General features: G+C 32.4%; 205 protein-coding genes and 6 tRNA genes (2 of these 211 only partly in view). 94 read left to right on the top strand and 117 right to left on the bottom strand.

Going from position 1 to position 230,686, the window contains the following annotated elements; genetic code table 11:
* The 3 genes from nusB to H7355_RS08350 form a co-directional block, all read right to left on the bottom strand.
* On the bottom strand, positions 1 to 9 hold the beginning of the coding sequence (gene nusB / locus H7355_RS08360) for a transcription antitermination factor NusB (protein ID WP_186646496.1). The gene continues 435 nt to the left of window position 1, outside the view; only the first 9 of its 444 coding nucleotides appear in the window; its start codon is at positions 7 to 9; its stop codon lies off the left edge, out of view.
* Positions 6 to 467 carry a 6,7-dimethyl-8-ribityllumazine synthase gene (gene ribH / locus H7355_RS08355; protein WP_186646495.1) on the bottom strand — a complete coding sequence of 154 codons (462 nt, stop codon included), beginning with the start codon at positions 465 to 467 and terminating at the stop codon, positions 6 to 8. The genes nusB and ribH overlap by 4 nt, the downstream gene beginning before the upstream one ends.
* Positions 468 to 558: 91 nt before the next feature.
* A complete protein-coding gene (locus H7355_RS08350; RefSeq protein WP_186646493.1) occupies positions 559 to 1,701 on the bottom strand; it encodes an acyl-CoA dehydrogenase family protein in 1,143 nt (380 codons plus the stop codon).
* Between the two features lie 217 nt (positions 1,702 to 1,918).
* Here H7355_RS08350 and H7355_RS08345 point away from each other — a divergent pair, with 217 nt between their 5' ends.
* Positions 1,919 to 3,682, top strand: a complete 1,764-nt coding sequence (locus tag H7355_RS08345) for an acyl-CoA dehydrogenase family protein (protein WP_186646491.1) — start codon at positions 1,919 to 1,921, stop codon at positions 3,680 to 3,682.
* Positions 3,683 to 3,760: 78 nt separating this feature from the next.
* Here the strand turns inward: H7355_RS08345 and H7355_RS08340 are convergent, their stop codons facing one another.
* The 7 genes from H7355_RS08340 to H7355_RS08310 form a co-directional block, all read right to left on the bottom strand.
* Positions 3,761 to 4,981, bottom strand: a complete 1,221-nt coding sequence (locus tag H7355_RS08340) for an MFS transporter (protein WP_186646489.1) — start codon at positions 4,979 to 4,981, stop codon at positions 3,761 to 3,763.
* Between the two features lie 12 nt (positions 4,982 to 4,993).
* A complete protein-coding gene (locus H7355_RS08335) occupies positions 4,994 to 5,812 on the bottom strand; it encodes a cupin-like domain-containing protein (protein WP_186646487.1) in 819 nt (272 codons plus the stop codon).
* 15 nt (positions 5,813 to 5,827) lie between these two features.
* Entirely contained in the window at positions 5,828 to 6,232 is a 405-nt protein-coding gene (locus H7355_RS08330; RefSeq protein ID WP_186646485.1) for a hypothetical protein, read from the bottom strand.
* On the bottom strand, positions 6,222 to 7,190 hold the full coding sequence (locus H7355_RS08325; RefSeq protein ID WP_186646483.1) for a ThiF family adenylyltransferase: 969 nt from the start codon (positions 7,188 to 7,190) through the stop codon (positions 6,222 to 6,224). Before H7355_RS08325 ends, H7355_RS08330 begins: the two co-directional genes overlap by 11 nt.
* Before the next feature lie 3 nt (positions 7,191 to 7,193).
* The gene (locus tag H7355_RS08320; protein ID WP_186646481.1) at positions 7,194 to 8,576 is read right to left on the bottom strand and encodes an ABC transporter substrate-binding protein; all 1,383 of its coding nucleotides are present in this window, start codon (positions 8,574 to 8,576) and stop codon (positions 7,194 to 7,196) included.
* A gap of 11 nt (positions 8,577 to 8,587) precedes the next feature.
* Entirely contained in the window at positions 8,588 to 9,520 is a 933-nt protein-coding gene (locus H7355_RS08315) for a cupin-like domain-containing protein (protein WP_186646479.1), read from the bottom strand.
* Between the two features lie 65 nt (positions 9,521 to 9,585).
* Entirely contained in the window at positions 9,586 to 9,735 is a 150-nt protein-coding gene (locus tag H7355_RS08310) for a hypothetical protein (protein WP_186646477.1), read from the bottom strand.
* A gap of 334 nt (positions 9,736 to 10,069) precedes the next feature.
* Here H7355_RS08310 and H7355_RS08305 point away from each other — a divergent pair, with 334 nt between their 5' ends.
* Both H7355_RS08305 and H7355_RS08300 read left to right on the top strand, forming a co-directional pair.
* Positions 10,070 to 11,335: an ATP-grasp domain-containing protein gene (locus H7355_RS08305; RefSeq protein ID WP_186646475.1), complete on the top strand. Its 1,266-nt coding sequence runs from the start codon at positions 10,070 to 10,072 to the stop codon at positions 11,333 to 11,335.
* 58 nt (positions 11,336 to 11,393) lie between these two features.
* A complete protein-coding gene (locus H7355_RS08300) occupies positions 11,394 to 12,596 on the top strand; it encodes a hypothetical protein (protein WP_186646473.1) in 1,203 nt (400 codons plus the stop codon).
* A gap of 5 nt (positions 12,597 to 12,601) precedes the next feature.
* Here H7355_RS08300 and H7355_RS08295 read toward each other — a convergent pair whose 3' ends face one another.
* The 13 genes from H7355_RS08295 to H7355_RS08235 all read right to left on the bottom strand — a co-directional run bounded on the left by H7355_RS08295 (position 12,602) and on the right by H7355_RS08235 (position 24,291).
* Positions 12,602 to 12,916 carry a DMT family transporter gene (locus tag H7355_RS08295; RefSeq protein WP_186646472.1) on the bottom strand — a complete coding sequence of 105 codons (315 nt, stop codon included), beginning with the start codon at positions 12,914 to 12,916 and terminating at the stop codon, positions 12,602 to 12,604.
* 41 nt (positions 12,917 to 12,957) lie between these two features.
* The gene (locus H7355_RS08290) at positions 12,958 to 13,284 is read right to left on the bottom strand and encodes a DMT family transporter (protein ID WP_186646471.1); all 327 of its coding nucleotides are present in this window, start codon (positions 13,282 to 13,284) and stop codon (positions 12,958 to 12,960) included.
* Positions 13,285 to 13,288: 4 nt separating this feature from the next.
* Complete coding sequence (locus H7355_RS08285; RefSeq protein WP_186646470.1) at positions 13,289 to 15,082, bottom strand: hypothetical protein; 1,794 nt, start codon at positions 15,080 to 15,082, stop codon at positions 13,289 to 13,291.
* Positions 15,083 to 15,087: 5 nt separating this feature from the next.
* Positions 15,088 to 15,390, bottom strand: a complete 303-nt coding sequence (locus H7355_RS08280; protein ID WP_186646469.1) for a hypothetical protein — start codon at positions 15,388 to 15,390, stop codon at positions 15,088 to 15,090.
* Between the two features lie 95 nt (positions 15,391 to 15,485).
* Positions 15,486 to 16,412, bottom strand: coding sequence for a DnaJ C-terminal domain-containing protein (locus H7355_RS08275; protein ID WP_186646468.1), 927 nt, complete (start codon positions 16,410 to 16,412; stop codon positions 15,486 to 15,488).
* Positions 16,413 to 16,499: 87 nt separating this feature from the next.
* On the bottom strand, positions 16,500 to 16,826 hold the full coding sequence (locus H7355_RS08270) for a hypothetical protein (RefSeq protein ID WP_130605491.1): 327 nt from the start codon (positions 16,824 to 16,826) through the stop codon (positions 16,500 to 16,502).
* 21 nt (positions 16,827 to 16,847) lie between these two features.
* The gene (locus H7355_RS08265; RefSeq protein WP_186646467.1) at positions 16,848 to 17,108 is read right to left on the bottom strand and encodes a hypothetical protein; all 261 of its coding nucleotides are present in this window, start codon (positions 17,106 to 17,108) and stop codon (positions 16,848 to 16,850) included.
* A 317-nt stretch (positions 17,109 to 17,425) separates the two neighbouring features.
* Entirely contained in the window at positions 17,426 to 17,884 is a 459-nt protein-coding gene (locus H7355_RS08260) for a Sec-independent protein translocase subunit TatA/TatB (protein ID WP_186646465.1), read from the bottom strand.
* A gap of 81 nt (positions 17,885 to 17,965) precedes the next feature.
* Complete coding sequence (locus H7355_RS08255; protein WP_186646463.1) at positions 17,966 to 18,394, bottom strand: hypothetical protein; 429 nt, start codon at positions 18,392 to 18,394, stop codon at positions 17,966 to 17,968.
* A 557-nt stretch (positions 18,395 to 18,951) separates the two neighbouring features.
* Positions 18,952 to 19,383: a hypothetical protein gene (locus tag H7355_RS08250; RefSeq protein WP_186646461.1), complete on the bottom strand. Its 432-nt coding sequence runs from the start codon at positions 19,381 to 19,383 to the stop codon at positions 18,952 to 18,954.
* A 227-nt stretch (positions 19,384 to 19,610) separates the two neighbouring features.
* Positions 19,611 to 20,729: a lysylphosphatidylglycerol synthase domain-containing protein gene (locus H7355_RS08245; RefSeq protein WP_186646459.1), complete on the bottom strand. Its 1,119-nt coding sequence runs from the start codon at positions 20,727 to 20,729 to the stop codon at positions 19,611 to 19,613.
* Positions 20,726 to 22,132 carry a sigma-54-dependent transcriptional regulator gene (locus H7355_RS08240; protein WP_186646457.1) on the bottom strand — a complete coding sequence of 469 codons (1,407 nt, stop codon included), beginning with the start codon at positions 22,130 to 22,132 and terminating at the stop codon, positions 20,726 to 20,728. The genes H7355_RS08245 and H7355_RS08240 overlap by 4 nt, the downstream gene beginning before the upstream one ends.
* Entirely contained in the window at positions 22,129 to 24,291 is a 2,163-nt protein-coding gene (locus tag H7355_RS08235) for an ATP-binding protein (RefSeq protein WP_186646455.1), read from the bottom strand. Before H7355_RS08235 ends, H7355_RS08240 begins: the two co-directional genes overlap by 4 nt.
* 152 nt (positions 24,292 to 24,443) lie before the next feature.
* Here H7355_RS08235 and H7355_RS08230 point away from each other — a divergent pair, with 152 nt between their 5' ends.
* Entirely contained in the window at positions 24,444 to 25,244 is an 801-nt protein-coding gene (locus tag H7355_RS08230; RefSeq protein WP_186646454.1) for a hypothetical protein, read from the top strand.
* Here the strand turns inward: H7355_RS08230 and H7355_RS08225 are convergent.
* The 3 genes from H7355_RS08225 to H7355_RS08215 all read right to left on the bottom strand — a co-directional run bounded on the left by H7355_RS08225 (position 25,214) and on the right by H7355_RS08215 (position 28,655).
* The gene (locus H7355_RS08225; protein WP_186646453.1) at positions 25,214 to 26,296 is read right to left on the bottom strand and encodes a hypothetical protein; all 1,083 of its coding nucleotides are present in this window, start codon (positions 26,294 to 26,296) and stop codon (positions 25,214 to 25,216) included. The two genes, H7355_RS08230 and H7355_RS08225, sit on opposite strands and share 31 nt — an antisense overlap.
* A gap of 4 nt (positions 26,297 to 26,300) precedes the next feature.
* Positions 26,301 to 27,533, bottom strand: coding sequence for an isocitrate dehydrogenase (NADP(+)) (gene icd / locus H7355_RS08220; RefSeq protein WP_186646452.1), 1,233 nt, complete (start codon positions 27,531 to 27,533; stop codon positions 26,301 to 26,303).
* A 138-nt stretch (positions 27,534 to 27,671) separates the two neighbouring features.
* Positions 27,672 to 28,655 carry an RluA family pseudouridine synthase gene (locus H7355_RS08215; protein ID WP_186646451.1) on the bottom strand — a complete coding sequence of 328 codons (984 nt, stop codon included), beginning with the start codon at positions 28,653 to 28,655 and terminating at the stop codon, positions 27,672 to 27,674.
* 148 nt (positions 28,656 to 28,803) lie between these two features.
* Between H7355_RS08215 and H7355_RS08210 the strand changes: the two genes are divergently transcribed.
* The gene (locus H7355_RS08210) at positions 28,804 to 30,399 is read left to right on the top strand and encodes an APC family permease (protein WP_186646450.1); all 1,596 of its coding nucleotides are present in this window, start codon (positions 28,804 to 28,806) and stop codon (positions 30,397 to 30,399) included.
* Position 30,400: 1 nt separating this feature from the next.
* Here the strand turns inward: H7355_RS08210 and H7355_RS08205 are convergent, their stop codons facing one another.
* Positions 30,401 to 30,616 carry a hypothetical protein gene (locus tag H7355_RS08205; protein ID WP_186646449.1) on the bottom strand — a complete coding sequence of 72 codons (216 nt, stop codon included), beginning with the start codon at positions 30,614 to 30,616 and terminating at the stop codon, positions 30,401 to 30,403.
* 126 nt (positions 30,617 to 30,742) lie between these two features.
* Between H7355_RS08205 and H7355_RS08200 the strand changes: the two genes are divergently transcribed.
* The gene (locus H7355_RS08200) at positions 30,743 to 31,609 is read left to right on the top strand and encodes a hypothetical protein (RefSeq protein ID WP_186646447.1); all 867 of its coding nucleotides are present in this window, start codon (positions 30,743 to 30,745) and stop codon (positions 31,607 to 31,609) included.
* Between the two features lie 4 nt (positions 31,610 to 31,613).
* Here the strand turns inward: H7355_RS08200 and H7355_RS08195 are convergent, their stop codons facing one another.
* The 9 genes from H7355_RS08195 to H7355_RS08155 all read right to left on the bottom strand — a co-directional run bounded on the left by H7355_RS08195 (position 31,614) and on the right by H7355_RS08155 (position 40,430).
* Positions 31,614 to 32,096 (bottom strand): hypothetical protein, encoded by a 483-nt coding sequence (locus tag H7355_RS08195; RefSeq protein ID WP_186646446.1) that lies wholly within the window; start codon positions 32,094 to 32,096, stop codon positions 31,614 to 31,616.
* 117 nt (positions 32,097 to 32,213) lie between these two features.
* Positions 32,214 to 33,305: a hypothetical protein gene (locus tag H7355_RS08190; protein WP_186646445.1), complete on the bottom strand. Its 1,092-nt coding sequence runs from the start codon at positions 33,303 to 33,305 to the stop codon at positions 32,214 to 32,216.
* A gap of 87 nt (positions 33,306 to 33,392) precedes the next feature.
* Positions 33,393 to 33,998, bottom strand: coding sequence for a dephospho-CoA kinase (coaE, locus tag H7355_RS08185; protein ID WP_186646444.1), 606 nt, complete (start codon positions 33,996 to 33,998; stop codon positions 33,393 to 33,395).
* Between the two features lie 9 nt (positions 33,999 to 34,007).
* The gene (locus tag H7355_RS08180; RefSeq protein ID WP_186646443.1) at positions 34,008 to 34,979 is read right to left on the bottom strand and encodes a hypothetical protein; all 972 of its coding nucleotides are present in this window, start codon (positions 34,977 to 34,979) and stop codon (positions 34,008 to 34,010) included.
* A gap of 239 nt (positions 34,980 to 35,218) precedes the next feature.
* Positions 35,219 to 36,181, bottom strand: coding sequence for a GTPase Era (gene era / locus H7355_RS08175; RefSeq protein WP_186646442.1), 963 nt, complete (start codon positions 36,179 to 36,181; stop codon positions 35,219 to 35,221).
* Positions 36,178 to 37,005: a ribonuclease III family protein gene (locus H7355_RS08170; RefSeq protein ID WP_186646441.1), complete on the bottom strand. Its 828-nt coding sequence runs from the start codon at positions 37,003 to 37,005 to the stop codon at positions 36,178 to 36,180. Before H7355_RS08170 ends, era begins: the two co-directional genes overlap by 4 nt.
* Positions 37,005 to 38,099 (bottom strand): tRNA 2-thiouridine(34) synthase MnmA, encoded by a 1,095-nt coding sequence (mnmA, locus tag H7355_RS08165; protein ID WP_186646440.1) that lies wholly within the window; start codon positions 38,097 to 38,099, stop codon positions 37,005 to 37,007. Before mnmA ends, H7355_RS08170 begins: the two co-directional genes overlap by 1 nt.
* A gap of 4 nt (positions 38,100 to 38,103) precedes the next feature.
* The gene (locus tag H7355_RS08160) at positions 38,104 to 38,586 is read right to left on the bottom strand and encodes a hypothetical protein (protein ID WP_186646439.1); all 483 of its coding nucleotides are present in this window, start codon (positions 38,584 to 38,586) and stop codon (positions 38,104 to 38,106) included.
* Between the two features lie 5 nt (positions 38,587 to 38,591).
* A complete protein-coding gene (locus tag H7355_RS08155) occupies positions 38,592 to 40,430 on the bottom strand; it encodes a DUF6178 family protein (RefSeq protein ID WP_186646437.1) in 1,839 nt (612 codons plus the stop codon).
* A 166-nt stretch (positions 40,431 to 40,596) separates the two neighbouring features.
* Between H7355_RS08155 and H7355_RS08150 the strand changes: the two genes are divergently transcribed.
* Complete coding sequence (locus H7355_RS08150; RefSeq protein ID WP_186646435.1) at positions 40,597 to 41,538, top strand: MBL fold metallo-hydrolase; 942 nt, start codon at positions 40,597 to 40,599, stop codon at positions 41,536 to 41,538.
* Between the two features lie 84 nt (positions 41,539 to 41,622).
* Entirely contained in the window at positions 41,623 to 43,551 is a 1,929-nt protein-coding gene (locus tag H7355_RS08145) for an exonuclease domain-containing protein (RefSeq protein WP_186646433.1), read from the top strand.
* A 274-nt stretch (positions 43,552 to 43,825) separates the two neighbouring features.
* On the opposite strand, the gene H7355_RS08140 is transcribed toward H7355_RS08145, so the two are convergent.
* Entirely contained in the window at positions 43,826 to 44,956 is a 1,131-nt protein-coding gene (locus H7355_RS08140) for an NUDIX hydrolase (protein WP_186646431.1), read from the bottom strand.
* A gap of 188 nt (positions 44,957 to 45,144) precedes the next feature.
* Positions 45,145 to 45,453 (bottom strand): hypothetical protein, encoded by a 309-nt coding sequence (locus H7355_RS08135; RefSeq protein WP_186646429.1) that lies wholly within the window; start codon positions 45,451 to 45,453, stop codon positions 45,145 to 45,147.
* Between the two features lie 438 nt (positions 45,454 to 45,891).
* Here H7355_RS08135 and H7355_RS08130 point away from each other — a divergent pair, with 438 nt between their 5' ends.
* From H7355_RS08130 to H7355_RS08105, 6 genes are all read left to right on the top strand, one after another.
* Positions 45,892 to 46,563: an aldo/keto reductase gene (locus H7355_RS08130; protein ID WP_186646427.1), complete on the top strand. Its 672-nt coding sequence runs from the start codon at positions 45,892 to 45,894 to the stop codon at positions 46,561 to 46,563.
* Positions 46,548 to 46,913: an aldo/keto reductase gene (locus H7355_RS08125; protein ID WP_286190695.1), complete on the top strand. Its 366-nt coding sequence runs from the start codon at positions 46,548 to 46,550 to the stop codon at positions 46,911 to 46,913. The genes H7355_RS08130 and H7355_RS08125 overlap by 16 nt, the downstream gene beginning before the upstream one ends.
* A 199-nt stretch (positions 46,914 to 47,112) precedes the next feature.
* On the top strand, positions 47,113 to 47,604 hold the full coding sequence (locus H7355_RS08120) for a hypothetical protein (RefSeq protein WP_186646425.1): 492 nt from the start codon (positions 47,113 to 47,115) through the stop codon (positions 47,602 to 47,604).
* Positions 47,601 to 49,274 carry an ATP-binding response regulator gene (locus H7355_RS08115; protein WP_186646423.1) on the top strand — a complete coding sequence of 558 codons (1,674 nt, stop codon included), beginning with the start codon at positions 47,601 to 47,603 and terminating at the stop codon, positions 49,272 to 49,274. The genes H7355_RS08120 and H7355_RS08115 overlap by 4 nt, the downstream gene beginning before the upstream one ends.
* Positions 49,255 to 49,863 carry a hypothetical protein gene (locus H7355_RS08110; RefSeq protein ID WP_186646421.1) on the top strand — a complete coding sequence of 203 codons (609 nt, stop codon included), beginning with the start codon at positions 49,255 to 49,257 and terminating at the stop codon, positions 49,861 to 49,863. The genes H7355_RS08115 and H7355_RS08110 overlap by 20 nt, the downstream gene beginning before the upstream one ends.
* Before the next feature lie 186 nt (positions 49,864 to 50,049).
* On the top strand, positions 50,050 to 51,723 hold the full coding sequence (locus tag H7355_RS08105) for an LVIVD repeat-containing protein (protein ID WP_186646419.1): 1,674 nt from the start codon (positions 50,050 to 50,052) through the stop codon (positions 51,721 to 51,723).
* Between the two features lie 44 nt (positions 51,724 to 51,767).
* Here the strand turns inward: H7355_RS08105 and H7355_RS08100 are convergent, their stop codons facing one another.
* Entirely contained in the window at positions 51,768 to 52,184 is a 417-nt protein-coding gene (locus tag H7355_RS08100) for a hypothetical protein (protein WP_186646417.1), read from the bottom strand.
* A gap of 268 nt (positions 52,185 to 52,452) precedes the next feature.
* Between H7355_RS08100 and H7355_RS08095 the strand changes: the two genes are divergently transcribed.
* From H7355_RS08095 to H7355_RS08085, 3 genes are all read left to right on the top strand, one after another.
* On the top strand, positions 52,453 to 53,508 hold the full coding sequence (locus H7355_RS08095; protein ID WP_186646415.1) for a SurA N-terminal domain-containing protein: 1,056 nt from the start codon (positions 52,453 to 52,455) through the stop codon (positions 53,506 to 53,508).
* Positions 53,509 to 53,574: 66 nt separating this feature from the next.
* The gene (locus tag H7355_RS08090; protein ID WP_186646413.1) at positions 53,575 to 55,140 is read left to right on the top strand and encodes an NAD(P)-binding protein; all 1,566 of its coding nucleotides are present in this window, start codon (positions 53,575 to 53,577) and stop codon (positions 55,138 to 55,140) included.
* Positions 55,141 to 55,490: 350 nt separating this feature from the next.
* Positions 55,491 to 56,486, top strand: coding sequence for a C1 family peptidase (locus H7355_RS08085; protein ID WP_186646411.1), 996 nt, complete (start codon positions 55,491 to 55,493; stop codon positions 56,484 to 56,486).
* Between the two features lie 24 nt (positions 56,487 to 56,510).
* Here the strand turns inward: H7355_RS08085 and H7355_RS08080 are convergent, their stop codons facing one another.
* Positions 56,511 to 57,635: a tetratricopeptide repeat protein gene (locus H7355_RS08080; protein ID WP_186646410.1), complete on the bottom strand. Its 1,125-nt coding sequence runs from the start codon at positions 57,633 to 57,635 to the stop codon at positions 56,511 to 56,513.
* Positions 57,636 to 57,766: 131 nt separating this feature from the next.
* Positions 57,767 to 60,253, bottom strand: coding sequence for a hypothetical protein (locus tag H7355_RS08075; protein ID WP_186646409.1), 2,487 nt, complete (start codon positions 60,251 to 60,253; stop codon positions 57,767 to 57,769).
* A 125-nt stretch (positions 60,254 to 60,378) separates the two neighbouring features.
* Between H7355_RS08075 and H7355_RS08070 the strand changes: the two genes are divergently transcribed.
* Together H7355_RS08070 and H7355_RS08065 are read left to right on the top strand one after the other, a co-directional pair.
* Positions 60,379 to 61,533, top strand: coding sequence for an aminoglycoside phosphotransferase family protein (locus H7355_RS08070; protein WP_186646408.1), 1,155 nt, complete (start codon positions 60,379 to 60,381; stop codon positions 61,531 to 61,533).
* 1 nt (position 61,534) lies between these two features.
* Positions 61,535 to 62,557 carry a nucleotidyltransferase family protein gene (locus H7355_RS08065; protein ID WP_186646407.1) on the top strand — a complete coding sequence of 341 codons (1,023 nt, stop codon included), beginning with the start codon at positions 61,535 to 61,537 and terminating at the stop codon, positions 62,555 to 62,557.
* Positions 62,558 to 62,572: 15 nt separating this feature from the next.
* Here H7355_RS08065 and H7355_RS08060 read toward each other — a convergent pair whose 3' ends face one another.
* Positions 62,573 to 63,298, bottom strand: coding sequence for a LysM peptidoglycan-binding domain-containing protein (locus H7355_RS08060; protein ID WP_186646406.1), 726 nt, complete (start codon positions 63,296 to 63,298; stop codon positions 62,573 to 62,575).
* Between the two features lie 166 nt (positions 63,299 to 63,464).
* Between H7355_RS08060 and rsmH the strand changes: the two genes are divergently transcribed.
* From rsmH to ftsZ, 11 genes are all read left to right on the top strand, one after another.
* The gene (rsmH, locus tag H7355_RS08055) at positions 63,465 to 64,538 is read left to right on the top strand and encodes a 16S rRNA (cytosine(1402)-N(4))-methyltransferase RsmH (RefSeq protein ID WP_186646405.1); all 1,074 of its coding nucleotides are present in this window, start codon (positions 63,465 to 63,467) and stop codon (positions 64,536 to 64,538) included.
* 3 nt (positions 64,539 to 64,541) lie between these two features.
* On the top strand, positions 64,542 to 64,841 hold the full coding sequence (locus H7355_RS08050) for a hypothetical protein (RefSeq protein ID WP_186646403.1): 300 nt from the start codon (positions 64,542 to 64,544) through the stop codon (positions 64,839 to 64,841).
* Between the two features lie 17 nt (positions 64,842 to 64,858).
* Positions 64,859 to 66,745, top strand: a complete 1,887-nt coding sequence (locus H7355_RS08045) for a peptidoglycan D,D-transpeptidase FtsI family protein (protein WP_186646401.1) — start codon at positions 64,859 to 64,861, stop codon at positions 66,743 to 66,745.
* Between the two features lie 4 nt (positions 66,746 to 66,749).
* Positions 66,750 to 68,444 carry a UDP-N-acetylmuramoyl-L-alanyl-D-glutamate--2,6-diaminopimelate ligase gene (locus tag H7355_RS08040; RefSeq protein ID WP_186646399.1) on the top strand — a complete coding sequence of 565 codons (1,695 nt, stop codon included), beginning with the start codon at positions 66,750 to 66,752 and terminating at the stop codon, positions 68,442 to 68,444.
* Between the two features lie 11 nt (positions 68,445 to 68,455).
* On the top strand, positions 68,456 to 69,562 hold the full coding sequence (gene mraY / locus H7355_RS08035) for a phospho-N-acetylmuramoyl-pentapeptide-transferase (RefSeq protein WP_449267310.1): 1,107 nt from the start codon (positions 68,456 to 68,458) through the stop codon (positions 69,560 to 69,562).
* 15 nt (positions 69,563 to 69,577) lie between these two features.
* Positions 69,578 to 71,176 carry a UDP-N-acetylmuramoyl-L-alanine--D-glutamate ligase gene (gene murD / locus H7355_RS08030; protein WP_186646396.1) on the top strand — a complete coding sequence of 533 codons (1,599 nt, stop codon included), beginning with the start codon at positions 69,578 to 69,580 and terminating at the stop codon, positions 71,174 to 71,176.
* Positions 71,173 to 72,396, top strand: a complete 1,224-nt coding sequence (gene ftsW, locus H7355_RS08025; RefSeq protein ID WP_186646395.1) for a putative lipid II flippase FtsW — start codon at positions 71,173 to 71,175, stop codon at positions 72,394 to 72,396. Before murD ends, ftsW begins: the two co-directional genes overlap by 4 nt.
* Positions 72,397 to 72,399: 3 nt before the next feature.
* On the top strand, positions 72,400 to 73,809 hold the full coding sequence (gene murC / locus H7355_RS08020) for a UDP-N-acetylmuramate--L-alanine ligase (protein ID WP_186646394.1): 1,410 nt from the start codon (positions 72,400 to 72,402) through the stop codon (positions 73,807 to 73,809).
* Positions 73,796 to 74,911 carry a hypothetical protein gene (locus H7355_RS08015; protein WP_186646393.1) on the top strand — a complete coding sequence of 372 codons (1,116 nt, stop codon included), beginning with the start codon at positions 73,796 to 73,798 and terminating at the stop codon, positions 74,909 to 74,911. Before murC ends, H7355_RS08015 begins: the two co-directional genes overlap by 14 nt.
* A gap of 107 nt (positions 74,912 to 75,018) precedes the next feature.
* Entirely contained in the window at positions 75,019 to 76,323 is a 1,305-nt protein-coding gene (gene ftsA, locus H7355_RS08010) for a cell division protein FtsA (RefSeq protein WP_186646392.1), read from the top strand.
* Positions 76,324 to 76,366: 43 nt separating this feature from the next.
* Positions 76,367 to 78,160: a cell division protein FtsZ gene (gene ftsZ / locus H7355_RS08005; protein ID WP_186646391.1), complete on the top strand. Its 1,794-nt coding sequence runs from the start codon at positions 76,367 to 76,369 to the stop codon at positions 78,158 to 78,160.
* Here the strand turns inward: ftsZ and H7355_RS08000 are convergent.
* The 13 genes from H7355_RS08000 to H7355_RS07940 all read right to left on the bottom strand — a co-directional run bounded on the left by H7355_RS08000 (position 78,143) and on the right by H7355_RS07940 (position 93,237).
* The gene (locus tag H7355_RS08000) at positions 78,143 to 79,084 is read right to left on the bottom strand and encodes a hypothetical protein (RefSeq protein WP_186646390.1); all 942 of its coding nucleotides are present in this window, start codon (positions 79,082 to 79,084) and stop codon (positions 78,143 to 78,145) included. The two genes, ftsZ and H7355_RS08000, sit on opposite strands and share 18 nt — an antisense overlap.
* A 21-nt stretch (positions 79,085 to 79,105) precedes the next feature.
* Positions 79,106 to 80,545 carry a glycosyltransferase gene (locus tag H7355_RS07995; protein WP_186646387.1) on the bottom strand — a complete coding sequence of 480 codons (1,440 nt, stop codon included), beginning with the start codon at positions 80,543 to 80,545 and terminating at the stop codon, positions 79,106 to 79,108.
* 191 nt (positions 80,546 to 80,736) lie between these two features.
* Positions 80,737 to 81,189, bottom strand: a complete 453-nt coding sequence (gene atpC, locus H7355_RS07990; RefSeq protein WP_186646385.1) for an ATP synthase F1 subunit epsilon — start codon at positions 81,187 to 81,189, stop codon at positions 80,737 to 80,739.
* 19 nt (positions 81,190 to 81,208) lie between these two features.
* The gene (gene atpD, locus H7355_RS07985) at positions 81,209 to 82,624 is read right to left on the bottom strand and encodes a F0F1 ATP synthase subunit beta (RefSeq protein WP_186646383.1); all 1,416 of its coding nucleotides are present in this window, start codon (positions 82,622 to 82,624) and stop codon (positions 81,209 to 81,211) included.
* A gap of 22 nt (positions 82,625 to 82,646) precedes the next feature.
* Positions 82,647 to 83,585, bottom strand: a complete 939-nt coding sequence (gene atpG / locus H7355_RS07980) for an ATP synthase F1 subunit gamma (protein ID WP_186646381.1) — start codon at positions 83,583 to 83,585, stop codon at positions 82,647 to 82,649.
* On the bottom strand, positions 83,569 to 85,095 hold the full coding sequence (atpA, locus tag H7355_RS07975) for a F0F1 ATP synthase subunit alpha (protein WP_186646379.1): 1,527 nt from the start codon (positions 85,093 to 85,095) through the stop codon (positions 83,569 to 83,571). The genes atpG and atpA overlap by 17 nt, the downstream gene beginning before the upstream one ends.
* A gap of 11 nt (positions 85,096 to 85,106) precedes the next feature.
* Positions 85,107 to 85,676 carry an ATP synthase F1 subunit delta gene (atpH, locus tag H7355_RS07970; protein WP_186646377.1) on the bottom strand — a complete coding sequence of 190 codons (570 nt, stop codon included), beginning with the start codon at positions 85,674 to 85,676 and terminating at the stop codon, positions 85,107 to 85,109.
* 44 nt (positions 85,677 to 85,720) lie between these two features.
* Positions 85,721 to 86,728: an ATP synthase F0 subunit B gene (locus H7355_RS07965; protein ID WP_186646375.1), complete on the bottom strand. Its 1,008-nt coding sequence runs from the start codon at positions 86,726 to 86,728 to the stop codon at positions 85,721 to 85,723.
* Between the two features lie 198 nt (positions 86,729 to 86,926).
* On the bottom strand, positions 86,927 to 87,754 hold the full coding sequence (locus tag H7355_RS07960; protein WP_186646374.1) for a hypothetical protein: 828 nt from the start codon (positions 87,752 to 87,754) through the stop codon (positions 86,927 to 86,929).
* Between the two features lie 379 nt (positions 87,755 to 88,133).
* Positions 88,134 to 88,841: a glycosyltransferase gene (locus H7355_RS07955; protein WP_186646373.1), complete on the bottom strand. Its 708-nt coding sequence runs from the start codon at positions 88,839 to 88,841 to the stop codon at positions 88,134 to 88,136.
* A 62-nt stretch (positions 88,842 to 88,903) separates the two neighbouring features.
* Positions 88,904 to 90,256: a glycogen/starch synthase gene (locus H7355_RS07950; RefSeq protein ID WP_186646372.1), complete on the bottom strand. Its 1,353-nt coding sequence runs from the start codon at positions 90,254 to 90,256 to the stop codon at positions 88,904 to 88,906.
* 44 nt (positions 90,257 to 90,300) lie between these two features.
* Positions 90,301 to 92,577 carry a glycosyltransferase gene (locus tag H7355_RS07945; RefSeq protein WP_186646371.1) on the bottom strand — a complete coding sequence of 759 codons (2,277 nt, stop codon included), beginning with the start codon at positions 92,575 to 92,577 and terminating at the stop codon, positions 90,301 to 90,303.
* Between the two features lie 93 nt (positions 92,578 to 92,670).
* Positions 92,671 to 93,237 (bottom strand): hypothetical protein, encoded by a 567-nt coding sequence (locus tag H7355_RS07940; RefSeq protein WP_186646370.1) that lies wholly within the window; start codon positions 93,235 to 93,237, stop codon positions 92,671 to 92,673.
* 1,263 nt (positions 93,238 to 94,500) lie between these two features.
* Between H7355_RS07940 and H7355_RS07935 the strand changes: the two genes are divergently transcribed.
* On the top strand, positions 94,501 to 95,403 hold the full coding sequence (locus H7355_RS07935; protein ID WP_186646368.1) for a ParB/RepB/Spo0J family partition protein: 903 nt from the start codon (positions 94,501 to 94,503) through the stop codon (positions 95,401 to 95,403).
* Between the two features lie 110 nt (positions 95,404 to 95,513).
* On the opposite strand, the gene H7355_RS07930 is transcribed toward H7355_RS07935, so the two are convergent.
* A complete protein-coding gene (locus H7355_RS07930) occupies positions 95,514 to 96,845 on the bottom strand; it encodes a PhoH family protein (RefSeq protein WP_186646366.1) in 1,332 nt (443 codons plus the stop codon).
* 146 nt (positions 96,846 to 96,991) lie between these two features.
* On the opposite strand from H7355_RS07930, the gene H7355_RS07925 reads away from it, so the two are divergent.
* The 4 genes from H7355_RS07925 to H7355_RS07910 all read left to right on the top strand — a co-directional run bounded on the left by H7355_RS07925 (position 96,992) and on the right by H7355_RS07910 (position 101,552).
* The gene (locus tag H7355_RS07925) at positions 96,992 to 99,244 is read left to right on the top strand and encodes a hypothetical protein (RefSeq protein WP_186646365.1); all 2,253 of its coding nucleotides are present in this window, start codon (positions 96,992 to 96,994) and stop codon (positions 99,242 to 99,244) included.
* Between the two features lie 79 nt (positions 99,245 to 99,323).
* Positions 99,324 to 99,980: an HAD family hydrolase gene (locus tag H7355_RS07920; protein WP_186646364.1), complete on the top strand. Its 657-nt coding sequence runs from the start codon at positions 99,324 to 99,326 to the stop codon at positions 99,978 to 99,980.
* Between the two features lie 346 nt (positions 99,981 to 100,326).
* Positions 100,327 to 100,809 (top strand): type VI secretion system baseplate subunit TssF, encoded by a 483-nt coding sequence (locus tag H7355_RS07915; protein WP_186646363.1) that lies wholly within the window; start codon positions 100,327 to 100,329, stop codon positions 100,807 to 100,809.
* A 209-nt stretch (positions 100,810 to 101,018) separates the two neighbouring features.
* On the top strand, positions 101,019 to 101,552 hold the full coding sequence (locus tag H7355_RS07910) for a hypothetical protein (protein WP_186646358.1): 534 nt from the start codon (positions 101,019 to 101,021) through the stop codon (positions 101,550 to 101,552).
* A 562-nt stretch (positions 101,553 to 102,114) separates the two neighbouring features.
* On the opposite strand, the gene H7355_RS07905 is transcribed toward H7355_RS07910, so the two are convergent.
* Positions 102,115 to 102,936 (bottom strand): substrate-binding periplasmic protein, encoded by an 822-nt coding sequence (locus H7355_RS07905; protein ID WP_186646357.1) that lies wholly within the window; start codon positions 102,934 to 102,936, stop codon positions 102,115 to 102,117.
* A 511-nt stretch (positions 102,937 to 103,447) separates the two neighbouring features.
* Here H7355_RS07905 and H7355_RS07900 point away from each other — a divergent pair.
* Positions 103,448 to 103,759 (top strand): NGG1p interacting factor NIF3, encoded by a 312-nt coding sequence (locus H7355_RS07900; RefSeq protein ID WP_186646356.1) that lies wholly within the window; start codon positions 103,448 to 103,450, stop codon positions 103,757 to 103,759.
* Between the two features lie 30 nt (positions 103,760 to 103,789).
* On the opposite strand, the gene H7355_RS07895 is transcribed toward H7355_RS07900, so the two are convergent.
* The gene (locus H7355_RS07895; protein ID WP_186646355.1) at positions 103,790 to 106,042 is read right to left on the bottom strand and encodes a sensor histidine kinase; all 2,253 of its coding nucleotides are present in this window, start codon (positions 106,040 to 106,042) and stop codon (positions 103,790 to 103,792) included.
* Between the two features lie 577 nt (positions 106,043 to 106,619).
* Between H7355_RS07895 and H7355_RS07890 the strand changes: the two genes are divergently transcribed.
* The gene (locus H7355_RS07890) at positions 106,620 to 106,940 is read left to right on the top strand and encodes a GNAT family N-acetyltransferase (protein ID WP_186646354.1); all 321 of its coding nucleotides are present in this window, start codon (positions 106,620 to 106,622) and stop codon (positions 106,938 to 106,940) included.
* Between the two features lie 7 nt (positions 106,941 to 106,947).
* Here the strand turns inward: H7355_RS07890 and H7355_RS07885 are convergent, their stop codons facing one another.
* The 6 genes from H7355_RS07885 to H7355_RS07860 form a co-directional block, all read right to left on the bottom strand.
* Positions 106,948 to 107,415 carry a methylglyoxal synthase gene (locus tag H7355_RS07885; RefSeq protein WP_186646353.1) on the bottom strand — a complete coding sequence of 156 codons (468 nt, stop codon included), beginning with the start codon at positions 107,413 to 107,415 and terminating at the stop codon, positions 106,948 to 106,950.
* A gap of 25 nt (positions 107,416 to 107,440) precedes the next feature.
* Positions 107,441 to 109,291 (bottom strand): glutamine--fructose-6-phosphate transaminase (isomerizing), encoded by a 1,851-nt coding sequence (glmS, locus tag H7355_RS07880; RefSeq protein WP_186646352.1) that lies wholly within the window; start codon positions 109,289 to 109,291, stop codon positions 107,441 to 107,443.
* 19 nt (positions 109,292 to 109,310) lie between these two features.
* Positions 109,311 to 110,126 carry a sugar phosphate nucleotidyltransferase gene (locus H7355_RS07875; protein WP_186646350.1) on the bottom strand — a complete coding sequence of 272 codons (816 nt, stop codon included), beginning with the start codon at positions 110,124 to 110,126 and terminating at the stop codon, positions 109,311 to 109,313.
* 120 nt (positions 110,127 to 110,246) lie between these two features.
* Positions 110,247 to 110,732, bottom strand: coding sequence for a tRNA adenosine(34) deaminase TadA (tadA, locus tag H7355_RS07870; protein WP_222435690.1), 486 nt, complete (start codon positions 110,730 to 110,732; stop codon positions 110,247 to 110,249).
* A gap of 22 nt (positions 110,733 to 110,754) precedes the next feature.
* A tRNA-Ser gene (locus tag H7355_RS07865) sits at positions 110,755 to 110,844 on the bottom strand.
* A gap of 22 nt (positions 110,845 to 110,866) precedes the next feature.
* Positions 110,867 to 110,943: transfer RNA gene (locus H7355_RS07860), tRNA-Arg, on the bottom strand.
* A 260-nt stretch (positions 110,944 to 111,203) separates the two neighbouring features.
* Here H7355_RS07860 and H7355_RS07855 point away from each other — a divergent pair.
* From H7355_RS07855 to H7355_RS07825, 7 genes are read left to right on the top strand one after another with little or no spacing between them, the layout of a single operon-like run.
* Complete coding sequence (locus tag H7355_RS07855; protein ID WP_186646348.1) at positions 111,204 to 112,298, top strand: BMP family lipoprotein; 1,095 nt, start codon at positions 111,204 to 111,206, stop codon at positions 112,296 to 112,298.
* A 28-nt stretch (positions 112,299 to 112,326) separates the two neighbouring features.
* Positions 112,327 to 113,343, top strand: coding sequence for a BMP family lipoprotein (locus H7355_RS07850; protein ID WP_186646346.1), 1,017 nt, complete (start codon positions 112,327 to 112,329; stop codon positions 113,341 to 113,343).
* Position 113,344: 1 nt separating this feature from the next.
* Entirely contained in the window at positions 113,345 to 114,385 is a 1,041-nt protein-coding gene (locus H7355_RS07845; protein WP_222435689.1) for a BMP family lipoprotein, read from the top strand.
* Positions 114,386 to 114,441: 56 nt separating this feature from the next.
* Positions 114,442 to 116,061, top strand: a complete 1,620-nt coding sequence (locus H7355_RS07840; RefSeq protein WP_186646344.1) for an ABC transporter ATP-binding protein — start codon at positions 114,442 to 114,444, stop codon at positions 116,059 to 116,061.
* A complete protein-coding gene (locus H7355_RS07835; protein ID WP_222435688.1) occupies positions 116,058 to 117,086 on the top strand; it encodes an ABC transporter permease in 1,029 nt (342 codons plus the stop codon). Before H7355_RS07840 ends, H7355_RS07835 begins: the two co-directional genes overlap by 4 nt.
* The gene (locus H7355_RS07830) at positions 117,086 to 118,012 is read left to right on the top strand and encodes an ABC transporter permease (RefSeq protein WP_186646342.1); all 927 of its coding nucleotides are present in this window, start codon (positions 117,086 to 117,088) and stop codon (positions 118,010 to 118,012) included. The genes H7355_RS07835 and H7355_RS07830 overlap by 1 nt, the downstream gene beginning before the upstream one ends.
* 20 nt (positions 118,013 to 118,032) lie before the next feature.
* The gene (locus tag H7355_RS07825; protein WP_186646340.1) at positions 118,033 to 118,629 is read left to right on the top strand and encodes a cob(I)yrinic acid a,c-diamide adenosyltransferase; all 597 of its coding nucleotides are present in this window, start codon (positions 118,033 to 118,035) and stop codon (positions 118,627 to 118,629) included.
* Here H7355_RS07825 and H7355_RS07820 read toward each other — a convergent pair.
* The gene (locus H7355_RS07820; RefSeq protein WP_186646339.1) at positions 118,626 to 119,249 is read right to left on the bottom strand and encodes a fumarylacetoacetate hydrolase family protein; all 624 of its coding nucleotides are present in this window, start codon (positions 119,247 to 119,249) and stop codon (positions 118,626 to 118,628) included. The genes H7355_RS07825 and H7355_RS07820 overlap by 4 nt on opposite strands.
* 206 nt (positions 119,250 to 119,455) lie before the next feature.
* Between H7355_RS07820 and H7355_RS07815 the strand changes: the two genes are divergently transcribed.
* Positions 119,456 to 121,636 (top strand): DEAD/DEAH box helicase, encoded by a 2,181-nt coding sequence (locus H7355_RS07815; protein WP_186646338.1) that lies wholly within the window; start codon positions 119,456 to 119,458, stop codon positions 121,634 to 121,636.
* Here H7355_RS07815 and H7355_RS07810 read toward each other — a convergent pair.
* Both H7355_RS07810 and H7355_RS07805 read right to left on the bottom strand, forming a co-directional pair.
* A complete protein-coding gene (locus tag H7355_RS07810; protein ID WP_186646337.1) occupies positions 121,623 to 122,387 on the bottom strand; it encodes a TerC family protein in 765 nt (254 codons plus the stop codon). The two genes, H7355_RS07815 and H7355_RS07810, sit on opposite strands and share 14 nt — an antisense overlap.
* Positions 122,388 to 122,518: 131 nt before the next feature.
* The gene (locus H7355_RS07805; protein WP_186646336.1) at positions 122,519 to 123,100 is read right to left on the bottom strand and encodes a hypothetical protein; all 582 of its coding nucleotides are present in this window, start codon (positions 123,098 to 123,100) and stop codon (positions 122,519 to 122,521) included.
* 89 nt (positions 123,101 to 123,189) lie between these two features.
* Here H7355_RS07805 and H7355_RS07800 point away from each other — a divergent pair, with 89 nt between their 5' ends.
* The 5 genes from H7355_RS07800 (at position 123,190) to H7355_RS07780 (ending at position 126,390) form a co-directional block, all read left to right on the top strand.
* Entirely contained in the window at positions 123,190 to 124,395 is a 1,206-nt protein-coding gene (locus H7355_RS07800) for a hypothetical protein (RefSeq protein WP_186646335.1), read from the top strand.
* Between the two features lie 37 nt (positions 124,396 to 124,432).
* A complete protein-coding gene (locus H7355_RS07795; RefSeq protein ID WP_186646334.1) occupies positions 124,433 to 124,888 on the top strand; it encodes a hypothetical protein in 456 nt (151 codons plus the stop codon).
* Between the two features lie 11 nt (positions 124,889 to 124,899).
* Positions 124,900 to 125,874: a hypothetical protein gene (locus H7355_RS07790; protein WP_186646332.1), complete on the top strand. Its 975-nt coding sequence runs from the start codon at positions 124,900 to 124,902 to the stop codon at positions 125,872 to 125,874.
* 72 nt (positions 125,875 to 125,946) lie between these two features.
* Positions 125,947 to 126,030 (top strand) — tRNA-Leu (locus H7355_RS07785).
* A 45-nt stretch (positions 126,031 to 126,075) separates the two neighbouring features.
* Positions 126,076 to 126,390, top strand: a complete 315-nt coding sequence (locus H7355_RS07780; protein WP_186646330.1) for a BolA family protein — start codon at positions 126,076 to 126,078, stop codon at positions 126,388 to 126,390.
* Between the two features lie 3 nt (positions 126,391 to 126,393).
* Here H7355_RS07780 and H7355_RS07775 read toward each other — a convergent pair whose 3' ends face one another.
* From H7355_RS07775 to H7355_RS07765, 3 genes are all read right to left on the bottom strand, one after another.
* Positions 126,394 to 127,947, bottom strand: coding sequence for an Rne/Rng family ribonuclease (locus H7355_RS07775; protein WP_186646328.1), 1,554 nt, complete (start codon positions 127,945 to 127,947; stop codon positions 126,394 to 126,396).
* Between the two features lie 67 nt (positions 127,948 to 128,014).
* Complete coding sequence (locus tag H7355_RS07770) at positions 128,015 to 129,496, bottom strand: 3-deoxy-D-manno-octulosonic acid transferase (protein ID WP_186646327.1); 1,482 nt, start codon at positions 129,494 to 129,496, stop codon at positions 128,015 to 128,017.
* Positions 129,497 to 129,516: 20 nt separating this feature from the next.
* A complete protein-coding gene (locus tag H7355_RS07765) occupies positions 129,517 to 130,686 on the bottom strand; it encodes a citrate/2-methylcitrate synthase (protein WP_186646325.1) in 1,170 nt (389 codons plus the stop codon).
* Between the two features lie 125 nt (positions 130,687 to 130,811).
* On the opposite strand from H7355_RS07765, the gene H7355_RS07760 reads away from it, so the two are divergent.
* The 8 genes from H7355_RS07760 (at position 130,812) to H7355_RS07725 (ending at position 138,166) form a co-directional block, all read left to right on the top strand.
* Positions 130,812 to 131,882, top strand: a complete 1,071-nt coding sequence (locus H7355_RS07760) for an acetyl-CoA carboxylase carboxyltransferase subunit alpha (RefSeq protein WP_186646323.1) — start codon at positions 130,812 to 130,814, stop codon at positions 131,880 to 131,882.
* 10 nt (positions 131,883 to 131,892) lie between these two features.
* Positions 131,893 to 132,612 (top strand): (d)CMP kinase, encoded by a 720-nt coding sequence (gene cmk, locus H7355_RS07755; protein ID WP_186646321.1) that lies wholly within the window; start codon positions 131,893 to 131,895, stop codon positions 132,610 to 132,612.
* Between the two features lie 19 nt (positions 132,613 to 132,631).
* Positions 132,632 to 133,345, top strand: a complete 714-nt coding sequence (locus H7355_RS07750) for a MotA/TolQ/ExbB proton channel family protein (RefSeq protein WP_186646319.1) — start codon at positions 132,632 to 132,634, stop codon at positions 133,343 to 133,345.
* An 11-nt stretch (positions 133,346 to 133,356) separates the two neighbouring features.
* Positions 133,357 to 133,800, top strand: a complete 444-nt coding sequence (locus tag H7355_RS07745; protein ID WP_186646317.1) for an ExbD/TolR family protein — start codon at positions 133,357 to 133,359, stop codon at positions 133,798 to 133,800.
* Positions 133,797 to 135,014 carry a TonB C-terminal domain-containing protein gene (locus tag H7355_RS07740; RefSeq protein WP_186646315.1) on the top strand — a complete coding sequence of 406 codons (1,218 nt, stop codon included), beginning with the start codon at positions 133,797 to 133,799 and terminating at the stop codon, positions 135,012 to 135,014. The genes H7355_RS07745 and H7355_RS07740 overlap by 4 nt, the downstream gene beginning before the upstream one ends.
* Positions 135,015 to 135,028: 14 nt before the next feature.
* Complete coding sequence (locus tag H7355_RS07735; protein ID WP_186646313.1) at positions 135,029 to 136,516, top strand: PD40 domain-containing protein; 1,488 nt, start codon at positions 135,029 to 135,031, stop codon at positions 136,514 to 136,516.
* A gap of 135 nt (positions 136,517 to 136,651) precedes the next feature.
* On the top strand, positions 136,652 to 137,791 hold the full coding sequence (locus H7355_RS07730) for a PP2C family protein-serine/threonine phosphatase (protein WP_186646311.1): 1,140 nt from the start codon (positions 136,652 to 136,654) through the stop codon (positions 137,789 to 137,791).
* Positions 137,792 to 137,806: 15 nt separating this feature from the next.
* Positions 137,807 to 138,166, top strand: coding sequence for a group I truncated hemoglobin (locus tag H7355_RS07725; protein ID WP_186646309.1), 360 nt, complete (start codon positions 137,807 to 137,809; stop codon positions 138,164 to 138,166).
* Positions 138,167 to 138,173: 7 nt separating this feature from the next.
* Here H7355_RS07725 and H7355_RS07720 read toward each other — a convergent pair whose 3' ends face one another.
* Genes H7355_RS07720 through H7355_RS07695 form a run of 6 tightly spaced genes read right to left on the bottom strand, consistent with a single transcriptional unit; the run spans position 138,174 to position 147,783 of the window.
* The gene (locus tag H7355_RS07720; RefSeq protein WP_186646307.1) at positions 138,174 to 139,010 is read right to left on the bottom strand and encodes a non-canonical purine NTP pyrophosphatase; all 837 of its coding nucleotides are present in this window, start codon (positions 139,008 to 139,010) and stop codon (positions 138,174 to 138,176) included.
* Between the two features lie 19 nt (positions 139,011 to 139,029).
* Positions 139,030 to 139,698 (bottom strand): fructose-6-phosphate aldolase, encoded by a 669-nt coding sequence (fsa, locus tag H7355_RS07715; RefSeq protein WP_186646305.1) that lies wholly within the window; start codon positions 139,696 to 139,698, stop codon positions 139,030 to 139,032.
* 24 nt (positions 139,699 to 139,722) lie between these two features.
* Positions 139,723 to 141,591 carry a hypothetical protein gene (locus H7355_RS07710; protein ID WP_186646303.1) on the bottom strand — a complete coding sequence of 623 codons (1,869 nt, stop codon included), beginning with the start codon at positions 141,589 to 141,591 and terminating at the stop codon, positions 139,723 to 139,725.
* 4 nt (positions 141,592 to 141,595) lie between these two features.
* A complete protein-coding gene (gene gyrA, locus H7355_RS07705) occupies positions 141,596 to 144,070 on the bottom strand; it encodes a DNA gyrase subunit A (RefSeq protein WP_222435687.1) in 2,475 nt (824 codons plus the stop codon).
* Between the two features lie 28 nt (positions 144,071 to 144,098).
* Positions 144,099 to 146,549 carry a DNA topoisomerase (ATP-hydrolyzing) subunit B gene (gyrB, locus tag H7355_RS07700; RefSeq protein ID WP_222435686.1) on the bottom strand — a complete coding sequence of 817 codons (2,451 nt, stop codon included), beginning with the start codon at positions 146,547 to 146,549 and terminating at the stop codon, positions 144,099 to 144,101.
* A gap of 49 nt (positions 146,550 to 146,598) precedes the next feature.
* Complete coding sequence (locus H7355_RS07695) at positions 146,599 to 147,783, bottom strand: DNA polymerase III subunit beta (protein ID WP_186646301.1); 1,185 nt, start codon at positions 147,781 to 147,783, stop codon at positions 146,599 to 146,601.
* A gap of 597 nt (positions 147,784 to 148,380) precedes the next feature.
* On the opposite strand from H7355_RS07695, the gene H7355_RS07690 reads away from it, so the two are divergent.
* Positions 148,381 to 149,469 (top strand): L-threonylcarbamoyladenylate synthase, encoded by a 1,089-nt coding sequence (locus tag H7355_RS07690; RefSeq protein ID WP_186646299.1) that lies wholly within the window; start codon positions 148,381 to 148,383, stop codon positions 149,467 to 149,469.
* Here H7355_RS07690 and dnaA read toward each other — a convergent pair.
* A complete protein-coding gene (dnaA, locus tag H7355_RS07685) occupies positions 149,461 to 150,978 on the bottom strand; it encodes a chromosomal replication initiator protein DnaA (protein WP_186646297.1) in 1,518 nt (505 codons plus the stop codon). The genes H7355_RS07690 and dnaA overlap by 9 nt on opposite strands.
* A 117-nt stretch (positions 150,979 to 151,095) precedes the next feature.
* Between dnaA and H7355_RS07680 the strand changes: the two genes are divergently transcribed.
* From H7355_RS07680 to H7355_RS07650, 7 genes are all read left to right on the top strand, one after another.
* Complete coding sequence (locus H7355_RS07680) at positions 151,096 to 151,350, top strand: hypothetical protein (protein WP_186646295.1); 255 nt, start codon at positions 151,096 to 151,098, stop codon at positions 151,348 to 151,350.
* Positions 151,343 to 151,624: a hypothetical protein gene (locus tag H7355_RS07675; RefSeq protein WP_186646293.1), complete on the top strand. Its 282-nt coding sequence runs from the start codon at positions 151,343 to 151,345 to the stop codon at positions 151,622 to 151,624. The genes H7355_RS07680 and H7355_RS07675 overlap by 8 nt, the downstream gene beginning before the upstream one ends.
* A 50-nt stretch (positions 151,625 to 151,674) precedes the next feature.
* Entirely contained in the window at positions 151,675 to 152,532 is an 858-nt protein-coding gene (atpB, locus tag H7355_RS07670; protein WP_186646291.1) for a F0F1 ATP synthase subunit A, read from the top strand.
* Positions 152,533 to 152,743: 211 nt separating this feature from the next.
* Positions 152,744 to 153,067, top strand: coding sequence for an ATP synthase F0 subunit C (locus H7355_RS07665; RefSeq protein ID WP_130612659.1), 324 nt, complete (start codon positions 152,744 to 152,746; stop codon positions 153,065 to 153,067).
* A 116-nt stretch (positions 153,068 to 153,183) separates the two neighbouring features.
* Positions 153,184 to 153,259: transfer RNA gene (locus tag H7355_RS07660), tRNA-Lys, on the top strand.
* Positions 153,260 to 153,280: 21 nt separating this feature from the next.
* Positions 153,281 to 154,180 carry a tRNA glutamyl-Q(34) synthetase GluQRS gene (gene gluQRS, locus H7355_RS07655; protein ID WP_186646289.1) on the top strand — a complete coding sequence of 300 codons (900 nt, stop codon included), beginning with the start codon at positions 153,281 to 153,283 and terminating at the stop codon, positions 154,178 to 154,180.
* Positions 154,181 to 154,288: 108 nt separating this feature from the next.
* On the top strand, positions 154,289 to 154,804 hold the full coding sequence (locus H7355_RS07650; RefSeq protein ID WP_186646288.1) for a hypothetical protein: 516 nt from the start codon (positions 154,289 to 154,291) through the stop codon (positions 154,802 to 154,804).
* Between the two features lie 538 nt (positions 154,805 to 155,342).
* On the opposite strand, the gene H7355_RS07645 is transcribed toward H7355_RS07650, so the two are convergent.
* The 18 genes from H7355_RS07645 to H7355_RS07565 form a co-directional block, all read right to left on the bottom strand.
* Positions 155,343 to 155,780 carry a hypothetical protein gene (locus H7355_RS07645; protein WP_186646287.1) on the bottom strand — a complete coding sequence of 146 codons (438 nt, stop codon included), beginning with the start codon at positions 155,778 to 155,780 and terminating at the stop codon, positions 155,343 to 155,345.
* A gap of 337 nt (positions 155,781 to 156,117) precedes the next feature.
* Complete coding sequence (locus tag H7355_RS07640) at positions 156,118 to 156,594, bottom strand: recombinase family protein (protein WP_186646286.1); 477 nt, start codon at positions 156,592 to 156,594, stop codon at positions 156,118 to 156,120.
* 214 nt (positions 156,595 to 156,808) lie between these two features.
* A complete protein-coding gene (locus tag H7355_RS07635) occupies positions 156,809 to 158,770 on the bottom strand; it encodes a TcdA/TcdB catalytic glycosyltransferase domain-containing protein (RefSeq protein WP_186646285.1) in 1,962 nt (653 codons plus the stop codon).
* Between the two features lie 49 nt (positions 158,771 to 158,819).
* Complete coding sequence (locus H7355_RS07630; protein WP_186646284.1) at positions 158,820 to 162,056, bottom strand: TcdA/TcdB pore-forming domain-containing protein; 3,237 nt, start codon at positions 162,054 to 162,056, stop codon at positions 158,820 to 158,822.
* A 534-nt stretch (positions 162,057 to 162,590) separates the two neighbouring features.
* Positions 162,591 to 163,166: a winged helix-turn-helix domain-containing protein gene (locus H7355_RS07625; protein WP_186646283.1), complete on the bottom strand. Its 576-nt coding sequence runs from the start codon at positions 163,164 to 163,166 to the stop codon at positions 162,591 to 162,593.
* A 70-nt stretch (positions 163,167 to 163,236) separates the two neighbouring features.
* Positions 163,237 to 163,326: transfer RNA gene (locus H7355_RS07620), tRNA-Ser, on the bottom strand.
* Between the two features lie 17 nt (positions 163,327 to 163,343).
* Positions 163,344 to 163,475 (bottom strand): hypothetical protein, encoded by a 132-nt coding sequence (locus H7355_RS16035; RefSeq protein WP_286190691.1) that lies wholly within the window; start codon positions 163,473 to 163,475, stop codon positions 163,344 to 163,346.
* 122 nt (positions 163,476 to 163,597) lie between these two features.
* Entirely contained in the window at positions 163,598 to 164,791 is a 1,194-nt protein-coding gene (locus H7355_RS07615; RefSeq protein WP_186646281.1) for a 4-hydroxyphenylpyruvate dioxygenase family protein, read from the bottom strand.
* 110 nt (positions 164,792 to 164,901) lie between these two features.
* Positions 164,902 to 165,897, bottom strand: a complete 996-nt coding sequence (locus H7355_RS07610; protein WP_390808236.1) for an ABC transporter ATP-binding protein — start codon at positions 165,895 to 165,897, stop codon at positions 164,902 to 164,904.
* 9 nt (positions 165,898 to 165,906) lie between these two features.
* A complete protein-coding gene (locus H7355_RS07605; RefSeq protein ID WP_186646277.1) occupies positions 165,907 to 166,677 on the bottom strand; it encodes a nitroreductase family protein in 771 nt (256 codons plus the stop codon).
* Positions 166,678 to 166,695: 18 nt separating this feature from the next.
* The gene (locus tag H7355_RS07600) at positions 166,696 to 167,664 is read right to left on the bottom strand and encodes an ABC transporter ATP-binding protein (protein WP_186646275.1); all 969 of its coding nucleotides are present in this window, start codon (positions 167,662 to 167,664) and stop codon (positions 166,696 to 166,698) included.
* A 25-nt stretch (positions 167,665 to 167,689) separates the two neighbouring features.
* Entirely contained in the window at positions 167,690 to 168,646 is a 957-nt protein-coding gene (locus H7355_RS07595; RefSeq protein WP_186646274.1) for an isopenicillin N synthase family dioxygenase, read from the bottom strand.
* Entirely contained in the window at positions 168,624 to 169,979 is a 1,356-nt protein-coding gene (locus H7355_RS07590) for a M16 family metallopeptidase (protein WP_186646273.1), read from the bottom strand. Before H7355_RS07590 ends, H7355_RS07595 begins: the two co-directional genes overlap by 23 nt.
* 6 nt (positions 169,980 to 169,985) lie before the next feature.
* Positions 169,986 to 170,990, bottom strand: coding sequence for a polyprenyl synthetase family protein (locus H7355_RS07585; protein ID WP_186646272.1), 1,005 nt, complete (start codon positions 170,988 to 170,990; stop codon positions 169,986 to 169,988).
* 63 nt (positions 170,991 to 171,053) lie between these two features.
* On the bottom strand, positions 171,054 to 171,722 hold the full coding sequence (gene rpe / locus H7355_RS07580) for a ribulose-phosphate 3-epimerase (protein WP_186646271.1): 669 nt from the start codon (positions 171,720 to 171,722) through the stop codon (positions 171,054 to 171,056).
* Positions 171,723 to 171,741: 19 nt separating this feature from the next.
* Entirely contained in the window at positions 171,742 to 174,093 is a 2,352-nt protein-coding gene (locus H7355_RS07575) for an ATP-dependent helicase (RefSeq protein ID WP_186646270.1), read from the bottom strand.
* Positions 174,094 to 174,133: 40 nt separating this feature from the next.
* On the bottom strand, positions 174,134 to 174,901 hold the full coding sequence (locus H7355_RS07570) for a GNAT family N-acetyltransferase (RefSeq protein WP_186646269.1): 768 nt from the start codon (positions 174,899 to 174,901) through the stop codon (positions 174,134 to 174,136).
* Positions 174,902 to 174,929: 28 nt separating this feature from the next.
* Positions 174,930 to 175,913: a diacylglycerol/lipid kinase family protein gene (locus tag H7355_RS07565; protein ID WP_186646268.1), complete on the bottom strand. Its 984-nt coding sequence runs from the start codon at positions 175,911 to 175,913 to the stop codon at positions 174,930 to 174,932.
* A 29-nt stretch (positions 175,914 to 175,942) separates the two neighbouring features.
* Between H7355_RS07565 and H7355_RS07560 the strand changes: the two genes are divergently transcribed.
* Genes H7355_RS07560 through H7355_RS07535 form a run of 6 tightly spaced genes read left to right on the top strand, consistent with a single transcriptional unit; the run spans position 175,943 to position 181,775 of the window.
* Positions 175,943 to 177,157 carry an RNA polymerase factor sigma-32 gene (locus H7355_RS07560; RefSeq protein WP_186646266.1) on the top strand — a complete coding sequence of 405 codons (1,215 nt, stop codon included), beginning with the start codon at positions 175,943 to 175,945 and terminating at the stop codon, positions 177,155 to 177,157.
* Positions 177,154 to 177,969, top strand: a complete 816-nt coding sequence (locus H7355_RS07555) for an ABC transporter substrate-binding protein (RefSeq protein WP_186646264.1) — start codon at positions 177,154 to 177,156, stop codon at positions 177,967 to 177,969. The genes H7355_RS07560 and H7355_RS07555 overlap by 4 nt, the downstream gene beginning before the upstream one ends.
* Positions 177,970 to 177,994: 25 nt before the next feature.
* Complete coding sequence (locus H7355_RS07550; RefSeq protein WP_315861828.1) at positions 177,995 to 178,984, top strand: FecCD family ABC transporter permease; 990 nt, start codon at positions 177,995 to 177,997, stop codon at positions 178,982 to 178,984.
* A complete protein-coding gene (locus H7355_RS07545; protein WP_186646260.1) occupies positions 178,984 to 179,760 on the top strand; it encodes an ATP-binding cassette domain-containing protein in 777 nt (258 codons plus the stop codon). Before H7355_RS07550 ends, H7355_RS07545 begins: the two co-directional genes overlap by 1 nt.
* A gap of 37 nt (positions 179,761 to 179,797) precedes the next feature.
* Complete coding sequence (locus tag H7355_RS07540; protein ID WP_186646258.1) at positions 179,798 to 180,229, top strand: hypothetical protein; 432 nt, start codon at positions 179,798 to 179,800, stop codon at positions 180,227 to 180,229.
* Positions 180,230 to 180,269: 40 nt separating this feature from the next.
* On the top strand, positions 180,270 to 181,775 hold the full coding sequence (locus H7355_RS07535) for a thioredoxin-like domain-containing protein (protein WP_186646256.1): 1,506 nt from the start codon (positions 180,270 to 180,272) through the stop codon (positions 181,773 to 181,775).
* A 91-nt stretch (positions 181,776 to 181,866) separates the two neighbouring features.
* Here H7355_RS07535 and H7355_RS07530 read toward each other — a convergent pair whose 3' ends face one another.
* On the bottom strand, positions 181,867 to 182,094 hold the full coding sequence (locus tag H7355_RS07530) for a hypothetical protein (RefSeq protein WP_186646254.1): 228 nt from the start codon (positions 182,092 to 182,094) through the stop codon (positions 181,867 to 181,869).
* Between the two features lie 298 nt (positions 182,095 to 182,392).
* Here H7355_RS07530 and H7355_RS07525 point away from each other — a divergent pair, with 298 nt between their 5' ends.
* Both H7355_RS07525 and H7355_RS07520 read left to right on the top strand, forming a co-directional pair.
* Positions 182,393 to 182,815: a universal stress protein gene (locus H7355_RS07525; protein ID WP_186646252.1), complete on the top strand. Its 423-nt coding sequence runs from the start codon at positions 182,393 to 182,395 to the stop codon at positions 182,813 to 182,815.
* A gap of 29 nt (positions 182,816 to 182,844) precedes the next feature.
* Entirely contained in the window at positions 182,845 to 183,273 is a 429-nt protein-coding gene (locus tag H7355_RS07520; RefSeq protein WP_186646250.1) for a universal stress protein, read from the top strand.
* A 2-nt stretch (positions 183,274 to 183,275) separates the two neighbouring features.
* Here H7355_RS07520 and H7355_RS07515 read toward each other — a convergent pair whose 3' ends face one another.
* Entirely contained in the window at positions 183,276 to 183,842 is a 567-nt protein-coding gene (locus H7355_RS07515; RefSeq protein ID WP_186646249.1) for a GNAT family N-acetyltransferase, read from the bottom strand.
* A gap of 103 nt (positions 183,843 to 183,945) precedes the next feature.
* Positions 183,946 to 184,021 (bottom strand) — tRNA-His (locus H7355_RS07510).
* Between the two features lie 135 nt (positions 184,022 to 184,156).
* Here H7355_RS07510 and H7355_RS07505 point away from each other — a divergent pair.
* Entirely contained in the window at positions 184,157 to 185,209 is a 1,053-nt protein-coding gene (locus H7355_RS07505) for a class I SAM-dependent methyltransferase (protein ID WP_186646247.1), read from the top strand.
* A complete protein-coding gene (locus tag H7355_RS07500) occupies positions 185,196 to 186,413 on the top strand; it encodes a glycosyltransferase (protein WP_186646245.1) in 1,218 nt (405 codons plus the stop codon). Before H7355_RS07505 ends, H7355_RS07500 begins: the two co-directional genes overlap by 14 nt.
* Positions 186,414 to 186,536: 123 nt before the next feature.
* Here H7355_RS07500 and H7355_RS07495 read toward each other — a convergent pair whose 3' ends face one another.
* From H7355_RS07495 to H7355_RS07470, 6 genes are all read right to left on the bottom strand, one after another.
* A complete protein-coding gene (locus H7355_RS07495) occupies positions 186,537 to 188,567 on the bottom strand; it encodes an alkyl/aryl-sulfatase (RefSeq protein ID WP_186646243.1) in 2,031 nt (676 codons plus the stop codon).
* 76 nt (positions 188,568 to 188,643) lie between these two features.
* Positions 188,644 to 189,690 (bottom strand): ABC transporter ATP-binding protein, encoded by a 1,047-nt coding sequence (locus H7355_RS07490; RefSeq protein ID WP_186646241.1) that lies wholly within the window; start codon positions 189,688 to 189,690, stop codon positions 188,644 to 188,646.
* Positions 189,691 to 189,704: 14 nt separating this feature from the next.
* Positions 189,705 to 190,550, bottom strand: a complete 846-nt coding sequence (ugpE, locus tag H7355_RS07485) for a sn-glycerol-3-phosphate ABC transporter permease UgpE (RefSeq protein ID WP_186646239.1) — start codon at positions 190,548 to 190,550, stop codon at positions 189,705 to 189,707.
* Positions 190,551 to 191,432, bottom strand: coding sequence for a sn-glycerol-3-phosphate ABC transporter permease UgpA (ugpA, locus tag H7355_RS07480; protein WP_186646237.1), 882 nt, complete (start codon positions 191,430 to 191,432; stop codon positions 190,551 to 190,553).
* A 3-nt stretch (positions 191,433 to 191,435) separates the two neighbouring features.
* Positions 191,436 to 192,728, bottom strand: a complete 1,293-nt coding sequence (ugpB, locus tag H7355_RS07475) for a sn-glycerol-3-phosphate ABC transporter substrate-binding protein UgpB (RefSeq protein WP_186646235.1) — start codon at positions 192,726 to 192,728, stop codon at positions 191,436 to 191,438.
* Between the two features lies 1 nt (position 192,729).
* Positions 192,730 to 193,458: a glycerophosphoryl diester phosphodiesterase gene (locus H7355_RS07470; RefSeq protein ID WP_186646233.1), complete on the bottom strand. Its 729-nt coding sequence runs from the start codon at positions 193,456 to 193,458 to the stop codon at positions 192,730 to 192,732.
* A 176-nt stretch (positions 193,459 to 193,634) separates the two neighbouring features.
* Here H7355_RS07470 and H7355_RS07465 point away from each other — a divergent pair, with 176 nt between their 5' ends.
* Positions 193,635 to 194,645: a histone deacetylase family protein gene (locus H7355_RS07465; protein ID WP_186646231.1), complete on the top strand. Its 1,011-nt coding sequence runs from the start codon at positions 193,635 to 193,637 to the stop codon at positions 194,643 to 194,645.
* A 638-nt stretch (positions 194,646 to 195,283) separates the two neighbouring features.
* Positions 195,284 to 196,825 carry a sulfatase-like hydrolase/transferase gene (locus H7355_RS07460; RefSeq protein WP_186646228.1) on the top strand — a complete coding sequence of 514 codons (1,542 nt, stop codon included), beginning with the start codon at positions 195,284 to 195,286 and terminating at the stop codon, positions 196,823 to 196,825.
* A gap of 19 nt (positions 196,826 to 196,844) precedes the next feature.
* Here H7355_RS07460 and H7355_RS07455 read toward each other — a convergent pair whose 3' ends face one another.
* Complete coding sequence (locus H7355_RS07455; protein WP_222435684.1) at positions 196,845 to 197,963, bottom strand: tetrahydrodipicolinate N-succinyltransferase N-terminal domain-containing protein; 1,119 nt, start codon at positions 197,961 to 197,963, stop codon at positions 196,845 to 196,847.
* 482 nt (positions 197,964 to 198,445) lie between these two features.
* Between H7355_RS07455 and H7355_RS07450 the strand changes: the two genes are divergently transcribed.
* The gene (locus H7355_RS07450; protein WP_186646226.1) at positions 198,446 to 199,153 is read left to right on the top strand and encodes a YceI family protein; all 708 of its coding nucleotides are present in this window, start codon (positions 198,446 to 198,448) and stop codon (positions 199,151 to 199,153) included.
* Positions 199,154 to 199,185: 32 nt separating this feature from the next.
* On the opposite strand, the gene H7355_RS07445 is transcribed toward H7355_RS07450, so the two are convergent.
* Positions 199,186 to 199,674 carry a single-stranded DNA-binding protein gene (locus H7355_RS07445; protein ID WP_186646224.1) on the bottom strand — a complete coding sequence of 163 codons (489 nt, stop codon included), beginning with the start codon at positions 199,672 to 199,674 and terminating at the stop codon, positions 199,186 to 199,188.
* Between the two features lie 404 nt (positions 199,675 to 200,078).
* Here H7355_RS07445 and lpxC point away from each other — a divergent pair, with 404 nt between their 5' ends.
* From lpxC to H7355_RS07415, 6 genes are all read left to right on the top strand, one after another.
* Positions 200,079 to 201,044, top strand: a complete 966-nt coding sequence (gene lpxC / locus H7355_RS07440; protein WP_186646222.1) for a UDP-3-O-acyl-N-acetylglucosamine deacetylase — start codon at positions 200,079 to 200,081, stop codon at positions 201,042 to 201,044.
* Between the two features lie 201 nt (positions 201,045 to 201,245).
* The gene (dnaJ, locus tag H7355_RS07435; RefSeq protein ID WP_186646220.1) at positions 201,246 to 202,373 is read left to right on the top strand and encodes a molecular chaperone DnaJ; all 1,128 of its coding nucleotides are present in this window, start codon (positions 201,246 to 201,248) and stop codon (positions 202,371 to 202,373) included.
* Positions 202,374 to 202,382: 9 nt separating this feature from the next.
* Positions 202,383 to 203,861, top strand: a complete 1,479-nt coding sequence (cysS, locus tag H7355_RS07430; protein WP_186646218.1) for a cysteine--tRNA ligase — start codon at positions 202,383 to 202,385, stop codon at positions 203,859 to 203,861.
* Between the two features lie 146 nt (positions 203,862 to 204,007).
* Entirely contained in the window at positions 204,008 to 204,781 is a 774-nt protein-coding gene (locus H7355_RS07425; RefSeq protein WP_186646216.1) for a sterol desaturase family protein, read from the top strand.
* 265 nt (positions 204,782 to 205,046) lie between these two features.
* Complete coding sequence (locus H7355_RS07420) at positions 205,047 to 206,216, top strand: mechanosensitive ion channel family protein (RefSeq protein WP_186646214.1); 1,170 nt, start codon at positions 205,047 to 205,049, stop codon at positions 206,214 to 206,216.
* Between the two features lie 145 nt (positions 206,217 to 206,361).
* The gene (locus H7355_RS07415) at positions 206,362 to 207,153 is read left to right on the top strand and encodes an FkbM family methyltransferase (protein WP_186646212.1); all 792 of its coding nucleotides are present in this window, start codon (positions 206,362 to 206,364) and stop codon (positions 207,151 to 207,153) included.
* A 4-nt stretch (positions 207,154 to 207,157) separates the two neighbouring features.
* Here H7355_RS07415 and H7355_RS07410 read toward each other — a convergent pair whose 3' ends face one another.
* The 5 genes from H7355_RS07410 to H7355_RS07390 are packed head-to-tail and all read right to left on the bottom strand — an operon-like array spanning position 207,158 to position 212,693.
* On the bottom strand, positions 207,158 to 208,363 hold the full coding sequence (locus H7355_RS07410) for an MFS transporter (RefSeq protein ID WP_186646210.1): 1,206 nt from the start codon (positions 208,361 to 208,363) through the stop codon (positions 207,158 to 207,160).
* Positions 208,360 to 209,295, bottom strand: coding sequence for a DMT family transporter (locus tag H7355_RS07405; RefSeq protein WP_186646209.1), 936 nt, complete (start codon positions 209,293 to 209,295; stop codon positions 208,360 to 208,362). The genes H7355_RS07410 and H7355_RS07405 overlap by 4 nt, the downstream gene beginning before the upstream one ends.
* A 19-nt stretch (positions 209,296 to 209,314) precedes the next feature.
* Positions 209,315 to 210,241 carry an agmatinase family protein gene (locus tag H7355_RS07400; RefSeq protein WP_186646208.1) on the bottom strand — a complete coding sequence of 309 codons (927 nt, stop codon included), beginning with the start codon at positions 210,239 to 210,241 and terminating at the stop codon, positions 209,315 to 209,317.
* Entirely contained in the window at positions 210,238 to 211,503 is a 1,266-nt protein-coding gene (locus H7355_RS07395) for an ATP-grasp domain-containing protein (protein WP_186646207.1), read from the bottom strand. Before H7355_RS07395 ends, H7355_RS07400 begins: the two co-directional genes overlap by 4 nt.
* 53 nt (positions 211,504 to 211,556) lie before the next feature.
* On the bottom strand, positions 211,557 to 212,693 hold the full coding sequence (locus H7355_RS07390; RefSeq protein ID WP_186646206.1) for a radical SAM/SPASM domain-containing protein: 1,137 nt from the start codon (positions 212,691 to 212,693) through the stop codon (positions 211,557 to 211,559).
* 386 nt (positions 212,694 to 213,079) lie between these two features.
* On the opposite strand from H7355_RS07390, the gene H7355_RS07385 reads away from it, so the two are divergent.
* Both H7355_RS07385 and H7355_RS07380 read left to right on the top strand, forming a co-directional pair.
* Positions 213,080 to 214,303, top strand: coding sequence for an MFS transporter (locus H7355_RS07385; protein WP_186646205.1), 1,224 nt, complete (start codon positions 213,080 to 213,082; stop codon positions 214,301 to 214,303).
* 36 nt (positions 214,304 to 214,339) lie between these two features.
* On the top strand, positions 214,340 to 214,681 hold the full coding sequence (locus H7355_RS07380; RefSeq protein ID WP_186646203.1) for a tRNA-binding protein: 342 nt from the start codon (positions 214,340 to 214,342) through the stop codon (positions 214,679 to 214,681).
* 232 nt (positions 214,682 to 214,913) lie between these two features.
* Here H7355_RS07380 and H7355_RS07375 read toward each other — a convergent pair whose 3' ends face one another.
* From H7355_RS07375 to H7355_RS07360, 4 genes are all read right to left on the bottom strand, one after another.
* The gene (locus H7355_RS07375; RefSeq protein ID WP_186646201.1) at positions 214,914 to 215,471 is read right to left on the bottom strand and encodes a hypothetical protein; all 558 of its coding nucleotides are present in this window, start codon (positions 215,469 to 215,471) and stop codon (positions 214,914 to 214,916) included.
* A 713-nt stretch (positions 215,472 to 216,184) separates the two neighbouring features.
* Positions 216,185 to 217,030 (bottom strand): pyruvate, water dikinase regulatory protein, encoded by an 846-nt coding sequence (locus tag H7355_RS07370; protein ID WP_186646199.1) that lies wholly within the window; start codon positions 217,028 to 217,030, stop codon positions 216,185 to 216,187.
* A gap of 13 nt (positions 217,031 to 217,043) precedes the next feature.
* Positions 217,044 to 219,191, bottom strand: a complete 2,148-nt coding sequence (locus tag H7355_RS07365) for a thioredoxin domain-containing protein (RefSeq protein ID WP_186646196.1) — start codon at positions 219,189 to 219,191, stop codon at positions 217,044 to 217,046.
* Positions 219,192 to 219,212: 21 nt separating this feature from the next.
* A complete protein-coding gene (locus tag H7355_RS07360; RefSeq protein ID WP_186646194.1) occupies positions 219,213 to 220,820 on the bottom strand; it encodes an HD domain-containing protein in 1,608 nt (535 codons plus the stop codon).
* 564 nt (positions 220,821 to 221,384) lie between these two features.
* Between H7355_RS07360 and H7355_RS07355 the strand changes: the two genes are divergently transcribed.
* Positions 221,385 to 221,888 carry a CarD family transcriptional regulator gene (locus H7355_RS07355; protein ID WP_130612494.1) on the top strand — a complete coding sequence of 168 codons (504 nt, stop codon included), beginning with the start codon at positions 221,385 to 221,387 and terminating at the stop codon, positions 221,886 to 221,888.
* A 65-nt stretch (positions 221,889 to 221,953) separates the two neighbouring features.
* Here H7355_RS07355 and tgt read toward each other — a convergent pair whose 3' ends face one another.
* Positions 221,954 to 223,063 carry a tRNA guanosine(34) transglycosylase Tgt gene (tgt, locus tag H7355_RS07350; protein ID WP_186646193.1) on the bottom strand — a complete coding sequence of 370 codons (1,110 nt, stop codon included), beginning with the start codon at positions 223,061 to 223,063 and terminating at the stop codon, positions 221,954 to 221,956.
* Between the two features lie 128 nt (positions 223,064 to 223,191).
* The gene (locus tag H7355_RS07345) at positions 223,192 to 224,316 is read right to left on the bottom strand and encodes a M14 family zinc carboxypeptidase (protein ID WP_186646191.1); all 1,125 of its coding nucleotides are present in this window, start codon (positions 224,314 to 224,316) and stop codon (positions 223,192 to 223,194) included.
* Between the two features lie 214 nt (positions 224,317 to 224,530).
* Between H7355_RS07345 and H7355_RS07340 the strand changes: the two genes are divergently transcribed.
* The 6 genes from H7355_RS07340 to H7355_RS07315 all read left to right on the top strand — a co-directional run.
* Positions 224,531 to 224,767 carry a NifU family protein gene (locus tag H7355_RS07340; protein WP_130612485.1) on the top strand — a complete coding sequence of 79 codons (237 nt, stop codon included), beginning with the start codon at positions 224,531 to 224,533 and terminating at the stop codon, positions 224,765 to 224,767.
* 16 nt (positions 224,768 to 224,783) lie between these two features.
* On the top strand, positions 224,784 to 226,328 hold the full coding sequence (locus tag H7355_RS07335; RefSeq protein ID WP_186646190.1) for a hypothetical protein: 1,545 nt from the start codon (positions 224,784 to 224,786) through the stop codon (positions 226,326 to 226,328).
* Positions 226,329 to 226,458: 130 nt separating this feature from the next.
* Entirely contained in the window at positions 226,459 to 226,890 is a 432-nt protein-coding gene (ndk, locus tag H7355_RS07330) for a nucleoside-diphosphate kinase (protein WP_186646795.1), read from the top strand.
* Between the two features lie 144 nt (positions 226,891 to 227,034).
* Entirely contained in the window at positions 227,035 to 229,470 is a 2,436-nt protein-coding gene (locus H7355_RS07325; RefSeq protein ID WP_186646188.1) for a Tex family protein, read from the top strand.
* Between the two features lie 2 nt (positions 229,471 to 229,472).
* The gene (gene gloB / locus H7355_RS07320; protein ID WP_186646186.1) at positions 229,473 to 230,264 is read left to right on the top strand and encodes a hydroxyacylglutathione hydrolase; all 792 of its coding nucleotides are present in this window, start codon (positions 229,473 to 229,475) and stop codon (positions 230,262 to 230,264) included.
* A gap of 57 nt (positions 230,265 to 230,321) precedes the next feature.
* Positions 230,322 to 230,686, top strand: the 5' portion of a protein-coding gene (locus tag H7355_RS07315) for a cupin domain-containing protein (RefSeq protein WP_186646184.1). The gene runs 46 nt beyond the window's last position; only the first 365 of its 411 coding nucleotides appear in the window; the start codon lies at positions 230,322 to 230,324; its stop codon lies beyond the right edge, outside the window.

The raw sequence follows: 230,686 nt of genomic DNA, 5'->3' as shown, positions 1-230,686 counted from the left end.
TTCTATCATAATGATAAATTTCCTAATAATGAGGATCTGAGCAAGATCATTTCTAATAACGAATCAGCAACATCACTGCCTTTGTTGCCAAGTTTTCCACCCGCCCTATCGATTGCCTGTTCCATTGTATCGCACGTAAGTATGCCAAAACAAACTGGAACTGAGCGAGAAAGTTGAACATTCATCAAACCAGAAGATGTGGATGAACAAACATAATCATAATGATCTGTTGATCCACGAATCACGGCTCCAAGAGCAACAACTCCGTGTACTTTTTTATTATCTATTAAAAGTTGAGCTGCAAATGGCGTTTCAAATGCCCCTGGTACCTCAATTTCAATAATATTTTCAGGTTTTACGCCACGCCGAATGAGAATATTTTTTGCACCTGAAGCAAGTCGAGACGTTATAACCTCATTAAATCTTGCAACAACAATGCCAATTTTTGCTTCTGAAGCCTTTATCATCTCTGACACCAAATCTTTCTAAAAATTCACAAAAAGAAGACACCATTCCGCAGTTTGCTTAACACAGCATTTCATTTATTTAAAGAATTCTTTAGATGTCTAGCAGCATTCTTCCAACAATCATTCTTTGAATTTGGGATGTTCCTTCATATATTTGAAATATTTTTGCATCCCGCATAAGCATTTCAACAGGATATTCTCTATTATATCCATACCCACCAAATATCTGAACCGCATTTGTGGTAATTCTCATACAGGCATCAGCTGCAAACATCTTAGCTATCGAAGCATAATATGTATTTTTTCTCCCTGCATCCACCTCATCCGCAGCTTTCCATACGAGTAAACGCGAAGCTTCAATATCCCGCGCCATTTCTGCAATCATAAAGCTAACACCTTGATTTTCAGATATAGTTTTACCAAATGCCTGTCTTTGTTTTGCATAATCAATTGCACACATCATAGCCCGCTGGCTTAAGCCTAAAGCTTCTGCAGCAACGGCAGGGCGTGTCCTATCAAAAGCCCCCATGGCGAGTTTAAACCCGTCACCTTCTTTACCAAGTAAATATTTAGCAGGCACCTCAACGTTATCAAAGGTCACGCCCCGTGTGTCGCTGCAGCGTTGACCCATATTATCTTCTTTTCTACCAATCGTAATGCCAGGTGTTTTTGCTGAAACAATAAAACCTGACATTCCTTTGTGCCCCTTAGAGGAGTCAGTTTTAGCAAGCACAAAAAACCACGATGCATAGTTTGCATTTGTGATCCACATTTTTGATCCATTGATAATATATTTATCGCCCGATTTTTTTGCTGTCGTCTTAATTCCTGCAACATCACTTCCTGCACCTGGCTCCGTTACGCAGTAGGAAGCCATTTGGCATTCTTCAACCATAGGTGCCAAAAAATCTTTCCATGCATGCTTATTTTCAGAAAGAATAACAGGAACTGCGGCCAAATCATTCGCCAAAGCCGCTGTACAGAAACCAGCACACCCCATGGCCAAAGCTTCCGAAATTAAACAATGATCAAATGTGCCCAAACCAAGCCCACCGACTTCTTCAGGCACAAATGCATTTAACATTCCAAGTTCATGTGTCTTCTTTAATAAATCCATTGGGAATTTTGCTGTTTCGTCCAATTCACGCGCTTTAGGCCATACTTCTTTATTCGAAAAATCTTTCGCCATTTCAAACAATTGCCTTTGGGTTTCATTAAGTTCAAACATAGCCATAATTTTTTTCTCCTAAAAATAAATAAAAATAAAATTCTCTATACTTCAAAATATGTTTAAATTTTAAAACTAGCAATGGTTGCAATACACTATAAGTGACATTGACAGTAAATACAGTTTGCATTTCAAACAGTTTGCTCTCTTCATTCAATTCAGCTAATTTACTATTGTAAAGTTATCTTATCCAGATTGAAAATAGTAAAAACGAGGAGGTTTTATGTCTGGTAATACGAAATTTAGTTTCATGAAAAGCATATTTAATGGGCATATATCAGAAAAATCTCTGCATCATTATCCCTTTTTTAATACCAATAGAGAAAATGATTATACTTTGATGGCCAATTCTATTAATGATTGGATGAAACAAAATGTTGATAGTTTAAAATTCGACCAAGAAAAAAAATTACCAAAAGAAATTATTCAAGGAATGAAAGAAATGGGTCTCTTTGGACTTATTATCCCTGAAGCTTTTGGTGGAAGCGAATTTACCCAAACATTTTATACTAGAACGCTTGAACTTTTAAATAAACACGACGCATCTGTTACCTTAACCGCGGGTGCACACAGCTCGATTGGTTTAAAAGGACTTTATTTATATGGCAATGAGAAACAAAAGGCAAAATATATGCCTAAGCTTGCAACAGGAGAAATGATCGCTTCCTTTGCTTTAACAGAACCAACTGCAGGAAGCGATGCCGCAGGAATTAAAACCAGAGCAGTTAAACAAGGCGACCATTATATAATTAATGGCTCAAAATTATGGATAACAAATGGTGGTTTCGCAGATTTTTTCACCGTATTTGCAAAGGAAGAAATAAATGGCGAAGATAAAATCACCGCATTTATCGTAACAAGAGACATGGGCGGAGTCACCCATGGATCAGAAGAACTTAAACTTGGTATTAAAGCATCATCCACTGTTGAAGTCTTTTTTAAAGATGTAAAAGTTCCTGCAGAAAATATCTTAGGAAAATCGGGCGACGGTTTTAAAATTGCTATGGGAATTTTAAACCAAGGTCGCATGGGCTTAGCGGGCGGTGCTTTGGGCGCTATGAAATCCGCAATGGACGAGTGCATAACTTACACAAAAAATAGAAAAGCATTTGGCCACAGTATTTCTGACTTTGGCCTTATCCAAAGCATGTTAAGCGAAATGGCAATGCATATATATACTTCTGAATCTGCAACTTATTTCGCAACCAATTTAGTCGATTCCGGCGATACGGATTACAGCATCGAGGCTGCAATTTGTAAAGTATTTGTCACAGAAGCAAGTTGGGCAACAATCAACACTGCCATGCAAATTCACGGTGGCAATGGTTATATGGTTGAATATGGCATTGAAAGAAAACTCAGAGATGGACGTATTGGACTTATATTTGAAGGAACAAACGAAATATTAAGACTCTTTATTGCAATGACAGGATTGAAAGAGCCTGCTTCTCAATACCAACGCCTTGGCAAAGAACTACAGTCATTACAAAATATCAAAAGTGTTGACTTCTTGAACAGCGCCATAGGAAAAATAGGCTTTTTATCTGAATTTGCCTTCAGTGAAGTTAAAAAGAGTGTGCTAACAGAAAAGCTAGAAGGTTTTCATCCAGCCCTCGAAAAAGAATGCGAAAGACTCTCAACAGCGACACATGCGCTGACAACTTCTGCTTCTAAACTCATTCGCACTTACGGACACAAACTGGTTGATGAGCAATTGCAATTGTCACGCCTCGCAGATATCGCAATCGACACATATGTAATTTCTTCCGTTTTATCGAGAATAAATTCCGTCTTAGAAAAGCATGGTGGCCCAGAGAAAAATGAAGCTGAACTCACCATGGCAAAATTAATTATTCGAAACGCAAAAGCGCGGATCAATCAAAATATTTACAATTTAAAAGCAAATCATGATGATAAAATAAAAATCATCGCTAAGAAATTGCTTGAAACTGAAAAATATCCTTTTGCAATTGATAATTTTAAATAGTGTTTTAAAATTATTTCAGAAACCCTTATACATTTATTTTATTTTTAAGCTTTAACAAAATATCCAACCCTTTTAACACTATTTTAACTCGCAATTTTTTATTTTAAAAACAAAAATAAACGCACAAGCAGCAATGATACTTTCTACAAGATAAAAATTTTGGACACTAATGAGGTTTCCTTTATAATTTACTAAAACATAAAGAAGCAAAACTCCAATACCTGATAAACTATAGAAAGTCGCTTGCAATCGACCTTGAAAGTCAGGACTTGTTAAGAGTTGTGCTTGACTAATAACAACAGCCCAACTAGAAAGTCCAACCCCTATGCCAAAATAAACAATATAGCTTATAAGAATATTATCATTAATTGAGAATATATATAAGGTGATTGAAAGTAATATTGTAAGAAACATGAGGGTATATTTAGCACTTATTTTTTTGCATAAAATAGGAGAAAAGAATCCTCCAACAAAAATACCTAACGAAATTAAAGCTTCTAGGCGGGCGAATAGGACGGTATCACCTTTAAGAACTACTTGTGTAAAGGGGACAAGCAAAATGGGGATTGTCATGATCAGGACCATAATAATCATTTGTGTAAGATAGACACCTATAAGGGAAGGATTCCTTGCAATATATTTTAAAGAATCAATATAGTCATTTAAGAATGTTTGTTTTTTTGTTTGGAATTTATTAAAATTATTTATAGGATTATATTTCATTAAGTAATTAAACAAACCTGAAATAATAAAAAAAGCCCCACCAAGAGCAAGAGTACCAATAGTGTTTAAGTAATAAATAAGGACACCGCTTACTCCCATCCCAATAATTGTGCCAAACTCGTAAAGCATATCTACAGTTGCATTCGCTTCAACGAGTTTATTTTCTGGTACAATTTCTTTTACGAATGGGATTGCCGCTGGCATGTAAAAGGAAATAAAAAAGCCAAGCACAGATGCAAGGTAATAAATGTTTGGTTCTAAACCATTCAACATAAAAAATGCGAATACAAATACAGCGATTCCTCTTACTACATTAGATAAAATTAATAAATATTTTTTATTGTACCTATCAGCACAAACACCAAAAAAAGGACCAAAGATAATACTTGGCATCCAAATATAAAACATGAGAAGAGCCAAGCTGCCGATAGAATTATTTTTCTGATAAGCGTACCAAGACATTGTTATATATATTAATCCATTGCCAAATGTAGCGAGAATTCCACTGAGTGCAAACAAAAGGTAGGGCTGAGATTTAAAGAGTTTTACCCTAATTTTAACTTCATTTATAAACACTTCATGTTCCTTTTATTCAATAATTCTTTTAAATCCATTGCAAACCCAATTAATATTTTTGCCAAATAAAGACATTTGTTTTGCGCCGTTTTGAACACGTTGGATAAAATTAGGCATCATAATAATCAATTCATCTAGAAAATTTTTCATATTTGCATTATTCACAGTACTATGAATAAACGTGACAGAATTTTTCAAAGTTTTTGCTTGGTGCCACCACTGAGTAGGGAAATAAAGAAAATCACCTTTTTTAAGGATTACTTTATAATATGTTATAGATAATGAATGCAGTTCTTCTTCAGCGTAATATTTACCTTCTTCAAGTTTAAAAGATGGCTCAACTAATACAAACTCCTTTTCTCCTTCTAATTGACCGACTATTCCATTAACACGAAACATATCTTGGTGAATATTTGTTTTTGTGTCTTTACTCGACATCAGCAACCAAGGTGAAATAACAAGTTTACAGACAAGTGAATTTCGGAAAAATATGTCTTCCATCTTCTCTGGTAATGTATATTGGTCGTGAAGTTCAGGATACTTATAAAATGGCTGCCAAGACCAATTGCCTATAGTTGAAATACCTAATGCAATTCTATTTATATATTCTTTTATATTTATAGTCTCATTTATAATTCCATTGATGTTTGTTTCAACGTTAATTCGATCATGCCCATATGTGTTTGCAATATATTCAAACATATTGTTGTGATAGAGCTTCCAATTTTTGCAGTAATTTCTAATGACAATACATGAATTTTGCAATTCTTCAGTGGAAAAGCATTTTATGTCATCAATTTTGGAATCGTATTCAATTAAATTATTTTTCATAAGTTTTACCATTATTTAATTTATGACTAAATTCTTCTTTGAAATTTTACTCCTATTGAAAATAATTTTTCCTAAAAAAAACGAATCAATATAAAAAAATGTCGAGTGAAAACAGCCAATTGTGGAATGTTGCAATTTTTTAAAAGAGCCTTTCGTATAGTTATTAGAATGAACCGTGGGAACTAAAAACTGAAGCAGAAATAAATCAATATGTAAAGCTTCATGTACTATATTTGTAATATACTTAACTTCACCCCATTCTTTTTTTTGTTTGACAACTACTTTTCCTAAAAACTTTAAGCAAATTTTAGCAGTTAAATTAGGATATTTAGCATGTATAAGTTGGCGAATATAATTATTTATTAATAAAAATCTGCTTAGATAGAATTGTATTATAATTTTATTTTTTTCAATTTTCATAATCATTCTCTTCAACTATTTCGAGTGAAAAATGATTCATTATTAATTTCTTGTTTGGAAATAACATTTTTTTTTCATCATAGAATAAATTAAATATCTCGTTACTCAAAATAGATGTTAATAAAGAATTTGTGGAGGGAATTGAACCTCTAATTGGGGTAGCATTTATAATACTTACAGAATTAAGATATGAAAGATAATTTTTCATTGCACCTTTACTTTTTAAAAGTGGTCCAACTTTTATAGTATCATAACCAGCAGCTCCAAATATAATAGGAATATTTTTTTCTAATGCATATTCTGTCGAATAAATTGCTGACTTAATTGGTGGGCTATCTATCGCTGATACTATAAGATCACTTGTGGAGAGATTATCAATGAGTATTTGTGTAGAATTTATAAATAAATTTAAACACATAATTTTAGCAGATGGATTTCTTTTTAATAAATTATCTTTTAGGGCCTGGGCTTTATTCTTTCCAATATCTTCTGGGACAAATGGAAATTGCCTATTTAGATTACTCGCCTCAACTGTATCGTAATCTACGAAAGTAAAGTTTGAAAATCCCATTACAAGTAAATTTAAAGCGATATTCGCCCCTACTCCGCCACAACCAAAAATTGTAATGTTAATATTATGATTAAAATCAATATCTGTTTGTTTGCCTGATAAGTGGTGACAAAGGAAATCATATGATCTTTCCAGTGGGGTATTTAGATATGCTAATTTGTATGGAATAATAAGTGACATTTCAAACATTTTTTTTACTATGTTCCCTACTATGCTGCAATTTACATAGACATCTATTTTATCCGCATTTAATCCTTCTTTTATTTGTTCCAAAAAATGTTTAATTTCTGAAAAATTAACTCTCGCTTTAATAGACAAAGACTTATGTCCATATACTATAATATTTTCACTCAAGTAAATAATTGTGCCATTCAATCGGTAATACATAAATTATACGCTTTCAATATTATTCAAATAATGAATAAAAGTTCCCTGATCAAATAGTGAACTATTTACAATATATGGTCTTATAAAATAGCCAGAAGGCATAGATAATAATGGAATATACACAGCATTTCTTATCAATATTTGATCTAGCTTTTTATAAAATATTACGTTCTCCTCTTCCTTATTATTTTGTAGTATATAAGAATAATACTTTCTGGCTTCTTCAAATTCCTGATCTGTTATAAAGCCGCGGCTCAAATCTGATTTATAAAATAATAAAGGAGTAGAACGCATTGACCAACGAATTTCAAAACGCAAATGGGTGCAAGAGTCCCATTTGCCATACTCATCCACTTCTGGTAACAAGTTAATGTTATATGCTTTAAGTTGATTCGCAATAAGTTTTACTATTTCTTTATTGGGATAAAAATCTTCATAAGCGATTGTCAAATTAAAAGGTTCGCACAAAGGTTCTATCTTTTTAATTATTTTTTCTTTATAACTATAATCATATAAATCGAGGTAAGAAAATGATTCTTTAAGTATGCCATCAAACCTATCACTGAGTTCTTTCCTATTTATTGCGTTAATAATAATATATTTTACTGCTTCTGGTATTTCTTTGAATTTTTTCCAAGGAGACAGTAGCATTATTAATTTTGAAGATATTTCTTTAAAATTAATCGAATTTCTTGCTAATTTATAATAATTATAGTCTAAACATGTGTCACAACTAACATCAATATTACCGCACTGAAAATTATCAGCAAACTTATCTTCTTTTATTTTTATAAATTCTATTTCATTAAAGGAATTTGCAACTTCGTCTAATGAGTAATGCTTATTCTTCTTTAACAAAAACTTATTCTCTTCTAAAGAGCTCAAAAAATAAGGCCCTGCAGACAAGTGAGAATTAGAGATGTGTAATGGCGATGTAGAGATTAAAGATAAATTATTTCGCATATATACATTAGGATATTTCAGATTAATGCACAAAGTATATTTATCAGGGCAGTGAATTCCAATATCATTTGAAATGTATATTGAATATTCTTTAAAATTTTCCACATCTGAAAAAAGAGTCCGAAAGCGATTTCCTTTATCCCTACAAAGAAATTTTATTGAACGGGCAAAATCCTCTGCAAATACCTGTTCCCCATTCTGCCAATATAAATTATCCTTGATTTCTATTTCGATATTTTTATAATTATTGCTTAATAAATAACTTTTTGCTGCTAAATTATAAATGCTTCTATTTTGCTCTTTAAAAAGGGTGAGTGCTTGTTTTTTATATATTTGCTCTCCACTGTAGTCGCAAATTTGATGTATACTTTCCTTGTATGGAAAAGCATCTACAGCAATTTTCAAGCAATTTATATTCTTCACTATATAAACCTCTAATTTTTATTTAATAGACTCTTATATAATTTCATTTTATCTTGAATAATTTCTATCCGCCTTTCTGTTCTCAATATATCTTCTTTAATATATTGAATTGATTCCTTGGGTAATTTTTCAATATTCATAAACTCATTTTTTATATAAGAGAGGTAATGCTCTTCGCTATCATTAATATCTTTTGAAATAGTTTCTTGGTAAGAAGGGTAAAATTGGAAGACATGGCTTTTTGCTGTAAAAGCCCCTGTTACCATAATGGTGTCATTGTCATTTCTAATCTGGTGCACCCATCCGCCAGGTAAATACATTATAGTGCCTGGTATTAATTTAAATTCGATAATTTCAACACCCTGATTTTTTATCTTCCTGATATTCTCCTCATCGAAAAGTGATGTACCCATTTTTACTAAATGCCTATGAACTGGAGAAAATGTTCTTAAAGTTTTCTGCCCATGGATCATTATTATCCATGCACTTGCTGCAAAAGAATCTATATGCAAATCACTCTCAATTGATTCTTTGCCAAAAAAAATCCAACTACGTCTATAGTTAAGATGTCTTGGCAAACCATGGATAAAATCATCTGGATGTAACTCTGGCAAAGTAAAATCATTGTCGAGAGTGGGGCATTCTCTTTGGTAGCTCCAACCCACCATATAGGGGCAATCTTTATCTTCTTTAAGCTGTGTAATATAATTCCGAATAGACATTTTTCTTGAAATGGCAGCAGGATTTTTTAAGTCATCACCTACAGGGATTAGAAAATGACCCATATTCTCTTTGAAAAAATTAAATGTCCATTTTCTATAAGCAGGCATTTCCATATTTAAACCATTTAATAGCAGGGGAAGATGTTCATCAAAGAAAATATTTTCAAACTCTTTTTTTGAGATCTGATTAATATTAAAATATTCACCGTTATTTATAGTCATATTTTTATTCTTTTTTTATTATTTTAGCCTCCCTAGCACTTGCGTATAGCTAGGGAGTTTTTAATTTAAGAACGATGAACTGCGAGTAACAAGTCGTCAGAAACTTCGATTTCTGCTAATTGGATATCACTGAATTCAATTGTTGTATCAAAATCAGAATTGATTGCATTTTTATTAATGTACGCTTGGCATTCTTTGCTTTCAAAATCTTTCATTGAAACTCCTAAAAAAAACTTAATGGGTTATAAAAAACTACCGGTAGTAAATATATTATTAATTAAATTCTTAATTTTGTCAAATTTTTTTTTAAAATTATATTTAAACATAAATTAATACCATAACCACATAATCGCAAACTTCAATAAAGAATTACAATACCCTTTTAATTTAAAAAAAATACACTTCTAATTTATCCAATACATTTTTTGATTCTTACTTTCAACAAATCACTATAAACTTGAATTATTTCCTTTTTTAATATAGATAATTTTTATGAATTAATTATACGTAGTTTTTTTTAAAGACCTACTCCGCATATAGGAAAAAATTATGAATTCAGATCAAGAAAAAATGCAAGTTCTGCTGGTAGAATCTACTTATTTCCCTCAAATGATTGCAAAAACTCTGCCACAAATTCTAGAAAGCATTCCATCGAATTTTGCCGTAACACTCTTTACCAGTCAAGAATGTTATGAATTTATTCCACTTAGTTTAAAATTAAAACTTAAAAAAATCCATAAATTTGAAAACTTCTATTCGAACCCACTTGTCGAATTCAAGACAAATATTTTCTTAAAAGAAAATCCATCGGCCTATGTCATTGCATTGAGAGAATTTGATCTCTTGCGCGTCTCTCGCAGTTGCTTAAATAATAATAACAAAAGTTTTAATTATCCAAGCATATTTAATTATCGCGATAAAATTCACATGAAACAGAAGCTCAAAGACAAGGAAATTCCAGTAGCAAAATATCGACCCGTGCAAAGTGCCACTTGTCTTTTACAAGCAAGCTATGAGTTAGGCTTTCCATTCATAGTAAAACCCAGATGCAAAGCAGCAGGCATAGGTTTTAAAGTTCTCAATTGTGAAAATGATATCGTAAATTATCTTGACTCACTTAAAAATGATCTCGATTGGGATGAAGATCTCAACCTTATAGCTGAAGAATATATTGGCACAGAAATGTTTCATGTCGACGGTTTTGTTAAGGATGGCAAGATCATTTTCTCCCTTGCGAGCCGCTATCTAGGTCACAAACCCCATCTTGCATGGGATCCTAAGACAGCGACGAATATTTTATCTGGCAGTATATGCGTTAAAAGGAATACAGATGAATATATAGCTCTTATGGAAATCACCCAAAAATCATTGCACGCATTGGGGAATAGTCAGCATTGTTTTGCCTTCCATGCCGAAATTTGGAAGAGAAATAATAACTATCTCATAAACGAAATCGCTTGTCGCATAGGCGGCGGGCAAGTGATGATTATGTTTACAGAGACTCTCACATATTCTCCAGAAAAATTCTTAATTGCAGAAATACTGCAAATAAAAAATCCACCTTTGTTACCTAATATCGATGAAAATGAAATCACATTGATAGCACGATTATTACCTAAAAAGGGTCTCATCGCTTCAAGTCAATTAAACTTACCACCAAACTGTCAAATTCAATTGCAAGTTCCTGAAGGTGAAAAGTTAAACCATCCGCAAAAATGGTACGACGCATTTGCTTATCTTACTATTAAATCTCATTCCGAAGAAGCTGCAAAAGATTGTTATTGGGAGATCTATAATATCATTTATCATAAGTAAGCATAGTCCAATATAATTTGTAGACTTATTTTAATTCATAAGCAACAGAGTAAAGTTAATGATAAATATGCAAAGCTTAATTTCATTCTCCAGTTTAAGAACTGTGAGCCTGATTGGTGATTATGCAAAGGGCTTTTATTTACCCCTGTTTATTTTTAGTATATCTAATGGGAATTTAGCTTTAGCAGGCCTTGCTTATATGTTTGACTTTTTGCCAAGACTTTTGCTCATCCCTTTTTTTGGCAATCTTGCAGATTCAAAAAATTGTCTGTGGATTATAAGATCACTTGAATCATCAAGAATTTTATTATTGTTTGTATGGTATATTTTTTACAGTTATCCTTATATTTGGCTTGTTTCACCGATTATAACTGTCTGCTCTGGCATTCTCATGGTCTTTTATGAAACTACCGCAAGTCGTATTTTAAATAACAACCAAATGATAAACTTCCAAACGAAATCGCAGTTATTTGAACCTGCTGCTCGTCTTTTAGGGCCTATGCTTATAGGAGCTTCTCTTGCAATTCTAGACAACAAAAACTCAATTTTCATAATTATTTTTATTTATATAGTAACATTTATTATAAATATTAAAACAATAAGAATTAGGAACTTAGAAGCAGATTTGAAAAGATTATCTAATAAATTAATAGATTTAACTGGCTTTAAATTTCATTTCACAAATAAATATTTTTTATTGATCACTTTAGCAGGAATTCTCTTAAATTTATTTTTTGGAGTTTTCCAAACCCTGCTCATTCCAATTATGAGAAGTCATTATCAAACAAGTGAATCTCTCTCAACATTGCCAAATGTTCTAGGAGGTATTATTTCCCTTTTACTTGCTTTCTGTATTCTTAAAATTATGCAGAATAAAAATAAAATTTTCTTTGCTTATATGGGAGCAATCAGTCTTTTTCTGAGTGCAATTCTTATAGCATCTGATTTAGGGATAATATTTTTTTCGTTTGCTTTTGGTTTGCTAATAACAGGCAGTTCTTTATTTGGAATATTTTTTCGAATCGAAAGAGTGAGACTTATTCCTGCTGAAAAACTTGGAAATATTTTAGGAGCAAACACATCTATTCTCCTTATCTCAGCTCCACTTGCAGGGGGTGTCGTCTATTTATTAGAGAAATATTTTTCATCGCTTGCCATGCTCATTATTTTAAGTTTTTTTTGTTCTATAATTATTATATTAATATTATTTGTTTATCAAAAAAGAATTTATGAAAAAGCTAAAGATTATTATTTAAAATAGCTGAATTAGCTAAAAACCTTAAGACCAAATATTCCAAGTAATACTAACATTAAACAAAATATTCTTTTGAAATTTAGAGTTTCGGAATAGAAAATAATCCCATAAATAGCAACCCCAACAGCTCCAATTCCAGTCCAAATTGCATAAGCAGTTCCCATTGGAAGTTCTTTTAAAGCTAATCCGAGAAAGCCAAAACTGATTATCATTCCAATAATTGTCAGCAGTAAAGCTTTAATGTTACTAAAACCAGAAACATTTTTTAAAGCTACAGCCCAAACCACTTCAAATAAACCTGCAATTATTAAGTATACCCAAGCCATATTTTTATCCTCTCATTATAAATTTTTAAAAATTGCCTGAACTAATTTTTTTGAGGAGTAAAAATTTTGAGCCCCAATATTCCCAATACCAAAATAATTATACTCAATACTCTTAATAAATTTGCAGATTCCCCTATAAAAACAACCCCATAAATAGCAACCCCAAGAGCGCCTATACCTGTCCATATTGCATATGCTGTGCCCATTGGTATTTTTTTTAATGCTAATGAAAGAAAACTAAAACTTATAATCATCCCAATTAAAGTAATTAATAGCGGCTTAAGTGTAGATATTCCATCTACTTCTTTTAAATTTATTGCCCATACCACTTCAAAAATTCCAGCAAGCACTAAATATGCCCAAGCCATAAAATTACCTTTCAAATGCAAAAAACAAATTCATAAGAGATTCACTTATGGAATTTTTTTTGAAATATATCCATTTAATATTATAATAATTTTTTACAGTTTCTTTAATAAATTCTTTAGCTTTTTCATCTGGTATAGTTTCCATAAAAACAGCATCATCATTTATTTTAGCTCTATATTTTATCCACTCATTGGTTAATTCTTCACCTACATGATAACCCGATAAAGAAGTTACTATACCATTTCTATAATTAGCAAGATTTGCTTTTAGCGAACAAGTTTTTCTTAAAATAGAATCTTTGCTTTCCGTATTTTGGTTATAAAAAACTTCTTGTCTTAGTACTGCATACACCAAATCGGGATCAATAGGACATTGTTTAATAGCAAAAGTGACTTCTTCTTTATACAATCTTGGATAAAATAGAAAATATAAAAAATTATTATTATCAGAAAAAGGATCCAGTGTGTCTTTTATCTGTGAAACAAACATAATTGATTGTACATTCTGACCAGTAACATATAAAAGCCATGCTATATTATTACCAATAATGTCAGGCTTTTCATGTTTTGGCCAATTTTTAAATTCGTTCAGCCAATTTTTAGTTAGCCAATTGATTTCATCTTTTAAGAGTAAAGTTTCAATATTTTCGTTTTTTACAATATAGTCCTGATACTCATCAAGTCGCAATATATTTTTATCAATCTTTATTTTTGAAGCCAGTATAATTGCAGATTTTAAAGTTTTTATTATGCTATTATTAGAAATAATAGTAGGATAAGTCACCCATTTTTCCATTTCTTTTTCCCACGAGTCTGGGAAAGGAGAAAGTTCATTTGTTGAAGAACGCCCTGAAGGATTTTTTATCATTTGCCCTGATAAAGCATCGTATAAACTCAAAGGATTTTCTATTCCTGATTTTACAAAATACTTTCTCGCATCCTCATTTTTCTTCTCTGCACTATATGCGCGCCCAATCCAGTAATAATAAATTGCTCTCTCTTGAGGATTTGCAGACTTTTCCGCTAAACTCATAAATATTGTTTTAGATTTTGTAAATTCACCATTTACAAATGAATAAAGTGCATTGATTTCTTCTTTATCTTTGTTTGAATATTCATCTGGTTTCTCTAAGTGTAATTCACTTCCTGAACTACTATCATTTTTGATTAAGTTTTTTATATAACTATTATAAGCAGCAGTATGTTGATCCAAGTAAATTGACCCTGAAATCCATTCAGGCTTTTGTTTATTAACAAATGCAAAGAAATCATCTGATAAAATCTCTTCTTTATATCCTTCAGGTGTAAACAAAGAAGCATCATCACGCGCCAATGATTTCCAGCCAAAACTATCACAAAGAATTTCGCATTGATTATTTTGGAAAGAAAAAAAATCTATATCATTTATTATATTTTTATTCGTTACTTTTTCATTTAGTAGAAGAACTGAAGATATAGAATAAGCTTTGAATGCAAATTTATATATAGAATTTGATAAACCTTTAGTATATAATAAATCTTTTGAAATGCGATTTGCATACTCGAATTTATTTTCTTTTATTTCTTCAAAAGCTGAAAGCACTTGATATGTTGAGGTTGCTATATCAAGATCTTCTTGACTCATTTTGTTCTTAAATAATTCTTCAAGATTCATTTTGAAATCTTGTTTTTGTTTTTGAGTCAATTTATCTGAGTCTAAAAATGTTGTTGAGCATGAAATACTCAACACAGCAAATAATAAAATTAAAGCGTGCTTAGTTAATTTTTCTGTAGTTTGAGAAACATGAATGTAACTCAAATTTTTTATGCCCTCTTAGCTCCTAGCTTATTGACTAAAATATCATCAACCATTTTTTCTACTTCTGCAGTAAATGGTTTATGCATCATAGCTATATTGCGTTTTACTTCATTTATTCTTACTTCGTTACCGATCTCTTTGAACGCTATATTTATTTTACTGGAGCCCATCTTTTTAATTTCAATAATAAGATCGTTATTATCCCACGAGGTATGAACATAATCTTTCTTTATTTCTCTTGCAAGAATATCGATAAGCTCATTTTTGACAGCCGCTATCCCTTTATTTATAACGTAATTGATTCCCATATATTTTCCTTTTTATGTTTTTCAAAATAAATCACAATTGGTTTTAAATTTTACAAAAACCAATCTTACCTACAATATACATTTTCTCACTACACCTAATAACCATTCTTTTGAAGTTGCTCAAGAATTTCTTTTAAATCTTGATTTATTTCACTTTCACTCGGGACTTTGACGCTTAAAATAGCATAAAGATCTGCATTTTCACTGGTATTCATAATAGGAAAGCCAAGCCCTTTTAAACGTACTTTTATACCACTTTGCATTCCTGCACGGATTTTTACATTTTTAATACCTTGAGGAGTTTTTACTTCTATCTGCCCACCAAGACACAGTGTGCTGAAAGGAACACTTACAGACACTTCAATGTCATTATCTACTCTAACAAAATCGGGATGAGGCATTACTTTTACTTTTAAATAGAGATCGCCTCTATGCCCATCAGGAGCTGTTTGACCGTGACTGCGAATTCGTAATTTTTTGCCTGAATCAATCCCAGCAGGTATCTTAATTCTAGAATCAATTCTTTCCCCATTGCTTAAAGTAAAACTCACATGACGTTCTGAACCATTATAAGCATCCATGAAACCTATTTCGAGATCATGTTCTAGATCATATTTTGAATAATCCTCAGGTTCAGCGCGCATACCCCCACGCCTTCCACTTCGAGCATTCTGAGTTCGATTACCAAACCCTCCGAAGCGCCCTCCTCCCATTCCACCAAAACCAGAAAAACCCATATCCTTAAAAATACTTTCAAAATCCATATTTTTGAAAATATCTTCTTGAAAGCCAGAACTTTGCTGTTGAGAAAAGCGTGTGTCACCCAACATGTCGTATTGACGTTTTTTTTCAGGGTCGGATAAAACAGCATAAGCTTCAGACATTTCTTTAAATTTTTCTTCCGAAGCTTTGTTTCCTGGATTTCTATCTGGGTGATATTGCATTGCTAATTTCCGATACGCTTTTTTGATTTCATCAGAACTAGCAGATTTATTGAGTCCAAGAATTTCGTAGTATTTCATTTCTCTCTCCAAATTACCAACGTCAACACTCACTCGTGCCTCGGTTTGGAGAAATTTAATGCTCAATTGATCGATGGCAAGGGAGGATCAAGATTTTTTAATAAGTTGTTCGATATAAATAAATTCATGCTCAGGAACTTCTTCAAGAAGCTCTTCATCTTCAAAGCCAAAAAACTCAAACCAATTAATCCCAACGAGTTCAGGGGTCGGAGTTACTTTTTCTTCCCCATCATCTGTTTCATAGTATTCAAAAGCTTTTTGGACAAAACCATCACCCAGCATTTCAAAATAATGGTATCCATCACCATTGACATATTGACCATCTCGAGAGTCACCACTCCAATACTCTCTACAATACCAAATTTCACTAGATTTTCTTTTGGTGCGCTTGAATAAGTTCTCTATATTTTCCATAATTAGATAACATCCTTTGGTTTATGAAAGCTCATTTTGTAAATTTTCACATGATGAACCTTTTCTAGGAAGCGACTTTAACAACTTTTCAACATGAATCAATCTTTCCACTCTAGGCTTTAATCTATTTTCCAACATTGGAAATAAAAATGTATGAAAAAAATTCTGCTGTCGAATTAATTGCTCCCCTATTTTTCTAATATCCAAAAGGAGAGGAAGCAGAGCTTTTGCTTGCTCATGGGAATTCTCTCCATTTTTTAAAGCTTCTAAAATATCGAGCAAAATTCTCTCCGATAAGTTTTCAAAGTTTTTAACCCGCTGAACTCTTTTATTAAACACCACGAATCTGAGTTTCTTATTTTTCTTATGGAAGCTTTTTCTAAATGATTTTATAAAATAAAAAATAATAAAGACAGTCATTATTAAAAATAATATTAATATAAAATCAAATATATCAAACTTCATGGAACAAAATATAACCCCCTCTATTTCTGCAGTTCTGCTTAAAGTATCGCCATAATAAATAGAGGATTAATAATGATAACATGAGTCATTTATGTGACTGCTTAAGTAGCCAAATATTATTTAAAACGTATTAATTATATTCTCGGACCCACAAAATGATTCGACTTTAAATACTCCTGCGCGGATGTAGGTTGCAAAGTAACGGTATTTTCTTTAATAATATCAGTATTTTGTTCGTTTAGATTTTCATTACATAGCTGATCGGAATTGTGAAAATCATCTATTTCATCTTGAGGAACGATCTCATCTTTTGGATGCTCATAATGAGGGATATCAGCTATATTCATGTTATAATCAAATTCAACTGGCTTTGTAAGCTCTAAGAGCTCCTGTTTTTCCAAATCCAAATTGATACTTCTTTGGACATCGGTTTTAACCTCATGCCAAGACTGCTGCACATCACTCGCAACTTTTTTTGCTTGGTTAAGACCCTTAAGCAGTTTTTTCATATTTTCTGGTAACTTGTCATTCCCAAAGAGTATGAGTGCAATAAATGCTATAAGAAGGATTTCACCGCCACTGAATCCAAACACTTTTAACTACCTCTAAGCAATCAGCTTAATCAATGATAATAAACTCTATTCAGATAGCAAGCATAGTTATTGAAAGCAAGTTTATTTATTGGAGAGATCCCAACCTGCAATTTTCTTTTCAAGCAAAAATTCATTCTTGTGATAATTTTTATCATATATACTATTTGTCGAATTTGCTTGTGATTTTCTAGATGGTTTGACATGAACAAAGATGGTTTCTTCCTCCCAATTATCAGCTCTCCAAATTTTAATTTGGCTTTCCCCCAAAGATACCCCACACAATAAAAGATGATTATAGATGTCATCTTTTTTAATATAAACAATATTTGTCCGTTTTGATTCAATTTTTATTATATTTCGAATGGATAGCTTTTTACATTTGGAAATACTAATTTCAACAAAATTCAAATTTTTAGCATGAGAAGTATATGGGATAAATAACATTAATATAAGAAGCTTAGCTTTTAATCTTAACCCAATATTGACAAGTTTGTTTATTTTTTTCAGCATAGAAACGACTTTCGTTATAAGTAATTAACAATATATTTTCATTTAACAAATTTGCATATCTTACAAATTTATCCACTTTAAAACTACGTATTTTAAAAAAAATAAAAAAATTATTTGAGAAATTTTTATAAATAAAATCGCCAAAATAACATTTGTCATGATTAGAAAGATTCAAAAAGAGATAATACTTCTGATTTTGGATAAGATCTTCTTGATTGGACTTAACTTGAAACTGGTCAATATATACATAAAGTTCATTTTTATCCCAAAACATACCTTGAATAATATATTTATTTTTAAATGTTAGACTGGAATTATTTAAACTTTTATATTCAAATTGAGACAAATTGTTAACATTTTGCTTTTTAATACTAATAATTAACTTATAAACAGCAAAAATAGATACAAATATTATTATTATTGCAAATAAAATAGAAATTAATTTCTTCATAGAATTCCTTTAAAAAACACCCACACGTTTTTTAATATAGGAAATAAAAATTAATTTCTTAATAAAAAAAAAACTGCTCAATTTTTTTATAATTGATCAGTTTTTACTAGTTTTGTAATTTAGTCTTCTTTAAATATGTTCTACTTGGTAATGGAATCCTCTTTGTATTCCCTTTTGTGCCAAATTCTGCATTAAATGGATAACTCACACTCTTTTTAGTCGCAGTTTCTGCTCTGACAGGTATAAATGTATCTGTCTTAGGAGGAGCAAATCGATTCACACCAGATAAAGGAATAGACGGTCTTTTACGTGTTTCAACTTGCAAAGGAATTATTTGTTCAATCAATACTCTACCTCGTTCAAAAGAGGACTCAACTTTTTCTTTAAGAATAGCCTTTTTCTCAAAGGAATCTTCATTCGAATAGAGGTGACATAATTCAGTATGGTATTGAACCCATTCATACACCTGTCTTAGAATCTTAATATTTTCAAGACCTAAGCTCGAAATATAATTATTATCTAATATTTTCGGTTGCATATGCCACCTCCTTTCTTTTCTACATAAAAAACCTTAAAATAAAGATTTTTTTATTGATTACATAAACTTACATATACTCTAATGGGTTCTAAATTGTAAGCATTTTAAAATATGCTAAATTATTAAGGCCTTACATAGCGCAACGAAGTTCATAAGGAAAGTATATCACATTTTTATAATAAGTGTGTCTGATTATTATTATAAAGCACACTTTTTCTTTTAAATTTTTAAGAAACCGCTGTTTCCTTTTTTCTAGCATCTAAAATCGCACGTATTTGCCCTGCACTCAATCGAGCGAAGAGAAGACCAATCCCTGTTATAGCCAAAAGGTTGACACTCGTTTGCAAAAGTTGCGCAGAACTCGCCGCTTGGGGAGATATGCCAAAAATAGAAAATAGGAGAACAGCTATCAATTGCATGCCGCCCACGCCTCCAAAACCCATAGGTATTAATGAAGCTATTGATAATATTGAAACAGTTGCAAATATTGCATGTATTGGAATGGGATTTGAAATGGCTATGCTCGAAAAATAGGTACCAAAGACAGCCATAATTAAGCAAAGTATGCTATAAACTATGGGGCCCCAAAAAGAGCGAATGGATCGAATCCCCAAAGAAATTACATCTAAAAGAGAATTTATCTCGCCAAAAATTTTTTTAAATAATAAATGAATCTTTCCACTTTTAAAGGTTGTCAAAAAAAGTCTCTCTACTCTTTCCACAAACCTACGAAAATAAATCGATTTTGCTAAAAAAGGAACAACGATAATTATGAGCATTAATATAAAAGAAAGAAAAAAAAGAATTAATAAATTTTTTGAATAAAGAGTATCATTTAAATGAATTGTTTGAATATAAATAATAAAAGTTGTTATACTTCCAAAAAATAACATAACAAAAAATCCAATAAGTCTATCAAATAATGCTGCGGCTGCAAGTTTTGATTTAGCAGCAAGTTCCGCAAGATTTGAATTTTTAATTTGAGTCATATTTGAATAATTATCAGATTTTTGATAATGAGCACCTAGCATAAGGCTGATACGAATGACTTCAATAATCGCTAATGATCCTGGCATCCAAAGCCCAATCCCATTGCTCACAAAAGTTGCCGCAGTTACATTTTGCAAATTTGTTTTGATACTAAATATCTTTAATAAGCTATGATAGCGAAAGGTCATAAATAGACAGTTTAATATTTGTAGAAGTGAAATTAAAAATAAATATTTTTTATTATTTTCTACTGCATATGCGAGAGATTTTACATCCAAAATATTTTTTGTATGCATAAAATATATAAATGAAATCGATATAATCAATAATAACAATAATTTAGCAATAGATTTCATTCTAATTTATCCTCTTCTGATAATTTTTCAATTTCATTTATCAATCCTAACTGCTTCATTTTTCTATACAAATGACTTCGCTCCATTCCCATAGACTCTGCTGTTTTTGACACATTTCCATCATAAGACTCAAGCTTTTTTTGAATAAAAATCTTTTCAAACTTTGCTCTAGCCTCTCGAAAATCGTTAGATGAAAAAATATGGAATTCATCTTCAAGCTTTTCTGATCGAGCAGAGTGGATAGGATATGGCAAATGATTGGGTTCTATAATATCTTCTTTGACCATAATTGACAGTCTTTCCATAATATTTTTCAGCTCACGCACATTACCAGGCCAAGGATAAGCTTTTAGAATTTGAATAGCTTGTGGTGAAAGAACTTTATTTTTAATACTATTTTCAACAGAATATAAAGATAAATAGTGAGAAGATATAAGCTCAATATCCTCTTTACGATTTCTTAAGGGGGGCAAATGGATCGGAATGACATTTATTCTATAAAATAAATCTTCTCTAAAATTCCCTTTTTTAATTTCTTCTTCTAGATTTTTATTTGTTGCAGCTATAATTCTCGTGTCAACAGAAATTGTTTCATCAGATCCAAGTCTCTCGATATTATGTTCTTGCAACGCTCTCAGCAATTTACTTTGCGTTTTTAAACTCATATCGCCAATTTCGTCTAGAAAAAGAGTGCCATTATGAGCCAACTCAAATTTTCCGCGCTTAATCCCTGTTGCTCCTGTAAAAGCACCTTTTTCATGGCCAAATAATTCACTTTCAATTAAATCTTCAGGAATTGCTGCACAATTTATGGCAATAAAAGGTTTATTTCTTCGATTTGATTTTTCATGAATCAATCTTGATACATTTTCTTTACCAGTGCCATTTTCGCCCGTTATGAGTATCGTTGTGTTTTTTTTGGCTACCATATCGATAGCTGAAATAATATGCTGCAATGATTCTGAATTACCTAACAATGTATATTTTTTATCAACTCGATTTTTTAAATTTTGATTTTCAAATTGTAAACTTTTAATTCTTAATATGTTTTGTACACTCAATAAAACTTTGTCAAGACTGAGAGGTTTTTCTATAAAATCCATCGCCCCTAAACGTGTGCATTTAACAGCTGTTTCGATATTCGCATGTCCACTCATCATAATGATTGAAAGATCAGGATTTGCAATTTTTAAACGCTCTAGAACTTCTGTCCCTTCTATATCAGGCAGCCATACATCTAAAAAACAAACGTCTGGTAGTTCTTTTTTAGCAATTTTCAAGCCTGATTCAGCATTATTTGCAGTTAACACTTTATAGCCTTCATCACATAAAATCCCAGATAATGTAGAACAGATATCTTTCTCATCATCAATTACTAATATTTTTCCGAAATAATCGCTCATATTTCCTCTTTAATAAAATTATTTCCTATTGGAATATCTACTGTAAAAATTGTTCCATTAGGTTGATTTTCTTCAACTGAAATATGTCCAAAATGCTCATCAACTATTTGCTTAACGATCGCAAGTCCGAGGCCCATACCTGTTTTTTTAGTACTAAAATAGGGCTCAAAAATTCTGGATTTAACATCGTGTGAAAGTCCAGAGCCAGAATCTTTTACCATTATTCTTAATTTATTATCATCTTTTTTTTCATAAATTGAAATTATAACTGGCGTAAGTTTTTCAGAGGATGCTGTTACAGCATTCGCTATTAAATTAACAAATAAACGAGTTATTTGATTTCTATCAAAATTGCAAAGAATTTCAGGTAAACATTCTATCTTATCCTCATTTTCATAACGATACATTTTATCATTTATAAAAACTTCAAAAATCAAAGATATATTTTCAGTGTTTCCAACAAAACCACGCATTGCAATATAAATTGCTTCTACTATATTCCCTTCAATTAACATTGAATGAGGCATTCTTGCATATTTTATAAATTCATCTACCAATATTTTTATACTTTCTGTACTTTGTAATATAACTTTTATCGATTCTTTAAATGTTTCTCTATCATTCCCAATAAAATTATTTGTATACTTTTTTTCAAGCCTTTGTGCTCCTAATTTTATCGGAGTTAAAGGATTCTTAATTTCATGGGCGATACGACTTGCGACATCTTTCCAAGCAGCTAATCGCTGTGCCTTTGCAAAATCAGAAATATCATTTATAAATATAATTTTTCCTACTTTTCCTCTAGGTGAACAGATCAAACTAACAGATATCTGCAACTGATATTCTTTATCAAAAAGAAAACCACTCCATTCCATTTCCACTCTTTTTAAGAGCGCATTTGATACGTCAGATAGTGACTTTAAAATAATTTGCTGAAAATCTTTTTCGGCAAAAACTTTTGAAATATGATTTCCTATGACCTCTTTTTCTTTGATATTAAATAGATTTTCAGCTCTTTGATTCCAAGTCTCCACATATAGATTCGCGCTTAAAACTATTACTGCAGCATTCACATTTTTTAGCAATACTTCGTTATATTCAGACTTTATTGACAGTTCTTCTGCTTTCCGCTTTAACTCATCTGAAAATTGATCAACTCTTTCTTTTTCTTGCCTTAAATCACTCACCATCGATCGAAAACTGAGAGCGAGCTTACCCATTTCATCATCCGATACAATATCATCTATTTTTACAGAATAATTTCCATGAGAAACACTTTCAGTCGCATTTGCAAGAACTTGCAGAGGCACAGTAATTTCTCTAGCTATAGTAAATCCAAGCCATGTTGCAGAAAATATTATAAGAAGTGTGATTACACCAAGCATTATATAATAAGAAAGTCTAATAACCTTTGCTGAACTTACAGATTCTGGATATTCATTCTTTAACAGTAACCATTGTGGATGAAGCATTTTTGGCGATATTATCCCATAAATATAACTAGAATTCTCTGCTATTAAAATCATTCGTTCTGTACCAAATTCAAACCATGATGATTTCAGATGGTAAACTGATTTGTTTTTTTCAAGACTTTTTTTTATATCGGTTTCAATAGATTGAACCTTTTTTGAAAGATGTATTATTTTTTTACTCTTTTTATCTTTCACAAAATCAAAAACTTGCATATTATCTTTATTTGGTGATTGTGAATTAATTAAAGAATAAATCTGTGCTTGATAAGCAGCCTCACTATTTAATGTTTCTTCTGTGGTTTCAACAAAATTTTCTGGTAACCATTTTTCAAAATTTGTATTGACAAATTTAGTAGACATGTAAAGCAGTACTACTGTAGGTAATAACGAGAAAAATAAAAATGCAGTGACAAGCTTTGTATTTAATTTACTGCCAAAAACGCCACGAGAATTATCAACAATTAGTTTTACACCACTCCTAAAAGTTAAAAACACAAAGAGAAGCAAAAGAAGGACATTTAAAATCACTGCGGAGAAAAATAGATAAACTGAGCTTCCAAAAAATTTGTTGCTAAATAGAACACTCTCATTCATTATACTATTTTCTAACGCACTTCCTGATACAGCAATTACGATTGAAAAAATAATCCAAAGGATTAATTTATACATGCGTGAATGAATATTCATGGGCAATTTTTATCTCCTAAGTATTCACAAACCATCTCAGTATAAATTTACTTTCACTTATTATAGAATCAAACTATAAATATAACTTGGAAAACCTGCGGAACCAAGGTATTAACTTTTTTTTGTTTTTCACCTTGATAAGAGAGTTTGCAATGGATTATAAGACAGCAATCACAGAGTTAATACCCTATATTGATGATACATATAATGAATATGAAGTCTCCACTAAAAACTCATTGAAACAATTTTTAATTGATTTTCCAAAAGAAAAAATAACCTGCCAAAAAGGCTGTGGAGCTTGCTGTCACTTCCCCATCATACCTGCAACCGCAGGAGAAGCATTTGTTTTACTCAATAAATTGCTTGCATCTGGATATAATCTTAATATTCTTGCAGAAATGCTATTTAAATACAAAGATCAATATTTTGCATTTACAAAAAAAAATGGGAAAATACCTATAATTGATGCAGATCAAAAAGAGTTTTTAAAGGAAAAACTTCCTTGCCCATTTCTTATAAAAAAAGATGATTCAATACACTCTGGATCCTGTGGAATTTTTGACTTTCGCCCACTTATTTGTGACTTTTACAATAGTATTGATTCTCCAAAACTTTGTGAATTGAAAAGTGAGCACAGAAGTGTTGATAGCATTGCTCATAATGGCTCATTCGCTCAAGATAAAATTCGTCAATACGAACGAACACTATTTGGTAGAAGCACGATAGGGCATCTGCCATTGTTACTTGCAGCACTGTGTACGCAGGAAGGTTTAGGAGCATTTTTATTAGAGAAAAAACTCTCTGAAAATGATCTTAAGGAAGAATATGCACAAGAATTAAATGATTTTTCGCTCTATTACGAATTATTAAAAAGTATTGACTATACATTAACGGAAAAAGATTTTTTAGCGATTGAAGAGGCTCAATCAGATTTAATGGAAAGGCTGTCTTGACCAATATAAATTCCGTTTTTTAAATATACTTTTACTCTTATTTCTTTAGCGTTTTTAATATTTGGAAAGAATCTTTTGCATGAATAAGTATTATATTTATCTTTATTATTAAGTCCCTTAACTTCTGGAAGTGAGATTTGATCAATAATTTGATTATCTACATACCAATCATGTAAAATTTCATAAGAAACTCCGACTGGTGCAATGATTGGAGTTATAAAGCAAAGTTTAGAATTTGAGTTCATTTTTTCTAGAAAATATTTCTTTTCAATTTTACTTGCATCAATAGGAATATAATCAATTGATTTTGGTTTTTCAAATGAAAAACTTGCATCTTCTATCCAAATAGAAAGAAGTGGAAACTTATATTCATTAGGCAAAAAACCATGCATAAAAAAAATAATAACCATAGTAAAAGAATAAATAAAATGTGATAATTTAAAATTATATTGTGAAAATATTCCCTTCCACGGAAAGGTTATCAATATTCCGAAAATGAGGAGTAGATTATAAAAAATATCTAAATTTTTGGGAAATAAAACAACAAAAGAAAATGAAAATGCTAAATAAAAAGCTAAAAATTTAAGTAAAATACGAAAAAAAGAATAACGGAATAATTTGGTCCAAAAAGGATCCCACAGAGTGAGCAAAGAAAACACAAGTAAAACTGTAAGCCAAAGCCAATTTTTTTTAAAATACACAAAAGGCAAACAGAACATAAATATATATTGAACAAAATATTGAGTAGCCGTTGAGCCAAAAAACTCAAAAAGATCTTTTCTTTTATGAAGACTTCTTTGAATTTTTTTTAAATCATTTATATTTTCTAATGAACTATTTTTTATAAAACTATACCAAGTTGACATTGAAATAATAAAAAACAAAAATAGAAGAGTAAAAACTGACAGGCGAATTGATTTGGAATAATCTCGAGTTAATAAAAAACTCGAAATTATTCCCCAAATTAAACTCAACCAAGGTAAAAGCGAAGAGTATTTACCATAAAAAGCTTTAACTTGAATTAAGAATTTTGCATTATTCTTATATTCCATTTACTTATAAGTTCGAAATGATTGCTTTGGCAAATTCGGAACATTTAACTTCTTTTGCCCCTTCCAATTGGCGTGCAAAATCATAAGTAACAACTTTTTGCGCCAGAGTTTTTTCAAATGCTTTTTCAATCATCTGCACAACTTCAGTCCAGCCAAGATATTCAAACATCATGTTTCCACTCAAAATTACTGATCCTGGATTGACTTTGTCTTGACCTGCATACTTTGGTGCTGTTCCATGCGTTGCTTCAAACAATGCATATCCATCACCAATATTTGCGCCAGGAGCAATTCCAAGACCACCCACTTGTGCAGCTAATGCATCAGAAAGATAATCACCATTTAAATTTGTACACGCTAGGACTTCATATTCGTCTGGACGTAACAATGCTTGTTGAAACATATTGTCTGCAATAGCATCTTTGACAATTATTTTTCCTGCAGGAGCTTTTCCACCACATTCTTCCCATGTGACACATTGATCACGGAATTCAGTTTTAGCAACTTCATAGCCCCAATCACGGAAAGCGCCTTCAGTAAACTTCATAATATTACCCTTATGCACTAAAGTAACGCTTTTGCATTTATTTTTAATTGCATAATTTATTGCTGCTCGTACGAGTCTTTTTGATCCAAATTCACTGATAGGTTTGATTCCCAGGCCAGAGTCTTCACGAACTTTCTTGCCAAGAGTATTTACAAGAAAGTCACGTAACTTTTTCTGATCATCACTTCCTGCTTTAAATTCAATACCAGCATAAATATCTTCAGTATTTTCACGGAAAATACACATATTTACTTTTTGTGGCTCACGCACAGGCGATGGTACGTTGGTGTACCAACGTACAGGACGCACGCATTGATATAAATCAAGAATCTGTCTCAAGGCCACATTTAAACTTCTAATACCTCCTCCAACAGGGGTAGTGAGAGGACCTTTAATGGCGACTCTATATTCTTTTATTGCGTCAATTGTTTCATCTGGAAGCCAATTTCCATTACCATTAAACGATTTTTCTCCTGCAGGAACTTCCATCCAATGAATTTTTTTCTTACCACCATAAGCTTTTAAAACCGCAGCATCAAAAACGAGTTGAGAAGCTTTCCAGATATCAGGACCTGTACCATCTCCTTCAATATAAGGAATAACAGGATTATCTGGAACTTGTAATTTGCCAGTTGAATCCACTTTAATTGCTGCACCACCTTGTGGAACCGTAATCAATTTATAAGCCATGTTGAATATCCTCCTCGTTTTTTCCAATTCTAGGTTTAACTACTTGTACTTTCGAAAACAAAGAAACAAGTCTTATTTCTGATAAAACTATCTAATCATATTTTCAAGTTGCGGCGAAATATTTACTACATATAAAAATTATTGTATGCCTTCAACAATTTTTATTATACGTCGAAAGTCTTCTGGAATTGTAGCATTAAACTCAAATTTTTCTCCATCCAAGGTAAATTTGAGATGACTTGCATGCAACATATGACGCAGTGCAACTTGTAAATAGCGATGTCCATGAATATTCTGTGAGTATGTTTTATCTCCTAAAAGCGGACAGCCTATAGCAGAAAGATGCACGCGAATTTGATGAGTTCTACCAGTTTTGGGTTTACATTGAATTAAAGAAACTTCATTTTTACCAAATACTTTTTCGACATTATAAAATGTTTCAGCCTGTTTGATATCTTTAATTTTTGAATTAGGGTTCGTTACGGCAAAGTAACAATTTTTTCTTGAGCTATCCTTTGCAATTGGAAAATTAATATTCCCTTCCATTTTTTTTGGAGTAAAAAAAACAAGCGCATCATACGTTTTTTCAATATTTTTTTCTTTGAAAAGATCTTCAAATTTCTTTTGTACATCTTTGTTTTTAGCAATTATCATTAAGCCTGATGTGTCTTTATCTAATCTATGAACAAGGAACATATTTTCAATTTTATATTTTTTCGCATCAAAAGCATTAAGTGCATAAAAAATCGTATCCTTACTTGATGATAACGTAGATTGTGAAGCAATACCAGCGGGTTTATCAATAACAAGGAAATTTTCATTCTCAAATATAATTGTTTTTTTCGAGATCGAGGTACCGAGCGTATTTTTTATTGAATATTCTTTATCCGTAGCGTTTTCCTGTTTCTTTTGTACTTCTTCCCAAAATATCTCAATTTTATCACCTAATTTTAATTGTGTCTTTGCAATGGATATTCTTTTTTTATTTATATAAGCGCCACCGGCATCAATTATGGACTTAATTTTTTTTCGACTTAATTCTTGAAACAAAGCAGCAGCAGCAATGTCAAATCTTTCTCCAACATATAAATCAGTTATTTTTGCACTCTTCGACTTTAACATTTAAAATACCTTTGCTTACAATGGTTTCAAAAAAAAACAATTTACTGGATGACAGGCCAATCGTTTTATAGCATAGGATAGCAGCACATGTTCTAGTCAACAGACATGGCTGAACCGTGATAAAACTATTCAACAGGTAAGAGATAATATGCAACTTAAAAGAAATATATCAAAAACCAGTCTTCTTTTTTTATCGATTGGTTCAATCGTTGGCTCTGGATGGCTGTTTGGCTCATTTTATACCGCACAGCTGGCTGGTCCGGCTGCTATCGTCGCTTGGATGTTAGGAGGTTTATTTGTTGCTATAATTGCTCTTACTTTTGCTGAGCTTTCCACGATGTTGCCTCTCAGTGGAGGCTCAATTGCTTATTCACTTATGAGTCATGGAAAAATGGCTGGTGCCATATTTGGTTGGATAACTTGGCTTTGGACAATGGTTGTTGTACCTATCGAAGTTCAAGCTGTAATGCAATATGCTTCTAATTATATTCCAAACGTCACTGAGCGCGTAAACAATGCAGATGTTTTGACTGCAAGAGGTCTATTGGTAGCTACAGTTCTTATGGCAATTTTATCGATAATAAATGTTATCGGTGTAAAATTTATGGCAGAAACCAATAAAATGGTTGTCATTTGGAAATTAATTATTCCAATTGCAGTTGCATATCTTTTGTTAACAACAGAAATTCACCCAGAAAACTTAAGTTCGCACGGTTTTGCTCCATTTGGCTTTAATGGAATATTATCTGGAATTGCTATTGGTGGTGTGAGCTTTTCTTTTTTTGGTTTTCAAACAGCGATCTTTATGGCTGGCGAGGCAAAAAACCCACAAAAATCTATTCCTTTTGCTCTTTTTGGTTCTCTTTTTGCTTGTATGATTTTATATTCAGTTCTTCAGCTTGGTTTCATTCTATCTTTAAATCCCAGTTCCTTAGTAAACGGTTGGAGCCAAATAAGTTTTACAGGTGATGCTGGCCCATTTGCTGGTATATTTATTGGCTTAGGCCTCGCATATATGGTCAAAATTCTTTATTTTGACGCTATTTTATCGCCCTTAGGAACAGCTGTTGGCTTTGTTGCTTCTTCTTCCAGAATTCTTTATTCAATGAGTTTACAAAATGATGCTCCAAAAATCTTAGCAAAAGTAAATCGTTTTTCCATCCCATGGATTGCTATTTTAGCAAATTTTATCATTGGTATGCTTTTCTTTCTTCCGTTTTCGGGTTGGCAATCCATGGTCGCATTTTTATCTGCAGCTATCGTAGTATCACTCGCTTGTGGTCCGATCTGTCTCCCTATTTTTAGAAAAAAATTCCCAAATATTCCTCGTCCATTTAAGCTACCGTTTGCAAAAACAATATCATTCATCGCTTTTTATATCTGCAATTTATTATTGCAATGGAGTGGATGGAATACGGTCTGGAAACTTCAATGCGCTGTTGGAATAGGAATCTTTATCGTAATTGGTTCCCACTATTTTGCAAAGGACTCTGCTGAGGAAAAACTGCATATAAAATCTTTTTCATGGATAATTCTTTATCTAATTTTATCAACAATAACTTCTTATCTAGGAACTTTTGGTGGCGGCATTGCTTTAATAAGTATGCAATTAGATTTTATTGTAATTCTTATTACTAGCGCAATTATTTTTTATGTAGCCCAAAAATCAGCAATATCCGACGAAGAATCAAATGATTTATTTGAAAAGTTAATTTCCGAGCACTTAAAAAAGAAGAATCTTTAATTTATCGGTCCTCAAATGAGGATTGAAATAATTCGATAAATTCTTTCTGCTCCTTTGTATAATTATTTTTCTTAATACTACTTTTTTCGTCATCATAACCAAACTGATTTTGAAGGTTCTTAAATTTTCCACTCTCATTTCCAAAGAAAAATGTAAAAACAATAAGCCAAAAGACACCTGCGAGAATAAAAATAGTTATTGATTTTTTGACATCCATATCTACACCTTAATTGATTTCAACTATAATCCTTGATTTAATAAGGTATCAATATGATTTTAACAGATTAATTACTGTGCATATTTTACTCATGTAAATATTGGCACACCATTGGTAAAATATTATATGAAAAAAATGATTTTCATACTTTATCTCATTATTAGTTTCTCTGCTGATGCTAGAACTTTAAAAGAAATTATAAACTCTGGTGTTATTCAAGTCGCAGTCTTAAATCCTGAAAAGGATGAGTTTGATAGCACAAAAAGTTTAGAAAAAAACAAACTGCTCAATCAATTTTTTGAAAATTATACCTTGAAAAAGTTCAACAAAAAAATTACCATTCAATTTACCTATGTTAATAAATTCTCAGAATTTTGGTCTAATCAAAATGGTAAAATCATAAAAGAGAAGGATTATACTCCTCAGTTATTTAAAAAAGTTGACGCTTATTTTGAATTTATGAGTATGAGCGACTGGAGAACAAATAAAGCTCAAGCAATTCCTATGTTTAAATCAAATCTTTCATTGATTTGTAATTTTGAACAAAAAAATTCAGATTTACATAATATAGAACAAGTTATGGAAGTCATGCTTGATAAATCTGTTAACTTTGTAGCGATAAAAAATACCAAACTAGACAATTCATTGGAACGCCTAAAAATACCTAAAAATAGAATTCTATATGTCAATTCACGCTTTGGGCTAGTAAAAGGTATGCTGCAAAATAGCAAAAGAGAATGTACGCTTGCAGAAACGATGCTCGTTCTAAATATGTTTACTAAAGGTAAAGTTTATTTTGTCGGTAATGTCACACCATACCGCAATCGAGTTTTAGCTTGGTGGGTAGAAAAAAATAATGCTGAACTAAATAATTTTATTAAGGAATCCATTCCTTCCCTAAAAAAATCAGAAGAATGGAATAAGATGTTCAGAGATCTGTTTGGGGTCAACTACAATTTATATAATTTCATTGTGAATAGTTATATTGAATAATTCATTATTTCGGTAGTAAGAATCCCACAGTGAATTTAATCGTCCCCCAAACACCATGATTCGTAGCATAGAGATCTATGCCTCCACCGAGATCAAGACCTTTTGGACCTTCAATGAAACGATAAGACCAGCCACCTTCCCCACCTAAAGCAATAAAGGATGTGTTGTAATTCAAATAATTTGCATGACCAAAAACAACTTTAGGGCCAATATACCAACCAGACATATTAGAAGCTTTTTCCCAATATAATGCTCTGGGAGCTATTAAAAAACCCCCAAGAAATCCACCAACTTCGAGTCCTATCGACCAATTCTTGTGTGGTAAGATTCCTATTTGATCATAACTTAAATGAGCAAAGCCATATGTTAAACTCCCCCCCCCTAATGACAAACCTATGCGGTGCTCATTCGCGAGTGCATAATGCGCATTAAGAGCTAACATTAATAATAAAAAATTTTTACAAACTATATTAAAAATATATTGCATAGAAACTCCAACTAGTTATGTAATTGTATTCTTTTATTTTTTAGCCAAGAGTACAAAATGGCTCATAAAGAACTTATCAAATATATACTTTCTATATAAAATAAACACAGATATTTTTTAGCGGAGTGGCTCTAAATTTTCTTTACCTTTTACAAGTTCTTGATCTATTTTATCCCTATTTATTATTTTCCAAGCCGATAATACTACAACTAATATAAACATGATAAATAAAATATAAAAAATCGGGTGTAAGAAAACCGATAAAGTTAAACTTACAAAGGCAAGTGTCCCGCAGACAAGCATATTCGTCATGACTTTATCAGAAGAATTAAGTGGCAATTCAGCATCTAAAACTGCTTTTGTGTAACCCTGTACTAACAATCTTCGTTCCCGAGCAGTTGTAAAATATTTAAAGACACTTTTCGGTGTGAACGAATAGCGAATAATCCAAAATGGTATATGCACTATATGTAATCCTATCACTTCAATTTCTGTTCGATGCTCATACAAAGTACCAATTTTTGTCTTTGCAACTCTTCGATGATATTCATTTATTTGATCTTTTGCCCGAGTCACTGCAGACAGTTCTTTTGTCTGTATTCCCATGATAGCAATTTCATTGGCAAGCTCATATTTAAAAGGCTGTTTTGAATCATATAACGATTGCATTCCTTCATCGGGTGCACCTAATGACTCATCGAGTGGGAAACCATCCCAATCCACCATCAATTTCTCTTTGGGATTGTGTAGCCTTTCCATCCCCCAATGCTCTTTAGGCGACTTTCTTGCCAATATGCACCAACGATACCTCCTACTAAAACGCCCTTCTTCTTTCATAAATCCTGATGCCATATCTCTTGTTTGACCGGAATAACGGGTTTGTTTTGCACTGTGTCCACTCCAAAAAGTATGAGCCTCAGCAGAAATCACCCAAAAAGGTAACATGACACCATAAGATCCTAATATTGAAAATTCTGCTTTTACTCTTTCAGGCCGGTGGTATCTCTTAGATATCCATTCATTAAATATATCTTCTATGTTACTTTTCTGAATATTTGAAGAAACTATGTAGTGATCCCCAATTAAATCTTTAGCACCTTCTTCTGCATCGATTACGAAACCAGACGAACAAAATGGACATAAATGTATGTAATCTTCAGGATTGAACTCGAAGGATGACTGACAAGAAGCACAAGACACTTCAAACATCTTGCATTTTCTCCAATTTAATAAGAAATAATTTAAGATAGTTCTATTTTATAAGGATTTTTGAAATAAGAAATGTCAAAAGTTCAATTAAGAAAATTTTTCACGCAAGAATAATAGTAAATTATCAATTGATTTTTCAAGTTCAGATTCATCCTTTGAATTATCAATAACGAAATCTGCATATTTAATTTTTTGCTCGTCAGACATCTGAGTTTGCATTATTTTACGGGCATCTGATTCTGATAGTTTTCTATTTAATTTCAGACGTTTTAATTTTACATTTTCTTTTGCTATAACAACTACACAAGCATCGAAATTCTCTTTTCTACCAAGTTCTAAAATCAAAGAAGCTTCATAAAACGCCCATGCTGATGGAGCGTTCTCTTTTAATGCTGATAATTTTGCTTTCAATAACTCAGCAATTGCTGGATGCAAAATACCTTCTAAAGATTTTTTTAATTTTGGGGAAGAAAAAATTTGCTTACGAACAAGCTCTCGATCTAAAATTCCATTTCCAATGAATACAGAATCACCAAAAATCGTTTTTATGCGTGCTTGAACTTGTGGAAAAAATAAAACTTCTCGAGAAAATAAATCTGCATCCCAAACACAATATCCTCTCAGCGCAAGTTTTTTTGCCAGAGTTGATTTACCAGATCCTATCCCACCTGTAATAGCAATCAATTTGTGCATGTGCGAGGCTTAGCGTTTATTATGATCGCGCTGAGGTCTATTATAGCTGTTACCTTGTTGAGTATTAGACGAGGACTCATCATAAAATCTTTGAGAATTATGATTGTTATTTGGTCTCGCATTAAATCTTTGTTGGGTATTGTTATTATACTGGTTTCTAAAACCATTTTGCCCGTTTTGTTGCTGGCGATTGTTATTATTTTGCTGATAATTTCTATTGTTATTTTGATTGCGATTTTGTTGATGCTGCATATTTCTCTGTTGGAAATTAAAACGATTTCGATTTTGCAGATTATTATTCGCTTGTTGCCTATTATTATTCATAGCATGATGGCTTAAATGTGGTTGCGGAGCAACTTGATTCCCATCTGAATGAACATATCCAGTTCTTGTCATAAGATGACTTGGAGCAGGGCGATTTTGATCTTCAAACACTCGCTTTGCCACACCTTCTGCAACAAGTTCGACCAATAAATCCTCAACAGCAATACCTTCCATTTTAGACATTTGCCGCAACTGATTCATGAGTGACCATGAGAAGTTTAAGGAAACATGGTTTTGTGTAAAATCTCTAGTTTCAGATAATTGTTGCGCATCTTCATCTGTAAATTCATCTTCAAATTGCTGTTCTATATTTTCTTCAAAAATCTGCATTTCATCTTCATTTTCAAAGGAATTCATCTGCTCTAAATCCCACTGATTGGCAGAATCATCATCATTAGTTACAACATCTTGAATTGTGCTTAAAGAAACATTATTTTCTGGATCATCAATTTGATTTTCTTGAATTTCTAATTTCTTTTGGGTTGAAGTAGACATTGCATCCTCTTTAATTGATTTTTTCTCAACTAGATCAGAGGTAACAGCCTTCAACTTAGGCGGACGACCTCTTCCACGTTTAGCGGGAACAGAAACAGATTCATTAGATGATTCTTCAAACAGTGATAAATTAATTTTTGAACGGGAGTGAAAATAAATCACGTGCAAGCTCCAATAAAGAGATAACAACAATAATGAACAATATTTAAAAATTTAATAAGTTCAGGTTTAAACTCAATGAAAAATTCCTACGCTGTTAGAAGGAAACTTGATATTTTAGAAGGAGAGATTTATCTCGCTTCTTAAAGACTCTCATAAATAAAATTAGAGTTCAAGTTGCAAAAAACATTACATTAGGAAATTATTGCCCTAGTCAAATTTTGAATAATTTTGCAAGGGAACTACTTCACATCATCTGGTTCTTGCAAATTTGCAAATTCCAATAACATATTTGAATCTTCGGTCCATCCTGGTTTTACTTTAACAAATAATTCCAAAAAAACCTTTCTTTCAAGATGACGTTCAAGCGAAATTCTCGCATCGGTTCCAAGACTTTTAATACGTGAACCATTTTTACCAATGACAATACCTTTGTGCGAGTCCCTATCAACAACTATTGTTGCTGAGATATCTGTAACATTTTTTTTATGCTCAAATAGCTCAATAATGACAGCAATCTTATAAGGAAGCTCTTGTCCTAATTGGCGGAAAATTTGCTCTCTAATAATCTCAGCACATACAAATTTCTGGGGGCGATCCGTTAGATCATCTTCTGCATACAACCATTCAGCTTGTGGCAATTGATCCAAGATAAAATGTCTCAATTGAGCAACTTCTTCAGGTCTTTTAGAAGAAATAGCTTGAGGGGTTTCCCCAATAAATTGACACTTAATTTCACTCAGAGCAGATATTTTCTCGGATAACGCTCGAAATCCTTCTGCAATGTTGATCATTCCTTGTTCTACTTCTTCCATTTTAACCTTATCTGTCTTAGTTGCAAGAAGCAGAGCCTTTTTATTGTATTTTTTTAATATACCTTCGATCCAATTTGCGTCTTCTTCTGTCCATCCTTGAGTTACATCAATTAAGTAACAGACAAAATCAGCGTCTGCGAGAACGCTCCAAGCAACTTTATTCATAACTTGGTTCATTTTTGGCAAGCCCTGAGCTTTATGAATTCCAGGAGTATCTAACAGAAGGGCTTGACTGTCACCTTCTGTATAAACACCAAGAATTTTATTTCTTGTTGTTTGAGGCTTATTGCTCACAACCGCAAGTTTTGCGCCTAGAAACGCATTTAAAAAGGTACTTTTACCAGCGTTCGGGCGACCTAAAAGAGCTATATATCCACATTTTTTATTCATTTTTCTTTTCCAAAAAAACTTACAATCATTTCTTTCGTCAATTCACCACTCTCAATTTTCTCAATGATTTTATCAGCAACTTTTTTACTTGCTTCTCGTTTACTTGCTGCAGAAGCTCGTCCTATTTCAGTTTCACCAATAAAAGCTGCCACAATAAAAAAAGTTTCCTGTGGCGTTCCTTCGGTTCCTATCGCTTTGTATACAGGAGGAACTCCAATGATTCCTTGCGTCCATTGTTGAAGTTTACTTTTTGCATCAAATTTCAATAAGGTATCTTTTCCTGCTAGGAGATCTTCAGAAAATATTTTTAAAAGCCAAGCCCGTGCCTTTTCTTCACCTGCATCTAATAACAAAGCAGCTGTTACGGCTTCAAAGGCATCTGCGAGGACATTGTCACGTCGCTGGGGATTAGAATTCATTTCAGCCTTGCCAACGAGTAAACACTCACCAATTCCAAGATCACGGCTTTTTAATGCAAGATTTTCTGTACCGACGAGTGCAGCTCTAAGACGAGATAAGTCGCCCTCTTGAAGAGATCTGTGTTCAATCATTGCTTCTGAAGCAACAAAAAAACTTAAAAAAGCATCACCTAAAAACTCAAGCCTTTCGTTTGAAAAAATTCCAGACTTGTCTGTAGGCCAATAGACCAGAGATGAGCGATGCACAAGAGAAATTGCAGCCAATTTTTTATCTTGATAGCGATGCCCTTGAATTTCTCCAAGCTTATCAATATTCGCTTCAATCTGTGGGAAGACTCGACTTAATTTAGTGAAATTAAGCTCTTTAAAGTGCGTCCTAAGTAAGGTAAGACGTTTTTCAAGCATTAGACAAAGACCTTATCAATAAAACCACCACCAACAACTTCATCACCCAAATATAAAACTGCAATTTGCCCCGGAGTGACTGATTTTTGTTGAGTTACAAATTTTAATGTAACAGTTTCACCATTTTTTTCTAAGATTGCAGCGCATGGTTGTGAACGGTAACGAATCTTAACTTCAAAATCAATAGATTTTCCAAAATTACGAATCATATGGAATTTTTTAAAAGAAAATCCAGATCGATAAAGATATTTGTCTTCACCAGCAAAAACGGTTCCTGTCTCGGAATCAATACGTGTCACATACAATGGGTATTCAGATGAGATTTTTAAGCCCTTCCTTTGACCTACTGTAAATTGATGAATACCATCATGCTTACCTAATAAACGTCCATCTTCATGACGGATTTCACCCTTGATAAGATCTTCTTCAGAAGTTCTTTCTGCAATAAATTTAGCATAATCATTATTAGGAATAAAGCAGATTTCCATGCTTTCTTTTTTGGCTGCATTAACAAGACCATATTTTTCAGCAATCATTCTGACTTCGGTCTTAGTTAAATTACCAACAGGGAAAAGCACTTTAGACAATCTATCTTGGGTCATCGAATATAAAAAGTAACTTTGATCTTTTTTAGAATCTAACCCTTTGATTAATTTGTATTGTCCATATACTTCATCATATTGTATTTGTGCGTAATGACCTGTGGCAACATAATCACAGCCAAGTCTTTGCGCTCTATCTAATAAATGATCAAATTTTAAAAAAGTATTACATGCCACACAAGGATTTGGTGTGCGCCCTTTTAAATACTCATCCGTAAAATAGTCGACGACATTTTCTTTAAAATCGTCTTGATAATCAAAAACATAAAAAGGGATTCCCAATTTATGTGCAACCATACGTGCATCAGCAACATCATCTAGACTACAGCATGTATCGAATTTACTATTTGGATCACAGCTGTTTTCATTTTGTGAATAGTCCCACAATTGCATGGTCACACCAATAACATCATATCCTTGTTCAACTAAGATAGCAGCTGCGACTGAACTATCAACGCCGCCCGACATTGCAATTAAAACTCTTTTTTTCATACTCTTAAGTCTCAGAAGAAATGGATTTAATTTCGTAATCGCCATAGCCATGCTGTGCTAAAAAGCTTTCTGCTTGTTCTTCAAGATTTATATTGCGAATAAATCCTCTTAAATAAAAAGTAATTCCTTCGAATTCATGTTTGCTCCAGTCAAGTGGAACAAAAATATCGCGGTCTTCAATAAAATAATCCGTCCAATAGAGATCTAGATAATCGATCATATTTATAACAATTTCATTATAATTTACTTTATCATCTAACTCTCTAACATAAACACATTCAATTGGATACAAAATACTATTGTCATGCTTCCTTAAGGAAACTTTTAATTGTATTTGCTCTTTAGAGACTCCTGCTTCAATTTCAAATTCTTCATTTTCTAAATATGCAGCATGCTTTTTATTTAAAAGTTTTTTAATATTTAAATATTCTTCTTCTGACCAAATTCTTTCTATTTTATTATGAGGTAAAAATGCTAGTTTTTTCAAATTTTTTACTCCCTAGCTAAATTTCTAGTAAGATTTTTAAGAAATAGTTTCACCTTTTCTAGATCATCTAGAGTTTCAAAAGGTTTCACTGTTCGGGTAAATTTAAATGTATCATTCTGCTTATCTATAGAAAGAATGTTCGGATACATTGGAACCCTATTCAAGAGAGACTCAATAATAAAAAAGATTTCAGGTGATAAATAACTTTCGACAGAACTTAACCACACACTCACATCAGAATATCTCTGATTTTCAACGAGTTTAGCAAGAGACACTTCAATAAATGAAGCATCACTTAAAGTGATTCGACGAATTGTCTTTAGATGATTTCTACCCATAGGGTCATTTACGTCAAAATCACTAAGAGATTGAGCTGTTTCTTTAGCAATATTAAGTAACAGATTCCATCCCACTTGAAATAGAAATTCTGGACCAACAAGAGTAAGGCATTCTACACCTTTTTCTAATTCAGTTTTTTCTTCCTGTAATTTAATATTATAATCAATTGGACTGAGTAAACAAGCTTCTAAACCTATATTCAGCAAACCTTTTACAATACCTAATGAACGGCTTAATGAGTCATTACTAATAGACTGCATTACTCCAGAAAGTAAAATATTTGAAATATGTGCAACTCTTTCTTTTAAAAGAGAACCTTTCATTGGGTCATTATTTGTTATTTCAGCAAAAACCTTCTCAATTGATAAGTTCATTTTATTGACTGAGCGGGAGTAAACAAATTCGGATCTCACTAACAATTTTTGGCATTTTTCAATGATTTTTTCTGTAGATTCATTGATAAAATCTCTGTCTTCATAAAAATACTCTGGGGAAATATTTTCTGATCCTGTAAGCTGCTTTAGAGTTCCTTCCCCTAAAGCAAGCTGCATGTAGCGCACACCTTCTTCACAATCAAGCTTTGACAAGAATTCAACAATATTATCAACAGCTTCCGGATCGATAGAACTTTCTGTAATTAATGAAGCAACAGAATTTTTTTGTTTATTAAATGCTTCAATTCTTTTTTCTTCAAGCTTCTGAGCGTCTAAAATAATTTGTTTCAAAGCTTTTTGGCTCTTCGGCGCAAGAATTTTCAATGCTTGCTCTTGTGCCACAAAACCTTGATCGGCAAGACGAGCATTTTTCCAGCGCAAACCATCTTCAAGAGATTCTTGTCGCACAAGCATTGCTGCATGCGCAAAAACAGAACCTGCAAGACGCACGTTATTCTTGTACAGTGCATCTACAAATGGTTTAATTTGTTCAAAAGTTTCTGGGTTCTCGTCGCGCAAGCGTAAGAAGAATTTCTTATCTTCTGTAAGCCACCAGTTTTCACGCATTTCCTCAGTGACTTGTGTAACTCCCTCAGGGATTATTTCAAATATTTTTGAGAAAATAAGAACAATGATTTCTTCTTCAAGCTCAAGCAAACGTTCTACCGCAAATTCAGGACTGATTTGTAACCACAATCTCAACCATGACATAAATTTATCGTAAGAGATGTCTTCGGTTTGCAAAGCTGAAGATTTTTCCCAAAGATCGTAATCTAATACTTTTTGTAACTGAGCACCACGAATCCACTCAATTACCTCAATTGAATCGCCCATACCATGTGACATAATACTGCGATAAAGCAGGTGAGCAGGAGCAACTTGGGTCAAAAATGGCAGCATGGGCTGTGCTGTTAACCAATCTATATTCAATAAAGCAGGCGCCAGTGGATTTTCTGCATCAGGTTTCCATGGAACGGCATGCAAAGCTTCGCTTGCAGAGCTCAACGTGCGGTAAGCACTTGCATCATAACTTTCTTGAGATAAATATTTTGGCGTACGTAGCATGAACATTTTTTTCCAACTCCTTGACCAAATCACCTTGAAACAGGCAGTCTTATAAAAAGAGTATTTATATATAAAGCGGATAACACATTTGTACAGAGGGACGAAAAACAGAGGTATCAACTTCAAACAGTTTGGCCGTAGCATGTAATAATGGTTTGCGGAAGGAGAATCTGTGGCTCATCGCTCTTTTAAGAGCAAATATCCAAAAAAAACAGTATTATCCACAAATAAAACCTTCACGGGTACAGAGCAATTTGTTACGTTTTGGGGCGTGCGCGGAACCATTCCAACACCAGAACAAAACAGACTAAAATACGGTGGCAACACTCCATGTATTGAAATACTTAACATTTCAACACAAAAACACAATTCTTTAATTTTTGATGCGGGCACCGGCATAATAAAGTGCTGTGAAAACGCACTGTTACGAGGAGATAGAGTTTTTCACCTATTTTTTTCCCATATGCATTACGACCATATCATAGGTTTAACAAAATTCCTCCCCTTTTTTAGGAAGGATTGTAAAATTCACATTTACGGCCAAGCTAAGTTCTCAAAAACACTGAAAGAAATTATTCAACATTTTTTTATTGCCCCCTTTTTTCCTGTTGAATTTTATCAGCTCCCCGCCCTCAATAATATCTATTTTCACGAATTAAATGGTCTAAATCAGATTGAAATTGACGGAATTCATGTAGATATTCAAGCACTCAATCACCCACAGGAAGCTCTCGCATTTAGAGTTTGGAGTTTGGATAAAAAAACCAGCGTGGTTTATGCAACAGACCATGAACATGGCTCTAATTTAGATATCGAACTTGAAAAATTTATTAAAGAAACAGATATATTTATTTATGACTCCACATTCTCAGAGAGTAATTATAAAAATCATATTGGTTGGGGGCATTCCACTGCAAAAGAAGGTGCCACTTTGGCGAAAAATGCAAATGTAAAAAATTATATAATATTCCATCACGATCCCTCAAGTACAGATACATTTCTCGAAGAAAAAATATTATTTGAAGCGAAAAAAATTTTTGAACAAAGCTATCTTGCAACTGAATATCAAAGCATAAACGTCAGCGAGCTACATACGTTATTGACGACAAAGTAATATTATGGGAGACAAGAAGCGTGGATGACGGCAGACTCTACAATCCGTTAACCCCTTTCTTTACTTCGCCTGGAATGATATCAAATGACGTTTCAAAATAAGCACAACCGCTCATTTAAGCCTGGATTTAAAACCCTGCGAAAAGAGCAAACTCTTCCCACAGAAATCATTGCGAACCCAAACCGTCCGCAATGGATAAGCCGTTTGCCAGCGCAAATTGATATTGTTTTTTTCGATCTTGAAACTACGGGTGGGAATCCACAAAATAGTTCTATTATTGAAATTGGTGCGATAAAATACAAACATGGCAAAGAAGTTGGGCGTTTTGAAACATTAGTCAATCCCAAAAGAAATATTCCAAGCATTGTGCAAAAAATAACTCATATTAATAATGAAATGATCAAAGGCGCACCAACTTTAGAAGAAATTTTTGATGACTTTATAAATTTCGTTGGAGATTCTGTCATAGTTGCACATGGAGCTCAAGGCGATATTGCTTATTTAGTTCATCATATGAGAGAATTAAAAAATTTAGAATTTAAAAATTATTATTTCTGCACACATCTCATCGTTTCAAATATTTTGCCAGAAATACCTTCAAAAACCTTATCAGGGGTTGCTGAATATTTTGAAATACCTGTACTAGATGCCCACAAAGCACTCGATGATGCAGAAATGACCGCTTCGGTTTTTTGGAAGCTTCTTGAAGTTTGCGAAAGAAATGGCTTTAAAACTTGTGAAGACCTTTTTAAAATACAAGCAGACGCAGAAACTGTCCGTAAACTTGGTCCGGGAATAAATCCTTCAATTGTGGACAATATTCCAACAACTCCTGGAATACTTTATATATTAAATTCTCATCATGAAATTTCATATATCACTGCAAGTGTTAATTTAAGAAAATCCTTACAACAATTAACTGAAATAAGTTTAGACAAAGAGATGAATCGTATTGTTGTTGACGCCTCTGGATTTAAATTTGAACGCACAAATAATTTATTAGAATCTCTCATTAAAGAAAAACGTGAATTAAAGCGTCTTTCGCTTTCAATCGATCCACGCAAAAGTCAAAGCAGAAGCGAAAATTTCTTACAAATTTTTATTCCTGAAGATATGCTTGAATATGCACGCGATTATCCTCATAAAGTGCCTTTCATTATACCCCAGCATGAAGAAATTCATAACGGGGAGTTTTTGGAAGAAGAAACATATGTAGAAGAAAATAAAATAAATAATAATCTCTATGCTACTTTTGGTGAGCAAGATGACACTGTCATTCCAATTACAAAAACAAGACGTATTTTAAGTATTTCTCGTTCCGATAAATTCAAAATATTAAGACGCAGAAATCATTCCATTGAATCTTGTGTGCGCATAGGACATTTAAAAGAAGGTGTAGGTTATTGCTTTGGCCCATTTGCCCAACCCAAAGCTGTGTTGCAAGAAGTGCAAGAACTGCTCAAACATTTTCCAATAGAATTTAATAATTTTACTATGCAAGAAAGATTTGCGCATTTGCGAGTGATAATTTCTCTTTTAAACGGAAATATTGAACAAGAAATTAAGAAAATTGAAAGAGAAAATAAAAAAATCAATGCTTTGAAAAATTTCTCAAATTATCTGCGTAATTTAAAGCTTATCAAAGATATCAATCAAATCTCTGAGTACTTTAATAAAAATTATATGGGTAATATTCCTAAATCAGGTCTTTGCCTTATCTCGAATAACGATTTTAAAGAGTTTGATGTTGCCGTTGTCGTCCGAGGCAGAGTGGCGAAAAAGAGCCGCCTTCCTTTTGAACAAGGCGATCGCTTAAAAAGCCCCCGTTACTTTACAAGACTCTTTGAAAATTATTACGACGAAATCATGGCACCGCTTTCGCCAATTGTTTTCACCGATGACCATTGCTCAGACATGGAATTATTTTCCTACTGGTTGCAGAATAAAAAAGGTGAAGGTGAATGGGTTGAATTCTCAGAATTAGAGCCTTTGTTTAATACGACTTTATTGTAATTCATATTGTTATAATTCTTAAGATAAAGGAAAATTTAACGTGAGTTTTCCTTTATCTTATTTTTAATTTAGAACTACAAACATTAATTAGGTTTCTTCTCAAATTTTTTCTCCAAATGATGCAACACTCCATTTAAAGCATAGTAGCAATGATATTTTTACTTTTATCATAACGGGGCACAAAGCTTCTGTACTGTTTTAATCAAGCAAATAAATTTCAATTAAATGATAAATTTTTTATCATCAAGTTTAAATATATGAAAATACACCCTAATTAAAATTGTTCTAAATAATTTCTAAATATTTCACAAGTTCGACCAGTATGGCTTAAATTGTAGCCTTGCACCTTAGCTCCAATTTTACACTCATCTAAATCAAACCAGCGATAACCTGGGCTATCTGAAATGTTAAATACCATATCTGAAACTTCCCATGCGTATTTATCTTGTGGGATAAAAGAACGAGATGAAATATAATTTTTGTCAAATTTGACAACAAATAGCATATATTCTTTAGAACGAAGTACCATGAATCTTTTTGCTTTATCTAAATCCTTCTCAAAAAGATGTTCTTTTCCGCTTTCTTCATTAAACTCACGAATAGCTCCTGAAATCGGATCTTCACAATTCTCAATTGCACAATTTTTGGATTTATTTTCTTTATAGGCGCAAGATCCTCCTGGAAAATTCCACCATCCACCCAATTTGTCACTACGAAGTTGCAATAAAAACCTTTTTTTAGGAGAGGAATCATCTACAATAAGTACCCCACAATTCGCAATAAATTTATTGCTAGGAGTAGGATCTTCAAAATAATGTGCTATTTTTTGATGTTTTGGCAATACCATGAATAATTTTGTAGCGGGGCTATTCTTAGCAATTTCACTAAGAACTGAAGGACTGTCATCATAAAATACATTTATATTTTGATTCTTTAATTTAGCAGATATCTCTTTAGAAACACAGAAAATATCTGAAGATCGGATAGAGTCTAATTTATTAGTATTCAAAAAATTTAAACTATTAGATGTATGTCTGGAATCACAAACATCTTTATTATGAGTAACAATATAAGGCTTATTAGAGTGATTTAGTAAAAATTTTATTTCCTTTTGTAATCTCAAATTTCTTTTTGTAGTATCAAAAACAAACTTTAATGGGAAATATTTATCTTCTAACGAATAGCGTACCTCAGTATGAAGAACACCATCAACATCAAAGCCTACTCTAGCGTTAGAAGGGCGTGCAAAAGGAGATCTAGCGTCAGTTCTTTCAAATAAATCATCCTCACCATCATAAGTAATAGCAGTAAATTTATTATCGATACCGGAGTGATTTTTAATTGTAGAGTTAGAACAACCTGTTAAGGCAAACAAAATCAATAACAAAGATAATAATAATTTCAAATTTCGATTCCTCGTGATTTTCATTAAAAAATATAAGTTTATACTGCAATTTTTTTTTTAATATCATTGTAGTATAAACTTATATCAACATAGGAAAAAAGTATTAGCTATGATAAGTTTATACTTCACAAAAGTATCTAACACTGATTACAATTTATTTTCAATTATTTTTTACTCTTTCTATATCTCTAATTATTTTGAATCACATACGCAGTCCCAACAGTTTCTTCCAAAATATAAATTACCAGGGTGTAATCAAGATTTTCGGATTTATTTAGAATGAGTATTTGGAAGTATAAATTATTTAAAAATTCTTCAACATGCAAGTCATTATCTTTTGCAGTCTCAATGAGAGAATAATGGCTTGACGGAGCTGAATAAGTATTCAAAAAGACATATGAATTAAGCGTGCAATTGATTTCCTCACTCATTTCCCTTTTTAAACATTCAACAGCAGTTTCATTTTCATGTTTCTTCCCACCAGGAGTAATCAGCAAATCATGATTTATTTTTTTAAGAGCTAATATTTTTAAGAATGACGGCTCCCACTTTGTGGATATTACTTTGATTCATAAATACCTATTCAGAATATTTTAATTAAATTATTTTTCTTGTCTTTCTAAAAAGACCGATTTTTCATTAACAAATAATTATTAAATCATCAAATACTTAATAAAAAATTCTTTTGATTATAGACGAATAAAAAACCTTAATTGATGCTAATTAGGTAATTAAAACAAATAATATTAATTTATAAAAAACAATTTTACCTGAAAACTTTTATTTGAAATAAAAATTGTGATTATTTTATTGTCATGCAAATTTCAATTTTCGAAAAAACCTCCACTCAATATTCATTTATTGAAAATGTAAATATTTACATTTAATTTTCTTTAGCATATTAAAATTAATATATATTTTACAAAGGAGAAATTATGCGCGTCAGTTATTCAAGTCAATTAACAATCCCTGACCTCGGACTCGGTTGCATGGGCATGTCAGAATTCTACGGTGAGACAAATGCAACTGATTGTGAAGAAACCTTAGCAAAAGCTGTTGAAATAGGTATCACTCATTTTGACACGGCCGATATATATGGACAGGGAGAAAATGAGAAATTAATTGGAAACTTTCTAAAGAAAAATAATTGCAGAAGTAAAATTACCATTGCCACTAAATGTGGAATAAAAAGAGACCCCAATGATCCTGCATCTCGCATAATCGATAATTCTGAAAAATATATTTACGAAAGCTGCTTAAAAAGCATAGAACGTCTTGGTACACATATTGATCTTTTCTACCTACATCGCATAGCAGATGAAGGAAAAAATATAGAATCCTCTATGAATGCCATGGCTCTCTTACTCAGAGAAGGAAAAATTAAGCATGTTGGCATTTCCGAAGCCACTGCAGAACAAATTAAACGTGCGCACAATTCTATTTTAAAATTAACAGATGGAAAACAGGGCCTCGCAGCAGTACAGACTGAATACTCCATGATGAGCAGGGGCGCAAAATCCAATAACACTCTAATATCTGCAAAGAACTTAGCATTCTTTTCGTTGCTTATAGTCCTATCAGTCGCGGACTTTTGTCTGGCAATATGAGCAATACAAACTCACTAAGCTCAAATGATTTGCGCAAAACTTTACCACGCTTCCAAGAAAATACTCTTAAAAAGAATTTAAAATTAGTTTCAGCAATCAATTCCTTTGTGCAAAAAAAAGATATGACAAATGCGCAGCTAGCTCTAGCATGGTTACTTAAGAAAGCACCACATATTGTGCCCATTCCAGGAACAAAAAGAATTAAATATTTAATAGAAAATAGAGCTGCGATCGATAAAATTTTAACAGACGATGATATGCAAGAAATAGAAGCAATATTAGCACAATTTCCTGTTTTTGGTGGTAGATATTCAGAAAATTTTAGTAAGCTTTATAATCTAGAAAATTAAGCAGAGTTTTATTAACCTCAAGCCTCAAATAGTGCTATCTAGATCCATGACTCATGCTGAATTAATCTTTTGAAAAAACATTTAATGAAAAATTGCTTTTTAATAAAATTATTTGTATGTATTTCTATAATAGTGATTTATTATGGACACTTTATGCTCAAAGCTTTTTGGAATAAATATTTATCTATAGGAATTTATATTGGAAAGCAATTCTATTATACACAATCAAATAATTAGAAAATCAAGAGATGAAACATTCATAATAATTATTGTTTCAATAATACTTTCCCTCGGGTCTTATTCTTTTTATCTATATGCGCGATATTTTGAAATACCCGATAAAGTTATAAAATTAACAATTCCTACATTTCTCCAGTTGCTTCAAAAAAATGATCAAGATTCTATTAAAAAGAAAATCTCGCATGTAACTAAAAGTGGAGGATTTGCAGCAATATGGATTGAAGATGAACATAAAATTAAGTTCTACGCAGATAAATCAGATTTACCAAAATATGTAAAAGTTAAAGAACTCTTTTTCAATGTTGCAAATCACGACAATAAATTCTTTCTTATACAAAAACAATTACTCCAGGATAAAAACAAAACATATATTTATTCAGCTGAAGAAATTAATATCTCTTATATACTTCTTCCATATATTTTAACAATTATTTTTTTAATATTATTATGAATCGTAGGTACAGAAATTACAATTATCTTCTTTCACAAGTTAGAGAAGCAGAAATAAAAGGAATTCTAACTTCTGTACGCATGTTAGCACATGATATAAGAGATCCTTTTTCAAAATTAAAAGTTTTTTTGAATTTCCTAGAAGATAATAAAAAAAGTGATTTAAATCTAAACATACCTTCAATTAAGAAAGATTTAAATAGTTCAATAGACAAAGTTAATCATATGTTAAATGACTTTATGAGCTTTGGAGATGCGAGTGAAAAACATGGAGAATCTTTTGATTTTGAATATTTTCTTTATAATTTTCTTATGAATATTTCGAAAATAAATGCCGAATGTAATTACAAATTTACTTATACATTAAATCATAAATATTTAATATATTTTAACAAAATTAAATTTGAAAGAGTGCTAAATAATTTATTAGTTAATTCCATAGAAGCAATGCAAGGGAATGGTGAGATATGGATTAAAACCAAAGATATTAATCAATCAAATAATAAGTTTATGCAAATAATATTTGGAAATAGCAATTCATATATTGATAAAAATTATATTAGTAATATATTTGATTTAAGCTTTACAATGGGAAAAGAAACAGGCAATGGTATAGGTTTATATAGTGTCAAATCAATTATTAATTCATTTGGAGGTGATATAAAATGCTATTCCGACAAACAATATGGAGTTGAGTTTATTTTTACAGTTCCTATTTCTGAAGAAAAAAAGCTCTCAACAGAAAAAATACAATTACCTAATTGCGCAAATGAAATATATAAATATCAGCAGAACAAATTATCTAGGAATTTCTCTGAAAAAAATAATTATAGAATTTTAGAAATTATTAATTTCATAAATTTAAATATTAAAAAAATGAGCGTACTTATCATTGAAGACAATGAAATACATTTGAATTCAATACATTCTCTTATTTCCAGTTCTATGAAAAATTATGAAAATGATATTATATTTTATAGCGCAAGTAATTTTCATGATGCCTTAAAAATTTATGAAAAAGAAAATCCACAAATTGTGATTACAGATATTGATCTTAAAGATAAGATAAATGATGGCTTTGATCTTATAAAATACATACGAAAATCTAATAAATTAACGTATATTTGTGTTCATACAAATCGTATTTTTTCTAAAAAAAGAGTATTTGAACTTGGAGCAAATCTTTTTAAATTAAAACCGATGGATTATATCTGTCTCTCAGATATATTTGAGAACTTCTGCAAAATATATCAAGATAATAAAGATTTAAAAAAAATCTCCTCCATCATAATAGTTGAAGACAATAAATTTTATATGAATATGTGGAAAAATGCCTTAAAATTACACAAGCTTCATTGCTATAATAACCCTGAGGAATTATTTAATGATATATTTCAAGATAAAAAATTATTAAAAACTATTGATTGCATAATATTAGATTATTTCTATGAAGGAATAAATAAAAATATAGTTCAAATGAATTTTATCAGTTTACTCAGAAGAAGCGGATATAAAAATCCGTGCTTTTTATCTTCATTAATCAAGTGTAGTCAGGAAGAATTATTAGATTTCGATGGTTTTCTGGAAAAAAAACCTCATTCATTTGAAGAGATAAAAGCTTTATTTCCCCAAAAATATAAAGGAATCTCATATGAAAAAAATTTTAACTGATGAACAAAAAAATTATTATGCAAAAAGAATCACACACTACTTAAAAGGATTTAGAAGTCGCTCACAATTTAGCCCTCAAGATACAGCCAATTCATTAGGGATGTCCGAGTCAAACTACAGAAAACTGGAAATTGATGGATATCCTGAAGAAAGCAAATTTATGAGCGCGATTGAAACACTCTATGCATTTGGCAGCCTTGAAGATATGTCACTGTATGACTTTGCTTATTACTTAGAAAATCCAAATACACGAACATTTTCTGAAATTAAAAGTGGTACAACATCTCAAGAACGAGCTCTCTTTGGGTGGGAAAAATATTTAATAGAAAAATTTCATAATATTGATATAGATACGCGCACTGAATATATGGATATATTTATTACACAAAAAGAAAGCAATGTAAATTTAGAAAGAATAATTAAATTTTCAATTTTAATAAATGAGTATCCTTTTAAAAAGATGAGTTCTGAAAATATTAAAATATTTGATGCTCTCCTTGAGTATTTTTTCTCAAAAAATAATAATAGTAAATTTAACTTAGAAAACGCAAGAAAAATATTAATCAGTTTGCTATCAGAAAGAAAATAGAAAAAAATAGGCAAAATTAAATTAAATATTATTGTATTTTTTAAAAATTTTTAATTTTTATTTATTCTAAAACAAACTTTTTTGAACTTAAAATATTTTCTACAACACTTAAAGATATCTTTGCCCAAGAATAAATTTTGTATTATTGATTCAATGAATCGAATATTAATTAAGGGAGTATCAAGAATGAAAATTAAAAATAAAATTTTACCATTAAATGCATTTGCATTTTTATTTTTCTGTAATATCAGTGCTATTGCAAATGATATTGAAAAAAAAGAAATTGAAAATTCAAACCATTTAACAAGTGAACCACTTGAGCCTATTGAAGGAACATGGGGATATAATGCAAAAACAGGAAAATTCACCCATCCTTCAATGACACCAGACAGCAACGGTCCTCAACCCTTTAAAGGAAGCCTAAATTTTCTTGATAGTAATCAATACGTTCATAATATGAAAATGGAGGGATTTGTCCCTTACGTTGCCGGCCATGGTCACAGTTGGCAAGCAGTTTTAAATTGGCAGGGACGTCGCTTTTTGTATGATTATGAAACAACTATGTACAATTTATTTGATATCACAGATGCAAAAAATATTAAATTCATAAAAAGGAAAGATATCGATGTAAAAAATGGAGAACATCAGTTTGGACCATTAACAATAAAATATAATAAAACGTTGAATAAAACAATTGCAGTACAATGTTACGAAGTCCCACGCTATGGAGTTCTCGAAAATAAATACTTATATAAAGATCAGGTAAATGCTATTCGTGCAAGAAAAATGCTAAGAGGTTTTAGAATATATGAAGTCACAGATCCAGACTGGACGAAATGGAAAGTCTTGTCTGAAACATCTTTAGATGAAAACTCAAATGGAAATGAAAAAGCACAACAAGGCTCTGGTTGTTTAGACGTTCCAGTTTACAACGGTGGTAAATATTTATTTGTTGCTGGTGCTCCTGATGATTCATATTCTTTAACTGAATATAAATCGTATTTATTTTCTGCTGCACAGTTGGTTTATGATGTTTCTAATCCTGAAAAACCCAAAAGGCTTTCAATTTGGTCAGTACCTGGTCAAAAAATAGGTGAAGAAAAAGATTACGCTAAAAATCAACACGCTGGAAATAAAACGACATGGATGGGAGCAAGAATGCCCCTCTTTATTCCAAAAGACATAGAAAAAGGAGGAAAATATGCTTATGCCGCAATGGGTGGACTGGGTTTTTATGCAGTCGATATTTCCAATCCAAATAAATTAACTACAATTTCTCATTTAGATTTTCCATTGAATGTTTCAGGCACAGTGGGTGACAATATAGATGTTTCTAAAGCCAATTCAACGGGCATGATATATTACAGTGGATATCCTTTAGCAGAAGATTGCCATGAGCCATATAAAGAAATATATGCTATTGATGTAAAAGATCCCAGTCATCCTAAAATTGTAAATACTTTGCCTCGACCAACACCGCCTAAAAATGCTCCTTTTACAGATTATTGTCAAAGAAGAGGCAGCTTTGGGCCCAAGAGAAGTGGTTATGCATCCATAAATACAGGAACGCCAAATCAAAGATATTTACCATATGCCTTTTACAATGCTGGTGTGCAAATATTCGATGTAAAGGACCCTAAAAATCCGACGATTTCAGCTTATTTTGTTCCAAAAATGTCTGGTGAATATATAGGAAAAGATGGAAAAACAAAGGTAAAAAGCGATCCGTCAAATCCTGTTCATAGCATATTCGTAGAATGGGATCGAAATCTTATATGGGCATTTTCGAATCATGGAATATATGTCTTGTCGACTTCACTGTTAGGTGATCCCATTAAAGAATTAATTGCTAGTAATTAGAATAGTTTTACTTTAAATAAATATTAAATAATCCATCTAGTTTATTAAAATTTTTTCTGTTCAATTTCCTTTTTGATTCTAATTTCATTTTCAATTTTTAAATTCAATATGTATTTATCCAATGCTTTCATTCTGAGATATCTTACCATCATTGTATGTTTCTTTATTTCTCTATTCAAGAAATACAAATTTTCAAAATATTTGCGTTCATATTCAATTCTTTGTAATTCTTTTTTTTGAGTTTCCCGTATAGTTTCATTATTATATAGAATATTGAGAATTATTTTTTTCAAAGCTTCTTTATCTAGGAATTTCTCTTTGATTCTCTCGTCATTACGCACCTCGGTCAAATAATCGAAATGCCTAACATCCCTACGCCCTCTCGCCATGGCGTATTGGTGCTGCAGTTCCGCAAATCTTTCCCAAGTGTATGATAGAGGTGAAAAAACATTGACTCTCATAACTAAGGCCTCCAATTATTTGATCGGAGGTCTTTAGTTGTTTACTTAAATTTGACATTTATTTATGTAATATTATAATGTTAAATCAATAGAAAAAGATTGTAAAATGTTAAAAACTTAACTATTAAAGGCAAGTTAAAATATATTAGAAATTCTCCTAATTTGTAAAAGTTCTTTGCTTTTAAGCATATAATGAATTATGAAGATTTTCTTGGCCAACTCTTTTGAACCTAGCAATGGCAAGGCTGTTTTGGAGATTTCTCATAAAATGAAAAGAATAATTTTTCTATCTATATTAAGCTCAACTTATCTTTTAACATCATGTGTTTCTAGTCAAGATATTGATAAGAATTCCCGCACAGCCGAAACTATTACAACATTGGCGCCCACAACTCCTTTTGATTCAAATACTATCGATGGAGTTCTTGCGACAGTTGCAGATCAAGTTATTTTATTAAGTGATTTTCAACAAGCCATCTTCGTTGCCTCCCAAGGCCAGAGCAATATTCATGCAAATGGGCAAATATTCGGTGGCTCATTGACCCCTGAACAGGCTCATCAAGTTTTAGACGGTTTAATAAATCAAAAAGTATTACAAATTAAGGCTATAGAATTAGGTTTTGATATTTCAGATGAGGAGCTAGAAATTCGAATTCAAGATTTCATAAAACAAAGAGGTTTGACAGAAACAGACTTAAGCATTCAATTAGCGCAAATGGGCAGAAGTATTGATGATTACAGAGCAGAGTTCAAAAATGAATTGTTAAAACAACAGGTTATAGGAAGAATTATCAGCCCTCAAGTCAGTGTCACTGATGATGAAATCAATCACTTCTATTCGCAACAAACCGGTAGCGTTAAACAAGTCAGCACTGTAAAACTTAGAAGTTTACTTATAAAAGTTCCTGAAAATCTCAATTCAAATCCCCAAAGTTTTAAACCTATTCAGGATGTAGAAAAAGGAATTGCCTCTGGAGATGACTTTGTAAATCTTGTTAAAAAGTACTCTATGGCAAGTGATGCTGCTGAAACCGAAGGACTTCTTCCTCCACGCTCGCTTAATGAACTTCCCTCAGTTCTTAGAGAAAAACTAACTAATCTAAAAGTAAACGAAGTTGTAGGCCCCCTCTTTATTGGCAGTTCAGCTTTTTTCTTTCAATATTTAGGAGCACAATTCTCTTCAGGCAGTGATTTGGAAAAAAATTATGGAAATTGGAAATCCAAACTACAAGAAATTAAATTTAGCGAAAGACTTAGTGAATATTTAAATACTGAAAGGTCAAAATTGCGAGCAAATGTTCGCCCATTTGAAATCAAAAGATAAATAATGTTAGTATCAAAAATAAAATAAGCACTTTTCAATTTTTCTCTTATTATAGGGAATGAGAATGTGGATACTGAAACATCAGAAACAATAGATAACTTAGTCATTGGCCTTGGCGCAGCAGGCATTGCTACTGCTAAATTACTGAGTCTCAGCAATCCAAATGAAAAAAATTTAGCGCTTGAACATCATTTTGAACCAGGAGGATGCGCTAGTTATTTTGCACGAGGAAATCCGCGCCGACTTTTTGATGTTGGCGCAACCCAATTGGTTGAATGTGAGAAAAATGAAATTCAATATAATCTCCTTAATCTTGGTCAAATTCATGAAGAATCTGGTTTTAAAAATCATAAGATTGAATATATTACTTTTCATTTCTCAGAGTATAATATAAAATTGATATTAAATACCAATGGCGATATTAAGGTAACTGAAGGAAATATTGATGAAATTGAATTAAAAAATTTAATTAGATTCTTTAAATTTACCAATAAAAATTCAATTTATTTATGGAGTTTGCTAAAAAATATCCCTAAATTTCCTATCATTTCAAAAAAAGAATTTTTTGAAAGCATATCAATGTTTTTTAGCTTAAATTTTTTAGCACAAATAAAAATTATTTTTACAGTTTTTTTAAAAACATCTACAATTGTATCTCTCTTTGGCATAAAAGAAGAGCATGTAATTTCACACAAAGTAATAAATTCACTACTTATAGATACAGCACAAACTGATATGGAAAACACCCCATGGATAGTCGGCTGTATGGGTTTAAGTATTTTACATAAAGGCATTTATAGATTAGATGGAGGCATGCGAAGTTATTTCAAGAACATGTCTACGCAAATTTCTAAAAGAAAAATGCATGTTATATATGCCCAAGAAGTTAAAGAAATAACTCATTTTGATGATGGATATTTTATAAAAACAATTGATCGAAATAAAATTCAAAAAAATTATGTTGTCCGTGATAATCTTTTTGTTAACACTTCAATTTGGAATGTTGTGAAACTATTCAATGAAGATCCTTTTTTGTATAATCACAAAATTTTCAAAAAGTGGAAAGAGAAAAGTGAAGAATCTCAAGGCTGGGGAGCTCTAGCACTTTATGGTTATTTTAATGATGATTTAGCATACCCTAGAGAACCATGGTATCATCAACTTTTCCCAGATAAAACTGAAGAAGCTGAACTGTCATCCTCACTCTATTTATCAATTTATCAGCATGAACACGATTCTAAAATACGTTGCTTTACTGCAACAGTTCATATTGAAATCAGTTTATTTAAACCAACTAAGAAAACTATTTACTTAGAGCAGTTAAAAAAAAGAATCGAAAACGCAGTAAATTTGCAAATAATAGATTGTGAGATTGCTACTCCATTTACGTTTGAAAAATATACACTGAGAAATAGAGGTCAAGTCGGAGGACTCATTGCAAATTTTAAAAACTTTCTATTTAAACCTACTCCTTCAATGATTTATCATTACAATAATAAATCAACACTGTATCTTATCGGAGATTGTGTTTTCCCTGGTCAAGGTGTTATATCCTCTACTTTGAGTGGTATTATCGCATGGGAAAGAGCAACTGGGCACAAATTTAAGCATTTTATAAAAGGTCTATATTAAGTATCTGATATTTTTTTAACTCTCTTAAAAAAGATATTAAAAATAAATTTATAATAAAGATTTTTTTTATATAAATTCAAATATTTTATGCAAATCAAATCACAGTCAAATATATAAAACATGAGAATATTCTATATTAATATAAGTTTTTATATTTTTTAACAAAATAATAAATAAAAAAATTTAAAATATTTGATTTTTAAATTTTTTCTTATACTATTATATTAGTAATAATATTTTTTTTGTTACTTTATTATAGTAACAAAAATTAATAATTTTATTCTAGAAAGGAGGGAATAGTTGAAATTGCTTCTGTATTTTAAAATTCTAACCAGAGCAAGGAGACACCTATGTTTAGAAAAATAAATTTTATTTTTATTTTTTCAGTGATCTTTTTTGTGTGTTCTAATTCATACGGTCAAGAAGATTATTCTGAATTCGTTACAATAGATGGTATCCAAGAACTTGAGTTGAAATTTGATAAAGAAGTTATTCTATCCCCAGATAAAATTGTCATCATTCCAGAAGAAACCAAAAAATATAAATTTCTTAAAATAACACCAACTCAAGCTATGATCGAAAAAAATAAGCAAGCAAATATTGAAATGCAAAAAATGGGTGGTGAAATTGATTATAGGCAAGGAATTATACCATTTGCCAACTCACAAGGAGCAATTGATCTCAGCATGAATAATGTACCTGTCCTTAATCAAGGGGCCGATGGAACTTGTGTTACCTTTGCTGTTACTGCGGCTCTGGATGCAAAAGATAATCTTGGTGATTATATCGATCAACAATGCGCTCTTGCATTAGCTAGGGGCTTAAATATGAATCTATGGAATGGTACTTTTGCTAAAATTGTTTTAAACATGATATGGAAAAATGGTTATATTGAAAAAGGTAAATGTTTCGGTTCAACTTATCCTAATAGCAGACAGGTTGTCAGTCCTCAAAAATATAGAAATGTCAGTGATAAAAGATTTTCTGAAAATATGACCTGGTTCTATGAAAATAGAGGCAATATAGAAGCATTGAGAGGTGCTATAGACAAAGGATATCGAGTCTTATTAGGCGTAAATATTCCTCAAGTAGATGGTTTTAATGTCAAAGTTGGAGAGAAAAGTTATAGAGGAGGTTTGTGGGCTTGTTATCAAGGAAACTCTAGAAACTACTGCTCCCTTAATGGTATTGGTCATGAAGTCATTGCTTATGGCTATGATGATAAGCAAAAATTAATTAAAATCCGCAATTCATGGGGCCAGAGAATAGGAGAATCTGGCGAGTTCTATATGACTTATAATTTTTTTAATGCAATGACATGGGATCAAATTACCTTGAAAAACTGAATTATTTAAAACTATAATTTATTCTCAACCAACTTTCCTGTCTGAAAATTTATTTTCAGACTCTGCATTCTCACTACTCATTTGTAAATTACTAAAATTATTTGTTTCATATAGTTCTTCTTCAAGAATATTTTCACGCTCTCTTCCAATAAATTGGATTTCCTTGATTTCCTTCATAATAGCATTTATAGGAAAGTGCAAAGAATTTGCGATAAATAAGCTTTTTTCCAGATAATTTAATGACATTTTTTTCAAATCTTCATCAAAATCTTTTTCTATTATTTTCCTTAAAATATGTCCCAATAAATAATAATAATCATAATTATGAGCTTGAAACTTATCATTATTCTTAACTAATAAATTTAGAGCTTCTGAATAATTTCCAAGTTCTTCTTGACATTGCGTTAAGGCTAAAATTGCATTCAAATTATTTGGATTATCAATTATCAATTGTTTGAGTAACCGCATAGCTTCTTCCCAATTTTTCTCTTCAATCGCAATTAAGCTAGCTACGACATAAGGCTCTTGTGCAAAAGGATATCTTAAATGCATTGCATTATATGTCCAAGACATATCTCCTTCTTTATCTTTTTGTGAAAGACATCTTAAATAATTACGCCAACTAAAATAACTTGCATTTTTCTCAAGACATGTCTTTTTTAATAAGTTTAATCCTTTTTGAAGTTCCAATTTATCAGATCTATTTACTAAATAAATACCACAGGCTTCAAAAGCAAATCTATTATGAATTCCTTTATTTCTTTTTAGATAATTGAACAATTTTTCAGAAGTTTTCCAGCACTCTGCAAATTGAAATGCTATCAATGCTAATGCAATAAAAACTGGATGGAGATTTCTCATCCTAATAAGGTGTTTACCCAATTCTATTAATGATTTGTTATCGAATGTTTCATTTAAAGCACACATCCAAATATGGTAAAAATCTGCTCGATCGTAATTTTTACTTAAATGCAATACTGCTCTTGAAGATAAATTTATAACTTGTTCCCATTCTTCTTTAGCTGCATACACTTCTAATAATCTTTTCAGACTTAAACAAGATTTTGCAGTAGGATTTATTTCTCGCCAGAAAGAATTTGATTGGTTTTCTAAATAACGGATACTAAAATTCATACCGTTTTTTTGCATAAATCCCCCGAAAAAACATTTCTAATGCTTTATTTAAAATGATTTCGGAGATATATTAGAAATAATAAATGAGTGATAGCAAAAAATTGGATCAATGAAAATAATTCTAGGCAATTCTTTCAAACAAATTTTCAAAACTCAATAATATTATCTGCAAAGTTTGAAAACTCTTCACGATTTTCAATTAAAACAAATGTTGCGCCACGTTCTGTCATAACTTTCATTAGATTACCTAATATTTGTATATCTGGTCCATGCAGTCCTGTACTTGGATGTGTTAAAATGAACCATGCCCCTTCAAGACTTGCTCTTTTAAGCTCTAAAGTTAAATTCAATCGCTGCAATTCCCCTCCACTTAAAGAGTCCATCCCTTGACCAAGCTGGATATAGCCAAGACCAAATTGGCAGGCACGCGAGACTTTACTGGCTATATGTTTATGATTTTCAAAAACTTCTAAAGTTTGCTCTAGGGTGTAATTCATAATATCAGCAAGGTTTGCACCTTTAAACCTCGGAAGCAGACTCCGTGAATTTAATTTAGCCCCAAGACACAATTCACATTCAACTCGAACCGACTGAGCATATTTTTGTGGAAGCTCAATATATCCCCTTCCCTCGCACTTATCGCACCTACCGAGCTTAGAATTCCAAGAAAAATGACTTTCTGTTAAACCCATAACCTGACTTGCGGGCAGTTTTGCAAAAATGTCTCTAAGCGGATTAATAACTTCTAAAGCTGATGCAACGCTTCTCCGAGAGCTGCGTGTCATACTTCCGGGCTTCACGTAACCAATTATATTTACTAATATATTTTTGTTAAGAACCTTAGAAAATATCCCATACTGAGCGATGTTCGTTAAGTCTTCTTCTAAGCCTTTCCCACCCAAAGCAGAGAGCGCTGGCAGTAAACATAAATCTAAAAATGAGGATTTCCCTCTACCTGACTCTCCACGAAGAACCGTAATGCTCCTTTGCTGAATAGTTATATCCTGCATTTTTAAGTTACGAAGAGAAATATCCGAGAAAGAAATATAGCCTATTTCTTGGTTATTAGGAGTGTATTCCAATGAAACAGCACTATCCTCCAATTTTGAACTCTTTTTATTTGGCTTTTTTATTTTCACCGGCATTGATGTTGGAACTTCAATCTTGGGCACAACTTTTTGCAATTGCTGCTTGGCAAGAAGGTCCTTTAAATGCACGTGGTCAGTGGTTTTGGCAACAATTTGTCCACCATGCACACCTGCGCCCGGGCCCATTAAAAATAAGATCTCACATTCAGAGAGAAAAGTTGGGTGATGCTCAACGGCGAGTATGCTTGCGCCATCTTTTATTAGCTCTTTAAAAATAAATGTGATTTTCTTTACTTCTTCAGCAGTTAATCCTTGGCATGGTTCATCAACTGCATACATAACTCCTGATAATTTATTTGAAATCATTGAAGCAAGTCGTAAGCGCTGCAGGTCTCCGGGTGACAACGATGCACCCGCACGATTTAATATCAGATGATTTAAGCCAACTTTTTTTATACTCTTTATAGAACGAAATATTTCAGAGAATATCTTTTCTTTTGATTTATCACCTTGCGAGATATATCTTAAATCAGTATCTACAAAATCAAATAGTTTATTCATATTCATTAAATGAATTTCTTCATAAGTTTTTCTTAAAATTCTAACGATTGGTCTAATTGGAGTTAATCGAGTACCGTTACATATTTTACAAGGAAATAAATCTGCAGGGAGACCTTCTTCTTCACTTCCCTCGCCTTCACATTTTTCGCATTGACCAATTGATGAATGACTAAAGTATCTTGGATCAATTTTTGGAGAACTTTCACCACATTGTGGACATCTCGATTTGGTATTAAAAATATAATATTTATTTCCGATTTCGACTTTTAAAATTCCTTTACCATACTCAAGAGCTTGGAATATAGAACGTTCAATTCTCTGTTTTTTCTCATTATTTATAATGAGAAAATCTATTATTATATCAATTGTATTCAGTTTTTTTGCGTCTATATTTATTTTAACTTTTTCATCTTGTAAATCAAAAATCTCACCATTAATTCTTAATTTAGAAAATCCAAGCTCTCTAAATTTTTCAATTTCTGTTTTAAAAAGTCCTTTTCTTTTTTCAGCAATAGAAGCAATTAACATTATCTTTTTTTGATCAAATTCTTCTAATATTTTTTTCGAAATTTCATTAAATGAAAAGGCTTTTAATGGAATATCGCATTTGCGACAATAAAAATCCCCGAAAGCAGCAAAATAAACCCGAAATAAATCGGAGACTCCAGAAATGGTCCCAACTGTAGAAATCTTGCCTGCCACACCTTGTCGCTGAGAAAGACCTAACGCAGGTGGTAAACCCATAATTGAACGAAAACGCGGGCGCGACATTTTTGCAAATTGAGAGCTACCCATAACATAAAATGAGGCTTGACTCGAGTCTGTAAAACGGCGAAAAGCTTCTGCATAGACAGTATCAAAGACTAAACTGCTTTTGCCTGATCCACTCACTCCTGTAAATACTACGAGTGAGTTTTTAGGAATGTCTATATCAATATTTTTAAGATTATGCTCTTGCGCTCCACGCACTGAAATGGTTTTCACACTAAAACCTTTCGTTAGGGTTGACGAAATACACACCTCTATACCACAATTATAATTGCGCATCACTTGAGAAAACGAACACGCTCAGAGTTCAAAAGATGACTTTTGATGCTAAGGGAATGAAAATGAATGGAATTCTTTCAATCGACATGGAATCGGATCAACTCATGCTAAGAATTCATGATTTTAAAATAATAAATTCTGATCAAGATATCAGCACCCAAGAGCCAACACTGATTCTCATAGCAGGGGATGCAAGTGACCGTAAGTTTTTTCGCCTTTTAAACGACCCAAAAAGTTTAATTTGCATGCAATTTCCCAAATGGGAAGGAGGATATGGCGGTGATCCCATAAGCTGGATCGGAATGCACAATGCTCTAAGCAAAATGGAACTCCCAATCCCAAAAATTGTTGAAATTGATGAAACAAATGCTTGTATTTGGACAGAAGATTTAGGAGATACATTTTTAAGTTCAGCACTTAAAGAAGAAATACTCGATATTAATAATCCAAAATGTGAAAATGTTATTCGGTATTATAAAGACTCTCTTAAACTTTTAATAAAAGCTCAATACCCAATTGTTAAAATTGATCACCCTGCTATCCAAAGATTTTTTGACTTCGAAAAATTATATTACGAACTTAATTTTTTTGTAACCCATTTTCTAAATGGTTTTATGCAACTCAGTATTTCAGAAGAAAATGAAATTTATTCTGGCATATTTGAAGACATGAGATTACTATCAAATCGCTTAGATAATTGTGAAAAAGTTCTATGCCATAGAGATTATCATGTCCGAAATATAATGATTAAGGATGATAAAATTTATTGGATAGATTTCCAGGATGCTCGTATGGGTCCACATTCTTACGATGTCGTTAGTTTAGTTCGGGATAGTTATGTAAAAATAACTTGGGAAACTAGAAAAGAATTATTTGCATATTTTTTAACAGAATTAAACATAGCTAGAAAAAAATGCAATAAAAAAATTATATCTGAAAGTGATTTTAATTTAGAAGTATTACTAATGGGTCTCCAAAGAAATATCAAAGCTATTGGAAGCTTTGGTTATCTTGCAACAAAAAAAGGAAAATGTAATTATTTAAAATACGTAAAACAAACATTGGAAATTCTGAATTCTGAATTCGCACAAATACATGAAGAAACAAATTTGAAAATGATGTTACCACACCTCTTTAAATTAATTGATAATCTTTATAAAGGCGAATTTTCAGAGAAATTAGATATGTTAATCCATAAACATATCACAGACAGGTAAAATGCTAGAAAAAATTGACACTTCAAAATATATACCAGTTGTTTTATGCGCAGGTTTTGGGACTCGCCTAAAGCCTTTAACCCAATATTTGCCAAAAGTAATTTGTCCTGTATTAGACACTCCTGTCGCATTTTTAAGTATAGAAATTTTCCTTAAAGCTGGATTTGAGAAAGTTCATTGTAATACACATTATTTGGCTTTTGATACTCAGAAAGAACTTACAAGTTCTGCAATTAAAAAAGGATATGATCCTGCTCGAATAATCTTCTGGCATGAAGAAGAAATTCTTGAGACTGGTGGAGGTATTTCTCGCATATTTCATTCACTCAAAAATGAAGATCCTGCAAATTCAGATAAAGACATTATTGTTGTATCAGGAGATATAGCAGCACAATTTCCACTTACAGAAATGATATATAAATGGGAGAATAAAGAGTCTGAAGAGCTTGCTCTTATGTGCACTAAAGAACTAAATTATTTTAGAAAAGATGCCACTTGGGTTACGAAAGATTTAAAATATGTAATTGGTTTTGGTGAAAATTTTCAATCAAATGAAGATAAAATTCCAAGAATATTTACGACCCACCAGATAATTAGTCACAAAATTCTTATAAATTCTTTTATCGAAAAAAAATCAAGTATTGATTTATTTTATAGAAAAATATTGCAAAATAATTACAAAATTGCTCATATGGAATTTCCTAATAATAACTATTGGTTTGATATAGGAACACCGAAGCAGTATTTTGAATGTATTAAATATTTTAATTTAAAAAACAATTCTGATGATAGTGATTTAATAATTAATTATTCAGAAAATATCCCTAAAAAATTAAAAGATCTTATTGAACAATTCGCAAATGAACACCCTAACTATACATTTTATGAAGAACTGTTATATCAGAAAATAATTATTTGTTTTAGAGATTTAAATATCAATAACAGAAGTATGTATATTCCATTAAATTTATTTGAGAAGTCTGAAACAGATAATAATTTTATAATTCATGTTTCTGCAAAATAACACTCAGAAAATTTTTTATAATTCCGTTTTATTCTCCGCTTTGCTTTGCAATGAATCACTTTTTTCTTCTGAATTATTATTGTCTGTCTGAGGAGGAGGTATATTTTCATTTTTATTTTCAACTACTGAACTTGAAAAAGAGCTTGCCTCTGCTGTTAAAGCTTTTGGTCTAAAATAAATTACATCACCCACTTTTAATTTATCAGGATTAACTATATGTGGATTTTCTTTCCAAAGGACACGCCAATCTTTTGATTTTCCAAAAACAGCTTTTGAAATGTGAGTAAGAGTATCGCCCTTTTTAACAATAATTTTCGCCTTCGGAGCGCCTTCATACGTTTCAGAAAATGCTTTTGTTTTTACTGTCAAAGAATAATATATTACATCTCCTGCATAAATTTTATGAGGATCAACGAGATTATTAAGTTCTGCTAATTTCAACCATTCTCTTTTATCACCATATATCTTTTTTGCAATAATTGCTAAGTTATCTCCTGCTTGCACATAATAAGCTAAAACTATATTTTGGCTTGGTGGCGGCACGAGTCCTTCTGCGTATTCTAATATTTCACCCGTACTATTTTTACTTTGAGAGTTATCAATATTCTGTGCGGGATTATCTTGTGTGTCTTGCTTCGATGATATACAGCCAAAGAAAGCCATGCTAAAAAATATGCACAATATAAGCATTTTTATCGTCTTATAAAATGAATTCATTTTTTGCATATTATATTTCTTCATGGCACATTTATTCCTTAAGCAGTGATCTTTTTATGCTTGTTCATTATCGGACTTGCTAAAATGAAGTTGAATGCTTTAGGCACAAAAGAGAGTGCCACGCTTTTGACAATATGCTAAAAGTCAAGCACCACATAAATACCTATGATAGTAAAAAAAGAGGTCTTCATTGAATCAAGAGTTTCATCACACCACAGTACTTAAATCAGAAACAATAGACCAAGTTTTTCCTAGCGAAATTCTACTGCAATCTCTCAATAACACAGATTCAAAGAATCTTGTATTTGTTGACTGCACTCTTGGTGGCGGGGGGCATTCCTGCCAATTAGTTGAAACTTTTGCTAAAAAAAACTTATTTATGCAATATTCTTTAACTTTAATTGCTTTTGATAGAGATGAAGCAGCTATAGCACATGCAAAATCCATCTTAACTGATTATAAAAATAAGTATCCTCAGTTTGATTTTTTTATTTTTAATGAAAATTTTGGCGAATTGTGCTCCATAATTGAGTCCAATTTCCCTGGAAAAAAAATTCATGGCTTATTTGCAGACTTTGGCGTGAGCTCCCCACAACTCGATTGGGCAGAAAGAGGCTTTTCTTTTCTTAATGAAGGGCCTATAGATATGCGAATGAACCCTCATGAAAACCTGAGTGCTCTTGATATTCTCAATAATTATTCAGAGAAAGAATTGACTCGAATTTTCTTTGATTATGGCGAAGAGCCTAAAGCCCGCAAACTCGCTAAAGCAATTGTCCAAGATAGAAAAATCGGTAAACTACAAATTGCAAATACCATTGAATTTGCTGAATATATTAAAAGAGTATTGGCATATCCCAAAGGAAAAGCACATCCTGCAACAAGAACTTTTCAAGCGCTGCGTATAGAAGTCAATAATGAACTTGCATCTATCGAAAAATTACTTCAAGATCTTCCTAAAATCATTCACCCAAATGGAAAAGCAGGTTTTATATCGTTCCACTCCCTAGAGGATAGAATAGTTAAACATGCAATGAGAAATTGGCAAAAAGGCAAAAATTCAAAAGACAAAATGGATGAAAAAAAAGAACACAATATCCCCTTGCATCTCATGCTTCATTTAGAAGAAAATCATTCCAAAGGATTTGGAAAAGAAGTCCCGCGCGGAGGAACCGTTGCTTCAGAAGAGGAGTGTCATAGAAATAATCGCTCTCGTTCGGCAAGATTGCGTTGTTTTGAGTTTTGCTTAGACAAAGGGTCTTAATTTATGTTAAAATTATTCAAACAATTCGATGCAATAATTGCAATAATCTTTCTAACCATTATTGTTGGGGTCGTTGTTATTACAATGAGATCAAAAACATATTCTGTTGGCTATGAAATTGCTTCCTTGAAAACAAAGGAAAAGTCTTTGCGTCAACGCCAAGTTGAACTGCAATCCGAGCTTGCAGCAACGGAAAGAACGGTGCGAGACAATTTGCTCTCATTAAAAGACAAATCAGGCAGACCAAAATATATATTACCTGACCCAAAACGTGTTATGAGAATGGAACAAACGTTGCATTAACTCAGTAGGTAAATAAAGTGGCAAATAAATCTGAAAATGACAGAAGTTTGTTTGTTAAATTTAAAATCTTTAAAAACCCCAACAAAGTATATAATATTCCAAATTATCGAATACGCGCTTATGCTATGGGCCTTATAAGCAGCGCTTTTTTAATTTTAATCCTTATTCGCTATGCTTGGATCACATTCATTCCAACATCACTCAGAAATAAACTTGTTGAAACGGGCACAAAACAATTTGAAACTGTACTGACTTTAGCTAAACCAAGAGCTACAATTACTGATAGAAACGGTAAAATATTAGCTGTCAGCGTTTCAAGACCGAGCATTTTTTTGCTGACTAAAAAAATGCCCTCGGAAGTTGAAATTATTGAAAAAGTAGCAAAACAAATCAATATACCAGTTGAAAAACTCTATAATTACTCTCATGATAAAAGAAATTTTATTTGGTTAAAAAGACAAATGAGCTTGAGTGAATTTAATAAAATGGGTTCACTTAAAAAATGGCAAGATTTTATTGGTATTGTTGATGAACCTAAACGCTTTTATCCTGAAAAAGAATTGGCAGCACAATTGATTGGTTTTGTGGGGACAGAAGGAAATGGTCTTGAAGGCATCGAAAAAATATACAACTCTCGTCTAAATATAAAACCAACGAAAATAGAAGTCATGCGAGACGCGCGTGGTAGACTTGTGATGATTACCCCAAATAATGCATCGAAACCCGAATCGAACAGTAAAGTATTAAAACTTTCTATTGATATTTCAATCCAAGAATTTGCCCAAAATGCGTTAAGAGAAGGAGTGATTAAAGCCAAAGCGAAAGGGGGCTCTGCTATCGTCATGGATGTTAAAACAGGTGAACTCTTAGCAATCGCAAGTCACCCTACCTATGATTTAAATTCTCCTCCAGATAATGATCCACAAGCAAGACGCTTTCGTGCCATCATGGATGCCATTGAACTCGGCTCAGTCGTTAAACCTATGTGGATTGCAAAAGCACTCGACTTAGGGGTTATAAATGCAGAATCAAAAATATATGCAGAAAATGGAAAGATGGCTCTTCCTGGTGGATATATTCATGATACCCATCCCCACGGTTGGCTAACTCCAGAAGAAATATTAAAAGTGAGCAGCAACATCGGCGCATATAAAGTTGTGCAAAAAATGGGGAGAGAAAATTTTTACGACGCTCTTATGAAAATTGGTTTCGGGCGCCAACCCGGAACAGGCTTACCTGGCGAATGGGGTGGAAGAATAAAAAAGACGGAAAATTGGAGAGAAATGAATTTTGCAAATATGGCTTTTGGTCAAGGATTTGCCATTTCTCCTTTGCAATTGGCTCATGCACTATCGATCATCGTTGGAGGAGGAAAAGACCATGGAGTTAATTTACTTGCAGTTGATGAAGTCAAACAAATAAATCAAGAATCCCCTCCATTAGAATATATTAAACCAGAAACAAGTAAATTGATTTCTCAAATGATGCAGTCTGTCGTTGAAGAAAATGGTGGAACAGGCTCTCCTGCTCGCATACCTGGCCTTTTAGTTGCAGGAAAAACAGGCACAGCACAAATATGGTCAAATAAAGATCGCTCCTATTCAGGAAGAACAGCGGTATTTGAAGGAATTATTCCAGCAAATGACCCAAAGCTTGCTATTGTTGTTGTAATTGATGAAGCTAGCATTCGCCCTGCTTATGGCGGTCCTCTTGCTGGACCCGTGTTTGCAGATATTGGGAAAAAAACAGTTCATTATCTAAACGCACAAGGTATATTTAACGTAAAACCTTATGAAAATGCTTATCTCAAAAAATATAAAGCAAAGAGCTCATCTCAGAGCTTTCATAAAACAGCACAGGTTTCCGCGCTTCAACTTTCAGAAAATCCTAAAAAGGAACGTTAAAAGAATGTCCGTAAAATTTAAATTAACGCACCCTAAAATAAGCATGTATGATATTTTTATGATTAAAGAGTTAAAGGATATTTTATTATCCAATAAAACAGATTTTATAAATAAATCTCAATGCGATATATTCTTAAATTCAGCAGATGCAGAAAACCAACTTAAAATTCAACCTCTTTCACGAGAACCACATTTTATATATATAGCTAGAAGAGGAAATCGATTTAATGGAAATATATTTGCAGAAAAAATCTTAGAATCAGGTAATATATTTATTGGAAATCCAAAATTTATTTATGAATTAAAAGAAAGCTTAAATAAAACAAATGAATGGGTGGAATCCATTTTATCTAATCCTCACTTTATTGCAGTTAATAATGTCGAATTAGCTATCAATTATATCATAGAATATGCTTACAAAATTGACAATAATAAATTCCAAACAATAGGAATTACAGGAACAAATGGCAAAACATCTGTCACTCAAATAACAGGACAAATAATCGAGCACTTGTCCCATGAAGAGGTTTTAAAAATTGGCACGCTTGGCATGCAAATTGGTGAAGAATCATTAGCTGGCTCCCATGTGACAACACCTGACTATCCAACATTATTAAGTATAATCAATGTTATAGACAAAAAAAACATTAATAAAATTATAATGGAAACAACTTCACATGGATTGAAAGAAAATAGACTAGGCAATTGGAAAGTCGATACTGCTGTTTTTACAAACTTAACACAAGATCATCTTGATTATCATAAAACAATGCTTGATTATAAAGAATCAAAAGAAAAATTATTTTCTCAATTTTTAAAAGTAGATGGAACAGCAGTGATTTGCACTCATAATGATAATTGGAATTCTTTTGTAGAAAGTTCTTTTAATAAAAAAAGAACTTTAATTGGTGTAGGAAATTCTTTATTATGCGACTCATTTATAAATTCTTATAAAAATCATTTTAATAAAACATATTACCTTTATTTCAAGGATAAAAAGTCATCTTTAAATGGAATTTCTGGTACATTCTGTCTGCAATCCGATTTTATGAATAAAACCATAGAAATTAAGTTTTATTGCCCACTTATTGGTGATTTCCAATTTGAAAATATACTTTGTTCTATTGCATGTGCAATATCTTTTAATTATGATCCTAATGAAATAATTTCTTCTCTAAAAAATATTAAAAATATCCCTGGTAGACTTGAAGTTATTCATGCTGAAAATGACAAGTTAAACAATAATTTGCCAACTGTTTTGATTGATTATGCACACACTCCTGATGCATTAGAAAAAGCAATATTAGTTTGTAAAAATATATTAAAGTCCGAAAATAAAGGGAGACTAATAACAGTCTTTGGTTGCGGTGGTGATCGCGATAAAAGCAAAAGACCATTAATGGGTAAAATATCATCTGAACTATCTGATGTGACTATAATAACTTCAGACAATCCTCGCACAGAAAATCCAGAAAAAATTGTCGATGAAATATTCGTTGGTGTTTTAGATAAAGCAAAATGTTTAAAAATAATTGATAGAAAAAGTGCAATTGAATCTGCCATACAAAAAGGGAACGCAAATGATCTGATCCTAGTTGCAGGTAAAGGACATGAAGATTATCAAATTATAGGCGAAACAAAGCATCCCTTTTCAGATGCTCTCATAGCAAGATCTGTTTTATCTAAGGAGAAAAAGTAAGAATGATCTATATACTTATAAATAAACTGATACTGCTAAGCCCGAAATTCTCTGGTCTTAAAGCCTTTTCTTATCTATCAAGCCGAGCGATTCTTGCCCTCATCACGAGTATTATTATTTCAATGATTTTATACCCGAAAGCGATAAAAATACTAAGATCACTCAAAGCTGGTCAACCAATTCGGGAGCTTGGCCTTGAAGAGCAAATGCAAAAGAAAGGGACTCCCACAATGGGGGGCATTGTTATAATATTTGCTACTCTTTTTAGCGCTCTCTTATGGATGGACCCAACAAATCGACATTTTATTACACTTTTTATAATCAGCGTTGGTTTTGGTTTTATCGGTTTCTTAGATGATTATTTAAAAATTACAAAAAAAAATACAGATGGACTGTCTAGCAAAAAGAAAATGCTTGGTTTGTTATTTTTCGGAGGCATTGCAATTGCATGGCATCTTTGGGCAGCAGGTCATTTAGTAAATCCAAAATCAATTTCAATGAATCCAACATTCGTTAATATTCCATTTCTGAAAAACATGGTTATTCAAATGGGAATTCTTTATGCGCCGTTTGCAATCATTGTTATTGTTGGATCAAGTAATGCGGTTAACTTAACTGATGGTTTGGATGGATTAGCTATTGGTCCAGTTATCACTTGCGCTTTAACTTTGACAATCTTAAGTTACGTTACTGGAAATGTCGTAATTTCTAAATATCTTTATTATCATTCAATTGCTGGATCTGGCGAAATAAGTATTTTTCTTTCTGGTCTTATTGGATCTTCTATTGGATTCCTTTGGTACAATACTTTTCCTGCTCAAATATTTATGGGAGATTCAGGAGCACTCGCTCTTGGAGGAATTCTTGGAACAGTTGCAGTGATAACAGGTCACGAAATACTTCTTGTTTTAATGGGTGGTGTTTTTGTTGCAGAAGCTTTAAGTGTTATTATCCAAGTTGCATCTTTTAAAACAAGAGGAAAAAGAGTGTTTCGCATGGCACCAGTTCATCATCATTATCAAAAAAAAGGCTGGCCTGAACAAAAAATAACTGTGAGAATTTGGATAATTAGTTTTATTCTTGCTCTCCTTAGTATTTTGACTTTAAAGTTACGTTAAAGGTTATAAAATTTTATGGCACATAGACCAAAAGTTGAAGGCGTACATTTTTATATTGCTGGAGCAGCTAAAAGCGGGATTGCTGCAGCTAAAATTTTAAAAAAACATGGAGCAAATGTTTTTGTAACTGAAGAAAATTTGATTTCTAAAAATATTGAAAATGAATTAATATCACAGCAAATTCCATATGAATATGGATTTCACTCAATTGAAAAAATCAAAAATAATTGCGATATTCTTGTGATATCTCCTGGTATTCCTTTAAGTAAAGAAATCTCTATTGCTTGTAAGAAAAATAATATTCCAATAGTAAGTGAAATCGAAGTTGCATCTTGGTTTCTTCCTGAAAATTGTATAATTTTAGGAATTACTGGAACAAATGGCAAAAGTACTACCACGCACTATGCCGCTCAATTATTTGAAAGAGCTGAATACAAATCAATTTCTTGCGGGAATATTGGCACATCAATGTCGCAAGCTATATATGACAATCTTTCAGTTGAAATACTATCTGTTGAATTGAGTAGCTATCAGTTAGAAACCACTTATTCCATGCACCCCATGTGCACGGTTTTTTTAAATATACAAAATGATCACTTAGGTCGCTATGAAAATATTGATGAATATATAAAAGCAAAGTGGAGATTAATTTTACTAACTCATGACTCTGGTATAGCTATAATTGATAGAAATGTTATAAAAACTGCTGTCAATATGGGGCTCAGTCTACCTAGAGCAAGAATAATTCTTATTGAATCAAGCAATCAAAAACAATTTGATAATATTTTAAATTCACCCATTAAAGCCCGAAGAGAATATGATATTCGCAATCAAATTTCATTTGGAAAAATATTACCCTACGCAATCTATCATGATTTAAAAAAACTTTCTGTAAGTGAATTGATGTCTGAAAATGAATTTGAATCTGCCTATGCAAAATATGACAATAAAGACAGTTCCATACATGTATTTCTAAAACTAAAAAACTCAACTAAAACTTGGGAAATAAGAAATCCATGTTTACCTGGCGAACACAACATGATTAATATATTATGCGCAAGCATAATGGCTATGCATTTAGGTGTTGATGATAATATTATTTTATCTCAATGGGAATTAGAAACAACAGAATACAGTCATTTACAACATAGACTTGAATATATTTCACCTAAACTTGAAAAATTTATAGACTCGAATGGTAATGAGAAAGAAATTTTAGTTATTAATGATTCAAAATCTACCAATGTTGAAAGCACTCTTGTTGCTTTAAAAGCTTTTCAAAGACCAATACATCTTTTACTTGGAGGCATGCCTAAGGGTGATAATTATTTACCAATCGGAATATATTTTAAACAAAATTTGCTAAAGATATATCCATTTGGTAAAGCTTCAGAAAATATCCAGCACGATTTAAAAACATATAAGAATAAAATTTCTCCAAGCTCTGAAAATATGCTTGCTGCAGCAGATCTTGCTTTAAATGAAGCAAAAGACGGTGATATAATATTACTCTCACCTGCATGTAGCAGCTTTGATGAGTTTAGAAACTTTGAACATAGAGGAAATGTTTTTCGCGAATGGGCTTTTTCTTGTTTAAAGGAAAATAAAAAGTGACTTCATCTGAGAAAACGAACACATCGAAAGAGATAGAAAGTGATTCTAATAAATTAGAAAACATTCTTGATAATTCAAAACCAAGCACTTGGATAACATATGGGGGAAACGTCTTATGGGTTCCGGTCATAGCATTAACTGGATTTGGAATTCTCTTTGTTTATAGCGCATCATCAGTATATTCTGCACAGCATTATGGAACCGAATTTTATTTCGCTAAAAAACAAGCATTTTTTCTGTTACCTTCATTATTAGCAGCATTTGCTGGTGCTATGATCCCCTTTGAATTATATTATAAATTTATTAAATATTTATTTTTTATACTCGTGACAATGACTTTTGCTACACATTTACCAGGAATTGGCCGTAAGGTTTATGGAGCGTCACGGTGGTTAAATTTAGGAATAATGCCCATACAGCCTTCTGAATTTTTAAGAGTATTCTCTATAATCTATATGGTATGGATAATTTCTAAACAAGAGAATATAAATAATAAATATATTGAATCAAAAAAATATCCTCCCTTAATCGAGTATGGTTGCTTACTTTTAGCACCAATTGCTATTATTGCACAAAAAGATCTTGGCACTACTGTCGTTGTAGTTACTGGTTGTCTTGGAGTTCTATTTATGAACGGATTACCAAAAAGATATTTTGCAGGTATTTTTGGAATTCTTATTTTTGGTTTAATCTCTGCTATTTTATTTGAACCATATCGAATTGCACGGGTTATGACCTTTTTAAATCCATTTAAAGATCCACTGGGTTCTGGTTTTCAAGTTATACAAAGCTTCGTAGCTGTAGCTAATGGTGGTTTATTTGGCCGTGGAATAGGAGAAAGTCAGCAAAAACTTTTCTTTCTACCAGAAGCTCATACTGACTTCATTTTAGCAGTTATCACTGAAGAAATGGGTTTTATAGGAATTCTCGTTCTTGCCATCTTATATTCGGTCTTATATTATGCGATTCTTAGACTTGTAATTTATGGAAGCACACATCGCGATCGCTTACTGGCAACTGGCGCTTTCTCCATGTTAGTCATTACAACAATAATTAATATGGGTGTTGTAGCTGGAGCTTTACCAACAAAAGGTCTTCCTTTACCATTTATATCAAATGGCGGATCAGCATTAATCGCTAATTATTTCATAATTGGTTTAATGTCCCAAATTTCAAGACGAATTTATTTACAAAATAATCAATTAAAAAAGGCAATATAAATTATGTTTAATGCAATAAAAAGAATCCATTTTGTAGGTATTGGTGGAAGTGGCATGTCTGGAATTGCAGAAGTGCTTATCAATTCTGGTTACAAAATATCAGGAAGTGATATAAAAAAAACGGCTATTACCGAAAAATTAGAAGGACTTGGTGCAAGAATATTTATTGGACATCAAGCTGATAATATCACACATTCTCAAGTACTTGTTATAAGCAGCGCAATAAATAAACACAATCCAGAAATAATTGAAGCACAGAATTTAAGAATTCCAATCATCCACAGAAGCGAAATGCTCGCTGAACTTATGCGGATGAAATATGGAGTAATCGTTGCTGGTACACATGGAAAAACAACAACAACAAGTATTTTAGCATCATCGTTGCATCATGCTGGCCTAGATCCAACAGTTGTTATTGGTGGAAAATTGAACTCTTTTGGAAGCAATGCAAAACTTGGGAAAGGAGATCTTTTCGTTGCTGAAGCTGATGAAAGTGATGGTAGTTTTTTACGACTGACACCAACAATTGCAATTATTACAAACATCGATAAAGATCATCTTGACCATTATAGTAACCTAGATGATATCGTAAAGGCTTTTGAAACTTTTATAGATAAAGTACCATTTTATGGAGCAGTTTGCGCTTGCATTGACGATCCCATAGTCCAGATGATACTTCCAAAAATAAGACGTAAAATAATTACTTATGGTTTAAGACAAGATGCAGATATAACTGCAGTTGATAAACTAACAGATGGAATGAATACCACATTTACACCAGTTATTTTTGGCAAATATCAACCACAAGTTACAATAAAAATGCCCGGTCTTTATAACTTAACAAATTCCTTGGCAACATTTGCAGTTGCATCTCTGCTTGAATTAAACATGAATGTAATCTGTAAATCAATTTCCGCTTTTGAAGGTGTGCAACATAGATTCTCAATTCTTGCTGAAATAAATAATATACTTATTGTTGATGATTATGCACATAACCCCAAAAAAATAGAAACCGTTTTAAAGGGAACAAAAGAAAGTTTTCCTGATAAACAAATTATCGCTATTTTTCAACCGCATAGATATTCTAGATTAAAATATCAAATGGAGGACTTTGCCAAATGCTTTGTAGATGCTGACAGAGTCATAGTCACTCCGATATATGCTGCTGGAGAGTCTCCACTTGAAGGAATTAGTAAAGAAAATATCGCTCATCAAATTAAAATTAATAGTTTTAACAATACTCCTGGAACTACATATTCAGTCAACTCATTAGAAGAAGCGTCAGAAACAGCAATAAATATATTAAATCATATATCTCCCGAAAATGGAGCAATTGTGATAACCTTAGGTGCTGGTAATGTTAGGCAAGCAGGGCATATGATAATGGAGAAGCTGAGTTTTGAATGGAAATAAAAAACAAAGACGAGTTAATTTATTAATTGCTCAAAAACCAGGACCTCGCAATAGAAAAGGAATTAAGAAACAAGAGAAAACTTTTTTTCTTTCTAAAATATTTTATTTCTTTAAAGCATTCTATTTAAAAACGAACCAATTTATTTTATTTTCATACTCACTGCTAAAAAAAAGGCCACGTTTATCTTATATCTCTTCGATTTTAATAATATTTACAATTATTATTAAAATCAGCATTTATTATGTGAATATATATAGCGAGACAATATTACCAAATAGTGTGAAAATAAATACAGATAATAGCAAAATTACAACTGAGCTATATTCTCTGATTAACAAAGAATTAGCTATTTCACTTAAGAAAAAAGAAAAGCGTTCGCACTTTTTAGAATCGGTTGATAGCATCCTAAATTCAATTGATATTATTGATCAATACTGGATACGTTTAGGCCTTGATGGAAAACTACAAATTAATGCAATAATGCAAATCCCTGTGATGATAATAGAAGCAAAAAATAATGAACGATATATAATTAGCAATAATATGAAAATTATTTCTAAAAATCCTCCCCAAGAAGAATTTGCTTCGCTTCTAAAAGTTGAAGCCCCTGAGTTAAAAATAAATTGGCACTCTAAAAATTTTTATAATAAACTGAAAAAAAACAGATCACTTCAAGCGGATATCAAAGGAACTGAAACCAGCGGACCAGTTAATTTTCCTTGGTTAATTAAGCAAATACGTCTTATTAATTCCGAGATTCAAAACGTTGGTTCTGGTTATTCTCTAGCAAAAATCATATGGTCCTCTCAGTCTGGCTTTTCTTTAAAAATAAATAGAAACATTCAAATGTTAAAGAATAAAAAATCAAATACACTTAAATCTGAAAAGCAAGATCCGCATGCTGAAGAATTAATAAACAGTCGATTAATCGAATTTGATGCATTACTTGGAGATGGCCAAATTAGAGACAAAATGGATAAGCTTAAAATTCTCTTAATAGAGCTTTCAAATAAAAATATTTATCCAAGCGAAGTTGATCTTGACTTTTCAGATAAAGCTACATTCAAGATTCTTGGATCAAATCTCAATCCATCCTTTTAGTGTTTTTTAATTTCAACTAATGACTTTTTTTTTCTCATTGTGTAAGTTTAATGAGATCGCGTTCACAAAATGCTTTTTAAACATTTTGCATGCAAAGTTAAATTGAAATGAAAACATCTTTAAATAAAAATATCTGTATTTCTCTTTCACTTGGTTCAACACACACAAGTCTTGTTGCTGCGAGTTATGAAAATAAAGATTTGCAAATGAGTCATGATGATCTTCCTTTTTATGAAAAAGAATCAAACCGAATTCAAATTCTTGGTGCTGCTCGAATTGCAAACAATGGAGCCATAAAAAAAGGTGTTGTTTCAAGTATCGATGCAGTTACAGCTTCAATACTTGAAACAATTGATGAAGTTGAACGTCAATCTGGAATTGAAATAGAAGCCGTTCGAGCATGCATCGCAGGAACTGCCGCTCAATTCGATAATCACGTTGAAACATGTACTATCAAAGGTGAAGAAATACGTGTTTCTGATTTGGAAAAAGTCTCAATGGCTGTGCGTAATCAAAAACCACCTATGGGTTTTGATTTTGTTCATATGATTCCCAGTTCGTATTCGGTAGACGGGAAGCATGGTATTCAAAATCCAATTGGTATGAGAGGTTCAACTCTTTCGATTATGCATCACAGGGTTTTTTATCCTCAGGCCGATCTGCATAATATTGTCCGTTCCTGCAACAATGCAGGTGTACGTGTACAAAGTTTTGCTTTTGAGCCACTTGCTGCTGCTGAAGGCGTGCTTACGCGTGATGAAAAAGAATTTGGCTGTATTTCCCTTTCTATTGGCGCACATTTAACACATGCATCTGTTTACTTAGGAAACATTCCTGTTTACTCTAAGGAATATCCAATTGGATCGCATCATATTACAAAAGATCTTTCAATCGGCTTAAGAACGACACAAGCTGAAGCAGAAAGAGTAAAAAAAGAAATAGGCAAAGCAATTGAAACTTCTTCAAAAGATATTAATGAAAAAATTGAAATTAGCAGCATAGACGGAAATGCAATCCGCTACGTAACGCGTAAAGAAATTAATCAAGTCATCGAACCAAGAGTTCGTGAAATTTTACAAACCGTTTATGCAGATTTGAGAAGATCAAGATTGATTGCAAGAACTTCGAAAGGAATTGTTTTATCGGGTGGTGGAGCTTTATTAAGCGGTATGACGCTTGCAACTGAAGAAATATTCTCTCTAAATGCAAGAATAGGCATGCCTGCAAATATAATTGGAGCAATTGAAGGCCTCAAATCTCCTATTTGGGCATCAAGTATTGGGACATTATCGCCTTTATTTGCATCCGTTCATGGGGATAACTCACTGCAACAAACCGAAGAAATATCTGGAATTAGTTCATTCGCAACAAAAATATGGCATCGAATAAAGGAACCATTTGCTTCTCGATAATGTATAATATTTTAACAGTTAAGAATGACGGAGGACTTATATAATGAGTGACAAAGCAGATAAAGGCAATAAATATTCTTCAAATGCAATAATTAAAGTGATTGGCGTGGGAGGAGGAGGTGGAAATGCTCTGAATACCATGATTGAATCCGGATTGTCAGGCGTTGAATTTATAGCGGCAAACACAGATGTTCAAGCCCTGCAATCAAATCTTGCACCAATCAAAATTCAACTTGGCAGAGAACTCACTAAAGGTCTCGGTGCAGGAGCAAACCCTGAAACAGGTCGCAATGCTGCGCTCGAAGACAAAGCAATCCTCCAAGAGGTTTTAAGTGGTGCAGATATGGTTTTCGTCACTGGCGGTATGGGAGGAGGAACAGGAACAGGAGCAGCTCCTATTATCGCTCAAGTTGCTCGAGAATTAGGCGCCCTAACTGTAGGAGTTGTAACAAAACCTTTTACCTTTGAAGGCAAAAGAAGAAAACAACAATCCGAACACGGTATACAGTCTCTCCGTCAATCCGTGGATACGCTGATAACCATTCCAAATCAAAGGTTGTTAAGTATTGCTTCTCCTGAAATGTCTATGCTTGATGGTTTTAAATTAGCTGATGAAGTTTTATTAAATGCTGTGAAAGGTATTTCAGATATTATAAATATCCCTGGAAGAGTGAACGTAGACTTTGCAGATGTAAAAACAATTATGTCTGAAATGGGTATGGCACTTATGGGTATTGGCGATGCAACAGGTCCAAATCGTGCCGCCGAAGCTGCACGCTTAGCAATCAATTCACCTTTACTTGAAGACATTGATATTGAAGGTGCCACAGGAATTCTCATTAATATCACTGGTACAAGCACTATGACACTGCATGAAATCAGTGAAGCTTCGACACTTATTCAAGAAGCTGCACACGAAGATGCGAACATTATTTTTGGTGCTGTGATCGATGAAGCTATGGAAGATAGAATTCGGGTAACAGTGATTGCAACTGGATTCGATCAAGCGCGCGTTGCATTTCCCGAGTCTGCTCACGGATTTGCGAATATTCCTCAACAGCAGGGTCAGTTCATGCAAAACAGTGTGAGTAGTCAACCTCAACAAAGCATCCCGCAACAACCTTTTGCAGGTATGAATTCTCAGCGCCCACAAAATAATTTTGCGCAAAATATTCCTGCAGTGAATCCTTACGATGTCAGAGGTCAAGTACAAAATCATACTCAACAACCTCTTAATCAAAATCAATTCAATCAAAATTCACAACCAAATCATTTTCCGAGACCCCAGTTTGGCAGAGATACTCAACCAAGTTTTGCTAACAATCCATCTGTAAATGCACAATCTCCACTTATTAATAGAACTGCAAACGAATTAAATAATTCTCATGTAAATATTAATTCTGGATTCCGTAATAATCCTCAATCTGATTTAAGAAGTACACAACCAATTCAACATCACCATCAGCCAATTCACAAGACTGAATCGACTCATACAAATTTAAATTGGAACACACCTAAACAAAATCAATCCAATGATAATCTTCAAACTCAAGCACAAAGTCCAACAAATAAAACAGAAAGTTCAAGTTCTGAACTTGAAGATTTAACTAAGTGGACCTTTGATATGGCATCCCATCAACAAAACGCAAATCGTGGTGCTCACGAAGCAAAAGTGATGGGAGCAACATCATCAAAGAGTGAAGAAATATCCCAAGAAGATACTGCTGAAAGCGCAATAAAACTTGCAAAAGAATTATCGGATATTGAAATCGATGATTCAGACTTTGAAACTCCTGCATTTATGCGAAGAAAAGACGATTCACACAGAAATGCGTGAGAATATTAATTCACTGTCTTTAGAATCTTCCATAGAAGTATCTGAATATTTATATTTATATTCAATAATTCCTAAATAAATACACCAAAGAAGAACTTTATAATCTTCTTTGGTTTTAATTTTATAAAAGCTATCAATTGAAGAAGTAAAAACAAAATTAAATAGTTTATTATTATTCTTATTTTCCTTATAATGCATATTCAAAATATCTGAATTAATTTCATTTTTAAAATTACTAACATAATCTCTATTTTTGTAGAGCTGAATTCCTTCATTAATTTCACATATTTTAGTAACCAAATCATCAATAAATTTTTTATTACTTAAAAAACTTGATGGATAATACTTTAATAAATATGGCACATAAGTTATGAACCCAAGTTCTTTTTTCAAAAAAAATTCTTGCCTACATAATCTATTTAAAAACGAAATTGTTGGTGCAGAAGAAAGCATTGCGATAGATGATGTGCTATTTAAAGATAACTCATATATTGCTCTTACTCTCGAAAATAAGTCATTTGTTTTTTCAAATAAAGAATTTAATTTCTTATTTTTCTTTCTTATACTAAGCTCATGGTAAAACTTAGGTAGATAAATAACAAACTGGAATGGCATTTTTAAAATAATTTTAAAATAGTTTAACTTATCAGAAAAGTTTTTTACAGATAAAAAAGACCAAAAATCTATAACTATGATAATATTTTTCTTATCATTTTTTTGTAACCATACATGCAATGAATTTAAATCTTCATGTTCACAACGTATAATCTCTTCAGGAAATATATCCAGAAGTGACACAGTTTTTTCATGGGTAGAGATTTGTATATACACATCACGAATATGGTTTCCTTTTTTAAGCCTTTTAGCACACTCTGCTGTAATATTTATATCTTTAAATCCCCAAAACAAAACTCCAGTTTTCATTATTTCCCCAAAATTATTCTTCTATGTTGGAATAGAAGGCTTTTTATTTATCTTTTTCAAAATATCTGAACCTTGGATTAACCAATCTAATAATGAAATTGCTGATTCTTTCCATTCAAAACTTCTTCCTTGTGATCTCTTAATAATATATTTTCTTGTCGAATCTGCATTCTGCAAACCAATATAAAATTCAGAATCTTTTTTATCAAGTAATAGTTTTTCAATTTGTTTTACCCAAATAGAAGGCGAACTTGAATCACTCCCGAGCCAATAATTACTTGGTAATATACCTGGAGGAAAATGCAGATCAACTGCAGTAGATGTTCGATAAAGTACGGGTGTGCCACTGAGTGCCGCTTCCAATGGGGGCAAACCAAATCCCTCAGCTATTGATGGATGTACTAAGAGGTCGGAAATACGATAGAGTTCAGCCAATTCACTATCTGTCAAAACTGGCAAAATAATAGTTTTAAGGCTTTCAAAAACTATTAATTTACCGCATTCTCTAGAAACACATCTTTTTAAATAACTCGATATTTCTTTATTATCTGCACCAATGCGAATAAACCAAACATCTAATCCTGTCGTTTCGGGAGTTATTTTTTGAATTGCCTGCGCAGCAAGATCCCAGAATTTATATTTTTGATTTCTACCAACACCAAGAACCCATTTTTCTTTCAGAAATTTATTGATCACATTGCGAAACTTATCATTATCCACTGTGTCAACCAACTGTTCTAAAAATTTTTCTCTCCGCGAAACTAGTTCGCGAGCTTGTTTGATCTTAGGCTGACAGCCAAATTCTAAATCAACGGCATCACCAATTATATGCAATGGAGCTGTTCTTTTTTTAACAAGCCCTTGAAGAAGTTTCGCAGAATGTGGTGATACTGTTGTAACAAAAGGTAAACGAGAAAGGGTTCTTTTAACTAAAAATTTAAATTGTCTTTTAAATAAAAATCCTACACCTTTAATTGGCATAAATGGAATACTATCATGAATAACCTGTATCACCCGTGATGACATACTGTTTCGAGAAATAAAGAGTGGTCTATCAAAATTTGCAGGAGCAAACCAAATTATTTGGTTATGGGTGAGTTTTTGAATGCGTTTCAAAGTGAAAGTGGGCCAAAGCCAAATAGGTTTATCATATGATTTCTGTAAAGCTCCTGGACCTCCACTCCAATATGATATGATATCAGGATATTTATGGACGAGTTCAACGACCCACTGCGCAGGTTCTGATTTCGAAACAATAAGAATCTTTATTCTCTTACTCTCAATTTGATTTTTTTTTCTATTTTCTAATTCTAAAACCAAAGCGCGTGTAAGCCCTATGACAAATCGAGAAATTCCCGAAACAACGCCTTGTTGGGCGGTTCTCCCATCAATAGCAAGCCAAACGATATCTGATTTATCTTTATATAAGACATCTTGTACTAAACTCTTTTGTGAGACCATTTTAACACCATTATATTTTAGTTAAAAAAAGGAAGAGCTTTATTCAAACCCTTCCAAAAATAATAACATAATAATATTGGGTAAGCTGCCAGCGCCCCTAACACAGTCATCAAATGATCATATGTTTAAGCTAGAGTCTTTTTTATGCCTAAAAGTATAAAAAAGATTTTAGCCAGCATAATACTTAAAATCTACACAGATTTTTTATCATTTGCATGCTTGTTTGTATGAAGATTTACAGCTTCAATACGTGCAAGCGCTCTTGCTCGTGAGCCCTCTGCTCTTTTGACATCTACATTACCAAGCTCTTTCGCAGCCAATCTTCCTTCAGCTCTTTCAAGAGATCTTTTTGCTCTGTCTAAATCAATCGTAGCAGCTTCTTCTCCTACATCTACCAATAAATTAACTGAAGTGCCTGTAATTTCTGCTACACCACCAGCAACTTTAAAAAATCCAGAAACATCATTTTGTGAGTAAAGCACTACACCCGTACCAACAGCCGTGACCATTGGAGCGTGACCTGGCAATACTCCAAGAGCACCATGTTCCGATGGAAAATAAAGCTCCGAAACACCAGATAAATCTAGGAGACGTTTAGATGGAGTGAGAATAACGACTCTCATTTTGTCTTTTGCATCGATCATAATAATTTAGTACCCCAAATTAAACGCTAACGCCCATCTTTTTAGCTTTTTCAACTGCTTGATCGATTCCACCCACCATATAAAAGGCAGATTCAGGAAGATGATCCCATTTACCGTCGCAAAGTTCTTTGAAACTGCGCACAGTATCAGCAACTTTAACATAGCAACCAGGGTTACCTGTAAAGACTTCAGCAACGTGGAAAGGTTGAGACAAGAAACGCTCAATACGGCGTGCGCGTCCAACGACAAGCTTATCTTCTTCAGAAAGCTCATCCATACCCAAAATCGCAATAATATCTTGCAATTCTTTGTAGCGTTGTAAAATCTGCTGAACACGACGTGCTGTTTCATAATGCTCATCACCAACGATCTGTGCATCGAGAATTCGACTTGTAGAGTTCAATGGGTGAACGGCAGGATAAATCCCTTTTTCAGTTAAAGAACGATCCAAGTTTGTTGTTGCGTCTAGGTGAGCAAAAGCTGTTGCAGGCGCAGGGTCTGTATAGTCATCCGCAGGAACATAAATTGCCTGAACTGATGTAATAGAACCAGTATTTGTTGAAGTGATGCGTTCTTGTAGATCACCCATTTCAGTTGCCAAGTTAGGTTGGTAACCAACAGCAGAAGGAATACGTCCTAATAACGCAGAAACTTCAGCACCTGCTTGAGTAAAGCGGAAAATGTTATCTACGAAAAAAAGCACGTCTTGATTTTGTTCGTCACGGAAATATTCAGCAACAGAAAGTCCTGATAATGCAACGCGCGCACGAGCTCCAGGTGGTTCATTCATCTGGCCATAAACAAGAGCCACTTTGTCAAGAACTCCAGAGTCTTTCATTTCATGATAAAGGTCATTACCTTCACGTGTACGCTCACCAACACCAGCAAATACAGAGTATCCTCCGTGTTGCTTTGCAATGTTGTTGATTAATTCCATAATAAGAACTGTTTTACCCACGCCTGCTCCACCGAAAAGACCAATCTTTCCACCCTTTTGATAAGGAGCGAGGAGATCCACAACTTTAATACCTGTTTCAAGCATTTCAAGTTTTGTACTTTGACGTGTAAAGTCAGGAGCTTTTCTGTGAATCTGATAACGTCTTTCAGAAGGAACATCACCTTTACCATCAATAGGATCACCCGTCACATTAAGAATGCGACCTAGAACAGGTTTTCCAACAGGAACTGTGATTTGATCATGAGTGTTACGAACTTCAACACCACGGCAAAGGCCTTCAGTAGAATCCATTGCAATTGTTCTTACAATGTTTTCACCTAAGTGTTGAGCGACTTCTAAAACGAGATTTTCTTTAGAAGAGTTGATAGATGTATTTGTTGTACGTAATGCGTGAAAAATTTCAGGAAGATTGCCTTGTGAAAACTGCACATCGACAACTGGTCCCATAACTTGAATAATTTTTCCTAATTCAGACATAAAAAGCTCCAAATTTTTAATTTTACAATGCCTCAGCACCGCTGATAATTTCAATAAGTTCGTTTGTAATTGCCGCTTGACGAGCTCGTTGGTAAGTAATTTGTAGCTTACGCTCCATTTCTTTAGCATTACGAGTTGCATTGTCCATTGCAGTCATTCGAGCACCTTGTTCACTTGCTACAGATTCTAGAAGTGTTTGGAACAGTCTAGATGTCATATAGCGAGGAATTACGTGCTCAAGTAGCTCATCAATTTCAGGCTCAAATATAGGTTCTGCTTCAACAGAAGCAGGTCCAACATGGAGAGGCAATACAGTATCAGCAGTCGGAATTTGAGACATTGCAGACTGGAACTTATTATAAACAATAACAAACTTTCCTATTTTTTCTTCTGTATACAGTTTAGCAAATGCTTCTGACAAACGGGTTGCCATCGCATTTGTTGGCTTATCAAAAGGAGTTGTAATTGAAACTAAGTCTGAATCTGATAAGAGAGCACTTGCGTTTGCAACATAATCATTTTCAGAAATGTATTTAGCTTCGTCTTTCTTTTTCAAGACAACTCTTCTTCTTCTATTTAAAGTTTGAAAAGCCTTTTTTCCAATACAAATAGCTGTAACTTTAAATCCTTCAGCTTCAAGAGCTTCAATAGTTCTTATAGCTTGCTTAGAAACGTTTGAGTTGTATCCACCGCACAAACCTCTTTCCGAAGAGATAATCAGCACAGCAGCAACCTTGCTAGAAACTTCATTCATAAGCGGGTGATTGCTCCCCCCACTCACTAGACCTGCAAGTTTTGCTGTGAGCTGCGCAAGAGAAAGAGCGTATGGACGTGCGTTTACAACATTGTGTTGAGCACGACCAAACTTAGCAGCAGAAACAAGCTTCATTGCTTTTGTAATTTGCTGAGTGCTTTTAACACTTTTAATTCTATTGCGAAGATCCTTAAGATTTGCTGGCATTTGGTTCAAACCTCTTTGCGAAGTCATCGAGAGCTATTTTAATCTCTGCTTGAAGTTCGTTACTCATTTTCTTACCTGTAGCAATTTCAGCCATGATTTTAGGATGAGCAGCTTCAAAGTAATTCAACATTTGGCGTTCATAAGTGCGAACATGGCGCACTTCGATATTGTCAAGGAATCCATTGATTGCAGCAAAAATAGTAAGCACTTGTTTCTCCACAGATAATGGAGAATACTGAGCTTGCTTAAGCAATTCAGTCAAACGTTGTCCACGGTTAATCTGCTTACGAGTAGCCGCATCGAGGTCGGAACCGAACTGCGCAAACGCAGCAAGCTCTCGATATTGAGCGAGTTCAAGACGCATATTACCAGCAACTTGCTTCATAGCACCTGTTTGTGCAGCTCCACCCACACGAGATACGGAAAGACCTGCATTCACAGCCGGACGCATACCTGCATTGAACAAGTCTGCTTCTAAGAAGATTTGTCCATCCGTAATGGAGATTACGTTTGTTGGAATGTATGCAGAAATGTCGTTAGCTTGCGTTTCGATAATAGGAAACGCGGTTAAACTTCCTGCACCAAGTTCATCATTTAATTTACATGCACGTTCGAGAAGTCGACTGTGTAGATAAAAAACGTCTCCAGGATATGCTTCGCGACCTGGAGGTCTACGAAGAAGAAGGGAAAGTTCACGATACGCTTGAGCGTGTTTTGTTAAGTCATCATAGAAAATAACTGCATGCTGACCACGATCTCTGAAGTATTCGCCAATAGTGCATCCAGTATATGGTGCCATGTATTGAAGAGTTGCAGCTTCAGAAGCACCAGCTACTACGATAGTAGTATATTCAAGTGCGCCCGCACGGCGAAGTTTTTCAACAATTTGAGCAATTGTTGAATATTTTTGACCAATGGCAACATAAATACATTTTACGCCATTGCCTTTTTGATTGATAATAGTATCGATTGCTATAGCTGTTTTACCAGTTTGGCGATCACCGATGATCAATTCGCGTTGTCCACGTCCAATTGGAATCATAGAGTCAACAGATTTAAGTCCCGTTTGCATAGGCTCATGGACGCTTTTACGCGCCATTATACCAGGTGCTTTGACTTCAACAACAGAAGTCTCAGATGCATTTAAATCACCTAAACCATCGATTGGCTCACCGAGAGCATTGACAACACGACCAAGAAGCTCTGGTCCAACTGGAACACTATTTACTTTTCCAGTTCTACGAACCTGCATACCTTCAGTAATTGTTTCACTGCCGTTAAAAACAGCAACGCCAACGTTGTCTTCTTCTAGGTTTAAAACAATACCTTTAACGCCATTATCAAACTGAACAAGTTCACTTATAAGGGCTTTTTCTAGTCCATAAATGCGAGCCATTCCATCTGCAATAGAAACGACTGTTCCAGTTTCAGACACTTCTGCCTTCTGACCAAAAGCCTGAATTTTCTGCTTCAACAATTGGCTAATTTCATCAACCCGGATATGCTCCATGAATTCAACTCCTAACTCAAAGACTCTTTAAGATTCAAAAGACGTGAACGCAGACTCGCATCTACGTTTGTATTTCCTACTTTAATTATAAAACCTGAACGAAGAGTTTCATCAATCTTCGTTTCGAGAACTATTTTTTTCTTTAATACAGATGACAAAGCCTGAGAGAATTCTTCACGCCCTGTATCAGATAAATTATTTGCTGAAACCAACGTTGCACGTGCAACACCGATATAATTATCTGCTTTAATCAAAAAATTATTTAAAACGATGGGCAATTCTGAAAAGCGATCGTTTTCAATCATAAGTTTTAAAAAATCTTTTATTTCTGCAGGTAGTTTATTACTTTTTGCATAGATCTTATCTAAGACCAATTCAAGTAGCGCATTCTTTTCTTCAATCGTTAAAATAGGGCTCTTGAAATGAGACAATACTTTTTTATCAAATATAGCAAGCAATTCCCTAACAGTGTCTGCAAACTTCTCAAAAGAAAGTTCATCACTATTTTTAGCAGCATCAATAGCACACTCATATAAAGCTGTGCCGTAGCGTCTTGCTATGGAACCAGAATTTTTTTTCATACTTAAAAATACTCCACAGAAAACAAGAAAATAATACTTAGAAATTAATTAAGAGAGTTTATTCCTTCGATTGTTTCTGACTTTAATTTGGAGTCAAGTGAGAGCAATTTTTCGGGAGAAAGACGCTTTTCAACTTCTTCAAGTGCTAAAATAAATAGTTCCTGTCTGATTTCTTCTTGACTACGATGAATAAGTTCTTTAGCAGCACGCTCAGCATCTCTTAAAATTGCTTCAGAAACTTTCGCAGCTTCTGCAAGTATTTTCTCACGCTCAATTTTAGCATCGAATAAATTACGTTCTTTTAATTCATTGATTTCATTTTGCAATGATGCAATTTTACTTTCATATTCCTTAATTTTTCTTTCCGCTAATAAAGCAGCTTCTTTAGCTTCAGATAACTTTGCTTTAAAATCGTCACGTCTTTTTTCAAGCATTGCTGTTATAGGCTTTTTTGCAAAATAAACAAGCGCAAAGACGAAAACACCAAACTGAAAATAGGGCCAAAACACTCCATACAGCCAATCAATTTCAGTTTTGTCCATGACATCAGCCGAAGCTGCTTTTTGAAAAAAAGCGATAGAAGCACCCATTACAAGGAGAATGGTTAAGCCAATCTTCTTGTAAATAGCAGAAACTAAATCATTAATTTGATTGGGCATGTTAGATTTTGCTTCAATCATTTCCATGGAAAGCTTCTCTCTAATAGAGTTCACATGCAGCGTGGCTTTCCTTTGATTTTCAGAAATCATTTTCTGTGCTAACTTTTGAGCAGCTTGAATTTCTTGAGCTCTTAAATTTTTTGCTTCTTCAGCTCCATTTTTAAGTTCCAAAAAATACTCATGTTCAAGTTGAATTGCTTTTTCGTTTCGATTTTTTGAAGATTCAAAACTTCCAATGGTTCTTTTCTTACGCTCATTGTGTAAGCGAATTGCAGGACCGATAATAAGTTTTTGGGCAACAACAACCCCAACCAAGAAAATAGCAACTTGAATACCGAATCGGACAGCTCCTTCTGTGTCATGAAACGGATATATATCTAGAGAGCCAGCCATTTACTCCACCTCAGCGCAAATTCAGCACGAAGCACTGAATATTCTAAATAAAATAAAAATATCTCAAAACAATAACGGCGTTGTTTGGGTAAAACTCCCCAAGCAGCACCCGCTCGTTCCTGTATCTGGCCATGTTATTACTGTGATCTCAGAGTTTCTGCAACCCCCCGCTCACATATTTTGCAAATTTAATATCTATTAAATTGACTTTTGAATATATCCCTCAAAAAAATGGGAAACACCAAGTTTTTCTGCAGTTTTAAGATGGCCAAGCAGAGTCGTTCTTGAAACTGAAAATATTTGACTCGCTCGGGTCATACTCAGTCCTTGCAAAGTAATTGAGTAATAAATAAAGCTCGATTTTAGAAAGCTATGAGCATCCTCTCCTCTAAGTAGGACATAAGAAAAGAATTTTTCTGCACATTTTTCGAGCGAAACCTCTTTTTTTTCCAAATCTTCCAACACCTCAGATTGCGTTTGGTCTAAAAAGCGCTGAGCCTCCTCAGAATCACCTCGAAAGCCTCCTAAATAAGCAGTTTGCACAACAGAGTCAATAAGTAAATTCAGTCCATGTACTATTGTTATCTTTTTTAAACTCAATAATTTATTAGAGTCAAAGATATCGATATAAATATTTAAGTTGAAGAAATTTAAAATTGTAGTTATAGCGGAAGGTATTGAAGATAAAAGCAGATCAGGAGATGGCAGCTCAATAATAATAAATCCATACCCCTTTTTAATTTGCGTGCTTCCTACAAAAACGATAGGCATAAAACTTGAGTCTTCTACATTGCTCATTTCATTCAGAGCATATAATTTTTTTGAATCCGTTAACAACAAAAACTCTCTCGAGTTTATTTTTAGCTGCTGCTCCAAAAGCTCTAAAACTATATATTCAACTTCAGGATATCCCGTTTTAATTTGCACATCAAAACCTTGTCTTAATATGGATAAGATCTCATCAATTTTTTTATTTAATTTTTTGCTTATGAGCGCTGAAATAAGTTTCGATCTAACAACTGCCATTTTTCCCCCAAATAAAAAAGATAACAAAATTGATTTAAACGAACTTACTATTTCTAAACACCCATTCTATGCAGATAGTTTTGCTCAAGATATTATTAACAATCAAATCTTTTTCATTTTCGCTTTCAGAATAATCAATTGATAAGACCGAATCACCTTTTCGTAGCCTTACTTAATATTGAGCCATTCTCTTAAACAAGATTTTCCCTCTCATTACATTTTCTTAAGAATGTTTCACGTGAAACATCGTGAGAGATGATTCTTAGAATTTGAATAATTTATGTATTTTATCTACAAATAAAATATTGCAATTAGATATGTATTATTATGATCTTACAAACTTTTTGAAGGTATTTTTAGTCGCATTAAATTATAAGAATTAATCAGAATTAGCAAGCTCAATAGTTCTTATGTATAAATCTATATATTGATCCAATGCCCCACCTTTCGCATTCCAATCAAACGTTTTAGCATTCTCAATCAAAAAAACTTGATGCTGTTTTTTCTCTTTATTAGATAGCATATTCCATTCATGCAAAGGCTGATTAAGACTATCAATTAAATTTTTTGCTGATAATGCGGAGTTTCCCATAACACGCGTGAAAGGAATACAAGTAAAAGTGAATATATTATGCATATTGCCGTAAGGGTTAGTGCATTGGTCTTTCAATCCCTCTTTATATGAAGAAATAGTTGCGCTTCCCATACTTAAGCCTTCAACTGGAACTAATCCTGAAGCTTCAATGACTGACGGAACGATTGTAAAATCGGAAGCAAAACGAATAACTTTTCCTTTTGTAGCCTCAATATCTTCTAAAATTTCCAATTGATTTTTTTCATAACTTGTATATACCTTAATTAATCCATTATAGTTCTTTTTATCATTTTCTAAACTTTTTAACTCAAATAATTCAAGAGGTATATAACCAGACAGAGCCCCCATAATGACAACCTGTCCATTTTTATTTATTATAATATCTTTAGCAAAATCAGCTAAAACATCTAAACCTTTTTCTGGAGAAAACCTTCCTACAAATAAAAATAATGGTTTCGTTTCAGAGCCAATAATTCCTTTTTTATATAACAACTTCTTCGCATTTATTTTTTGTAAATAATAATCAGAGTAGTCCTCTTTAACAGATAATTTTCCTAAGACAGATTTTTTGGTGACATCAAAATTTTTAAATAAAATACCATTATTAATCGATACAAATAAATTTTTATCATATAGTTTTTTAAAGAATCAGAAATGATATTTCCATCAGGCCAAAAACTTGGTTCCAAAGTTTCTTGTTCTGTCGTCTTAGATACAAAGTTTACAAGATGACTATTCTCATTCATCATTACAATAATATTTGTATTTGTTTCTTTATTGTCTTCAAGACCAATTCTTTTATAAATACTTTTATCAAAAGAATTCCCTGGGTGATTATCATGTAAAGTTGATAAAATACCAATTTTAGGTAATCCAGCCTCTGCTCTTCTAAGATTATATTTTTTTTGAATTAAACTTGAATAAGCTACAAATTTTCCATTAATATGTAGAATATCAAAAAAATCATTTCCATTTTCACCACTATATAAAGATGAAAATGATACTAATGCTGTATTATAATATAAACAGCCAGCTTCATTACTCATGATATTGAAAAGCTTTGTTTGTAATTCTACATCAAAAACTTCCCATCCTTGTATTTTTAAACCATTAGAACGCATATATGAGTAATTTGGATCGGGCTGTACAAAGTATTGTACTATATTATTATCTGAAATTTTATAAATAGAACTTTTATAAATATTTCCATCTAAATAATGATCTACCATACCTACATAAATTGCTTTTTCAGAATATTTTGCCTTTAAAAAATCATAAAAAGGAGTGATTAAACTTCCTTTTATTTTTTCTTTATAATTTACATTACTTAAGGTTTCTAACTGAGCCGATAATATTCCAGATAAATATTCTCCAATTCCACCTAATCTTGCATTTGGTGCCTCAAATGAAGCTAAAAGAACATTTATTTCACCCTTCTGTTTAGAATTTTTAGAATTCACTAAAATATTTATATTATCCAAATATTTCGCAGTATCACCTTGATTATACCTTACAGAATAAAAGGAACTCGGTATTTTATCAAAAGTATTTAGAAAATCAATTTTAGATAAATAATGAATTCTTTCTTGATCGTTAACTTCAAAACTTTTAGTCATTCTCCGAATAAACTCGTCTTTTACTTCGAAAGAAAGTTTCTTATACATTTGATGAATATTTTTATGATCTTCCAACCAAACATAAACAAAAAATAAATCTTTATCATTTAGTTTATAAAAATCAAAATCTTTAATTTTTATAAAAGTAACTTTATTATTAATTAATTTTTCAACATTTGAGATTAGTTCTTTACTATCAATTTTTGAAGTTGTGCTTTTGTATGATTGTACCTTATCCCTCTGTACAAAAAAGCTACATGAAGAAATTAATAGCACTAAAAGTAATTTCAAAATTAATAACTCTAACTTAATCATGTAACAAAAACCTCATTTGCCTATAGCGTCTCTTGATAACTGTATGCTTTATAATTTTTTAAAAATAATTCATTTTTATCTGAATCTTCTTTTGATAATGGGGATAAGGCTTTAAGATAAAGATTTTTATACTGATCGTTAGACCCTCCAGGAGCATTCCACTTAAATTTTTCTACATGAAGAATAGAGCGTTTCTTAGCATTACTCTTTTGCTCAAAAGTAAGAGTATTCCAAACATTATCAAATTGATCCAAAGACGCTATCATATTATTAATTGACTCATTTACACTTGCTTCATCTAAATAAGTATTGTAAATAATACTATTAAAAGTATCTACATTATGAGAAACAGGATCATAAGGAACAGTAATGTCACTTAAACCCTCAACATTACTTGTTATGACGTTGTTACCTAAAATAAGTGCTTCAAGAGCAACTAATCCAAAAGGTTCGCGCTTAGATGGGATAAAGGTAAAATCCGAAGCAAAACGTATAACATTTCCTTTTTTTATGTTGAGCGAGGGAATTATTTCTAATTGACCTTTCTTAATATCATTATAGACTTTTACATCAGGATTATTCAGATTTTTAAGTTCTATAACTAGAGGTGCAATATTTGCTTCCACAATAGGTCCCATAAATACAACTTGACCATTTCTACTTGTTACATATTCTGCAAATGCTTTAAAATGGTCGACTCCTTTTTCTTCAACCATTCTACCTACATATAAATACAACGGTTTTGTTGGAGATGAAATAATACCAAGATCAAAAAGAATTTTTTTTGCTTTCTCTTTGTTTTCCATTAAATTAGATAGATCTTTATCAACTTTTAATTGACCTAAAACTTCTTCATTTCTAGGATTATAAGCTTCAAAGTTGATACCATTTGGTATACCTGCAAAACGATTTAAAGAAATCAAATGTTCATAAATATTATTTATGCCAAAACTTATTTTAAATTCATTACTTGTGTATGACTTTATTATACCTTTTGAAACAGAATTTGAAACATCACTTTCCAAAAGTGACATGACATGGAGGCTTATCAATTTTGCTTTATCGAAATCTATTAGCTTTTCAAGACCAACACGTCCTAAAAAATTAGGATTTTGTAACCCAAAATCGTATCCTGGGGCATGTACAGTATAAACCGTCGAAATTGGAGGTAACCCAGCTTTAGCGCGCAAAGGTAAATAAAAGCGTTTCAATAGAACATTTGCAAAACCACCTTGATGACTGTGAGAGTGTAATACATCAATCATTTCAGAGCCGTCTCCACCATTATATAATGCTGCAAATGCAGAAACAGCTGAGACGAAGTAAACATATTCAGGTGGCCCTTCGGGTTTCATCATTACATTATATAGATTTTTAACATCCCCTATATCACAAAGGCCTTTGCCACAATAATCTGGATCAGGTTGAATTAAAAATTGATTGATTTTAGATTTTTTTGAAGTTTGATATATTGTACTTAAATAAAACTCACCATCAACAAAATGCTTAAGATATCCAACTAATTTATATTCACCTAAGTTCTCACGTTTTAAAATATCATAAAATGGTGTGATTTCAAATGGATTAATATCTTCACGACCCATGCTATCCTTATGGGAAATTTGCCCATTAATTAAACCATCTAAAACTGTAGATACTCCAGCAAATGAAACATTATGTGCTTCAAGACTTGCTTGTAACACATTTAACTTTCTAAAATTAGTTCCGTTAGCATTGGGTATATAAGCTTTTGGCTGTTTGCTAAATCCAGTTAGGTCTATTTTTGAATTACTAAATTTTTGTTTTTGTGAATCAGTTGGTACTAAAGTGTAAAAAATGTTTTTATCTTCAAAATTAAAGTCGCTATATTTTGTTAAAGCATTACGAAAATATTCTTTAGTGTGTGGCTCATTAATCATTCTTCTCTGAATTGTATCTTTAGCTTCAACAGATGTATAAGTAAATATATTTGGCCCTTTACCTTTACACTCTTGTAGAAATGAATAAAATTCTACAATTTCATCATCGCCTAAAAACTTAATAACAATTTCTTTAGGAGAATAGTTTTTCTCAAAATTAACAGCTTTTTCCAAAATAATATTTTGATACCTTTGAAGGTTACCTATTGAATCACTCGTTTTATATTTTGCAATACAACTGGTATTATAAGTTATTTCCTCAATTTTACTATCATTAATAATGTCAGAAGTTGGTTCTTTTTGAATAACTGTCAGAATTTTTGGAGCGCATGAAGTAAAAACAATAAAAAATAACATTAGAAAAATTTTCTGCTTCATCAATATCCTCAAAAAAAAAGACTTTAAAAAAAGATGACTTTAAAAAAAGTCATCTGTATTTTTTTATGAAATTTATTAAATTAAATAAAAAGATTACTTACTAAGTTCAATCGTTGCTTTTCCATTATGTGTTAAAAAATTACATAAATTTTCAGTACTAGATACTAAAGTAATTTTATTGCCACTTATGTTTACCTTGTAAGCATCAGCTAATTGTGATTTTGCTAGATATGAAACATCAGATACAGCTTCACAACTTGCATCATTAGCAGGATCCGCTATAGGATTAGAACCATTTGCAAAAGATACGGTTCCATTTGGATTAGTTACTAAATTCACTTTTTCTGAGTACTTGCATGTTACAGCATCTGATAGTTTTTTATTCACTATAAATTGTTTTTCAAGCGCAAAATCAAATTGCCATGAAAAAGAGCCTCCATTTGCTGCACCGTATGCGCCATATGCACCATATGCTCCGTAAGGCGAAGAAAACAAGTCGACATTATCTCCACCGCAAGAGAGTTTACTTACTGTATATAAACCACTTATATTATTCAGAGATTGTGGGTTATTTTTTGACGAATCTGATTTTTTACATGAATATAATGCAGTAGTTGATAAAATCACGGAGGATATAATAAGAATTTTATTTTTTTTCACAGATTAACCTTTACAAATTTTAAAAATTTCGATTACTTGGTATAATTCTACCAAGGTTGGCTCTATATCAAAAAAAAACAAACAATCAATAATTTTTTAATGGGGTATGAGCTCAGATTTTTATATACATGTTTCAGCTTTTAATATAAAAATTTGAAGTAAAGTTCATTTTATTTAAATCGTACCTATTTGAGAGACTTCATAAAAGCTCTAGTTGAGCAATTAACTACAAAATGTCTTTTATATTTGTGTTTTGAAAAAATTATTTTAGAGCCTAAAGATTTTTTCAATAGATCAATTTGTCCTTAACTAATGTTAAGTTATATTATAAACAATTTAATAATCAGCATAATTTAAAGCAAAAAGAGTGTTTTCATATTATTATCAAATACTTAAACTCTTATTTTCAGGTAAATCATACCCATTAAATCGAAAGATCTCTCGACAAGTTTCTGTTTCACAATCACCAACTGCATTATCAACTTTTACGGATATATTTAATATTTCAGGATTTCTTCAATAATTGAAATATCGTATTGTAAAAAAAACATCAATTTTTTTTTGCTAACTCTCTATAACTCTTGAAATGTATATTTTTTCTATCAACTTAAAAATAACCATTAAAGCCATTCTCAGCATGATAGGAAAATATAATCTTTCATCCCCTACACTGTTTATACACTCTAAGTGAAAAACATATGACCGAATGTTTCACGTGAAACATTGAAAAAGTTCTTTGACTTCTTTATCTTATATGAAGTAAGTCAAAATGATATCGGAGTTTAATAAATTTTAAAACACCTTATCAATCCAGAATTACAGATTCTGAGAGAGCTAACAGAACACTTTTTAAACTAATTCATACTTTTAATTTCTTTATAAGGGATAGAACAATTAAATATTAAAATTGAAAAAAGGAATCTATTCATTCTTAAGATGAGTAAAAAATTGATATCAATATAACTAAGAGCTTCCCTGAAATTATAGTGAAATTTGGTCAACATGAAATTTTATATCGAAAGAAAGTACGAGATTTTAAAATATTACTTTAACAGCCAATCTCACTACAGATAGGAAATATTATCCTATTTCTTCTCTCCACCGTTTTTTCATTCTATGTGAAAATCATATGACCGAATGTTTCACGTGAAACATCTTTATTCAATTACCTAAAAAGAAAAGACTAATTGATCTGAGTTGAAAACTTGAAATTTACTGCCTTTTAGAACTACTGTCGGAAACTATGCTGAAGGAGAATATACAATGACGCAGCAAATGAACCAAAGTGAAAAACCTCAAAGTGAAAAACAAATACCAATGCCTTCAATTCATCGCCCCCTTGATCAAGCAAAAAATTACTATCAAAACCAAAGGATAGAATACATATCGATTCATTTACTCAGTCCAATGGAGAATCAACCCAGATATACTTTTGAACAAGAAAGTTTAGAAGAGCTTGCTCAAAGCATTCGTACCTATGGAATTCTGCAACCACTGATCGTTTCATTGGAAAAAGATGGGCAAATTACAATCATAGCGGGAGAAAGAAGATGGAGAGCTGCAAAAATTGCAGGTTTAGACTCTGTCCCTTGTATAGTCCGTGATTTACACGACCATTCTCGTCTAGAACTTGCCCTAATAGAAAATATTCAAAGAGAGTCTCTTTCGGCACTTGAAGAAGCACATTCCTTAAAATTGCTAATAGAAGAACACAATTACACACAAGATGCCTTAGCCTCAAGAATAGGAAAAAGCAGAGCAACCGTAACAAACACAATTCGCCTCCTTAGCCTCCCTGACAAAGTACAATCTGATTTACAAAACAAGGTTATCACTGCAGGACATGCTCGTGCACTTTGCGCTTTGAATAATGAAAAACTTCAGCTCAAAGCCCTTTCAATCATAATAAAGAAGAAACTATCTGTTCGACAAACAGAAGATTTAATAAAAAACTTAAAATCAGAGAAATTACAAAAAACCTTAATAGACTCGATCTCTCCTGACTTAAGATATGTATGCGATCAGTTCAAAGGACACTTAGGAACGAAAGTAAAGATTACAGGTGATACAAATAAGGGCAAAATTGAGATCAGTTACTATACCCTAGACGATTTAGAGCGAATTTCTGAGCTTATCTTGGGAAATTTGATTTCTTCTGGAAAATAAATTTATTTTGTTACTTTATTATTTATTAAAAAAATTACTGCGAAATTAATTTTTAAATTTTATTTAGTTACTTTATTAAGTAAAAATATATTTTATTTTCTGTTACCTTATTATAATAAGCTAGCAGCTATTGTTGCAAGCGCAGATCTCTCACCTTTTACTAACGAAACATGTCCAGCGATAGCTTCTTGCTTCATACGTTCTACAACATAAGTCAAACCATTCGATGCTGCATCGACATATGGATTATCTATTTGGTAAGGATCTCCTGTAAGAATTATTTTAGTATTTTCACCTGCACGAGTAAGAATAGTTTTAATTTCATGAGGAGTTAGGTTTTGTGCTTCATCAACTATAAAATATTGATTTGGAATAGAACGACCACGGATATATGTCAATGGCTCAACTTCCAATATACCTTGATTGATTAATTCATGATAACTTTGAGACAATCTTTTTTGTCTACCTTGTGCAACGCCTCCTAACAAAAGTTCTAAATTGTCAAAAATTGGCTGCATCCATGGATTTAACTTTTCTTCTAATGTACCAGGTAAATATCCAACGTCACGTCCTAAAGGAAAAATTGGACGACTCACTAAAAGTTTTTGATATTTAGATTCATCTGTTGTTTTCTCAAGACCTGCAGCTATGGCTAGCAAGGTTTTTCCTGTACCAGCAGTACCAACTAAAGTTATTAACTTAACATCATCATCAAGTAATAAATCTAAAGCAAAACTCTGTTCAAGATTTCTAGGATAAATTCCCCAAACAAAATCTTTTCCACCTAAATTTAAATTTTTTAAATTACCAGTTACATGATCATATTTACCATAGACAAACTGGAGAGAATCCCTGTTATCTCTTAAGATAACATATTGATTTGGCATCAACTCATAATCTTCTAAAGATATACTACCTGATGATAAATATTTTTTTAAAATTTCAGCATCGACTTCGAATTCGACAATTCCAGTATATAACTCTTCAATGTTTACTTTATCAGCCTCAAAATCAGAAACACTAATTCCCAGCGCATCTGCTTTAATTCTTAAGTTCGAATCTTTTGTAATTAGAATAACTGCCATGTTTGGTGTTTGACGCTTTAAAATAAGCGCAACACTTAAAATCAAATTATCTGGTTTTCTTTCAAAATGTGCTGGTAATAAAGCCATATCGGACTCTAATACCACATAAACACGACCACTGTCTTTTTTATCTGCAAACAATGGAATTCCGTTACTTAAAGATCCTTTTTCGCGCAGATCATCCAATATTCGAGAAAATTGTCTCGCATTACGTCCTGTTTCGCTTAATCCTTTTTTAAAAGTGTCCAATTCCTCAATAACTGAAATTGGAATATACACATCATTATCTTCAAAAGAGAAAATGGCGCTTGGATTGGACAACAACACATTCGTGTCAAGAACGAATTTCTTTTTCAACCCTGTACCCCTTCTGCAAATAATCCGACCCAAAGAGGGATCGGTCTCTTACAAGAATTCAATTCTTACTCTATCATTCCATGAGAACGTTTTGAGTTTAACAGAGTCAGGCATTTTTTTTTAGGGCAACCGCAGGAGGAAATGAAATGGCCACCATGCATTCGAAAGAACTTCTCAGTTCAGTGTCAGAAAGTGTTCGCAAAGAATTTAAAGAGCAAAAATACATTTTATCTTATGATGAATATCTTGACATTTTTAGCCATGAACCAAGAAGACTGATCCGAAACGCAGCAGAATATATGCTTGATATGTTTAAGTTTTTTGGACTAAGCGAAGTTAAGCATGGTTTTAACCACACAAAAAGACATTTTAAGCTTTTTGAAAGAGTGCGCGGTAAAAATAAACCCGCAATCACGGGGCAAGAAGAAGCGCATGAGAGTATTTATAGAGTTCTTGAGCAATTTGTTCGCCAAGGTAAAATTGATAAATTAATCTTATTACATGGTCCAAATGGCTCGAGTAAGTCTTCAACAGCTGAATCCTTATCTAATGGTTTAGAAGAATATTCAAAAACAGAAGAAGGTGCTGTCTACAAATTCAATTGGATTTTTCCATCAGATAAAATTGGCTATGAAGGGCTTGGTGATGCTCTCAATAAACATATTGGTTTTGGTGATAATAATCCAAGCCGCAATGGAAATAAAAGTTTTGCCCATCTTGAAGATGATGAAATAATGTGCAAAATAATTAGTGAAATGAAAGAAAATCCTATTTTTGTCCTTCCCAAAAAAGAACGTGTGGAATATTATAAAAAAGTTATCGGAAAAAATTTAAACAGTGATGAAATCCCTGCTTACTTAGAGGAAGGCGCACTTGGAGCAAAAAGCAAAAAAATATTTGACTCACTTCTTGTTGCTTATAAAGGTGATCTTGAAAAAGTATTAAGACATGTTCAAGTTGAAAGGTTTTTTTATAGCAGCAGATATCGCGTTGGAATTGCTTCTGTAGAGCCTCAAATGGCTATTGATGCTCAAGATAGACAAATTACAATGGAAAGAAACATTCAAAATATTCCACCCGCATTGCAAAATATTCGTTTATTTGAACCACAAGGTGAATTGATCGATGCCAATCGTGGATTTATTGAATTTGCAGATTTACTTAAACGCCCACTCGACGCCTTCAAATATTTATTAACAACAATTGAAAAAATGAATATAAATCTATCAAGTGGCATTGCAGATCTTGATCTTGTTATGATGGCGAGCGCCAACGAAAAACACCTCGATGCCTTTAAAAATTCTCCAGACTGGCCATCATTTAAAGGTAGATTTGAGCTTGTGCGCGTTCCATATCTATTGTCTGCTAAACTTGAGCAAAAAATATATGAAGAAGATATAAAAATAATTGAAAAGACAAAAAAAATTGGACCACATTCACTCAATTTACTCGCAAGATGGGCTGTTTTAACACGTTTGCGCCAACCTGACCCTGACTACTATGATCCAGGAATAAGGAATTTAATTGCTCGCTTAGATCCTTATGACAAACAGGCTCTTTATGATGGCAATGAACCCTCAAATGCATTTTCAGAAACGGAAAAAGGGTTATTGAAAAAGCACGTCGAAGAAATATTGAAAGAGAGTCAAAGTTCAGTTGCTTATGAAGGTCGTTTTGGGGCCAGTCCAAGAGAAATGAAAATGTTACTTTACTTTGCAGCACAAAATGAACGACATGATTCACTTTCAGCAATTGCTCTGTTCGATGAAATAGAAAAACTCACGCGCGACAGAACTATATATGATTATTTACAGTTTGAACCACGCGGTGGTTATCATGATTATCGTGAATTTATAAAATATATAAAATCACAATATGCTCTCTTTTTTCACAGAGAATTTTTATCCGCTCTTAATTTATATGATGAAGACCAATATATAAAAGCACTGCAGCGTTATATGAAAAATGTTACTTCCTATTTGAAAAAGGAAAAAATGCAAAATGAAATTACAGGTAGACATGAGGATGCAAATGAAAACATAATGGATGAAATGGAATCTCTTATGGGTGCGACAGGCAACAAAAGAGAAATAAGAGAAAGACTAGTTGGAAAAATTGCTTCTTGGCGAGTCGAAAGACCAAATGAAGAACTTAATTTCGCCAAAGTATTTGAACAAGAATTAGCAACAATTGCAAAGAGAATTTATGAAAGTAAAGAAGAAGAAATTAAAAAAATCAAGTCCGCTATGATGATGCATGGTAGTGATGATTATAAAAATCAACCAAAAGAAGTTTTGGAAATATGTGAAAATACCTTTGTAAATTTAGAAAATAGATATCATTATACAAAGAAAAATGCTTGGGAAAGTTTAATATTTTTAAACTCCATGAAAAAGTGATTCTATTTAATTAAACAATAAAATATTTAAATATTTCGATTTTTAATACACTTTATAAATCGAATAATAGGATAAATACATGCGTGAGTATAAGTATATAATTTTTGATCTTGATGGAACTCTCTGTGATTCAAATAAAGCAGTTGAATATTGTCTGTTAAAAACATTAGAAAACTTTAACATTCACACCCATAAATATGAAATACAAAGACTCCTTTCTGAAGGTCATAATCCTCAAGATATTTTTAAAAGATTAGCCGATATTAAAAATATAAATAATGTAATGGATATATACAAAGCTATATATAATTCTGGAAAAGGCAATAATTTAAGTAAAATATACGCTGGTACATATGAAATTCTTGATATTTTAAAATCAAGAGATTTTAAAATAATTCTTAAGAGTCAGAAAAATATAAATGATATGACCAACACGTTATCTTTTTTCAGATTACACAATTATATTGACTTATGTATTGCTGAAAATGAGGAGATTCTCGATAGACCACACCTTGATATATTCAATGAAATTATAAAAAACACATATACTGATATTAATACCGAAAACATCTTAATGGTTGGTGACACTGAGTTAGATATTCAATTTGCAAAGAATCACTCGATTGACTCTTGTTGGACCACTTATGGATATGGGAATGTCGATAAATGCTTAGCTTTAGAACCTACATACAATATTGAATCGCTAATTTTTCTGCTTGAGATTTTAGATTTTTAATTTCAGATCAGAATAAATGACATCACTCTTAGTCACACGCATAAAACAATGCATTTCGTGCAATATACGAAAATTATAAAAAAAATAATATCAGATAGTTGAATAAATGATTTTTCCATGTTAGATGAATTAATTTTAGTATTGAAAGTAATCTGTATCCATTTGAATAGCTTTAATAGTATCTATCTTTTTAACTAAAAGATAATTACCCTATATTATTAGACGAAAGAAACAAACCCATATTGCTACTCAAATATAAGGTTATTTAATATCTAATAAAAAAAATTAAAAGTTAAAAATTAAAAAAATCAATTGAGATCTTTTTAATTTTGTGAGAGATCCAATAATGAATACGAATCAGCATGAACTTGTTCGACTCTTAACGCTCATCCGCAATGAGTCTTTGAAATACAGTGAACTACATCCCAACTTATTACCTGCTCTTATGCAAAATTCATCGCAATTAAACGACCCAGAAACTGAAAGATTAATTGAATGCTTTGGATTTATGCTTGCCCAGAGTGGAGAAAACTTTGTAAATAAAGCAAAAGAACGGAAATATTCAGATCTCAGTCATTTTTTACCTGAGTGGTTTGAACCCGTAAGTTCATCCACAATATTAAAAGCTCAGTTCAACATAAAAAGTAACACAAAAGATCTATATATACCCGAGCACACACAATTTTCACTGCCACACATCAAGACAAATGAGACTTTAAAGTTCAGCAATGACACTCCCTGTCCAATTATTCCACTTCAGATAGAAGAATCTTACTTTGCCCTTTCTGAGGATCATTATTGTCTAAATATTAAAAGCTGTTCAATATGATTTTTAAAGGAGATTGATTATTTTTAAGAGGATGGTACCTTAGATTTCGAAAAAAAAACAAAAGATTTTCATGTTGAAACTTTTTCACTATGAAAAACTCAGCAAATGGGCTATTAAAAACAGATGATTTTTTATTTTATACTTACAAAGAAAGGTTTAAGCATAAAAATTCTTAACGTATATAACATATTTCTTTTTAGGAGGGAAAAATGAAAAAATATTTAGCATTATTTGTTGCGCTATTACTGCAATTCAATTGCTTCGGCAAGGAAAAAAAGAATTACCTTGAAATTGAATGCAAAAAAGACGAGTGTTTTGCTGTGGCAAAATTCAACGGCAAAAAGAAAAAGCTAGTCGAAGTAATTGAATACAAAACTTCAACAGATTGGCTTACTAATAACTTGGCAGTCATTCGTGTGAGCTGTGGCTCACCTTGCTCTACATCTATGTTTGTCGATTTCGAAAAAAATGTTTTATCTGATGGATATTCAGATGTAATTGCTATCGATCCGAAAAATAAAATTGTAGCATATGTGAATGAAGATGTAAAATTAGAATTAGCAAAAATATTCACAGATAAAAAAAAGGTTATTTTACTTGATTCTTCAAAAGATTTCAGTGTTGCTAATGTTATAGATAAAATAAAATTCATTGATTCTAATTCCATTAAAATAGACTATCAGGCAGGCGAAGAACGTACTATGAAAAGCGCAATAGTCAGTATAAAGGAACTGAATACGTAAATTACGAATAATTTTTTTCAAAAATTATTCAAGATCGTATGGTATTGTTTAATAAAACATTAGATGAACTTTAATAGCTAAAAGAGACTTGGATGCATGAAGAGATTGAATTATACTTAGATCTTTAGTATCCGTAATACTCACTGGAATCATTGTATATATTCAAGCCTCAACTTAACATGCGGAAAACTTCGACGTTTTTCAATACAACACACCAACAGATGTGATATTAAGATACCAATATCCACTATTATCTTGGCAAAATGCGCCTGTTTTTTATTATTATATTATCTAAAAGATCTCTTGATTTCCAAAATGAAAGCTCATTTTTATTATTAGATATTTTTCCATTATTAATTTTAATAGAGGATGCTTTAAATGCTACCCATCCGAGAGATTTTTTCTCACGTCAACGCATAAGTGATATATATTTTTTCTACAACTTAAAATATACGGTATTGAAATTTTTTCTGATTTTGCAATGTCTGTTTGATCTCGACATAGAAAAATTGCAACAAAAACTGCCCTAGAAAGAAGACTAAAATTTTAAAATATACTTCCATTAATCAATCAATAAGTTATATTTCTTTATTTCTTTTTCAGTAAAATATTTTAAAAATATCCTCTTTAAGGTACCATCTTTTACCATATTTTTAATAATATTATCCCACTTATTAAATTCTGATTTGGAAAATACTTTTTTTGAAAACATAATATTAGAAGTTAAGAATTTCTCTTCAGGAATCCAATCAGTCATAATTGTTTCTTTATTTAAACCGTTTATTTCATTAGAATATCTTTTGTAACTTCCATAGGGAACAAAAATACCTTGTATATGATTCTTATTTAATTTCAAATATAGCTGTTCTTGATTTGTAGATTCTTCTAATCTGTTTAGTTGCCTCATTTTATCAACAAAATCATCTAACTTTTTACTTGCATGAATATAACCACGTATAACGCCAAAAACTGCATTTTTGTTTTCTAAAAAACCTTCCATTGTTTTATCTTTTAATTCTTTTCGGATCAATGCATAGTTTTTTATTGTAGCATAACTAGAAAAATAAGCATAAATTTCTCTTTCTTTATTTATAATAGCATTAGTTCCAAAGTCTAATCTCCCATATTTTAAATCTTCCCAGATCCTAGCTCTTGGTGCTGTATGTTCAACTATTTTGCAGCCACTTCTTTTAGATAATTCTTGAAATAGATATTTATTTATTCCTTCATTGCTTTTTTGTATGAAATAATATCCATTTTCATAATACGCTACACTAAACTCTTTAAAACAAGTTGGTTTATCAGAAGCACATGCAAAATTTACATAAAATAATATGATAATTAATTTCATAAAAATTGATTGAATAGTTATTTTTTTATTCATAAACAACCTTGCTGCTTATTAATATTAATTAAATGAGGTTCATAGTATAATATAAGAAAATAAATATCATTAGTCAAATAAAAAAATGTTAATCAGTTTTGAAAAATTACAATCTTGAAGAAATATATTTTTTGCAAAAAATTTGTAAATTAACTCATAAGAAAACAACCACTAAAGAAGGTTTTTTTGCAAAAACTTAAAAAGTGATTAGAAAATCACTTTGAGAGGATTAGGACTTATGCCAATAGCTGTAAAATTTGCTTGGAGTATATCGATTTCAAAAAAAATTAATTTAAAAAATTCAAATTTATTCTAGATATTTGCTTTTGTTAACATTCATTATAGGTAATAAATTTATTCGACATATTTGACAAATGCGATGAAATATTTAAAATTTTTTTGGAGACATTGATTGATTTTTATGGTTCAATTTTATCTTAGAAAAATTGCGACAAAATATCATTCTAAATCATTCTCTTGCTCAGAACTAAATTTACTTAAGGGAATTCAAATGTATAAAATATATTTTTTTGTTCCGAAAACACACGTTGAAAAAGTTAAAAATGCTATGTTTGCTAAAGGTGCTGGGCAGATAGGGAATTATAGCTGCTGTGCTTGGCAAACTTTAGGCGAAGGACAGTTTATGCCTTTAAAGAGCAGCAATCCATTTTTAGGTGAACTAAATAAACTCGAAAAAGTACCTGAATACAAAGTTGAAATGATATGTCCAGAGAAAAATATTCGAGATGTAATTATAGCATTAAAGACAAGTCATCCATATGAAGAGCCTGCATATGAAGTTGTTCGTATTGAAGATTTCTGAATTTATTTAAATGTATTGAAAATTTTTTTTTCACTTTTCTATGGATAGTGGAACAAAATGTACAAGATTTTTCGGTATTAATCCTATTCCCATTTTTTCACATCTCTGAATTATTTCTTCATTCTCATAATGCGATGTCACTATAATTGATTTTTTCATGTCATACTTTTCAAATAGATCAAGACCACTTTCTTTAAACCCATAAAATTCATAATCACAAAAACATAAGCTGTCTTTTAAAGTTTCAAAATTCAAATGAGCCCATTCTCTGAAGGATGCTGGATTGGTAAAATGAATAATTTTAACTCTATGTTCAGATAGAACTAGGTTTTTAAAACGCTTATCCCATACTTCATGTATATTTTTTTCATCATCAATAATAATAATTGTTTGATTATTTAAAATCGTAATTTTTGCTACAAACCATATTGGCTCTTCTGCTCTTGCTAAATCTAATGTTATTTTTGTACCAATATCTACTTCAGAATGAATGAGAAGAAGCCCACCCCACTCACGAACAGTAGACAGAGCATGGAATAAGCCCAGTCCTCTTCCAAACTTCTTATTATAACTAACACCTTCAACTCCAATCTGATTTAGAACTTCTAAAGGAATACCTTTACCATTATCTTCTACTGTTATATAGATCCTATCTTTTGTGTGAGTTCTTAATTTTACTAAAATTCTGCCTTCACCATTTGGCAATGCTTCAAAAGCATTGTTTATAAGATTAGATAAAATTCTTTTTAAATCTGAATAATTCAGTTTTGAAAATAACCCATAGTTATTCTCTTCATAGATATCACCTTCAATTACAAGATTTTTAAAATGAAAGAAATTTAGCCTTTTTTCAGATATAATTTCTTCCAATATACTGTTCAATTGTTCAATACGATTAATCTTATCGAAATTATTCAGATCTTCTCTACTTTTGCTTAACAGATCATTTGCAATATCTCGCATACGTCCAATCTGCTTCCGGATCATAATTCTTTTCTCTTCAGTCAACTCTTGCAAATTATGTTTTACTAAAATGCTTAATACATCTAGTGGACTTCTAATATCGTGACTCACTTTATTTGCAATCTTGCTGAAAGTTAAATTTTTTGTTTGTTCAGTATATTTTTGGAATACTTCATTTGCTTCTTGAGAAAGTTTTAAATAATTATTTACTATTTTTTGTGTTTCATAGATTCCATCGTACGAAGGTCTAATAAAAAGATTTGTCCCAATGTTTTCATTTTTTTTAGGTATGCTTATTGGGAGGTGATTAAGTTTAATAACATTTTTACTTATATTTACCAATATTTTAGAAAATTGCATTGAAACTAAATTTGCAAAAAACCAAACTAAAAAACTTATTAAAATAATTTCTAAAACATGTTCAACTTCTATTAATTTAATAATTTTTAAATAACTTAAAACACAATAAAATACTGTCATACCTAACAAAATAGAAATGGACATTATTGTCCTTAAGCTATAATTATCCGCAAAATCTTCTTTTTTAAATTTGGGCATTCCTTTTTCTTTAAATATAAGTATACATATTGTTAAAATGCCAACAAACCATCCAGCTTCAAATGCCGAAGTTCCGTATAAGTGGTCTACAACAATTATTTCTGTATAACTTATACCAAGTTCAGAAAAGCAGAGTAAAAGTATTGCTTGTAAGAACAAAAAATCACTCCATTTATTTGTTCTTGCACTCATTGCTATAATTAAACCAACCTTAACAGATTCTATGAGTGATATAATCATGCAACTATAAAATTGTAAATAATCCGGATTGCTAATCATTGGGGAAAAATGACTTTTAATAGCAAATTTAATACTAATTAAAAGATAAATTAATCCAGATATCATAGCAATAATAATAGATATTTTGTTGTTAAAAAATATGTTTTTCATTCGTTTAAATAAAAAAATCAGCATTGTTGACATAAATACCATAAATAAGAAATCTTCTACAAATATTTCTTGTATAAACGCCATTATAAAGTTATTTTTATTAAAATCAGTTAGATTATTCATATATAAAAAATCAGCGCCAATTGCGCTCGAAAAACAAACTATAAATAAAATAAATTCTTTTTTGCTAAAAAAATTAAATAAATATACACGATAATAAATTAAAACTAAAATCACAGCAATTTCAGAAATAATTTGAAAAACTCCAAAAGTAATTTCCCTTGATAAATCGAAATATTTTATTATTAAAAACGGTAATAAAATATACATAAAAGCAAATACTATCCAATTAAGATCTTTCGTTATATTCATTCTGTTTCCCTTTAATTTATAATGATTTATATCGATAAAGAAAATAATATTTAATTATAAAAAATGACTCTAAAATGAGATTCTCAAAATAGTTGAATAATTTTAAATAGAGAACCAATATTTATTTTTTATAAAATGTAATTTTTATAATTATATTTCTTATATAGGTATATAAAAGAAATATTTAATAATTTTTTTATTTAGTTCATTTTTCAGTAAATTAAAATTAAGTTGAATAATTTTCTTTATTCAACTTAAAAATACAATCTTACATTTTATATCAATATTATTCAATATCCTATCATTACTTTCCACCATAAATCTAACACATCAAAAAATATTGTTTCTCTACATTTGTATTCAATAATTATAAAAATTACTTTCACATTTTATTTCTTGATAAATAAAAATTTCAAAGTATTTTAATTTTATAATTTTTATTGAGAAATTTTTCGCGATCTACATAAGAAATACAATGATTGAAGATGATTAAAAACTCACTGATATTTTTATAAAATCTAGAATAAATATGTGATTCCTCCCAGTGCTGTAAACACGCGAAGAAATGTTTTGGTGGATGGAAAATATTGTCTTTAATGAAAACAAACTCAGAGTTGCAGAAAAAGATAAAAAAGTGCTTGGGGTTTTAGCAATTAATTTAATGACATTTGAGCACTTATATTTAGCTCCTGATGCACAGTATCTTGGGATCGGACTGAAATTGTTAATTGAATACCAAGAGACTGAAAACAAACTGAAACTTTGGGTTTTCAAGAAAATAAACGCGCTATTCTTTTTTATAAACGAAGTAGTTTCAAAAAAGCTGAAAAAGCAAATGGTGCGCGAAACAAAGAAAAAGTTCCAGACGCAAGAAACATTTGGTAAAAATAGAAAATAGGTTTTGATTAAGGGTTTTTTCTATTTTTATACACAGTGAAATCGGTCACTGTTTTTAGATATTTTCCAGAAAAATAGGGCGATGATATCAGGAAATCAGCAGAAGACTGATTGCAGGCAAGCGGCACGTTCCACACCACAGCCACTCTTAATAACGCCCGAACATCGGGATCATGTGGTTGGGCTGCAAGCGGATCCCAGAAAAAAAGCACAAGGTCGAGTTTTCCATCCGCAATGTAAGCACCCGCTTGCATGTCCCCACCCAATGGACCGCTTTCAAAACACGTAACATCAAGTCCTGTTTCACGCTCTAAAAGTTTTCCTGTGGTGCCTGTGGCATAAAGGTTATGTTTAGCAAGTTCTTTCGCATGTAAAACAGCCCACTCCAATAACTCTCTTTTTTTGTTATCATGAGCAATAAGGACAATATTTTTTCTCTCAGGCATATTGATTTTTTTATATTGAGAGCTGCTCATTATGTTTCCTTACTATTTTTTGTTTTTATTCTACTGTAACACTTTTTGCTAAATTTCGTGGTTGATCGACATCTGTTCCTTTTTTAACCGCCACCCAATAAGATAACAAATGCAGCGGAACTGTAGTTAAAAAGGGTTGAATAAGCTCTGAACATTCTGGCACCCCGATAAATTCGTCGGAAATACTTTTTAAGTTTACATCTCCTTCTGTGCCCACTGCTAATATTTTTCCGCCGCGTGCACGAATTTCTTCAATATTGCTTATTGTTTTTTCGTAATAACTGTCTTTCGGTGCAACACAAATGGACCATATATTTTCATCAATTAGAGCAATGGGCCCATGCTTAAGTTCACCCGCAGCATAACCTTCTGCGTGAATATAAGATAATTCTTTGAGTTTGAGTGCGCCTTCCATTGCGACAAACCATTGCGGCCCTCTACCTATAAAAAGAATGCTCTGAGAATTATAAAATTTCTTAGAAATTTTTTCTATATAACTCGATAGAGTCAATGTTTTCTCTAGTAAACTTGGAATTTTAACGAGCTCGTTGATATATTCAGCAATTTTCTCAGTTGAAAGCTTTTTTTGTTCCTGCGCTAGAGCTAAACCTAAAATAATAAGAGAACTGATTTGTGCAGACAGAGCTTTTGTGCTCGCAACTCCCACCTCAGGTCCAGCATAGATAAGACTTTCATCATGACAATTATGTGCAATTGTGCTTCCAGGCATGTTCACAATCGCAAGTGTTTTTGCACCATTTTCTTTGGCAAATTTTATTGCTTGCAAAGTGTCAATTGTTTCCCCACTTTGTGAAAGAGCGACACTTAATGTCTTAGTTGTTACAGTCGGAGTTCTGTATCTTGATTCACTCGCGAGATCCACTTCAACAGGAATTCTTGTAAATTTTTCAATAAAGTAACGAGCCAAACATCCTGCATAATAACTTGTCCCACAAGCTACTATTTGAATGCGCTCAATTTCTTTTAAGTTTATGTTAGATAAGCCATAATTTTCAAGGTTTATTTTACCTGAATCACGATCGAGTCGACCATTGATTGTCTGCGCAACCGCCTGTGGCTGCTCATGGATTTCTTTTAGCATATAATGATCATAACCATTTTTATCGAGCATAGCTGTAGACCAAGAAATTTCAATTGGCTTTCTTGACACTTCTTTACCTGCAAAATCGACAATGGAAATTCCTTCTGCATTTAAGAAAGCAATTTCTTTATCTTCCATGATAATGATAGAACGGGTGTGATCGACAAGAGCCGTTATGCCCGAAGCCATATAGTTTTCATTTTTTCCTAGCCCTAGAACAATTGGGGAACCATATTTTATAACAAATAAAGTATCGGGCACATCGGTGCATAAAATCCCAAAAGCAAATGCTCCGTGGATTTGAGAAACTAAAGAATAAATAGCCTTTTTCATACGCTCAAAATTATTCTTCTCTTGTGTCAATTTTTTATATTCATGATTTAATAAATGCACTGCTACTTCGGTATCGGTTTCACTCTGGAATTTATAGCCTTTAGTGATTAAAAAATCTTTTAATGGTTTATAATTTTCAATAATCCCATTGTGTAATAAAATTATATTTTCTGAGCGGTGAGGATGAGCGTTACTCTCTGTTGGTTTACCATGAGTTGCCCAACGTGTGTGACCTATACCTATTTTTGTACTCGCTGGAAGTTGTGCTAATTTATTTTGTAAATTATTTAATTTACCTTCAGCTCGCTGAATAAAAACTCCATCGGAATTCATCATTGCAATACCAGCAGAGTCATACCCTCTATACTCAAGACGTTTCAGTCCATTGTAAAAGAATTCAGGAGTAGCATTCGAGCCGATATACCCAATCACACCGCACATATATTTAACCTCATTCTTATCATTTTAAATTTGCATATTTGTTCTGGAATTTGACTTCCATTTCTGCCAATTGCTCTTGGGAATTGATCCCTAAAAATTCACTTTCATCTTGGCCTATCATATAACCAACTTTATTCCCTAATTTTTTAGAAATTTCAGGAGCATCAGTTAAATAATATTCTTTCGCTGCATTTGTATTATTGAGCTTAGCTAAAATAGCATCTAAGTCATTTAAATTCGCACATAAAAATCCTGAATTACACAGATCAATTTTTTTCTCATCCTCATTACAATCTTTTTCTTCTCGAATAGCTATGAATTCTTTATGACTATCTGTTAAAATACGTCCATAGCCAAAAGGATTTTTAGCCTTAAAAGTCATGATAGTAAATGAATTATTCTGTTCTGCATGGGTTTTGAGGAATGTTTTAAAGGTTTCACCCTCAACACCAGGGCTGTCACCTGGAGTAATAATAATGTTTGTCTTTACATTATTTTCAATTTCGTTTGTAAAATATTTTTTTACCGCTTCTACCCCACAGGCAGCAGCATGTCCCGTCCCCAAGGGATTTTCTTGATAGGCAAAATTAATTTTAATATCTTTTGGAAATGTATGCTGTGCAATGATTTCTTCGACGAGTTTTTGCTTAGGAGAGATAACAACAATAATTCTCTTAACTTCAGCCTCTATGAGCGATTCTATAGCCCAAATAACCAATGGTTTGCCAAACAGAACATGGGCTACTTTTGGTAAATGGGAATTCATTCTTTTCCCCATCCCTGCAGCCAGAACAACACCAATAGCTAAGCCATTGAATTGGTAAGGGGCTTCCACAGAATAATTCTCCAAATTAAATAATTTAAACGCAATCTTTTCATGAATGCTTGATTGTATCAAATAATAGATACATTTTCTTCTATTTACACAATAGGAAAATTATTTTCAAAATTTAAATTATTTTTTTCGCCGTGCTTTGAAAAAGCTTTTGAGCAGCATTGAGGACTCTTCGGAGCAAATGCCTTGAGTGATTTCGCATTGATGGTTTAAGCGCTTGTCATTTAAAATGTTATCTAGACTTCCAACAGCTCCTGCCTTCGGATCGCAGGCAGCAAAGATAATATTTGGGATTCTCGCAAGTATTATAGCTCCGGCACACATAAAACAGGGTTCTAGACTCACATAAAGACTGCAATCGCTTAAACGCCAGCGCCCAAGTTTTTTACATGCAAGCTCAATTGCGATAAGCTCCGCATGGGCGGTCGCTTGATTTTCCGTTTCCCGAAGATTGTAAGCTTCAGAAATAATTTCGCCATGCGCATTAACGATCATGGCGCCGACGGGAACTTCGCCCAATTCCGAAGCTTTTTTTGCAAGTTCAATACACTTTTCCATGTACACTTGATGATTTAAACTTTGAGTTGTGGATTTTGTAGTAGACAAAAGGTGTATAACCCAGAAAAGGTGGCGGAGCGAGAGGGATTCGAACCCTCGGAAGAGTCTCCCCTTCGCGCCCTTAGCAAGGGCGTGGTTTGAGCCACTCACCCATCGCTCCCCAAGGGATAAATATATAATAATGGCGCGCGGTAAGCGATTCGAACGCCTGACCGCCAGATTCGTAGTCTGGTGCTCTATCCAGCTGAGCTAACCGCGCATTGACCTTGTCAGAAAGATTTTCATCTTCACTGTCAGAGTGTTCTGTGGTGTACAAAATCAAAAAAGAGAAGTCAACATAGATTGTCACTTTTTTCTCAGTCCGTTTATTTTTGGTGAAATAAGGCACTTAAGCTAACGTAGCAAAGAATCAAAAAGTCCTAGAAACATTTGGCGCATTTGTGCTATGCCTTTTTTGCCTAGGCCTATTTGGCTAAGTATCATATTTTGCCAAGAAACTTTATTCAGAAAGGATCTCTCGTGTCTCCTAACTGTACCTTTAAAAAAGCGGGATTATTACTTTTTCCTCTCCTAAGCATGTCGACAATCTCCCCTTTGAATCTTTATGCATCCGAATCCTCTAAAACATCAGAATCCTCTAAAACATCAACTCCCCCCAAAATTTGCATGGTTCTGGACAAGGGGGGTAAGGACGATAAGTCCTTCAATGAATCCGCGGTTACAGGCTTTAATCGCGCTCTAAAAGAACTTCCTATCAGTCAGAGCAGTAAGTTTGTGGAACCCAAGAATGATGCTCAAATATATCCTTTTTTTAGGAGTTTTGCCACATCTGCGAAATGTGATTTAATCATCGCCATTGGCTACAACCCCTCAGAATACGTTCCTGAACTCGCCGCCAAGTACCCCGACAAGAAATTTCTCGCTGTCGATACAAACTTAGAAGACAAAAATACTGCAAAAAACATTCGATCCATCACGTTCGCTGAACATGATGGTTCTTTTTTAGTTGGTGCTATTGCAGCTATGAAATCAAAGACAGGGAAAATAGGTTTTGTGGGTGGAATGGATATACCCCTTATCCATCGCTTTGAGACGGGATATTCTGCAGGTGCAAAATATATTAACTCAAAAATTAAAATCACCACTGCATACGTTGGTATAACAACAGATGCATGGAACAATCCCGCAAAAGCGAAAGAGTTGGCCCACGCACAATACAATGAAGGCAATGATGTTATTTTCCAAGTTGCTGCCAATTCAGGGCAAGGTGTTTTTGATTCTGCAGAACAGATGAATAAACAATCAAAAACAAAACACTATGCGATTGGTGTTGATACAAATCAAAATTGGATCAAGCCAAAAATCATTTTGACCAGTATGGTTAAAAGAGTAGACAATGCAGTTTATTTTGCAATTAAAGATTTTACGAACGGAACATTTACCACAGACCACACAGCTTTTAACTTAAAAGATGGTGGAGTTGATTGGGCTTATGATCAATATAATAAAAAATTCTTTACAGAAGCACAGGTAAATGAGATTAATGAAATCAAAGAGAAAATAATTAATGGAAAAATAATTGTTCCTGATTATTATAAATTAGATAAAAAATAATATTCCCTTTGAAAGGTATTAACTTAAAATGAAGAATATTCTTACCTCTATTTTCTTTCTATCATTGACACTCCACACACAGTCAATTCATGCTGCTCCAAATGCAAAAATATGTATGATTCTCGATAAGGCAGGTAAGGATGATCGTTCTTTTAATCAAGCAGCATATGAGGGATTCCAAACTGCCTTAAAAACTTTACCTATTTCAAAAGAAAGTAAAGTAATTGATGCCAAAGAAGATGCACAACTTAAACAGGCAATTCGTGCATTCGCCAAAAGCAGTTGCGCAGTTATTTTTTCAATAGGCATAAATAATGCAGATGCTATAAAAGCCCTTATTCCTACATATCCTAAACAAAAATTTGTTCTTATTGACTCCGTCATAGATGAAAAGAATGTTCGCTCAATTGTCTATAGAGAAGATCAAGGCTCGTTTTTAGTTGGCGCTATTGCTGCGATGAAATCAAAAACAAATGAAATTGGTTTTATTGGAGGAATGGATATTCCTCTTATTCGTAGATTTGAAACCGGATATATAGCAGGCGCAAAGTATATCAATCCAAAAATTAAAGTACTTTCTGCTTTTGTTGGGATATCCATTGAAGCATGGAATAACCCCACAAAAGCACAAGAAATCGCTCTTAATCAATATAGACAAGGTGCGGATATTATTTTTCATGCAGCAGGTGGTTCAGGTTTAGGCGTCTTCAATGCTGCGGAAAAAAAAGAAAATTTAAAATATAAAAAATATGCTATTGGCTGTGACTCCAATCAAAACTGGATTAAACCAGGCATTATTCTCACAAGTATGACCAAAGGAGTTGCTGCTACAGTTGTAGACACTATTCAGTCCGTAATAGATGATAAATTTATGACCGGTACTTATTCCTATGGTCTAGATCACAATGGTGTTAATTGGGCCTATGACAGCTACAATAAAAATTTATTCACAGAAAAAGATCTAGAAAAAATTGAACAAATTAAAAAAGATATTATAGCAGAAAAAATTCAAGTCCCTGATTATTATAAAGAGGTAAAGAAATAATATGCTAATATATAATTTTACAAAAAAAATAGCAGTAAAATTTTTAGCTATTTTTTCTTTTATAATCGTATCGTTAAATGCTTACGCAGAAAAAAACAATAAAGTCTGTCTTATACTTGATAAAGGTGGTAAAGATGATAAATCATTTAACCAATCAGCGTATGAAGGCTTTTTAAAGGCTCAATCTGATTTTAAATTATCAAAAGAAAGTAAATATGTAACAGTAAAAGATGATTCACAATCGACTCATTTTGTCAGAACTCTTTCAAATGGAGACTGTGGGCTCATTATTGCTGTTGGTTTTAATAATGCAGATGTCGTTGAAAAATTGGCTCAGAAATTTCCAAAACAAAAATATGTTCTTGTCGATTCTTCTGTGAAAGCAGAAAATATTCGCTCTATTTCATTTCAAGAGCATGAAGGTAGTTTTTTAATCGGCGCAATTGCTGCAATGAAATCTAAGAATAATCATATTGGTTTCATTGGTGGTATGGAAATTCCACTGATAAAAAGATTTGCCTTAGGATATAAATCAGGTGCTGAGTATATCAATCCAAAAATTAAAATAACAGAAACTTATGTTGGCGTCTCTCCAACAGCATGGAATAATCCTACCAAAGCAAAAGAACTTGCTCTGTCTATGTATAATCAAGAAAATGATATTATATTTGTCGCTGCAGGCGCTTCTTCACAAGGTGTCTTTGATGCCGTCGCCGAAACCAATAAAAATAACAAGAAAAATAAATATTATGTTATTGGAGTTGATTCCAATCAAAACTATATGCAACCGGGTCTTGTTTTAACAAGTATGGAAAAAAAAGTAAATGTTGAAATATATGCTGCAATTAAAGATTTTGTTGAAAATAAATTTTCAACTGGAGTTATTCGATATGGCTTTGACAATGGTGGAATAGATTGGGCTTATGATAAATACAATAAAGAACTTTTTACGGGTCAAGATATAGATAAAATCAATAATATAAAAAAAGATATAATTTCTCATAAAATTAAAGTTCCAGATTTTTACCAAGTAGGAAAATAAGATTATAATTATAATTTTATTTAGTTAATTTTTAATGATAAATGGTATTATATATTATGAAAATTAGTGATGAAAAAAAACAAATAGCTTTTGAATTTCGATCTGTCACAAAAACATTCGGGAAAATAATTGCTAATAATAAAATAAGTTTTTCCGTTCCTAAAGGATCAATAAGGGCACTTGTTGGTGAAAATGGAGCCGGAAAATCGACTGCTATGAAAATTCTATTTGGCTTATACAAAGAAGATTCTGGGGAAGTCCTCGTTAACGGCAAACCACAACATTTGAATTCACCAAGAGATGCAATAAAAAATGGGATTGGCATGGTGCATCAGCACTTTATGCTCGCTGAAACAGCAACAGGGTTGGATAATATTATTTTAGGAGATGAAAGCGATACATTAAAGCTTCCCTTTTTACCTCTTGCCCTTAATATAATTGATCGTAAAAAAGCTAAAATTAAAATTGAAAATATTGCAAAAAAATATGGACTAACCGTTCCCCTAGATATTAAAATATCTAAACTTCCCGTTGGTATGCAACAAAGAATTGAAATATTAAAACTCTTATACCGTGAAGCTGATATTCTCATTCTCGATGAACCTACAGCTGTATTAACACCACCTGAAGTTGATGAATTTTTTATTAATCTTAAGAAATTAAAAGATGAAGGTAAAACTATTATCATCGTTACTCATAAATTAAAAGAAGTTCTTAACTTTACAGATCATATAACTATATTTAGAAGTGGCCAAGTGATTGGGAATTTAGAAACAAAAGAAGCCAATGAAGAAAAAATAGCTTCGATGATGGTTGGCAGAAAGGTCAATCTTAAACCAAAAATTCCATGTAATACTAATTTAAAAGGACCTGTGTTAAATATAAGAAATGTCACCTTAAAAGATTATAAAACAAAAGATTCAAAAAGAAATTTATTAAATAAAATAAACTTATCTGTATCGGGTGGTGAAATTGTAGGAATTGCTGGCGTAGAAGGCAATGGACAATCCGATTTATTGGATCTTATTTTTCATCCACAAAAGTACTTTGGTAAAAAATCTACACAAAATAATCCTGCAAGTGGTGAGATTAGTCTTCTTGGTAAAGATATTAAACATAAAAAAAGCTCAGAAATGGCTGATATCAATGTTGGATTTATTCCTGAAGACAGACATACAGATGGATTGTTATTAAATATGTCTGCTGAAGAAAATTATATCCTTGGCCGGCATTGGGAAAAATCATTTCGCATCGGTTTTTTACAAAATATTAAAAAAATAAAAGAGACAGTCAAAAATGAAATGGAAACTTATGATGTGAGGCCACGAAATTCTGAGCTTTTAGCTTCTGGATTTTCTGGTGGCAACCAACAAAAGATAATAATTGCGAGAGAGTTTGGTAAAAATCCAAACTTTATTGTGGCAGCCAATCCCACAAGGGGAGTTGATATTGGTGCGATTGAATTTATACACAAACAAATTGTCGAAGAAAGAGATAAGGGCGTAGGAGTTTTACTCATCTCCTCTGAGCTTGACGAGATTACTACGCTTTCAGATAGAATTATTGTTCTCTATGAAGGAGAAATTGTGGCTGAGTACAAAAGAGACGAAGCAGACGAATACCAGATTGGCCTGGCAATGTGCGGCGGCCTTCCCCATGAAGGAGCTCGCAAGTGAATATCATTCGCCCCATCGCAGCTACCATAATTGGGCTTTTTTTAGGTTTGCTTGTTACCTATTTTGCAGGTGAAAACCCTTTAAATGTTTTCCTTATATTCACAACTTCAGGTTTTGGCAGTGCCTATGATATCGGTATGACTTTAACTTATAGTATGCCGCTTATTTTAACAGGTCTTTCTGTATCAATGGCATTCAAATCTGGACTTTTTAATATTGGTGCAGAAGGACAACTTACCATGGGCGCTTTAGCGGCTGCATCCGTAGGAGCGCTTTTCACATCAATTCCACCTTTTATCGCACCTATTTTCGCAGGTATTTGTGCAATATTAGCTGGGGGAATATGGGGAGGAATTGCTGGGTATTTAAAAGCAAAACGTGGAGCACACGAAGTCATAACAACAATTATGCTTAACTTTATTGCTGCAGGTATAGCAAGCTATGTAACTGTTTACTTATTAAAGGATCCAAATACACAAAACCCACAAACAATTCCTATTTCTCCAAATTATAAACTCGAGTCGTTTGCATTTTTTGATAGCGCCCCTGTTTCAAGCGCACTTTTTTTGTCAATTATAGTAGCGATTTTGGTCTGGATATTTTTATACCGCACACCCCTTGGTTATGAAATTAGAGCCGTTGGTTCCAATGAATCTGCAGCATCCACTGCATGTATAAGTATTTCAAAAACGCAAATTTTAAATATGTTTATAGCAGGAAGTTTAGCTGGACTTGTTGGTGTAGGAGAAGTATTAAGCCGCTCGGAATGTTTTAAACTCGATTTCTCACCTGGCTATGGTTTTACTGGAATTGCTGTTGCATTTTTAGCGAGAGGCAATCCTATTGCCATTATATTTTCTGGACTTCTTTTTGGTGTACTGCAAAAAGGCGCAAGCGATCTTGAAATATTTACGCACAATGTCACATCTGACCTTTCACTTGTATTACAAGCATTAATTATCCTTGCAGTATCAGCTGATGGTTTATGGGAAAAATTTATTTCTGCTAAAAAGGTTAAATTGTAATGGACTGGATTAATCTTGCTATTTCTATAAGCGGTGCAACTATTCGGATGTCTGCTCCACTTATTTTCGCTGCTCTTGGTGGTCTTTTTAGTGAAAGAAGTGGAATCATAAACATTGCTCTCGAAGGAAAAATGCTTGCAGGTGCATTTGCAGCAGCCGCAGTTACTACATTAACGCAAAACCCTTACTTTGGACTTTTAGCTGGTGGCTTAGCTGGAATGTTAATGTCCATTCTTTATGGTGTTTTCGTTATTAATTTTAAAGCTAACCAAATTGTCGTTGGAACTGCTATCACAATCTTAGCTACCGGTGCCGTGCCATTTTTTTCGCAAATTCTTTTCCAAAACACAGGCTCTACGCCTGAAATTCCAATTGGAAGTAGGTTCATTTACACACCAATAATTATCGCATGGTTGTTTGTAATTTTGATATGGTGTTTATTTAAATTCACGCCATACGGGATGTGGCATAAATTTGCAGGAGAACATCCAGACGCTTTACAAACATCTGGTGTCGACGTGATAAATACACGATGGTCAGGTGTTTTGGTCTCTGGTTTTCTTGCTGGTCTGGGTGGCGCAACATTATCAATATGTTTATCAAGTAGTTACACTCGTAATATGACTGCGGGCCGTGGCTATATGGCTTTAGCCGCTCTTATTGTTGGAGGTTGGAAACCGATAACGGCTGCTTTAGCATGTTTAGCGTTTGGCTTTTTCGACGCTCTCGGGATTACTTTACAAGGTTTCCAAATGCCGAAACCTGATTTTTCAATCGACTTTTTCAATCAAATTTGGAATTTCTTTGTTTCAGCTCAATTTATCCAAATTATTCCTTATATTCTTACAATAGTTGTTGTTGCTGGTTTTGTTGGCAAAAGCAGACCACCCAAAGCATTAGGTCAGCCGTATTTAAGAAATCGGTAATTTATTCCTTAGGAGTAAAAATGAGAATCACAAAAGTCTACACGCGAACAGGGGATAAGGGCACAACAGCTCTTGCTGATGGCACTCGGATAGACAAAGATAGCTTAAGATTGGAAAGTTATGGGACAATTGATGAATTAAATAGTGTCATTGGAATATGTCTACAAAATACCCATGAAATATCTGAAGAACAAACCCTTCATCTTAGGAATTGGTTAACAGCAATTCAAAATGATTTATTTAATTTAGGTTCTGATCTTGCAACTCCTATTGCATCACGTTGGAAAAATATGATTCTTATTAATGAAGCTGACATTTTGCAATTAGAAAAATTAATTGATTATTGTCAGCTTAGCTTAGAGCCGCTTAAAGAATTTGTTCTCCCAGGAGGAACTCTTTTAAACTCTTATTTGCATTTAGCCCGAACAGTTTGCAGAAGAGCAGAAAGATTTATAGTTTCGTTATCGAAAGAAGAAGAAATTAATAATTTTGCACTAATATATATCAACAGACTGTCGGACTTATTTTTTGTTCTCGCGCGGTGGGTTCAACATGTTTCTGCTAAATCTGAAGTGACTTGGAACAAGTCCTTGGGTGTCCGCTCTCTTAAAATTTAACTCCAACAAACACTGTACCTTATTGATGCAAAATTGAGAGTTCCTTTTTGCCCAGACAACACAGGTCCCACCCCCGCAGGAGTGCCAGTAAAAATAAGATCCCCTGCCACAAGTGGGAAAAATTCACTTATATACGCAACACATTCTGCTGGACTGAGTCGCATATCTTTTCCAAAACCCTCCTGCTTTATTTTATCATCTAAAGAAAAGGAGAATTTTTCATTTAAATAATTTGGAAACTCTGAAACTCTTAACCAAGACCCCACAACCACACTGTCCGGAAATACTTTACTGGTAGTCCATGGCTGTCCTGCTTTTTTTTGTGCTGTTTGCAAGTCTCTTAAAGTCATGTCGAGACCGATTGAAACAGCTCCGATCGCCTTCTCAGCATCTTTTAAATCGAGTTTATAACCACCTTTATCAAGTCTTAGAACTATTTCAGATTCATAATGCAATGACCCCATATTTTGTGGTATACTGAGGAGAAGCTCTTCATGATTTACTGCTGCTCTCAGCACACTTTTGGGTTTTATAAAGAGCACAGGTTTTTCAGGAACGACATCTCCTAGCTCTTTTGCGTGATCGAGATAATTCTTGCCAACGCACACAATTTTATCCATAACCAAGACTCCAGGAGACAAATGTTCTTTTTCATAAAAGTACATGTTTCTTATTGGCATGTACCAAATGATAATTTAAAGAAAGTAAGTGGTATTGTCTACAAGACTAAAAAAAGAGTTCTATATTCTTCTTGGCCAATTACACCGCATGAGAGTATAAAAAATGAAACTTTGTTATTTTTTGATTTGTTTTGGAGAAGTTTAGTATGGGATTTAGAGGTAACAACAGGAATACATATCGTCCAAAACCCCCCAAAGGACCCGTTCGTTTGACATTTGGTATTATTGAAGACAAAACAAATGAAACAAAACCTGTTGCAATTGCTCAACCTCAATTTGAGAAACAGGAAATTATTGGGACATTATATTTAAAAAAGATTAAAATAGATAATGTTAAACCTCTTCCCGCAAAACATATTTCAAGAATTATAGAAAATATCTCCAAAATATATGAAGAAGGTCGATATTTAAATACAAATACTGTTATTGACTCTGAAAATAATATTTTTAAAGTTACATTTAACTATAATCAAAATACGATTGATAGGATTAAAGGTCTTGATCGTAACGAACGTCAATGGGAACCCGAAGAAAGACTTTGGAAAGTTTATATAGCAAGTTTTGATGATTTATTCGATATTTTGGGTAAAGGATTTAAGTTAACAGATAATGCTTATCAAGAAATCAAAGAGTTTGTGAAAAGCAAATATTACGCACACATTGCACCAAGTAAACTTGGTAAATTAATATTAAGAGAAAGCTGGTTTGAAGAATTTGATCTTTCTACAGAAGTCAATGCATTACACGGAAGTGAAGCTATGACGTCTCATGGCTCTGTCACCACAAATTACTCAAAACCACAGCTTGAACTTCTTGAAAAAATCAAACAGCAAATATCTTCATTTTCTTTTAAAAGAAAACCTTATTCTCATCAATTAATTGGTATAGAATTTCTTTTACAAAATCCGGCTTGTGCTTTATTGGATGAAATGGGTTGTGGTAAAAGTTTTCAGATAGCATCCTCTGTCGCAATGCTTTTGCAAAGTAAAACGATTGATAGATGTCTTATCGTTGCACCAAAATCTCTTATTAGAACTTGGCAAGAAGAAATGTCTCTCGCGACATCAATTCCGTATACAGTTATTGAAGGCTCTCCGGCACAAAGGGCAAAACTCTTAAAAAGTTCTTCGCAAATATTTATTGTCCATTATGAAGGAATCCGTCTTGAAAAAGAAGCGCTTTCTGAATGGATTAAAGAAGGCGAAGGGATGCTCGTTTTTGACGAAAGCCAAAGAATTAAAAACTTAAATGCACAAACAACTATCAGTGCAAAATATATCCGTAACAGTGCTAAACGTTGTGTGATTGCAACAGGTACCCCAATTGCAAATAGGCCTCTCGATCTTTTCGCACAATATTTTGTAATGGACAATGGAAATACTTTCGGCACAAGTTTTCCAGCATTTAAAAACACTTTTTGTTACATAGATATATTAGAAATAAATCAAGGGCGTAGAAAAGTTAAAATAGAAAAATTCATGGGTGTTCGCAATGGCGAAGAATTGAGAAAAAGAATTCTTGCTACTAGTTTAAGACGTTTAAAAAATGAAGTTCTTGATTTACCACCTATTATATTTAAAGATTATGCTATTGAACTAAAAGCTGAACAAAAAACAATTTACGCCAAAATGCGTGACTCCGTTCGTAGTGAAATTGAAAACATGAGTCCTGAAGAATATGCGAGTCAGGCAAATAATATTGTTGTACGACTGTTACGTTTGTCGCAAATTGCATCGAATCCAAAACTGATCGATCCTAAGTACGATGGAACAAATGCAAAACTTTCTGAATTGGAAGATCTTTTGTTTGATATTTTCTCTGACGATACGAAGAAAGTTATTTTATGGAGCCACTTTGTAGGCAACGTAAATTATTTGGTAGAAACCTACCAAGAAACATGGGGTGCTGTTGCTCATACGGGTGAAATGAATATTGAAGAACGCTCTCGCAGCATAGAACAGTTTCAAAATAATCCTGAGTGCCGCCTCTTTATTGCCACACCTCAGTCCGCAAAAGAAGGTTTAACTTTATTGCCTAGAGACGGAAAAATGAAGGCAGATACCATGATTTATATGGATCTTAATTTTGATGGGGGAAGCTACGTGCAGTCACAAGCGCGTTTCCACCGTATCGGGCAAAATGCTGAAAAATGTCTCGTGATTCATTTACTCGGCGTTGATACTGTTGATGAATATATTAAAAAATCTCTTATTGACAAAATTCAAACAGCCTCTCAAATTCTTGACAATGCAAGTCAAGAACAATTGAATCAAATAAAAGGTGAAAGCTTTAAACTTAGTAAAGAAGAAATTCTTAATATTTTATAATTTTTCTTATACTTTTATTTGATTTCAAATCTATTTCTTTTCTTTTACTTTTATTAATCTCATAGCGTATCTGCAACAATTGTATTAATAATGAGAAAAGAAGTGGCGCGTATAAATATTGTTTTGGTATTGATCTATCAAACGCTTCAAGACATAATGTTGTACCTATCACAAGCATAAAAACAAGCGATAATATTTTTACTGAAGCAAAGCGCTTAAGAAATGAAGCAACTTTATTAACAAATAAAATCATAATTAACACAGAAACAAGTATTGAAAAAATTATAACCATTAAATTTTCTGTCAATCCAATGGCGGTAAAAATAGCGTCCATTGAAAAAATAGCATCAATAAAGACAATTTGAAAGATTGCAGAAAAGATTGATATTTTATATTTATTTTTATCTTCAGATATTTCGCAGTCTTTATGTTCAACTGTTGCATGAATTTCTTTAATTGATTTCCAAATTAAAAATAGCCCACCAACAGTCAATATAATATCGCGGGTAGAAAAATCAAAATTACCAATAAAAATAAAACTTTTCTGAAAAGAAGAAACCCAAGTAAAACCAACAAGAAGAAACACTCTTGTTGTTGCAGCTAAAATCAATCCCAAATAGCGAATAAAATTCTGACTTTCCAAATTCACACGATTTGAGATAATCGAAATCATCAATATATTATCAAAACCAAGAACTATTTCTAAACACAGCAAAGTAAAAAAAGTAATTAGAATACCAGCATCGGGCATTTTACTTCCTCCAACCATAATAATATTTTATATCATATATTTTTATAACTTAATATTTTTTTTAATATGAAATTAATAATTAAATAATAAAATTTATCTTGAATTTTAAAAATATAATTTCCCAAATTTTTTTAAAGAAACTCAGATAAGATTTTTCTAAGTCTCAAACCAGAGGATTGAATTTTTAATCTATAACTCCGACCGCGGTCTTCGTTATAGGAATGATAGCAATTTATCCAATTATTGCCACAAGATTTAACATAACCTTTCAAAATCTTGTTTGAAAGAAAATTTACTGAAAAGTCCCCACTCATAAATTCTATAGGCTCAAACCCAGAACGAGCTCCGTTTGCCCGCCAATTGATTTGCAAAGGTCCTATGTCTACATTTTTATCTTTAGGGAGTCCATTTTTTAAAAATACTTCGGCATTTTTACCCGTTAATATTTTTTTACCCTCAACAAGAATAACTTTTATTTTAAAACTCGATTCAACGTGAGCGATTTGCCAAATGATGTCTGGATTTTTCGTTCGGCATGCAGCTTTTGCAAAATCTAAAATTTCGATTCTTTCATCTGGAGGTAATTTTTGTGATGTTACTTTTCCTGCAGCTGCTAAGAATATTGAATGGCATGGAATTTTTCTTTCCTTTGAAACAAAGTTAATTGCTTGTCCTTCTAAAACATGTGAAGGAAATGCGTCAATTGGAATCACAATAAATCCTCACTTCACTCGCGTGCCTCATTCAAATCAAAAATAATCCGATCGTTAACTCTATATCTCATTTGTTGAGAGGTTTGATATTGAAAAAAAGATTTATTTTTTCTAAAATACATATAATTATATCATTCTTTCTATTAAATTATAACTTAATATGTAGAGCAAATTTAATTATACCACCCCTCGATTTATATCTTGATTCCCATTCTCTTGGAATGGGGGGAGCTTTTGTTGGTCTTGCGAACAACGAAAATGCTCTGTTTACTAATCCTGCCGGTATAGGTGAACAAGATAAACGCGATCGTTCAAAATCCGTGGTTAAATTTGCTACATTTCCAAATTTAACCGCTGCAGCCAATTCATACACAGCAGGTTTGCTAGGAAATTATTTTGATAACAATATAAAATACCCTACAAAAGAACTAGAAAACTCTATAGAAAATGCTTCTCCAAACGATATAGTGTATTCACGAGCAAGTCTATTTCCAACAGTGGTTCTCTCCCGTTTTCAATTTGGTTTCTTAGCAGATTCTTTGGTTTCTGGCTACACAACCAAATACTCAAATCCCCAAACAAGTGCATATTCAACCACAGCAAATCCAATAAGTTATGACAGATCCTTTGCACTTGTCAGCCGCTCCCAACTCGGCCCTTGTTTAGGTATTGGAATCCCAATTCCAGGAACAAATACTTCAATTGGTATTGGCGCACGCTATTTAGAAAGAGCTTCAATTGTTTCAACTGTTGAAGGCAATTCAAATGGATTTATAAAAGAATCATCCGATGCAACAAGTAGGAGTTTCAATAAAACTCAAGGTTTTGCTTTTGATCTTGGATTAATGATGCCTTTTAAAGGCTCTTGGAACTATAAAATTGGGCTTTCAGCTCTTGATGTTGGAGATTCCACATTTCAACCTGTAAGTAGTTCCTCAGTAAAAGAAGTTGAAAAAATGAATATTAAAGCAGGAATGAGTATTAACCCATCTCTAGGTAAAGATCTTGGCTTTATTTTATCAATTGAGGGAGATAGAATTAATGATCAACGAGTAAATGACCGAGATAAATTGCGTGTTGGAAGCGAGCTCAGTTTTGGTTCTTATAACAACAACGATGCTTTCCTCTCTTTAAGAGTGGGTTACGCTATGAGAACAGTAAGCGCAGGAATAACGATAAGAACCATATTTGCACGATTGGAGTTTGCAACATTTGGAGAGGCAGTTCAAGCTAGCAACGGAATTGTTGCAGACAGACGTTATGCCTTTCGTCTAACAGTTGATTTAAATAAGTAAAAATTGATTGTTATCTGTCTTTCAGAGGGGGTTATTTGTGGAAGTGCAATTAAAAGACGGGATATATCACATATCCGGAGATATCACAGAAACCTGTGATCTGAGCGGTTTTGGGTTGCCCTCTGGAAATGTGCAATTTGACCTAGGCAACATTCGTACAATTAATAGCTGCGGTGTAAGAGAATGGATCACTTGGATACAAAAACTAAAAATAAACCCAATCTATTCAAACTGTCCTCAATCAGTAGTTATGCAATTCAATATGGTGAAAGAATTTTTATCAAATAACTCTAGAGTTGAAAGCTTTCAAATACCTGCTTATTGCGAAAATTGTGGAGAACAAAAAGTTTACTTAATGAGATCAGGCAAAGAGTTTCAACCAGGGAAAAAATTAGAATATGATTTGAAAAAATGTGAAAAAGAAGGATGCAGTATTGAGTCAGACGTTGATTTTGAGTCTTATTTTTATTTTATAGAAAGTTTGAAATCCTAATTGAGGCAAATATGTCTAATACTGACACCATAAATCTAGACTCAGTTATTGATGTTCAAAATGAACATTACCGTACAGAACTTGTTGCGCTGTTTAAAAGCTGTGCAATGAATACAATCGTAGCAGAAGGCGAAAAAACGATAGATGAAATTAAATTATTAGCAAAAAATGGATGCAAACAGTCTTTATATATTACAGATAAAATTGATGAAAAAAAATTAATCCAACATGAAGCGATTCCATCAATCAAACTTGAAAACCTGTTACTGGTTGATGATGAAACAAAAGATCAAATTATAGACAGCAACGGACTTATGAAATTTGAACATGTTTTATCTTGTAATCAAGAACACGTGCCACACCTACAACTAATGAATACTATTAGAAAAATACGTGAAACTAAATATTTTGGTGTTGATAAATGTGTGTCTTATGGAGCTTATGTGCATAGGTATGTTTTATCACATTCAGATCAAAGACAGTGGTTTCGGGATGCTCTTTTCGAATTCGTTATAGGTCTTTCAAGTGTTTTGGGACGCCCCACCGATGCCTATGCACAATTTGCTGTTGAGGTACAAGAAGAACTTCTCATGAATGCAATTTGGGATGCTAACCCTAAACTGCAAGAAGTCGATAGAAGAGTTCCCATTGCTTTGCTGCCTCAAGAAACGGTTCAAGTTGAATGGAGCTTTGATGGAACCCATCTAGCAATTGGCGTAAGAGATTCATTTGGCTCTTTTAGTAAGCCAACTATTTATAAATACTTAAAGTTTTTATTTGCTAGTGAAAAGAAGTCCATGATACGCCTTCAACAAGAAGCGGCAGGAGCTGGGCTAGGTCTATTCATGGTATTGGAAAGACTCAGTTCGCTTATAGTGACGGTTGCACCACAAAAAAGTACAGAAGTCATAGCTGTTTTAAATTTATCCACGAGTCCAAAAGCGTTCTCGAAAAAACAAAGGTCATTTCAGTTCTTTAGCGTTTAAATGCTGATTTTTTATTTTTATGAGTTAATCCAGTTGTATTCTATGGAAAACTCATATACACAAGCCTCTTGAGCGGACGTGGTGAAATTGGTAGACACGCTGGTCTTAGAAGCCAGTGCCAATGGTGTGAGAGTTCGAGTCTCTCCGTCCGCACCAACCTAATGAGTCTTAAACTAAAATCTATTCTTAAGACGGTGAAATATGAACATCCAATCAACAATTGAAAATAAATTAAAAGATAAATTTAATCCCAGTTATTTAAAAGTTGAAAATGAAAGTTATATGCACAGTGTTCCAAAGGGATCTGAAACACATTTTAGAATAGAGATTGTTACAAATATATTTGAAAATTTATCTCTATTAAAAAGACATCGTCTTATGAATGAAATACTTGCAGAAGAATTTTCAATCATTAGAGCCTGCTCTTTGCATACTTTTACTCAAAATGAATGGGAAAAAAGAAATTTCACAACAATTGAATCACCTAATTGCATGGGCGGATCAAAAATAAAATAATTTTTATTCAAATCTCATAGGAGCTATTTCGAAATGCTCTAAATGATATTCAACAAAAGACTTAACAACTACCTTTTTTGAATATTTTAATTTTAATTCATCAAGGAATATTTTATCCTCTTCTAATAAGCGGTCAGATACATGCGGATGCGCTTTAATAACAAATCCTTCATTACTAGAACGGCTAAATTCTCTTAATAATTCTCTTATAACTTCATATGAAATTGTTGCAGGACTTTTAACATGACCATTTCCTTCACAATATGGACAATCCACAGTCATTTTTTGCATTAAACTTTCTTCAGTGCGTTTGCGAGTCATTTGCACCAAACCCATTTCAGAAATTCTAAGCACCGTGGTTTTAGCTTTATCTTTTTTTAATTCTTCAACGAGTGCTTGAAAAACCTTATCTCTATCATCACTGCGATCCATATCGATAAAATCTAAAATAATTATTCCACCAATATTTCTTAATCTCAATTGTTGAACGATTTCTTTAACAGCTTCTAAATTTGTTTTTACAATAGTATCACCTAGTGATTTACTACCTACAAATCGACCTGTATTAACATCTATAGCGGTTAAAGCTTCTGTTTGTTCGATAATTAAATACCCACCGGATTTTAACCAAACTTTTGAACCTAACCCACGGGAAACTTCTTGTTCAATGCCAAAAGCATCGAATATTTGTGTGTCTCCTTGGAATAATTGAACCTGCGCACCTAATTTAACGCTAAATCGATTCAAAAATCGAACGAGATCTTCATATCTCTTTTTATCATCTATAACGATACGATCGAGATCTCTCGAGATTAGATCACGTGTTGCACGGAAAACTAAATCTAAATCTTCGTGAACGAGGCATGGAGATTTAGATTTCATACTTTTTAAACGTAATGTTTCCCAAAGCTTAACAAGAAAATCGATATCGGCAATTATTTTCTCATCAGGTACATTTTCACTTGCAGTTCTTACGATTACACCTGCACCTTCTGGCTTTATTTTTTGTACAACGTTGCGTAAGCGTGTGCGCTCTTCTTCAGATAAGATACGACGACTGACACCGATATGATTAATACTTGGCATTAAAACAACATATCGACCTGGTAAACTTAAATACGTTGTTACTCTGGCTCCTTTAGTTCCAATTGCATCTTTAGCAACTTGAACAATAATTTCTTGTCCTTCTTTTACAAGGTCGGTTATTTTATATTGCTTTTGAAAATTTTTTGGGGCGCTTATTTCTGCACTTTCATCTTCATCTGGCTGATGATGGTGAATTGGCTTGCCTTCTTCATCAAAGCCTTCTGGAAGCTCTTGTGAGTCTTCAGATTTAATATCACCACCATAAAGAAAAGCAGCGCGTTCTAACCCAATATCTACAAAACAACTTTGCATTCCAGGCAAAACACGAATAACTTTTCCCTTATATATTCCTCCGACTATACCCCTATCTCGACTTCGTTCAATATAATATTCAGATACCTGACCACCTTCGATAAGAGCTACGCGCGTCTCATACGAAGTGCTGTTAATTACCAATTGCTTAGCGACCATGACTCATATTCTTTTTTAAAAAGGTTCAAAAATCCAAACACAAGTGGAATCAGCTAGACACAGTTATTTATGGCTCGTTAAAGAGAGCTTGCAAGACAATTTCACTTGTATCGGGAATACTTCTAAAAAGTTCCAACGATTTTGACTTTGATTGAGCCAAAATTCGCGTTGGGTGAGGTGAGTCGGTTCCCTGCTCTTCCAAACTAACCCACTGAGTCAAAAATTGAAACAACTCATTTGTATTTTGAAAAGAAATAGCCCCACCTTTGTTAACAAGTTCTTTTGCTTCGCTTGCACGCACAAATAGGTTCCCAATTAGAACAGGAACCCCATGAGCGGCAGCTTCTAAGACGTTGTGAATTTGACCATCAAACCCTCCGCCAATTATAGCAATATCTGAAACTTCATAAATTTCAGCTAAATATCCAATTTTATCAAACACTACCACCTCATACCCTGAGAGTACATGTGTCGGAATATTACATTCTTTACTGTTGTTGTTAAACAACGTTTGTCTTTTTATGTCATGAGTATTTAATTCATATAATTCTTCAAGAATAAAAGTTTCATCTTTTTTGACCGTATTCTTTATAATTGAAATAAGTTCACTATAAAGAATAGCGTTGGTCCCCATCAATCTAAAATTATCGATAATTTTTTTATTTGATTCTTCTGTTACATCATGAGGTACATATATTAAAAACACTTTATCCTTAATGAGTCCGCAATCTAACGCTATTTTATCTTCTTCCTTATGAGGAGAGCCAAATACTATATTTTTTTTGTTCAAAATCTCTTTTTGTGCTAAACAATAAGAATAAAATATTGAGAAATCTTTTTCTATTTTACGCTTGTTACAATTACTTGCTCTTTCATATGCACGCGACCATTTTGCATCACCAGAATAATGAACTCGATCCAACGGTAAAAACTGTGTAAAATATTCTACATCTTCTTTCGTAACGGCAAAAATATTTGAAAATTTTTTATAAAATTTTCTATTCCAAATCTTACTCAATATACCTAATATACCTTTTTTAGTTTTAATCGCAGAAGCTGAAAGTAAGTTAATTTCTATATTTAAATTTTTACTTACATGCAAAAGCGCCGGCCAAATATCGTATCTAACAAAAAATATTTTTAATATTGGTAGCGTAGTAAATATTATTTTATAGTTTTTTCTTGCATCAATTGGTAAAGAAAATGCTGAAATCAGTGCAGGGAAATTCTTTATAAAAGGCTCTGCACTTGGTGAAAAATAAGTTAATAAAAAGTGAGCATTCATTTTTAGATTGAGTTTTCTTGCGATAGGTATAGCCTGTTCCATTTCTCCAGCGCTGGCTACATGAAACCAATAAACTGGAAAATCATTTGGATTATTTTTTTTAATTTCCAAATAATTCTTTTCTGTTTCTTTAATTTTTTTTATAAAATAATGAGAAGTCCTAGCCTCACAAAATTTTTTAAATTTTCTGCTATGAATATATTTTGCTAATAAATTTAAAACAAAATAAATAAATTTTTGCGAAATTTCATATAGGAAATACATCTATTAATCCCTTAAATTCTTTAATAAATTCTTTGATCGAGAGGAATATACGGAACATTAATTTCTCCAACATATTGAGATGAAGGACGATAAAGTTTATTATTTTGCCTTAACTCTAAAATATGTGCACACCAGCCAACCATTCTTGCTGCAGCAAATATTGCTGGATATAAAATCGGATGGATACCTAATTTTTTATATACAGCACCGCTCCAAAAATCTACATTTGCATAAACTGGCATCATTTTTTCTTCAAAATACTTTCTAGCTTCTTGCTCTACACGTGTTAATAATTTTAAATCGCTATCTTTCTCATCTTTAGGAGTCAACTGCGACAATAAATCACGGAATATAATTGCACGTGGATCAATGGTTTTATATACTCGATGCCCCATACCCATAATTTTTGATCCTGATTTTAAAAGATCTCTCGTATATTTTTCCACATCATTGCTATTTTTTGCATTATTTAACATTTCTACAACTAATTCACTCGCACCACCATGCAATGAACCACTCAACGCACCGACTGCAGCACTCGTAGCTGAATAAAAATTTGTGAGCGTAGATGCTACAGATCTTGCTGTAAAAGTAGAAGAATTAAAACCATGATCCATTTGAATAATCAATGCTATCTCCATACAGCGAGTTTGGTTTTTTGTTGGAATTTTCCCAAATAACATATAAATAAAATTTTCAACGAAACTCAAATCCGATCGAGGCTCCAATAAAGGAACACCCAAATAATGTCTATATGCTGCTGATAACACAACTGGACTTTGCGCTATAATTCTCATAACTTTTTCAATATAATTTTCTTCCTCTAAGTAATCTTCACTTCTATCAATACACGCGAGTGCTGCTAAACCTGTTTGTAAAACCAATAAAGGAGGAGAAAGCTGGGGCATTTCTTCAATTATTCTTATTACTTTTTCTTGAGTTCTCGACATATTTCGAAGCCCCCATTGGAATCCTTCTAATTTACTTTTTGTAGGTAATTTTCCTGAAAGAAGTAACCAAGCTGTTTCTTCGAATGTTGCATGTGCCGATAATTCTGCAATATTAATGCCCCGATAATACAATCTGCCATTTACACCATCGACAAAACTGACGCTCGTTGTGTCCACGATAAGATCCTGCATACCTCTTTTGAACTCATCAATTTGTTTGAAAGATTCTTGCTGGTTCATCTCAAATAACCTCTTATATTTTGACCAAGACGTACAATTTTGCTACCTACATTAACAATGCTCGAATTTTTATTTTGAGCTGTACACATTATGACATAACAGCACTTATAGAGGATTAAAACATTATGGACATTCTGCAGCTTGAAAAACCCTTGCATGAACTTTCAAAACGAATATCTGAACTCCGTCTCGCTGCTGAACAATCGGCACACATACCAGATAGACAGCAGGATACTAGAGGATTAAACGAAGAAATTTCTATACTTGAAAATAAATTCGAACTTCTTGCTAAAGAAATTTATACAAATTTAAATTCTTTTCAAATTACACAACTTTCTAGACATCCAAACCGTCCTTATACTCTAGATATTATCAATCAACTGTGTACAGATTTTATCGAATTACACGGTGATAGAAATTTTATGGACGACCAAGCTATTGTGACAGGAATTGCTCAATTTAGAAATAGACGAGTTATCGTTGTAGGAACCCAAAAAGGACGTGGCACCAAAGAAAATATGAAAAGAAATTTTGGTATGCCAAAACCCGAAGGTTATAGAAAAGCTTTACGTGTAATGGCTTTAGCTGAACGCTTTGGCCTTCCAATCGTAACTTTTATTGACACACCTGGCGCTTATCCAGGCCTTGAAGCAGAAGAACGTGGCCAGAATGAAGCCATTGCTAAAAACATTATGGTTATGAGTCGCTTATCCGTTCCAATTATTTCCGTCGTTGTAGGCGAAGGTCAGAGTGGAGGTGCTCTTGCCATCGGTGTTGCAAACAGAATTCTTATGATGGAGTATTCAATCTATAGTGTAATTTCTCCTGAAGGCTGTTCGTCAATCTTATGGAAAGACGGTTCCCAAGCAGATAGAGCGGCTAATATTCTTGGTTTAACTGCAGAAGTTGCTCTTAAAAATAAGGTCATTGATGAGATTATTAAAGAGCCTCTTGGCGGTGCCCACTGGAAAACCAAAGAAGCGATAGAATCCATCGGTGATGCTGTCGAAAAAAACTTAGTGAGTCTTTCGAAAATGAGCAAAGATGAACTTAAACAAGATAGAATCAAAAAATATTTCAAAATTGGCAACGTCCAAAATATGCCAGCAATATCTCCATTCCGTGTTGATAAAGCACCAGTTGCAGCATGGGACGAATCTTGGGAAGATGTAGAATCCTCAATGGGTCTCAATTAAAAGGAATCGCATGCATCCAGATCATGACTTGGCACAAAAATTAAAAGTTATTACAATTGATGGCCCTGCAGGCTCAGGTAAAAGCACAGTTGCCAAAATTGTTGCGACAAAACTTGGTTGGATATACGTTACTACGGGTGCAATTTATCGTTCTTTAGCTTTATTGTTCCATGAAGCTAATTTAAAAGAAAAAGATCTTGGTAGTATTGAACGCTTTACTTCATTTATTAATGAAAGATATCGCCAAGAATCATTATCAGGAAAAGTTTTTCTTGGAGAAAGAGAAGTCACTCAAGAAATTAAAGCTCCATTTGTTTCCGAGCTTGCAAGCGTATTGGCTCAAGAATATTCTGTTCGGAAAAGATTATTACCTATTCAAAGAAAAGTTGTTTTAAATAATAATGGTGCCGTTGTTGACGGTAGAGATATGGGAACTGTTGTGTTCCCTGATGCTCCTCTCAAAATATTTTTAACAGCTTCTCCAGAAGAAAGAGCAGAAAGAAGACTTAAAGAATTACATTCAAATGGAATGAAAACTAATATCAACGAACTCATAAAAGAAATTAACGAAAGAGATATTCGTGATACAAATAGAAAAATTGCTCCTTTAAAACCAGCAATAGACGCAATCATTCTCGACTCGACTAAATCAACTCAAGAAGAAATTGCTCGATTAATTTTAAATTATGCAATACAAAAAGAAATGATAATTCAAAAATCTGAAATATAACTTCTGGAAGGTGTTATTAATGGAAACAGTAGCTCAATCCGCAAAAATTGATTGGTTTTCAATTATACTCCATGGCGGTCCCATTGGCATAGCTATTACAATTTTACTTGGAATAATGAGTATTTGGGCTTGGGTTGTCATCATAAGCAAAATGCATCGACTGAAAGAAATGCACGGACTTTCAGAAAAATTTCTCACCAATTTTTGGGAGGCCAAGAGTCTCTCTGAATTAAATTTACGTGTAAAAGATATGGATTATAGCCCTGCTCGTGAAGTTTTCCGTTCTGGATTCAATGAAATGATTCGTGTTTTGCAAACAAGAGAAAAAAGAGGTTCGACTGGTTCTGTCATATTTGATACAGTTAAGAGAACCCTTTCTCGGCAAAAAATGATTGAAGAAGCAAATCTTGGTAGCAACTTAAGCATTTTAGCCGTGTGTGCATCTGCAGGTCCTTTTATCGGACTTTTTGGCACAGTTGTAGGTATTATTCGTGCTTTTCACGATATTGGATCAAGCGGTGCTTCCAGTCTAGCAGCTGTTGCTCCTGGTATTTCTGAAGCTCTGATTGCAACTGCACTTGGACTTTTTGTCGCTATTCCAGCGGTTATTTTTTATAATATATTAATCAATCGAATAAAAAAACATCTTGTTTTACTAGATGGTTTTTCATCAGATTTTATTAATATTCTGGAAAGACATTACACAATAAAACCTGACCAAGAAAATACTTAAAGGAATAACTCATGTCATTTAATCTTGATAGCGGAAATGACGTTGGAGAAGGTAGTCGAAAAACAAATTTTATTTCAGAAATAAATATGACACCATTTGTGGATGTCTGTCTTGTTTTATTAATTATTTTTATGGTTACAGCGCCATTTGCTATTTCTGGAATAAACGTTCAATTACCCAAAACCCAAGCAAAATCTCTTACTCTTTCCGGTGAATCTCTTGTTATTTCGATAAATAAAAAAGGTGAATATTATATTGGGAAAAATATTGTAAAAGAAACCAATCTTATTACCCAAATTCAAGCATCTGTAAAAAATGATGAACACCCTTCCCTATTTATTCGAGCAGATGATGGTGTCCCTTATGGAAAAGTCATGTTTGCTATGACAGCAGCACAAAAAGCTGGGGTGGAAAGAATTGGCATGGTTGGTGAAAACAAACGTGATAAAAAATGAAAAATAATAATATTCTTTTAAATCATCCAAATCGTGTTCCAGAAATTGATGAAATAAACATGCTCAAATTTGGAAAAGCTGTTTATGACACACAAAGAAATATTTTGTTTTCAAGATCATTTCCAGATGATTATATCAATAAATCTTATCTTGGTCCCAGATATGTTAGACCTTTGGATCTACCATTACAAAAAAAAATCAAACAACCTGCAATAGACATCATAGGCTCAAATCCAAAAATACCTTTTTTATCTCCAGATGAAATAAAAGAAATTTATTCACCGAATAGAAAACATTTAATTGCTGCAATTTCAATACATATTCTATTAATAACAAGTTTTTTTGTTTTTTCTTATATTTTTAACTTTGAATCAACTCCACCAGAAATTGTCGAAGTGACTTTTGGTATGAGTGAAAACTTTGCCCAAACTAAGCAAATTTCTCAAAAAGATGATGAAATAGGCGAACGAGAAGCAACAAAAACGATTCGAGACTTGCCTCAATTAACCAAAAACATTGCTCCTGATACAAATCCAGTACCTGAACAAAAAACTGAAAAAGTTATGCCCAAAATATCTGATAAATCTAAAGATCTTATATTAAAAGAAGAAAGCAATAAAAACACTGTAAATAATAATGAAAAATTAAAAACAGATATTAAAAAACCTATTGGCCCTATTCCAGATCAAGACAAACAAAAAGTCAGCATGGAAGAATTCTTAAAACGTAAAGAAATAGACACAAGGAAAGAAGACACTCGCAAAAATGCAGGTATACGCAATGCTAATGAAGAAAAACCAGAGGGTAGCAAAGCTGATGTTAATAATTTACCAGAGTCGCCCTTTTCTACACCCAGTGATATTCCGGCTAGTCCATTTGCTGCAGCCCCATCTGGTGTTGTTGAAGGTAAAATTAGTTCAAAAAGCTACAACACATATAAAGCATATATTGCTCGTCAATTAAAATTAAACTGGAGTACAACAGAAGGTTCTACATTCGCTCCGACATTAAAAACTCGAATAAAGTTTACCATAAATCCCTATGGATATCTCATTGGAAAACCGACAGTCATTCAATCTAGTGGTAATTCTCAATTTGATCAGCTTGTTATTAATTCTTTGGAAAGCACATTCCCTGTTCCAGAAGTTCCACCAAAAGATATCAATCCTCCAAAGACTTTTGAGGCAAGCTACAGTGCAAAAAGTGTTCAATAAAATAAAGGGATAGTATGAAACATAAGTTCAAAAAAATATATTTAATTTCAATCATCGCAATTTTAAATATATTTCCAAAATCTTTCGCAGATGATTCACTGAATAGCAATGCAAATCAAATCTCAAAGAACGATGATTCCGCAGCGAATTTAAAAAATAATTCAACAGATTATGCAAAAAATGATGAAACTATTGATGAATTAAAACTTGATAATACCATCGATGTTGGTGCTCCTGGCGTAAAAAAAATACGTATGGCTATTCCGTTATTTGCCCTTGCTGACAAATCAATTCCTATCAATAATAATGAACTTAGTGAATACTCAAAACGATTAACTTCCATATTTAATTTCACGAATTGGTTTGAATTTATACCAATAGATTCTATGCAATCCACACAAAATGTCGCTCTCCAACCATTTCAAATTTCACAGTGGAAAGCTTTGAAAGCAGATTTCGTTATTCTTGGTAAATTTACTAAAGCAAAAAATCCAAATAGATATAATTTAGAATTACGCTTATATGATATTAAACTTCAAGCACAACTTATTGGAAAATCATACAGTAATTTAAGCACGAAATCGACCGATCTAGCCTTAAGAAGGTTTGCTGATGTTTCTGTTGCTGCTTTAACAGGAACCCCTGGTCCTTTTATGTCGCAAATTGTTTTTGTTGGAAAAAAGGATCAAAATTCAAATGGACAAATATTTATTGCTGATTTTGATGGAGGTAATTTAAAACAAATTACTGAAGATAAAGCTGTGCACATTAGCCCAAATTGGTCCAGAGATGGAACAAAAATAATTTACACTTCTTTTAAATCAGGGAAGCCTGATATTTATATTTATAATTTATTAACTAAACAAGAAACACGTGCAATTTCTGGTTCTGGCAATAGCTCTGGTGCAAACTGGTCACCTGATGGGAATTTAATTGCGTTTTCTGCAAGTACAATGGATGGATCAACTCATATTTTTACGACCAATAAGTTTGGTGGAAATAAAAAACCATTTATTTCCACGAGCGCAATTGAAGTTGAACCTGCATTTTCACCAAATGGGAAATCAATCGCATATACAAGTACGAAATATGGCAAACCAATGATCTTTGTTAAAGATCTTTCAAGTGGAAATACAACCCGACTTACCTACGCTGGCTGGTACAATGCAAGTGCATGCTGGAGTCCTGATAGCAAAACAATAGTATTTGCTAGTTATGACAGAGATATTAATCTTTGGGATTTATTTAAAATTGGTTCTAATGGTTCAGGTATTGAAAGGCTCACTCTGAGCCAAGGAGATAACGAAAAACCTTCTTTTTCACCTGATGGACGATTTATTTTATTCCAATCGGATAGATCTTCAAAAGGAACCCGCTTAGGTATCCATAAACTATATTACATGTCAAAAGATGGTTCCTATCAAAAGTCATTAAACATTCCGATATATGAATCGAAACAAGCCTCTTGGGGACCAAGAATCACTCAGTTTGAAGATGAATAAATATCCTAGTTCTCATCTCCCTATTAATTTTTTCTGAATGTAATGATAAAATATTGGCATACTTACTATATAAATATTTCCAAGCTGATACAATTAAATAATTAACACTTTAATATGTCAAATTTTTGGAAATTTATGGAATTAAAAACAACAGATTTAATACAATCAATTAATATACCAATTGCAATCTTTAATACAACAAATCTCGATATCGTATATAAAAATAGCTATTTTGAAGAAATATTTAAGGGATTAAATGACAATTTATTGAATGTCTTCCTAAATTTTGACATTAATTCCGTAATGTCTTTAAGTGAAAAAAAATTTGACTATCAATGCACTTTTAAGAAAATTAAAAACGTTCCTTATGAGTTTCATATTAATAAAATTCATGACAATTTGAGTATTATATATGGATTTAATAATATGAAAATAAAAGAAAATGAACATATAATGAATTCATATTCAAAAATGGTTAATGAATATAATTTACTAAAAGAAAAACAATTAAAAGACAGTCTTGAAATGGCTAGCAGTATTCAAAAATCGTTACTTCCTCGTCCAAATTTAAATTTAAAAAACTTTAATATATCCTCTTTTTATCAAGCAGCTGTTTCAATTGGCGGAGATTGGTATAATTATTTTGTTAATGAAAACGAAGCTCATATATATATTGGTGACATTACTGGTCACGGAATAGGTTCAGCATTACTTGCAGGAGTTGTAACTGGGATTTTCGAAAAACATTTATTAAAAATAATTAATGAAAATGTAACCCCTGAAGATCCTATTCAATTATTAAATGATTTTAACAAAATTATTTTAAAACTTAGTAATCAAAAACTTGTAATGACAATGCTAGCACTTGTAATCTCAAGCGAGAATATGAATATAACTTCATATTCAGCAGCACACAACCCACCTATTCTTTTGAAAAGAAGTAAATTAAAAGAATCGGGTCAAATTGAAATTAAATTAATAGGAAGCATAGGAAGTAAATTAGGATACTCTGAAAATTTAAATATATCTGCACAGAAATTGGATCTTGCAGTAGGAGATGTCGTTTTTGCATACACTGACGGCTTAATCGAAGGGCTTTCTAAAGGAGAAGAGTATGGTTTAAAAAAATTAAAAGAGACTTTAAAAAAATATTTTTCGATGAATCTGCCGTTAGAAGAAGTTATGCATAAAGTAAAAGATGCAATATTATCTGAATTTGATTCAACTGTTTTAGAAGATGATATATCTGCAATTGCTATAGAAATCATAAATTAGAAAAGGAATCTATAAATGGACAAAACTATTTATGATAAATACGGTGGCTATAAAACCTTACATGTTGTAGTGAGTCTATTTTATAAAAAAATAATGGAATCAGAAAATCTTATTCACTATTTTGAAAATGTTGATCTTGCCCGCTTGATAGATCATCAAACAAAATTTTTAACTACTACCTTAGGCGGTCCAGTTATGTATGATACAAAACTTTTAAAGGCAGCTCATGCCAAATTAAAAATACCTCTAAAAGATTTTATGGAAGTTGCTTCTCTTTTAAAAGAAACTCTTATAGAATCTAAATTAGAGGAACAGGATATTGATAAAATAATAGAAGTAGTTGCATCATATAAAAATGATATTGTTACAGTATAATTATATATTATTTACTAAATGATTTTACCATCGCATTTAAAGCAAATGCCCTATGACTTTTTCTATTTTTTTCCACTAAAGGTATACTAGCAAAAGACAGTTCTCTATTTTCACATGAGTAAAACATATGATCATATCCATGCCCAGTACCTAATATTTTATTTTGTTCAATATTTGATATTTCACCTGAACAAAAACCATAATGGATATTTATATAAATCTCTTTATTAAAGCCTTCTAATAAAGAAGAAATAGGAATATTTTGTGAAAAACTCCCACCTTCAATATTTAGATTTACTTTATCTAAATAGTTTCTTTCAAGTTCGATAACTCTATTATTTACAAGACTTTTTCCATCAACAATTTTAAAATCATCTTTGTTAATTATTATGCCGGTTAAATCAAGCTCAATTAAAAAACAAACAAAAAAGGCTTGCAAACGCTTTTCATTTTTAAAATTTATATATTTTTCTTGCTTATTTAATTGTTCAGTTAATTTTTTACGATTTTTTTCATCGCTTTTTGGTTCACCTGCATAGGTTGCAGAGTGCACACCAGGCAAGTAATTTAACTCAGGGACACAAAGCCCTGAATCATCCACTAATATTTTCTTAATAGCTTTAAATTCTGAAATGTCATGATTATCTAATATATATTTTAAAGCAGACAAAATTTTTATAAGGGCATTTGATAGAAAATAGTCGGAGTTTTCAATAGCTTCGATTTGTTGTATGTTTTCGACTTTCTTAAGTTCTGCAAGACCAACTATGTTTTCATTATCATTTAACAAATTAGAAAATTCTCTTAATTTTCCTTGATTACTCGTACAAATAAAAATGCTCATTTTCTAACTTCTAATTAATTTAAATTTTTTCAGCAAGTATGCTTCTTTGGCCAGAATTTTTCCAGTCTTCAATAAATTGCTTAAGCCCCTTATCAGTTAAAGGATGAGTATAGAGTTGAAGCAAAATTTTAAACGGTAAAGTAACCACGTCTGCACCAGAAATAAATGAATCTGTCACATGTCTAGGACTACGGATGCTTGCAGCAAGTATTTTTGTTTCCACTTTGTTAGCTGAGTATAAAGCTTTTATTTCTTTAATGAGATTGACACCATCTTCTCCGATATCATCAAGTCTTCCTATAAAAGGAGAAACATAAGTCGCTCCTGATTTTGCTGCAAGCAACGCCTGACCCACACTAAAACATAAAGTAACGTTGGTTTTTATACCTTTGCCATTTAAATATTTACATGCTTTTAATCCTTCTTCTGTAAGAGGAAGTTTAATCACAATACTATTTGCAAGTTTTACAAGTTCTTCAGCTTCTTTTATCATTCCTTTTGAATCTAATGAAATAACTTCCGCCGAAATTGGTCCGGGAATTATATTTACGATTTCGCTTAATACGGTTTTAAAATCTTGTCCTGATTTTGCTATGAGTGTTGGATTTGTTGTAACTCCATCACAAACTCCAAGTTCAGCAACTGTTTTAATTTCCTTTATGTCAGCAGAATCGATAAAAATTTTCATAATAGATTCTTTCATGAATATTAATTAATATATAGTAAATGCACCGCTTGTTTGTGTAACCTTAAATCGAGTGACTGTATTATACAAGAAGTTATAACAAAATACAAAAGGAGTTGATCCTGATACAGAAACATCTGTACACAGATTTGCTCCATTTGTTGTCGGAAATGAGTAATAATACGTTAAAGTCGGATCTGTAAGAGTTGCACCTGGATAAGTCGTTGCTCCCGCTCCTGGACCACTAAAATTGTTACCAATCCAAGTCGTATCCAATCCATATGTTTTAGCGCTTGTTGTGACTCTATACCAATAAGGTCTGCAATTTCCTCCACCAAAATTAAATATCTTCAAATTTGGCACAGCTGTGCTTAGGTTTTTGAAAATCGTATTACTCGATGTTCTTGAATACATATAATAAGTCAATGGGCCGCCATTTTTAGGAGAACCTGTAGCTGAGCCATTTAACCAATTTGAATTTAAATTCGTGGTGGAATTATAACGATCAACTACTTGATATTTTGCCAAACTTGCAAAATCATCTATTTTAACGCTTGTATCTGCATTGCGAGCGGTATTTATACTCGTGATATTTGCAGCTAGAAGATCGAATCCATTGATTAAAAATATTTCGCCTCCGTAACCTGTGCTCCCATCGGCAGAATTATCACTTATCTGGTTTGTGCCATTTGTCCCCTTTTTAACTACGAACAAACTGTTTTGTGTGATTGTTCCATACTGATTTGCGTTAGACGTTGCTGTACTGCCATAACATGTAGATGGATTTGCTAAAGCGTTTCCAGGATTAGGTGTGTTAGACCAATAGGATGACCAAAATTGGCTTTGAAAAGAAAAAGATTTAGTATCATCTTTGTCTAATTTCGCACTATACACAATATCTACACCATTTGATCTAGCCGCATAAGGGATTCCATTTTGATTCCAAGCCAATGGAACAAAAAAAGTGGACTCGTCTACACTTTTACCGCTAACAAGATTTGGCATATAAACTGCAGCTAAAGAAACAGCACGAAAATCTGCGCATTCGTAGCTCGTACATGGAGTATAATCCGTATTTGAAAAATATTCTAAAGGTTTTGGTAAACTTGGATAGTTATTAACTACCCCTCCTGCGAATTTTCCTATAGTCCCCGTAGGGAAAGCTATAAATAAATCATTCTGTACATCATATGTTGCCGCCTCAAAGCCAAAGGTATATTGGATATCGATTGTTGAATTTGCAGATTTAAAGGCTGTTGATTGCTTCACAAAAGAATTTGGATCACCTAAGCCATATGACATAAGCATAAGATTCTGAGAGGATGAGAAATTAGTTGCTACTTTAGCAAGAAAAGTTCTTGGTGGAATATTATTCTTTGTTCCGTCTAAATTTGCAGAAGTGTATATAGTCCCATAAACATAATAAAAATTAGTTTCGGAAGTTCTTTGAAATGTTCCAAGCCTTTTTATGGCCTGTTTTCCACCTGTACTTGGAAAAGTAAGAGTTAAATTTTCCAATAATTTAGGATTATTTGGCGAACTATAATCATAAAACTGTACAATAGTTTTCGAATAAGAATCATCAAACGAAAGTGGTACAAGCTTACCATCATACGTAACGGTGATTTCAGTTGCATGCGATGGAACTGAAATCACAGATGCTAAAGTCTGATTTCCATTTGAATCAACCGTATAACGTTGAATACTTCCATCCGAATAATCATCATTGGCAGAAGTATTCAACAATAAAAAACTGGAAGGGGAATCTGAAACAATTGAACCAGGGTAAGAGAAATTACTTCCGATCGGCTGAGGCAGCTTTCTCAAACCACATGAATAAATGAGTGCAACTAAGGCAAACAAAGTGAAATTAAAAAAAAAATACTTTTTATACATTCTTTTACTCTACTTCTTCTACAGATTCTATCTGGGTAACTGGGGTGTCATCGAATTCACTCGGAGTTGAAACAGAAACAATTTTTTCTTCATCCAGAATTCGCATGAGACAAACACCTTGAGTCACTCTTCCCATAACACGTAAAGAACTCACTTTAATTCTTAAAACACGACCTGTGTTGGTGGTGAGCATGATATCAGACTCCGCATTTACCGACATCATACTAATCACATTGCCATTACGTTCGCTGATTTTAATGGTCTTTACACCTTTACCGCCGCGGCTCGTTTTTCTGTATTCTTCAAGTTTACTTCTCTTGCCATAACCATTTTCTGTTACAACCAAGACGCACTCATCTGGACGCACAACTTCCGCTGCAACAACAAAATCTTTATCAACCTCATCTAAGGTAATTCCTTTGACCCCACGAGCTGTGCGTCCCATACTGCGGACATCGCCTTCACTAAAGCGAACAGCTTGACCGTGTGCAGTTGCTATAACAACTTCGTCCGTACCAGTTGTTATTTTCACAGAGACGAGGGTATCACCCTCTTCTAAAGTCACAGCACGTAAACCGCCTACACGAATGTTTGAGAATGATGACAGTTCGGTTTTCTTAATCACACCTTCTTTGGTTACCATAAGAATATGTTGATTTTCAGTAAACTCTTTCACTGGCAACATCGCAGTGATTTGTTCGTTACTAGACATTGTTAGAATTTGATTGATTGATTTACCACGGGCAGTTGCAGAAGCTTCAGGTAATTCATACACTTTAAAGCTATAAACTTTACCAAGGTTAGAGAACATCAATACATAATCGTGAGTATGTGCATGGAACGTAAATTTAACCACATCATTTTCTTTTAATGCAGCTCCTGTTTTACCTTTGCCCGCTCTATTTTGAATTCTAAATTCATCTTGATTGACCCGTTTAATATAGCCTGTACTTGAAAAAGTAACAAACACATTTGCTGGAGGTATGAGGCTTGCAATATCAACATCACCAGCTTCAGTCGCAATTTCAGTTCTTCTTTCATCACCATGAGAATTTTTTAAATTAATAAATTCTTCTTTAGCAATTGCTTTAACTCTTTCTGGTTTTTCTAGGATATCTTTTAAGTCCGCAATTATAACTAATGTTTCCTTGTGTTCAGCAATGATTTTATCACGCTCTAATCCTGTTAATTGCGATAAACGCATATCGAGAATTGCAGCGACTTGTTTATCAGAGAGTGCATAAGCAGATATTAATTTTTCTTTTGCATCATCACGACTTGCTGCAGCTCGTATAATACTGACGACTTTATCAATGTTATCAACAGCGATCTTTAAACCATCTAAAATATGAAGACGATCTTGAGCTTTGCGTAGTCTAAAAGTCGTACGACGCGTAATCACTTCAAGGCGATGTTCTAAAAAGTACTCTAAACATTCTTTTAGGTTTAATAGGCGAGGAGCACCACGCACAATACAAACCATATTTACGCCAAAAGAGTCTTGTAAACGTGTGCGTTTATACAGGTGATTTAATAGAACTTCTGCATTTTCACCTTTTTTAACTTCGATAACAACACGAATACCTTCTTTGTTACTTTCATCACGGATATCAGAAATGCCTTGAATTTCTTCTTGCTTAACGAGTTCTGCAATCTTTTCAATCCATGTCAGTTTGTTAACTTGGTAAGGAAGCTCTGTCACAATAATTTGTTCTCTACCATTTTTAGTAGATTCAACAATTGCTTTTCCACGGACAACTATACTTCCCCGACCAGTGCGATAGGCATCATGAATACCTTTTAATCCGCAAATCATTCCATATGAAGGAAAATCAGGCCCCTTAACGTATGCCATTAGCTGTTCAATCGTAGAACTGCCTTTTTCTATCATAAAAATAAGAGCATCGAGAATTTCGGTTAGATTGTGTGGAGGAATATTTGTAGCCATACCAACAGCAATACCACTCTGCCCATTTACCAAAAGTTGTGGCAAAACAGAAGGCAGCACAAGCGGTTGAACTTCGCTGTTGTCATAGTTCGGACCGAAATCCACAGTATCTTCTTCAATAGAGCCCATCAGAGCTTCAGATATTTTAGCCAAACGAACTTCGGTATAACGCATCGCTGCAGGTGAGTCACCATCGATAGATCCAAAGTTCCCCTGACCATCGATCAGTGGATAACGCATCGAAAAGTCTTGAGCCAAGCGAACAAGAGCATCATAAACAGATGTGTCACTGTGTGGGTGATATTTACCCAACACATCTCCGACAATACGTGCCGATTTTTTATACGCCTTATTGTGAACATTATTTTGTTCATACATAGCATATAAAACTCGTCTATGAACTGGTTTCATACCATCACGAACATCAGGGAGAGCACGGCTCACAATAACGCTCATTGCATAATCAAGATATGCATTTTTCATTTCATCATTAATATTTGCAGTAACAACACTCATTTTTTCTTGTGACATAATGTTTTTTCCAACTTTTTACTTTTATTTAAGCGTCAAGGTTTCTGACATTTAAAGCATTAGATTCAATAAATTCTTTTCTTGGTGGGACATCGTCACCCATGAGCATAGAAAATATATCATCTGCAGCCATGGCATCTTCAATTGTGACTTGAAGCAACTGCCTTGAGGAAGGCTGCATAGTTGTCTCCCAGAGCTGTTCGGAGTTCATTTCGCCAAGACCCTTGTAGCGTTGAATATAAGCACCACTTCTACCGTCAGACAGTAAAAACTCTCTGAGTTCTACCCATGAAGTAATAACACGAGATTTTTTATCGTGTGAATATTTTAAAGGAAGAGCAAAGGTAGATTCTAATTGCTGCGTCAATCGTTTTAATTCTTCAAATTCTGTAGAACTAACAAAATCAAAATCTAATTTAAAATGATATGGTTTTCCTGCAAGCTGAATATCAATTATAGCAAAATATCGATTGTGTTCGGAATCAAAGTCAACTTTTGCATGAATATGTCCATATTTCAATACATGGAGTTTCATTTCAGAAATCAATTTTTCGAAATCTGCTTTTTTATAAAAAATTTCAGGAGTCAGAAGCGCATGGCTTACTAAATAATTAACAGCAACTGAACTTCTTCTCCGAGAAAGAATACTTGTAATTTTATTACGACGTTCAACGCAAATAAGCATGTTTTTAACAACAGACATCTCAAGTGTTTTTTCGTTTCCATCTAAAATAGAAGCGTCTTGCATGGCTGTTTCAACCAAAAACTTTTCAAGTTCGGAATCATCTTTTAAATAGCGTTCAGTTTTTTGTTTTTTATATTTATACAATGGAGGTTGAGCTATATATAAATGACCACGTTTTATAACCTCTTTCATTTGTCTATAAAAGAAAGTTAATAAAAGAGTTCTAATATGAGCACCATCAACGTCCGCATCTGTCATGATTACAATTTTATGATAACGAAGTTTTGCAATATCAACTTCGCTGTCATGTCGGCCAATGCCTGTGCCTAGTGCTTGTACGAGCAAACGAATTTCTTGGTTTGAAAGCATTTTGTCTGTAGTTGCTTTTTCGACGTTTAAGATCTTTCCTTTTAAAGGTAAGACGGCTTGCGTTTTTCTATCACGCCCTTGTTTTGCAGAACCACCCGCCGAGTCACCTTCCACAATAAACAACTCACAATTAGCAGGATCTCTATCTTGGCAATCTGCAATTTTACCAGGCAACCCTCCAAGATCGAGTGCGCTTTTACGCCGAGTGAGTTCTTTTGCTTTTCGTGCAGCAATGCGAGCTCTTGCAGCATCGACGATTTTAGCAACAATTTTCTTAGCTACATCAGGATGTTCATGAAAATAATCACTCAATTTTTCATTCAGTGAACTTTCAACTAAAGTACGAATGCGCGAATTTGCTAATTTATTTTTGGTTTGTCCTTCGAATTGTGGATCGCGTAATTTAACGTGAACAACACCTGTTAGACCCTCACGGATATCATCTGGTGATAGACCTTCTTTAAGGTTTTGGACGCCTTTATCACCCGAGGCCAATTGATTAATGACGCGAGTTAACGCAGCTCTTAAACCTGTTAAATGGGCACCACCTTCAATTGTGTTGATGTTGTTAGCATATGAATAAACACTTTCGGAATAACTATCATTCCATTGCAAAGCAATTTCAATAACAGTTTCTTCCTTTTCAGTATTCATATAAATAGGTTTTGGATGGATAACAACTTTACTTCTATTTAAATATTCTACAAAACTAACCAATCCACCATCATATTTAAATTCTTGTGTTTTATCTTTGATTTCATCGATAAGTCGAATACAAATACCTTTGTTTAAAAAAGATAATTCGCGTAAACGTCCACATAAAAAATCGAAGCTAAATTCTGTTGTTTCTTGGAAAATAGTGACATCAGGTTTGAATGTAGTAGTCGTACCATGGTGAGTTGTATCGCCAATTCTGCGTACGCTGTAAATTGGAATACCGCATTTGTATTCTTGTTCATAAACACCACCGTTTTTCTTCACTTCTACTCGGCAATAACTCGATAAAGCATTGACTACCGATGCTCCAACTCCATGAAGACCACCTGAGGTCTTGTAGATTTCATTATCAAATTTACCGCCTGCATGAAGAACTGTCATAACAACTTCAAGTGCGCTTTTTCCAGAAGGATGTTTATCAACAGGTATACCACGTGCATTATCTGCGACAGTAACACTCCCATCAAGGTGTAAAGTGATATCAATTTGGGATCCATGCCCTGCTAAAAACTCATCAATAGAGTTGTCAACAACCTCATAAATAAGATGGTGAAGACCTATAGTACCCGTATTACCGATATACATTCCAGGTCTTTTTCTAACAGCTTCTAAACCTTCTAAAACAGTGATATTAGAGGAACCATATCCATCATCATTATTTTCATTATTTTTAGGATCGCAAACAAACATATTGTGTTTTTTAAACATAGCTCTTTTCTTCAATCAAAAATTTTAAACTTTAAAACCTTAAACAAAATTAGAAACGTGCAGGAACGAGTAAATAGAAAACTTCAATTCCTCTTAATTCTTCGCCTGTAATTTTAACAGGCCTATTCATATTTTCCCAAGCAAACTGCACACGAGAACCTGAAATAACACCTAAAATACCTGTTATTAAAGAACCGTTATAGTTTACCTCAAATGGAGAAGATATGGACGAATTCATTTCTATGACTTCTTCACCTTCTTTTTGGCCAGGAGTCGAACTTGCCATAGTCAATAAGGAGTTTTCAAAGTGTAGCTTCATAATTTTATTTTTATCAGCAAATAGAAGCGAACGCTTTACACTATCTTGTATAGATTTAAGATCAACTTGTATTTCCATATTAATTTTTTGAGGAATAGCTGCTTCATATGGAGGATATTGCCCTGCAATACATTTAGCAAACATTGTGTATTCAGGGGTCTCAACAGCAAAAAAGAGTTCTTTATTATGCCATCTTAAAAGAAATTCAGTTTCAGGTTCAAGACCTGCAACTCTTTTGAGTTCTTCAAGGGCTTTTCTTGGCACAAGCACTTGGCTTGCATCAAGATTTTCGATATTTACACCTTCAAATAAAGTGGACTTGGCAAGACGCAAGGCATCACTTGCAACCGCATGTAATACAGCACCTTTTTCAGAGTCTTTCTCTGCCCAAATAAGTGCACCATTTGCATAAAAACGATTGTCATCTACAGAAACAAAATCTTTAAAGCTAGAAACAAATTTTTCAATTTGACTTCCCTTAATTTTAACTGCTGTTCCTGTTTCTGGGACATCGATATTGCTTAAAGTCTGGTCTTGAACAAGTTGTATTTTTGCTGAACTTCTTCCACAACGAAGATGAATACGTGAAGGAAGCTCTGCTTTTAAAGTTACTTTTGTCGATGGAAGCTGCTTTACATAATCTGAAAATTGCTTACCAGAAACCTTTATTACGCCAAAACCAGTGTGAGGGGTATCGATTTCACATTTTATAGATAAATTATGGCTAATAGAAGAAATAATAACTTTTTTATCACCCGAGAATGATAATTGTACCCATCCTATATCGGGATCTATTTGAGCAGCACTTACAGCGAGTAAAGCTGCTGCCAATTTGTCTCTTTCAAACTCCGCAGAAATTTCTGAGTTTAATCCTTGGACGTCGGATGAAAAAAAACGATTGCACTTTTTAAACATGTGTCCACCTTTGAAGAAGTTCACGTATACAACATTTTGCTTAACCTATTGTCAACCGCTCTTCAAGCAAGAGATCTTGAGAACATCTTCTTATACACTTAATAAGAAATAGAATCTCTTTTTTATTAGAAGTAGTAGTAGGCTACCCCACTTAGTGTGGATAACTTAAAGAGCTCTTGACCTAAACAATGATAATAAAAGACAATAAAGGAAATAAAAAGGCTAAAAAGGATGTGGATAACGTGTGGATAACATGTGGATAGACTGTGGATAAGTCAAAATTTCTGTGGATAAGTCAAAGCTTAAAAATGTAGCATATTAGTTATCCACACGTTGTCCACACGTTATCCACACGTTATCCACATTAGAAATTTTCTAACTGAAGAGCCAATGGGTGGATTATTTGCTTGAAAAAGTGGAATGTGGATATGTGGATAACTCTATTATTTTATGTGGATAACTTTTTATAAAAACCTTGAAAATCATTCTAAAATATGGAAAAAGTGCGATTACCTATATAGGTATGTTACCATGTGGATAACATGTGGATAAGTCGTTTAAGAAGCGAATATGAAACAAAAATCATCGGAGATACATGTGGCAAAAGTTTTACCCTTTTCTGAAGAATCTCTAACTTTCTGTGCAAAAGCACTTAACTCGGATTCATTAGTCGCATTTCCAACAGAAACAGTTTATGGACTCGGTGCAAACGCCCTTAGCGAAAAAGCAGCGGAAAAAATCTTCAGTGCGAAGGGGCGCCCTAAATCGGATCCACTTATTGTTCACATAAGTTTTATGCGTCAAGCAGAAAGTTTAACAAATATGTCAGAATTTCAAAGACAATGTTTTGACATTCTTGGTTCAAAATTTTGGCCTGGTCCACTGACAATAATTGTAAAAGCATCAAAAATTATTCCAAAAATTATCACAGCTAACGGTGATTCTATTGCTCTTAGAATTCCTGCTAATAAAGTTGCGCAAGAATTGCTTAAGCAAGCAAATATTCCTGTAGCAGCTCCGAGCGCAAATCGTTTTGGCCATGTGAGTCCAACAACCGCAAAACATGTCTTTGATGATCTAAGCGATTTTGACGATTTATTTATATTAGATCATTCAGAAAATTGTTCGATTGGTATTGAGTCAACTGTTATAAAAATATTTGAAGAAAATAAAATAACTCTTTTAAGGCCAGGTGCAATAAGTTCATTGCAGATTAAAAATGAATTAAATAGAGAAAAAATCAATTATAATTTTGAAATATTACAAAGAGTTGTAAAAGCAGAAGATCTAGAGAAAAACTCAAATGTTGCTATGGACTCTCCAGGTCAGTTGCTTACGCATTATGCACCTACTATAGAGGCATTTATCATTCTAAATCGAGATAAAAGTGATAATGTAGGACAAATGTTCTCGAAAGAATACTTGAATTCTACTGTCATAATTGATTTTAAACAAAAAAATGCTTCTTTAATGAAGAGTTCTCTAAAATATTTTGATTTGTCTAGTCAAGGAGACTTCGATGAAGCGAGTCGAAATTTATTTTCATATTTAAGAAATGCAGAAAAAACTGAAGGGGCAAAATATATTTTATTACCAGACTTAATAGAACAAAATAATGAAAAAAGTATTGGAGTTTTTGATAGAATTTATCGAGCAGCATCAGGAAAATATATTAATTTAATTTGATTGCATAATTTGATCTATTTTTCTTTTAATTTGTACAAAGTTTCCTCTAAACTCATCATCTTTTTCTAAAGATTCTTTTACTTTTGACATTGCATGTAGAACAGTTGTGTGATCTTTCTTGCCAAACGCACTCGCAATTGCAACAATTTGTAGACCTATCATTTCTTTTGCTAAAAACATGGCAATATGTCTCGCTACAACGAATTTTTGTTGACGGCTTTGTCCCATTAAATCAGACATTTTAATTTGGAAATGATTTGCAACAACCTTTTGAATAGCAGCTATATCAATTGTAGACTCAACTGAGCCAGTAGGAAATCTTCTTTTTAAAATTGCAGTCACTGATTCAATAGTCGGACTGCGCCCAGTCATATGTTGATTCATTAAGAGATCTTTAAGTAGCCCTTGAATTTCTCTAACATTTGTTTTTGCATGGGTTGCAATTAGAAAAGATATTTCTTGATTTATTTTTAAACCAATTAAATTGGCTTTTGTTTCTATAATAGCAACTCGGTCTTCAAATCCAGGTGGCTCGATATCAACAAGTAAACCTTGTAGAAAACGGCTTTTTAATCTTTCTTCAATATTTGGAATATCTTTAGGAAACTTATCGCTTGTGATAACGATTTGCTTTCTTTTTTGATAAAGTTCGTTGAAAGTGTGAAAAAATTCTATTTGGCAGGCATCTTTTTTTTCTAAAAATTGTATGTCGTCAACAAGTAAAACGTCACAAGCACTGTATTTCATACGTACTTCGTCCATTTTACCCACACGAATACCTCTATGGATAACATCATTCACAAAATCTTCGCTAGTAATATATAGAATTTTTGCATCAGGAATTTTATGTTGAATTTCATTTCCAACAGAATGGAGGAGATGTGTTTTTCCTAAACCAGTTGCCCCATAAATAAACAAAGGATTAGATAAGTTCCCTGGGTTTTTTGCAACCGCTTCACAGGCTGAGTAGGCAACTAGATTGCTTTCACAACGAATAAAGGTGCTAAAATTCTGTGATGCATCGAGCGTTCTTGGTTTCTCATTATTTTGTGTAATCAACTCTGTAGATTCTTTATTGAGTTGGTTAGCTTCTTCTATTTTAGGTTGTACAAAGTTATCTTGTTGGATTTTTCCTTTTGTTTTCTTCTTTTTTTCTGAATAATATATATTGTCATCTGGAAAAAGCGTAATCTCATCTCTTATTTCTGGCAGTGATGTATGAGGGATGTTTTTCTGATGCTTGAAATCAATAGGTTGAGAGTCAATTTTAAAGGAGAACTCTGAGCCAAAGCATTGTTTAGCAATTTTTTCAATTTCATCAATTTTTGGAGATATAAATTGATCTCGATAAAACGGATCTGCACATGAAGATATTATAGTGTTTCCATCAATACGTATTGGGGTCACTAATTTGGCAATTTTAGTGGCTGTTGATTTTGAAAGTCCAAGCTCAACAAAGCGAATGCGTAGTTTTTCAGAAAAAATTTGATTGAAATCTCTATCTAACATGAAATAAGCCTCTTATAGGGTATGCAGGTCAGAAATCTTATCTGGCAATGCAGGTTCGATAATTACGAGAGAGATTCAGATGGTCAAGTGTTTTGCTTAATTTTTGGTGTCTATACTATGAACAGAGAAATGAAATCCATAGCTCTCCTTTACAGCCATATCACTTCTTTGCTTATTCTCATTATTGTAACTTGGATATGGGGTGACAGTGAATCGGCGAAAGAGACTTTACAAACTTTAGGAGTTACTTCTCTTCAATTTGAATTAACAATAACGCTTTTGCTTATATTTATTTCTTCTTTACTTATTTACAAATCATTTAAAGGTCTAATAAATCGTAAAAAAAAGGATCAAGGTGATAAGAGTGAATGAAATGCTATTAATTGTTCTTTATGGTTTATGTGGTCTTATTATTATGTTAGGCGTAGTGCTTCAGACGAAAGCCACGCTTGATCAAGGCATTGGTAAAGGTGGATTTGGCAAATTCATAGCTATGTTATTGAAATACTCTGGTTTTGCCATGCTTGCGTTTTTATTGCTCAAATTTAAGACAGATCAGCTTGTTTTAAATCTTGCAGTCTTTTTTTTAACTTCCATAGTCACCTTTTTGCTCTACCTACTTGCAAGAAGAGTTTCATTAAGGTAATTGGCAAGTGTTTGCTTTGATATTTTACGAAGGGATCCTTTATAAACAATATGAAACGTAAAATTATTGCTATATTAGGTTTTTTATCACTTGCTATTATGCCTGCAGCTCATGCAGATTCTTCGGGAGTCCAGGTTGTGAATTGGTATCATGAAATTTTAGTTAGATTCTTTTCTCTCTTTAATAATGAAAATTCTGCAAATTTGATTGCTCAAAAAGCAGAGCACTGGGCTCCCGTTTTTGCTTCTGCCTTCGCAGTTCTTCTTTTAGCAGGAATTGCTTATATCTCTGGTTTTGCCCGCATGAAGCCAGAACAAATGAGCGATGAAGAAATCCTTCCACCGAAGAAATTTGGTTTATTCGCATTTTTTGAAATAGGTTGGTCAGTCGTTTCGTCGACTCTCGAATCTACAATAGGTGAAAAAGAATGGATGCGCTTTGTAGGTGTGTTAGGTGGAACTTTTTTTGTATTAATTGTTTCTAACTTGTCAGGTGTATTACCTGGTTTTTCTCCCGCTACATCGAGTATGTCATTCACTTTTGCAGCAGCAATGGCAATATTTGTTTATTTCAATTATTATGGTCTAAAAGAAGCTGGTTTTAGTTATATCAAACATTTAGCTGGTCCTGTATTATGGATGGCTCCTTTGATGTTTTTAATCGAATTAATCAGTCTATTATCTCGTCCTCTTTCATTATCTCTTCGTATTTTTGGGAATATTTCTGGAGATCACTTTGTTTTTGCAATATTTTCAGGATTAATGAAAGATTTTTATATTCCATTTATTCCAATACCTGCAATATTCTTAGGTTTTGGTACTTTCGTGGCATGCCTCCAAGCATTTATTTTTATGACTTTGAGTGCAGTCTATATAAAACTTGCTCTTGAATCAAAAGCACACCATTAATTTTGAGTGCTTTTGTTTAATGGATTTAAAGGGATTATGAATTCGTTAATTAAATTTTCCATTTAATTTTTTTAATTGAATTTATAATGTTCCTGTCCTCTTTGAGGAGATCTTTTTGGGATCTATGAATGAGAACTGGTATTCTGCATTCATAAAATATTAAATGGTTTGAGTTTTATTAGTTTCATTTGTTTTTATTTAGGAGAAGAATATGAAAAGCAAATTTGCTTTAATGACTGTAGCTGCGACAACTGCACTTTTAACCACTCTTCCAGCTTTAGCTGAAGAAGCTGCAACTTCTGGTATGTCAACTGGAACAGGCCTTAAATTAATCGGTGCTGGACTTGCAATTGGTCTTGCAGTTGTTGGTGCTGGCCAAGGTCAAGGTACTGCTGCAAGAGGCGCTCTCGAAAGCATTGGTCGTAACCCACAAGCTTATAATAAAATATTCACGCCATTCCTTCTTGCAATGGCGCTTATCGAATTCCAAGCTATCTTAGGCTTAATTATTGCATTCCTTATTCTTGGTAAATAATTCTAAGTTTATTGCATAATTATTTTTAAGCATATGGGGCCAAATCCATATGCTTTTTTTTATATTCTACTCTTGACTTCAAAACTCATCTCCGATAACAACACAAGAATACTTGTGGAGGGTTAGCTCAGTTGGTAGAGCAAGAGACTCTTAATCTCTTGGTCCAGGGTTCGAGTCCCTGACCCTTCACCATTCCTTTTTATCCTATCAAATATGACGACAACACCTGAAAAATATATAGGCCGCTTCGCCCCCTCTCCCACTGGCAAGCTCCATTTTGGCTCATTGGTAACAGCACTGGCAAGTTATCTTAGAGCTCGCTCAAAGGGTGGGAAATGGTTCCTTAGAATAGAAGATGTGGATACCACTCGCATAGAAAAAGGGGCTATACACTCCATTTTGACAACTTTGGAAGATTATGGTTTTCAATGGGATGATGAAATTATCTTTCAATCTAAAAGAAGCGATATTTATCAAGATTATTTAGGAATTTTAAAGACAAAAAATTTAATATTCAATTGTATTTGTACAAGAAGAGAAATTTCAAAAAATAAAAAAAATACATTATCTGGTGAATATGTTTATGGAGGAAAATGTAGAGAATTACATAATCCCTCTAGATTAAAACATGCTAAAAGGATTAAAACTTTTGAAGAGAGAATAACTTTTCATGACTTGCTGAGAGGTAAATTAAGGCAAAATATAGCAGAAGATGTTGGTGATTTTATTGTGTGGCGATCCGAGAATTTTGCATCTTATCAACTTGCTGTGGTTATTGATGACCATTTACAAGGAATTACCGAAGTTGTGCGAGGAAGTGATCTTTACTTACAAACTCCTCGTCAAATATATTTACAAAAATGTTTGAACTTTATGACCCCCATTTATGCACATATTCCAGTTGTATTAAATGAGTTTGGACAAAAACTTTCTAAGCAAACCAAAGCAAATCCAATTCTAAAAGAAAATGCTAGAGATAATTTAATTTCTGCTTTAAATTATCTTGGCTTTGATTATGGAACCCAAAATAAAATTATAGAGATTTCCAGAAATAATAATGAAATTCTTGAAAATGCTGCAAGGTATTTTAATTTGAAAAATACTAAATTTTAATAAATAGATATATTATCTACTAATTATTTTTTATTATAAAATATTTGACATTTATTATAATATTTTTTATTTATTCATTATATATTTAATGAATTTAGGAGATAATTTATGATAAAAAAATTCAAATTTTTTAAATACATTTCATTTTTTTCTTTAGCTTTTTTTTCATTCTCTCTTTTTGCTTATGAGAGAGCATATGTTTTTTGTTATTCTCCAAATGAAGATACTTGGCAGTGGTTAAAAAATAGTTCTGGAGATAGGATTGAATTGGAAGGTTATTGGAAAAAGAAAAAATTTGGACGTTATTCATTTAGTTATTTCTTTCTAGTAGATAGAAATAAAAGTTATATTAATTATTTGAAAAAACTTTGTACAGATCAATTTGGGCAAAATTATTTTGTTGCACAACCAGCAAAAACTTCTTTATTGAATCATTCTTGGGATGTTTTTTCTTTAAGTGATGATAAATTTTTAAATTCAAAAATGGAAATAAGATATAAGTTCGAAAATTCTGTATTTAGACCAACCGATAATTGTGTAATCAAAATTCCATATGACTCAAATAGGTCTAAATATTTAAATGAAAATGACATAAAAAATTTAGTTAAAAATAAGGTTTGTTAAATTTTTTTAACATAATATTCCATATCAACATATTACAAAATCATGAAGATGGAATTCGAAATTACGAATCGCTTATTAATTCAAACATAAAAAATATTTTTTATGTTTTCAATAAAACTAAAGTTTGTGCTAAATTTTCTAATAATCTTGTAGAAAATTTTCTTTTTTCATCTACTGAATTACTTTTATTTGGAGTTATTTCAGGATCAATAAAATCAAATTTTATTCCCTTTACATTGATTTTCAATATAAAGTTTACAAATATTTTTCATAACAATTTTTTGGTAAAGTATAAAAGGTTGACTAGATATTACAATATAATTTCCATCCTCTTAATTCCAAAAATAGTCATTAAAAAAGTATTCAATAGTGCTTTTGGTTGTTGCTCTGTATTCATTTGGCTCTCTTTCACTGAAAGATAATGCTATTTAATTTTGTAATTTTGGATGCATTGATTGAGAAAAAACAAGTTTTAGAGTTTCACGCTCATCTGTTATTTTTAAAGGATCTTTTGGGATTTTATAATCACTTCTGAAATCTATAATTCAATTTTTCTTATTATAAAGTTGCTTATCATCCTCTCCAATTTTTTCAGAAAGTTTTCTTTCCCCCCAATTAAATAGGTCGTTACTGGTATTATCTTTATATTTTCTATAATTGCGTTTAAATATTTAAGCCTTCTTCTTACACTCGGTAAGTCATCATTTGTTAAACTTGACAAACCATATCCTGCTGAACGTGGAATGTAAGGTGCTTGAACAATAGCCATGGCAATACCTAGAAGTTTATATCTTTCAACAAAATCAGCACTCATTTTATCAATATATTTGCCTTGTGCTTTTAAATGTGGATTTCCTCTATTCACATCATAATGCTGCATAGGAACTTGTTTTCCTTCTTTCGTAAACGAATAAGTTGAAATAATTGAACGCATTATAATAAGTTTAGTTGTGATACTTATTAATATTTGTTTCATAATTCTCTACTAAGAAATATCTAAGATATTTAAATAAACAATTTATGCCAGTTAATTGTTGCTTAAAACAAAGTAACAATGAGCTTCCATGGATTGGCTGAAAAAACTCATTAACGTTAACTTACTTACTTCCTGCAAACTCATTTATCAATTTTTCCCTACATCTTTTTAAAAAATAAGTAAGTAGTACTAAACTCTTAATTATTTGAAGATATTGAGTATTTACAGTTATTTTTGTAGATATAATCCGAATATAATTGGAGGGTAAGGGTGTCTATATGTCCAATATGTCAAAGTACACGCTATTTCTGAACTTTGACTTCAAAAATATGATAATTTAGATAAGAAAATATCGGAACCCATTATGAATAATAAAAAAATTCAAGTCAAAATAGAGTATGATGAAATGTGGTTCTGTTGCAAAAATGTTAAAGTAACAAATTGGCTGGTAGAGGTTTTTCAAAAAGCCTATTCTTGGTATAATTATCCAGCGATGGAGCTTAAAAAGTAAGCGACCAGAAGAGTCATTTGTATTAATATTTTGATCTAGAATCTGAAGATTAACCTTTTTTCGCTCTGACTCATTTGTGATTTGCCATAAGTACCAGGTTGAACGAGAAAGTCTGTCAATCTTGGTAACAACAAAAATGTCACCTTCTCTAAGATATTCAAGACAGGCTTCAAGATTTTCCCTTCTCATGGAAGAAGCACTTATACTTTCTTTAAAAATTTTATGCCAATTTTTTAGCTTATCTATTTGGATATCCAAACTTTGACCTGTGGAGCTTACCCTTGCATAACCGATCATGCTCATTTCTGCCCCCAATATGTCTCGAAATATTTTAGACTTTATGAGAACAGTATTTTGAGACATTTATTGAGACACGTTCTAATCTTTTAAACTTGTTTGCGAGTTTAAGCCATTCTGTTTGCAGTTCGTTACATATAGCAAGCAAAACTTGGGATAGAGAATGGGAAGATTCTTTTGAAGTCTTAGTCTCTGCTTTAAAGAAATGCTTTCTCCCTTTTTAGCAATGCCCTTGTATTTTAGTTGTGTGTGGATCTGAATTGGTAATAGTTGCAACTTGTGCCCATGAAGAAATTAAATCTTCTTCTGAACCTAAAGTAAAATAATCACTCAGGTAAAATGTTAGTGTTGGAACTAGTTCTGTAGTCATAAATCTTAAATCCATCAATTTTGAAATCACTGAAGGACCTGAAATTACCATTGTATTTCTCTCATTTTCTTTGAGAGAATCATATCTGTAACTTAATGTGCTTTCAGAAGCTTCAAAAGCATTTAATTTTATTATTTTATTTTCAATTTCGCTTTTAAGAGTTCGGATTTCGTGCGAGTTAAACTCATTACTTTCTTTGATTAATTCACTCAGCATCGATTTTTTAGAGTCAATTTCTTCAATGAGTAATTTCTTTTCTTGTAGAAGTTTTAATTGTTTTTCTCTATTGGCTCTTATTTCTTCAATTTCATCAAGAAATCCTGATTTTCCATCTAGACGATCTAATAAAAATTTATAATTGAGCGCAATTTGACTTAACAAATTAGATATAATACTATTATCTTTATTTGCAATAATAATACTATTTCCAGCTGCAGATTGAATGACAATACGATTATTTACAACTTTAAGACCAGGTGAAAACTCTCCTAAATTCTTAGGCAATGGTTTAAATATTTGTTCTAATTCCAATTCTTGAATATTCTGAGGAATGAGACTTTCAATTGAAGTTAAATCTTTTATCTGTTCTAAATAGCTTGGATTATCTTTATATTGCTCTTTTAATCTATTTACCTCTTTGACAAGATCTTTATTTTTTTGATCGATTAAGCGTTTTAGTTCGGGTAATAATTCAGCATTATCATCTTTATTGCTTTCTAAGCTATTTTTTAGGAGATGATTTCTTTTTAATATATAGTGAAGATCAATAGCGTTCATTTTTCTTTCATTTTCATGACCTTCTGCTATTTGAATTTTTAAGGTGTTTAGTTTATGACTTATACTTATATTTTCTTGAATTTTTGGTAATACATCAAAATCTATATAAATACCACCTACTGAATTTAAAATTTCAAGCCTTAGCATGTCTGATGCAGCAGCAAAAATCATTCTTAAATAAATTTCTCTTGTATAATACTCTTTAATTGAAGATTTACTTACTAAATCTCCAACGTCCCTAAAATAGATATTACTCAATGAATTATTAGGATCACTAAGATCGTTGTAATTGCTAGCGTCAAACATGGATTCGAATTTTTTTTGATTTTCATCAAATAATTTTTCTATTTCAAATCTTTCTTCTTCAGTATTAAATTTTTTGATTAAGAAATTTTTTAGTCTTATATTCGGGCTATTTATAATTTCATTCTCTTCATTGTGCACATAATTAAAAAAATCACTATCTTCTAAAACATGTTTATAAATTTCATCTTGCACCTGTAAGAAATTATCTGGAAAATCTTGAGGGAAATTTTTTTGAAAATATTTGATTATAAATTGTCTCGTTTGATACACAAAAGAAGCAGCAGAATCATACCAAACATAAACGCTGTATCTTTTGTTTATCGAACCCCATATTTTTAAATAATCTTTTTGAGCTTGACCTAAAGGGCCGCCGAGCCAAACCATATGGATATTATGAGGTATTCCTTCGCCAAGAATTTCATTTGAAAGTTCAAGATACGCCTTATAAAAATAAGCACGCAGCTCTTTGAATTCTATATTGTTACCGAAAGTATCTCCATAATAGGTATATTTTAACATATCTGTTAAATATTCATATTCGATCTCGCCTGTTAATTCATGATTCAACAATTTATCTTTATAAGATGTTAATACGGATAAAAGTTTATCTTTTTCATTTTTAATCACATTATCATCATTAACGAAAACGTTTTTAGATTCTTCAATTTTTTGTGCAATTTCATCTGTTTTATTTATACTAGATTTAGCTTTACTTTTAAAAAATTTCATAGTTATTAATCCTAAGGATATATATTTATATAATAATATTTTATTTATTTTATTGTTTTTTATTTATAGAAATTATTCGACCAAATCCACCATCTCCTAATGGATAATAACAATATTTGTTTGAACCCAGTGAAAGCAATGATGATAGTTTAAGATCTTTGATCGTTCTTCTTAATTTTATTATTGCATCATTGATATCGCTGTTATCAATATTTACACCAAATAATCCAATTAATAAAGGAGGAGATTCTGGTTGGAATATGATATCGTAACCATCAGACAATGTCGCTAAAATTTTATTATTTGAAAAGTTAACTTTCAGTACATTTTCTATAATAACTTTAGCTTTAGAGCCTTTAACTAGAATTAATGATTTTGCTTCTTGATTATAATAATAATAATAAACAGAAGAAATTTTACTTCCAAATAATGATAATAATTTTTTCCTATTAAACATTTGGTTTGAATAGAAAATAATATTTTCATTTTCAGAATAATTCATAAAAGCATCATAAATAAAATCGTTATCTTTTATTGATAACTTTATATAATTATTAAATAAAATATTTTTATATCCTGAAATTATGTTTACTGGATAGTGAATAATATTATTATTTATATCTACTGATACTGATCTAAAGCTATTACTTTTTAAATCAACTGTAACATTATCTCCGCTTAATAAATCCTTAAAAGCAAGAGAATCTGGATATTTATCACTTATGCTATTTATTGTTTTTAGCATAAGTACATTTTTTACCTTTTCTTTAATAAATAAATTTAGATTATTATTTTTATCTTGATTATATATCTTTTGATTTGAATAATCAAAAAAGAACAAATTATCTTGATTTTTTCCTAAAAGTTTTAATCCTTTTCTAATTGGATCAGATGAAAAAATACTCGGATCTATAATGAAATTTTTATCTGCTATATTATACCATACGCTAAAAGGAGATGTTTTATAAGGAGTTATATTTCTGTTTAAATGCTCTTTAAAAGTTGATTCCGCAATTCCCTTTTCTCTACTAAATTTTTCTATTTCTTTAAGAGATAAATCATTTATTTTAATAAATCCATAATTATCAAAATGTGATGATTTTACTTCAATTTTAGATTTAATTTCTTCCAGAGTCATATCAGAAGGATTGCCAAAATCAATGCTATCTATTTTAAGTATTGAATTTTCAATATCCACATAAATTGAGCTTGATTGATTCGTTCCAATTATTACTGAATTATAAACAATAATAACATTCTTTGGTTTATTATTTTTATCGAAAATAAAAGTTGCATTATTGATTAAAAGTCTATTATCAATAAAATTAATATTTTGAAAATCAAATTCTATGTCGGTTTTTTCTTTTGAAATTACAATGTAGAATGTTTCTTCACCTGTTCCCGTAATATTGTAGTGTACTCCATTTCTTGGATATAAGTGATATACACCGTCTTGTTTGCCATATAAATAATATCTAATTTTGTTTTGCCATTCTGCAGGAATATTAGGGATATGTAAATCCAATTCTTCAGACCCTAATTGAATATTGATATCAGTTGCTTCATATCTTAATTCTATATCGTGGATGGCCTTGTAAGCAGCGGCTTGATGATAGGTAAAAATAAAAAGACCTTGAGCATTTTTTTGTAATTTCCAAAGTGTCTTAGCGTCTTCTTCTGAAAGAGCTGAAGCAGGATGAAAATCATACCAAATATATGTTATTGGAGTTACTGGTAAAATTACGCTCAAACGTTTAGAAAGAGTTTCTGGTTCTAAAATTGAGACTTCTTTATTTTTTGGAATGTGTAGATATTCATTTATGCTAATATAATCATTTTTATTTATTGGATGTTGTAAAAATTGATATTTACCAAGAAGAGGGCTTGGATTTGGGCCAAAAAATGATTGTGCGTAACTTCCGTTTTTCATGTATTCAGCATGTTCAGTTTTCATTAAGTAATTATTACCAAAAGTAATTTTTATTTTTTTTCTATCACTTAAATCTAATGATTCTATGACTGAATTATTTAATCTTATGTTATGTTCATCAGTTAAATTTAACGCAAAAGATGCTGTTGTTACTTCATCTTTAAAATGATGAAATTGTGAATCGTGATAACTATAGTCATTTTCTATAGAATCAAAAACTTGGGCTATAGCAATTGCTCGTTGTTTATTATTTTCTAAATTAGAGACAATACCGATTATACCAGGCGTTATTCCTCCAAGAATAAGACCTAGTGGCCCAGTAAATTCAACTCCAGCAAGGGCTGCGACTCCTAATCCTAAGGATCCAATATCAAAACCAAGTTTTGTGCCAAATATAACATTCTCTGAGTTTGTTCTAGTGTTTGCTAAAACCGCAATATCAAGAGATATATTTATAACGCTAAGTAACATATTTGCAGTAGAAGATATATTCTTAATCACAGTCAGTGCGGGATTTAATGTGGCACCTGTTATAAGATCAACGACATGCTCAAGGTAGATAAGTTCATCACTAACACCCAATGCTATTTGTGAAATTCCTACATAATACTGAATCTTTAAGAGCTTTTCAAATTGAGTCAATGGAACTGATGAGGTCTTATTTTCTTTAAAAAAATCAAATAGACTTTGAATTGCAAATGCTTTAGAAAGGCCAGTATATTCTGGCAAAGAGGAAAGCTCATGAAAATAATTTGCAAACTTTGAAAATTGAGAAAATTCTTCTTCAGAAACTTGATAGTTTTTTATTTCATAAGTTTCCATTTCTAAAAATTTTACTTGTCTACTTTCTTTATCAAAACCTTTTAACAATGGAAAAAAATTTTCTTTGATATTTAATCTTAATTTAATGTTTGAAATAAGATTATTAAATCTTCTAATTTTTGAAGATGCTATTGATTGTTCATTGAGTAATTTAAAGTTGTCTAGATCTCCGACAGATAAAATGTCATACCTGTTTTGTCTGCTCAAAATATCTGTTTCAGAAGTATAAGTATCGAGTAATATAGAATTTGAGATATTGTTATAAATTCTAATCAAACTATTTACAGATCTATTATTTGACAAAGAAAATCTTTCATTTATTTCCTTAATAGATTTATTAAATTTTGAAATTGCATTTTCTGAATTATTGATTGTATTCTTACCTTGTAAAAAACTTTTGAATTCAGGATATTGAAGGATTTTATACAAATTTATAATAATATCATTATATGTTTCTTTATTAATTAAACCTTCATAACTTGCATAATCAAAAATATCAGCTAGATTGATATTTTCACTTTCATAACATTTCATAATTAAAGAATCTCCTATTCTTTTTTTATTCTTATTTGATATAACAAAGAATTAGTCATATTAAATAATTTTATAGTAAAACCGAACATTATAAATGCGGTCTTAACTTTAAAAAATATATTTTAATTTTTTCTGAATTACAAATATAAACATATATATTTTTATCAAATTTAAAAAAGTAACAGATTTAATTATTTTTTACTAGGTGTTTTATCATAATTCACATGGATATTAAATATTTTTCAAAATAATTAATTTAATTTTTTTTAATAGATATTTTTCATTAATTTCTAAAATTTATAAGATAATTTTGAGTTCTGTTGCAAAAAACAGTTTAAGGGGTGTCCCTAGTAGACGGTCTAAAAGTGCTCCACGAATGTGGTGAATATCGAAAGATACTATTCAGCAATGCTGTGTAAAAGATGAGGGGCGCCCCCTCGAAATCGTTTTACAGGAGAAGGCTTCAAACAACTCTTCGCTGCATTAATCAAAAGTTATTGTGGTAAGCGTAGGAGAAAAGGCACAGTAAATGTGTCATGTGTGAAACAAGGAGATGAACGAAAGTAAACCATTCGATGAGGTGTCGTTACGTCTAAGTAGTGTCGAAAGCAATAGTTTTTTGGATATTGAGATTAGCTTAAAGGGTTCCTGAGTTGGTAGAACAGGCTCGAATCTTTTCCCAGTTTCAGTATTTATTGCTCCATATATCCATGAATTTAAAAAACCATTTTCATTCTTATACTCAGGGCGAACCCCTTTTGGACTCCAAATTCCTGACATGATTGTCTTTTGCTCAAATCTAGTTTCATCTTGGTAATATTGGATAACTTTTTTATCTGGATATTCTCTCTTTACCTTATCTAAAACTTTAGGAAAGTTTTTTCTCCATTCTGCAATAACTTCTGGATCATTTTTAACATGTAATGGTCTCGGTTTGACTTTTCTTAAACCTATTTTTTTAGAAAATGAATAAATGCCAGATCTACTAAACTTTTTACCAATATTTTTATATATAAGATTCTTTATAATTTCAATATGAACAACTTTTGCTTGAGATTCCTGCGAGTTCTTTAAATTTATCTGCTTTTTTAAATCGGAAATCCCATCCAAGTTAAAATGTGATGCTCGAAAACTTTAGAACTAAAAACCCCGGCTTATATAGATAAGTCGGGGTTTGAAGTGGCGGAGAGAGAGGGATTCGAACCCCCGGTAGGCTTGCACCCACAACGGTTTTCAAGACCGCCGCCTTAAGCCACTCGGCCATCTCTCCATTAAAATCAAAAAATCTTACTTCTTTGCAGAAGTCTTTTTAGCAACAGCCTGAGCTGCTGCAATTTTAGCTTTAATACGAGCTTTTTTAGCTACTTGAGATTTTTTTCTCTTCATTTTAAACGTACGGCGGTTGTCGCTCTTACCCATTTTTTTGTCTCCTCACAAAGAAAGTTGGGAAGTCGAAACGTGTGCCGAACTTCTCCAATACAGGCGTTGAGGTTTAGCATGCGCATATAAGCTGCGCAAGCTTTTTTTAAAAAAAAGTGTAACTAAGAGAGGGAGTCGATTCTATCTCTCATTTCTTGTCTATGATCAGCTACTTGTTGTTTTTCAATGCTGTCAAAAAGAGCTTTAAAGTTTCCTTCTCCGAAGCTTTCGTCTCCTTGTCTTTGAATAATTTCATAGAAAAACGGTCCATATTCTTTATTATTAAATTGAATGCTTTGTTCTTTCATGAATATTTGTAATAAATACTTTCCTTCAGCACCGTCTAAAAGAATATTATTTTTTTGCACAATTTCCATTGGCTCATTAATTTTTTTCAATTTCATTTTTTGCATACGCTCAGGAAGTTGCTGATAATATTTATCAGATGCATCTAGAAAAACCGCATTTCTTTCTTTAATTTGACTTACAGAATGAATAATATTTTTTGTTCCAAGAGCAAGATGTTGAATGCCTGAGCCCCGATTGTCTTCAATATAAATTTCAATCTGTGAATTATGGAAATAAGGGGCAAGAGGTTGATTTGTTGCAAACTTAATACCGCTCTCTTTATCCCACATAACAATACTTTCAAGACCAGAGCCTGTGCTATGCTCAGTTGTATGATGTGCTGTGTGGAACTCAATACCCCAATATTGTTCAAAGCCAAGACAATGTCTATAAAATTCAGTCAAAGAATGCATTGAACGAGCATTGCAAGTCACATGGTCGATTCCGAGATCGAGTCCGAGAGAGTTTGGTTGATCTTTAGCTTCTTTATTTGTCCAAACAAACCCTGGAGCAAATTGATCATAATTTTTTTCTTCAATAAATCGGAAACCAACATCATCTATTGCTGTTGCGATTGCAGTTTCATTCCAGTAACCATCATTATTAGATTTATGTGATTCAATATCATAAAGAAAAGGAGCTTTTTTATCCACTAAAAACTCAGCAGTGTGTTTTAAATTTTTAACTCTAAAATTTAAAAAAGCAGCTCCATCGGGATGCATACTTAAATATCTTCCAGCTGAAGACGCTTTTTCAATAGGTTCGGTAAATATCCAGCCCAGTTTTCCTGCTCCATTTAAAACAATAGAGCGCATTCCATTCTTTTTTTCCCATTCTGGGGAGGATTTTGCCATTTCAATAAAACCAAATTTTTCTTTATGCCAATTTACTGTTTTTTCAAGTTCTCGTGTAAAGAATTGAACTGAGTGATATCCTACGAGACCTATAGATTTGTGATGCTTTTGCATAATCATTCCTCCAAATTATTTCTATGCATGATGAACTAAAACTAGACTTATGTAAAGAAATAAATCTGAAGAGAGTATTTTAAAAAATTAAATGTTTTTAATTAATCTGTTTATTTATTTTTTAATTCATTACTAAAGTGACAGGAAACAAAATGTGTGTTGATCTGTGACCCTATATTTTCAAGTATGGGTTCTTTATTTTTGCATATATCTTTAACGAAAGGGCAGCGAGTGTGAAATCTACAGCCCGTTGGTGGATTTATAGGACTTGGAACATCCCCTTGTATGACATGACGTTCTCTTTTTGCAGTAAAATCATGTCTTGGTATACTTGAAATCAATGCACGAGTGTATGGGTGAATAGGATTTTTATATAAATTTTCGGACGATGTGTGTTCAACGATTTTTCCCAAATACATAACAGCTACATTGTCTGAAATATGTTCTATTACAGATAAATCATGAGCAATAAAAATATACGATAAATTATATTTATCTCTTAAATCCATCATTAAATTTAATATTTGACTTTGAATTGAAACATCGAGGGCGCTTACTGGTTCATCACAAACAATTATTTTTGGATTGAGCGCTAATGCACGGGCGATACCAATTCTTTGTCTTTGTCCACCAGAAAACTCATGGGGATATCGATCAATAGACTCAGGATTTAATCCAACTTCATTTAAAATATTTGCGAGTTTATTTTTTCTTTCATCTGGATGCTTATATAGATTATGTATATCAAAAGGCTCAGATAAAATTTCTCGCACCGACATCCTTGGATTTAAACTTGCAAAAGGATCTTGAAAAATAATTTGAATTTCTTTTCTGAGAGTTCGCAATTCTTTTTGTGAAAGTTTAGTAATATCTTTTCCATCGAAAATAATATGACCAGAAGTTGGCTCTAGCAATCGTAATATCGTACGACCTAAAGTACTTTTCCCACAACCTGATTCACCCACAAGTCCTAAGGTTTGTCCTTTTTTTAAATTAAATGAGATGTTATCGACAGCGTGAACTTTTGCAACTTCTTTGCCAAAAATACCTCCAAAAATAGGAAAGTATTTTACTAAATTTTTTATTTGCAAAATATTTTCATCTATCATTGATTTTTAAACCTCTTTAATAAATAAATTTCTTTCAAAACGGATACGAGGACCATAAATTCCATTCGGAGATCTTTTTCCTGCTCCTATAACCATGACTACATGTGCATCAGAAGGAAGATCTAATATTTTTTCAACTCTATAGGCATCAAATCCTTCCATTGGGCAAGAATCATATGAGAATGCTCTCAATGCTAGCATAAGATTTTCAGCTGCGAGAGCACAGGATTTTGTAGCCCAGAGTATCATATCACTATTACTCACAGGATTTCTTGGTGTCGGTTCTTTTAAACCACGTACAAATAAAACAAGACGTTTAATTAAGCCGATAACACTGAAATATCCTTGTGTGTAAGCAAGTGGAACAATTTTTTTATAATAATCTTTAACACTGTTAGGTATATTAGCATTACTTTTGGCAAAAACATCTAGCATTTTATTTGCATTTTGTTTCCAAGTTTTTGATCGTGCTACACAAACTATAAGTTCTGCTGCAGTGCTAGCAGCTGGTTGAGAAAGACATGCTTTTACCAATTCACTCTTTTTATCTGGTGATTTTACCCAATAAAACTCCCAAGGTTGCAAATTTGATGAATTAGGAGCAAGTAGAGCTAAATCTAAACACTCATTCATAATATCTTCGGGTATGGGAGTTCCATTAAACATGCGAACACTTCGTCTGGAATGTATGACTTTGCGGAATTCTTCTGGATTAATTTCTGGTTCTTGTTCACTGTAATTGTGTTTAGGAACAGAGTTGAAAATAGTTTCAGCCATTTCATGATCCTTATATTTTTATATTTTAAAGCATGCTGCATATTTATTAGGATTGATTAATTTTAGCTCAGGTTCGGTTTCTTTACATTCTTTTGATGCTAAAGAACATCTATCTTGAAAACGACACCCTTTGGGTAAATTAGCCAGAGAGGGAACAATTCCGGGAATTGTATTTAATCTATGCTTTTTTTCACCTAGTTTTGGTATTGAGTTAAGCAATCCAATTGTATAAGGATGTTTGGGATTGGTAAATAATTCTTTTGCACTTGATTTTTCAACGACTTTTCCTGCATACATAACAACAACATCATCACATGTTTCAGCAACAACTCCTAAATCATGCGTGATTAAGATAGTTGACATTCCGTTTTCTTTTTGCAAATTATTCATTAAAGCAAGAATTTGTGCTTGAATAGTTACATCCAACGCAGTTGTTGGCTCATCTGCAATTAAAAGAGCTGGTTTACAAGCGAGAGCAATTGCAATCATAATTCTTTGCCGCATACCACCAGACAATTGATGAGGATATTCATTAAATCTTTTTTCTGGAGAAGGTATGCGCACTTGTTTTAGCATTTCTATTGATAGATCTCTTGCTTCTTTATGACTCGCACCTTTATGTAATATAAAAACTTCTGCTATTTGATAGCCTATAGTGTAGACAGGATTTAAACTTGTCATTGGTTCTTGGAAAATCATCGAGATGCGATTTCCACGAATAGATCGCATTTCCTTTTCGCTTAGTTGTAAAAGATTCTTTTTTTCAAAAAAAATTTTTCCTGATGAAATATTTCCTGGAGGTGATGGAATTAAGCGCATAATTGAAAGACTTGTTACGCTTTTGCCGCAGCCAGATTCTCCAACAATTCCTAAAGTTTTTCCTTTATTAACTTGAAAGGAACAATCGTCAACAGCTGTGATATTTTTTCCTGAGACGTTAAAGTTTGTAATTAAATTTTCAACCTTCAATATAACTTCTTCAGCCACGGTTGTGTCTCCATATATGAATCTGTTACGTTTTTACAAGTCCATTTTCCCTTAATCTTTGTAGCAAAAATTCGTTTGCAATGATAGGAGGATATAATATTGGTTTTGATGGAGACTTACAGTTTTCCAAAACATTTAATTCACATTTTTCATATGCATGAACAAAAAACGGTAAAGAATATCTTGAAGTATTTCTTGAATTTAAAGGATTAACTACTCTATGAGTTGTAGAAGGTATAATATTATTTGTTACTCTTGATAACATATCACCTGAATCTACAATCATTTGACCAGGATGACTTTCTATTTGCAGCCATTTCCCATTTCTAGTTAGAATTTCGAGACCACTTTCTTTTGTTTCACAGAGAATAGTTAATAAATTAATATCTTCGTGAGCTGCAGCGCGAATTGCCCCAGAATGAAACTGTTCTTTGTTTAGAGGTGGATAATGCAAAGCTCTTAAAATCGAATTACCATCTATAGCCATTTGAGGCAAAGTATATTTTGGTAAATTTAAATATTCTGAAAGTGCAGATAATAAAACTTGAGACAATTGATCTAATTTACAATAGAGATCAAGTGTAAATTGCTTAAAATTAGGTACGTCATTGTCCGGCCATATATTTTTTGTATACTCACTTTTTAATTTTGAATTTAAAAAATGCTCTCTGCCTATATGCCAAAATTCTTTTAAATCACCTATTGTATTATTTTTTGCACGTTCAATACCAAAATTTACGTAACCTCTTTGTCCAATAATTGAGTTATCAACGTATTTTAATTTAGTTTCAATTGGTAGAGCAAATAATTGCTCTACTGCTGAATAAGTATTATTTATAACATCTTCAGATATATTATGTCCTTCGATAATTACAAAACCAAACTCTTGTATTGCGCGCCCAAATTTTTGGATAAATTCTTCTTTATCATTATTGGATCCTTGAGTATATAGACGCACATCAGTTAGTGGAACCTTTTTCATTTAAATCTCCAATGCCATCAAATATAGACAATAATTTTTCAACTAGCTCTCTTTTTTTACGTGCTTTAGGACCAATTAAAACAAATCCTCTTCTTGCTGAACCAAATATTTTCTGAGCTGTTTTTAAAATTTGATCTGTAGTTATAGATTTTACGATATTTATTTCATCATCTAAAGTAAGTTTTTGATCCATAAAATACGCTGAAACTTCTCTATTTAAAAGTCGAGATGGAGTTTCTTTAATTTGTTTTAAATCAAAAATATAGCGAAAACGAATGTGATCTAATTCTTCTTGAAGCGGCTTTTCAGAAATAACGTTTCTAAGTTCCTGAGCCAATTTTTCAAGTAGATTTGGTAAAAGATCTTCTGAAACGGTTGCATCTATACTAAAAGTTCCTATTTCATTAAAAAATTGCGTATCACAACTGATATCATATACAAGTCCATGCTTTTCGCGAATATTTGCAGGAAGTCGTGTACATATACCATCATCAAGAATTCTCTGTAAAAAAGTTATATATACAACTTCATTTGAGAGACCTCCGACAGTTGGAAAAATGAGTTTTACTGCAAATTGATTATCGGGATTATTTTGTAAACAAAGTGCATGTTGAGGTTTTCTAAGTGAATTTAATTGAGGAATATAATTATCAGCTAAAATTCTATTTGGCGCAGAACCTTGAATATGAGCCCATTCATTGCCAAATGATTTTTCAAGTTGGGCAATTACATCTTTCTCATCAATTGAAGTATGAATAGTTATAGCACAACGGTTCGGTGTATAATAATCACGTCTTTTTTCTGATAAATCTGATTGTGATATTTGTTTAACTATTTCTTCTTTTCCAATTATAGGATTCCCAAGGGGATGATTGGAAAATAAAGTTGCCATAGCGAGTGATTCTGTATCAATACTGTCACCTGCTTCATTAAAATCTGAGGCCATTTCTTGTAGAATGACGGATCGTTCTATTTCTAAATCAGCATAATTTGGTCTTAAAAAGAAGTCAGCAAAGCAATCAATGGCTTCTAGGGTTTTTTCTGCATCCCCTTTTAACCAATAAGTTGTATTTTCAATACCAGTCATGGCATTGGTTTCACCGCCAAATGATTCCATCGCTTTTGAGAGTTGAATTGAATTTGGATATGATTTTGAGCCACGAAACATCATGTGTTCTAAAAAATGTGAGACTCCATTATTTTTTTCTGTTTCGTCTCTAGCTCCTGTATTTATATGGATAGAGAGTTCAAAACAAACTGTCTCAGGTGTGTGACAATAAAATACGGGTACACCATTGCTTAGCGTATATTTATTTAATGTTAGTGACTTCATCTGTTTTTAATTCTTTCTATTCAAGACAAAAAAAGTGATTTCATTCAAAGCTTTTAATGCATTTTTTTGTTCTAAATTGAGATCATTGTTTTGCATAAATTCAGAAAGACAATTTCTTGCATTTTGTGCGTGCATTTCTGCTTCTTGTAATGCCTTCTTCAATCCATCTGTTTCTTTAACAAGTGTTATCAATTCTTTTTGTTCTTCCACTGTGGCAAAATTATTTTCAATAATCTTATGCACTAAATTCTTTAAAATTTGCGTATTTTTATTATTAGAATTTAATGCAAAGATTAATGGAAGTGTGATTTTTCCTTCTAATAAGTCTGCGGCTATAGGCTTTCCAACTTGAGCTATTTCTCCCGCATAATCTAAATAATCATCAAAAATTTGAAATGCAAAACCAATATGTTTACCATATTCGCCCAAAAGGTGAGTTGTTATACTATCTGATTGAGCTAAATAACAAGGAGTTTTTGCGCTACATTGAAACAAAAAGGCTGTTTTTCCTTCAACAACTCTGTAATATTGTTGATAGTTTGTATCAATTTTCCATAAAAGCTCGAGTTGAAACAATTCACTCTCACTCATGAAGCGTATGCACTCTGCAAAATCATCGATCAATTCAAGACTTTTGGTTTTAACCATGAGACGACATGCTGCGGAATAAATGAGATCGCCTGTTAATACTGCTGTTTCATCACCCCAGATAGAGTTCACAGTCGGTTTGTTTCTGCGTAGAGTCGAGTTGTCGATAACATCATCGTGCAATAAACTTGCTGTGTGGATGTATTCACATACAGATGCAATTGGGAATTTATGATTACCATTATAATTAATGAGCTTGCTACTTAAGAGGAAAAGAGCGGGACGAATTCTTTTCCCGCCTGATGAAAATATATGTTCTAAAACTTGATTCGTAGGTTTATTTGGAGTGAGTAAATAGTCGACCAGTTTTGTTTCGAGATTTGCTAAATCCTCTGCAATTGGCTGAAAAAAAGAAGGTGTCATATCAATAATTCTTTTCATTAATAATTAAGTAAAACAAAGAAAATTATAATTCTTTATTCTAGTTTAGTTTGTTATGGAAGCGCTTTTTATTTTTGCAATTGCTTCTTTATAGTTTTCAAAATTAAAAACAGCACCGCCTGCTACAACAATATCGACTCCAAGTTTATTTAGAGTATTTGCATTTTCGTGATTTACTCCTCCATCAACCATGATATCGAATTTTAGATTATTATCGCTGCGGAATTGAGATAATTCTGATATTTTTTTATGAACGAGAGGAAGGTGTGCTTGCCTTGAGAATCCTGGATTTACTGTCATAAGTGTGACTTGATCAAGAATAGGTAATAAATATTCAATGTCTTTCCAATGGGTAGATGGATTTAAGACAATGCCAGCGCGTTTTCCTGTTTCTTTAATTTTACTACAAATTCTGTGTGGATGTATTGCTGTTTCTATATGAAAAGAAAGAGTGTCAGCTCCAGCAGATAAATAATTTTCAAATGTAGTATCGGGGTTTGTTACCATAATATGGACATCCAAATGCATTTTAGTAATTTTTCGCATTTGTTCTATAAATGGTATACCAATAGTTAGAAGTGGAACAAAGTGACCATCCATAACATCAAAGTGAATGCTGTCAGCCCCGCTCAATTCTAATTTGCGAACTTCATCTTCAAGTTTTAATAGATTTCCTGCTGCAATTGATGGGGAAACTTTTATTTCTTTTCTCATTCTATTTACCTTTTATAAATTAAATGGGAGTGACGTAAGTATGTATAAGAGTCTTTTCTCCAACAGAATTTTTATCAAATTTAATTCTGAGTCGATATCCTGATGTGCTTTTTTCTATATCTCTTATCACACCATCACCAAATACTTTATGTGTAACTTTTTGGCCTTTTCTCCAAACTAAATCTTGATTGGATTCATTTTTTAAATTTATATTTTCTTTATTTAAAAGATCATCTCCTTTAAAAATTCTTGGTTTGTCTTCAAATTTAGGGGTTGAAGTTATTTTACCAAATTCTCTTGTAAATGTTTTTTTAGCAGCGTCAACCCATTCAGTTATTTCAAATGAAATTTCAGATATGAAACGACTTTCCTGAGCAGGAATAAAATCTTTATATCTATTACGTTTGCAATTTGTCAGGGTTAATTTGCTTTTTGCACGGGTAACAGCCACATACATAAGTCTTCGTTCCTCTTCGATAGCTTCCGGAGAATCGATCGAGTTTTGATGTGGAAGAACACCTTCTTCAAGGCCAGCAATAAATACTTTTGGGAATTCAAGCCCTTTTGCTGAATGAATAGTCATCAAAGTGATTGCGTTCGCATTTCCTTGTTGCACATTGACCACAGTCGGCTCTACGGTGAGCATCGCTTGTTCTAAAAAGCGAGAGAGTTTTTCTAGTCCAGAAAGCTGTTTTTGTTGTTGTCCTAAATCTTCTTCTAAATTAATATTTTCAAATTCTATAATCGCATTTTTTAATTCAATTACGTTCAACCATCTTTCGTCGAAATCTTCAGGATATGAATTTCTCAAATATTCTTCGAAATTGATATCTGAAATTATCTCAGCTAAAGAAACTGATGGTTTGTTGTGATATTCTAAATTGCTCTTCCATTTTTGAAAACACATAACGAAATCTTTTACTGCTGCGATTGATCGAGATACATCATTTTCTAATCCACCATAGACAATTTCAGTAATCGTATTTAATAAACTTTCATTACGGGAACTGGATAATTCTTTTAGTTTTGCGAGTGCTTTATCGCCAAAACCTCGACGCGGAGTGTTGATTATTTTTTGAAATGCAGCTTCGTCGGTTGGGTTTATAATTAATTTAATATAAGCAAGTAGTATTTTTATTTCAGCTCTCTCATAAAAACGAACCGATCCATATATGATATATGGCATCATTCGTCTTCTTAACTCATCTTCAAGTGAACGGCTCTGTGCATTTGTACGATATAAAATACAAAAATCAGAAAATTTACCATTTGCTTGTAAATCTGCGTATATTTCATTGGCGATAAACTTAGATTCTATATAGGGATCTTCGCAGGATTTAATTTTAATTTTTGTGCCAGATTCGTTATTGGTGAAAAGTGTCTTGTCTGCTCTTTTTTTATTATTCTTAATAATTTCTGTGGCTGCTTGAATAATATTTTTTGTACTTCTATAGTTTTCTTCAAGTTTAAATACTTTTGCATTCTTATATAAATGATGAAAATTTATAATAAAAGAAGGTTCAGCGCCGCGCCATGAATAAATGCTTTGATCATCATCCCCAACAATAAATAAATTTTGACTTTTAGAGCTTAATAAATGGATGAGTTTAAATTGAATTGGGTTGGTATCTTGAAATTCGTCAATAAGAAAATAGCGGAATCTATTTTGCAAAGATTCGAGCACATGAGGTTTGTTTTCTAGGGTTTTAAACATGACCAGCAGGAGATCATTAAAATCCATTGCATTTTGTTTTTTCAATGTGCTTTGGTATAAATTATAAATTTTTTGGATAATTTCCGGATCGTATTGTTCGCCAAAGTTTCTAAATTGTTGCCTCTGTTCTTGAAAACTTATTTCAGGATTGTGCTTTAATTCATGTAGATACTCTTCTGGAGTCAATCCTTGATTTTTTATTTTATCAATTTTAGATTTAACTGTATTTACCGATAAAATTTTATCAGAGATATTTAATTTTTTTAAGATATCTTTTAATAAACTCTTCTGATCATCGTCATCATATATTGAAAAGGCAGAATTATAACCTGCTTCCTCAGCATAAATACGGAGAAACCTTGCACAGAAAGCATGAAATGTAGAAACAATGACATATTTAGAACGTTTAGAGCCAATATATTGCTCGACTCTTTCTTTCATTTCTTTGGCGGCTTTGTTTGTAAATGTAACTGCTAATATCGCGCTTGCAGGGACATGTTCGTGGGTAATAAGCCAAGCAATTCTTGAGCAAATGACTTTAGTTTTTCCGCTTCCCGCCCCTGCATAAACAACTGCGGGGCCATCTTTATGTGTACAGGCTAATATTTGCGCAGGATTTAGGTTTGAAAGATCAAGAGCTTCTATTTCATTAAACATTATAAATCTGTCCTTTAGAGCGATTAACAAAGAATCTTATTTACTTTTTTTTCTTTTTCTTTGATTTTTTTTGTTTCGCAGTTTGTGCATTTTTCTTGCTATTGACGTTTTTTCTTTTTTGATTTTTCACTGCAGCAAGACCAGAAGAGCCTACTGCAAGTCTTCTTATTTTCTTTAAATATTGTTCCTCTAATGCCTGTGCGCGTGATTTGTGCAAAAGGTTTGAATAGAGTGGATTATTTTCAATATTTGATGTGAGAAAAACATGCTGTCTTTCTTGATCAAACCCTTTTTTCTTAAAGAATTTAACTGCTCTTTCATTGCTCGGATCCGTATCAGCCATAATGATACGAACCCCTTCATTTTCAACGAAGGCTTCTACAACTTTGTCGATTAACTTGCTTGCAACCCCTTCTCTTTGCCAATTTGGATGTGCGCAGAGCCAAACGATATACCCATAACTCCAAGCTGTTCCAGGTTTAGACATGACTGTGCCGAGAACAAAACCGACAATGCGTTCGTCATCTGGATCGATTCCTTTCTCGAATTCATCATTTTCTGCAACAAGGCAATAATCGCCATCTGTATTGAACATTGTTGTGACTTCATATTCATCCCAGCCTCTGTAAAGCATGGGCCATAGGTCTGCACGAAAGCAGGTTTCACCTAGATTATAAACCTCTGCTAGGTCTTGAATTTCAAGCTCTCGGATGGAAAAACTTCTTTTTCCATCAAAAAATCTTTTTTCTTCTTTTAAATCTTCTTTTTCTCTTTCCTTATCTTTTTCTCGTTTTTCTTTTGAACTCATAAATTTTCCTTTAGCAGCTAAATAATATTTATTTAGCTATATCGTAAGGAGAGCAAAACACAAAATTTGGCCCCATTTCAATGCTGATTTTACCATCAGGGTTTGAAATAAGATCTCCATCAAGAGAATATGAAGTATTTTCTTCACAAGTGATATTTGCTTTTTGAAATTTTATAGAATTTACATTTGGTAAGTTATAAATACAGCCACCAGATAGGGCTTTAATAGCACCTTTTAAGAGCTTTGAACCCTTTTCCGATATCGCAATCATTTCTGCTGAATTATCACCCATAACAACTTTTTTAAAGAAGCGAGTTGTCAAAGGCAGTTTTGGAACAGTTGAGGCTAAAATCATGCTATATTTGTTATTTATCTGTGAATTTGTGGAAATATCGTTATAAAGAGGGGTTGGATAAGTCTCTATTTTCATCTTCTGTTGTTTAACAATTTTGTGGAATTCTCCGTTTAATTTTCCTTGAAAAATTCCATCAGCTATATATCCTGCAACCTTAAGTGCGGCACCAAAGGAATTGGTTTTATCCTTATAAAATTCTTCTAAAAATGAGGCAGCTACTCCATTTGCAAAGATAAATCCAAGTCGCCCATTGACATGGATTGTACTGAGAATAGCTTCTTTCATGGTATGTTTTTTGCTGATGAGCTGTATTGTGTCTTCTAGGCACGTTCTTGCTTCGTTTTTAATACCTAAATTTGAAGCTAGGAAGTTAATCGTTCCTCCTTTTAAAAGGAGAATTTTAGGAAGTCTTTCTGCCCCATATGCTTTGTATATTGCTGAAAGTACAAGACTAATACTTCCATCGCCACCAACAATTCCAACTAAGTTGATATTTCTTTCGCTAAATTCTTGGCACACTTGATTAAGCTGTTCAAGAGAGCGGGTAACTTCAAGTTGCCCATTATTAGCTAAGATATACCAAAGATGAGTGTTGTACTCAGGGTTGAGTTTATTGATTTTTGCAAAAGGGTTGGAAATAATTCCGACTCTGAGCATTGTAGATTCCTTTTCAGGGAGTAAACCCTATGACTCGTAAGAAAGAGATTGTGATTACTGAAGATGAAACACAAAATGATAAGACCAAAAATTCAAAAAAGAAGTCTTTTGTTCGTGTTTCAGTACAAGAAAAATCAAAAACGTCTGACTCATATTTAAAACCAACTAAACATTCCAAGGCAAAACAAGCGGATTTGCTAGATGCTGAAATATTGGACGAAGAAGATGATTCTAATGAGTCATCAAGACACCACGATATAATAGATGTAGACAATTATAAAGACTCTGAATCTGAAGTCATCTTAGATGATACAGACATTTTACCTGCTCTGAAAAGCGAAGATTCTGAATATGAAGAAGAGGATATTGATTTAGATGATACCTTTGAAATAACAGGGAAAGAACCTGGGCTTGTTACCACCAATGCGCTTCAGAGGTATCTGGCTGAGCTTCGCCGCTATTCTCTGATGACCCGTGAAGAAGAAAAAGAAGTAGCGATAAGGGCATATGAGCACAATGAAATGAATGCTCGCAATCAACTTGTAACGGCAAATCTTAGATTAGTTGTCAAAATAGCTATGGAATATCGTAGGGCATATTCGCAAATTCTCGATCTTATTCAAGAGGGCAATGCGGGTTTGGTGCAGGCGGTCAATCGTTTTAATCCATATCGTGGAGTCAAGCTCTCAACCTACAGTGCGTGGTGGATACGGGCCTATATTTTGAAATTTTTAATGGATAATAAAAGTCTTGTCAGGATGGGAACGACTGACGCACAAAGAAAATTATTTTTTAGGCTGCGTGGAGAGGCTGAAAGGCTTTACGCTTTAACGCAAAAATTCGATGCGAATTTATTGGCAGAAAAAATTGGAGTTCAGCCAAATGATGTTATCGAAATGCAACAAAGATTAACGAAAAATGATGTTTCTTTAGACACACCAGTGGGTGAAGAAGGAGACGCTCGTCAAGTCGATTTAATTATGTCAGACTCCGAAGATCCTGGACTTTCTTATGAAAGAGAACAGCTTCTAAAAATTCTTCGAAAAGAAATGGCATTTGTTGAAAAAGATTTAAATGAAAGAGATTCTTTTATTTTTCATAACAGAATTATGGCGGATGAGCCAATCACTCTCCAAGATGTTGGTGATAAATATGGAATAACTCGTGAAAGAGCTCGTCAATTAGAAGCGAGAGTTATTAAGAAAATTAAAGATAGAATTATCGCTGCTGGAATTACAAAATGAGAATTAAATATTTTCATTTTGTAATTCTAATTTTATTTTATTTCCAAATTGCTTATGCAAATAATACGCAAAAAATTGTTACTTTGGCACCAAATCTAACTGAGATAGTATTTGCATTAGAACTTGAAGGTAAGCTCGTTGGCAATACATTTTTATGCGATTATCCTATTAAAGCAAAGTCGATTTTTAAAGTAGGACAATACAATGATCCAAGTCTTGAAAAAATATTAACATCAGGCGCAACAGTAGTTTTAGCGACCAAAGGAAATCCAATAGCTAAATTGAATAAGTTAAAGTCATATGGGATTAACATAATAGAAGTTAATCCAGAACGAGCAGAAGATTTACCTGTTATAATTAATGATATCGCAAAGAAATTAGGTGCGGAAAAAAAAGGTGAAATAGTTGCGAAAAAAATCAAAGAAGCATTATTTTCTCTTGAAAATAAACCAAAGAAAAATAAATCATTTTTATTTGCTCTACAATTTAATCCACTATATTCAGTAAGTGAAGATACTTGGCTAGGTGGACTGTTTTTAAAATCTGGTTTAAAAAATATTGTTGGTAAAAGTATTATAAAATATCCAATTATAACTAAAGAATTTTTAATAAAAAACAGACCTGATATTATTTTAGTTGGATCAATTAAAGGTAAAAATATCGACGAATCTTTAAAAATACAGACACAAAACATAAAGAATATTTATGGAAATGATATTGATAAAATTAAAGTCATAATTGTCCCTGACGATGTTTTAGTAAGACCTGGGCCAAGAATAGTAGAAGGTATAAAATTTATAGAAAGTTTGTGAGTTGAAATCAAATTTTTCTTTTAAAGTGTGTTCTATATATGTATTCATTTTCTTTATATCTGCTATTTTAAGTATTTATCATGGGTCTGTGCAGCTCTCTCTTAGTGAAGTTTTAAATTCATCACTAACTTTTTCTAGTATAGAATATAGAATATTGGAGTTGAGATTTAATAGTCTTATGCAAGCTGCTTTGGTTGGTGCTATTTTAGCATTAAGTGGATGTGTTTTGCAAAGAGTTCTTAGAAACCCGTTGGCAGATCCTTTTATACTGGGTATTTCATCAGGTGGCACATGTTTTTTAGCTCTATTTATCATTCTAAGTTCAATTCAATTTTTTTCTGAATTAACTTTACAAAATCTCATTCCATTTCAGTCAGTTTTTACTTTTATAGGATGCTTTTTGTCTTTTTTTATTTTATTATTTTTTAGAAAAAGAATTAAAAGTGTTAATGATGAATACATTTATCCAGTAATAGGAATTATTATAAACTCTTTTTTTTCATCAATTACTTTGATGATTATTACACTTGCAAAACCAGAACAGCTTTCTGAAATTCACAATGCGATGATAGGCACGTTACAACCGATAAACTTAATTCAATTATTTATTTTTTATACGATGTCCATCGTACCTGCTTTTTTCCTTCTAAGAAATGCAAATTATTTTGATTTAATGTCATTTGGAGATGACTTTTCTAAATCTATGGGGCTTAATCCAGTAAAATTAAGAAAAATTTCAGTTGTAATGATTTGTTTTTTAGTTTCACTTGTAGTTTCTACTGCTGGTTCTATAGGTTTTATTGGTCTGATAATTCCGCATATGATTCGAAAAATGCATAGGTTTTCTGCAAGGTTTGAATGTATATTAAGTATGATTTTAGGATCTATAGTCCTAGTCAATGCTGATACACTTTCGCGTTCTTTATTCTCGCCCGCTCAATTGCCGTTGGGTATTTTTACAGCTATTCTTGGGGCACCCGTGTTGGCCTTTATTTTAATAAGGAAAAAGGTTTAATGTTGAGTTTAAACTTCAGGGCAGAAAAACTTTTTTATTCAGTGCTTAATAAGAAAACTTTGTTAAAAGATATAAACTTTGAGTTTAATGAAGGTGAAATTATTTGTTTTTTAGGTAACAATGGAGCTGGAAAAAGCACTTTGCTTAAAATATGTGCTGGAGTTATAGAGCCAACCTATGGTAACGTATTCATAAATAAAGAAAAAATAAATAATATTAATAGTTTATGCAGATCTCGTATAATCTCCTGGCTGCCGCAATCCTTAGCCAGAGCAGAAAACTTTAATGTTGAAGAGTTTTTGCTGCTTGAGAGAGACGATAATATTAATATTTTACAGAAGTTAAACATTGAATTTTCATTTGACTTTTCGAGTGTATTAAGAGATTTTGATATTGCTTCTCAAGCAAAAAAAGAAATTATTCTTTTAAGCGGTGGAGAGTGGAAAAGGGTTCAATTGGCTAGAATATGGCAAAGGAAATCAAAAATATTAATACTAGATGAACCTGATGGAGATCTAGATTTAAAGCATAAAATAAATCTTATCGAGAAATGTAAAGACTACGTAGTTAAAAATAAAGCAATAATATTTATAGCTACTCATGATATACATTTTGCAAAAATGATTGCAAATCGAATTTGTGCCTTAAATAATGGAGTTCTTACTTGGAATTCTAAAGCAGATATTTTTTGGAATTTAAATATTCTTAAAAAACTTTATGATTTAAATAATAAAGATGAATTTTATTTTAATTCTAATGAAAGTTTGAGTATTTAAAATTCAACTAATCTTTTACATTGTTCAAGAGGTTTTTATGAAGAAGGATGAGTCTAATAAATATAATGATGTTATTGATGCTGAATTTATTTCAGAAGAAGGTTCTTGTAAAAATGAAACTTCTTCAATCAAATCTGAAAAAGAAATGAATAATTTATCTATAAATCCAGACATTGATTATTCTTCGCAAAATTTTTCTAATATGAAGCAAGATAATCAATTTCGCTCATTTTCTTGGACTTTTTCTAATGGAGCCGTCTTTACTAAAAATAAGCCTTCAATCTTATCATTTATTTTATTTATACCTATATTTCTGGTTATATTTACTTTTGTTCTACTTTTTGGTTTGATTGCGTTTGTCATTTTTTTGCCAAAGCTTGTTGTCTTAATTAAACGTAAGGGTATTTCTGGGCTTAAAATGGACTATAAAATGATTAAGGGACTTTTTGATCGTTTCAAAATGAAGTAAAATAAAAACTATAACAAGTTTTTTTATTATAGGTGTCACAATGCCGGTTCATGCCCCCGACTTCCCTCCCCAATTTAAATGGATTAATGCAAGACATAATATTAGTTTAGCAAACTTTAAAGGTCATCCAATATTACTAGATTTTTGGACATATTGCTGTATAAATTGTGTACATATATTGCATGATTTAAAGAAAATTGAAGAAGAATTTTGTCCAAAAGGGTTGGTTGTTTTGGGAGTTCATTGTGCTAAATTTTCACACGAAAAAGATTATGACAATATTAAAGATGCTTGTCACCGTTTAAATATTCAACATCCAGTGATTGTAGATGAAGAAATGCAGCTCTGGAAAAAATTTGCAGTACGTTCTTGGCCAACCTTTATATTGATCGATAGCGACGGAATGATTGCTTTTTCGACTTCTGGGGAAAATAAATATGAAATTCTAAAAGAACAAATAATTAATTTGTTACAGAATAAAACTCTGCCAGAGATAAAATTATGTGAATGGGAAAATATTGAAGATAAATTAAATTTTCGTTATCCAACAAAAGCTGTGGCAACAAAAATAAATAATTTAGTTCATTATTTTGTATCTGACACCTATAATAATCGAATTGTGCAATTAAACTCCGAAGGAAAGTTTGTCTCTTCATTTGGTGAAGGAATCTTATTATCCCCTCAAGGTTGTTGTGTTTGGAAAAGTGAACTCATCGTTTGTGACTCTGAGCATCACCGACTCATTGCCTTCGACTTAGAAGGAAAACCTCAGCGGAAATATCGTGTGATTGCTGGTAAGGGCGATAAGGGTGTGTTCGAGAGTCGTTCAGAATATGTGGCTAAGTTAGCCCCTCTTAACTCTCCAACAGATGTCTGTGTTTGGGGAAATGATCTTGCAATAACATGCGCAGGCAGTCATCAAATTGTATTATTTATTGCAAAAGATGAATCTATTTTACATATTGCAGGATCTGGGCGAGAGGATATAGTGGATGGCCCCGCTTCATTTGCTGCTCTTGCTCAGCCTTCTGGGATAACAGCGATATCCGACACTGTGCTCGCATTTACTGACAGTGAAACAAGCTCAATTCGCCTTGTGGTTAAAAACTGGAATGAATCTGGTAAAACTATGATTGTGAGTCTCGTAGGAGAAGGCCTTTTCGATTTTGGCTTTTGTGATGGTCTTGGAGCAGAGGCTCGACTTCAACATCCGTTGAGTTGTGCTTGGAGTCCTGCGAGTAATAATCTTTATATTGTTGATAGCTATAATAATGCATTAAGAATTTATTCTGTTGATAAAGATTATTTAGGTACAGTTCATCTTACTGAAAAATTAAATGAACCTTCAGGTATATCATGGTTTGATGGGAAGTTAATTATTTCTGATACAAATTGTCATAGAATTATTGTTATTGATGAAGCTAAAGTCACTCAAAAAGAAAGTATTGACTCTTTAGATGTTATTCCTATTGAGAGCATATATTCAGGCCCTTTCGGGCATATATCAGATGTCCCTAAATATATGCTGACGCAAAATATCGTTTAATTTTTAATATATCATTAGAGTCAAATTTTTTTACAAAAATATAAAATTTATTGTCTTTATTCTTTTATATTGGATTTATTTTAATATATATTTATAATGATCTTAAATAATGATTTACATAATTGCTGAACTCAAATTCACATAGATTAATATCTTTACCATCTGCAAGACATTTATTAATAAAATCCGTATAGGCCAAGTCTGAGACCAAATATTCTATAAAATTTGGCTCAAAAATTTCTTGTGTTTGATTTTTTTCTGCAAAAATTGAAGTGGAAAATGCAAATAGATAAAAGTATACTAAATATTTAAGAAACATATTGGTCCTCATAGTGGATAAAATTAATATTAGAGCTGCTAGATATAGAGCATATATGAATTTGGTATTTTATTAAAGATGAAAAGTAATAATTTCGTAAAATCTATTAAAGAAGCGCAGATGAAATATTTAAATGAGAAATAACTGGTTAGCAATAGTTTCTATTTTCACGAGAAAAATTGCCTTTATTTAACTTGTGCAATATAAATGTAAATTGGAGTATGAATTTTTGTGGGTGGGTTTATAAGTTTTATGAGTAGGTAAAAAATTCGATATTTTATTTAAAATGAGGTCAGTTATGTATAAAAATATATTAATGGCTATCGATTTCTCAGAAGTAACAGAGGCTGTATCTCAAAAGACCCTTTTGTTACGCGAAATAACAAAAGCAAATGTGCATTTATGCTATGTTTTGGGAGATGAGAGTATAGTGGCTCCAGCGTCTTATTTTTATTATCAGTCCTTTGACTTCAACGAAAATGTCCTCGAACCACTGAAGAAAAAATTTGCAGAATTGGCTCATAATTTATCTATTCATGAGAAGAATACTCACTTTTTAAGAGGCAATGCAAAAGAAGAAATACTCAATCTTGCTAAAAAATTAAATATTGATGCTATTATAGTTGGTGGACATGATCATTCTCGCTTAGGTATGTTAGGTTCTGTTGCAGCCGTTCTTTCAAATAAGGCTGATTGTGATGTGTTAATAGTTAAAAAGTAAATTTCTTATAGTTATTAGGGGTTTTATTCATGTCAATGTATAAAAAAATTCTGTTGTGCACTGATTTTTCTGATGAGAGTTTAAAATTTTTAGGGAAATCTTTCGAAATTGCAAATTCATTTCAAGCTGAAACACATTTATGTCACGTTGTGCTTCCTGTCGCATCTGTGCCAATTCATGGATATTATTATCCTATGGATATAGATCTTGAAAAAAAAATAATGGAAAAAGCTGAAGAAAAAATGCAAGAAGTTGCTGGACAGTATAAATTAGAAGCCAATCAGCAGCATGTATTTTTTGGCAATCCAAAACCTGGAATAGTTGCTTTTGCTAAAGAAAATGCATTTGATCTTGTTATTGTTGCTGGTCACCATCATTCCTTTATTGGTATGTTGGGGTCCACTGCGAATTATATAGCCAATAAAATCCATTGCGACGTTCTTATTGTGAATAATTAGTTTTATTTAAAAATGTCCCACTCATCCTTAAGCAATGAGTACATATATACGTCATAGTAATAATCGTTTTTGAAAACGTGCTTTCTTAATATCCCCTCTCTTTGCATCCCGAGTTTTTCCATAACCCGAAAACTGCCAATATTTTCTCTCACACAAACAGCTTGAATTCTACGGGTATAAGTTTGCTTAAAAGCATGGTTGATTAAGATTTGTGACGCTTCCACAACGTAGCCCTTTCCCCACCAATCTTCGCCGAGAGCATAGCCAAGTTCTAAAGTATTATGTCCACACAAAGACCCTTTGAATAGTCCTACAGTCCCTATCATTTTCTCCTTCCCCTTCTCTTGAATAACGATCGCAAGAGGATTTAAGGAGTCTTTGATATTAAGAGCTTGGCATTTTCTTATGAAATTATAACTGTCTTGGATTCTTTTGTGGGGCTCATAGTTAGAATAGCGCGCTACGTTACTGTTTTTCGCATAATAAAAGATGTCTTCCGCGTCTTGTTCAGTAATATAACGGAGCTGAAGTCTTTTCGTCGAAAAGTGGGGGGCCTTGTTCAAAGTCATAATTTATCCTTTAACTTAATAAGGACTTAATATTACGAGATTTTTATAAATTGTCAAAATTTTTTGAAGAGGAAAAGCTGATTCATGAAGTTCTTAGAATTGATGGGGTGACTGAGGGGATTCGAACCCCCGAATGATGGAATCACAATCCATTGTCTTAACCGCTTGACTACAGCCACCAGATCAGTGCAACAGCAATACTTTACCAGATATTAAGTGTCAAGTGCGAACTAAAGTCTTTTGGAGCATTGTTATGATATGCTATAATATATGAATTTTATGTATTTTTAATAGTTTATAGAAAGGAAGCGCTTATGGAGCAGCTAAAGATTGAAAAAATGCGTAAGTTTTATGATCTTTTTCCGTACCCAAATCGCCCCTTTTTTCTTTCGCCAAAGGTAGAAGCCCACCTTACGTCCCATGGAGGATTTGCCCAATTAATCAGTTTGGGAAGAATTTCATTTGCACAGAGACTTTGGCAAATGAGTCAGAGCTTTAAAAAAAGAAGTAAAACTGTTAACAAGCAAGAAATCTTTATGTTTAAAGGAGAAATAGAGGCGGTTTTCCCAAGTTCTAATAAAATTCTCCTTGTGGGTTGTGGAACAGACGAGCCGCTTTTATTCAGGAAACTGCATAAGAAAAACGAGATACTCGCTGTTGATTTGAGCCGAAAAGCCTTGCGAAATGCAAAAAAAAAGATATCGTATCAGCGTTTTAAAAACCTGTTTACACATCAGGAAAGTCTAAAAAAAGTTAATTTTTTGTTAGGTAACGCAGAAATGATTTTGAAAGAGAAAGCTTTGGGGGGCTTCGATTTTATCCAATGTTTTGGTGTTTTGCATCATCAACCCAATCCCTATCTTCTATTAAAAGCAATTGAAGAGCGTTTAAACCCAGGAGGAGCTTTAAGATTGATGGTTTATAGCTACCATGGGAGAAAGCTTGAACGGAGAATTCAAGCACGTTACAAAGAAATGTGGAGTTCTTTTTTTGAGAAGAGATTCAAAATAAAAATTTTACTAAACTATTTACAGTTGCGAGTGTGGCAATTTTTAAATTACTTAGGATTTTTACCTGCTACAACGGAACGTTTTAGGTATTTAGGAATTGGCTCTGTGTCTGTGGCTGATGCGCTTATGCATCCCTCTGATCAAGGGATATCCTTAAATTATTTTCACGAGTGTGCTCTTCAATTAGGATTAGAAATGATATATTGTGAAGGTAAAATAGAAAACATGGGTTACCAAGTTGGTTTTGAAAATCCAATTGAAGTTTGGAATAAGCTTATTGAAGCAGATAAAAAGCAAGAGTTATTAACAAATCCGATAATGATTTATCGCAAGGGAATTAAAATTGAGTCTAAATAATAAAATACAACATCTTTTTTTAAACTCAAATCCATGGTTCTCTGCTGTTACTGATTACAGTTTACAGTTGGCGATATATTTGAGTCAGCAAGGTTGTATTCTTTACTGTAGTGAAGTTGGTAGCACTGCAATGGATCAAAAATGTAAAGAGCATAATATACCATTTGCAAATGTACCGATACACAATCAAAACTTATTTAATTTCTTTATAAGTTTTATATTCTTGCATAGACAACTGATTAAATATAAAAAATCTTTAAAATATATTTGGGTTTTTGAGGGAAGAGAGCATAGTCTTTGTGCTCTTTCAAAAATATTATTTCCATTTTTATGGAGAAATAAAATTTTGATCCGAGTCAGAGGACAAGCGCAAGGAATAAGTTCTAATCTATTTTCAAAAATTTTGTATAATAAAATTACAAATAAAATTATCTTTGCAGCTGACTGTGTAAAAAATAGAGTTAAGTTTGATATTCCAAAAGATAAAATGATGATTCAATACTATTCAAAAGATTTTGTACAAAATATTTTATCAAGTCAGAAAAAATGTGAAGAGATTTTTATCGATACAGATTTTCCCCCAATCAAAAGCGATAATCTATTATATTTAGTAATAGGCAGATTTGATAAGGTAAAAGGCCATGATTATTTAATTGATGCATTTTTACAAGCAGATTTAAATAATAAAGAAGGAAATAAGATTAAATCTCAACTTGTATTTTTGGGTTACAATGCAAATCTGTCAGCTGAAATGCTTTATGATAAATATTTCGAAAGATTTGGAGATGGAAAATGTATAAAGAATAAATACTATTTAAAGTCTGATAAGCTCAATAAAGAATTATTTATAGTCAGTGAAAAAATTCCAAATATTGATATAATTATAAGTATGGTCCACTTTGGGATAATTCCAAGTTTAGACAGCGAAGTGATTTGTCGTGTTGGTGTTGAATTTTTACAGTGCGGAACACCAGTAATCAGTTCGAACGCTGGGGCTTTGCCTGAAGTTTTCTCGGATTTTAAAGAGCTGATATTTCCAGTAGGCGATACAAAACTTCTTCAGCATCGTTTGGAATCTTCTTCGAAATTATTTTTAGATAAAGAAGACTATTTTGAGAAAAGAAAAAAAGCAAAAAAAATTGGTGTTGAGAAGTATTCGCTAAAAAATTATGATAATTTATTTGAATTTGTTAACCGAAATTAGAATTTATACTTTGTCTATTAAATATGTGCCAAACATCGTTTAATTAATTGAGAAGTACTACGCATTCTTTTAAAAAAATTAAATTAAAGAGATGGAAACTCTTAATAAACCCAAACAACTTTTTTAACTGGTACCAGGCAATATTTCATATGATGAATTAAATTCTGATATCATACTTATTAACTGTTCAAATACTTTTCTGTTTCCTTCTATTTTAACTTTTCGCTCTTTTTCAAGACTTTTTAAATTTGTTTTATAAATCATCACATTTTCTAAATCCGAACGATTTATGGTTATTGCTAAATCAGGTTTCTCAGCATGAAAACCTTTTATATTTGTTAGTGTTGCGTTGCTGAATTCAATCGCAAATTTTTCACCATTATCTGGAGTCAGGAGATTAATAGAGAAGTGAATATTTTCTGGTCGATTAATACCAAGTCGTATTCCAATATAATCAAGCCAAAGTTCAGTTGACATAGCAGACACCATTTTTGGGCCAAATGATTTAGGTGTGTTCCCTTTGGGAATTCCATGGCGAAGTTCAAAGGCACCAGCTAAAAAACTATTTCTTAAGCTTGTACTTTCTTTTTGATAACCGATTTGCTCAAATGCGTCTGCTAAAAGTTCTTTTGCTCTCTGATGATTTGGTTCTGCAAAAACTAATTTATTTAAAATTTCGATGGAATACATGTATTTGCCGTCATCATTTAATTTTGTAGCTTTTGCAATAATTTTTTCAGCACCACCCATCATTTCTACATATAATGGTGCAGATTCATTAGGTGATAAAGGAATTAATGTTGCAGGATTTGAATCCCAATAACCAAGGTAACGATTAATAACTGCTCTACTGTTGTGACCTTCAGAGCCATGATAACTATGTGCTGACCATTGCTTCTGTAAAATAATCGGTAATTTATAAATATTGTGAATTTCATTTATAGTAACACCCTGATTAGCAAGGTGTAGCACTGAGTTATTTAAATTCGCATAGGTATCGCGTTGTGCCCGCATGACTTCTTGAATTCTTTTATTTCCCCATCGAGGCCAAGAATGTGAAGAAAACATTACTTCTGATTTTTTGCCAAAGTGATATAATGAATCATTAATATGTTTAGACCATTTAAGTGCATCTCTAACTAATGCTCCTCTTAATGTATAAATATTATGAATGGAACTAGTGATATTTTCTGCAGCCCAGAAAGCTTTCATGTCAGGAAAATAAGTATTCATTTCTGAAGGAGCTTCGGTTCCAGGAGTGTTTTGAAAAATCATTTTCACTCCGTCTATTTCCATGGTTTCAAAATCTTTTGTTATAGTAACAGTTGGTGGGATTAAACCCATTGTGCCAGTGGATAGATTTTTACCTATTGCTTGATCTACATGGCCATAGGGATTTCGAGGTAATAAAATGCCATATTGATAGTATAATCTTCGATTCATTGCATTTCCTGCATATACGTTTTCAGAAATGGCATCTTCCATAAATCCTTTTGGAGCAATAATTTGAATTTTTCCAGAGTTAACATCTTCTTCATTTACGATTCCATGAATACCTCCAAAATGATCACCATGGGAGTGTGAATAGATCACTGCCTTAATGGGAAAAGATCCTAAATTTTGATTTACAAGATTCAGAGCAAGCTTAGACATTTCACTTGAAATTAAAGGATCAAATACAATCCACCCTTTTTTGCTTTTAATAAAGGTAATATTAGAAATATCAAAACCACGTACCTGATATATTTTCTTTGGTATCACTTCATATAAACCATATGCCATATTGAGTTCAGCTTGGCGTTGTAAGGAAGGATGAATACTTGGGTATTGTTTTTGCTTCAATAGGAAATTATAACTTTCCATATCCCATATAAGATGACCTTTGTCAGATCTCACTTGTTTGTATTTGGGTGCAGCAATAAATCCTCTTTTTGCTTCTTCATAATCCCTTTTATCATCAAAGGGTAATTCTTTCCTAAATTTTTCATATAAAGCTATTGTGTGTTTTGAAGGTTCTTTTGATTGTATTTGGTTTCGATTGTCTGCTTCTGAACTCATTGCAAAAGAACTTTTAAACAGATCAAATACAATAATTGTGAAAATTAATATCAAAAAAAAAATCAAACGATTAATTACTCGATTATTAATTAGCATGTTGATTCTCCATGTAATTTAATTGATTGTTAAAATAATATATTCAAAATTATATTTCTGTTAATACTTTATTAAATTATTCTATTCGCTTTCCCGTGTTTTTATTAAAAATATGTATATCAGATTTAGAAATATTTAAAAATATTTTTTGCTTATCATGAAAAGTATTTTTTGTGACTTTCACTATTAATTCTGTTTCAGATTTTTCAATATTCCCATATATTAAAGTTTCATATCCAATTGATTCGCACATTTTGATTTCAAACGGGATTGGGTTTTCATTTTGCTTAATTGAGGAATTTTGATCGCAAATTTGAATTTTTTCTGGTCTTATTCCAACAACAGTTGTTTCATTTAAATTTTCAGAACTTAAATACCGAGATGCAATTTGTCCAGAAATAAAATTCATTGGAGGATTTCCAATAAAACCACCTACAAATATTGAAGCTGGTTTTTCATAAAGTTCATTAGGAGTACCAACCTGCTCTATTTCACCCTTATTTAATAACATGATTCTGTCTGCTAAAGTCATTGCCTCTATTTGATCATGAGTTACATATATGCTTGTTGTTTGTACATTTCTGTGGATATTTTTTATTTCAAAGCGCATTTGAGTTCTGAGTTTAGCATCTAAATTACTAAGAGGTTCATCAAATAAAAAGACATTAGGCTCACGAACGATTGCTCTGCCCATAGCAACTCTTTGTCTTTGCCCACCGCTCAATTGATTTGGTTTCCTATGCAGTAATTCTTTAAGTTGAAGCATTTCAGCAGCTTTATTTACTTTTTTTTCAATTTCCAATTTTGGAACTTTATGTAACTTCAAACCATATGCAATGTTTTTATACACAGTCATATGGGGATATAAAGCATAATTTTGGAACACCATCGCAATGCTCCTATCTTTAGGCTCTAATTTGGTCACATTTGACTCACCGATGTATATTTCGCCTTCAGATACATTTTCAAGTCCAGCAACCATGCGCAACATTGTGGATTTTCCGCATCCACTCGGACCAAGTACCACGATAAATTCGCCGTCGTTGATTTCAAAATTTATATTTTTTATAACTTGAGTATTTTGATATGATTTTTTTAAATTTTTAAGTAGAACTTTAGCCATAATATTACCTTTAATTATTTTTCGGAATCTATTAATCCTTTTACAAACCATTTTTGCATCAGAACAACAACGAGAATAGGAGGAAGCATAGCAATAAGAGATACCCCCATGACAAGATGCCATGGAGTCGTTCCATCGTTGGCTATCATTTGAGTGAGTGCGATTATAATTGTTCCCATGCTTTGCTTAGTTGTTATAAGCAAAGGCCATAAATATTGATTCCATCCATAAATAAATAAAATAACAAAGAGTGCGGCAATACTTGTCTTCGAAAGTGGAAGTATTGTGTCAAAGAAAAACCTTAAAGGTCCCGCGCCATCAATACGTGCAGCTTCGCAAAGTTCATCTGGAATACTCATAAAAAATTGTCTAAATAAAAATGTAGCAGTTGCTGAAGCTATGAGTGGAACTGATAATCCTTGAAAAGAATCTAAAAAATTTAGATTAGCAGCCATTTGAAAAGTTGGAACAATGCGGACTTCAATAGGAAGCATAAGTGTTAAAAAAATAAGTGCAAAGGATATTTTTTGAAATGGAAATTTAAAATAAACAATTGCATAGGCGGACATTATAGATATCGTTGTTTTCCCAAGTGTTATGCATAAAGTAACGATTAAGCTATTGAAAAGAAGTCTCCATATTGAAATGCCTTGGATAATATTTTTGTCTGAAGAAAATATTTCCTTATAATTTTCTATAAAATTGCCACCTGGCATGAGTGTCGTTTTGCCAGAAAGAATAGTTTGCAAAGATTGAGAAGAAGTCATCAAAGCATAATAGATTGGAAAAGTAATGACGATGATACCAATAATTAAAATTATATGAGACAAAGCTGTTGAAAAATTTCTATTCGTTTCCATTTAATAGTGTACCTTTTTCTCAACAAATCTAAAGTGTAATATTGTTATAAATGAAACAAATATCATTAGGATAACAGATTGAGCAGCCGAACTTCCTAAATTTAAATTTACTATACCATCGACGTAAACTTTATAAACTAAATTTGTAGTCGAATAACCTGGCCCGCCATGTGTAGTTGTATATATAATTCCAAATGTATCAAAGAAAGTATAAATCATATTCATGATGAATAAGAAAAAAGTTGTTGGCGAAATCAAAGGAATAACAATATCAATAAATCTACGAACTGGACTTGCGCCATCAATAGATGCAGCTTCTAATAAAGATTTAGGAATGGATTGTAAACTTGCTAAATAAAATAAGAAATTATAACTAATTTGTTTCCAACTTGCGGACAAAATAATTAAAATAAGCGCATGATTCCCATTTAAACTAGGGTTCCATTGAAAACCAAATTTATGTAAAATATTAGATAAATATCCGATTGATGGGCTAAATAGGAAGAACCAAAGAACTCCTGCAATTGCAGGAGCAACTGCATATGGACAGATAATAAGGGTCTGATAGAAAATTTTTCCAGCTTTAATTCGATTTGCTAATGCAGCAAGAAATAAAGCAGAAAAAAGACAAATTAAAGTTACACTTATACTAAAAATAATTGTTACTGAAATTGCAGAAATATAATTTGAATCTTTAAATATTTCAGTATAATTTTCAAACCAAACAAATTCTGAACTTAAACCAAAAGCATCTTCCTTTTGAAAAGACTGCCAAATGGCAAGTAAAGCTGGCCAAAAGAAAAATGCGAATGAAATTAATAATTGTGGAGCCAAAAAGAAATAAGGGAATAACTTTGAGTTAAATATCGCACGCTTTTCCACTTATTACCTGCCCGCTTTTTTAATTATATCATTGCCTTTTTCGACTGCATCATCTAATGCTTTTTGTGCAGTCATTTTTCCAGACAACATAGATTCGAAATTTGCTTCAACAATATTTCTAATATTTGGTAGACCTATTATTCTAAGACCTTTTGAATTTTCTGTAGGAGCTTTGTTGGTTAATTCGGAAATAGCTATGGTAAATCCAGGGTTCTTTTCATAAAATCCTTGCTTTTTAGAGTGATCATATGAAGCTTGAGTGACGGGTAAATATCCACTCTGTTGATGCCACTTTGCCATAATTTCTGGTCTGCTTAAAAATAAGATAAATTTCGCAGCACCCTTTTGTTTTTCTTTATCTATACCATTAAATACCCAAAGACTTGCTCCACCAATAATGGTATTTTGTGGTGCACCAGTTACTTTATCGTAGTATGGCAATTGCGATACTGCGAAATCAATATTTGCTTCTTTAACTTTCCCATATGATCCAGTTGAATCAAGTATGATTGCACATTTTTCAGTTGTGAAAGATAATTCTGCTTCCGTTGTTCTACCAAAATATGTAAAATATCCATCTTTATATGCTTTTTGAATGTTTTCCCAATGTTTAATTTGAGTTTGTGAATTAAATTTCAGACTTGGAGAGTTTCCTTCCATACCATTACTTTGAGAAGCATAAGAAACATTATGCCATGCGCTAAAATTCTCAAGTTGAATCCATGCAGGCCATGTAGTTGTAAATCCGCAATTTTTAGGATTTGATTTTTTTATTTTTTCTGCGTAGACAAAAAGTTCATCCCACGTTTTTGGAGGTTTATTTACATCAAGTCCAGCTTTTTTAAATAATTTTTTATTGTAATACATAATAGGAGCTGAACTATTAAATGGAAATGATAGAAGTTGGTCACCGCTGCTATAATATGAACGAACTGGAAGAATAATATCTTTTGCATCAAATTCAAATTTATGATCTGTCATCAGTTTTGAAATTGGGATAGTTGCACCTTTGGCATTTATCATTGTAGCAGTACCAACTTCATAAATTTGGATGATATCTGGTTGTTTCTTTGATCTATATGCAGCAATTCCTGCTATCATTGTTTCTTGATAATTGCCTTTGCGAATTGCTGTTACTTTATATTCATTTTGCGATTTATTAAATTCAGTTGCAAGATTTCCTATAACTTCAGCAGCCTGACCACTAAGACCGTGCCAAAACTGAATATCTGTTGCTGAAAATGCGGGAGAAATATATGATATAAGTATTAGTGAAGATAATGATTTGAATTTCATATTAATCCTTCCATGGATAATCTGTAAATATAGAGTGAACGCCTAAATTAAATAAATCATATGCTCTTTGCTTTTCATTTACTGTATATGCAAGAACAGGATATCCTTTATTGTTAATTTTAGTTATTAACTCAAGCGTAATTATATCTTGATCAATATTTATTGTTTGTGCTTGAACCTCTTTAGCTATTTTTTCCCAATCCGCTGGGAGTGTCTCAAATAATGCTCCAATAATCAATTCTGGATGAGTTCTTTTTGCAAACTTTAATGCCTCCATGCTAAAACTTGAAACAAGTGGGGGGGGAAGTTCTTTTGGCCACTTATTTAAAATTGTATTTGCAACTGCAGTAGCAGTACGCTCATCACGATTAATGCAAGGTTTAATTTCAATATTTGCACCTAAATTTAATTCTTTTAAAAGCAGAATAGTTTCTTCGAAGGTTGGTATCTTTTCTCCTTTAAAAGTTTCATTAAACCATGCTCCTGCATCGAGTTCTTTGACCTGTTTCCAAGGAGTTTTTGCCATCGGGCCTTTTCCATTTGTTGTTCTATCTAAATCATCATCGTGCATAATGACAAGAACACCATCTTCAGTTTCTTTAACATCAAATTCTACCCAGGATGTACCGAGTTCTTTTGCTTTCCGAAATGAACTGAGAGTGTTTTCAGGTGCATATCCTTTTGCGCCACGATGGCCTATAATTCTTGGTATATTTAGGTTGCTTTGCATAATTGCTCCTTTAGGGCTTTTTGACAGGCCTAATAATTTGATACTATACTAGAAAGATTTTTAAAATTTACAAGTTTAACTTCTTTTTTAAAAATCATTTTAAATTTGGTAGTCTTATATTTTTAAAATTTTATATTGAATTTAAATATTAACAATTAAAAGAGAGTATTTAATGCATGAAAGTTTTCTATAGTTCACTGCAAAAAAAACATGTAATTAAGAAAGAAGTGTATAATGGAAAAGCTCACTCTTATAATGACAAAGTGAGTCGCATAGATTCAATTTTAAAAGCATTTAAATCAGCTGGTAATTACGAGATAGTTGTGCCTGATATTCTTCCATATGACGCTTTATTAAGTGTGCATGATGAAGATTACCTTAAGTTTTTGGAATCGGCGCAGAATCTTAAAAACGATGAAATTATTTGTCCCTATGTCTTTCCGTGTGACAATCGAATTTCTAGGTATGAACCTTTTATTCCGAAAAGAGCGGGATATTACTGTTTTGACGCAGGAACTTCTCTAATGAATCATACGTGGAGTGCAGCTGTAGCTTCTGCAAGTGCAGCATATTCTGCTGCTATACATACGAAGAAAACAGGTGAAGCAACATATGCTCTTTGTCGACCGCCAGGACATCATGCATCAAAAAATATGTTCGGAGGATATTGTTATCTTAATAATACTGCTATTGCTGCAAAATATTTAGTAAGATCTGGCAATGTAATGATAATAGATTTTGATTTTCATCATGGGAATGGTACACAAAGTATTTTTTACGATTCATCTGATATTTTTTATTTAAGTATACATGCTCATCCAAAAATAGAGTATCCATATTTTACAGGGTTTGAAGATGAAATTGGAATTGATGATGGAGTTAATTACAATTTAAATATACCACTTATGCCTCTTTGTTCTCCTAAAGAATATTTTATTGCCTTGCAAAAAGGTATAAAAAAAGCATTTAAAATTATGGATCCGGATTATATTATATTATCTGCGGGGTTCGATATAGAAGCAGGGGATCCTATTGGCCATTTTAATATGTCTATAGATGATTTTTATATTCTCGGTAAAGAGTTAAAATTGCTAAATAAGCCAACCATTATTTTGCAAGAAGGGGGGTACCTAGTGAGTGAATTGGGTAAAAATGTGGAAAGCTTTCTCAATGGATTCCAATCTTAAGATTATTAGAAATTTTTATGATTTAAAGTTTTCTTGACTTCTATTCATATATTGTAATAGTTAACAAGTTTGTTTTCTGTAAAGAAAATCTTAATTTTTTTATTTAAGAGTCAGGTTTATTTGGAGGATAATTGAAAGCTTATTTGGGTAATAAAAGAATTAATCTTGAATTGATATCAGTCCAGTTCCTGATTTTTTTCTTTAACTTAATGATCATACATTTTTTTACAATGAATGATTTGGGTTTTGAATTGGTAAAGGGAAATATAAATAGAATTATTTCTCTGTATATCATGTTTGCAAATGATTTTTTAATATCGATACTTCTGACAATTATTATTTCTCCAATTTTATTAATATTAAATAGAAAAAAAATCAAAATAACAGCTTTTTTTGTTGCGAATTTATTAATAACTTCTTTTCTTTCTTTGTATATAATTTATACGGATTTTTACAAATCAGGAATTAGTAAATTGCATTTAACATTTTTACTTGATTTGAATTTTTTGAGCTCTAGTTTAAATATGATTTTTAATCCTAGATATTTCTTGGGATTTTTTCTGAATTTGTCTGTTATTATTATATTTATTAAGATCAGAAATTTTCGTTTTTTGAAATTATCGTTTATAAAATTTATAATGATTATTATTCTGACTATCTTTTTATTGGTTTCTAAGAATTTAATAAGTGAATCAAGTTTTTTTAAAAGATTTTCAGCAAATATTGCTACTAAATCAGTAACTGAGAATTTTATTTATCTTCTTTTTGAACAGTTTTACCAAAATGATAAATACGTTCTAAATTTAGATAATGACTATAGAGTGCTATATAAATGGCGCTATAAAAAAGATTCTGTACAAAACAAAATTACGGATGATGATATTTATAGTATTATTCAGGATAAACCTATATTAGCACACAATAAAATTGGTGCTGAATTAAAAACTCAAGTTCAAAATAGTTTAAGCGGTGAAGATCCTCTTTATATTTGGATTATTCTTTTAGAGAGTTTTAAACCCCAAAATGGGCAATGGTTGTATCCAAAGCATAAATACTCTTTTACACCTTATTATGATAAACTTGCACTTTCTGGTATTTCTTTTTCAAATGCTTGGACTGTGGGTGGTGTGACTCGTGCTGGACAACAAGGTTCACTTTGTGGGTCATGGACAGGTGAATCATCCGATGCTTTTAGAGGAACATTTAAGTATTATCCGATTTGTATTCCTGAAATATTAAATAAAACTTTCAATAACAGTCAGAGTTATTATTGGTATGCAGGTGATTTACGTTTTGATGATACGCAAAAATTTTGGACAACTCATGGGGTTAAATTCATGACTGGTTTGGGAGATTTTGCGAAGGATACAGAATCAACTTGGTGGGGTGCTTCTGATAAAAGTTTGTTTGACAAAGTCAATGCTTTGGTTACGAATGACACTAAAATTCAGTTGCATATTGTTATGACTTTGACCAATCACCCCGAATTTACTGTTTTGCATGATCTTAAATATCCAGATCAAAATCTTTTGAATAAAGCTGAATTTAATATGCAAAAAACAACATATTATACTGATTTAAATTTGGAAAGATTTATTAATAATATAAAAAATAAAAAATTGGATAAAAAATTGGATAAAAAATCTAACAAAACAATTTGGGATCAATCTTTGTTAGTTATGGTAAATGATCATGGGAATTTTATACCTGATTTAGAATATCCGCTTTCTGATAAAAGCAAATCACCAGATAAATTCGCGAATATGTTAACGCGAGCAAATCTTGTTTTACATGGTGGATTGGTTGAAAATATGTTAAAAAAACTCAATCTTCATGCATTTAATTCAGATATAAGCAAGAGTCAGGCAGATATTTATCCAACAATTCTTGATTTTTTAAATATAAATCATATTGAAACTATCTCTGATTCTTTATTCTCTGAACAGAGAAGATGGCCAGTTTATACGGATGGGTTTGGTAAAATTTTTGTTCCACCACAGCATTTGAATCAATATAAAGTAGTGCAATGGAAACGAGAAGATCTATTAGAAAATAAAAAAGTTTTCATTCCTAATGAAGATTCAGATTATTATCTGACAGCAAAAGCTTTATTTCGTTTAAATGAATATTTAAAAATAAAAGGTATTTGCTGTAAAAAAAATAGTTTAGAAAAAAAATAAGATATCTTAACTTTATTTTTTAATTATGATGTAAAACAGTATTTAATTCAACTGAGTTTGCTTTAGAAATAGCTTCTATACAGCCTGTTTGAGAATTCCTTCTGAAAAGAATATCATTTTTACCAGCAAAATCTTTTGCCTTTAATACTGTATTATTAAATAAAACTTTAGTGCCAGATGTTATATAAAGTCCAGCTTCTATTGTACAACGATCTCCAAGTGGAATGCCTAAACCAGAATTAGCACCAAGCAAACAATTTTCACCAATGGAAATGATTATATTTCCGCCACCTGATAATGTGCCCATAGTGGAGCATCCGCCACCAAGATCACTGCCTTTTTTAACAAAGACTCCAGCTGAGATGCGTCCCTCAATCATGTTGGGGCCTTCGCAGCCTGCATTGAAGTTGACAAAACCTTCATGCATAACTGTTGTGCCTTCTCCTAAATAAGCACCTAGACGGACTCGAGAGGCATCTGCAATGCGGACTCCGGTAGGGATTACAAAATCGGTCATCCGGGGGAATTTATCTATAGAGTGAACGACTAAATTGCGACCTTCGTATAATGCTTCCATTTTTCTGAGATTTAAATCTTGGATTGCTATTGCGCCTTCTGAGGTCCAAACAACGTTAGGCAAGATGCTAAAGAGACCTGTTAAATTTATACAATGGGGTTTTACAAGTCTGTGGCTAAGTAAGTGTAAACGCAGGTAGGCATCAGGGACTTCTCGAGGGCCGGAATCATTTTCTGCAGCTGCTATAAATGAAACAACAATAGTTTTTCGATTTTTACTTTGATTTTGTAGAATTTTCTGCATGCTTTTTAGAATATCGATATTGGCGTGTTCTTTGTTGTCATCGGCAAAAGGTGTAAAATAGCTTAGTATTTCATTAATTTGTTCGTTCGACACTTGATAAGAATGCGTACCATTTTTATAACCGAGAATATATGCAAGTATGGCAGCAGTTGCAAAGTTTGTTTGAAAATTTGGTGACGGAAAGTAACTATCGAGCAAGGAGCCATTCTGAGCAACCGTTGCGAGACCTATAGCAAATGCTTGGGGGCGCATGTAATCCTTATTTTTTTCTATATTCTCAATGATTTTCTTAAATTCTGTCATATCTTTTACAAGCATGTATTTATCTTTCCTGCATAAGCTTAAGAAAAAGCTCGTTATTTATAAATTTTCATCTGTATAAAAACATAATTAGCTTTGGCAATCAAGATTTTTTCTCTTCGATTTCTAGCTGTGTGCAAATTTGATTTTTATTCAAGAATCTTTGTCTATCTAAAATAAAATAAAGCGTTCAGCAGTTAATTGAGTGTATATATTTGCAATAAAGCTTTAAATATATTTTTAATGAAGTGAATATTCATCTAGGTTTAAGAAAAAGTTATAATGATGATTAAATGTATAATATTAGAGATTTTTTCTAATATAGTTTATGTAAACAAGCTGGAATTTATCTAATAAAAGTACTGAATTGATGTTTTATTTTTTGTAACTATTTAATATTAAATGATTAATATTTTAATATAAATATTTCTTGACTTGTGATGTTAATTATGAAATTTTCTGCGCCTTGTTTTATATATTGACGTTTTTAAAGGATTTTTATGTTATTAAATAAATTAAAAAAATATATGCTTAAGTCTATAATTTTAGTACTTCCAATGACCTGTTTTGCTAAATCAATAGAATCATCAACTCAAACAAATAATATTATTTCAATAGAATCATCTCCTCAAACAAAGAAGAATAAATCAATAGAATCAGTTCCAGCGAAGCACGATTATGAAATAAATCCTCTTTACTCTAAAATTAATTTTGAGGTTGATCATCTCGTCGTGAGTTCAGTTATTGGAGAATTTAAAGAGTTTGAAGGTAAATTTAAGTTTAATCCAAAAGATTTTTCTCAAACCGAATTAATCGCAAGTGCAAAAGCATCGTCTATTGACACAGGGTTTAATCCAAGAAATGAACACTTAAAAAGTGCTGATTTTTTTGATGCCATTAAGTTTCCATTATTAACCTTTAAGTCAACATCAGCTAAAAAAACAGGTAAAAATACTTTAGATTTAACCGGTAATATGACCATTAAAGACGTAACAAAACCTGTGACATTTAAAATTATATATAAAGGTGAATTCAAAACTAAGGATGATATTAAGCAGTCTTTTAAAGCTACTGCAAAAATCAATAGAAAAGATTTTGGAATGAATTTTCAGATGCTTTTTGAAGCGACTCCAGCTATCGGTGATATTATTACAATAAGTATCACTTCTGAAGGTATTCATAAATTAAGTGATTCTACAAAAATATAATTTTTATTTTAAATGAATGCTACTCGCTCCAATTAAAACGGAATGTCGTCATCAATTGGGCGAGAGTTTTTACTGAAAGGTTGGCTGTTGTTACCAGAAGAAGCATAAGGGTTTTCATTTGAATAATAAGAGTCGTGCCCTTGGTCATTTGGTGGTGGAATGTCGTTGCTTTGGTCGCGATTTGCGTTTGAGCCAGCGCTTTCTAAGAACTGCATATTATTTGCAACAATTTCAGTTGTGTAGCGTTTTTGTCCCTGTTGATCTTGCCAAGAACGTGTTTGCAACTTGCCTTCAATATAAACCATACGCCCTTTTCTTAAATATTTATGTGCAAGCTCTGCCTGTCTTCCCCAAAGAACAACACGGTGCCATTCTGTTCTTTCTTCTTTATGGCCGTCTTTTGTCCAGGATTCGCTTGTGGCTATATTTAAAGTGCAGACTTGTTGGCCGCCTGCTGTACTTCTAATTTCAGGTTCTTGCCCAAGTCTACCAATAAGAATGACTTTATTTACACCAGACATAAAAAACTCCTCACAGTGTCCGAAAAAAATGAATGGGAAACAATTTTGCCCACCCAATAGGCTTATATTGAGTGTATTCGAGCGTCAATTGCTGAAAGCAGCTATGAAATATTTCGTATATATTGACCAGTTAGTGACCAATTGATTTTGCTTAATAAAATGTCAAAAAAGTAACTGTAAAATAATACTATATTATTTTAAAAAAGACTGGATGATAAGATAAAATATCCGATACACTTTGCCAATGGAACTTTTATACTTTTCCATTGAGCCTCACTTGCTGTCATTTCATAAAAGTGCTAGCGAATGAAGCTACATGGTGATTTGCTCTTTTGTTTTTTTGAATAAATCATATGGCATAGGCCTATTAATGTTTTTATGTTTGGGATCTTAACGGAGAAAGCATGAGTAACTTTCAAAGAACTTTAAAACGTTCTGTCTCTTTTTCTGGTGTCGGAGTTCATTCAGGAAGTGTTATTTCTGTTGAAATTCGACCAGCTTCTGCAAACACAGGTTTTATTTTTCAACGCACGGATCTGCTCAATAAGCCTTATATAAAGGCGGATATTAACTCTGTTTTCGATACAACATTAGCGACTCGCATTGGCTCGCCTGAGGCAAGTGTTTCTACTATTGAGCATTTGATGGCAGCATTCTTTGGTTTTGGTATAGACAACGCTATTATTGCTATAAACAATAGCGAAATGCCTATATTAGATGGTTCTTCAGCACCCTTTTTAACACTTTTTGATGAAGTGGGAGTTGAAGTGTTAAAGGAACCAAGAAAAGTTGTTGTGATTGATAAAGTCATTGAGGTCGTAGATGAAAAAAATCCAACTCGTTTCATGCGGGTTGAGCCTTCTAAAAAACCTCTTATTTCGTATGTGATTGATTTTGAAAGAGCGGCAGCCATTGGTCGTCAAAGTATTTCAATGCATTACACTGCAAAATCATTTTGTGAAGAATTTTCGTTTGCAAGAACCTTCTGTTTAAAAGAAGATATTGAACTCATGTATTCCAAAGGTCTCGCTAAAGGTGGATCGATGGAAAACGCTATTCTTGTTTCAAAAACAGAAGGCGTTATGAATCGCCAAGGATTAAGACATGAACAAGAATTTGTGAAGCACAAGGCTTTAGACTGTATAGGTGACCTTCATATGCTTGGAATGCCAATTTTAGGGCATATCATAGCTCACAAAGCAGGCCATGACCTGCACAATAAGCTTGCGCGTGCAATTATGGCAGAAGTGTCTTGCAGAAGCATTATTGTTCCTTCAGCAAAGGAAGCTGCTCGTTTCAAAGCTATTCTTTCTTTCCCCAAATCTCTTTCAGAGATTGATAGAAATCTTACTGGTCTTGCAGTTGGCTAAAATACAGCTAAACCTTTGACGGGAAAGCACCATAAGACTCTTTTTATGGTGCCGTCTGTTTTTCTATGGTTAGTCTTTTTAAATTATAATAAATATAGCTTTTTGCTTATTGACTCTCTTACGTTCAAGGTTAAGTTTCCAAGCGCAACCTTGTCACCCCTGTCGTTACTGATCTCGGCAGAGCTCTGGAGTAATTTTAAGATGGCTACAAAACGCGATTATTATGAAATTTTACAAGTCTCGAAATCTGCATCGGCAGATGAAATAAAAAAATCTTATCGAAAGCTTGCTGTCCAATATCACCCAGATCGAAACCCTGGGGATAAAGCAGCAGAGGAAAAATTCAAAGAAGCTGCTGAAGCTTATGAAGTTTTAAGTGATCCCGCTAAGCGTCAACGCTATGATCAATTTGGTCATGCAGGCCTCAATGCAGGTGGCTTTGGCGGTGGAGCTGGCTTTGGCAATGTGGATGATGTTTTCGAACACTTTGGTTCTATCTTTGAAGATCTCTTTGGCATGGGAGGCTCAAGTAGACGCAGTGGTGGTGGGAACAGGGCGCGTAAAGGAGGAGATCTTCGTTACGATCTCCGCATTTCATTCAAAGAATCTGTTCTTGGTACAGAGAAAAAAATTCAAATCCCCCGTAAATCAGCATGTGGCACCTGTGAAGGATCGGGAGCTGCAAAAGGGACAAAACCAGTTACGTGTTCAACTTGTCGTGGGCAAGGACAAGTTGCTGTTCAACAGGGCTTTTTCACTTATGCTTCAACCTGCCCTGACTGTAATGGCAGCGGTAAGCGTATTTCAACTCCTTGTGGTGATTGTAAGGGGTCAGGATTTCAAACAAAATCAAGTAATATCAATGTTAAAATTCCTGCCGGAATCGATACGGGTATGCGCTTGCGCGTCGGTGGAGAAGGTGAAGGTGGCGTAAATGGTGGACCTGCGGGCGATCTTTATGTCTTTATTGAAGTAGAACCAAATCATTTGTTTAAACGAGAAGAATTCGATCTTGTTTATTCATTAAAAGTTGGTGTAGCCCAAGCCATTCTTGGAACAGAAGTTATGATTGATTGCTTCGAAGAAGAACCGCGTAAAATTGAAATCCCTGCAGGTATTCAACCTGGACAAAGATTGGTCGTGCACGGTGCAGGAATACCAAAGCTTGAAAAATATGGCAGAGGTAAAGGCGATCTTATTATTGAAGTAAATGTTGAAATTCCAACAAAAATAAATAAAGAAGCGGAAGAGCATCTCAGAGCATTTGCCTTAAAAATGGGACAAAATGTAAAGAATAGCAATGGCTTTTTTGACAAAATATTTGGATAAAAATAACTCATGGCAATACAATTTTTTAATACGCTTTCTGGGAAAAAAGAACCATTTAAATCTCTGCAAAATGGAAAAGTAACAATGTATTGCTGTGGTGTAACCCCATATGGGAATACACATATTGGTCACAGCCGCACATTTTTCTCATATGATTTACTTTATCGTACTTTAAAAGATCAAGGTAATGAAGTTGATTGGGCACGTAATATAACTGATGTAGATGATAAAATTATTAATAAAGCAAATAGCGAAAATATTTCTTGCTCACAGCTTGTTTCAAGATATGTCTCAGAACAAAACGAAATGTTAGAGCTATTCAATTTACTTCGTCCTATGCACGAACCTAAAGTAACAGAAACAATACCACAAATCATCACTCTCATTGAAAAACTCATTGAAAAACAGTTTGCCTATGTGAGTCAGTCTGGTGTTTATTATCGCGTACGTAAATTCGAAGAATACGGTAAATTAAGTAAAAACAAAATAAATGATTTAAAAGCAGGAGCCCGGATAGAAGTAGACGAAACTAAGGAAGACGCTCTTGATTTTGCCCTCTGGAAGTTTGCAAAAGCAGGTGAAGTTTTTTGGTCCTCTCCTTGGGGAGATGGTCGTCCGGGTTGGCATGTTGAATGTTCAGCTATGATTCACTCGTTATTTGGCGATTCCATAGATATTCATATGGGTGGCAGAGATCTTATCTTTCCTCATCACGAGGCTGAAATAGCTCAGTCAGAAGCAGCATCAGGCAAACCTTTAGCAAGCACTTGGCTGCATGCAGGAATGGTGACTTTATACGGTGAGAAAATGAGTAAGAGCACCAATCATTTAGTTGCGATAAAAGATTTCTTAGCCAAATATCCATCTGAAGTTCTGCGCTTGGTTTTTTTATCCGTTTCTTATTCTCAAACTCTTGATTTTACATTCGAGTTAGCGACAGAAAACCTAAAGAAATTAGCTAAAATTTATCGTTTTGTTTCCTTGGTTAATAGCTATGCAGAGCAATCGAATTTAATTTCAGCTCAGAAAGAGTTTGATGGACTTATTTTTGCTGATTTAAGCAATCTTACTACTAAAATGAAAGAATTTTTAGCAGACGACTTAAATAGCAATGGAGCAATGGCGACATTTTTTGATTTCATTAAAAATGTCAATATCCAATTGGGTAAACTCGAAAAATCTGGGCAGAAATTAAGAGAAGAAGATATTCTTTTATTGAAAACAAAATGGCCTGAATTTAAAAATTGGTTGAAGACTACATTAGGAATTTTAATAGATGAGCCTAAAGTATTTTTTGAAAACTTAAGAAATTATAATTTAGGGACAGAGATTTCAGTCGAAGACATTGAGCTAAAAATTCAAGAAAGAACAAAAGCAAGAGCTGATAAGGACTGGGCAAAGTCCGATGCAATCCGCGATGAGTTGCTTGCGCAAGGGGTACAGATTCAAGATGCGCCCGCTGGAACAAAATGGACAGTGGTTATATAATGGCTCTATTGAATTTTAATACGCTTTCTTAGGAAAGCGTTTTTTTTATTTTCAAAGTATTCTTTTTGTTTTTAGGCGAAAAATAAGATAATCTAATCATAAGAATTATCAAGATTTCCTAAAAATCAGGTAGGATAACTTTTACTATGAATTTTTATTGGATTATTGTTTTTTTCAGTATGATGATCTTTTTAGAAAGAAAATATCCGTTGAGAAAATCAATACTTTCCAAAAAAAGGCGAGTTATTGTAAATATAATGTTTGCAATTATTTCTTATATAATTTCTCGATCTTTTGCATATCCTTTCATTTATATTTTTAGAGGAACTTATGGAATAGATCATTTTGGATTATTAAGATTAGTTGAGTTTAGTGAATTATTAAAGTTTTTATGTTCCTTCCTTATTTTGGATTATTCGCAATATGTTTGGCATCGAATAAATCACATTTTCCCATTTTTTTGGCGGTTTCATAAGGTACACCACAGTGATCCTGAAATGGATGCAAGCACTGCATTTCGTTTTCACTTCGCAGAACAATTTTTTGCTCAATTTTTTAGATTTTTTGTCGTTATATTCTTTGCAATTCAAATTGAATATGCACTTTTATATGATTTTATCAGCTTAATTGTTATTATTTTTCATCATAGCAATTATAATTTCAAATATGATCAACAATTTTCTAAAATTATAGTCACTCCTAGAATACATTCTATCCATCATTCAAGAGAGTTTGCTGAATTAAATTCAAATTTTTCAATGATATTTACATTTTGGGATAGGATTCATAAAACTTTTAAAAGTCAACCAGATCTTTTAGGTGCAAAAATTGGCTTAAATGAAATATCAGAGAGTGATGCAATAAAACCTTTGTACATATTAATGTGGCCGTTTAAAAAAAATAAAACGAAAACGGAATAGTATCTAAAGAAAGGATTAGCAATTTGCCTTTTCTTTATGAGTTCTCTGCACGGCATTTATTATCGAGTTCAGTTTAAATGTGACGGACTAATCTCTTTTTGCTATTTCCCCGTATACCTATTTATATAATAATTAAGGTAAGTTTGTTACATTCACATTGCTCTTAAGTTTATAATTATTAAGCGTATTTTAATAATTATTCTCATTTTTAAAAAGAAAACTGAACTTTTATTAATATTTAGAGGATAGATTAAGGATAAATGTTATGGATTCATTAAGTTATGAAACATATATCATGCCTTCACTCTATTCCGTATTAACTACGATAGGTTTACTTTTACTTTTATTATTATTAAAATTTATTTATAAAAAACTTATTATCAAAATCGTGGATTGGAAAGGTGTACGAATCCACTCAATAAAGTTTAGATCGTTTGAACTTTTGACTGCAGATAGAATTGTAGCTTCTCTGCTTTTCTTTTTTAAATTTTTAAGAGTTTTTATTGTATTAGCATTACTATATTTTTATATACCATTAATTTTTAGTTTTTTTCCTTGGACATCAGATTTAACTCCAAAAATATATAATTATATTTTAGATCCAATAAATAAAATTTTCCATGTTACTTTTAATTTTATACCTAATGTTTTTTTTATTGTTATAACATTTGTTATAACTAATTATATTTTAAGATTTGTTAAATTTATTTTTTTAGGGATAGAGAATGGTTCATTTCAGATTGAGGGTTTCTATAAAGATTGGGCAACCCCAACTTATAAATTAATTCGCATATTAATTATGTCATTTACATTAATTATTATTTTTCCATATTTTCCTGGATCGGGTTCTCCTGCTTTTCAAGGAATATCAGTTTTTCTAGGTGTTCTCTTTTCGTTAGGATCGAGTTCAGCAATCGCTAATATGGTTTCAGGTGTTCTATTAACGTATATGCGACCATTCAAAGTGGGAGATCGCGTTAAAATTGCAGATACCATAGGTGATGTCATTGAAAAAAATCTATTAGTTATTCGCGTAAGGACAATAAAAAACGTTGACATTACGATACCAAGTTCCATGGTTCTTGGAAGTCATATTGTCAACTTCAGTTCTTCTGCGCAGTCGCATGGTCTCATTCTAACTTCTGTTGTAACAATTGGCTATGAAACTCCTTGGCGAAAAGTAAATGAAATATTGATTAAAGCAGCATTAAAGACAAAAGACATACGTTCAGAGCCTCCACCATTTGTTTTGCAAGTGAAATTAAATGATTTCCATGCTTCTTATGAGTTAAATTGTTATACCAAGCAGCCCAATTTAATGGATGAAATACATTCAGAATTAAATCAAAATATTCAAGATTTATTTAAACAAGAAAATGTGATATTAATAACTCCAGCTTATTATAGTTTAATTCAAAAAGATCAGATTAAATAAAAGCTTAATGTTCAATCATGTTGCAAATCTCTTTAATTCAGCTCAATTTAATTTTCTAAAATTAATTGACAATTATGTTAGAATTATGATACATATTTTAATAATTTGATTATTGAAATATGTATTCACTTGAAGGTTCTTTATAATGTTCAAAAAAATAATGAGACATACTTTTTTACAAAAAGGATATCACTTATCAGTGAGTCCTAAAAATGAAGAAATTAAAGAGTTTATAAAAGAGCTAAGACCTTATGCGACTGAATACTCATTACTTCGATTCGGCTGTCCAGGAGATGGGGGGTACCTTGTGCCAAAGGACTTAGAGGAAATAGAATATTGCTTTTCTCCAGGAGTCTCTTGTCAATCCAGTTTTGAGTCCGATCTTGCGAAATTTGGTATAAAGTCTTTTATGGCAGATTATTCAGTGGAAACCCCTTCTATTCAGTCGGATTCTTTTTTCTTTGAAAAAAAGTATTTAGGTGAAGTAAATAATGATAAATATATGACATTACAAACATGGATGGATAAGTCATTACCTACAGGTTACTCAAAAGATTTGCTTTTACAAATGGATATTGAAAGTTCGGAATATAATGTCTTATTTGAAACAAGCGAAGAGACTTTAAAAAAATTTAGAATCCTAATTATTGAATTTCATGAATTGCATAGAATGTTTGATACCTTTGGTTTATCTTTTCTTAAACTATGTTTTAGGAAGATTTTAAAAGATTTTTATATCGTACATATCCATCCCAATAACTGGTCTCGATATGCTAAAAAAGGCGATATTGTCATTCCAGAGGTGATGGAATTTACTTTTCTAAGAAAGGACAGAGTGCAAAATCTCAATAAAGCTCAAGCTTTTCCTCATGCACTCGATTGTCAAAATAGACAAGATAAACCGGACATAATTTTACCGAGTTGTTGGTATAATTAAAAAATTATACTACTTTTTTTGTCTCGTATTTTATTATGTGAACTGGAATAAGTGAAATAATCATTAGTATAAAAATATATATATTTACACTTAAGAACTTATTTGTGCTTACTGTTATCATTTCAACTATCAGAGCGATTAGAAAATATCTAAAAACAAGTCCAAATGAATAAGAGCTGTAGCTTGAACTAGGAAAACGTGACATTCTATAATAAATAACATAAGAAATAGTAAGGGCTGAGCCAAATTGAAGACATATATATGCAAAGAAAATAGTAAATATAGGCATTGTGTATAAATAAGAAAGTAAATAGAATATGCCTAAAAAACAAAGTCCAAGTTTTATAAATCTATTCCCAGTAGTATAAATTGATTCAGAATTTTTTCTTTTAGAAATTAATTTTCCATAGAATGATCCAGCCATAAATGCTGCTACAATTAGAACTTGCCAAAGATATGCAAATTCTACTTTTCCTTCGTTCTTTAAAATAAATGTAGAAAATGTATTTGAAATGACAAGAGGTGCATATAAACTAGCAGCGACAATAACAAGAAAGACATGCTCTTTAAGAAAGAGTTCTTTCAACGAGATCTTTTTATTTAAGTCATAATTTTTTCTATTTAATTTAAACAGATCTTTTCTGAATAGAAATAAAAAAATGAAAATAAAAAATTGTATAATGCTCAAAAATATAAATATATAACTCCAGCTAAATATAGTTATAAATAGTTTACTAAAAAGTGGAGTTAAGATTAAACTTAAAGAGGTTATTATATTTAAAATAAAAATTGATTTTAATCCATCTTCTTTTTGCTGTGAAACCAATAAAAGCGTGGGAACCATGGCAATTATGCCACCACCAAAACCGCCCTCTAAAAATCTTAAAATAATTGATAAATGTATATTTTTATAAAAAATGTAATTTAAATTAAATAAAATAATTAAAATAAAACTGCATATAAAAATCACTTTTATTGGATTTCCGCGATCCCCTATAGGTGCGGCTGAAATTGCCCCTACTCCTAAGCCTATTAAATAAAAACTTGTGAAACTGGAAACATTTGTTTCTATCAGGTAATCTTTGAATATAATATGAGAAATAGGTAAAAAGAAATCAAGACCGATACAGGGTATCAAAAAGCAAAAAGAAAGTAAGTATTGAACACTCTTTGGAATTTCTTGCTTATTTAAATCGTGATTTTTTGTCATATTTTATTTTCTTTTTTTAGTATTAATTTTATGTCTTCTTTATTTCTAGTTAAATTTCGACTTTCAAGTAAAATAATTCCTAATAAAACTATAATTCCACCGATATATTGTTGAAAAGTTAATATTTCATCACAAAATATTGCACACATCACTGAAGAAAAAAATGGTTCGAGACATGCAATCATTGTAGCTCTTGTAGGACCAATATATTTAATAGCTGATAAATATAACCAAAAAGGAAGAAGTGTGCTTAAAAAGATAATAAAAAAAACGGATGGAATGATTAATAATAGATTTGAATGAGCGACTTTTGTTAAAATCAAGATTGGATTTTTAATGCAAAGCCAAAAAATAGAGGCAGCCCAAATTCCAAATGAAAGAATTTTAAGTGGAGAATATATTAAAAGTAAAGGTTTACTCAAAAGTGCATATCCTGCTAAACTAATAGCAGACAATAATCCAAAAACAATTCCTTTAGTATGGATTTCAATAAAGCCGATATTGTAGCCAATAGATAAAAATAATCCGGTTAGGATAAAGGCAAAAGAAAGGAACATTTTTTTAGAAAGTTTTTCCCATCCTAAAAATAATGCTATTATCCCTATAAAAACAGGCGCTAAATATTCTAGTAAAACAGCAATTCCTGCAGGAATTGTTTGGACACTCAAAAAATAAAAATAGGTATTGAGAGCTTGTCCTAAAAACCCGGCAGACAAGATGAAAAAAATATCTTTTTTTGAAAATATATTGATAAAGTCTCTTCTAAAAAATGCAAAAATCATAAGGACGATAGCAACTCCATATATCCTTAATTGAGATAAATCAGCTGCTGTGAAACCTTCCAGTTTTAATTGCTTTGCAAAAACAGATAATGTTCCCCAAAAAAATGCTGCAATAATTGCAAATAAAGTGCCAATAGAAAAAATCTTCATGTATATTCCTTCTATATTATCAATTTATTTTATAATTTCTTAAAGCATATCCTGCCCAAAATTGTTGTAATATCATTGCAGCTAGCTGAACTGTTTTAAAATTTTCGTCCAAAGGGGGAGAGACTTCAGTAATATCAAAACCAAAAATAGGATAATTTTTTGCTAAGTGAAATACTATATCAAACACTTCTTGTGGATAAAGTCCATGACTTGCGGGTACGCTCGTGCCGGGGGCAAATGCTTGATCTAGGGCATCGATATCAAGGGTTATATATAGACCATCTGTATTGCGTAATTGAGTTGAAATTTCTTCAAATAAAAAAGTTCCAGATCTTCTTATTTCGCTAGGAGTTTTGATCATTACACCATTCTTTTCAAGTTTATCGATATATGATAAGTTATAAAGAGGTGAGCTGGCTCCTAATTGTACCATATTCTTAAAACAAATAATATCTGAAGCAGTATGAACCCAATGACCAGAATGTTCATTTCCAATTATTGGTTCGCGACAATCTAGATGCGCATCTATCATGACAAGACCAATTTTTTTGCTGCTGTGTTGTTCTTGAATTGCTCGTAATAATGGATCTGTAATCGAATGATCTCCACCCAAAGTAACAAGCGTATAATTATGTGGTGTTTTTAAAGCAGCTTTATATATTGATTCGTATGCTAATTTAAAATTATGATTAGGAAGTACAGAGCCCATATGAAATATAGGGATTTTCGATAAATCAACCCGCCGGTCTAAATTAGTAGCACTTAAACTATTTAGGGCTTCTAAAATTGCCTTAGGCCCAAAACGTGCTCCAGGACGGCTGCTAACAGCATAATCAAATGGTACTTCTAAAAAACTCAGTCCATAATTGAGTTTAGGTGGATCTTTAATCCATAAGTCTTTAATCCAAGTTATTGAATTATCTTCTACAGCTTTTATTCCTTTCACTGTTCCACCTCTACGATTGATTTCTCATAAACTTTTCTAGCTCTTCCTATTGCTTGCTCAGCATTTTCTCCGCTTACTAAAACTCGACCAATAAGATCTGCATTTGAACTAGGATAGCAGACTTCTGAGTTGAAAGGTTTCCAGATATTTATGTACTCAACACCTGGCATTTCTTTTAGCGTATCTAAATTAATATTTTTTAATTTTCCACTTTGAAATGCATGTAATCCGATAACAGCAACACCAATATTTTTATTATTTTTTTCCAATTTTAATGGGATCCCCAATGCTATATCAACAATGGCTTGAGCAGTATTTATTCCAGTGGCTAATGGAATTCCATGTGATCCCATCATATCACCAATAATTCGGGGGTTGACTTCAACTATTTTAACGAATCCATTGTTATCCACTCTGAATTCTGTATGAATGACCCCGCAACAAATAGACAAAGCATCGAGTGCTTTTTCAATCTGTGAAAAATAAAAATTGTTACATTCGCTTATATATGGGAAAGAAGCTGATTGCTCAACGAATTCACCTTTATTTTCAATACCTATAAAATCATCTTTACGCATAATTCCTAAAAGGTGTCTTTTGCCTCCATATTCCTGAAAAGTTTCGCAGCTAAATTCTTGTCCATCAATATATTTTTCTAAGAGGATTTCTTTGGATATTTTTTGCCCCGATGACAAATATTCAAACTTTTTAAATTCCTCAAAATATTTTTGCAAATCTTTATGGTCAGAAATTTTTACTACAAAAATACTATCATTTGCATTTTGAGGTTTTGTTATAATTGGGAAACCAACTTTGTCTACAAATGGAATTGCGTCATTTATATCTACTGCAAGGGTGAATGCAGGATTTAACTCAGGACATTTTTCGTTTAATATAACTCTTGTTAAATATTTATTTCTTGCAGATAACGCAGATTTATATCCCATGCTTATACAATTAAATTCAGAAGCTGCAAGAGCTGCCTCTGGAACATAAAAGTCATTTGTAGTTGTTATTCCATCAATTGGATTTATTTGATTAAGACAAGTTAAAGTTTTAATCAATTCATGATGATCATTTGTATTGCAATCAATAATTGAAATATCTTTTAAAAAATCATATTGATTTAAATTTTTATTTTTAGTTATTAAAGTTACCTTATATCCTACGCTTTTAGCATATTCAATCGTTTTTTCGCCTGCACCAGTTAAAGAGAGCTCAATGAAAACAATATGAAAATTTTTGCTTTTATTATGGTTCATCTTCATAAATCCTTTTCTTTACTTCTAATAAATTCTTAAATATTTTTTAGAAATTAATGGTTTTTAAAAGTATTTATCCCGCCAAGATGCCCTGTAAAATCTAATCCTTTTTCCAATATTTCATCGGAACCATACTTTAATTTAAAATTATAATATTCTTCAAGTTTTCTTTCAATTCCTTTTGACTCAACACCATCCCAAACTCGTTCTCTTAAAACACAAAAACCATTTTGATTCGGTTCTCTTACTTTTTTTGCAAACTTGGAATTCCAAATTTCACTCAAAGAGTTCTTTTTAATATGTCCTAAGAATCTTCCTAAACCATTACAATCATAAACTTCACCAAATAGATTAACAAATAACCCAACATTTACTTGTCTGCATCGATAACCACCCGCTAAAGGAAAAGAAATCTTATATTCTAATCCATATTCTTTCCGATCAATTTCTGCGAGTGTTTTCAACAAATGGCTACTTTTTTCTCTCTCTAATATTTTACTCTTTGTATCTGCTAAACCTTCTGGAATTAAAGTTGAAATATAACTATGGATATTATTATCGCGACACCAGCGAAAAATATCGCTTACTTCTTCAATATCTATGTAGCTAGGTGTGACTACCATATCTATTGCCATACGCGTTGGTATAGTTCGATTAAAACCTCTTTCAATTAATAAATGAAGAGCGTTTTCTGATTTTTTTCCATAACCTTTAACCCGAACCATTCGATCTTGCACATCATGATTTCTGTGATTATATTTTAAGAAAATAGTGGCATTATTTTCATACAATCTATCTATGTTTTTATCATCTATATGATATCCACTTGTAAACACAACCGAAGTCATATCTATACTTTTAATATGTTCAATTATTGACCAAAATCCAGGATCGATCATGGGTTCCCCTGCCCCAGGAAATTCAACAGTTTCTGCTCCAAGCTCTTTTGCTTGATTGATTAGATTTATTCTTTCATCAGTTGTTAATTCAATTCTATTTGGTATGTTATTAAAGCGATCTGGTGTTCTATCACAATAAAAACATTTTAATTTACATTCTCCTGTTAAATCCATATCTAAGTGAAGAAGTCTATTTGATTTTTTTGCATTTTGTACAACATCTGATGAGTAATTAGTACCTTTGGCCCAAAGCATTTCAATCTGATTTTTTGCTTCTTGAATATGTTTCATAATTTAATCCTTCCTTTGAAAAATAAAGAAATTCTTATAATAAAAAATAAAATTAATAGGTAGATAAATTGTTTTAAAAATTTTGTCAATAATTGTTTTATAAGTAATATTAAAAGGAAAAATCTTTATGTTTTTTTGGTAATCTAATATTTATGTTCAATATAAGAGAAAGTATTTATTTTTGAAAATTAAAATTATTTATAATTGAAAACATGAGGAAAAAACACTTAAAACATGTATTTATTATTTTTAAATAAATTCAATAAACAACTATTCTCAATAAAATTAAAAAAGTACTTTTAAATTTGACAAGCAGAAATAAGAAGTGCATTTAAGTTTATTTTTAAATTATTCTCGTTATAATTGCTTATTCAATTTCAAATATATTGAAATTAAAAAACATGAAAGGGTTTAGTTTGAGAGAATTTGCTGGGCTCCCTCGAAGTTTATATATATTATTAGTAGGCCATTTCATTAATAGATTAGGTTCTTTCGTAGTTATGTTCTTGGCCGTTAATTTAACAAATACGAATCAGTTTACTGTTGAATTTATAGGAGTAATTGTTTCGATTTTGGGAGTTGGAAGTTTTCTTGCAGGGCCTTTAGGTGGGCTTTTATCAGACTTATATGGAAGAAAAAAAATTCTTGTTTGGTCTTTACTTTTTAATTCAATATTATTGCTAATTTTAGCTTTAGTTAAGAGTAAAATATCAATATTAACCGTCGTTTTTCTTTTAGGATTTCTGGGTAATATGTATAGACCAGCAGCTTCATCGCTTATATCAGATATTGTGCCAAATAATGATTTTTTAAGAGCATATCGCCTTTACCATTGGTCATTTAATTTAGCAGGGACAGTAGGTGCTGCTCTTGCAGGTTATATACTATCCAAAGGTTTTTTTCTATTAAGTGCTATAAATGCTTTTTCTTCATTTATATATGCGTTAGTAATTTGGATATTTATTAAAGAAATTAAAACTCAAAAAGTAGCCCGAAAGATTTCTCTTTTATCTAAACCTTTTTTTGACCCTATATTTTTTAAATTATTTATGATTACTACTATCGGAAATATTGTATTTACCCAGTTATATGTTTCATGGGCAATTGATTTAACTAAACGGGGGATATCTACAACAGAATATGGTTATCTTCTTTCTGTAAATGGTCTCTTAATAATTTTTTTACAACCTCTTCTTGGTCCTTATATCCGAAATTTTAGGCCTAAATATGTTTTAGCGCTTTCGGCCATATTAATTGGAATTGGATTTGGAATGAATGCATTTACAGGGACTTTTTTATATTATTTGGTTTCCGTTGCTTTTTGGAGTTTAGGGGAAATAATTTCTGCAGGTATAGTTCTCTCAATTGCAGCTAAAATTGCACCCATTGAGCTAAAAGGAGTTTATCAAGGCACTTGTCAAATGACATTCACTATTCCTCAGTTTATTTCTCCTATTTTTGGTTCATTTATTTTAGGAAATTTTGGAAGCACAACTCTATGGATTTCTTGTTTTATAATAAACGTTTTTGTAGCTATTGCTTATTTAATATTTGAAGAATATGATAAAACGAATGAATTATCTCGTGCAACAATGATTAAGAGAATATAAATAATTATTATATAAAATATTATAAAGGCGTTATGAATGATACAATTTATTGAATGGAAAGATTTTGAGAAGATTGAATTGCGTTGTGGCACAATTGTTGAAGTTGCCCTGAATGAAAAAGCTTTAAAGCCTGCTTATATCCTTAAAATATTTTTTGGTGAAAATATTGGATATAAAATAAGCTCAGCACAAATCAAACAGAATTATACTCAGCAAGAATTAATAAATAAAAAAATTATTGCCGTTATGAATTTTCTTCCCAAAAAAGTTGCTGGAGTCAAATCTGAAGTACTGGTCTTAGCAACCGTTTGTGAAATTAAAGGAACTCTTTTGATCGAGCCTCATTCTTCAGCTATTCCTGGGAGTCAGGTTTTATAAGAGAATCTAAACTCATTTATATGAATATAAATTGGTAAATAACGTCATTATATATAAATAAGAAAGTAAATAAGATATAACTAAAAAACAAAATCCAAATTGTATAAATAGATTTGAAATTTAAAATCATGAAATATATTAAAGGATTTTTTAATTGAAATTGTCCAATTTCATCAATTAAGAAGTATGAAGAAAATTACAAAATAAATACGTATGCTTCATAGGGATTGGATCACCTTAGTGTCTTCCAGTTTTTTAGGACTCCCTCATTTGGTGCGCCAGAGGAGAAGCAATACTGAATAATGAAATCTTCACCAGTCATATAAGCAATGACTGCAGAGATTGAAATGCTTCCTAATTTTGCCCACTCTCTTTGTTTAGGGTACGGGCGGTTTATTCCGGCTTTATCGAAATGGTCATTAACGTCATAAAACGGACCTGATCTAACAGCGATATTCGTATCAATTTTGTAAAGGTTTGAATCTAAAATTTGTTGAGCAAAAAGAGGATCAATGGTTTTAACCATACCATAAGATCCAGTGGAGACCCATTGACTGTCATGTTTAACTCCTTTTGGAGGTGATTTTGCATCCTGAATCTTATTGCTGGAATAGCACCCTGTGACATGTTCGATAAGCTTAATGGTTCCATCTTCGTTCCAAGGTTTAAATCCTTCTCTACAAATAACGGATGGTGGTCTTTGATCCCATCGATAAAGAAACTGAGGGAGGGATTTTCCACTCATGATCCTACCCAATATTCTTTTTTGTCGCTGTATTGAAGCAAGCATAAATTTCTCCTCGTAGAATTAAGTAATGACATTTGCCTTCCTGCAGCTTTGTCATATGCGCATGTAACAAAAAGAGAATAAAATCAAAAAATTATTATAAATATTTTTATGTCTTTAATAAAAGCAAAAAAATATTTAAAAAACTTATACTAAAAAAATATGATTTTGAAAATAATATTTATTTATCTAATAAATTTAAATATATGTATATTTATGTCTTATCACGAGTTTCCTATCGTGAAAGGTCGGGTTCAAAATATTTTCATTTTAAATTCAATCATATGCATTTTAATTTATTGAGATCGAATCCAACACATAATTCTAATATCGTTTTTAAATAGAATGAGCATGACTAGTTAATGCTTAATAAATTGATTTTATAAATCTTTATTTTCTTCTTGAACTTTTGTTAGTTCAAATTTTGAAACTTAAATTTTTTTTATTTTCTTCTGATAAATTCTTATAAAAAGAGATAAGTTAATTTAATCAATCAGTTTCATTTTTTTAGGAGAGTCATTTTACAAAATCAACTTGCGCCAGTGCGCCAACTGTTTTTGCAAGAGAAACAAACAGACTGGTCAAAATTACCAACTATGGTTTAAATAAACAGAAATAATTATAAATTGTGCAATGGATAATGTAACAGCTTGGGAAGAGTCAATTTTTTTAAACCTATGAGTTACTGATCTTTTAAAATAAATTTCTATGCCTTCTTATTCATCCATCAACTCAGGAAAACGACTGAGGATTATTTTTTCTATTTCTACTGAATTTTCTTCCAGGGCTTTTCCAGTAACATCGAGAACCGGCCAGCGTTTATTGCGTTTGAAAATTTTACGACTCCACTCTAACTCTTCGAAGATTTTTTCTATATCCGCATAATCGCCTATTTCGTCAGTTCCAAGTGCTTCTATTCTCGCTGCGCGAATTTCCGCGAGCCGTGTGGGATCGATTATGAGAGCTATAATTTTATTTTGATCTATATTTTCTAGTTCTTTTGGGGGCTCAATACCTGGAACAAGAGGTATATTTGCAACCTTATATCCTTTATGGCCGAGATACATTGAAAGTGGTGTTTTTGAGGTGCGTGATACACCAATTAGAACTATATCTGCTTCTGAGAGATCGCTCGATATTATACCATCATCGTGTCGCACAGTGTACTCAATTGCACTGATTCTCTTAAAGTATCCTTCATCTAATTGGCGAAGCAGACCTGGAATGGCGCTCGGTCTTCTTCCCAGTTGCTCTGAAACTGTTTCCATTAAAGGGAATAAAACATCGACAACTTTAACTCCAAGCTGCATAGAGCGAGAAATTAAAAATATTCTAAGTTCTGGATCCACCAGTGTTGCTACAACCGTTGCTTTTTTATTTCGTGCATTTAAAAGAATTTCTTCAAGCATTTCTCTGCGACGGATTTTATTAAAGCGTTCGATATGAATATCTGCGTGATCGAATTGGACGCGGACAGCTCTAACAATACTGATTGCTGTTTCACCAGTGCCATCTGACACAGTAAATATATTTGGCACGCTTGTGTCTGTTTGCTTAAGCATAGTAGAAAACCTCTTATATAACCGTAATTTCAGATAATTTTTGGGTTGGCAATTGGCAGCCATTTTTATTACAATATGAATAACTTATTTCAATATTTTGTGCAAATAAATCATTACAGTATTTGGTTAAATTTTCCAAACTGTATTTGTCGTTGCAGGAATTTCCTATAACAAAATATTTTGAATCAATAGAAAAAATATGTGAATAAATTTGATTAAAATGTTCGAGAGTCGCTAATTTATTGTTCGATTCATTTAAAATAATAACATTTTTATGTTCAAACCATTTTACTTTTTGTAGCATCTGAGCGCAGGCAATAGGAACATTTTCAGATAAAGAAACGGTATTTGAAAGTGAAATAAGTGCAAGTGACTCAAGCATTTTATGTTCACTTTGAGTGATTGATTCATATTTTCCAGTAGCGCCAAGCCATGCTATTATTCTAGAAATACTTCCAAATATTGCTGAATGTGCACTGTGGATGACATTATCTTCAGGTTTTGTTGGTCTATTAACATGATCTTCCTGTTTTGCAGAATAGTATAAAATACCTTCAATTGGATCAACAAAATTTTTATGAATTTCTTTAACTATATTTAAAATTTCTTTTAAAAGTGAATGACATCCTGTTACAAGAAGTGTTTCTGTGCAAGCTTCAAGCAAATATCCTAAGTCGTCTGAAAATGCATTTATGTTTGCTGAAATTCCGTTATAAACATGTTTATATTCATTGTTTACTTTGAAAATATTTAAAATATTAACTAGTTTATTTAGCGCGGATTCGAACATATCTGTATTATTTAAATATAAAGCAGAATGTAATAATCCTGTAACAGCTAAACTGTTCCAACTGAGAAGACATTTGGTGTCAAGTTCTGGACGAATACGTTTTCCACGCTCTTTAAAAAGTAATTCTTTCGCTTGCTGCTTATAAGTATTAAACTCACTCATCGATATATTGTTTTTTTTGCAAAATTTGTTAACATCTTCAGGTATTGTTAGTATATTTGTACCATCAAAGTTACCATTTAATGTAATATTAAAATAACTCTGAGCAAATTCTTTTAATTCAAAATTATTATTAAAAACGTCTGAAAAGTCATCATGAAAAAATGTATAAAATAACCCTTCTTCACCATCGCTATCAGCATCTTCAGCGCTAAAATATAAATTACAAGAATTATTTTTTAGATCTCGTTCTAAATAAGAATAAATGTTTAGTGCTGTTTCTTTAAGCTCAGAAGCTAATTCTTGGTTTTCATTTTTTAAGATACAATGTGCTGCAGAAAAAAGTGATATAATTTGAGCATTATCATAGAGCATTTTCTCAAAATGTGGCACAAGCCATTGAGTATCAACACTATAACGAGCAATTCCTCCACCAATTTGATCAATTATCCCACCACACCGAATCTTATTTAATGTAAAAATAGCATGTGCAACATTTGTCTTATTTTTAGAGAAAAGAAGGGCTGATAATTTTGCTGGCTGAGGAAACTTAGGAGCTCTACCAAACCCTCCATTGATTTTATCTGAATCAAGTTCCAATAAATCGATCAGTCTATTATAAGTATTTTGCAGATTTTCAATTATTTTTTCTGTTGTTAAAGAATTGTCGTTTAATTTTTTTTCAAGCGTGACTAAACTTGTTGATTGAGATGTTTCTTTTAAATATTCTAAAATTTTACTACTTCGTTCATTAATATCTTTCTTATTTTCATCATAAAATTTTGCAATAGCAGATAGAACATCTTTAAATGAGGGTTGGCCATATTGTGCTTCTAGAGGGAAGTATGTTCCTCCATAAAATGGCTTGAGATCTGGAGTTAGAAATACACTTAAGGGCCAGCCTCCATGTTTTGTCATAAGCTGTACAGCTTCCATATATATTTCGTCTATATCTGGCCGTTCTTCGCGATCCACTTTTATATTAATAAAGTTTTCATTTAAGAAATCAGCTGTTTCTTTATCATCAAAGCTTTCATGCGCCATGACATGACACCAATGGCAACTTGAATATCCTATTGATAAAAAAATAGGTTTATCTTCTTTTTGCGCATGTTCAAATGCATCTTTGCGCCAGGGATACCAATTGACAGGATTATTTTTATGTTGAAGAAGATAAGAACTTGTTTCTTTATTCAATTTATTTTCAGACATTTATAGTAACCTACTTCTTTGTTAATTTTCATCAGGGTTGATTATTTTATCTGATATTCTCTTTTGGATTTCATCAGAATGTATTTTTTCTATACTCTCATTAAAGCGAGAAATATATATTCTCCTAATGACAACTTCTTCATCAATACGATTAATAAGAGTGCTATGATTCTCTACTGGCTCCAAAAAGCGTAGAGAGTGGACATCTTTTATTATAATTTTAAAATTATTTTTCGAGGATTCTTCTCGTCCTTTGGGTGAAAATCGAGTTAAATTTGTGCTATTTTCAATTATTTCTGAAGGACACCAAATTTCTTTTAAAAATCCAACGATAGCTGGACAAAGAGATGGGGTTGATCTGTAGGAAGTTTTAGGAATAAATTCTTCATAAACTCTCTTCCAAAGTTTTCGATTGTACACGAGATCGTTTAAAATATTGCTAAGATAATCGGTGATTTTATCAGCAAATTTTTCTTTTAAATAGGGGATAAAAGTATGATCATCTAATTTTAAATATTCATCAATTTGTGTAGGTAAAGTAAAGCTAGGTAATTGTCTATTAATATGTTGAAGCATTGCTTCACAAGCAGTGACTGTTTTGTGGAAATAGACCTGTTGATACATACTCCAGCGTGCTCGTAAATAATCTTCAAAGGCCGACACGCCGCTTCGGCGCATAGCTAAGTGATATTGAGATGTTTTTGTATTTAAGTAGAATCCAACTGAGTCTAAAATACGCCCTAAATCAAAAAAGCCATAGACTATGCCACATTCTCTTGAGTCGCGTAAAAGATAGTCCATTCTATCTGCATCGACTTCACCACTGACTATTTCATGTAAGAGATTTCTTAAGCCACTTTTTGCAAGGTCATTTTCTGGATGGGGTTCTACGGAGAGGTCTAATACAGCACAGATGTCTTGCCCCATTTTTTCTGAAAGAAATTCGTGGTCAAAATTGAATATTTTGGCAATAATAAGAAGAGTATACACTTCGTGGCGAATATTTAATTCTAAGAAATTTGCGTTTTGTTTTTTTAACTTATGGATCTTTTTATGTAGTGACTTAGCCAGCCAATCAGGGAGTTTCAAAGAATCTATATTATTTTCAAAATTCTTCCAAGTGACCATAAAGCGTTCACCAGAATGACTGAAAGGCGCATGACCACAATCATGAAGAAGGGCAGCAAAGCGCAAGCATTGAGAAAGATACACACTTTTTTCTAGGAAATTCAGAGCCTTATCGGTTGAGCTGAGGGAGCCATTGGTTTTTTCACTCTCCCACAAGCTTTCACAAATGTGTTTTGGAGTTGCTTGATATGCAGAATCGAGAGCAGAAAGCAATCTACGTTGATTTGCGATTATTGAGTTGAGAACAAGGCCTGCCACATGCATAACTCCTAAAGAATGCTCAAAGCGAGAGTGCGATGCGCCAGGAAATGCATATTGAGTGAAAGCGGTTTGGTTTATGCGTCTAAGTCTTTGAAATTCTGGTAGATCTATGATTATTTTTTCGGCTTCTGTAAATGGAATGGTATCATGCAGAGAATCACGAATTTTTCCGATAAATGTGAGGCTAGATGTGTTTTTATCAACTACAGAATACCCCTTCCAACCTGAAATAAGTCCCATTTTTTCTCCTTTTATAAACTACGTAACAAAAAATGTATAAATGTTAAATAGCTGCGCAAATTCTATGCAAAATAAATTGACAAAGACTGTTTGTCTAGGGTATTGTTGCTGATGCTTTGACTTACGAAAGCAGACTCATTTAAGTCTCGTTTTTGATGCATGAAGTTTAGGGGCGTCCGACACACAAAGTTTATATGCGTTGAGAAATGTTGGTTGAACCCTGGTTTCACATTCGTATCAGAGTTTTTTACTTACATTCTCTCTAGGCGACTCATTATTAGGTTTTTTTGAAAGTGTCAAATCTTAACTTCAAGTTTTTCACTACAGTTATATGAAGATAACTTTTTGAAATTGATTTGAAAATTTTTGTATTCAATAATTTTTGGGTACTTTGGGGGCTCCTTGGTTTTTTCATCAATGAAATCTGTTTGCATAAGAATAAAGTTATTAAATTTAGATAGTATTACATTTTTTATTTAAAAACATAAGTGTAACTCGTTGTTTTGCTTGAATTACTCTGCCAAGTTTCAACGGGTTTTATCTTTTTTCTGGAGGTCTTGCTGCATGAATGCTGAAAAATTCTATGATTTTACTGTTGGTCAAAAAGCTGTTTATCCTTGCCATGGTGTTGGAACAATAGAAAACATTGAAGAATGCAGTATTGGTGGGGCTCAGCAGGATTTTTACGTCTTAAAAATCCATTCTACTGGTGCAAAAGTCATGGTTCCCACACGTGCTGCAAAGACTGTAGGACTTCGTTCCGTAATTTCTCTTCCAGATGTGGAAAAAGTTTTTCAAATCTTGCAATCTCCTTCTAAAAAATCGACTGCAACTTGGAATCGTCGTTTTAGAGCTTTAAACGATAAGCTTAACACAGGCGATCTCGTTGAAATTGCAGAGGTTTTAAGAGATCTTTCCTCTCTTAGCTCTGACAAAGAGCTTTCTTTTGGCGAAAAGAAAATGCTTGAACGAGCTCGTAATATGCTCGTGTCTGAAATTTCTGTTGCCCGCGGCGAAGAAAAAAGTGTGATAGAACATGAATTAAATCATATCCTTTTTGCGATTTAAGCTTGCTTTTAAAAAAAAGCCCCTCTTCTCGAGGGGCTTTTTTTTGTTAAAAATTTACGAAGTGTCTATTCTTCTACTTGAGACAGAAAGTCTTTAGCAAATTTTGAAAATGTTCCAGCTACAATCGTTTCACGGATTTTCTCCATAAGGCGTTCGTAAAACCAGGTATTATGATAAGCAATTAGCTTCCAGCCTGTGGGTTCTTCGCATTTTGTTAATTGATGTAAATAAGCTCTGGTAAATCGTTTACAAACGTAACAAGCGCAAGAAGGATCAATTGGATTTTGATCACGCGCATGGAAAACTCTTCGCATTTTTACTTTACCAGAGAATGTATAAGCAACCCCTTGGCGAGCATGGTTTGTTGGTATGATACAGTCGAACATATCGATACCTGCTCGTACACTGCGAACGAGATCGTGTGGGGTACCAACTCCCATAAGGTAACGAGGTTTGTGAGTCGGTAAAAGACGAGCCGTGAATTTGGTGAAATGTTCCCGTTCTTCATCTGTTTCCCCAACAGCTAATCCTCCAACTGCATAACCATCAAAATCAAGATCGACTAATGTCTCTGCGCTTTCTTTACGGAGATTCTCGTGAATTGCTCCTTGGACAATACCAAATAGTGAATTCTCATCTTTTGTTTTTGCAAGTTTACAGCGTTTAGCCCAGCGATGAGTTCTTTGCATGGCATCGACGCAAACTTCGTATGGACTAGTGGAGGGAACGCAAACATCAAGAACCATCATGATATCTGACCCAATAGTTTCTTGAAAGGCAATGTCACTTTCCGGTGTGAGACGCTTATAACTTTGGTCAATATAACTTTTAAATGTAACTCCTTTTTCACCAATAACCCTTTGGTGTGGCAGGGAGAAAATTTGGAATCCACCGCTGTCTGTTAAAATGGGTTTATTCCAGCCAATGAGTTTATGGTAACCGCCAACATCTTTTAAAATTTCTGGCCCTGGACGCAGATACAAATGGTATGTGTTCCCTAAAATTATTTGCACGCCTATCTCTTCGACTTCAGTGTGATCAAGGGTTCTCACCGCTCCGAAAGTTCCTACTGACATAAAAACGGGGGTTTCGATGGTTCCATGAGCTGTGTGGACTCGTCCGCGTCTTGCTTCTGAGTGGGGATCTTTGGCAATGTAATCGAATTTTAGAGGCATGAGTCTTAGATCCAGTATGTGATTTGAATTTTTAAATGCTATAAACAATCAAATGACGATAGCTTGTTTTATTTAACAAGTAGGTAAAAAATTTCAAGTTTTAGTTGGAGAAGATTAAGATATTGCTCTCAATTCAGGGTTTTCCAGAGAGCAGAGGCTTGAAGATCATCTAATTGATGTTTTTTAAATTCATATTTAAGTGCTTTAAAAATTCCAGGAGAAAAATCCCGCCAAAATTTCTTCACAAGTTTAGGATTGCTGCTACTCAATTCTAAAGTTATGGTTGGAATTACTCTTTCATTACCTGCATAGTTACCTAAACTACCTGGATAAATTCCAAAGTCTTTTATTTTATAATTGCCAGCACTTCTAGATAGAAGCTCTGTTAAATTGCGAGCCTTTTTCTGTTGCTCAGTTTGTGGTCCAATTGTTAGAAGTTTAGGTATTTCGTAATCTAAGTCGAGAAATGCAAGGGGAGCATGAATAGATATAACTTTATTTGGCTGAAATTTGTTTATTAAGTCTGCTTGAAAGCGTGTTCCTTGCTCAGAGTTCGGAAATCTTCCAGGAAACTTTCTCTTATCCCGATCTTTTGAGTTATACCATATTTGATAAGCGTATTTACTCCAAGTGGTTGTTGGGAAATTTCTATTTAAATCAACTCCATTAGCATTCGTTCTTTTAGGGGGATTTGCAAAAAATCCGTCTGGATTCACAAGTGGTGCAATGATAACTCTTGAATCTTTATATAGGTTAGGATTTTTATTTAAGGCTTCTGCAAATTGGAATGCCAGATGAACTGGTGTGAGTTCATCTGGATGCACTCCTCCTAAAATGAGAGTGACATTGCGTCTTTGGCTTTCATCAAAACCAGATGAATTATCTGCAAACTCCCAGTATACTAACGGTTTTCCATTTTCACTCACATAATTATAGGTTAAAGGTAAGGAAAAGCAGGGGCTTTTACCCCAATCAAGTTTTTTGTAAGTGTAATCAACTCTTTGACATAAATCAGAGATTTGTTTTTGCATTCTTAAACGATATGAGTCATTCAAAACCTGTAAAGCATTGATAGGTAAGCCGCTGAGATTGTAGAGAGCTGTGGGGAAACTATTCAAACTAAACGGTAAAGGGTTAACCTCTTCAAATTCTAGAGGAAAATATGAGGCAAAAATATTTTGGCTTATGAGAAAATTAATGAATAGTATTAATGGTTTGAATTTGAATTTGCTCGAATTTGGAGCAATAGCCATGAATTTCCTCACAAAAATTTATAAATATTTAGATTACATCATAGAAAATATCGGCTAAATTTATTGCAACACGATATACTTTTCAGTGCAAGTCTTCCGTCATGAACCAAACTATGCTAATATTTTAAGGGTTAACTTTCTTAGTAAGTTAGGCGGCTCCTATAATAAGCATTCTCAGCTTGTTGTTAGACTTTAAAAAAGGTAGTCAATTTGTATGAAAAACTCAGTTCAGTATAATAATGTAAAAAGTTTTATAGATGAAAAAATATCACCAGGTGTGGCTGCACATGGTGGAGAGGTTAATATTATTAGCCTTGATAATAATATTTTAACTTTGGAGCTCTCAGGATCTTGTGGGAGTTGCTCTATACAAGCTTATACATCTGAGTCAATTTCTAATTATATATTAGAAGAATTCCCTGATTTAGAAGATGTTATCGTAACAGACTAACTTAAGAAAAATAAATATGAATGCCTTTATTGAAATTATTGAGAAACTTGTAGAGGCTATTTCGCACCAAACTTGGTTAGAACAGAGTAATTTTCCATTTAAACAATTAAAAGAACCTAAAGGCAAAGTATTCGATCTGTGTTTATTTGAGACCAGTGCACAAGGGGCTGCTGGTTTTCTTATAATTGAATTCGAAGGAATTTCTGACTTATATGTTTTACCATTTCGGTTAGCGAGATACAGTGAGGACGGAGATCTGATTACGATTTCTCCGTGGAGCTTAAGAGATGCTTCTGCAGATGGACATTTTTATGAATCATGGCGCTTGTCACAGAAGCAAAAGAATCCTTTACCAACGGCAAAAAAAGGTACTTTTTTTCACAAAAAAAGCACGGGAGAGCCAAGCTTTATTGCTATAGGGATTTGGAGTGATGCGAAAAATACCTGTGTGCGTTTGGATTTTCAAATAGCTTATAAAATATTTAGAACTATTGAAAAAGAGCATCCTCAATCAATTGAAGTTGAGCTGTTAAGTTATTTAAGCAGTCAAAATATATTTTTAAATTTTGCTAAACTAATAAGTGTATTTGAATATAATTCCCATAATATTAAAAAGTCACATATAGCTATAGGCGTTAAATATATTCAAAATAATGGTACTTTATTCCCACAGATCGTTTCTTTATTGCATAAAGCTCGTTTCCCAAAAAAATTAAAGGAGCGGTCCTCTGAAGAAGCTTGGAACCAAGTTTTAAATATAATCGAATCGCTTGGGCGTGTTTTAGGAGACTTTCATAAGGCAATGGTTATTGCCCCACGGGGTACAGATTTAGCACCAGAACAAAATACAGAAGAGACTAAGACAAGATGGCTTGATATCTTAATTGAAAAGTTGCATGAAAGAATGAAAAAAGTTTTAGAAATGCAAGAGATATATCCTATTTATTCGGGGGTATTTTATTTACTTCCTAGCTTTGTTGAAAGAATAATTGAAAAAATTAAACATGCAGATGACCTTGGTTTGCGAATAAGAAATCATGGTAATGTGCATCTTGGTCAGATTTTAATTGGTAAAGATGGCCTTATATTACTTGATTATGAATCAGATCATTTTGATGATCCTACTTATCGCAGACTAAAACAACCGTGTTTAAAAGATATAGCTTCAATAATCGTGAGCCTCAGATTTGCTTGGTATTTTACTGAACGGAAATATTATGCATCATTAACAGATATTGAAGACAATATGAATATAAAAATGGATAATTTTAATTCTGTTAAAATTTCCGAAGTAGTCATGCCAGAGAAATATTTGCCAACATTAAAAGAAATAGAATCTACTTTTTTTAAGTTTTATAATAATAGTTTAGATGAAAATATAGGTTCTTCTCAGTTAAAACCTAAGAGTTCAGAAACTTCTCAAGATTTATTCAATTTTTGTTTTTTGATTCGTATTTTAAAGGAAATTATTCGGGATTCACATGAAGGTAATCCTCGTCCCCGTATATGGTTGCATATTTTACAGGACTTTATAATGAAAGAGTCTATTGGGGAGAAGTAGCTTCCAACTTGAGACGAAAGCAAAATGATTTTCTTATTTTCTCTGTTTTCTATTGACACCAGAGCTATTTTAAAAATAGCCTCCGAACGGGTTTATTAAACTTTGCTTTCTTTATCAATTTAAGAGGTATATAATTATGGAAAGAACCTTTTCAATCATCAAGCCAGATGGTGTAAAAAGAAATATTATAGGCAAAATTCTCACTAAGATAGAAGAAAGTGGGCTTCGCATTGTTGCTACGAAGACAATGCACATGTCTCGTCGCGAAGCTGAGCAATTCTACGCAGTTCACTCAGCCCGTCCTTTCTTTGGCGAACTTTGTGAATATATGACTTCTGGCCCTGTGGTTGTATCCGTTCTTGAAGGAGCAAACGCTGTCTCAGCTTACCGTGAACTCATGGGGGCAACAGATCCTTCAAAGGCAAATAAGGGAACAATTCGTGCGGATTTTGGCCTCAGTATTGGTGAAAACACTGTACATGGTTCAGACTCTCTCGAAAATGCTGCAATTGAAGTTGCGTATTTCTTTTCTGGAACAGAACTTGTAAATTCTGCAAAATAATATCTGATAAAAACGGATAATAATTTTAAAAAACCGCTTAAGCGGTTTTTTTTTGTAAAAAAAAAGTGTAGTGTCTGTCGTGTGTTTTGCTTTCCCTTAGAGCGGAAAGCATTGTCCAGCTACCATAAATTGCGAGTAACTATTATGGCTATAAAAGAAATTCTTCTCACTCAAGAAATATTATCAGATATTTCAAATGATTTAAAATTACCTAAAAATCAGGTTGAAAATACTCTTAATCTTATCCTTGATGACTGCACAATACCATTTATTGCTCGATATAGGAAAGAAGTAACAAACGGCCTTGATGAAGTTCAAATTCGAGATATTCGCGATAAATTCGAATATATCTTTGCTTTGAACGAAAGAAAAGATGCAATACTCAGATCGATTACAGAACAAGGTAAATTAAATCCTGAGCTACAAGCAAAAATTCTTTCTTGCAAAGTAAAATCTGATCTTGAAGATCTTTATTTACCATTTAAACCTAAAAAGCGTACTAGAGGTCAAATTGCTTCTGAAAGAGGTTTAGCACCACTTGCAGAAGAAATACTAAAGCAAGAATCTTCACTTATCGATTTAGCACCCTTATTTTCTGCATATATTGGTAAACATGATGATCTTACAAATTTAGAAATAGTTATACAAGGTACAAAAGACTATATTGCAGAAAATGTATCTGAAATTGCAGAGATGAGAAAAGAATTGCGTCATTGGATGTATGAGAATGCAATTTTTAAATCTGAAGTTAGAGAAGAACATAAAGATAAGAAAACAAAATATAACAATTATTATTCTTTTACTGAACCTGCTAAGTCAATTGCAGCCCATAGACTCATGGCTCTTCGCCGTGGTGAAAAAGAAGAAATTTTAAAAGTTACTTTTGATTTTGATATTGAAATACCAAAATCAATGATTGCAAGCCACGTTATAAAAAGCACAGCTTCAGATGTTGTGAAAAACTTTTTAACAGAGTGTATATCAGAAAGTTACACAAGAATTATTTCTCCAAGTCTTGAGACTGAATTGCGTTTAGAAACAAAAACATTTGCTGAAGAAGAAGCTATTTTTGTTTTTGGAAAGAATTTACGGAATTTGTTATTACTCCCGCCAATTCCAAAACGTATTGTTTTAGGAATAGATCCAGGTTTAAGAACAGGAAGTAAAATAGTTGTTGTTGATGGGACAGGGAAACTTCTTGATTACTCAACTATTTATCCAATCCATGATGAAGATCTTGATAAACCAAAAAACAAAAATTCAGTTGATATTTTATTAAATTTAATAAAAAAACATTCAGTTGAATTGATTTCAATTGGAAATGGAACAGCTGGTCGCGAAATGGAAGCTTTTGTTGAAAAAGCATTGGCAACTGATAAAGCATTAAATCCGCGAATTGTAATTGTAAACGAAGCCGGAGCAAGTGTTTATTCAGCGAGTGACATTGCACGTGAAGAATTTCCAGATCTCGATATCACTTATCGCGGAGCCGTAAGTATTGCGCGTAGACTTCAAGATCCGCTTGCTGAACTTGTAAAAATCGATCCCAAAAGCATTGGGGTTGGCCAATATCAACACGATGTAAATCAAAGTCGTTTAAAGAAACAATTGAGCGAAGTTGTTGAGAGTTGTGTGAACTATGTTGGTGTTAACTTAAATACTGCTAGTCCAAGTCTTCTTTCTTATGTTGCAGGTATTGGGCCAAGTTTAGCAAAAAGCATTGTTAGACATAGAGATGCAAATGGAGAGTTCAAAGATAGAAAAAAATTATTTGAAGTCATGGGATTTGGTTCCAAAACATTTGAGCAGTCTGCAGGATTTTTAAGAATTCCGGAAAGTGAAAATAAACTTGATAACACAGGTGTTCACCCAGAAACTTATTCTATTATTGAAAAAATTTCATCTGATTTATCTATTTCAGTTAATGAACTATTGGGTAAAAGAGAGATAATTTCTAAAATTAAACTTGATAATTATGTAACAGAAGAAGTTGGATTGCCAACTTTACAAGATATTGTCAAAGAGCTGTTAAAGCCAGGCCGAGATCCTCGTGAAGAAGGAGCTAAACAATCTTACAACCGTGAAGTGCGCGACTTTAATCATTTGAAAGAAGGCCAAGTCTTAACGGGGACTGTAACTAATGTAACAAATTTTGGAGCTTTTGTTGACATTGGGGTTCATCAAGATGGTTTAATTCATATATCTGAACTCTCAAATCAATTTATTAAAGATTTATCACAGGCGATAACTGTTGGACAACAAGTGAAAGTTAAGGTTATCGGTATTGATAAAGAAAGAAAAAGAATATCTCTTTCTAAGCGCGCTTGTGAAGAAAATACACATAATGTAACAAACAATACTCAGAATCAGTCTAATCGCTCAGGTGCTTCAACTGAACAGAATTCCCGATCTAATTTTAATAATAAAGGAAGGGATGATAACAGAAGAAATCAGGCAACAAGCTTTTCTCCAAGAAAAAATAATTCACAAGAGAATAGCAATCGCTCTATGAATAAAGAGCCTGAAAAACCTGCAAGTCTAACTGATCTATTAAGTAAGTTTAATTCAAATAGAGTTTAACTATGAAAATCGAACTGCTTCCTGTTTTAAATGACAATTATATTTTTATATTAATTGATGAATTAAAATCAGAAGCAGCCGTTATAGATCCAGCAGAAGCAAAACCAGTAATCCAATTCTTAGAAACAAATAATCTAAAATTAACTCATATTTTTAACACCCACCATCATGCTGATCATATTGGTGGGAATAAAAAACTTTGTGAATTTTATAAAAATGTTAAAGTATATGCAGGAGAAAAGGATTCTGGAAGAATTGGTAAGCAAGATTTTTTCTTAAAACATGGTGATAAAATTAATTTTGCGGATGAAATTGCAAATATTTATTATGTTCCTGGACATACATTGGGTCACATTTGCTATCATTTTCTTTTGAAAAATGGTGAGAGTCATTTATTTATAGGTGACACTATATTTTCTGGAGGTTGTGGGAAAATATTTGAAGGCACTTTTGAACAAATGTTTTCCTCACTTTCTTTTATTCGTGACTCCGTGCCTGATAATACATTTGTTTGGTGTTCTCATGAATATACATTGGAAAATTATTTGATTCTTGAATGCCTTGAACCACAGAATTTAAATATCAAAGCTAAAATACAAAACATAATTTCGTTAAGAGAAAAAAATTTACCCACAATACCTTGTTTAATGTCAGAAGAAAAAATATTAAATAGTTTATTGCGTTGGGATGATCCCAATTTGAGAAAGACTTTATCTACTAAAAGTAGCTTAGAAACTTTTATTGCAGTGCGAAAATTTAGAGACAGTCCGCCAAAAGTGAAATACCCTTTTTAAGAATTTGAGATATTATTTTACACTTCCCTGTAATGGGATTTTATTTGGAGTAAAGTTATGTATCAATTTAAGTTACCAAATGGAATTGTATTATATAAATGGCCTCATAAAGTAGATCCTACAGAAGAACTGATGAAAAATGAATTAATTAGTTTAGGATTTAAAGCTTATGATTTGCAAACGTGTCCTCCTTGGTTTGAGCGGAGTAGCCATGCTCACAATTATGAAGAGATTCGTGCTGCAGTTGAGGGGTGTATCACATTTCACTTCGCAGAATTTCCTATCACAATCGAAGCAGGTGATATAGTTATTATTCCACCAGGGATTCCACATGAGGCTATTTCACATAATTCGAAACCATTTAAGGCTTTTAAGGGGAGTCGTTCCGGCGAACGTAGCGTCACTGAATTTGGTGATGGACG

Source organism: Fluviispira vulneris, assembly GCF_014281055.1.
In the GTDB taxonomy this organism is placed as follows: Bacteria; Bdellovibrionota_B; Oligoflexia; order Silvanigrellales; family Silvanigrellaceae; genus Silvanigrella; species Silvanigrella vulneris.
This window is presented reverse-complemented; position numbering and strand designations above follow the sequence as displayed.

Excerpts from the sequence above, each read along its gene's own strand:
- ribH (WP_186646495.1), bottom strand. The coding sequence starts at position 467 with ATGATAAAGGCTTCAGAAGCAAAAATTGGCATTGTTGTTGCAAGATTT.
- H7355_RS08350 (WP_186646493.1), bottom strand. The coding sequence starts at position 1,701 with ATGGCTATGTTTGAACTTAATGAAACCCAAAGGCAATTGTTTGAAATG.
- H7355_RS08345 (WP_186646491.1), top strand. The coding sequence starts at position 1,919 with ATGTCTGGTAATACGAAATTTAGTTTCATGAAAAGCATATTTAATGGG.
- H7355_RS08335 (WP_186646487.1), bottom strand. The coding sequence starts at position 5,812 with ATGAAAAATAATTTAATTGAATACGATTCCAAAATTGATGACATAAAA.
- H7355_RS08330 (WP_186646485.1), bottom strand. The coding sequence starts at position 6,232 with ATGAAAATTGAAAAAAATAAAATTATAATACAATTCTATCTAAGCAGA.
- H7355_RS08325 (WP_186646483.1), bottom strand. The coding sequence starts at position 7,190 with ATGTATTACCGATTGAATGGCACAATTATTTACTTGAGTGAAAATATT.
- H7355_RS08315 (WP_186646479.1), bottom strand. The coding sequence starts at position 9,520 with ATGACTATAAATAACGGTGAATATTTTAATATTAATCAGATCTCAAAA.
- H7355_RS08310 (WP_186646477.1), bottom strand. The coding sequence starts at position 9,735 with ATGAAAGATTTTGAAAGCAAAGAATGCCAAGCGTACATTAATAAAAAT.
- H7355_RS08305 (WP_186646475.1), top strand. The coding sequence starts at position 10,070 with ATGAATTCAGATCAAGAAAAAATGCAAGTTCTGCTGGTAGAATCTACT.
- H7355_RS08300 (WP_186646473.1), top strand. The coding sequence starts at position 11,394 with ATGATAAATATGCAAAGCTTAATTTCATTCTCCAGTTTAAGAACTGTG.
- H7355_RS08295 (WP_186646472.1), bottom strand. The coding sequence starts at position 12,916 with ATGGCTTGGGTATACTTAATAATTGCAGGTTTATTTGAAGTGGTTTGG.
- H7355_RS08290 (WP_186646471.1), bottom strand. The coding sequence starts at position 13,284 with ATGGCTTGGGCATATTTAGTGCTTGCTGGAATTTTTGAAGTGGTATGG.
- H7355_RS08280 (WP_186646469.1), bottom strand. The coding sequence starts at position 15,390 with ATGGGAATCAATTACGTTATAAATAAAGGGATAGCGGCTGTCAAAAAT.
- H7355_RS08275 (WP_186646468.1), bottom strand. The coding sequence starts at position 16,412 with ATGAAATACTACGAAATTCTTGGACTCAATAAATCTGCTAGTTCTGAT.
- H7355_RS08270 (WP_130605491.1), bottom strand. The coding sequence starts at position 16,826 with ATGGAAAATATAGAGAACTTATTCAAGCGCACCAAAAGAAAATCTAGT.
- H7355_RS08255 (WP_186646463.1), bottom strand. The coding sequence starts at position 18,394 with ATGCTGAAAAAAATAAACAAACTTGTCAATATTGGGTTAAGATTAAAA.
- H7355_RS08250 (WP_186646461.1), bottom strand. The coding sequence starts at position 19,383 with ATGCAACCGAAAATATTAGATAATAATTATATTTCGAGCTTAGGTCTT.
- H7355_RS08245 (WP_186646459.1), bottom strand. The coding sequence starts at position 20,729 with ATGAAATCTATTGCTAAATTATTGTTATTATTGATTATATCGATTTCA.
- H7355_RS08240 (WP_186646457.1), bottom strand. The coding sequence starts at position 22,132 with ATGAGCGATTATTTCGGAAAAATATTAGTAATTGATGATGAGAAAGAT.
- H7355_RS08235 (WP_186646455.1), bottom strand. The coding sequence starts at position 24,291 with ATGAATATTCATTCACGCATGTATAAATTAATCCTTTGGATTATTTTT.
- H7355_RS08230 (WP_186646454.1), top strand. The coding sequence starts at position 24,444 with ATGGATTATAAGACAGCAATCACAGAGTTAATACCCTATATTGATGAT.
- H7355_RS08225 (WP_186646453.1), bottom strand. The coding sequence starts at position 26,296 with ATGGAATATAAGAATAATGCAAAATTCTTAATTCAAGTTAAAGCTTTT.
- icd (WP_186646452.1), bottom strand. The coding sequence starts at position 27,533 with ATGGCTTATAAATTGATTACGGTTCCACAAGGTGGTGCAGCAATTAAA.
- H7355_RS08215 (WP_186646451.1), bottom strand. The coding sequence starts at position 28,655 with ATGTTAAAGTCGAAGAGTGCAAAAATAACTGATTTATATGTTGGAGAA.
- H7355_RS08210 (WP_186646450.1), top strand. The coding sequence starts at position 28,804 with ATGCAACTTAAAAGAAATATATCAAAAACCAGTCTTCTTTTTTTATCG.
- H7355_RS08205 (WP_186646449.1), bottom strand. The coding sequence starts at position 30,616 with ATGGATGTCAAAAAATCAATAACTATTTTTATTCTCGCAGGTGTCTTT.
- H7355_RS08200 (WP_186646447.1), top strand. The coding sequence starts at position 30,743 with ATGAAAAAAATGATTTTCATACTTTATCTCATTATTAGTTTCTCTGCT.
- H7355_RS08195 (WP_186646446.1), bottom strand. The coding sequence starts at position 32,096 with ATGCAATATATTTTTAATATAGTTTGTAAAAATTTTTTATTATTAATG.
- H7355_RS08190 (WP_186646445.1), bottom strand. The coding sequence starts at position 33,305 with ATGTTTGAAGTGTCTTGTGCTTCTTGTCAGTCATCCTTCGAGTTCAAT.
- coaE (WP_186646444.1), bottom strand. The coding sequence starts at position 33,998 with ATGCACAAATTGATTGCTATTACAGGTGGGATAGGATCTGGTAAATCA.
- era (WP_186646442.1), bottom strand. The coding sequence starts at position 36,181 with ATGAATAAAAAATGTGGATATATAGCTCTTTTAGGTCGCCCGAACGCT.
- H7355_RS08170 (WP_186646441.1), bottom strand. The coding sequence starts at position 37,005 with ATGCTTGAAAAACGTCTTACCTTACTTAGGACGCACTTTAAAGAGCTT.
- mnmA (WP_186646440.1), bottom strand. The coding sequence starts at position 38,099 with ATGAAAAAAAGAGTTTTAATTGCAATGTCGGGCGGCGTTGATAGTTCA.
- H7355_RS08155 (WP_186646437.1), bottom strand. The coding sequence starts at position 40,430 with ATGTTCATGCTACGTACGCCAAAATATTTATCTCAAGAAAGTTATGAT.
- H7355_RS08145 (WP_186646433.1), top strand. The coding sequence starts at position 41,623 with ATGACGTTTCAAAATAAGCACAACCGCTCATTTAAGCCTGGATTTAAA.
- H7355_RS08130 (WP_186646427.1), top strand. The coding sequence starts at position 45,892 with ATGCGCGTCAGTTATTCAAGTCAATTAACAATCCCTGACCTCGGACTC.
- H7355_RS08115 (WP_186646423.1), top strand. The coding sequence starts at position 47,601 with ATGAATCGTAGGTACAGAAATTACAATTATCTTCTTTCACAAGTTAGA.
- H7355_RS08110 (WP_186646421.1), top strand. The coding sequence starts at position 49,255 with ATGAAAAAAATTTTAACTGATGAACAAAAAAATTATTATGCAAAAAGA.
- H7355_RS08105 (WP_186646419.1), top strand. The coding sequence starts at position 50,050 with ATGAAAATTAAAAATAAAATTTTACCATTAAATGCATTTGCATTTTTA.
- H7355_RS08100 (WP_186646417.1), bottom strand. The coding sequence starts at position 52,184 with ATGAGAGTCAATGTTTTTTCACCTCTATCATACACTTGGGAAAGATTT.
- H7355_RS08095 (WP_186646415.1), top strand. The coding sequence starts at position 52,453 with ATGAAAAGAATAATTTTTCTATCTATATTAAGCTCAACTTATCTTTTA.
- H7355_RS08085 (WP_186646411.1), top strand. The coding sequence starts at position 55,491 with ATGTTTAGAAAAATAAATTTTATTTTTATTTTTTCAGTGATCTTTTTT.
- H7355_RS08080 (WP_186646410.1), bottom strand. The coding sequence starts at position 57,635 with ATGCAAAAAAACGGTATGAATTTTAGTATCCGTTATTTAGAAAACCAA.
- H7355_RS08070 (WP_186646408.1), top strand. The coding sequence starts at position 60,379 with ATGAATGGAATTCTTTCAATCGACATGGAATCGGATCAACTCATGCTA.
- H7355_RS08065 (WP_186646407.1), top strand. The coding sequence starts at position 61,535 with ATGCTAGAAAAAATTGACACTTCAAAATATATACCAGTTGTTTTATGC.
- H7355_RS08060 (WP_186646406.1), bottom strand. The coding sequence starts at position 63,298 with ATGAAGAAATATAATATGCAAAAAATGAATTCATTTTATAAGACGATA.
- H7355_RS08050 (WP_186646403.1), top strand. The coding sequence starts at position 64,542 with ATGTTAAAATTATTCAAACAATTCGATGCAATAATTGCAATAATCTTT.
- H7355_RS08040 (WP_186646399.1), top strand. The coding sequence starts at position 66,750 with ATGTCCGTAAAATTTAAATTAACGCACCCTAAAATAAGCATGTATGAT.
- murD (WP_186646396.1), top strand. The coding sequence starts at position 69,578 with ATGGCACATAGACCAAAAGTTGAAGGCGTACATTTTTATATTGCTGGA.
- murC (WP_186646394.1), top strand. The coding sequence starts at position 72,400 with ATGTTTAATGCAATAAAAAGAATCCATTTTGTAGGTATTGGTGGAAGT.
- ftsA (WP_186646392.1), top strand. The coding sequence starts at position 75,019 with ATGAAAACATCTTTAAATAAAAATATCTGTATTTCTCTTTCACTTGGT.
- ftsZ (WP_186646391.1), top strand. The coding sequence starts at position 76,367 with ATGAGTGACAAAGCAGATAAAGGCAATAAATATTCTTCAAATGCAATA.
- H7355_RS08000 (WP_186646390.1), bottom strand. The coding sequence starts at position 79,084 with ATGAAAACTGGAGTTTTGTTTTGGGGATTTAAAGATATAAATATTACA.
- H7355_RS07995 (WP_186646387.1), bottom strand. The coding sequence starts at position 80,545 with ATGGTCTCACAAAAGAGTTTAGTACAAGATGTCTTATATAAAGATAAA.
- atpC (WP_186646385.1), bottom strand. The coding sequence starts at position 81,189 with ATGATCGATGCAAAAGACAAAATGAGAGTCGTTATTCTCACTCCATCT.
- atpD (WP_186646383.1), bottom strand. The coding sequence starts at position 82,624 with ATGTCTGAATTAGGAAAAATTATTCAAGTTATGGGACCAGTTGTCGAT.
- atpG (WP_186646381.1), bottom strand. The coding sequence starts at position 83,585 with ATGCCAGCAAATCTTAAGGATCTTCGCAATAGAATTAAAAGTGTTAAA.
- atpA (WP_186646379.1), bottom strand. The coding sequence starts at position 85,095 with ATGGAGCATATCCGGGTTGATGAAATTAGCCAATTGTTGAAGCAGAAA.
- atpH (WP_186646377.1), bottom strand. The coding sequence starts at position 85,676 with ATGAAAAAAAATTCTGGTTCCATAGCAAGACGCTACGGCACAGCTTTA.
- H7355_RS07965 (WP_186646375.1), bottom strand. The coding sequence starts at position 86,728 with ATGGCTGGCTCTCTAGATATATATCCGTTTCATGACACAGAAGGAGCT.
- H7355_RS07960 (WP_186646374.1), bottom strand. The coding sequence starts at position 87,754 with ATGGCAGTTGTTAGATCGAAACTTATTTCAGCGCTCATAAGCAAAAAA.
- H7355_RS07945 (WP_186646371.1), bottom strand. The coding sequence starts at position 92,577 with ATGAAGCAGAAAATTTTTCTAATGTTATTTTTTATTGTTTTTACTTCA.
- H7355_RS07935 (WP_186646368.1), top strand. The coding sequence starts at position 94,501 with ATGACGCAGCAAATGAACCAAAGTGAAAAACCTCAAAGTGAAAAACAA.
- H7355_RS07925 (WP_186646365.1), top strand. The coding sequence starts at position 96,992 with ATGGCCACCATGCATTCGAAAGAACTTCTCAGTTCAGTGTCAGAAAGT.
- H7355_RS07920 (WP_186646364.1), top strand. The coding sequence starts at position 99,324 with ATGCGTGAGTATAAGTATATAATTTTTGATCTTGATGGAACTCTCTGT.
- H7355_RS07915 (WP_186646363.1), top strand. The coding sequence starts at position 100,327 with ATGAATACGAATCAGCATGAACTTGTTCGACTCTTAACGCTCATCCGC.
- H7355_RS07910 (WP_186646358.1), top strand. The coding sequence starts at position 101,019 with ATGAAAAAATATTTAGCATTATTTGTTGCGCTATTACTGCAATTCAAT.
- H7355_RS07905 (WP_186646357.1), bottom strand. The coding sequence starts at position 102,936 with ATGAATAAAAAAATAACTATTCAATCAATTTTTATGAAATTAATTATC.
- H7355_RS07900 (WP_186646356.1), top strand. The coding sequence starts at position 103,448 with ATGTATAAAATATATTTTTTTGTTCCGAAAACACACGTTGAAAAAGTT.
- H7355_RS07895 (WP_186646355.1), bottom strand. The coding sequence starts at position 106,042 with ATGAATATAACGAAAGATCTTAATTGGATAGTATTTGCTTTTATGTAT.
- H7355_RS07890 (WP_186646354.1), top strand. The coding sequence starts at position 106,620 with ATGGAAAATATTGTCTTTAATGAAAACAAACTCAGAGTTGCAGAAAAA.
- H7355_RS07885 (WP_186646353.1), bottom strand. The coding sequence starts at position 107,415 with ATGAGCAGCTCTCAATATAAAAAAATCAATATGCCTGAGAGAAAAAAT.
- glmS (WP_186646352.1), bottom strand. The coding sequence starts at position 109,291 with ATGTGCGGTGTGATTGGGTATATCGGCTCGAATGCTACTCCTGAATTC.
- H7355_RS07850 (WP_186646346.1), top strand. The coding sequence starts at position 112,327 with ATGAAGAATATTCTTACCTCTATTTTCTTTCTATCATTGACACTCCAC.
- H7355_RS07845 (WP_222435689.1), top strand. The coding sequence starts at position 113,345 with ATGCTAATATATAATTTTACAAAAAAAATAGCAGTAAAATTTTTAGCT.
- H7355_RS07840 (WP_186646344.1), top strand. The coding sequence starts at position 114,442 with ATGAAAATTAGTGATGAAAAAAAACAAATAGCTTTTGAATTTCGATCT.
- H7355_RS07830 (WP_186646342.1), top strand. The coding sequence starts at position 117,086 with ATGGACTGGATTAATCTTGCTATTTCTATAAGCGGTGCAACTATTCGG.
- H7355_RS07825 (WP_186646340.1), top strand. The coding sequence starts at position 118,033 with ATGAGAATCACAAAAGTCTACACGCGAACAGGGGATAAGGGCACAACA.
- H7355_RS07820 (WP_186646339.1), bottom strand. The coding sequence starts at position 119,249 with ATGGATAAAATTGTGTGCGTTGGCAAGAATTATCTCGATCACGCAAAA.
- H7355_RS07815 (WP_186646338.1), top strand. The coding sequence starts at position 119,456 with ATGGGATTTAGAGGTAACAACAGGAATACATATCGTCCAAAACCCCCC.
- H7355_RS07810 (WP_186646337.1), bottom strand. The coding sequence starts at position 122,387 with ATGCCCGATGCTGGTATTCTAATTACTTTTTTTACTTTGCTGTGTTTA.
- H7355_RS07790 (WP_186646332.1), top strand. The coding sequence starts at position 124,900 with ATGTCTAATACTGACACCATAAATCTAGACTCAGTTATTGATGTTCAA.
- H7355_RS07780 (WP_186646330.1), top strand. The coding sequence starts at position 126,076 with ATGAACATCCAATCAACAATTGAAAATAAATTAAAAGATAAATTTAAT.
- H7355_RS07775 (WP_186646328.1), bottom strand. The coding sequence starts at position 127,947 with ATGGTCGCTAAGCAATTGGTAATTAACAGCACTTCGTATGAGACGCGC.
- H7355_RS07770 (WP_186646327.1), bottom strand. The coding sequence starts at position 129,496 with ATGTATTTCCTATATGAAATTTCGCAAAAATTTATTTATTTTGTTTTA.
- H7355_RS07765 (WP_186646325.1), bottom strand. The coding sequence starts at position 130,686 with ATGAACCAGCAAGAATCTTTCAAACAAATTGATGAGTTCAAAAGAGGT.
- H7355_RS07760 (WP_186646323.1), top strand. The coding sequence starts at position 130,812 with ATGGACATTCTGCAGCTTGAAAAACCCTTGCATGAACTTTCAAAACGA.
- cmk (WP_186646321.1), top strand. The coding sequence starts at position 131,893 with ATGCATCCAGATCATGACTTGGCACAAAAATTAAAAGTTATTACAATT.
- H7355_RS07750 (WP_186646319.1), top strand. The coding sequence starts at position 132,632 with ATGGAAACAGTAGCTCAATCCGCAAAAATTGATTGGTTTTCAATTATA.
- H7355_RS07745 (WP_186646317.1), top strand. The coding sequence starts at position 133,357 with ATGTCATTTAATCTTGATAGCGGAAATGACGTTGGAGAAGGTAGTCGA.
- H7355_RS07740 (WP_186646315.1), top strand. The coding sequence starts at position 133,797 with ATGAAAAATAATAATATTCTTTTAAATCATCCAAATCGTGTTCCAGAA.
- H7355_RS07735 (WP_186646313.1), top strand. The coding sequence starts at position 135,029 with ATGAAACATAAGTTCAAAAAAATATATTTAATTTCAATCATCGCAATT.
- H7355_RS07730 (WP_186646311.1), top strand. The coding sequence starts at position 136,652 with ATGGAATTAAAAACAACAGATTTAATACAATCAATTAATATACCAATT.
- H7355_RS07725 (WP_186646309.1), top strand. The coding sequence starts at position 137,807 with ATGGACAAAACTATTTATGATAAATACGGTGGCTATAAAACCTTACAT.
- H7355_RS07720 (WP_186646307.1), bottom strand. The coding sequence starts at position 139,010 with ATGAGCATTTTTATTTGTACGAGTAATCAAGGAAAATTAAGAGAATTT.
- fsa (WP_186646305.1), bottom strand. The coding sequence starts at position 139,698 with ATGAAAATTTTTATCGATTCTGCTGACATAAAGGAAATTAAAACAGTT.
- H7355_RS07710 (WP_186646303.1), bottom strand. The coding sequence starts at position 141,591 with ATGTATAAAAAGTATTTTTTTTTTAATTTCACTTTGTTTGCCTTAGTT.
- gyrA (WP_222435687.1), bottom strand. The coding sequence starts at position 144,070 with ATGTCACAAGAAAAAATGAGTGTTGTTACTGCAAATATTAATGATGAA.
- gyrB (WP_222435686.1), bottom strand. The coding sequence starts at position 146,549 with ATGTTTAAAAAACACAATATGTTTGTTTGCGATCCTAAAAATAATGAA.
- H7355_RS07695 (WP_186646301.1), bottom strand. The coding sequence starts at position 147,783 with ATGTTTAAAAAGTGCAATCGTTTTTTTTCATCCGACGTCCAAGGATTA.
- dnaA (WP_186646297.1), bottom strand. The coding sequence starts at position 150,978 with ATGTTAGATAGAGATTTCAATCAAATTTTTTCTGAAAAACTACGCATT.
- H7355_RS07680 (WP_186646295.1), top strand. The coding sequence starts at position 151,096 with ATGAACAGAGAAATGAAATCCATAGCTCTCCTTTACAGCCATATCACT.
- atpB (WP_186646291.1), top strand. The coding sequence starts at position 151,675 with ATGAAACGTAAAATTATTGCTATATTAGGTTTTTTATCACTTGCTATT.
- H7355_RS07665 (WP_130612659.1), top strand. The coding sequence starts at position 152,744 with ATGAAAAGCAAATTTGCTTTAATGACTGTAGCTGCGACAACTGCACTT.
- gluQRS (WP_186646289.1), top strand. The coding sequence starts at position 153,281 with ATGACGACAACACCTGAAAAATATATAGGCCGCTTCGCCCCCTCTCCC.
- H7355_RS07650 (WP_186646288.1), top strand. The coding sequence starts at position 154,289 with ATGATAAAAAAATTCAAATTTTTTAAATACATTTCATTTTTTTCTTTA.
- H7355_RS07645 (WP_186646287.1), bottom strand. The coding sequence starts at position 155,780 with ATGAAACAAATATTAATAAGTATCACAACTAAACTTATTATAATGCGT.
- H7355_RS07640 (WP_186646286.1), bottom strand. The coding sequence starts at position 156,594 with ATGAGCATGATCGGTTATGCAAGGGTAAGCTCCACAGGTCAAAGTTTG.
- H7355_RS07635 (WP_186646285.1), bottom strand. The coding sequence starts at position 158,770 with ATGAAATTTTTTAAAAGTAAAGCTAAATCTAGTATAAATAAAACAGAT.
- H7355_RS07630 (WP_186646284.1), bottom strand. The coding sequence starts at position 162,056 with ATGAAATGTTATGAAAGTGAAAATATCAATCTAGCTGATATTTTTGAT.
- H7355_RS16035 (WP_286190691.1), bottom strand. The coding sequence starts at position 163,475 with ATGGGTAAGAGCGACAACCGCCGTACGTTTAAAATGAAGAGAAAAAAA.
- H7355_RS07615 (WP_186646281.1), bottom strand. The coding sequence starts at position 164,791 with ATGCAAAAGCATCACAAATCTATAGGTCTCGTAGGATATCACTCAGTT.
- H7355_RS07605 (WP_186646277.1), bottom strand. The coding sequence starts at position 166,677 with ATGGCTGAAACTATTTTCAACTCTGTTCCTAAACACAATTACAGTGAA.
- H7355_RS07595 (WP_186646274.1), bottom strand. The coding sequence starts at position 168,646 with ATGAAAAAGGTTCCACTAACTGATGTGCGTCTATATACTCAAGGATCC.
- H7355_RS07590 (WP_186646273.1), bottom strand. The coding sequence starts at position 169,979 with ATGAAGTCACTAACATTAAATAAATATACGCTAAGCAATGGTGTACCC.
- H7355_RS07585 (WP_186646272.1), bottom strand. The coding sequence starts at position 170,990 with ATGACACCTTCTTTTTTTCAGCCAATTGCAGAGGATTTAGCAAATCTC.
- rpe (WP_186646271.1), bottom strand. The coding sequence starts at position 171,722 with ATGAGAAAAGAAATAAAAGTTTCCCCATCAATTGCAGCAGGAAATCTA.
- H7355_RS07575 (WP_186646270.1), bottom strand. The coding sequence starts at position 174,093 with ATGTTTAATGAAATAGAAGCTCTTGATCTTTCAAACCTAAATCCTGCG.
- H7355_RS07570 (WP_186646269.1), bottom strand. The coding sequence starts at position 174,901 with ATGAGTTCAAAAGAAAAACGAGAAAAAGATAAGGAAAGAGAAAAAGAA.
- H7355_RS07565 (WP_186646268.1), bottom strand. The coding sequence starts at position 175,913 with ATGCTCAGAGTCGGAATTATTTCCAACCCTTTTGCAAAAATCAATAAA.
- H7355_RS07560 (WP_186646266.1), top strand. The coding sequence starts at position 175,943 with ATGACTCGTAAGAAAGAGATTGTGATTACTGAAGATGAAACACAAAAT.
- H7355_RS07555 (WP_186646264.1), top strand. The coding sequence starts at position 177,154 with ATGAGAATTAAATATTTTCATTTTGTAATTCTAATTTTATTTTATTTC.
- H7355_RS07545 (WP_186646260.1), top strand. The coding sequence starts at position 178,984 with ATGTTGAGTTTAAACTTCAGGGCAGAAAAACTTTTTTATTCAGTGCTT.
- H7355_RS07540 (WP_186646258.1), top strand. The coding sequence starts at position 179,798 with ATGAAGAAGGATGAGTCTAATAAATATAATGATGTTATTGATGCTGAA.
- H7355_RS07535 (WP_186646256.1), top strand. The coding sequence starts at position 180,270 with ATGCCGGTTCATGCCCCCGACTTCCCTCCCCAATTTAAATGGATTAAT.
- H7355_RS07530 (WP_186646254.1), bottom strand. The coding sequence starts at position 182,094 with ATGTTTCTTAAATATTTAGTATACTTTTATCTATTTGCATTTTCCACT.
- H7355_RS07525 (WP_186646252.1), top strand. The coding sequence starts at position 182,393 with ATGTATAAAAATATATTAATGGCTATCGATTTCTCAGAAGTAACAGAG.
- H7355_RS07520 (WP_186646250.1), top strand. The coding sequence starts at position 182,845 with ATGTCAATGTATAAAAAAATTCTGTTGTGCACTGATTTTTCTGATGAG.
- H7355_RS07515 (WP_186646249.1), bottom strand. The coding sequence starts at position 183,842 with ATGACTTTGAACAAGGCCCCCCACTTTTCGACGAAAAGACTTCAGCTC.
- H7355_RS07505 (WP_186646247.1), top strand. The coding sequence starts at position 184,157 with ATGGAGCAGCTAAAGATTGAAAAAATGCGTAAGTTTTATGATCTTTTT.
- H7355_RS07495 (WP_186646243.1), bottom strand. The coding sequence starts at position 188,567 with ATGCTAATTAATAATCGAGTAATTAATCGTTTGATTTTTTTTTTGATA.
- H7355_RS07490 (WP_186646241.1), bottom strand. The coding sequence starts at position 189,690 with ATGGCTAAAGTTCTACTTAAAAATTTAAAAAAATCATATCAAAATACT.
- ugpE (WP_186646239.1), bottom strand. The coding sequence starts at position 190,550 with ATGGAAACGAATAGAAATTTTTCAACAGCTTTGTCTCATATAATTTTA.
- ugpB (WP_186646235.1), bottom strand. The coding sequence starts at position 192,728 with ATGAAATTCAAATCATTATCTTCACTAATACTTATATCATATATTTCT.
- H7355_RS07470 (WP_186646233.1), bottom strand. The coding sequence starts at position 193,458 with ATGCAAAGCAACCTAAATATACCAAGAATTATAGGCCATCGTGGCGCA.
- H7355_RS07465 (WP_186646231.1), top strand. The coding sequence starts at position 193,635 with ATGAAAGTTTTCTATAGTTCACTGCAAAAAAAACATGTAATTAAGAAA.
- H7355_RS07460 (WP_186646228.1), top strand. The coding sequence starts at position 195,284 with ATGATTATTATTCTGACTATCTTTTTATTGGTTTCTAAGAATTTAATA.
- H7355_RS07455 (WP_222435684.1), bottom strand. The coding sequence starts at position 197,963 with ATGCTTGTAAAAGATATGACAGAATTTAAGAAAATCATTGAGAATATA.
- H7355_RS07450 (WP_186646226.1), top strand. The coding sequence starts at position 198,446 with ATGTTATTAAATAAATTAAAAAAATATATGCTTAAGTCTATAATTTTA.
- H7355_RS07445 (WP_186646224.1), bottom strand. The coding sequence starts at position 199,674 with ATGTCTGGTGTAAATAAAGTCATTCTTATTGGTAGACTTGGGCAAGAA.
- lpxC (WP_186646222.1), top strand. The coding sequence starts at position 200,079 with ATGAGTAACTTTCAAAGAACTTTAAAACGTTCTGTCTCTTTTTCTGGT.
- dnaJ (WP_186646220.1), top strand. The coding sequence starts at position 201,246 with ATGGCTACAAAACGCGATTATTATGAAATTTTACAAGTCTCGAAATCT.
- cysS (WP_186646218.1), top strand. The coding sequence starts at position 202,383 with ATGGCAATACAATTTTTTAATACGCTTTCTGGGAAAAAAGAACCATTT.
- H7355_RS07425 (WP_186646216.1), top strand. The coding sequence starts at position 204,008 with ATGAATTTTTATTGGATTATTGTTTTTTTCAGTATGATGATCTTTTTA.
- H7355_RS07420 (WP_186646214.1), top strand. The coding sequence starts at position 205,047 with ATGGATTCATTAAGTTATGAAACATATATCATGCCTTCACTCTATTCC.
- H7355_RS07415 (WP_186646212.1), top strand. The coding sequence starts at position 206,362 with ATGTTCAAAAAAATAATGAGACATACTTTTTTACAAAAAGGATATCAC.
- H7355_RS07410 (WP_186646210.1), bottom strand. The coding sequence starts at position 208,363 with ATGACAAAAAATCACGATTTAAATAAGCAAGAAATTCCAAAGAGTGTT.
- H7355_RS07405 (WP_186646209.1), bottom strand. The coding sequence starts at position 209,295 with ATGAAGATTTTTTCTATTGGCACTTTATTTGCAATTATTGCAGCATTT.
- H7355_RS07395 (WP_186646207.1), bottom strand. The coding sequence starts at position 211,503 with ATGAACCATAATAAAAGCAAAAATTTTCATATTGTTTTCATTGAGCTC.
- H7355_RS07390 (WP_186646206.1), bottom strand. The coding sequence starts at position 212,693 with ATGAAACATATTCAAGAAGCAAAAAATCAGATTGAAATGCTTTGGGCC.
- H7355_RS07380 (WP_186646203.1), top strand. The coding sequence starts at position 214,340 with ATGATACAATTTATTGAATGGAAAGATTTTGAGAAGATTGAATTGCGT.
- H7355_RS07375 (WP_186646201.1), bottom strand. The coding sequence starts at position 215,471 with ATGCTTGCTTCAATACAGCGACAAAAAAGAATATTGGGTAGGATCATG.
- H7355_RS07370 (WP_186646199.1), bottom strand. The coding sequence starts at position 217,030 with ATGCTTAAGCAAACAGACACAAGCGTGCCAAATATATTTACTGTGTCA.
- H7355_RS07365 (WP_186646196.1), bottom strand. The coding sequence starts at position 219,191 with ATGTCTGAAAATAAATTGAATAAAGAAACAAGTTCTTATCTTCTTCAA.
- H7355_RS07360 (WP_186646194.1), bottom strand. The coding sequence starts at position 220,820 with ATGGGACTTATTTCAGGTTGGAAGGGGTATTCTGTAGTTGATAAAAAC.
- H7355_RS07355 (WP_130612494.1), top strand. The coding sequence starts at position 221,385 with ATGAATGCTGAAAAATTCTATGATTTTACTGTTGGTCAAAAAGCTGTT.
- tgt (WP_186646193.1), bottom strand. The coding sequence starts at position 223,063 with ATGCCTCTAAAATTCGATTACATTGCCAAAGATCCCCACTCAGAAGCA.
- H7355_RS07345 (WP_186646191.1), bottom strand. The coding sequence starts at position 224,316 with ATGGCTATTGCTCCAAATTCGAGCAAATTCAAATTCAAACCATTAATA.
- H7355_RS07340 (WP_130612485.1), top strand. The coding sequence starts at position 224,531 with ATGAAAAACTCAGTTCAGTATAATAATGTAAAAAGTTTTATAGATGAA.
- H7355_RS07335 (WP_186646190.1), top strand. The coding sequence starts at position 224,784 with ATGAATGCCTTTATTGAAATTATTGAGAAACTTGTAGAGGCTATTTCG.
- H7355_RS07325 (WP_186646188.1), top strand. The coding sequence starts at position 227,035 with ATGGCTATAAAAGAAATTCTTCTCACTCAAGAAATATTATCAGATATT.
- gloB (WP_186646186.1), top strand. The coding sequence starts at position 229,473 with ATGAAAATCGAACTGCTTCCTGTTTTAAATGACAATTATATTTTTATA.